Raw genomic sequence first — 230686 nt, 5'->3', positions numbered from 1 at the left:
TTCTAATATAAAATTTATATATAAAGATAAAAAAGAGTATATTCTAAAAAAGAACTCTTTTCTTTTAGGATTATCCTCAAATAAATTTTATGTTGAAGTTCCTTTAAAAAAAGATCTACCTTTGATAGAGTTTGCAATAGGAATAAAAGAGGAACTTTTTTTAAAACTTGCACATCCTATTGAAAATATTCAAGAATATATGAAAAAAGCTCATAAACAAAGCTACTACATTTTAAAAGATTTACAAATTGATACTTTACAGTTTGAACTATTTAGCCATTTTAAAAATGAGAAATCTTTTGAAGATATCTTAAATAGTATCTATTTAGAATCAAGAACTACAAATTTACTTCACTATACTATCGAGAAAATTGCAAAAACTTTAAATAAATCATTAGATAAAAATAGAATCTATAGCTTAGAAAGAGCAAAAGAGATAATTATGAAAGAGTATAATCAGAATTTATCAATAAAAGATATTGCCTATAAATCTGCAATAAACGAATGCTATTTAAAAAAAGATTTTAAAGAGTATTTTGGGATGACTATTTTAGAGATGATTCAAAAAAGGAGATTAGAAGTTGCAAAAGAGCTACTAAACAATAATTTCAATGTAAATGAAGTAGCTACAAAAGTAGGATATAAACACTCTGGACACTTTTCCAAACTCTTTTTTGACTACTTTAATATTAGCCCTAATTCATATAAAAAACAGTTTACTAACTATTAAATTATAAAAATTCCTTTTATTAGCTAATCTTTTCCTTTTTATGCTTTTTAAATATTGATAACAGAAATCATTTTATGTAATATTCCTTCAAAAAAGAGGAGAAAAAATGAAAAACATATCAATTAAGCTTTGTGCCATATTATTAACAAGCCAAACAATATACGCTCAAGAGATTACAAGATTAGAAGAGATTACTATTAGTGAACAAGCTTATTCTAAATATCAAAATGAAGCAAAACCAGAGTTAAATAGAACTCAAATCTCAAAAGAGGATACAGCAAAATCTATTCAAACTTTTAATAAAACTTTTATTGAAGATGCACAACTTCAAAACATTGAAGATATTATAGAAATGTCTTCAAATACAGTTTATACTGGAGATAATCATGGAAGAACAAATGAAATATCTATGAGAGGATTTGCAGGAGTTCCAATACTTTTTGATGGTTTAAAACTTACAAATAAGTTAGCTCATTCTGAAGTTTATAACCTTGAATCAGTTGAAGTTCTAAAAGGTCCTGATTCACTACAATATGGTCAATCAAGCCCTGGTGGATTAGTAAATTTAGTTACAAAAAAGCCTACAAAAGACTCTTTAGCAAAAATAGAGTTTGAAGTAACAGATAATCCATCATATAGCCCAAAACTTGATGTTGGGGGAGCATTAAATGAAAATAAATCTTTATATTTTAGACTATCTTCTGTTTTAAAATATGATGAAGGTTGGACAAATAGTAATACAGATATAAATAGAGTTTTTATAGCTCCTTCTTTAGCCTATGATATAAATGACAATAATGTTATAACTTTTGTAACTGAATATACAGATGAAAAAACTCCTTCAAGTTTTGGAACTTATGTCGATAATAATGGAAAACTTGTAACTGATATTAAAAACATTCTTTCAAGTCCTGATGAAGAGTTCAAAAAAACACAAAAAATTGCTGGATTTGATTTTGATACTATTTATGATACTTGGAACTCAAGCTTCAAATATAGATATATAGACTATGTTGGAGATAATGGAAATGTTCATATATCAACACTTGGTTACAATAAACCTACAAATAGCGTAAATAGATTTTATGCTTATCAAAAACAAGAGTTTCAAGAACATGCGTTACAATATACTTTAAATAAAGAAGTCGATATTTTTAATTTAAAAAATAGATTTACTATAGGAGCTGATTATAATAAATCTTACTCAAAACTAGATTTTTTTAGTGCAAGACCTCCTTTATATCCTCTATATTTATCAAATTTAGTATATGAACCTCTTACAAGTTTAAATGATCATCCTAATGCTATAAATATGTCTTCACCAAAAACAGATATAGAAAATTATGGAATATTTTTACAAGATAATATAAATATTACAGATGATTTAATTTTTAGTGCAGGTGTTAGATATGATGAAGTAAAACCTAAAAATAGTCAAAAAAGTGATGCAACAACTCCACAATTTGGTTTAGTTTATCATCTAACACCACAGACTACACTTTTTACAAATTACTCTGAATCTTTTACTCCAACTTCAAGACAAGATAAAGATGGGAAAATATTAAATCCAGAAAAGGGGAAAGGGTATGAATTTGGTGTAAAACAAAAACTATTTGACGATAGTTTTGATTTAACTACATCTTTATTTAAAATAGAAAAAGATAATGTTGCAGTACTCGATTTAGCTAACTCAGGAGGTACTTTTGTATATAAACAAAGTGGTATACAAACAAGTCAAGGATTTGAACTAGATTTAAATGGAGATATCACATCAAACTGGTCTATTATTGCCTCTTATGGATATGTAAATACAAAAGATAAAGATATTAATAATAATGAATTAAGAAATATCCCTCATCATACAGCAAATCTTTTTACAACTTATAAATTAACAGCTCTAAATCTTCCAGATTATTATATTGGTGGAGGAGCAAGATATATAGGAAGTAGATATGCAAATGATACAAATAGTATTGAACTTGACTCTGCACTTATTTATAATGCAACTATAGGATATAAAAAAGGAAATTGGAAAGCAAACTTAAGTGTTCAAAATCTAAGTAATGAAAAATATGTAGATGGAGCAATAAACAATGGAACAGCTGGTGGTTATGAATGGGCAAGAGTATATGTAGGAACTCCTAGAACTATTTTAGCATCTATTAGTTATACATTTTAAGAGTAATTATGATTAAAAAAGTTTATAAATATCTAGCAACTCCTGAACTTTCAGGAAAAATAGGTCTATTTAGAACATTAGTCGCCATTTTTGGTGGCTTATTTGTTGCATATTTAGGTATGACTCTATTAGCCTTTATACTACCAATGCAAATAAAACAATCTGCAATAATTTCAATTATGTTTAATACTTTTGCTTGGGGCTGTTGTGCTACTTGGATAGCACTATCTTATACCAAACTTGAAGCTTTATTAAAAGCTTTAATTCCTACTGTGATTTTTTCAATATCACTTTATATTTTATATTAAGGATAGATTATGAATGAATCAAGATTAAAACTATTTAAACAAAGACTTTTTAGCCTACATATAGCTTGTGGTGTTACTTTTTCTATTATTATGTATCTTGCCATCTTTTTTGGGCTATTTACAATATTTTTACCATATATACAAGCTTGGGAAAAACCATCACGCTACATACAAAAAGCTGATATTACAAAAATAGATTACAACTATATGGTTGAAGAAGTTTTAAAAAATCCAGATTTCCCAAAAGATAATATAATTATAAATTTACCAGGGCGTATTGGTGAGACAGCAGTTAATGTACAAAATAGATTTGTAAAACCTATAATATTTGACCCTTTTACAAATGAAAAACTAGAAGATGAAAGTAAAGATAGTACATACTTAGCTGAATTTTTAAATGAGCTACATTTTGGACAACCTTTAAAACTTATTGGAAGATTAGTTTTTGGATTTGTAGCAGTTGGAACTCTGTCTTTAATAGTTACTGGGTTAATTTTAATCTATCTATTTAAATTTAAATATAGAGCAAAAAATCAACAAGCCCTATTTTCAACAATACATATAAAAATTCTCACTTGGAGTTTCTTACCATTTTTACTTATAACTATAAGTGGTGCAGTTATGAATATAGGTCTAATATCAGCTCCACCTATGTCAAAAATGTTAACTCATGGTGAGGCAAAATCAATAGATGAACTTGTAGGAAGTGTACTTTTCCCTGCAAATAAACCTATAAAAAAGGAGAATATCTCTGCTTCTATGCTCTCTTTAAATGAGCTTTTAATAAAAGCCCAAGAGATAAATCCACAGCTAACTTTTAAACAAATAAAACTACTAAATTGGAATGATATAACAGCAAGAGTTGAATTTATAGGATATAACCCATACAAACCCTTTTTAAATGGCGGGATTTTTAATATCCCTTTTGTAGCACTAAATGCACATACAGGAGAACTACTTGAAAATAAAAAAGTTCTTGATAATACTATTCCAGTATTTATAGGAGAAACTCTATTTTTCCTACACTTTTTATTTGGTATAGATATTTTTTCAAGAACTATTGTAGCAATTATAATGGCACTTTGTGGAGTTGCTATTGGGTTTGGTATGATGCTATGGCTTGAAAAAAAAGCAAAAAAAGTGGAAGGAAAAATACCTTTTTATCACTGGATGGGAAAACTATCTTTAGCTTCTATGATAGGTGTTATTCCTGCAACTGCAACTTTATTTTTACTTCAATGGACTTTACCATTTGATTTAGAAGATAGAGTTTTATGGCAACAAGGGATTTTTTATAATGTTTGGTTATTTACCCTATTTTGGTCATATTATAGAATAAACTCTTTTCAAGCTAGTAAAGAGTTTTTATTTTTTGGTGGTGTTTTATTTATAATAACTGCCCTTTTACATTTTATAAAATTTAAAGTTTTTATCTCAAATATTTTAGGTGTTGATATAGCGTTAGCTCTATTTGGTTTATTATTGATTTTTATCTCTATAAAATTACCAAAAAATAGGAAAGATTTCATACTAACTAAAATTTTAAACAAAGGAAAAACAGATGAAAAAACTATTTAAAATAGTGCTTATATTTTTAACACCCTTATATATTTTTGCCCATGAATTAGTTGTAAATTTATATGATAATAAAGATGGAACTATGCAAATAGAGGGGAAATTTAATACAGGAGAGAGTGCTGCTGGAATTTTAGTAAAAATAAATACTATTCATTCAAATGAGACTATTTTCCAACAAAGATTGACTGAAGATAAATTAGTTGTAGATATACCCAAAATTGCTTATAAAGTTATCTTAGTAGATGAAGAAGATGGAGATTTTATCGAAAAAATTGGAATTGAACCTCCTCAAGGTTTTGAAAAAGTAGATTTAAAAGATACAAAACAAGAAAAAAAACAAGAAACTCCAAATAGAATGGGTATGAAACTCTCATCTAGTATGGCTGTAAATGTAACTATTATTTTAGGATTTATTCTACTTTTTGCAACAATTCTTATAAGTATAAGAAATACAAATAAGATTTTAAAAGAGATTCAAAAATAGGAAAATAATTTGATGTTTAATAAAGATGAACTTATAAAGAGTGTTTAAATTAATATGCTATTTATATAACTTTTTATATCATTTAAGAATGTTTATTAGAAAATTATTATTAATACTTTTTATTTGTTCAAATTTATTTGCTAAAGAAAAAATAACTTTATATCCCGACTGGTTAGAACAGTTTCAATTTGCAGGCTACTATATAGCTAAAGAGAAAGGTTTTTATGAAAGCTTTGATTTAGATGTAGAAATTAAGCCTTTTAATCAGGATATAAATATTGTAGATGAAGTTATAAATAATAGTGCAACTTATGGAATTGGAAAATCTTCTCTTATTTTAGATAAATACAATGATAAGAATATTATATTTATCTCTAGTATTTTTCAAGAATCACCCTTAATTTTAATTAGTCTAAAAGATAAAAATATAAACTCTATCTCTGATTTAAAAAATAAAAGAATTATGATTACAGATGATGCAAAACAAAGTGCTACAATCAAATCTATTTTAAATATTGATAAAGGTTTTGATATATCAAATGTAAAAATATTACCTCATTCTGGAGATATTAATGATTTAATAAATAATAAAACTGATGTTATGGCCTATTATTTATCAAATGAACCCTATACTTTAAGTAAGAAAGGTATAGATTTTAACTACTTCTCTACAAATTTCTTAAACTTCAACTTTTATGAAGGTATTATTTTTACCTCACAAAATGAAGTTTTGACAAATCCATATAGAGTTCAAAGCTTTGATAAAGCTTCATTAATGGGTTGGGAATATGCTTTTTCAAATATTGAAGAGAGTGCAAGAATTATTTTTGAAAAGTATAACAGCCAAAATAGAACATTAGATGAATTAATTTATGAAGGGAATGTCTTAAAAGAGTTAGCAAAATTTGATTCTGGTTTGTTAGGTGATATAAATCTTGATAGAATTGAAGATATTAAGAAATTTTACACTTATAGTGGTATCAACAAAAGCCTTAGCACTTTCAATTCAAAATCAATAATTTTCAATAAAGATTATCTAGTTTTAAATAATAATCAAAAAAACTACTTAAAAGATAATATATTTGCACTTTTATTAAAAGATTTAAATGCACCTTTCTCATTTAAAATAGGTAATGAATTTAAAGGATTTGAAGTAGATTTTTGGAATTTACTTTCTAATAAATTATCAAAATCTTTTAGTACAGAAGAGATTTTAAGTCATAATATTCCTAATATTTTCTCAAACTCAATAAAAGCAACTTTTGTCTATTCTTATGAAAAACCTATAAAAAAAGATAAAGTTTATACAAAACCAATAGCACAAATTCCTTTAGTTATTGCAACAAAAAATAATAAAAACTTCATTACAGATTTATCAACTTTTGAAAAGATAAAAATAGGAGTTTTAAGCTCCCTAAATATAAAAGGTAAACTTCTATCTTTATATCCCAAAATAGAATTTATTGAGTTTGAAGCAGATGATATAGCTTTAAAAGCTTTAAGTAAAGATATAATTTATGGATATATAAATAATGTTTATTCATTAAATTCAAGTATAAATAAAGGTCATCTTGATGATATAAAAATAAATTCCTCTTTAGATATATTTTTAAACTCTTATTTAGAGCTTGATATAAAAAATAAAGAGTTCAGAAATATTTTAGACTTAGGAATATCAAAAATAAAAAAAGATGAGATATCCACTGTTTTAAATGCTTATTCGCAAATCTTTTTTAAAGAAAATATAGATTATAAACAATTTTTACAAATCACTATTCCATTTTTAGTAATTATTGCTCTAATTTTATATTTAAATTATAGACTTAATAAAGAGATAAAATTAAGAGAAGCAACTCAAAAAGAGCTTCTTGCTCTTGCAACAAATGATACTCTAACAAATATCTTTAATAGAAGGAAAATAGAAGAGATTTGTGAACATCAAATAAAATTAGCCTCTAGATATAAGACACCTTTTTATATTATATTTTTTGATTTAAATGATTTTAAACCAATAAATGATAATTTTGGTCATCATGCGGGAGATGAAGTTTTAATAAAAGTAGCAAATACAATTTCAAATCATATAAGAAAATCTGATAGTTTTGGAAGATGGGGTGGAGATGAATTTTTAATAACTCTTCCTCAAACAAATATAAATCAAGCAAACTCTTTGGTAGATATTTTAGAAAATCATCTTTCAAATATAAGTTTTGATTTTGATAAAAATTTAAAAATCTCTTGTAGTTTTGGATGTTATGAATATAAAGATGGGGATTCTTTAGATGATATGATAAAAAAAGCTGATGAAATTATGTATGATTTTAAAATTATTTATAAAAACAAAGGATTAAATCTTTTGATTTAATCCTTTATTTATTCTTCATCACTTCCTGTGTTAAGAGGTTCAATAGAGGCTAAATAGTCTTTAAACCTTAAAGTACCTTTACTATCTTTTTTATAATCATCAACTAATGATACAATATAATCAACAACTTTGTTTGATGGAACTTTTACACCTATTTTTTGAGAAAGTCTACTATTTACTCCTTGTAAATTTCCACCTAAAAGTATCTCATACCCTTCAACTCTTTGCCCTTCATATCTCATCATACAACCAATTAATCCAATATCAGCAATATGCGGTTGCGAACAGCCATGAGTACAACCTGAAAAAGAGATAGCAACATCTTCATTAAAATCTTTAAGTCTATCTTCAAGTTCAACAACTATATTTTTTGCATACTCTTTAGTTTCAGTTATTCCAAATTTACAGAACTCTCTTCCTGTACATGATTGAAGTCTTGCTCTAAAAGCTGTTGGTTTATATGGATAACCTAAAGCTTCAAACTCATTTGCTAACTCTTGAACTACCTCATCTTTTACATCATAAACCACAAAATTTTGAGTAGCTGTAAGTGCTATTCCTCCTGCATTATATTTTTTACAAATTTCGTAAAACTTAACAAAATGTTCTCCAGGAACTCTTCCAGAATTTGTAGCAAAACCAACATATGAGAAACCTACTTCTTTTTGTTTATTTATCCCAAAGTGATTTCTATCTTCAAATGAGCTAATTTCTGGTTCAATTTCACCATCAAGAAGTTTGTAACCTAAGATTTTTTCAATCTCATCTACAAATTTTTCTATCCCCCAATCATTTAAAAGATGTCTTACTCTTGCTTTATTTCTACTATCTCTATTTCCATTATCTCTAAAAATTTCAGCACAAGCAACACTTACATCTAAAATCTGTTCTGCTTTTACATATTTTTTTGCTCTTGTTGCTATTTGTTTAGATTTTGATAATCCTCCACCAATAGTTAAGTCAAAAAGAACTTCTCCATTATCATCTTTAAAAGCTGTAAATGCAACATCTTGTATCTCATGATTTGCACAATGATGTCCACAACCACTTATTCCCATCTTAAATTTTCTTGGGAAATTACAAAATCTATCATCATTTTTATCAAAATAGGTATCAACGCTTTTTAAAAGCTCTTGTACATTATAAATCTCACTATTATCTAAACCACTAACAGGACAGGTCATAATAGGTCTTGGTCCATCACCTGATGCCATTCTTGAAGTTAAACCCACGCTATTTAATAAATCAAAAATAGCTGGAATATCTTTAATTAAAATATAGTGAAACTGTACATTTTGTCTAGTTGTAAAATCAACTAAACCTTTTGCATATTTTATTCCAATTTCACTCATAACTCTTAATTGTTCTAAATTCATTCTAGCATCAACTAATTTTATTCTTTTCATAAAATATTTTTTATCTTCAAGACCATCTTTATTTATATGTGGATACATACCATACCATTTTAAAAGCCCAATATATTCATCTTTCAAAGGGATTCCTTCAAGTGCTTCTTTATATAAATCATCAATTACTCTCAAAGGATTTCTAGATGCCTTTAAAAGTTCAAGTTCAGATAATTGTGCCATACTATTCCTTATTTACTTTTTTAAAATATTTTAGAATTATATCTTTAAATTTTTAAACATAGATTAAAATAATCCTGATTAACAAACTATAGATTATTAAATTTTTATAGATTTTTTTACTTTAAGTTTTATTTCAGAAAAAAAACAATTTTTTTGTTTATAATTGCAAACATAGAATAAAATTATCTTTATTCTACTAGATTTTTTAGGAGTATAATTTGGGTGCTTCATTTTTGAATGAGCCAAAAAGTATAGGTCTATTTTTAGATCTTTTAAAACAACTTATAAGAGTTCCTTCTGTTACAGGTGCTGAACACTCTTTTTTAATTTATATAAAAAGAGAGCTCGAAGAACTAGGTATACAAACAGAACATTATGATGGTTTACTTGTTGCTAAAGGCTCAAAACCACTTAGTGGTATGTTAAGTGCTCATATTGATAGACATGGTATAATTTGTACTGGTCCAAATGAGTTCCAATTTGCAGCTTTTTTAGCTAAAAATCGCTCTGATTTAAGAGGAAATTCCCTTTCTGAACAAACTTATCAACAAATTGCAAAAAGATATGTAAACCAAAATGTAATAGCTTATGAACCATATAATGGAAGCTATTTAGGAATGGGGAGGATAAAAGATGCCTTCATAAAAGAGGAGATAAACAATCTTATCTTTAGTATAGAAGGTTTAAATCATCTACTTCCTAGTACTCCTGTTGCTTTTATGGATAGACTTGTTCAAAAAGATGAACTAATCTCTGCTCAATTGGATAATGTTATTTCAGCTGCCATAATAATATTTTTATATCAAAATGGGTTTTCTGGAACAGCATTTTTTACAGCTCAAGAAGAGGCTGGAAAGAGCTGGAGATTTGTATATGAATGGTTTAGAAAAAATAGTATAACTACTGATAAACTAATAGTTTTAGATACAAGCCCTTATGAAAATAGAGAAGAAGCTGATAAACAACTAGTTGTTTTACGAAATAAAGATGCAAATGCAAAATTTAAATCTCCACTTTTAAAAGAGTTAAAAAAGCTTTGTAAAAAACATAAAATTACCTACTCTTGCAAAGATGAATTTATAGCTAAAAAAAATCATCTAAGAGTTGAGCAAGGTTTAAAACCTATAAGTATTGGTAGTACGGAACTTGGAAGAATTGTTATGGAATCAAATGGGTCTATTCAAGGAGCAACCTTACAAATACCAACAACAGGTTATCATACTGTTGAAGAGACTGCATCTATTAAATCAATAGAGGCAATTTTATTTATTCTTAGTAGTTTATACTTAGAAGAAAAGATTTAAGATTTTTAAAATTTAGAAGGATTTACAAAAATGAATTTGGCTATTATTTATGAATTAAGAGCCGCTGATGTAAAAGAGGAAGACATCGAGCTAATCATGGATAGAGTGAAAAATAGATTAAGTGAAGAGAATATTGATAAAGAGCTAGTAAAATTAGGTTATCCAAAAATTTTTACTGTTGATTATAGCGAGTATGATAACTACGATTATAATGATAACTACTCATCAAATAGTAAAGGAAACTTTAACGATTTAGACTAAAACCTTATATGTTTCAAGTTCATAAGCTCTTTGCTTATGAATTTAGCTACAATTTCAAAAAATTCAAAAAGAAAAGAAAATATGAATTTAATCAAACTACTAAATCAAAAAACTAATTTACCAATAAATATTATTGAAAATATTATAAAACTTCTTGAAGATGGTTGTACTATTCCATTTATTGCAAGATATAGAAAAGAGTTTACAAATGGTGCAACCGATAATGAACTTAGAATTTTTGAAGAAATTTATGAATACTCAAAAAAATTAATTTCACGAAAAGAGGAGATAAAGAATCTTCTAAAAGAGAAAAATTTTTTAAATGAAAAAATATCAAAAGATTTAGATGAAGCTATAACTTTACAAGCTTTAGAAGATATTTATGCACCTTTTAAAGAGAAAAAATCTTCAAGAACTACAAGTGCCATAGAAAATGGACTAGAACCTCTAGCAAATATAATACAAAGTATGAAATACTCTATTGAAGAGATAAATCAAAAAGCAAAACAATATTTAAATAATAATATAAAAACAGTAGAAGATGCTATAAATGGTGCAAAAGATATAATTGCACAAAGATATGCAGATGATTTTAAATCAAAAGAGATTTTACGAAACTCTATCCAAAATTGGGGATCTTTAGAAATAACACCTACAAAAGATTTTGATAAAAATGGACTTTATGTAAACTTTGCAAATATTAATGAAAAGATAAAATATATAAAATCACATAGAGTTTTAGCAATTTTAAGAGCTGTAAATGAGAAACAACTAAATATAAAAGTTGAAATAGATGAAAACTATATTTTAGAGAATATAAAAAAATATAAAATTCCTGAAAATGCTTCTACCTCAAAAGAGTTAGTTTTTGATAGCTATAAAGATGGTCTAAAAAGGCTTCTATTACCAAGTTTAAAAAGAGAAGCTATAACAAACTTAAAAGAGAAAGCTTCAAAAGAGGCAATTGAACTTTTTGGTAAGAATCTAAAAGAGTTACTTCAAACAGCACCACTTGTAAACCAAATAATACTTGGTATTGACCCAGGATATAAAACTGGTTGTAAATTAGCTGTAATTGATGAAAATGGGCTTTTTTTGACTAGTGCAGTTATATATCCTACAAAACCAAAAGAGGATTTTATAAATTCATCAAAAGTAGTTTTAGATTTAATCAAAAAATATAAAATCACCGCTATAGCTATTGGAAATGGAACAGCAAGTAGAGAAACAGCAAATTTTATAGATATCCTATTAAAAAATGAAAATTTAGATGTGAAATATGCAATAGTTAGTGAAATAGGAGCAAGTGTTTATTCCGCTTCAAAAATAGCCTCTTTAGAGTATCCAAATCTTGATGTAACTATTCGTGGAGCAATCTCTATTGCACAAAGACTTCGTGATCCAATGGCAGCACTAGTAAAAATAGACCCAAAATCTTTAGGAATTGGTCAATATCAACACGATGTAAACCCAAAAGAGCTAAGCCAAAAGATAGAAAATATTACAATTGATTTGGTAAATAAAGTTGGGGTTGATTTAAACTCTGCTTCATATAAACTTCTTTCATTTATCTCTGGAATTAGTGAAAAACTAGCACAAAATATTGTAGAGCATAGAGAAAAGATTAAAAAATTTAGCACAAAAAGTGAGCTTTTAAAAGTAAAAGGAATAGGAGCAAAATCTTATGAACAAAGTGTAGGATTTTTACGAATAAAAGATGGATTATCGATACTAGATAATACAGCAATTCATCCTGAAGATTATGAACTTACTTCAAAATTACAAAAAAATTATGATATAGAAAAAATTACTGATTTTGAAAAAACCGCAAATGAATTAAATACAACAGTTTTTAAAATAAAAGATATAGTAAATGAACTTACAAAAGTGGGCTTTGATGTAAGAATGGATTTTAATCAAGTAAAATTTGCAAATGATATTTTAGATATAAATGACCTAAAAGAGGGATTTATTTTAAATGGAATTGTAAGAAATATCACAGATTTTGGAGCTTTTGTAGATATTGGTCTAAAAAATGATGTCCTACTTCATATTTCACAAATCAGTCAAAAAAGAGTAAATCACCCTAGTGAAGTTTTAAGTATAAATCAGAATTTAGAGAATCTAAAAGTTATAAGTGTGGATTTAGAAAAACAAAGAGTTGGAGTAAGTTTAAACAAATAAATAAACAATTAAAAATAAGTTTTTATCAACAAAATTTTTCATAGAGAATATAAAACTAGAGAAAATCCCTAGTTCTTAAAATAACAATATTTACTTTAAAGAAAATATTTCTTTGTAACAAAAATTTTATTTAATAAGAAAGTTCAATATTTTTATCTTTTACTTACAAACTAGAAAAAATTCTAGTTTTTATATGCTATTACATCTACCTCAACTAATACATTTTTTGGTAAAGTTTTTACTGCTACTGTACTTCTTGCAGGTGCAGTTTCTACTTTAAAATATTGTCCATAGATTTCATTGAAAGCTACAAAGTTATCCATATCTGATAAATAACAAGTTGTTTTTAAAACATTTTCAAAAGAACTTCCGGCTTCTTCTAAAACAGCTTTTAGATTTTCCATAACTTGTTTTGTTTGCTCTTGAACTCCACCACTTACTATATCCATAGTTTTTGGGTCAAGTGCGATTTGTCCTGAAGTAAATACTAACTTTTCAAAAGTTGTTGCTTGATTATATGGTCCAATTGCACTAGGAGCATCTTGTGTACTTACAATTTGTTTCATTTTATATCCTTTATATTTTTTGATTTTGTATTATATTTAGTTTTTACTTGGATTTAGAAATTTGATTTAAAAGAGCCTTAAGAAGGCTCTTCTTTAAGATTTTTAGCTATTTTTTACTATTCTTACAGCTTCAACAAGATTTTTTAAGCTCTCTTTTACTTCTGGCCATTTTCTAGTTTTTAAACCACAATCTGGATTTATCCATAGTTGCTCTTTTGGTAAAACTTCAATTAAAGCTTTAATTTGAGCTACCATCTCATCAACACTTGGAACTCTTGGACTATGAATATCATAAATTCCAGGTCCTATTTCTTGTTTATACGCTACTTCTTTAAATATTCTTAAAAGTCTATTTCCACTTCTTGCAGTCTCAATAGAGATAACATCAGCATCCATAGCTTCAATAGTTTTAATAATATCATTAAATTCACTATAACACATATGAGTATGAATTTGAGTATCAGCTTTTGCACAACTAACACTAAGTCTAAAGTTTTCAACTGCCCAGTTTTCATAAGCTTTGATATTCTCTTTTCTTAAAGGATAACCCTCTTTAAATGCAGCTTCATCAACTTGAATCATTTTAATTCCAGCATTTTGTAAATCATCTACCTCTTTATTTATACCTAAAGCTATCTGTTTTGTAACTTCATTTCTAGGGATATCATCTCTTACAAATGACCAATTAAGAATAGTTACAGGTCCTGTTAGCATCCCTTTCATAACTTTTTTTGTTTTACTTTGAGCATATTTTATCCACTCAACAGTCATAGGATTTGGTCTTGAAACATCTCCATAAATTAAAGGTGGTTTTACACATCTACTTCCATAAGATTGTACCCACGCATTTTGAGTAAAGGCAAAACCGTTCATTAGCTCACCAAAATATTCAACCATATCATTTCTTTCTGGCTCTCCGTGAACTAAAACATCAAGACCAATTTCATCTTGGAATGCTACACAATCATCAATATATTTTTTAATCTCTGCTTCATACTCTTCTTTTGAAATAGTATTTGCTTTATATTTTTTTCTATTCTCTCTAATTTCAGGAGTTTGAGGGAATGACCCAATAGTAGTAGTTGCAAGAGCTTCATATTTAAAGAATTCTCTTTGAACTTTTATTCTATCTTGAAATTTATCAGCTCTTTCAAAAACTTTTAAATTTTTTATCTCATCTTGAACCGCACTATTATGGATTTTTGTAGATACTTTTCTCTCTTTATTCTCTTTTGCATTTTTCTCAATATTTGCAATATCTTCTAAAGATAATTTTAATCCAAAAAACTGTTTAGATACAAGTGATAACTCTTTTAATTTTTCTACTGCAAATGCTAACCATGATTTTATTTCTGAATCTAGTTTTTCTTCATAATTTAATGTAAATGGTACATGTAAAAGAGAACAAGAAGTTCCCACAATGATATTTTCTTTTGGAACTACTTTTGTTATTTCATTTAAAAGATTTATTTTATCTTCAAAATTACTTTTCCAAATATTTCTTCCATCAATAACTCCAGCAATTAAAACTTTATTTGAATTTTTAATAAATTCTAATGCTTCAAGGTTTTTAGCTCCATAAATAAAATCTAATCCTAATGCCCAAATTGGAGTATTTACTAAGATTTTTGTTGCTTCATTAGAGTGTTCAAAATATGTTGTAACAACTATTTTAATATTTGGAGCAACAGAAGTTAAAGCATCATAAACTGGTTTTAATAAAGATAGAACTTTTGTATCTAAATCTTTTACAAATAGTGGCTCTGTAAACTCTACAACTACTTCATCATCTAATTTAGAAATTTCTAATAATAGCTCCTTATAAACTTCAACTACATTAGAAATATGTGCAAAAACATCACTATTATCTACACTTTTTGATAAACCTAAATATGTAATTGCTCCAATTAAATTAATTTTTGTATTTATCTCTAACTCTTTTGCCTCTTTATACTCTTCTATTACTTTTTTAGAGTTTAGTGCAAATTTTGTATCTTTTGAAATTTCTGGAACAATATAATGATAGTTTGTATTAAACCATTTTGTCATCTCCATAGCAACACAATCTTGATTTCCTCTTGCCATTGCAAAATATAACTCTTCATCTTTTAAGTTTTTAAATCTTTGTGGAATTGCACCTAAAAGAATAGTAGTATCTAGCATATTGTCATAATATGAGAAATCATTTGAAGCTATAAAATCTATTTTTGCTTCTTTTTGATAAGTCCAATGTCTTTTTCTTAAATTTTCTGCAACAAATTTTACTTCACTAAAATCAACTTTTTTTGCCCAAAAATCTTCTAAAACTTTTTTTAACTCTCTTTTTTCACCAATTCGTGGAAAACCTATAACATAATTTTTTTTCATTTTAATATCCTTATTAATATTAATAAATTTAATTCTCTATAAAAAATATAGATAACAAAGTTTAAGTAACTATATCATTTCTTTTAATTGATATGAAATTAAAATGTTAATAAGGGAGGGTGAACGCCAGTTCTTCTAAAAGCAAAGAATGTACAATAGAATGGACATCTAGGAATATATTTAAAAAGTCTAACAGCAAGTGCTGCTTTTCTTCTAAAAAAACAGTCGCAATGACAAGGTTTACCATTTTGAATAAAACAAGATTGTAAAATTTGTGATAAGGTTGGAGGTGGTTCTTCTATATCTTCATCATTTTGTGAAGATATTTGTAATTTATTAATTAAATGGTTTTTACAAGATATACTAATACTGTGTAGAGTTATAGCTACACTATATGCTTGAATAGATGACAATGTAAAATATTTTTTGCCAAAACCATTTAATATTTTCAATTAAGAAACCTTTTATTTATATATTATAATGAGAAGTCTAAATGATTAATGCTTAATTATAAATAAAAGTAAATATGATATTATTCTAATTAAAAAAAGAGCGGATTTTAAGATTGAAATTTACATTTGTAACACTTTTCCCTAATTTAATAGAACCTTATTTTAAAGACTCTATATTAAAAAGAGCATATGAGTCAAATCTTATATCTTATGAATTTTATAATCCACGAGATTTTACAACTAATAAACATAAAAAAGTAGATGAGTCAATGATTGGTGGTGGAGCAGGAATGCTTCTATTTTGCCAACCACTTTTTGATTGTTTAGATGAGATTAAAAGAAAAAATGAAGATGCTTATATTGTTTTTCCTTTAGCTGCAGCCAAACCTTTTCGTCAAAATGATGCAAAAAGACTTGCAAATAAAAAAAATATTGTTTTTGTAAGTGGAAGATATGAAGGAATCGATGAAAGAGTTATTGAAAAATATGCTAATGAAGTTTTTAGTATTGGAGAGTATATTTTAACTGGTGGAGAGTTACCATCACTTGTTATGGCAGATTCAATCTCAAGAAATGTAGAAAAAGTTTTAGGAAATGAAGCTTCCCTGGAAATGGAAAGCTATGAAAATAATCTTTTAGAAGCTCCAGCTTTTACAAAACCTGAAAAATTCCAAAATTTAAGTGTCATTAAAGAATATTTAAAGGGAAACCATAGTAAAATTTGCGACTTAAAATTCCAGATGTCAATTTGCAAGACAAAATATTATAGACCGAATAAGGAAAGAAGATGAAAAATAGATATATAGCAAGCTTTGAAGCAGCACAAATTGCTTCTAAAGAAGTTCCAGCTTTTAGAGCAGGAGATACAGTAAGACTTGGTGTTGAGATTAAAGAAGGTGAGAAAAAAAGAGTTCAAACTTTCGAAGGTGTTGTTATTGGAAGAAGCGGAAATGGTGTTGATGCTACTTTTACAATTAGAAAACTTGGAGCAAATAGTGTTGGTGTTGAGAGAATTTTCCCACTATACTGTGAATCTTTAAAATCTTTTGAAGTAATTAGAAGAGGAAGAGTAAGAAGAGCTAAACTTAACTATTTAAGAGAGTTAAAAGGTAAAGCTGCAAGAATTAAAGAGTTAAAAAGATAATTAAGGCTTTTGCCTTAATTTATTAATTTTTAAACTCCTAACTTCTACAAATATTTAAAATAGTCTCATTTTTACACTACTACCTAATTTAAAGGAAAAAATTGTTATCAGAAATAATTAACTTTATTGTTCAAACTGTTGGAGATTTAGGTTATATTGGAATTTTTATAATGATGTTTATTGAAAGCTCATTTATTATTCCTTTTCCATCTGAAGTTGTGATGATACCAGCAGGATATTTAGTATATAAAGGTGAAATGAGTATGCTTTTAGTAGTAATATCAGGGATTTTAGGTTCACTTGCAGGGGCTTTATTTAACTACTATTTAGCAATTAAATTAGGAAGAAAACTTTTAATAAAATATGGTAATTATATTTTTATAAAAGAGGAAACTTTAGAAAAAATAGAAAAATTCTTTAAAGAGCATGGACATATTTCTACTTTTTTTGGAAGATTAGTTCCTGTTATAAGACAATATATCTCACTTCCAGCTGGGTTAGCACGAATGAACTTAGCAAAATTTATTTTATATACAACTTTAGGTTCAGGAATTTGGATGATAGTTTTAGCATATTTAGGTTATTTTTTAGGAAATAATGAAGAACTATTAAAAGATTATTTACACCAAATTATAATAGCAATTTTAGTTGCAATAGTTATTTTTAGTTATATCTATTATAAAATTTATAAAAATAAGAGAAGAGATGCTAAGAAAAATATTTGATTTTTTCTTAATTATTTTAATTTCTATTTATATTATATTTGAAGAACTTATTTGGGAAAAAATCTCAAAACCAATAATCAATAAAATCTTAAAATTAAATCTCTTTTTAAATCTAGTTTCAAAAATAGAAAGTTTAAATTCATATATTATTTTAAGCATATTTTTAATCTTTTTTACAATAGTTGAACTTTTGGGAGTTTATGCTGCTATTATTTTTGTTCAAGGGAAAGTTATAAGTGCTATTTTTATATATCTTTTAAAAATTCCTTTAGCCATCCTCATTTTATGGTTCTTTGATATCACAAAACCAAAACTTTTAAAATTTCGTTGGTTTGAAATAGTTTATGATAATTTAATCTATTTAAAAAATAAAATTCAACACTCAAAAATTTATCTTATGATTTATGAAAAAATAGATAATATAAAAGAGTATATAAACTCAAAGTTTGATTTTTCAAAACACTCTATAAAAAATAGAGTGATTGAACTTTATCAAAAACTAAAAAAGAAATTTCAAAAATAAGAAACAGACTTATAAACAACTTTTTATAAGTTTAATCCCTTTTTCTATCTGTTCAAAGCTTGAATGTGTATAGTTAAATCTTATCTCACTATTTGGAATTTTATCTATATAAAACTGATTTCCTGGAACATAAACAACCTTTTTCTTTAAACACTTTTCTATAAGAGCAAAAGTATCTATCTTATCTTTAAAACTTCCATATAAAAACATCCCACCTTTTGGTTTTTGGTGTTTGAATTCAGGTATTATAAGATTTAATTGTTCTGAAAAATAGTCTGCTTTTACTTTATAATCATCTCTTATTGATTGTAGATGTTTCTCATATTTTGCTTCATCTTTTAAATACTCAGCCAAAATATATTGTACAAAACCACTAGAGTGTAAATCAATACTCTCTTTTATAATCATCAATGATTTTATCTTTTGTTCATCAGCTCTTATCCAACCAATTCTATAACTTGGTACTAAAGTTTTTGAAAAACTTCCTAAATGAAAAGAGTTTTTTGGTAATTTAGCACTAATATATGCCATTTTTTTCTCAAAGAATAACTCACTATAAGGGCTATCTTCTATTAAAACACCATCATATTTCTCTACTATTTTTGATATTTCTTCTCTTTTTTCTTCACTATAAGTTGTAGCACTTGGATTTTGAAAATCTGGAATTAAATAGGCTAATTTACTATTTTTAAAACTTTTCTCAAACCCTTCTATATTTATTCCATCATCTTCTAGTTTTACACCATCCATTTTTAGATTATTTAATCTAAAAATATTCATAGCTCCTAAATACGATGGTTCTTCAATAGTTATCTCTTTATTTTCAAAAAACTTAGCCAAAATATACATAGCTTGTTGGCTTCCTGTTGTAATTAAAATATTATCTTTTGTTGTAGGAAATCCCTCTTTTGTATATCTTTTGGCAATTTGTTCTCTTAATTCATTGATTCCATTACTAATTGTATATTGATAAACTTTTGGATTGTCCAATATTTTTAATGTTGCATTTCTTAAATCTTGTATTGGAAATAGATTTGAATTTGGAAGTCCACCCGCAAATGAGATAGTCTCTTCATCTATTGATTCAAGAATTTCTCTTATAAATGATCGTTTCATTTTAAGATTCCTTAATTTTTTTAAAATATTACATCAAAATAGCTATTAATACTTTACATAAAATGCTCTCATTATTATCTATTTTTGCTAAATTTAAATACAATTCTTGCTACAATATCTTTATGAAAAAAATAACTTATGAAAAGCGAGCTAAAATAGCAAATAATGTTATGAACTATATTTATAAATATATTGATACAAATATAAATATAGATGAGTTAAGTTTAGAATTAAATATTAGCAAGTTTCATCTTCATCGTATTTTTAAAGAAGAGTTTGGAAAAAATATTTATGAAAGTATTAAATCTATAAGGCTTGAAAAAGCTGCAAATTTACTCATAACAAATAGATTTTCGACAATAAGTGATATTGCTACAATGATAGGATATAGCTCTCAAACTTCATTTTTAAGAAGCTTCAAACAAAGATTCAATATGACTCCAAAAGAGTGGAAAAATGGTGGTTATAAAGAGTATTCAAATAAAATAGTTGAGAAATTCTCACAAGATAAAGAAGATATAGATTTTTTTAATATTGAACCAATAATTGTAAAAATGCCAGAACTAAAAGGTTACTATATAAGACACAAAGGTTATGATAAAACTATAAAACAAACTTGGGCAAAACTTCAAACTTGGATTTATACAAATGATATAAAAGAGTATAAACAAATGGCTCTTTATCATAATAATCCAATTATCACACCCCTTGAAGAGTGCCAATATATAGCTATTGCTGTTTTAAAAGATGAAGAGAATTTAAAAAATTTATCTCTTCCTAATTTAATAATACCAAAAGGAATTTATGCAAAATTTAATTTAAGTGGGAAATATGGTGATGTTATAAAGTTAATTCAATGGGTTTATCATAGTTGGCTGATACGCAGTGGCTATGAAACAACTACAAATCCATCATATACTATTTATAATAAAAATCACTTTTTAAGTGATGATGGGGAATTTATTTTAGATTTTTATTTGCCAATTAGATATGTATAGAGTTTTGCAAAAAAAAACCATTTAAAAGGATAGATAATGAATACAAGTATAGAGTTTATAGCAAATTTTAAAACAAGCCTTGATCCATACAATGGAATAACTATAGAAAAAGAGGATTTACCAAAAGATATTATAGAGTTTGAAAAGAATTTACAAATTTTAATAGATGAAGTAAAAGATAAAAGAAACTTAATTTGGATATATATAGATATAAAAAACTCTGATTTTATTCCAATATCTACAAAATATGGTTTTACTTTTCACTCTTGCAATAAAAATTATCTACTTTTAGTAAAAGTTTTAAAACAAAATGCCATAGTTCCAACACTAGCAAACCATACTTTAGGAGTTGGAGCTATTGTAATAAATAGTAAAAAAGAGATTTTACTTATAAAAGAGAATATAAGAAATGAGTATTATAAACTTCCTGGTGGACATATTGATGATGCAGAGATGATTTCTCAGGCTTTAAGTAGAGAAGTTTTTGAAGAGACAGGAGTTGTTGTAGAGTTTGAAAAAATTGTCTCCTTAGGACATTTTTATCCACACCAATTTCATAAATCAAATTTATATGTTCTATGTCTAGCCAAACCAAAAAGTTTAAAAATTGATATAAAAGATAAAGAGGAGATAAGTGAAGCTATTTGGCTAAAACTAGATGAGATGTTTGATAGAAATGATATTCATCAATATACAAAAACTATCGTAAAATCAGCAATAAGTCAGGGTGGATTAGAAAAGAATGAAACTTCTATTTTAAGTCATCTTAAAAATGAATTTGAACTTTTTTTTGTAAAAGAAAAGTGATTTATAAAACAAATATCTATTGTTTTTTATTTTAAGAAAATTTTTAATCTACTTAGTAATTTATGTTTATAAAGTAGTATCAAAAGAATGAAAAGGTTTTGTTACCATCTAAAAGCTAAAATTTGCTAGAATCTTAACAAAATTTCTAAAAAAAGATAGAAGATGATTACACTAAACAATATAAAAAATGCTAGAAAAAGATTAGAAAACACTGTTTCAAAAACTCCACTTATGAAAGCTCCATTTCTAAGCCTTGAAAAGAACTCTCAAATTTTCTTAAAAGAGGATAACCTTCAAATAACAGGAAGCTTTAAATTAAGAGGTGCTTTTAATAAAGTGGCTATGTTAGATGAAGCTAAAAGAAAAGCTGGAGTTGTAGCTGCAAGTGCAGGAAATCATGCTCAAGGCTTAGCTTTTGCAGCACAATATTTTGGATGTGAAGCAACTATTTTTATGCCAGAAGCTACACCTCTTACAAAAGTTTTAGGAGTAAAATCTTATGGGGCAAATGTAGTTTTAACAGGTGAAAATTTTGATGAAGCCTATGCAAGTGCCGTAAAATTTACAAAAGAGAATAATAAAGAGTTTGTTCACCCTTTTGCTGATGATGAAGTAATAGCTGGTCAAGGAACAATAGCTTTAGAAGTTTTAGAACAAATTCCAGAGATTGAACACCTAATAGTGCCAATTGGTGGTGGTGGTTTAATAGCAGGTATTGCAATAGCAGCAAAATCTATAAATCCAAATATAAAAATAACGGGTGTTGTTGCAAGTGGTGCAAAAGGTATGAAAGAGAGTTTTGAAGCAAGACTTCCTATTGATTCAAGTAGTGTAAGAACTATTGCTGATGGGATTGCTGTAAGAGATGTTACTCCAAAACTTTTAGATATTATATTAGAGTATGTAGATGAAATAGTAGAAGTAAGTGATAATGAAATCTCAAATGCAATTTTATTTTTATTAGAACGACATAAACTTATGGTTGAAGGAGCTGGAGCAGTAAGTGTTGCAGCAATTATGCATGATAAAGTTGATATTGAAAATAAAAAAGTTTGTGCAATAGTTAGTGGCGGAAATATTGATGTTACAATGTTATCTTTAATAATTGAAAAAGGTTTAATTAAATCTCACAGAAAAATGAACTTAATAGTTACACTTATGGATAAACCAGGAGCTTTGATGAAGCTAACAGAGATTTTCACAAAAAGTGCAGCAAACATAGTTCAAATTGATTTTGATAGAAATTCACTTAAATTAGAGTTTGGAGAAGCTCATGTTACAATAGCTTTAGAAACAAAAGGTGAAGAACATCAAGAATTAATAAGAGAAAATTTGAAACAACAAGGCTTTAGATTTAAACAAATCTAACTTAATTTATAATATTTATAAAGTTTTTAGAAAACAAATATTATAATCCGAGCATAATTTAGTAATTGTAGAAAGAAAAAAAGGAAGAAAATGGAAGGAAGACTGTTTACATTCTTAGGAACTATTGGTGGTCACGGTCAAGAGTGGATAATTTTATCTCACTTTGTTTTAGTAATTGGAATTATTTTTCTAATTTCAAGAATGGCTACAAGAAAACTACAACTAGTTCCAACTGGAAGTCAAAATGTTATGGAAACATTTGTAGGTGGTATTATTACTATGGGTAGCGATACAATGGGTGAAAAAAATGCTAGAACTTATATGCCTTTAATTGGCTCTTTAGCTTTAGTTATTTTCGTAAGTAATATGATTGGGGTAATTCCAGGATTTGAAGCACCTACTTCAAATATTAACTTTACTCTATCTTTAGCTTTAATTGTATTTGTTTATTACAACTATTTAGGAATTAAGAAAAATGGTTTTGTAAACTATTTCAAACACTTTATGGGACCAATGCCAATACTTGCTCCTTTAATGTTCCCAATTGAAATTATTTCTCATATTTCAAGAATTATATCTTTATCTTTTAGATTATTTGGATCAATTAGAGGAGATGATATGTTCTTAATGGTTCTTTTAATGTTAGTTCCATGGATTTTACCATTACCAGGGTTTTTCCTATTAACAGCATTTGGTTTCTTACAAGCATTTATTTTTAGTATCCTAACATATGTTTATATTGCTGGATCTATTATGATGGAAGAAGAACATCATTAAGAAAATTCTTAAAGATTAAAAGGGAGGTGGCAGAATTTGCTACTTCCCTTTTTTTATTGGAAAATTATGAAAGAATTAAAAACTTATTTAATCACAGACCCACAATTTTTTACAAATAATCCTCAAACTTTTAAAGAAAAACTAAAAAAAGTTTTAAGTAATCATAAAATAGATATTGCTTGTTTTAGAGATAAAAGTTCTAAGAATATTGAAGAGTTAGCCAAGAGTTTTTTACAAGTTTGTAAAGAGTTTAAAATAAAAAAAATTTTAATCAACTCAAATATCGATTTAGCAAAAAGTCTAGGCTTTGATGGAGTCCATCTAAACTCCACACAATTTGATAAAATAGATTTTGCAAAGAGTTTAAATCTTTTTACAATTATCTCTTGCCATAATTTTGATGAACTAGAAATGTCTCTAAAGTTTGGTTCAGAATTTGTTACATACTCCCCTATTTTTGATAGCCCAAATAAAGGAGAAGCAAAAGGTATAGAAAACTTAAAAAATACTATAGATAAATTCCCTAAGCTAAATATAATAGCACTTGGAGGAATAATCACAAAGGAACAAATAAAGCAGATACAAAGCACAAAAGCCTATGGTTTTGCATCTATTAGATATTTTATTTAAACTTCCAAGAAATCTATACTATTCTCTTTTAAATAAACTAAATATCCAGATACATTTTGTGTCTTAAAAATATCGCAAATTGCTTTTTTATAATACTCAACTTGTGTTTTATGAGAAGATAAAATTTCAGATGTAGTTTTATAATCAACAATAATAAATCTATTCTCTTTATATAAAAGTAAATCTAGGATTTTCACCTCTTCATTATATATTAAAGCTTGTTCATGAACAATTTGAGCATTTTGTACCAAATTTTGAAACTTTAAATTTTCTATTAGATTTTTAACTATTCCTTCAATTTTTACAAAATCACTCTCTTGTAAATAGTTAAAATATTTTGCTTTAGATAAATTTATACCATGTTTAAGAGCTTGTAAATCAAACTTATTCATCATTTCTAAAGTATAGTGAGTTGCCAATCCAAAATATCTTGATTTTAAAATTTCACTATTATAACTACTCTCCTTAGCTATTTTTATCTCTTGTTTTCCTAAATTTAAAGGCTCATAAACTATTTTATCAACACTATTTTTTCTATTTATAACTTCACTTAAAATAAGATTCCCAATTTTTAAAGCAGATAAATTTAGAATTTCAAAAACACTATTTTTCTCTTTTTTGAAAATTATCAAATTATTTCTTGCTCTTGTAAGTGCTACATATAACACATTTTTTTCATCATCTAAACTTAAACTCTTCTCTTTGTCTAAAGCTCTTTTATAGTTTTCATCAAAATTTTCATAACCTGAAATTTTATAATAGATGTTTTGTAAATTTATATTTTCATAATCAAATAATAAAGAACTTCTATCTATATTTTTCTTCTTAATTCTATCAAGCAAAATTGTTGTATGAAACTCTAAACCTTTTGATTTAAAAATTGTAAGTATCTGTAAACCTGAATTTTCACTATTCTCAATACTAATATCAAGTTTATCTATCTCATAAACAAAATCTACAATATTTATATATTTAGTTGATTGTTCTATTAACTTAACTATATTTTCATCAATAATATTAAAATAATTTGCTACTAAATACAACACCTTTTCAACACTTATTTCATTTAAATCTATATTAAATAAAAATTCACTATTTAGATTTTTTCCAACTAAAGCATTAAAATTTTCTTTATAAATATTTTCTTGAAAATAGATATATTTTACTGCATTTATTAAGGCTTTTACATTTTGCTGATTTATTAGTTTTGAACTCATATCAGTTCTTATTTTTATCTCTGGTAAATTCTCTTTTAGATAATAAAAAAGCTCTAAAACATCACTATTTGTATAACATAATATTGCAATATCATTCTCATTTATACCACTAGAAATCAACTCTTTTATCTTGTTTAGAATACCCAAAAACTTCTCTTCATTTTGTAAGTTTTCATCTAAAATAACTTCAGCAAAACCATCTTTTCTAACACTCTCTTGAACCAAATAATCATAATTTGAAAGATTTATAAAAGTGTTATTTACAAAATCAATAATATTTCTACTAGATCTATAATTTGTATTTAGATTTGCAAGTTTAATAGTAGGATTTTCTTTTAAAACATAATCAAAAAGTTCTCTTTTCCCACCACGAAACCTATAAATACTCTGCTTTGGATCTCCAACATAAAAAAATGTTTTAAACTTTTCACTATCTCCTGCAATTACTTCATCAATTAAAGGTTTTAAAATCTTATATTGCAAAATAGAAGTATCTTGAAACTCATCAATCAAGATATGATTATAGTTACTATCAAGTCTAAAATATAAAAAATCTTTATTAATTTTATCGTTTAAAAGTTCATAAACTAAATTAGAGATATCATTAAACTCAAAGTAGTTTTTCTCAATATTAAAACTTTTTTTAAACTCTTTAAAATTTATATAAAGCTTAAAAATTTTATTCAAACTATATGAAGCTCTTAATTTATAGTAGTTTAAGAACCCCTCTTTTAACTCTAAAAAAATAGAATTTATCTCTTCATTTGTACATTTTTTAAAATAGGAGTAATCATATAAACTCTCTTTTTCTATCCAAGTTTTTGAAAACAACTCCTCAAAAGAGTTAAAATCTACAGCTTTTATAGCACTTGCACTTGCCATACTACAGTTTAAAAAGTGTTCTTTAATTTTAAAAGCTTTTTGTAAAATATCATCTTTTAAAATATCTAAAAATTGTGCATCAATTTCAATAGGATTTATACTCTCATTTTTCTCAATTAAACTTTTAAATAGCTCAAAAATAGAGTTAAATTTTTTCTTCTCATACAAAGAGAACTCAACAAGCTCTTTAAAACTATTTTCATCTAAACTTTGTAAAAACTTAAAACTTAAAACTTCTATATCATCATTTAAAATTTTAAAATCATCACTTATTCCAATATACCCACAAAACTCTCGTAAAATCTTATTTACAAATTTATCAATAGTAAAAATGCTTAAACTATCATTTGTAAAAAGTTTTATTAATAATTGCTTTTTACCTAAAATCTGCTCTTTTTCTAAACCTGAAACTTTTATAATTTCACTTAAATAGGCTTCATCATCACCTAAAGTTTGTAAAGTATTAAACACCCTTTGACTCATTTCAAAAGCTGCTTTATTTGTAAAAGTAAGAGTTAAAATCTCACTAGGCTTTGCACCAAGAAGAAGTAAACTAATATATCGAACTGTTAGAGCAAAAGTCTTTCCACTTCCTGCACTTGCTTTTAATGCTAAATATTTTTCCATAATTCGATTTTACTATATTTCATTTTAAAAGAGATTTTTAGATATAATCTAAGCTTTAAAATTTACAAGGATATTTTTTATGGCACAAACAAACCCAAAAGTTCAAACTCTAATTGATGCTATTCCATATTTTAAAAAATTTTATGGAAAAACTATTGTTATAAAATATGGTGGGAGCGCACAAACAAGTGATGATTTAAAAGAAAAATTTGCTCAAGATATTGTTCTACTAACACTTTTAGGTATAAAACCTGTTGTTGTTCATGGTGGAGGAGCAAGAATTACAGAACTTTTAAATAAGCTTGAAATTCCATCATCTTTTATTGATGGATATAGAGTTACTTGTAAAGAGAGTATGAGAGTTGTTGAGATGGTTTTAAGTGGAGAGATAAATAAAAATATAGCTTCTTTACTTAACTTTCACGGTGCAAAAGCTATTGGAATATCTGGGAAAGATAGTAGTATTATAAAAGCTATTCCAAAAGATGGAGGAAAGTTTGGATACACTGGAGATATCACAGAAGTTAATGGTGAACTAATTAATAACTTAATAAAAGAGGGATTTATCCCTGTTATTGCACCTATTGCAAATGGAGATGAACCAAATCATCCAGGGTATAATATAAATGCAGATGTTGCAGCTTGCGAAATTGCGATGGCTTTAAAAGCTCAAAAAGTTATATTTTTAACAGATACAATTGGTGTATTAAATAAAAATGGAGAGTTAATCCAAACTTTAGACAAAGCAAATGTTGAGATGTTTAAAAAAGATGGAACAATTGCTGGTGGAATGATACCAAAAGTTGATTCTTGTATAGAAGCTATTCACAATGGTGTAAATAAAGCACATATTATTGATGGAAGAGTTGAACACTCTATTTTGTTAGAGCTATTTACAAGTGATGGAGTTGGAACGCAATTTATAAGAGTAGATAATCCAAATAATGGTATTGATATAGAAAAATTATTAAATAGTTAATTTTATCTACTTTAGCAATTTCTTTATAAATTGTATTAAAAAGTAGTTATTAAAAAAACCGTTCTCTTCAAAATGAGAACTATTTAAAAGGAGAAAATATGGGATTTATTGAAACAAGAGGAAATGATGGGATTAAAGCAAAAGAGGTTAGTTTTAGTGAAGCTATTTTAAACCCTAGTAGCTCTTTTGGTGGATTATATGTACCAAAAGAATTACCAAATCTAGGTCAAAGTTTTATAGAAAATCATATAAATAAAAGTTATAAAGAGTTAGCTTTTAATATTTTAAAAGCTTTTGAAATTGATATAGAAGATAATGAAATACAAAAAGCTTTAGATTTATATGATAATTTTGATAATCCAAAAAATCCAAGTCCTGTTATAAAAGTAAAAGATGATTTATATGTAAATGAACAATATCATGGTCCTACACGAGCATTTAAAGATATGGCCCTTCAACCTTTTGGATCAATTTTTAGCTCAATTGCACAAAAAAAAGATGAAAATTATCTAATACTTGCAGCTACAAGTGGAGATACAGGACCTGCTGCTTTAAATACTTTTAGAAATAAAAAAAACATTCAAGTAGTTTGCCTATATCCAGACGGAGGAACAAGTGATGTTCAAAGACTCCAAATGGTTTGTGAAGAAGCAGATAATTTAAAAGTTTTAGGAATTAAAGGGAACTTTGATGATGCACAAAATGCACTAAAAACTCTTTTAGCTTCAAATAGCTTTAAAAGTGAATTAGAAAAATACAATATAAATTTAAGTGCTGCAAACTCTGTAAACTTTGGAAGAATTATTTTCCAAATTATCTATCACTTTTGGTCATATTTAGAACTAATTAGACAAAATGGTATTAAAAATGGTGAGAAAATATATTTAGTAGTTCCAAGTGGAAATTTTGGAAATGTTTTAGGGGCATATTATGCACAAAAAATGGGTTTAGCAATTGAAAAACTTTTAGTTGCTTCAAATGAGAATAATATTCTTACAGAATGGATAAATACAGGAGTTTACGATATTAGAGAAAAAACTCTAAAATTAACAAAATCTCCAGCTATGGATATATTAAAATCTTCAAATATTGAAAGAGTTATCTACGACTTATTTGGAAGTTCAAGAACAAAAGAACTAATGGAAGATTTAAACTCAAAAAATATTTTTAAACTGACAAAAGATGAGACAAAAGAGTTACAAAAATATTTTAGTGCTACTTTTAGTAATGATACTTTTGGAAATAAAACAATAAAAGAGTTCTTAGATATTGGCTACTTAATGGATCCACACACTGCAACTTGTATAAAAGCCTATAATGAATTAAAAGACAAAGCTCTAAAAACAGTGATATATTCAACAGCTGAGTGGACAAAATTCTCTCCAACAGTTTTAAATGCTCTAAAACAAGATTCTGAAAAATATAGTGATAAAGAAGCTTTAGAAGAGATTAGTTCAAAATTTAAAGCAAATTTACCACAATCAATCAAAGATTTATTTAGTGCAAAAACAATCCATAATTCAATAATCGAAAAAGAAAATATTGAATCTGAAATCATCAAATTTATTAGAAAATCATAAGATTTTCTAATAATATTTATTTTAATTATTAAATAAATCTACTTTTTCTACACATTCCATTAATCTTTCGTTTAAAATTTGATACAAATCAATAATTCTTAAGAATCTTTATATTAAAATCGAGCCTGATTCTAATTTTAAAAAAAGGAAGCCAAATATGTCTAAAAATACAAATAGACGAGATTTTATTGGCTACTCATTTGCAGCTGTTGCTGCAGTTGGAGGAGCCGCATCTTTGTATGGTATGAAACAGGTATGGGATCCACTTCCTAGCGTTTTAGCTGGTGGGTTTACTGAGATTGATTTAAGTGGTTTAAAAGCTGGTGAACCATCTACATTTACTTGGAGAGGGAAACCAATATTTGTTTTAAAGAAAACAGCTGATATGGAGAGTTCAAAAAGAGATTTAGTAATAGGCGATGATAGATATACTGTTGCTATTGGTCTTTGTACACACCTAGGTTGTATTCCTGCATGGAAAAAAGATCAATGGAAATGTGCATGTCACGGTGGAGAGTTTAATGCAAGTGGTCAACAAATTTTTGGTCCACCACCAAGACCATTAGATTTACCTCCATTTGAAGTAAAAGGAAACTCTATTGTTCTTGGAAATGAAGGACCAGAGTATAAAAAAATCGCTCAAGCGATGATGGCATAAGAAGGAGAAAGAGATGGCAAAATTTAAAAAAGCTAACTCTGTTGGTGAGTGGTTAGACCAAAGATTAAATCTAACAACTTTCAATAAAGTTATGATGACTGAGTATTGGATTCCAAAAGATATTAACTTCTTATGGGCTATGGGTGTTTTATTAGCTACAACATTTGGTATTTTAATAATTTCTGGATTATTTTTAATGATGTACTATAAACCAGATGTTGCACTAGCATTTGATTCTGTAAACTATACAATTATGCAAGAAGTTGCATTTGGTTGGTTATTTAGACATATACATGGTGTTGCAGCTTCTGTTGTTTTCTTAATTATCTATATTCATATGCTAACAGGAATTTATTATGGTTCTTATAAGCAAGGTAGAGAGATGATTTGGATCTCTGGAATGCTACTATTTGTTACATTTAGTGCTGCTGGATTCTCTGGTTATATGTTACCTTGGGGACAGATGTCTTACTGGGCTGCAATGGTTATTACAAACTTATTTGGTGGAGTTCCTGTTATTGGAGATGCTCTAGTTGTTTGGATTAGAGGAGATTTCAATGTTGCTGATGCAACATTAACAAGATTCTTTATGCTACATGTATTCTTATTACCTATTGCTATTATGGGTCTAATTGGTTTACACTTCTACACATTAAGAATCCCTCACGTAAACAATCAAAGTTCTGAAGAGCTTGATTTTGATGCTGAAGCTGAAAAATATTTAAGTGGTAAGAAAAAAGAGTCAAAAGTTATTCCTTTCTGGCCTGTATTTATCTCAAAAGATTTAGCAGTTCTTGGAGTATTCCTAATATTCTACTTCTATTTAGTATTCTTCCATTATAACTTTGCAATGGACCCAGTAAATTTTGATCCAGCAGATTCAATGGTAACACCAGCTCATATTTATCCTGAGTGGTATTTCTTATGGTCATACGAAGTATTAAGAGGTTTCTTCTTTGATATCGCAGGTATTAAAGCATTTGATATTGGTCTAATTGCATTTGCATTTGCAAATGGTATTTTCTTTATTTTACCTTGGTTAGATAGAGATACAAAAATTTTACCAGCACATAAAAGACCTCTATTCTTTATTTGGTTCTGGATTTTAATGGCAGATTTAATTGTATTAACTGTATATGGAAAACTTCCTCCAACAGGTACAAATGCATGGGTAGGATTCTATGCAGCAGTTATATTTATTTTACTGTTTATTCTACTTCCAGTTATTTCAAAACTTGATCAAAAAAGAAGGGGTTAAGATATGAGAGAATTAAAAATATTAGCAGTAGTAATAGTTCTTACACTTATTACTTACTGGGGAGTTGAGCCTTTTGCTCACTCACAAATGCACCCACATGTTTCTCCTGCAAACTTCAAATTTGAAGAAGCAGATAAAATTAGTGCAAAAGAGAATATAGAAAAAGCTACTAAAGCTTTAGAAGAAGCAAAAAAAGCTAATAACGAAAAAGCTATTAAAGGTGCAACAGCAACTTTAGAAGAAGTTACAACTTTTGATAAAACAATTAATGAGTTTTGGGCTTCAAATGAAGAGGCTATTAAAGCAACTGGTAATGTAGCAAATGGTGAGGTTTTAGTAACATCAAACTGTACAGCTTGTCATAGTATTGAGTCAAAAGGATTCCCAAAATTAATGGATAATGCAAGTGCAGGAGCTGCTTATGGAGTTACTCCTCCTGATTTAGGAAGTGCTGGAAAACTTTACTCAAAAGAGTATTTAGTTGCATTTATTAAAAATCCAGCATTAGCATCTAAAGTTTCACATAAATTTGTAGATGGAAAAGCTCATCCAATGCCAGGTTATGACTGGATGCAAGCACAAGAAATTGCTGATATGGTTGCTTATTTAGAATCAATTGCTCCAAAAGAGATGACAAATAAAGAAGTATTTTCTGATGCTTGTCAAAGATGTCACGATATTAAATATGCTGATATGAAAGGTGGTTCTATGTCATCATTTACAGCACATAATGACATAAAAACTTATATGGGTAAATTACCACCAGATTTATCTCAATATATTAGAAGTAGAGGAGCTGAGTATTTACAAACATTTATAAATGATCCTCAAAAACAACTTGAAGGAACAGCAATGCCAAGAGTTGGTTTAACACAAGAGTCTCAAGCTCAAGTTATTAAATATCTTGAAGAAATTGGAGATTCTAAAAAAGCACAAAGAGAAGAGTTAGGACCTAAATTCTTAATCTATCTAGTGATTTTTGCAATCTTTGCATTCTTATGGAAAGCAAGCAGATGGAGAGATGTTCACTAAGAACATCTTTTCAAAATATAGAAGAGAAAATTATTAATTATTGCATCTTTAGCATCTAGTTCACTTTTTGCAAATGATGCAATACAAGAGTCTATGTCTAAAATGGAAAAAGGTATGGCATTAATTCAAAAAGGTTTTTTAAATAACAACATTGAATTAATAAAAGAAGGAAATAAACTTGTAAAAGATGGAAATAATCTTTTTATAGAAAAAAGTTCAATTTCACAATACCGTCAAAAAATAAAAAGCATATATCAAATATTGCTGAAAATCCTTCAAAAGAATTACTTTAAATGTAGTTGAATTAGAAGAAAACTTAAAAAACAAAGCATTTGCTAAATCTGGAAACTCTTATTCAGATATGTTAAATGCCTGTTCTAACTGTCACTCAATAGTTAGAAATTGATAAGAAGTATAAAAGAGTAATCTTTACTCTTTTATATAATAACTTTTGAACTAGCAGATACAATTGCCGTTTGGGATCTTAAAATCAAATTTGAATTAAATCCAACTATAAAATCTTTATTAAAAAGCTCTCTTTCTCTTTTTGAAAAACCACCTTCAGTTCCAATTATTAACCTTTCAATTTCATCTTTTTTTTCATCTATTAAATTATCTGAAAAATCGAGTAAGTATGAGTTTGGAAATTTTTGTAAGAATCCATCTAAATTTTTATAAATATCTAATTTTATAATACTACTTCTTCCACATTGAGCTGAAGAGTTTATTAAAATCTTCTTTAATTTCTCAAAATTAATTTTAAAATTCTTCTGTGAAAAATCAGCATATACAAAACTTATCTTATCTACTCCCAACTCATTTAAAGAGCTTATATTCTCATATATAGTTTTTGGATCAACTACACACCAAGCCAAGTGAAGTTTTTTTGAATTTTCTATCTCTTTTTCTTCACTTAAAATTAAATTTAAAATAGCTTTTTTTTTGTCAATAAAATTTAATTTATATAAATATAAATTTTTATCTTCTAAATTTCTAAAATAAATCTCATCATCAATTTTATGTCGTCTTGCTTTAATTATATAATTATAAACTTCATCTTTTATCTCTAAAATATCATTACCACTTAAAGCTTCATAAACAAATTGCATTAAAATACCTTGCTAACTACATAAACTAAAACTAAAACAGAAATTTCAATTAAATATATTTTTTTAGCATAGATATAAAAATCCTCTTGTAATTGAGTATCAGCAACTTTTATAACTCTCTGTTTTTTATATCTTTTTATCTCAATTACTAATAAAAATATTGAAGCTGGTATCATTAAAGCTATTGTAAAACTAAAATGTTGTGCATAAAAAGCAACTATTGTACCTGTATAAATTACGATTGCATTACTTAAATGATAAATTGGAGTCATAAATTTTAATCTTTTTGCCAAAGACATAAAATCTTTTTTTGAAACAACAGAGTATAAATTAAAAAGCATAATTGCTAAAAAAATATATATTGCATAAATATGTGTAGATATTGCATCTTGCATAATTTCCATATTAAGTTTATCTCACTTTTAAAAATTTTTGCTATTATATCCAACTTATGATAAGTTTACATTTTTCAATATTTCATACATTTTTTTATAATATAAGGATTTTTTAATAGATGGCAAATAATTTTAATAAAAAAGCAGTAGTAATTTTAAGTGGCGGAATGGATTCAACTCTTAGTTCATACATAGCAAAAAACAGTGGTTATGAACTAATTGCAGTTCATTTTAACTATGGACAAAGAACACAAACTAAAGAGCTAAAAGCATTTAGAGATATTTGTGAAAAACTAAATGTTTTAAATAAATATGAAATTGATATTCCATTTTTTACTCAAATTGGAGCTAGCGCTTTAACAGACAAATCAATAGAAGTACCAATAAATGGTATTGAAAAAGGTATTATTCCAATTACTTATGTTCCTTTTAGAAATGGGATATTTTTAAGTATAGCTAGTGCAATTGCTGAAAAAGAGAGTGCAAGTGCTATGTACATTGGAGTAGTTCAAGAAGATAGTTCAGGATACCCTGATTGTACAAACAGTTTCATTAACTCCATTCAAAAAGCTATAAATGAGGGTACAAAAGATAGTACAAATATAGAGATTATCACTCCTTTAGTAAATTTAAGTAAAGCACAAATTGTACAAGAGGCTATAAAATTAAATGTTCCTCTTGAACTAACTTGGTCTTGCTATAAAGAAGAGGATGAAGCTTGTGGAGTTTGTGACTCTTGTAGATTAAGATTAAATGGATTTAACGAAGTAAATTCAAAAGATCCTATAAAATATAAGGAGATTTTCTAATGTGGGAAATATCAAAAGAGTTTGATTTTTGTTATGGACATAGAGTTTGGTCGCAATCATTAGATGTTGAATTCTCTTTAGATAGCTGTCTAATGTGTAGACATCTTCATGGACATCAAGGAAAAATAATTATATATTTAAAATCAGATAGTTTAAAAAGTGGAATGGTTACAGATTTTAAACATCTTAATTGGTTTAAAAAATTTTTAGATGATATTTTAGATCACAAATTTATAATAGATATAAATGATCCACTTTTTGAAACTTTAATTCCAAATATAGATAAAAAGGATTTAATAGCATTTAAAGAAGGGTATAAAATTGTAGATACAAAACCTTTTAAAGCTGAACTTTTAGAACTTTATGAAAGTTATATAGTTGTAAATTTTGTACCAACAAGTGAAAATCTATCTGCTTGGTTCTTGAAAATAGCACAAGAAAAAATGAAAAAGATAGATATAAAAGTATCAAAAATAGAGTTCTTAGAGACACCAAAAAGTAAAAGCACTTTTTATGCTTGAAGTAAATGAGATTTTTGGACCAACAATTCAAGGAGAAGGAAAACTTTTGGGTACTCCTTCTATATTTATTAGATTTGGAAAATGTAACTTTAAATGTGCAGGATTTAATGTAGAGTACGAAACACCTAGTGGTAAAAAAAAGTGTGCCTGTGACTCATATTATGCAGTTGATATGGAGTTTAGAGATAGTTGGAAAATATATAATTCTCATTTAGATATTGTAAATGAAGTAGATAAGCTTCTTAAGAATTTTGAATATAACTATAAAATTGATATTGTAATAACTGGAGGAGAACCTCTTTTATATTGGAATGATCTAGAATTCCAAAATTTATTAAAATATTATATAAACAAAAAACATAGAGTAACCATAGAAACAAATGCTTCACTAAATATAGATTTTAAAGAAGATTATCAAAAAAATATTCTCTTTTCTATGAGTGTAAAACTAAGTAACTCTTTAGAACCCTTAAAAAAAAGAGTAAACAAAATAACTTTAACAAAAATCTTAGAGAATACAAAAAAGTCTTATCTAAAATTTGTTATAGGAGATGATTTTTTAGAAAAAGCTATGACTGAAATTAAAGATATTTTAAAAGATATTCCAAAATGTGAGGTATATTTAATGCCCTTAGGTGATACTGCTTCAAGCATTGACAAAAATTCTTTAGAAGTAGTAAATCTTGCTATAAAATATGGTTTTAAATATTCAGATAGACTACATATTAGAATTTGGAATAATCAAAGAGGAGTTTAATCTAATAAAAATATTGTTATAATAAAAATTATATGCAAAAACAAAAGGATAGATATGAAATTTAGTGGTAAAAATGTTTTGATAACAGGAGCTAGTAAAGGTATTGGAGCACAAATTGCACAAACGCTTGCAAGCTATGGACTAAAAGTATGGATAAACTATAGAAGCAAAATTGAAGAAGCAGAAATAATAAAAGAGCAAATAGAAAAAGCAGGTGGAATAGCAGCAATAATTAAGGCTGATGTTTCAATAGAAGAAGAGTTTATAAATGCTATAAAAACTATAATTGATAGTGATGGAGAGTTAGCTTATTTAGTAAACAATGCAGGAATTACAAAAGATAAATTGGCTCTTAGAATGAGTGTTGAAGATTTTACATCAGTAATTGATGCAAACTTAACATCTGCATTTATTGGATGTAAAGAGTTTTATAAACAAAGAGGTAAAAAAGGATTTGGTTCTGTTGTAAATATATCTTCTATTGTTGGAGAGATGGGAAATCCTGGTCAAGTAAATTATTCTGCTTCAAAAGGTGGTTTAAATGCAATGACTAAATCATTTGCAAAAGAGGCTGCAAGTAGAAATATTAGATATAATGCAGTAACTCCTGGATTTATACAAACAGATATGACAAATTTGTTAAAAGATGAAGTAAAAGCTGAATATGAAAAGAATATTCCTCTTTCAAGATTTGGGAATCCAAGTGAAATTGCAGATGCTGTAGCATTTTTATTAAGTGATCATGCTAGCTATATTACTGGTGAGATTTTAAAAGTAAATGGTGGATTATATGTTTAAAGCTAGGCTTTAAACTATAATTTTAAGAAATTAAAAGGGTTTTTAAAACTTTTTTGCTATAATTTGAAGTTAATTTTATAAAAGGATAAAGATATGGCATTATTAGATGATGTAAAAGCGGTTGTTGTAGAGCAATTAGATTGCGATCCAGCTGAAGTTAAAGAAGATTCAAAGTTCATTGAAGATTTAGGTGCAGATTCACTAGATGTTGTTGAACTTGTAATGGCTTTAGAAGAGAAATTTGACATCGAAATTCCAGATGAAGATGCAGAAAAAATCTTAACTGTAGCTGATGCAATAGCATACATCGAAAATAACGCGTAATTACACGCTTTACTTAAATGAAAGATTAATTCTTTCATTTAAAGATTTCTACTATTGAGTTTTTTTGATAAAAAATTGAATAATTTAAATAAAATATAATTAAATATTGGAGCATAATTAGATGAAAAGAGTTGTTATTACAGGTTTAGGTACAATAAATTCTATAGGTCATAATGTAAATGAATCTTTTGAAGCAGCCGTAAATGGTGTATGTGGAATTGATACAATAACATTATTTGATATTAGTGATTTTTCAGTACAAATAGCAGGAGAGGTAAAAAACTTTGATCCTGAAACTGTAATGGATAAAAAAGAGGTAAAAAAAGCTGATAGATTTATCCAATTAGGGATTAAAGCAGCTCAAGAAGCTATGATTGATAGTGGTTTTACTACACTTGAAAATAAAAAAGTAGATGAAAAAGATGCTCCTAGATTTGGAATTATTTCTGGTTCAGGAATCGGTGGTTTATCTACAATTCAAAAAAACTCTACAATTTGTGATACAAGAGGTTCTAGAAAAATATCTCCATTTTTTATTCCTTCATCTTTAGCTAATATGCTAAGTGGATTTATCTCAATTGAACACAATCTAAAAGGTCCTTCTTTAGGACATGTTACGGCTTGTGCTGCTTCAACTCATGCTTTAAATGATGCTGTTAAAACAATAGCTTTAGGTGGTGCTGATAGAATTTTAGTTGTTGGTGCAGAAAGTGCTATTTGTGGAGCTGGAGTTGGTGGATTTGCAGCAATGAAAGCTCTTTCAACAAGAAATGATGAGCCTAAAAAAGCTTCAAGACCTTTTGATATAAATAGAGATGGATTTGTAATGGGAGAAGGTGCTGGGGCATTAGTTGTTGAAACTCTTGATAGTGCATTACAAAGAGATGCAAAAATCTATTGTGAAATTATTGGATTTGGAGAGAGTGGAGATGCAAATCACATAACTGCTCCTGTTACAGAAGGTCCTCTAAGAGCTATGAAAGCTGCATTTGAAATGGTAAAGAATTTAACAGGAGAATATCCAAAAATAGACTATATCAATACTCATGGAACTTCAACTCCAGTAGGAGATAAGAATGAGACTGCAGCTATAAAAGAGTTATTTGGAGGAAAAGAGAAATGCCCTCCTGTATCTTCTACAAAAGGTCAAATTGGTCACTGTCTAGGTGCTGCTGGTGCAATTGAGGCTATTATGTCAATTAAAGCTTTAAATGAGGGTATTATCCCTCCAACTATTAATGTTGAAAATCAAGATCCTGAATGTGATTTAGATGTTGTTCCAAATATTGCTAGAAAAGTTGAATTAACAACTGTTATGAGTAATAACTTTGGTTTTGGTGGAACAAATGGTTCTGTAATTTTCAAAAAATTTACAAAATAAATCTAAACCTTAAAGAGTAAAATTACTCTTTTCTATAAGGAAAAATATTGGCAACTTACTTAGAATTTGAAGATAAAATAAGAAAAATAGAAGAAGAGATTATAACAGCAAAAAGTAGAGCAGATGAACCAGCTGTTGAAATTTTAAATAAAAAACTTGATAAAGAAGTTGAAAAGACATTTAAAAATTTAAATGATTATCAAAAACTTCAACTTGCACGACATCCAGATCGACCTTATGCACTTGATTATATAAATGGACTTTTAACTGATGCTTATGAAATTCATGGAGATAGACATTTTGTAGATGACCATGCAATAGTATGTTACTTAGGTTTTATAGGAACACAAAGAACACTTATTATTGGAGAACAAAAAGGTAGAGGAACTAAAGAAAAATTAAAAAGAAACTTTGGAATGCCTAGTCCAGAAGGTTATAGAAAAGCTTTAAGAGCTGCTCAAATGGCTGAAAAATTTCAAATTCCAATTCTAATGCTAGTTGATACTCCAGGTGCATACCCTGGACTTGGAGCTGAAGAGAGAAATCAAAGTGAAGCAATTGCAAAAAATCTTTACGAATTTGCAAATCTTACAACTCCAACAGTTTCAGTTGTAATTGGAGAAGGTGGAAGTGGTGGAGCTTTAGCAATCTCAATAGCAGATAAACTAGCGATGATGAGATATTCAGTATATGCTGTTATTTCTCCTGAAGGGTGTAGTGCTATTTTATGGAACGATCCATCAAAAGTTGAAACTGCTGCACAAGCACTTAAAATTACAGCTGAAAATTTAAAACAACAAAACTTAATTGATGATGTTGTAAACGAACCTTTGATTGGTGCTCATAGAAAAAAAGATGAAGCTATTGTGGCTTTAAAAAAATATTTTTTAAGCTCGATTCTTGAACTTAAAAAATTAAGTCCAGAAGAAAGAAAAGAAAAGAAATATCAAAAAATTATGAGTTTAGGTTCTTTTCAAGAGTAAGATAAACTTTAAAAGTTTATCTTATAAATCATTTTTATCTCTTACAAGTCTTCCAACACTTTCTCCACCTATAATATGAAAATGTAAATGCGAAACCTCTTGTCCCCCATCTTTTCCAATATTTGTTATCATTCTATAACCACTTTCATTTACATTTAACTCTTTTGTAACTTCTCTTATAAAATCACTCATATTTCCCATAATAGTTGATGGAGTATCTTCAAAAGAATTATAATGAGCTTTTGGAATAACTAAAGCATGAACTTTTCTTGTAGGATTTATATCATGAAAAGCCAAAAAATTTTCATCTTCTAAAATAACCTTACTAGGTATCTCTTTATTTACAATTTTACAAAATATACACATATCTTCTCCTTTTAAATGGTTCTATATCCAAAACCCAATATTATAAAACTACTTTTTAATGTAAGCAAAAAGTAGTAAAATTCTAAAAGACTTTCTTAAAGAGATTTCTAAAGAAGAAAGCCTCTTATATACTATATATTGTAACCAAACTCTAATAAAAAATTAGATACAATCTTAGCTTTGAGAATAGAAAAATAATATAAAATAAATTAATTAATAGGAAAAAAAGTGACTCTTTGGATTGAAAAAATACAAAATGCCAAATCTCTTGAAGAGCTAGAAAGCTTAAGAGTTGATACTTTAGGGAAAAAAGGTGTATTAACTTTAGAGTTTGCAAAAATGAAAGATATAGCAAATGAAAATAAAAAATCATTTGCTGAAAACTTAAATCTACAAAAAGAGCTAATAACAAAAGCTCTTGATAGCAAAAAAATTGAACTAGAATTTGAAGCTTTAAATAAAAAATTAGAGTCTGAAAAAATAGATGTTACAAAATTTAACAATGAACTTAGTTGCGGAGCAACTCACCCAGTTGCTGAAACTATGAATAGAATAATTAACTACTTTTTGAATCTAAATTTTGCTGTTGAAGAAGGACCTTTAGTTGAAGATGATTTCCATAATTTTCAAGCTTTAAATCTTCCAGAATATCATCCAGCAAGAGATATGGCAGATACTTTTTATAATAAGGATTATACACTTCTAAGAACTCATACTTCACCAGTTCAAATTAGAACTATGCTAAGCCAAAAAGCTCCAATTAGAATGATTGCTCCTGGAACAGTTTTTAGAAGAGATTTTGATATTACTCATACTCCAATGTTTCATCAAATTGAAGCACTTGTAGTTGATGAAGCTGATAAAATCTCATTCGCAAATTTAAAACATGTTTTAGTTGAATTTTTGCAACATATGTTTGGAGAAGTAGAAGTACGATTTAGACCATCATATTTCCCATTTACAGAACCATCTGCAGAAGTTGATATTTCATGTGTATTTTGTAAAGGAAATGGTTGCCGTGTATGCTCACAAACTGGTTGGCTTGAGGTTCTAGGATGTGGTGTTGTAGATCAAAATGTTTTTGATGCAGTTGGATATACAAATAAATCAGGATATGCCTTTGGTTTAGGAATAGAAAGATTTGCTATGTTAATTCATAGTATTGGAGATTTAAGATCTCTATTTGAAAGTGATACAAGATTATTAGGACAATTTAAATGATAATTACAAGAAGATGGTTAGAAGAGTTTATAAATCTATCAAAAATAAGTACAGATGAGATTTGCAAAACTTTAAATAGTATTGGGTTAGAAGTTGATAGCTTAGAAAAGAATAGTATTGCTTCAAAAGTTGTTGTTGCAAAAGTTTTAAGCAAAGAGAAACATCCTGATGCAGATAAATTAAATATTTGTCAAGTTGACTTAGGAACACAAACTACTCAAATTGTTTGTGGAGCTCCAAATGTTGAAGCTGGTCAAATTGTAGCTGTTGCGACTATTGGAGCAGTTTTAGGAGAAGATTTTAAAATAAAAGCAGCAAAATTAAGAGGGGTTGAATCAAACGGAATGATTTGCTCATCTACTGAACTAGGTCTTCCTAAAATAAATGATGGAATTATGGTTTTAGATGACTCAATAGGAGAGCTTGTTTTAGGAAAAGAGTTAAAAGATTATCCACTCTTAAATGATGATATCATTGAAATTGGTTTGACTCCAAATAGAGGAGATTGCTTAAGTATTTTAGGAGTTGCTAGAGAGCTTAGTGCATTTTATGAAATATCTTTATGTGAACTTGATAAAACTATTAAACATAATGAATCAAGTATAGGTCAAACTTTTAAAATTAATTGTAATAATAAAATAAACTCATCTTTAATCTTTAAAGCAGCAGAGTTTTCTAACTTTAGTTTAGATTTAATTAAAAAATTAAGACTTTCTACTATAAAAAAATATCAAGAAAATAAAGAGTTAAGAAATATTCTAAACTATACAACTCACTCTTGTGGAGTTATTTTAAATGCTTATCCTAAATCAAAATCATCTATTTTAGATATCAAAAAAGATGAAAATGGTTTTGACACAGTATATTTTGGAAATGAAGCTTTAAGTAAACCTTGTGTTTTACAAAATGATTTTGAAGAAATAGAAAAAGAGTTTTTAATCGAAGCATCTTATGTAAATCCTGAGTTAATCTCAAAACTTGTATTTGAAATAAAAATAAAAACTTCTGATATTTTTTATAAATCATCAAGAGGGAGTGAACCAAATATTAGTTTTGGATTAAATTACTTCTCAAATCTTATCTCAAAATTGGGTGCTACTTTATATAAAGGCTCAATTGATTATATAGTTGATACAGAAAAACTATTTATTGATGCAAATATCAAAAAAATAAATTCAATAATTGGGCAAGATATAGAAAAAAGTGAAATTGAAAAGATTTTAATCTCTTTAGGTTTTGAAGTAAAAGAGCCAATAGAAGAGACTCTTTCTATAAAAGTTCCTCATTATAGACATGATATCAGAAATGTAGCAGATATAACTGAAGAGGTTATAAGAATAATTGGAATTGATAATATTAAATCAAAACCTCTTTGTATTGATGAAATAAATAGAGTAAATAAAACAAGTCTTGATTTACAAAAAAGAAATAAACTTAGATATAAAGCAATTGAAAATGGTTTCTTTGAAACTTTAACTTATGTATTTACTTCAAAAGAGAATTTAATAAAATATGGCTTTAAAACTGTAAAAGATAAATTAGAACTTATAAACCCTATAGTAAAAGAGTTAAATACATATAGAACTACCCTACTTTTAAATCTAGTTGAAGCTTGTTCTAACAACTTCAAAACTGGTGCAAGAAGAGCTAGTTTCTTTGAGATTGGAACAATTTTTGATGAAAATAGAGTTGAAAGTAAAAAAATAGCTTTTATTCATAGTGGAGCAAGTGAACAAGAAGATATAGCTAATGCTGGAAAACCAAAAAACATGGATTTCTTCTCATTTGCTAAAAAAGTTCTAAATACTATTGGAGAGTTTGAATTAGAAACTATAGAAAATATTGATAATAAATTTATTCACCCTTATCAAAGTGCAAATATTTTAATTGATGGGGAAATTGTAGGATTTATCTCAAAACTTCATCCTAGCGTTTGTGAAGATTATGATTTAAGTGATACATTTTTTGCTCAAATCAATTTTGATAGTATAAAAAATAATTTGACAAAAGCCTCTTCTTACTCAAAATTCCAAGCTTCAAGAAAAGATTTAAGTATCCTTGCTCCTAAAAATATGGAATTTAAAGAGATTAAAAAAGTTATAAATTCACTAAATAATCCATTAATTAAACAATATAACTTAATAGATATTTATAGTGATGAAAAATTAGGAGAGTTTGAAAGCTTAACGATTAGATTTACTCTTCAAAGTGATGAGAAAACATTAGAAGATGAAGATATAAATTTAGTTATTAACTCAATTTTAGACAGTTTAAAAGATAAATTAAATATTACTTTAAGATAATAAAGGGAAGAAAGTGGAAAAATTTGACATAAAAAGATTATCAAAACCTTTTGATATAACAATAGAAAATATAGCAAGTGATAAATCAATATCTCATAGATGTGCGATGTTTTCACTTTTTTCAAACCAAACTTCATATATAAAAAACTATCTAACTGCTGAAGATACTTTAAATACTCTAAAAATTGTTGAACAATTAGGGGCTAAAATAAAACAAGATGGAAGTAACATAGAGATTACTCCAATTGATACATTAGTTGAACCAAATGATGTTCTTGATTGTGGAAACTCTGGAACAGCTATGAGACTTTTTTGTGGACTATTAGCAAGTGTTGATGGAAGCTTTATTTTAACAGGAGATAAATATCTAAGAAGCAGACCTATGAAAAGAGTTGCTGATCCATTAAGAAGTATTGGAGCAAATATAGATGGAAGAGAAAATGGAAACAAAGCACCACTATTTATTAGAGGTGTAAAAGATTTGAATCCTTTTACATATATCTCGCCAGTTGATTCTGCACAAGTTAAATCAGCGATGATTTTAGCTGCTCTAAGAGCAAAGGGTGTTAGTAAATACAAAGAGAATGAATTAACAAGAGACCATACTGAAAGAATGCTTAGTGGAATGGGTGCAGAAATTTTTACAGATAACGAAGGATTTATAAATATAAATCCTTTAAAATCTCATTTAAAACCACTAAATATAACTGTTCCAGCTGATCCTTCTAGTGGCTTTTTCTTTGCCGTTGCAGCAGCTATATCAAAAGGTTCAAGAGTTGTTATAAAAAATGCCTCTTTAAATCCAACAAGAGTTGAAGCTTATGTTATTTTAAAGAAAATGGGTGCAACAGTAAACTTTATTGAAAAAGAGAATGTTTATGAGCCAATTGGGGATATTGAAGTTATTGGAAATGAACTTACTGGAGTTGAAGTAACTCATAATATTTCATGGTTAATAGATGAACTTCCAGCACTTAGTATTGCTATGAGTTTAGCAAATGGAAAATCTCTTGTAAAAAATGCAAAAGAGTTAAGAGTAAAAGAGAGTGATAGAATTAGTGCTGTTGTAAATAATTTAAAACTTTGTGGAGTTAGTTTTACAGAGTTTGAAGATGGTTATGAAATAGTTGGTGGAAGCTTAAATAAAGCAACTATTGATTCTTTTGGAGACCATAGAATTGCAATGAGCTTTGCAATAGCTGGACTTAATTGTGATATGCAAATAAATGATACAGAGTGTATAAATTCATCTTTCCCAAACTTTAAAGAGATTTTAGACTCTTTATATTAAGGATAGATTTTGAAAATAGAATTAGCATCAAATTATGGATTTTGCTTTGGAGTAAAAAGAGCTATTGATATTGCTCAAAAATATGAAAACAGTGCTACAATGGGTCCATTAATCCATAATCAAGATGAGATAGATAGACTAAAAAAAGATTTCAATGTAGGATTATATTCAACATTAAGTGATGTAAAACCAAATGATACAGTAATTATTAGAACTCATGGTATTCCAAAAGATGATTTAAAAGAGCTTAGAAAAAATACAAAAAAAGTTATAAATGCGACTTGCCCTTTTGTTACAGCTCCACAAAATATTGTAAAAAATATGTCAAAAGAGGGTTATTCAATTCTAATTTTTGGAGACTTAGAACATCCAGAAGTAAAAGGTGTTATGTCATATGCAAATGATTTAGATGATGTACATATAGTTTTAAGTGTAAAAGATTTAGAAAATATTAGCTTCAAAAATAAAAAAATAGCTTGTGTTGCTCAAACAACAAAGAAAAAAGAGACCTATTTAGAAATTGTAAATGCATTAATTCTTAAGAACAAAGAAGTTAGAGTTTTTAATACAATTTGTGATGCCACTTTTGAAAATCAAGATGCAGCTAGAGATATATCAAAAAAGGCTGATGTAATGATTGTAATTGGTGGAAAAAGTTCATCAAATACAAAACAACTTCATTCAATTTGTCTTGAAAATTGTACAGATTCTCATCTAATTGAAAATGAAAGTGAACTAGAAAGCTCTTGGTTCTTAAATAAAGAGTTCTGTGGAATTACTGCTGGTGCGAGTACGCCAGATTGGGTTATTCAAAAAGTAATCAGTAAAATTAAAACTTTCAAATAGAAAATTTAAGCCACATTTTTGTATAATCGTCCAATTTTAAAAAAACTGGTAAACAAGAAGGTACAAAATGCGTATGGATGATATAGATTTAGGTGAAGACTTTGATTTCGAGCAAATGCTAAATGAGTCTTTTGAGCAAGCAGAGAATAACTCTGTAGTTGATGGTGTAATTGTTGAAGTTAATGCTGAGAGAGTTTTAGTTGATGTTGGGCAAAAAATAGAAGGTTTATTACCAATATCTGAGATTACAGTTGCTGGTGAAGTAAAATATAAAGTAGGAGATACAATCCCTGTTATGCTTATGGGAAATAGAGGAGAAAGACCAAATATTTCACATAAAAAAGTTCTACAAAAAGAGAAATTTGAAAACTTCATCGCTACTTATGGTGAAAACTTTGAAGATGTAACAATTGAAGGTAAAATCGTAAGTATCAAACAAAGAGGTGGATTCACAATTGAAGATGCAAATGGTTGTGAATACTTTATGCCACTTGCTCAATCGTATATGAAAACTATTGGAGCTATTGGAAAAACTGTAAAAGCAAAAGTTATAAAAGTAAACAAAAATCAAAATTCAATCATAGTTTCTAGAAAAAAATTAATTGAAGAGGGAAAATCTGTAAAAGATAGCAAAATTGCTGAAATTTTAGAGAAAAAATCTCCAATAACTGGAACAATCAAAAAAATCACTTCTTACGGAATGTTTGTTGATTTAGGTGGAATTGATGGTTTAGTAAATTATAATGAAATCTCATACAAAGGTCCTGTAAACCCTGCAAACTACTACTCAGAAGGGGATACTGTTTCTGTTATTGTTTTATCTTATGATAAAACAAAACAACACTTAAGCCTTTCTATTAAAGCTGCTTTATCAAATCCTTGGGAAGATATTAAAGATCAACTAGAAGTTGGTGATACAATTACTGTTACAGTTTCTAATTTTGAATCTTATGGTGCTTTCGTTGATTTAGGAAATGATATAGAAGGTCTTTTACATATTTCAGAACTATCTTGGAATAAAAATATAAAAAATCCAAAAGAGATTTTAAATATTGGTGATGAAATTAATGTTGAAGTAATTGAACTAAACATTGAACAAAAAAGATTAAGAGTATCTTTAAAAAATCTTCAAGAAAAACCATTTACAAAATTTATAAATGAACATAAAGTTGGAGATACTATAAATGGTAAAATTGCTACTTTAACAGATTTTGGTGCTTTTGTAAGCATTGGAAATGTTGATGGATTATTACATAATGAAGAAGCTTCTTGGGAACCAAATGCAAAATGTAAAAATCTATTCAAAAAAGGTGATGAAGTAGAAGTTAAAATTATCAAAATCGATAAAGAAAAAGAGAATATCTCACTTTCAATTAAAGAGATAGCTGAATCTCCTGCAAAGAAATTTCAAGATACTTATAAATTAGGTGATATTATCAAAGGTAATGTAAAAGATATTAAAGATTTTGGACTATTTATAAAACTTGAAAATAATCTTGATGGATTAATTAGAACTGAAGATTTTGGACCATTAAAAGCAGATGAAATTAAAATTGGTGATGAAGTAAAAGCTGTAATAATCAATATTGACACTAAAAAAAATAGAGTTAGATTATCAGTTAAAAGATTAGAACAACAACAAGAAAGAGAGATGTTAAAATCTGTAAATGATGACTCATCAATGACTCTTGGTGATATTATCAAAGATCAAATAAAATAATTAGGAATATTTTGATGAGTAAACATACAATTGTAGTTTGTGATCACATTCACGAAGCTGGATTAAATATTTTACAAAATTGTGAAGATATAAATTATGTTTTTGCAGCTGATATTGATAAAGTTAAATTATTAGATATTATAAAAGATGCTGATGTTGCAATTACTAGATCTTCAACAGATGTTGATGAAAAATTTTTAAATGCTGCAACAAACTTAAAAGCAATTATCAGAGCTGGTGTTGGTTATGATAATGTTGATATAGATGGTTGTAGTAAAAGAGGAATTATTGCTATGAATGTTCCAACTGCAAATACTATTGCTGCAGTTGAACTTACAATGGCTCATATGCTTTCTTGTATGAGAAAATTTCCTTATGCTCATAATCAATTAAAAATTGATAGAGTTTGGAAAAGAGAAGATTGGTATGGAAATGAACTTTATGGTAAAAAACTAGGTGTTATTGGTTTTGGTAATATTGGGCATAGAGTTGCTCTTAGAGCAAAAGCATTTGAGATGGATGTAATAACATATGACCCTTATATTCCAAGCACAAAAGCAACAGATTTAGGTATAAAATACACTACAAATTTTGAAGATATTTTAGCTTGTGATATTATTACAATTCACACTCCAAAAAATAAAGAGACTATCGATATGATAAGTTTCGATGAAATTAAAAGAATGAAAGATGGAGTTGTTTTAATTAATTGTGCAAGAGGTGGATTATATAATGAAGAGGCTCTTGTAGAAAACCTAAAATCTGGTAAAATTAAAATGGCCGGAATTGATGTATTCAAAAAAGAGCCTGCAACAAATCATCCTCTACTTGACTTACCAAATGTAACAGTAACTGCTCATCTTGGAGCAAATACAAAAGAGAGCCAAAAAGAGATATCTATTCAAAGTGCAAACAATGCTATTGAAAGTGCAAGAGGAATTGCATACCCAAATGCTCTAAATCTTCCAATTGATGAGAGCAAAATCCCTACTTTTGTTAAACCATATATTGAACTTACACAAAAAATGGCATTTTTATTAGCTCAAATTAGTAAAAGTGAAATAAGAGCTATTGAAGTTAGTGCTGAAGGAGAATTAGGAGAGTTTGTTGATTCTTTACAAACTTTTGCAACTGTTGGTGTACTAAATGTTAGCTCTGGAAGTAGTGTAAATTATGTAAATGCAAACTTTATTGCTAAAGAAAAAGGTATTGAATTAAATACAAAAACTGTAGCAAATAGTAGTGGTTACAAAAATAAAGTTACTATTAAAATTACAACATCAAAAGGTGTAAAAACTATTTCTGGAACAGTATTTGGAGAAGATGTTCAAAGAGTTGTTGATCTTGATGGTTTTACTATTGATGTTGAACCAAGAGGTAAAATGATTATTATGAAAAACAAAGATATTCCAGGTGTTGTTGGAAAAGTTGGAAATCTTTTAGGAGAAAATGGTATCAATATCTCTGATTTTAGACTAAGTCGAGGGAAAGAAGGAACTGCATTAGCAGTTATTTTAATAGATGAAAAAGCAAACTCAAAAGTAATTAGCGATCTTGATAATTTAGAAGCAAGTATAGCTGTTGCTTATGCTGAAATATAAGGAGTAAAAATGGCAATTGGAATGAGCGAACTAAAAAAAGGTCTTAAAATAGAAGTTGAAGGAATTCCATATAAAATTGTTGAATATCAACATGTAAAACCAGGGAAAGGTGCAGCTTTTGTTAGAGCGAAAATTAAATCTTTTTTAAATGGAAAAACTATTGAAAAAACTTTCCATGCTGGAGATAAATGTGAAACTCCAAATTTACAACAAAAACAGATGCAATTTTTATATGATGATGGTGAATTACTACAATTTATGGATACTACAACTTATGAACAAGAAGGTTTAACTTACGAACAAGTTGGTGATGCTTTTGATTGGATAATAGATGGAATGCAAGTAGATATGATGTATTTTAATGGAAAAGCTATCACAGTTGAACCACCAATGGTTGTTGAACTTAAAATAGTAGAAACTCCACCAAATTTTAAAGGTGACTCTCAAGGTGGAAGAAAACCAGCTACTTTAGAATCAGGTGCTGTTGTTCAAATTCCATTTCATATCTTAGAAGGTGATGTAATTAGAGTTGATACAAGAACTGGAGAGTACTTAGAAAAAGTAAAATAATTTTTATTTACAAGTTTTTTTAGCCCAAATCTTTATGATTTGGGTTTTTTTATAACCTATACATACACTTAATCTTAAATATAAGGCTTTATGCTATTCATACTTTTTTTCTTAAATCTCTTTAATTTGTACTTGTAGCTATTAGTACATCTTCCATTATTTTTGTAATATCACCATCAAGAATTGCATCTACATTTGAATAGCCTATATTGCTTCTACTATCTTTTACTTGTTGGTATGGTTGTAAAACATAAGATCTAATTTGATGCCCCCACCCTATTTCACTCTTATCTCCACTATCTTTAGAAGCTCTTTGTTTTTCAAGTTCTAATTCATACAATTTTGATTTTAGCATTTTAAAGGCACTATCTTTATTTTTATGCTGACTTCTATCATTTTGACATTGAACTACAATCCCACTTGGAATATGAGTAATTCTTATTGCACTTTCTGTTTTATTTACATGTTGTCCACCAGCACCACTAGATCTATATGTATCAATTCTAATATCTTTATCTTCTATTACAATATCAATATTATCATCAACCTCTGGGCTCACCATAACAGATGTAAAAGAGGTATGTCTTTTTGCATTAGAATCAAATGGTGAAATACGAACAAGCCTATGAATACCATTTTCTGTTTTCATATATCCATAAGCATTCTCACCTCTTATAATAAAACTAACATCTTTTATTCCTGCCTCATCTCCAGATTGGTAATCTAGCAACTCTACTTTAAAATCATTTCTCTCAGCCCATCTTAAATACATTCTATATAGTATTGATGCCCAATCTTGAGACTCTGTTCCACCAGCTCCAGGATGAATTGTAACAATAGCATTTAAAGCATCATCAGGGTTTGAAAGCATTACTGAAATTTCTGTTGATTTTATTAAATCTTCTAAATCTTTTGCTTCTTCATATAAAAGATCCATTGTATCTTCATCTTTTTCACTATTTGCCATCTCATATAACTCATTTGTTCCATTTAAAGATTCAAAAGCTTTATTAAATTTATTTAGTTTTCCTAAAATTCTATTTTTCTCAATGCCAATTTTTGTAGCAGTTTCAACATCATTCCAAAAATCTTGAGAAGCTTCTAGCTCAATAATCTCTTGTAATCTTTGGTTTAGTTCATCTGGTTTTAAAATACCTTTTATATTGTTTAATTTTGTATTTAATAGTTTTAGAAGTTCTGAATATTCATAAGCGTCCATTTATTTCCTTTTGGTTTTGAAAGATTTAAAAAGTGAAAGTAATTAAAAAATAAAAGAGAAAATCTCTTTTATTGAATACTATCTAAGTAGGCTTTGATACCTTGAATAGTTTTATCATTTAAAAAATTAATGTGTGAAGGTCCATAAACAGAACTAGCTTTTTCTCCAACACCTAATTTGTACTCTTTTAAAGCCTCTTCCATCTGCTCAGTGCTTAAATCTCTAAGTTTTGAATTACCTTTTCTAACTTCACCTTTTGCACCGTGACAATTTTGACACTGATTTGTATAAATTCCTTGAGCATCAATTTTTGCCTCTTTAATCTCTTGTGCAATCTTAGCTTTCTCTTCAGCCTCTTTTTTTGCCTCAAGTTTTGCCATTATATTTGCTTCCATTTGTTCTTGGCTAAGTGATGTTCCAGCAACAGTTCCACCTGCTACCATAGGAGCAATTTTTGGATGATCAGCTGATTTTAAAATATATATGAAATTCATACCATTTTGAGTTTGAGATATTTTAATATCATCAACACTCCAACCTTTTGCTTTCATATCATTTATTGAATACTTTCCTGCACACTCTCCACCATCAAGAGCTATAGATTCAATAGTTGCCATTGAAGAGTGGCTCTCCTTAAAACACATTGTTGTGTTTGCAAAACTAGATGTTGCTAAAAGTAAAATAGATGAAATAACCGCTTTTTTCAAGATAAAATCCTTTGTTTAAAATACAAGATTTTATCATAAAATTAATTAATACTCTTTTTTAGGCTATCTATTACAAATTATTTTAAAATTACAAAATTCACAAATTGCTCGATTTTCAGTTTTTAAAAATTGGATTTTCTCTTTTGAAAGCTCTTTTAATTCAGAAAAAATAGAGTTTAAAAGTTCTAATTTTTCATCCAAAACTATCTCTTCTTTTAGTAAGGTATCATATAGTGAAAAATAATAAGCTTTTATTTTATCACTTTTATAAAGCTCTTTTGCTGCAATATAGTAAAACTCCAACTGAAAGTCATGGCTTTTTTCATAAGTTTTTTCTGTATCAATAGTAAGATTTCTTGAAGTCTTATAATCAATTAATTCATAAATATCTCCATTTAAATCTACTCTATCAATAACTCCATTTATAGAAATACCATTAAAATAAGTGGTGAAATTCTTTTCTAAATCAATAGTTTTTATATTTATTCTACTATTTTCAAACTCCAGAAAATCATAAAGTTTTTGTCTATAAACTTCTAAATCTAAAACTAAAAATGGATTTGCATTCTTATATTTTAAAAATAGCTCATCTAAATCTTTTTTTCTTCTACCTTCACTTTTTATTAATTCTTCTAATATTTTATGAACTATACTTCCTAATTCAAAGTTTTCAGGTAATAATGAGATAGAGTGATTTTTTAGCCTTAAAATATTTTCTAAATAGTATTTCCTTCTACAATCTAAAAACTTTTTCAAGCTACTTGCTGACCAGGAAATTTTTGTTAAATCTATATTTTGTTCAATATTTTCATCTGAGTAATTTAGGAAAATATTTTTATATAAAATATCTTTATAGGCTTCATCATTTGATAAAAAGTCTATTTTTCTATCAAAAAGCTCACTTGCAAATCTTGAAATTTGTGAGTTCTCTTTATTTACAAAAGAGATAAATACATTCTTTGAATTATCTATCAATCTTCTATAATAATATTTTTGCAAATTTTCCCTATCAAATTTTGTTGGTAGATTCGCCAAAGATTTTATCTTTGTAGATAAAAATTTATCTTTTGTTGATATTTTTGGAACAAATTCATCATTAAAATCACAAATAATAACTGCATCAAAACTAATAAGCCTTGTTTCTAAAACTCCCATAACTGTAACTTTTCCAGAGTGAATATCGTCTAAGGTTATTTTTGCCAATTTTTGTAAAAATATCTTGAAAGCATCTTTTAATTTTAATTCAAAATTTTGTGAGAAAAGTACAATCTTTAATCTAAAAACTAACTCATCATATTTTTCTATTAATTCATTACATTTCTCATCTACTTTTATATAATTTGTTATTTCTAAAAATTTATCTTCATTACACTGTTTATTCCAAAATAGTCCAATATTTTTTTCTATAAATACTTTATCAATATCAAAAAAATTTAAATTTTCTATGTTTTTTATCTCATTATCAACTAAAAAACCATATATTGCATTTGCCTTTTGGTATAAATTCTTATTTAAAATACTCTTTCCCATAGCAAAATTAAAATAGTTTTCTCTATCAAAAAGTTCCAAACTCTTTGCAAAACTCTCATCAGGTAAAATAACAGCAATATTTTCAGCTTTTATTCCCTTATTTACACAAGATACAATAGAAGATTTAATATATGAAATCTGATTTAATCGAGAAGAAAAAGCTTTAATATCAATATTATTAGAACTTATTTCTAAACTATTTTCTTCTATTATATTTTTTTTTGAAAGATTTAAAATATATTTATTATTTAGTTTTATATCATAACCTATACTCTTAAATACTTGTAGAGATTTTTGATTATAAATATTTGAAAAAAACTCAATTTTTAGAGGAATTTTTTCAGATATTTTTTCAATAATTTCAAACTCTATTTTTGTAAAATATCCCTCAAAATATATTATAATATCTTCAAAAAGATCTAAAAACTCAATATTTATCCTATAATTATCTTTTAAATTAACTCTATCAACAAAATTGTTTTTTTCTAAAAGTAATTTATAATTTAATAAAATCTGTTCTAGAATTGATAAATGTTCAATATAAAACTCATAAGTATCTTTAGTTTTTATATCTTTTATCTCTATATCTTCACTTGAAATTTCCAAAAAAAATCTATATATATATTCACTTTGTGATAAAAATTTTGTAAAATTTGAACTAATACCTAATTTCTTTATATCAACATTTTTAACAGATTCATTTAAAATTAGAGTTCTTTGCTCCTCATCACAATAAACCTTATTTTCAAAATATATAGATTTTTTTAGAAAATCATCAATTGATAGACATGAAGGTAAAAGAGTATTCAAATCTTTTTGTTTATTTAAATACTCTCTTATCGCTCTTTGAGTAGGGAAAATTAAAAGAGATTTTTTACTTAGCATTTGTCTTTATGAAGATAAATCCTGTAGCATCTTTCGTTTTAAAACTGCCTGTAATAATCCAATTTGTCTCATCTTTTATATTAAAATTTGTACTATAAAGATTTTCAATATTAGTAAAATTTTCATTTCTTAAATTTAAATCACTATCATTAGACATATTTTTTGTAATAAGTAAATCTATATCTAGAGGAACTTTTTCTTTTGTAAGCTTATCAAAAACAATAACTTTTAAACTATTTTGTCCTAATTTTAAGTTATCTTTATGATTTGAATATTTTTCAATAACTCTTTGACCATATTTAATATCTTCTGTTATAAGAGGAAAAACTTTTCCATTTAAATCTAATTCTAAAGTATATTTCTCTAAAAAATTAATATTTGCATTCATTATATCATTATAATTTTCATCAACATACTGATATTTATAAATAAAACTTCTATCTTCTACAACGGGAACTTGTACTGCTTTAGATATTGTCCAAACAATCATATATAAAGTAAATCCAAAAATTCCTATAAAAAATAAAGGCCAATAATTTCTTTTTTTCATATTATTTTCTCTTTTTTAAAACTGCATAAGTATATGCTAAAAGTCCACTTACTACCAAAAAGTAAACAAAAACTCTCCAAATAGTACTAGATACTTTTCCTTCATTTCCAATATTACTCTCTAAAGTAATATTTTTTGAAATTGCCAAAGAATCAGCTATAGCTGAATATCCATTCAAAGAAGCTGCACTAATTTTTGAGGCTAATGTATTTTTATCTTTTGAAGCAAGAAGTGGTATAACATAACCATTTAGTATATCATTTTTATCTATTATTTGTTTTAAACTATCACTAAAATATAAATTTACATGAGTATCTTCCAATGCAACTGTTAAAATCACATAAGGATTTTCAAGATCTTTTAAAATATTTGCTTCATAATTTTTAATATATTCTATTTTATCTTTTGTTGGTATTTTTGAATCTAATCCTAAGCTACCTTTTACATAAAGATATATATTTACACCTAGTTTTGATTTTACTTCATTTCCAATTTCTAAAATTTTATCCTTTGCTCTAATATCAATTAAATTATCATCATTTAATATATAGTTTTGAGCAAAGCTATTTGTATATAAAAAAAGTAGAAGTGAAAAAATCACTCCTACTTTTAAAAAGTTAACTCTTTTCATTTAGCCAACATAAACTTTTGCAGCATCAAAATATGCAAAGTACAAAGTTAATAAAGCTGCAATTAAAAGTAAAACACCAATAATTTTATCCATCTTTTACTCCTTTTTCTCAGAACCAACTACTTGGTAATGTTTAATATTTTCAGGACTATTTGCTTTTAAGCCTTGTAAATCTTGATTAATTTTATAATAATTACTAGCTTCTCTTTGTTGAACCATAACAGCATTAGTAACTAATGTTGCAAGAATCGCAAGTAATAATACAACTGCTACTAACATTCCTGTAATTCCATTTAGTTTAAATATCCCTCTTTCATTCTCATTCATTTGAGTATTTCCAGCCATTATTTTCCTCCTAAACTTCTTAAGTAAGAAGCTAAAGCTTTCTCTTGAGTCTCATTTAATCTTCCTGTGAAGCTTGGCATTTGACCAATAGAACCTATTTTACCCTCTTTTAAAACAGCCATTACTAAAGCTTCATCATAAGATTTAATATTTGGACCAACAAAAGGCATACCTTCACCATTGTCTCCATGACAAGCAGCACAAGTTGCATAAGCTACTGGTTGTTCACCTTTAAATCCACCTGCAACATAAGCTGAAACTGCACTAATATCTGCATCTTCAGTTAGCATCATAGGAGGCATTCCTGCTGGGAAAGATTCTTTTAAATTATTCGCACCATTTCTAATAGTAAATTCAACTTGCTCTTTAGATATTCTTTTTGTTAAGTCATGAGCTTTACCATTAATACCTTCAGCATCATTTCCATGACAAGGAGCACATTGAACTAAAAATACTGACTGCCCCATCGCTTTTAATGTATCTTCTGATGGATTAACCCATTTTTGCTGAAATTTAGCATTATACTCATTTGTCTCTTCATTCCATTGACCAATTTGAGAAAATCCTGTTACAGGGTATCCAATAGTCATATACCAAAACATCCAAATAATTGTTCCAATAAATGCTATAGCCCAACCAGTTGGAACTTTATTTTTATATTCACCTATTCCATCCCAATTTTCTTCAGCTAAATCACCACTTGCTGTATCATTTTTCATCTGATTAACATATTTTAAAACAACAAACGTACTAATTGTAATAATAGCAGCTGCTCCTAAAAATGTTAAAGCATTAATATAATCATCACTAATAAAAGCATCACCTGCTACAAAGTAAGTTCCTGCCATTAATGCGATGATAAGAATTATTCCACCTATAACCATAGATTTCATGTTATTTCTCCTTATTACCTATATCTTTTTTACTTGTTCTTTCTTCAAGAGGGGCTGAAACACTTGAGTCATCATGTACAAGATTAGAATATTTTTCAAAATCCCTCTCACCTTTTTTGTCTCTTCTATATATAGAAAAGGCATAAGAATAAAACAGGATAAATACAACTAAAATCAAAAAGAATTTAGTATATCCTTGTAATGTCAAAAGTGTTTCATAATCCATAATTATCCTCTATTTTAAAGAATTTAAATATGCAATTAATGCAACTATTTGAGGAACTTCGCCATTTGCAACAGCTTGTTTAACTTTTTCATTTTTCATACTCGCTGCAATCACTTTTGCTTCTTCTAAAGCAGCAGCTTTTGCTTCATCCCAAGAACCTAGCTTTGGCATACCTTCTTGATCATAAGGAGTATTAAATACTGTCTTAACTGTTACAGCTTCTGCATAAGCTGTCTCTATATCAGCTTTATTTTCAAACTGATGTTTATATGCTGGCATAATACTTCCAGGAACAACAGCTTTTGGATCCCACATATGATTTTCATGCCAATCAGTAGTTCTATAGTTTCCAACTCTCATTAAATCTGGACCAGTTCTTTTTGATCCCCATAAGAATGGTCTATCATAAGCATATTCTCCACTTAAAGAGTACATACCATATCTATCAGTTTCAGCTTTAAATGGTCTAATTAGCTGTGAGTGACAAGCATTACATGAATCTTTTATATAAACATGTCTTCCTGCTAATTCCAATACTGAATATGGTTTAGTACCAACTGTTGGTCTACTTTGTTTTGCAAAATCTGGGATTACCTCAATAATACCTGCGAATGCTACAAATATAAATACTAGTACCGCAAAGAAAAACGGTCTTTGTTCAAACCAATGAAACATCTTTTTCTCCTTTCTTAAGCAGCTACTGGCGTTGCATTTGCTGGTTCTTTATCTAATACTCTTCCACATTTAATAGTTTTATAAATGTTATAAGCGAACATAAAGAATCCAATTAGGTATAGTAACCCACCAACTGCTCTAATTGTATAGTATGGATGTAAAACTGTTACAGTATCTATAAATGAGTAAACTAATGAACCATACTCATCATAAGCTCTCCACATCATACCTTGAGTAATACCTGCAATCCACATAGATGTAAAATATAAAACAATTCCAACTGTTTGTAACCAGAATTGAGTTTCCATTAAAGATTTAGAGTATAGCTCTTTTTTATACATTCTTGGAACCATGTGGAATAGTGCTGCCATTACCATAAATACAACCCATCCTAAAACTCCATCATGTACGTGTCCTGGAATCCAATCTGTAAAGTGTGCAATAGCATTTACTGATTTAATAGACTGAATTGGTCCTTCAATTGTACTTAACATATAAAACGTTGAAGCTAAAACCATAAATTTAATTAAAGTATTAGATTGTAACTGATTCCACTCACCTTTCATAGTTAAAAGCATATTAATTGCAGATCCCCATGATGGTAAAATTAAAACAATTGACATTACTGAACCCATTGTTTGCATCCAATCTGGAACAGTTGAATAAATTAAGTGGTGTCCACCAGCCCATAAATAAACAAATAGTAATCCCCAGAATGCTAAGATTGATAGTTTATATGAGTAGATGTTTTGCCCTGACTCTTTTGGTAAAAAGTAATAAATTAATGCAATAATTGGAGTAGTAAATACGAATGCAACAGCATTATGTCCATACCACCATTGAACTAAAGCATCATTAGTACCTGAATACATAGATACAGAGTGAATCCATGAACCATAACCACTTACAAGTGCTGTTGGAACTTCCATATTATTAAAAAGATATAACATTGCAATTGCTATAAATGTTGCAATAAAATACCAAAGTGAAATATATAGTGTTCTTTCTCTTCTAATTCCGATTATTCCAAAAATTGAAATACCCCATAAAACCCAAAAAACAACAACTAAAATATCTAATGGCCACTCTAATTCTGCATACTCTTTTGAAGTTGTAATACCCATAAATAGTGTAACAACAGCCAAAAGAATAGTGATAAAATATACTGTAAAATGTAATTTAGCAATTACCATTAAAAAAGGTGACTCTTTTAATGAAACTTTTAAAACCCTTTGAGATATATAATACCAACCAGCGAAAACTCCACTTAGTGTAAATCCAAACGCAACCCCATTTGTATGCAGTGGTCTCAATCTACTAAATGTACCGTATTCTCCTGCTAAATAGTTTAGCTCTGGAAAAGCTAATTGAAAAGCAAGTACAACACCTATTGTCATACCAATGATACCAAACAAGATTGTCGCAAATGTAAATGCTTTTGCAACCGAGTAATCATACTCAATTTGTGCACTGTTTTGCATCAATTTCCTCCTACAATTTTTATATACAAGTCACAAAATGTCACTCATTAGTCAAAATCATATCAAACAGAAACTTAAAAGTAACAAAAAAATTAACAATTAATTAACGACTATATGCTGTTTTCATTCACTTTTTTGTAAAAAAATCAGGATAAATATTATCTTATTTATAAGATTTTAGAATAATTTGAGTATCTCTTTTAATAGATTTTTCTTTTAAGGCTTCTCTTTTATCATGTAATTTTTTACCTTGGGCTGTTGCAACTTCCACTTTTATCATATTTTTATCATTAAAATATAGTTTTGTACAAACTAAAGTCATTCCATCTTTTGTAACTTTTGAATACATTTTTCCTATTTGTTTTGTGTGCAAAAGGAGCTTTCTAGCCCTTCTTTCATCTGGTCTATAAGTACTATGTGTTGTACTTAAATGAGAAATATGAGCATTTAAAAGGAAAACTTCGCCTTTTATAATTCTCACAAAACTATCTTTTAAGTTTACTCTTCCATCTCTTATAGCTTTTACTTCACTACCTTCTAAAACAATACCTGCTTCAAGTGTATCCAAAATTGTAAAATCATGAAATGCTTTTTTATTTCTAAAAACTAAATTCTTTTTAACTTCTTTTTTTGCCATTATAAACCTCTAAAAAATGAGCTTCCGCTTCCACTAAAAAACCAATTATCTTTTGCAAACTCTTTTAAATTGGGATTTAAACTCAAAGCTGGTAAATACAAATCATTTGCTTCTTCCATTTTAAACCTATCTAAAATAGATTTAGAGTTTGTAGCAAAAAGTTTTTTAGTTTCCTCTTTATCAAACTCTTTATAAAAATTTTCCCTAAATGTTTTATAAATTTTTCCTGTATCACAAGGAATTTTTGGAGTAATAATTTCAATATTTAGTAGTTCTTCTTTAAACTCTTCAACAATTTCTCCAATTCCACTAACATTTGCACTATCATATTCATATACAAAAAAAGGAACATCTGCACCAATTTTTGCACCAATTTTTGCTAATTCATCTTTACTCAAATTCAAATTACAAACAAGATTTACCATATTTAAAAAAGTTGCACAATTTGAACTTCCACCACCAAGTCCTGCAAATTCTGGAATCTTTTTATCTATTATTACAATATTCTTTTGAAAGAAATCTTTTACTTCTCTATATTTTTCTAACTCTTTATATGCTTTATAAACTGTATTTTTTTCTAATAAACAAGAAAAATCTCCCTCTAATGTAAAACTTTCTACATCTTTTTTTATAAAGCTAATCTCATCAAAAAGGTTTTTAACTAACATAAATCTTGAAGCCAAAAGATGATAGTTATCTCTTAATCCAACTATTTTTAAAAATATATTTACTTTTGCATAAGATTTTTTAGTCATCAATACTACCTTTTATTTTTGGAACTTTATTTAAAATATATTTTACCTCATTGTCAATAATCTCAATAATAGAGAAAAATGTATCAACTTCTATAATATATTTTCCATTCTCTTTTATACTTAAATAATCTTTTGAAACTCTTTTTCCAAACTCTAACCACTCTTTCGTACCACTATAAATATTTCTTGGAATCTCTATAAAATCAAGTGGATTTAACTCTTTATGATTTTGAAATCTAAATTTTCCTTCACAAACTCTTTCCAAATAAGATAAAGTCCCTATACAACCAATATTTTGTAAAAATAGTTGAGCTAAAGATCTAATATAACTTCCTTCACTAACCGTTACTTCAAAACTAATAAATGGATGATTATATTGTAGTAATTTTATATCAAAAACTTGCATAGTTGAAGCTTTAAGTTCAAAATCCAAACCTTCTCTAGCTAACTCATAAGCTTTTAGTCCATTTACTCTTTTTGCTGAAAATTTAGGTGGAATATAATCTATTTCACCTTTTAATTTAAGAAGTTCCATTTTTATAAAATCAAAATTTTGTTTTTTCTCAAAACCTATATTTTCAACTCTTTCTATATCCAAAGATTCTGAACTAACTCCCAACCAAATAACAGCTTTATAAGTTTTTGGAGCTTTATTTAAATATTTAAAAAGTTTTGTATATTGTCCAAAGGCAACTATTAAACAACCTTTTGCAAAGGGATCTAAAGTTCCACTAAAACCTGCTTTTTTATTTTTAAAAGATCTTTTAAACTTATTTAAATAAAAATTTGAGCTAATAAACATAGGCTTATTTACAACAAAAAGCTTATTTAACTCTCCCTTTTCATAAACTCTCTTTTGCAAACTTTCCCTTTAAGCTTTCTCAACAAAAGATGATAATATCTCTCTTTTTTGTCCACCAAAATTTATTGTAAGCTTATAATCTTTCCCTGCATTTACTGCTTTTTCAACTCTTCCTTGTCCAAATATTTTATGAGTTACTATATCCCCTTTTTTAAATCCAGATTGTTTTTCTATTACTAAACTACCTTTTACTAATCCACTCTCAACCAAAAATCTACTTTTATTTAATTGAGCTCTTTTCCCTTTATAAAATCTTGAATGGACAAAAGATAGTGTAAGATTATCCATAGCCCTTGTAAATGCTACATAACCTAATCTTCTCTCTTCTTCTAAATCTGTTCCATCTCCAATAATTGGAAAAAATCCCTCTTCAAGCCCAATAATAAAAAGATGTTTAAACTCTAAACCTTTAGAAGCATGTATGCTCATCATACTTATAGACTCATTTGTATACTCATCATTTTGACTTTCAAGTGCTATTTCATTTAAGAAATCTTTTAAATCTAAATGTGGATTTTGCATAAAGTAATCTCTAATATATCCATAAAACTCATCTATATTTGCTTGTCTTTCAAAGCCATCAGGAAGATTGTCATAAGAAGCTCTATAATCAAAAGTATCTTCAAAACTATCCAATAATCTCATTTTTGATTGATTCATCAACTCTCTTAAATCTAAAATTGAAGCTTCAAAAACTTTTAAAGTCCTTGAATTCTTCTTTCCAACAACAGCACTTAATTCATCTGCCGTAGAGTCTTGAATTAGATCAAAAATAGAAGTTTTAAGCTCATTTGCTCTCTCTTCAAGTTTATCAATAGTAGTTGCTCCTATTCCTCTTTTTGGTTTATTTATTATCCTTTTTATAGAAAAATTATCACTTAAATTTGTCAAAATCCTAAAATAAGCTATTAAATCTTTTATCTCTGTTCTCTCATAAAACTTCATTCCACCTACAAGTTTATAATTAAGCCCTGCTTTATTAAATCCTTCTTCTAGTGAACGGCTTAGTGCATTTACTCTGAATAATATTGCTATATCTTTTGCATTTTCACCATTTGCAAGAAGATTTTTTATATCCTCAACTATCTTTCTTGTCTCATCATTTTCATCATTTGACTCATAAACTTTTATTGAGCTTCCCTTTTCTTTTGTTCCTACAAGTTTTTTCCCAAGTCTATCGCGATTATGTTCTATTAAAGCATTTGCATGTTGTAAAATCGTATCCGTAGAACGATAGTTCTCTTCTAATTTTACAATTGTTGCTTTTTCAAAATGTTCATTAAAGTTTAAAATATTCTTTATTGTCGCACCTCTCCAACCATAAATAGATTGGTCATCATCTCCAACAACACAGATATTGTCATGGCTTGAACATAAAAGTCTTAAAAGTCTATATTGAAGTTCATTTGTATCTTGATACTCATCTACCATAATATATTGGTACTTACTACTAATTTGTTCTGCTAATTTTTGATTATTTTTTAGAATTTTATAAGGAAGAAGTAATAAATCATCAAAATCTACAAGATTATTCTTTAATAAATGCTCTTCATATAAAGCATAAATATCTGCAATTTCTGTATAGAGTTTACCTTGTGCTTGAGCTTTTACTTCTGTTGGAGACATTATAGAATTTTTATATTTTGATACTTCACTTGATAAAAGTGCTGATGGTATCTCTTTATTTATTGATTTTAAAACCCTTCTTTTATCATCACTATCTATTATTATAAAATTATTCTTTCTATTTAATTCACTTATATAAAATTTCAAAAACAGTAATCCAAATTTATGAAAAGTACACAAAAGAGGAGGTGTATTAAGTTCTTGAGAATTTAAAAGAAAATATGCCCTTTCTCTCATCTCATTTGCGGCTTTATTTGTAAAAGTTAAAGTCAAAATAGATTTCGGATCTATTCCAATTGAGATTAAAAAAGCCAATCTAGTAGTGATTGTTTTTGTCTTTCCACTCCCTGCACCTGCAAGAATTAATAATGGTCCATCAATATGTTGTGCTGCATTTTTTTGTGAATTGTTTAATGAATTTAATAAATTTTCAGACATTTTTTCTCCAATAATTAAAGATTATACCATAATTATCATAAATTGATTATTTCTCTTAATTATTCTATATATAAATAAATGTTATTATTATGATAATTTATTTTTGGAGAATTGAATGCTTAATGATTTTGCTAAACTAGAGACTTTTTTAACTGTTGTAAGAGAGAAGTCTTTTTCAAAAGCATCAGCAAAACTAGGAATTTCACAACCAGCTGTTACTCAACAAATGAAATATATCGAAGATTATTTAGATGTTCAAATAGTTGATAGAAAGAAAAATGGTATAAAACTTACAAAAGAGGGGCAAATTCTTCACGCAATTGCTCTTAAAATCGAGAAGTGTATCAGTAATGCAGAAAAAGATTTATTAAAAATCATGAATAAAAGCACTACTTTTATTTTTGGAGCAAGTTTTATAATAGGAAACTATATTCTTCCTAGGTTTTTAAATAATCTTAAAGAAAATATTAGAAATGATGTATCTATAAATGTATCTGTTTCACATGAAGCAATAGAAGATTTACTCGATAAAAAAATCGATATTGCTTTAGTTGAAAACTATATTGCAAATGATGAGATTATTTATAGAGAGTGGATGGAAGATGAAATTGTAATATTCTCTAACCAAAAACTGCCTGCAAAAGCAAAAGCTGAAGATTTACTATCTTACAAATGGGTTTGTAGAAATCCTGAATCAAATACAAGATTACTTTTTAAAGACTCTTTAGAAAAAGCAAACTATCCAGATTGTGATACTTTTAATGTTACAAGTGAAGTAACAAGTGCTACAACAATAGTTCAAACTGTTTTACACTCAAATAAAAATGATACTCCAACCGTTTCAATAGTTTCAAGAAATGCTATTGAATCTCTTCTTAAAGCAGGAGCTTTGTATGAATCAAGAATTGGTAATCAAAAAATGCTAAGAAAACTATATATTGCGTATAGAAAAGATAGAAAACATGACGCATTTATTGAAAATGTTGTAGACTATTTACTAAAAATCAAATAAAAAAAAGAGAGTTAATAATTAAAACCTCTCTCTTTTAAGGCTATTCTAATATTCTTTATTTGTTGATGCTTATTTTTACACCACATAGGAGATAAAAGTGTATCATCATCTATTCCAGCAGTTACTCTTTGTACTGATACATTTTGAGGTAGATTTATAATAGAGTTTACAACAGTATCTATATATAACTCTTCACTAATTGGAGTAAATCTTCCTTTTTTGAACTCATTTGTTAAAAGAGTATGTTTTACAACATAAAGTGGATGAAATTTTATAGAATCAACTTTTAAATCAATAGTTTGTCTGAAAGTTTCTAACATCATCTCTTGTGTTTCATCTGGTAAACCATAAATTAAATGTCCACAAACATTTAAACCTTTATCTTTAGTTCTTTTAATCCAATACCTCATATTTTCTACACTATCAGCTCTATTTATCTTATCTAGTGTAGTTTGAAAAAAACTTTGTATCCCATATTCAATCCAAATCTCTTTTTCCTTAGATTTTTCATATAGATAATCTAAAATCTCATCTGTTACACAATCTGTTCTAGTACCAATACTAAGCCCTATTACATTATCAAAACTAAGTGCTTTTTCATATAAAGCTTTCAGTGTAGTTAAAGGGGCATAAGTATTTGTGAAAGATTGGAAATATACTATAAATTTTTTTGCTTTAAATTTATTCTCTAATCTTTTTTTAGTTGCTAAAAATTGCATTTCTAACTGTTTTAACTGATTTTCTAAGAATGGATTATGCTCTATATTTGGATTTAATTTAAATTTTGATTTCTTTTCTTGCAGATTTGGACTAAAAGAGTCATTTTCACAGAAAGAGCAACCTCCTTTTGCTTTTGTTCCATCAATATTTGGGCAAGTAAACCCAGAGATTGAAATAGGAACTTTATATACTTTTTCTTTAAACTTTTTTTTGAAGTATCGACCAATAGTCAATACCTCTTTTAAATTCTGATTCATTATGCTTTTACGAAATAGTCTCCATCAAAACTCTCTAGTGCATAGTGTCTATCATCTCCTATTGCATTTACAAGATCCTCTATTGATAAATACTCTAAACTATCAGCTTCTATATATTTACAAACCTCATCTTTACTCATTTGTGTAGAAATCAACTCCTCTTTTGTTGGAGTATCTATTCCATAGAAACAAGGAAATTTTATTTCAGGACTTGCAACTCTAAAATGAACTTCCTTAGCTCCTGCCTCTTTTAACATTCTTACTATTCTTTTTGAAGTCGTTCCTCTTACAATTGAATCATCAATAACAAGTAATGTTTTACCTTGAATAATTGAACCCATAGGACTTAGTTTCATTCTAACTTTTAAATTTCTCATCTCTTGAGTTGGTTCTATAAATGTTCTTCCTACATAGTGATTTCTTATTATTCCATATTTAAAAGGAACTCCACTTTGTGCAGAATATCCTAAAGCCGCAGGAACTCCACTATCAGGAACTGGCACAACCATATCAAATATAATTTTATTATTTATATCATTTTTTGCTAGTGCTTTTCCCATATTTTCTCTAGTTGTATATACATTTTTACCATCAATTACAGAATCTGGTCTAGCAAAATATACATATTCAAATGCACATGGTCTAAATTCTGGCTCATAAAGTTGTATTGATTCAGGTTCATCAGATTCACCAAAAATCAACATTTCTCCTGGTCTTACATCTCGGATAAACTCTGCTCCAACTAAATCAAAAGCACATGTTTCACTAGCAACTATATATCCACCACTTTTTAATTTTCCTAAAGACAGAGGTCTAATTCCGTATCTATCTCTAATTACAAACTGTTTACTTCTACTTTGAACGATAAAACAATAAGCTCCAACAGTTCTAGTTAGTGCTTCAATAATCCTATCCTTTAAATGATCTTTTGTATTTTTTGCAATTAAATGTATTAAGTTTTCTGTATCCATTCCAGTTTGAAAGATAGCACCTTTATCAATTAAATCTTTCCTAACTTCATCTTTATTTATAAGATTTCCATTGTGAACGATTGATATTTCACCTAATTTATACTTTGCATAAATAGGCTGTGCATCTAAAACTGAATCTCTTCCAGCAGTTGCATATCTATTATGACCTATTGCCATATCACCTTTTAAATATGATAATGCTTCTTCATTGAAAACTTCAGAAACTAAACCTCTATCTTTTTTTGTATATATTTTTCCATCACATGATGATGAAATTCCAGTTGCCTCTTGACCTCTATGTTGCATTGCAAAAAGGGCTATTGAAGCTAGTCTTGCAGCATTATCATTTCCATAAATTCCTACTATTGCACACATTGTTGATTATCCTTCTTATAGCCCTAAAGCATCATTGATTGAGTAAAGATTTGCATCTTTTTTTACTATCCATTTTGCAACTTTAATTGCACCTTTTGAAAAAGTATTTCTAGCTGTTGCCGTATGATTTAACTCTAAAAATTCTCCATCATTATATAAACCAACAGTGTGTCTTCCTACAATATCTCCACCTCTTAAAGCCATAACTGCTATTTCATCTTTAGTTCTAGCTCCAATTTGTCCATCACGCCCAGATACTCTTACTTCATCTAAGTTTAACTCTCTAGCACTTGCAGCATGTTCAGCTAAAGTCAAAGCAGTTCCTGAAGGAGAATCAACTTTATGTCTATGATGTTGTTCAACTATTTCTATATCAAAATCTCTCAATGTTTTAGCTGCAAGAGCAACAAGTTTATTTAAAACTGCTACTCCTAAGCTCATATTTGTCGCATACAAAATAGGTACTAATTTACTAGCCTCAAGAAGTAAGTTTTGTTGATGTTTATTAAAACCTGTTGTTGCTATTACAAGTGCTTTTCTTTTTCCACCCTCAACAACTGCATTCAAAAGTGTTTCTGTTGCAACTGGAGTTGAAAAATCAATAATTACATCACTTTCATCAAACAATACATTTATATCGTTTGTTATAATAGTATCTTGTGGTAAAATTTTTTCAATCTTCTCAAAAACATGAACACAAGAAAGTTTTGCATCTGTGTCATTTTTTAAATCATCAATTAATAAACTTCCAACTCTTCCTGTACTTCCTAAAATACCTATTTTTATCATATACTTATCCTAAATATTCAATTATATCAACTGCAGCTGTAGCACCATCTCCTGCTGCACAAACAACTTGTTTTGCTGCATCAATTCTGATATCACCAGCAGCATAAAGTCCTTTTACATTTGTTCTCATTTTTAAATCTACAATAACTTCTCCTGTATCTCTTACATCACATAAAAAAGCTCCATCAGATTGTTTTAAAGGAGAATTTAATACATTTCTTCCAACAAATACAAAAACACCAGGTGTTGGTAAATCTCTAATCTCACCTGTTTTATTACATTTTACTTTAAGTCCAGTTACTCCACTAGCATCTCCAAAAACTTCTTCAACACTAACATTTGTAACTTCTTCTATATTTTCAGCTTTTTTAATATGTTCTATTGTACTTGGAGCTGCTCTATATGTATCTCTTCTATGTACAATATATACTTTTTTACACATTTTCGATAAATAGTAAGCCTCTTCTAAAGCAGAATCTCCTCCACCAATAACTGCAACTTCTTTTCCTCTATAGAAAAATCCATCACAAGTTGCACAAGTAGAAACTCCTCTTCCAAAGAATTCATCTTCTCCTTTAAATCCAGCTCGTCTAGGAACTGAACCTGTTGCCAATAAAACTGATCTTGCTTCAAACTCTTTTTTATCAGTTGTTAAAATTTTAAATGTATCACCATTTTTAGAAATTGTCTCTACTTGAGTCATCTCATGTTTTAATCCAAATTTTTGACACTGCTCTGGCCAACTTGCCATTAAGTCCATACCTGTCATAACTTGCCCTTGACCAGGATAATTCTCTATTTCAGAAGAGCTTGTAATTTGTCCTCCAGGCATTCCCATTTCAAACATAATAACATTTTTTAATCCACCTCTAGTAGCATATAACCCTGCTGTTAATCCAGCTGGTCCTCCACCAATAATCGCTAAATCTAACATCTTGACTCCTTTTATTTTTATATAAAATCATCTACAAAATTTGTGATGAAACTTAAAATATCTAAAAAGTTTAGAATAAACTAATATAGATATAATGGAGAAATTTTATCATTTAATATTTTATATCTATCTTAATTTAATCTAAAATTAAAAAAAGGAAGATGAAAAACACCTTCCTTTAATATCCCATATTTTTTACTTGAAATTATAGTAAAGAGTTAATTTTATCTGTTAATGCTTGTTTAGAAGTAGCACCAATTAATTGATCAACAACTTGCCCATCTTTCATAAAAATAATTGTAGGAATTGATCTAATTCCATATTTTACTGCTAAATCTTGCTCTTCATCTGTATTTACTTTACAAATATTCGCTTTAGATTCAAACTCTCCTGCTAATTCATCAATAACTGGAGCAATCATTCTACAAGGTCCACACCAAGGTGCCCAAAAATCTACTAGAGAAATACCTTTTGCTGTTGTTTCATCAAAATTAGCTGATGTTAATTCAATATATTTACCCATTTTTTATCCTTATTATTAAATTTTAAACTTTTTTAAAAACTTCATTGTAATCCAATACAAATTAAAGTGTTTCAATTCTACCAACAAAAAACTTAAATCTTCTTTTATTAATATTATTTTTCACTAATCTAGAGTAAATAATAATTTTGATAAAATATTAAAAATTTCATAGATGGAAAAGATTATTATGGATATTAGAAAAGAGTATTTAGATTTTTTTAAAAGTAAAGGACATGAAGTTATATCTTCTATGCCATTGGTTCCTGAAGACCCAACTTTAATGTTTACAAATGCTGGAATGGTACAATTCAAAGATATTTTTACAGGAAATCTTCCAGCTCCACAAAATAAAAGAGCAACATCTTGCCAGCTTTGTGTAAGAGCTGGTGGAAAACACAATGACTTAGAAAATGTAGGATACACAGCACGACATCACACACTTTTTGAAATGCTTGGAAACTTCTCTTTTGGAGATTACTTTAAAGAGGATGCAATAGCTTATGCTTGGGAATTTGTAACAGTTAATCTTGCACTTCCAATAGAAAAACTATGGGTAACTGTTCACGATAGTGATAATGAAGCATTTGATATTTGGTCAAAATATATAAATCCAAATAGAATTATGAGATTTGGAGATAAAGATAATTTCTGGTCTATGGGAGATACGGGAGCATGTGGTCCTTGTAGTGAAATTTTCTATGATCAAGGAGAAGAGAACTTTAATAGCCCTGAAGATAAAATGGGTGGAGATGGTGATAGATTTTTAGAAATTTGGAATCTTGTATTCATGCAATATGAAAGAACAAAAGATGGAGAATTAATTCCTCTTCCAAAACCATCTATTGATACAGGAATGGGACTTGAAAGAGTTATTGCAATTAAAGAGGGTGTATTTAATAACTTTGACTCTTCAAATTTTAAACCAATTATCGAAGCTTTAGAAAAAGTTGCAAATAAAAAAGCTACAAAGGAAACTATTGGATCATACAGAGTAATTGCTGATCACCTTAGAGCTACATCATTTATGCTAAGCCAAGGTATTTTATTTGGAAATGAAGGTCGTCCTTATGTGTTAAGAAGAATTTTAAGAAGAGCCATAAGACATGGTTATTTAATTGGTCTTAGAAAACCATTTATGGGACAACTAGTTGATACTTTAATTGATATTATGGGTGGTCATTATGTTGAATTAAAAGATAATGCAAACTACATAAAAGAACAATTAACCCTAGAAGAAGAGAGATTTTTCAAGACTATTGAAGCTGGAATAACTCTATTTAATACAGAGTTATTTAAACTAGTTGATCCAAATGACCCTAATAATTTAGCACAACTTAAAAGTATTAATAAAGCTTTAGGTAGTGGACTTGCAGAATGGGGAGTTATATTAAGTTTATTAAATGAAAATAAATTATCTCTTCTTTCAAACTCATTATTTAGTGGAGAAACTGCATTTAAACTATATGATACTTATGGTTTCCCTCTAGATTTAACAGAAGATATGTTAAAAGATAAAGGTTTAAAAGTAGATTTAGCAAAATTTGAAGAACTTATGAACCATCAAAAAGCTATGGCAAAAGCTGCTTGGAAAGGTAGTGGAGATAGTTCGAATGAGGGAGATTTTAAAACTTTAATTGAGAAATATGGACAAAATGAGTTTGTTGGATATACAAATATTGTTTACTCTTCAAAAATTTTAGCACTACTTGATGAGAATTTTAAAGAAGTTCAATCTTTAGAAAATCAAATTGGTTGGGTTCTTCTTGATAAAACTCCATTTTATGCAACAAGTGGTGGACAATATGGAGATATCGGTGCAATAGAGTTTGATGGGAAAAATATTATGGTTATTGAGACTTCAAAGTTTCATAATCTAAATTTATCAAAAGTAGATGTTCAAAATGTAAAACTTTATCAAAATCAAATTCTAGAAGCAGTTGTTATAAATAGATCTGAAGTAGCAAAACATCACAGTGCTACTCATCTTTTACAAAGTGCATTAAAAATGGTATTAGGTGATAGTATCTCTCAAGCTGGTTCTTTTAATGATGCAACAAAACTTAGATTTGACTTTACATATCCTAAAGCTATGACAACAGAACAGATAAATGAAGTTGAAGATTTAGTAAACTCTATGATAAGTAGGTCATTAGAGGGAGTTGTAGAAGAACTTCCTTTAGAAGAAGCTAAGAAAAAAGGTGCTATTGCTATGTTTGGAGAGAAATATGGTGATATTGTAAGAGTTATTAGCTTTGGTGGAGATGTATCTATTGAGTTTTGTGGAGGAACTCATGTAAAAAATACAGCCGATATTGGAAGTTTTTATATAATTAAAGAGTCTGGTGTTAGTGCAGGAATTAGAAGAATAGAAGCTGTTGTTGGAACTAGTGCATTTAAATATATAAAAGAGCAACTAAATAAACTATCTTTGTTACAAGCAGAAATCAAATCAAATGATTTAATAGCTGGTATTAAAAAGCTTAAGAATGAGATAAAAGAGCTTAAAAATGAACTTAAAAATACACAAAGTAAATCTGTTACTCCAATAAATGAAGAGATAATTGGTGATACAAAACTAATAGTTAGTGTTGTTGAAAATGGAGATTTAAAGAAAATTGTTGATGATAACAAAAATGCAAATGAGAAATTAGCAATTTTACTTCTTCAAATAAAAGATGACAAAGTTTCAATTGTTGCTGGAAGTAAAAATACAAATATTAAAGCTGGAGATTGGATTAAAGAAATTGCTACTATTTTAGGTGGAAGTGGTGGTGGACGACCTGACTTTGCTCAAGCTGGTGGAAAAGATATAAATAAAATAGAAGAAGCAAGAATAGCTGCAATTACTTATGCTAAAAAAAACCTAATTTAATCTTTTTAAGAGGATTTAATCTCCTCTTAAAATTTAATCATTTAAATAATACTCCACAGTAGCAACAACTCTTAAAGTTTTTATATGCTCACTATTTTTATCTCGACTATTCATTTCAACTTGTCCTTGAGTAGCTCTTTTGATTTTTCCTAATTTACTATTTGAATCTTGTGCAAATTTTTCTGCAACTTCTCTTGCATTTGCTGTTGCTTCTTCAATCATAGATGGTTTTATGTCATTTAATTTTGTAAAAATATACTCTATTTTTGTATCATAATCATCTGTTTTAAATAAAATACCTTTTTGTGAAAGTTCAGATAATTTTCCAGTTAAAGATCTTACCTTTTCAACTTCACTACTATAAATATTTATAACTCTTGAAGCTAAATATCTCATTGAGAACTCTTGATTAGAATACTCATTTGCCATCTTATCTACAACCAATGTTGATCCTAATGATATATCTTCTTCTTTTATACCATTTTGTTTTAAAAACTCTATAATTTGTGTTGTATCACTATTTGTTTTTTTACTTAAAGCTTCAAAATCATTTCCTGTTTGGCTTATTTTTATTGGCATAATTACAATATTTGCCAAAACTTCTTTCTCTGATAAACCTTTTACAATAACTGTTCTTTCCATATCTTTTGTTTTTAAGAATGCTGTTGATACAAAATAACCTAAACTACTTAAACCAATAAAGATAAAAAAACCTAAAATCAATGACGATATTGAACTTCTTTCCATAAATCTCCTTTAATCTCTAAAACTTCCACTATCTAGTGAAAAATAGCTATTTATAAAATTAAGCTGAACTAAACTTTTATTATAATTAAAATCTAGCCTAGGATAATCTTTATAATTATTAATCATACCATTTTTTCTTAAAATCTCATCTGTATAAATACCACTATAATCAATAGTTAATCTATCATCAAAAACACCAAATTCATCTATAATATCAACATAAAAATAGTTATCTATTATATATGTACTTATTTCAACATTTTTAAAGTCAAATCTTTGGACTAATTCAAAAGATTTTGCATTTAACTCTTCTTTAAATAAAGAGACAAAAAAACCTCGAGCAAGACCATTCCATTTGCAATTAGAATCAAGATTAATATATTCAACAAACATTTTTCTATATTTGATATCATCAATATTTAAAATATAAGAAAATTTTGAACAATAATCGAAAGTATTTTGTTTCTTAAAATCACTATAATTATTATTAATTAGACTGTTTTTTGAAGAAACACAAGAATTTAACATAAAAATTATTGGTATAAATTTTAAAATTTTTAACATTTTAACTCCCATAAAATAAAAGCTCATTATACTATTTAAATTTTTAGACTTGACATATTTACTATTTTTAACTAAGATAAAGAAATTTTTTCACCAAAAAAAAGGGAATTTAACCATATGAAATCTAGTAAAATATTTATTATTACATTGTTTAGTACTATACTTTTTACGGGTTGTTCATATAAAGTAAGTGAAGATAAAGTTGATGTTTCACAATACCAAAATGCACAAAAACAATCATCTATACATCAACAAGCAACCTATCCAATAAATAAAAAATTAAATATCAATAACTCAAAAAAAGTTGATATTTTTAACACAAAAGAGAACTATAGTTCAAAACAAGTAAAAATTAATAATAATTTATTTGATTTTTACAGTAATTGGGAAGGTGTTAAATATAAATTAGGTGGAACATCAAAAAATGGAATTGATTGTTCTGGTTTTGTACAAAAAGTTTTAAAAGAGAAATTTAATCTTGCACTTCCAAGAAGTACAAGTGAACAAGCACAAATTGGAAAACCTATTAAGAAAAATGAACTTCAAATGGGAGATTTAGTTTTCTTTAAAACAGGTAGAACAAATCATGTAGGTATTTATATTGAAGATGGAAAGTTTATGCATGCTTCAACTAAAATTGGAGTAACAATTTCAGAATTAGAAAATGATTATTTTGCAAAGAATTACTGGAAAGCACAAAGAGTATTTAAATAAAATAGGAGAAAAAAGTGTTAAAAAAGATTTCAATTATATCCCCATTACTCTTCTTGATTTTGGGCTTGCAAACAAATTTATATGCGGAACAAAACTCAAAAACTACTAAAACACCAATCACAAAAACCCAAAATAGTAAAACTCAAAAAGATGTAAAAAGCAAAGTAAAAAAGCAAAAAACACAAACAAATAAAAATGAAAACAAAACAACAAAATCTACAGCAACTAAAAAACAAATAAGCAATAAACAAGTAAATAAGAGTAAAAAATCAATAACTAAATCAGTTAGTAATAAAAAGAAAACAATAAATAGCAAAATTAGTAAAAATAATAGTATCACAAATGAAAATTTTACTAGTTATGCCTATAACAATACAAACCAAAAGAAAAAAGCATTTAATGAATTTTACAATGAAACAAAACATATAAGATATAAAATGGGAGGAACAGGTCAAAATGGAATTGATTGTTCTGCATTTACTCAAAAGATGTTTAAAGAGAAATTTAATCATATGCTTTCAAGATCTACAGTTACTCAAGTAAATGAAGGTATAGAAGTTAAAAAATCTGAACTACAACCAGGAGACTTAGTATTTTTCAAAACTAGTAAAATTGATAAACATGTTGGAGTTTACACTGGAAATGGAGAATTTCTACATGCTTCAATTAAAGGTATTCAATACACAAAACTTGATAAACCATTCTATAAAGATACTTATTGGACTGCAAGAAGAGTTATAAACTAAATCTCTTCTTTCCAATATTAAATACCTAAAACTTTTGACATTATAAATAATAAAATCACACAAATTATATACATCTTGATTGCATAAAATATATTTAATTTAAATATCTCTTTTGCATTGCAATTATATCTTGCACTCATAGTAAGATTTAATCCTGAAATTGGTGAAGTTGAAACTGTTGTAGCCCAAGCCATTAAAAAGGTCATAGCAAGTAAAGTATGATTTGCATTTGTAAAAAAGTCTCCTAAAATTGAGATAGATATAATTGGATGAATTCCTACAAAAGCTAAAAGAATAAAAATAAAAAGCAGTATAGAAGCAACTTTATAATCAAAAACTTCAAAAGGTATTTTAAAGTTAAGCCCTAATAAAACACTTCCTGCAAATATCCCAAATAGCCCTGCAACTAAAAATAGAGATATTTCACTCTTCATTTTTGGTAATTCATCAATAATATGATATTTTAAAATTTTTAAGCTCTCTTTTAAACCTTTTTTTATAGGTAATATTAAAATAGTAAGTAAAAATGCAAATATTGATATAAGTAAAATTATCTTTAAATCTTCAAAATAGTGATGGGTAAGAAGTACAAATAATCCTAAAATAAATGGTAAATATAAAGTCTGCAAAGATAAAGGATATCCATAAAACTCATCTAAATTAAACTTACTTTGTACTACTTCAAAATATGTAATAAAAAATGCAAAAATTGCTAAAATCATACCAAATGATATTATAGAAAAAGTTTCTAAATTTGGAGCATAAGTAATAGCAGCAGCAAAAGCCACAAAAAATGGTGACCAATAAGCATCACTTGCAAAAGAACGAGTTAATACAATAATTTGTAAAGGGCTAAGTTTTGCTTTTTTATACATCTTATCAGCAACTAAAAGTAAAGCTGATAAATTTATAATTGAACCAAAAAGATGGATTCCAATATATGTTTTTATAAATGATGCTTTCCCTTTTGGAAGTTCATCTTTCTCTTTTTTAGGTGTTGCAATAAGTTTTAAAAAACCTACAGATATTAAAAGTATAAGAAGATATAAATTTACACTAAATGCTTTAAAAAAATCAATATAAAAACCATTTATATAACTAAATAAAAATGCTAATAAAGAGAAAAATAGTAAAACTACAATAAGACTCTTTGATTTTATTGTGAAAAATAGTATTAATGAAGCAATCCAAATAAAAACTACTGCAAAAAGTTTTACTCTATCATCTAAAAAATATGAATAAACTGTAAAAATAAAACTTAAAAATATTAAAACTCCAGAAACTCTTGAAAGAAGCAACATATAAAACCTTTTTTATTAAAAATGTATTATATTAAAACTTAGTATAATCCAAAGAAAAAAGGCAAACTATGATAAGACTTGGTTCAAATTCCCCAACTAGAGCAAAGATATTAAAAGCTTTTAATATAGATTTTATACAAAATGGAGGAAATTTTAATGAAGATAATATAACTACACAGAATCCAAAAGAGTTTTGCTATCTTGCAACAAAAGGTAAATTTGATGAACTATATTTAAAATATGGTATTAAAGATATACCTTTATTAGTAGCTGATAGTGTTGTAACTTGTGAAGGAAAATTACTTAGAAAAGCAAAAGATTTTTATGATGCAAAAGCTATGTTGGAACTTCAAAGCGCAAATAAAACTAGTGTTATCACTTGTATGATTTATAAATCAAATAAACTAGAACTTATTGATATCTCAATTACAACTTATGAATTTAATAAATTTGATAAAAAAGATTTAGAAAACTATTTAAAAAGTGGTGAATGTTTTGGTAAAGCAGGGGCAATAATGGTAGAAGGATTTTGTAAACCATATATTAAAAAAGTAATTGGTTTAGAAAGTACTGCCATGGGCTTAAGCATTGAGAAATTAATACCATTTTTAAAAAACTAGGGAAAATCCCTAGCTTTTTATTAATCAAATGATGGTTTTGGAGTTTTATTTGTTGAAGCTGGAAGTTGAGGATAAGTAATATTTGGTTTTGTACCACTTAAAACTTTTAAGAAAGTCTCAATTTTAGCTGCATCACCATCACTTATTTCAATTCCAAGTTGAACTGAACCCATTTCTTTAATTGCATCTGTTAAAGCCCAAATTTGTCCATTGTGGAAATATGGTGCTGTTTCAGCAATATTTCTTAAAGTTGGTGTTTTAACCATACCATTTTCATCACCTTTAAAATCACCTACATTTGTGAATGTATATTGGTTAGCAATTTGGAATGGTTGCATTGTTCCACCAATTGCAATTCCTGTATGACAAGCTGTACACCCTTTATTTAAGAAGATATCTAATCCCTCTTGCTCCTCTTTTGTTAAAGCTTTTGAATCACCCTCTAAAAATTTATCAAATCTTGATGGAGTTACAAGTGTTTTTTCAAAAGTTGCAATAGTTGAAGTAATTTTTCCAAAATCAATTTTTACATCTTTTCCATAAGTAGTTTTAAACTCATTTACATATTCTGGAATTGAATTAATTCTCTCTTCAACTAATGAAGGAGGAGCAGCCATTTCTGGACCTGCTTGAACTGGTCCTTGTGCTTGGTCAGCTAAGTGAGGGCTTCTTCCATCCCAAAACTGTGCTTTAAAGAAAACAGAGTTATAAACTGTTGGTGAGTTTAAATGGTGTGGATTTGCTGTCCATCCATGCCCTATAGCAGCTGGTACTCCATCTGCTCCACCAAGAGCTAAGTTATGACATGTATTACATGAGATTAAATTACTTCTTGATAATCTTGGATCAAAATATAATTTTTTTCCTAATTCAACTTTTGCAGCTGTAATTGGATCTTTTTTATCATCAATTAATTTCATTAATGCATCTTTTGAGCTTGGTATTGGCTCAAGTCCCGCATTTTTAGCCTTTGTAATTAATGACTGATTTGCAAATAAACTACTTGCACCTAATAGAATTGAAAGCGATAATGCTAATTTCATATTATTCCTACTAAATTAAAATCAGTTAATAATAGGATAATATTTATTAAATGAAAATTAATTTTATACTTTTTTTAGAATTTTATTATAATTTATTCTTATAATATAGGATAAAAAATATCCTATTTAAAGAATATCTATAAACTATTATTTAAAATAAGTTTTAATTAAAGAGAGAAATATTTTATTAAATATTATTTACTATTTGTTCTGGAAGTAACCCTAAATATCGCTCTACATCTGATGTATCACCATGTTCTATAAAATTATCTTCATATTCAAAAGAAGTTATTTTTATATTTAAAATATTTAATTCATTTAAAGTTTCCATAATAGCACTTGCAACACCACCAAGTTTTTGTGAGTCACTAAATACATACCAAAAGTTATATTTTTTTGATAATTCTTTTAAAATCTCTTTATCTATTGGTTTTATAAATCTTAAATCTAAAATTGCTATATCTTCATTATGAAGTTTTTCAACCTCAATTGCTTTAGAAACTCCAGCCCCATATCCAATAAATAGTTTATTTGATGCACCAGATTTTAGAAGTTCAGCCTTTCCTAATTCAAAGGGTGTTGCTTTATACTCTAACTGTTTAAAAGAACCTCTTGGATACCTAATTGCACAAGGTTTATCTAAATTATAAGCAAACTCTAAAGAGTATTCTAAAGTCTCATTATCTCTTGGTGCAAATAAAATCATATTTGGTATAAATCTTAAAAAATTTATATCAAAAACACCTTGATGAGTCTCTCCGTCATTTCCTACAATTCCAGCTCTATCCATAGCAAAAACTACAGGTAGAGCCATAATACAGACATCATGAATTATTTGGTCAAATCCTCTTTGTAAAAATGTTGAGTAAATTGTAATAAAGGGTTTAAAACCCTCTTTAGCCATAGCAGCCATTGATGTAATAGCATGTTGTTCTGCAATTGCAACATCCCAAAATCTAGTAGGAAACTCTTCAATTAATTTATCTATTCCTGTACCACTTGGCATAGCAGCAGTTACCCCTACTATATTTTCATATTTTCTTGCTAAATTTAAAAGAGTTTCTGAATAAATAGCTGTTGCACTTTTTTGTACAACTTTTTTTATAAATTCTCCATCTTGAACATTAAAAGGACCTACACCATGCCAATGTTCATGTTGCCCTTCAGCTATTTTATAACCTTTTCCTTTTACAGTTCTTGCATGAACAATTACTGGTTTATTCATAGATTTTGCAATTTCTAAAGTCTCTATAATCTCTTCTATATCATGTCCATCTATTGGTCCAATATAATCAATTCCCAGCTCTTCAAAAAGTATTCCTGGAGTTATTAACTTTATAGAACTTTCTAATCTTTTAGCCAAATATGTTGTACCTTCAGGCATATTATTTCTTATAAATTTATCTACTCTTGCTTTAAAACTTTGATAAAACTTTCCTGCTAAAATTTTTGATAGATATTTTGATATTGCTCCTATTGGTTTTGCAATACTCATTTCATTATCATTTAATATTATTACAACAGGTAGTTTCAAATCTCCTAACTCATTTAGTGCCTCATAGACCATTCCTGCACTCATTGAGCCATCTCCAATCATTACAACAGGAACTCTATTTTCATTCTTTAACTGTATAGATTTTGCAGCTCCAACAGCAAGTGAAATAGAGGTTGAACTATGTCCAGCTACAAAATAGTCTGCTTTGTTTTCATTTGGTTTAGTAAATCCACAAAGACCTCCAAACTGTCGAATTGTCTCAAATTCTTCCCATCTTTGTGTAAGAAGCTTATGAGCATAACATTGATGTGAAACATCAAAAATAAAAGGATCACTATCTACATCAAATACATAATGCATTCCAAGAGTAAGTTCAACTGCTCCTAAAGTTGAAGAGAAGTGTCCACCTTTTCTTGATACCACATCAATAATTCTATCTCTTATTTGTGATGCTAACTCGCTTAATTCTTCTGTAGATTTACCTTTTACTTCCATAATAACTCTTATTTTAACTCTTCTAAAACTTCATCTAAAAGTTTAAATAACTTTGTATTTTGCTCACTTGAACCAATTGTTACTCTTATTGCATTTAATCCATAACCTGTTAAATCTCTTACTATCATTCCTCGCTCTAAAAGTTTTTGAGAAACAGTTTTTGAAACAAAGTCTTTAAATAAAATTGTAATAAAATTTGTATAAGAAGGAATATACTCAAACCCTTTTTGCTTTGCATACTCTTCATATCTTTTCATTTCTGAAAAGTTTTTAGCAATACAATCTTGTACAAACTCTTCGTCTTTTAATGCTTCAATAGCTGCTGCTAAACTTAGAGTTGTAATATTAAAAGGAGCTCTTATTTTGTAAAAAGTAGATATGATATCCTCTTTTGCTAAACCATAACCAACTCTCATTCCACCAAGAGCATAAGCTTTAGAGAATGTTCCAAGATATATAGCATTTGGAAAACTATTAATCAAATCTTTTGGGCAAATTCTTTTGTTTTCATCTTTAAAAGCAGCATACTCTTGATATGCTCCATCAACTACAACTAGAGTATCTTTATCAATAGTTCTTAAAAATTCATAAACTTCATTTTTATCTAAACACTCTCCTAAAGGGTTATTTGGAATACATAAAAATATAATATCTGCACCATATTTTTTATAAAGGTCACTAAACTCTTTTAAATTATGTTGACTAGATTCTGTTTTAATAATATTTGCATCAACCTGTTTTGCATAAATCTCATACATAGCAAAAGTTGTTTTTGCCATTAAAACATTTGAACCTTTTTGACATTTTGCATGAATACAGAACTCCAAAATTTGATCACTTCCAGAGCCAATAATTACATTCTTACTCTCTAAATCGAACTTATTTGCTAAGGTCTCTTTTAGTTCAAACATAGAATCATCAGGATACAAATACATATTTTTTACTAAACTCTCTATTTTTGCTACAACTTTAGGGCTTGTTCCATATGGATTTTCATTTGAAGCTAGTTTTACTACCTCTTTTGGGTCTATTCCATACTCTCTTACAACTAACTCTATTGGTTTACCTGCTTCATAAGTTGAAAGATTTTTTAATACTTCATTAAATTTCATTTTTTATCCTTATTGTCTAAATATCTTTTATCTCTTTTACATAAGAGCCCAAAACTTTTATACTATTTTTATGTTTTTCAAGAACTTTTTTAACATTATCATCATCTTTATGTCCATCAAAATCTATAAAAAATATTGAATTCCCTTCAACAATATGAGATTTTATTTTTGTTAAATTTATTCCTAAATCATTAAAATCATTTAAAAATTTTACCAGTGCTCCTTGAGTATCTGGAAGATTCACTAAAATTGAAGTTTTATCATTTCCACTTGGTAAATTTTCAAAATCACTTAAAATAAAAAATCTAGTTTTATTATTGTCTTTATCCTCTATATTTTCAAATAAAATTGGAAGATTATATAATTTTGCAGCTACATGTGGAGAAATAGCTGCACTATTTGGCTCAATAGCTGCTAGTTTTGCAGCTTTTGTAGTTGACTCAACTGGGATTAATTCAACCTCATCAAGTCCAAAATTTGTTAAAAATTTTCTACACTGATCAAATGCTATATCTTTTGAATATATTTTTTTAATATCACTTATCTTATCACAAGTTGTCGCTAAAGTATGATGAATGTTTAGTACAATTTCAGCAATAATTTTTGAATTAAAATTACTAAATCCACCTATTGTATCATTTACAATTCCATTTGAAGAGTTCTCTATAGGAACAACTCCATATTTTATCTTTTTTGATTCTAACTCTTTAAATATTCCTTTAATAGAACTAATAGAGACATAAGAACTCATAGCCCCAAATCTAGCTTCTGCTGCTTGATGAGTAAAACTTCCTTGTGGTCCTAAATATCCAATATTTTCAGGTAATTCAAGATTTCTTGATATTGCAAAAATTTCTAAAAATAGTGCTTCTATAGCACTTCTATTTAGAAATCCTTTTTTCTCTTTATTTATTTTTTCAAGTCTATCTATAATAGATTTTTCTCTCTCTGGTCTATAAATAGCTCCTCCACTTTGAGCTTTTATAACTCCAACTTGATGAACAAGATTCATTCTTTCATTTAATAAATCTAATAATTTATTATCTATATCATCCAGTTTATTTCTAATCTCTACTAATCCATCTTCAATAGCCATTTTTTGCCCTTTTTTATTTTATAAACTCTATCTCATGTGCAATTAAATCTTCAAAGTTTTCTCTTCTTCTAATTAGTCTATCAACTCCACCTTCAATAGCAATTTCAGCAACTCTTCCTCTTGTATTATAGTTACTTGCCATCGTAAATCCATAAGCTCCAGCACTATAAATAGCAACTAAATCATTGTGTGAAGTTTTCGGAAGCTCTATATTTTTTGCAAAAAAATCTCCACTTTCACAAACTGGTCCAACTATATTACAATCACTAAAATCTTTATTATCATTTAAAACTTCGATTTTATGATAAGCTCCATAAAGAGCAGGTCTAATTAAGTCATTCATAGCCCCATCAACAATAACAAATCTTTTATTCCCATTTATTTTTTCATATAAAACTTTTGTTACAAAAACTCCTGAATTTCCAACTATAAATCTTCCAGGTTCACAAATAACTGTTAAATCAAGTCCAAACATAACATCTAAAATTGATTGAGCATACTCATAAGTATCAATTAGTTTCTCATCTTTATAAACAATTCCTAATCCTCCACCAACATCCATAAAAGACAACTCAATTTTTATTGCTTTTAAATTTCTAACTAAATCAGCTACTATTTTTACAGCATCTTTAATTGGTTGAAGTTGTGTAAGTTGAGATCCAATATGACAATGAATTCCTGTAGGCTCTAAAAACTCACTATTTTTACATTGTATATACATTCTTTTAGCTGTATCAATATCTACTCCAAATTTATTTTCATGAAGCCCTGTTGAGATATATGGATGAGTTTTTGGATCAATATTTGGATTTACTCTTATAGAAATTCTTGCAACTTTTCCTAACTCTTTTGCAATTATTTCAACTCTATTTAACTCTTCAGCACTTTCAACATTTATAAGTAAAATATCTAGTTCTAAAGCCTCTTTTATCTCATCATCACTTTTTCCAACACCTGAAAAAATAATTTTGTAAGCAGGAACACCTACTTTTAATGCTCTTTTAACTTCACCAATACTAACACAATCAGCTCCAGCACCTAAATTTGCAAGATGTTTTATAACACTTAAATTTGAATTTGCTTTAACAGCATAAGCTATTAGAGATTTTCTTGCTCTAAATGACTCTTTTAACTCTGTATATTGTTTTGTAATATAATCAAAATCATATACATAATATGGCGTTTGGTATTTATTTGCTAAGTTTTTGAAATCTATATTCATATTCGTCCTAAATTGTTAAAATTTTCTAATTATCTGAGATTTTTAATTCTCTTAAAATTATTAAAAATAGTAAAACAATTTAAACTTACTATTTTTAATAACTTTCTCAATTTTAAAACTTTAAAAAAAAAGTAAAGAAAAAAAAGAGATTTCTTCGCAAATTTACTAATAAATAAGCAAGAAAATCTTTTCTTCAACAAATAAATCTACAAAAACTTATACTTTTTTATTTATCTGTTCCATTCCAAGCAATTCTTGGTTTTCCTTCATCAAACTCAACTGCTGGCATTCCCATAATATTAAATCCACTATCAACATAGTGAATTTCACCTGTTACTGCACTACTTAAATCACTTAATAAATACATACCAGAATTTCCAACTTCATCAATAGTTACATTTTTCTTTAAAGGTGAATGTGCTTCATTCCACTTTAACATAAATCTAAAATCACCAATTCCAGCAGCAGCTAAAGTTTTAATAGGTCCTGCACTAATAGCATTTACTCTTGTTCCATCTTTTCCTAAATCTTCAGCTAAATATTTTGTAGTCATCTCTAAAGCTGCTTTTGCAACTCCCATAAGATTGTAGTTTGGAATATATTTCGCCCCACCATAATATGTTAGAGTCAAAATTGAAGAGTTAGAAGATAAAAGTGGTTTTAGCTCTCTTGTAACTTCAATCAAAGAGTAAACAGATATATCCATAGCTATATCAAATGCCTCTTTAGAAATATTATAAAATCTTCCACTAAGTCCCTCTTTTGGAGCAAAAGCAATTGAGTGAACAATAAAATCAATCTCACCTAAATCTTTTTGTAAAGACTCTCTTAAGGCAACTATCTCTTCAGGTTTTGAAACATCACATGGATATACTAAATCTTCACTTCCAAACTCAGCTGCTATTGGTTCAACTCTTTTTTTAAGTGCATCATTTAAGTATGTAAAAGCTATTTTTGCACCTTGAGCAGCACAAGCTTTTGCTATACCATAAGCAATAGATTTATCATTTGCAACACCTAAGATAACACCTTTTTTACCTTTCATTATCATTTTAAATCCTTTGTATTCTCTATTATTTGTATAAAATCTTCTACTTTCCAAGAAGCTGTTCCTATTAATGCTCCATCAACATTTGCTATTTGACAAATATCTCTTACATTTTCTACTTTTACACTTCCACCATAAAGTAGTGGTTTAGAGATTTTCTCTTTTATTGCACTATGAATTTTTTCTATATCTTCATTTGTTGCAGTAACTCCTGTTCCAATTGCCCAAACAGGTTCATAAGCTAAAATCAAATTAGAGTAATTTATATCAATCCCAATAAATTGTTCAAAAATATACTCTAAAATTTTCTCTAATCCTTGATTTTTAACCTCTAAAGGTTCTCCTATGCAATAAACTATTTTAAATCCTTGTTGTTTATAAAACTCATATTTTTTTGCTATATCTTCTTGAGATTCACTTAAAATATGTCTTCTTTCACTATGTCCAATTAAAATAGTTTTTATATTAAACTCTTCAAGTTGTTCTAAACCAATTTCACCTGTAAAAGAGCCATTATTAGTACAATAAGCATTTTGTGCTCCAATTTCAAGACTAGAAACTGTATAAAAACTATCAAATGAAGTTGAAGTAGGGAAAACTAAAACTTCATTTTTTATACTACTATTTTTTAAATAATTATTTAGTTTTTCTATATACTCTTTTGTAGTTTTTCTTGTATGATTTGTCTTAAAATTGCTAGCAATTATTGGCATTTATTTATCATCCTCAATAACCAAAGCCTTAACTCCTGGTAAAATTTTCCCTTCAATTAATTCTAATGATGCTCCACCACCTGTAGAGATAAATGTCATATCAGCTTCATCTCCAGTAATTCTTACTAAGTCAGCAGTATCTCCACCACCAACAACAGTCGTTGCATAAGAACTAGCTACTGCATGAGAAATTTTTGTACTACCTTTAGCAAATTTTTCCATCTCATAAACACCCATTGGTCCATTCCATAAAATAGTATTTGCATCACTTAAAACTTCACTAAATAATAAAGCTGTTGCAGGTCCAATATCTAATCCCATCCAAGATTTTGGCATCTCTTGAACAGGAACTATTTTTGCAATAGCTTCAGCATCAAAAGCTTCTGCTGCAACAATATCAACTGGAAGATATAGTTTTACACCTTTTTGTTTTGCTAAATCCATAATCTTAATGGCTTCAGGTATTAAATCCTCTTCAACAAGTGATTTTCCTATTTCATGCCCTAAAGCTTTTAAAAATGTAAATGCCATTCCACCACCAATAACTATCTTATCAACCTTTGGAACAAGATTATATAAGGCTTCAAGTTTTCCAGATACTTTTGAACCACCAACTATTGATACAAAAGGTCTTTTTGGATTTTCAACAATATGGTGAAAGAATTTAATCTCTTTTGCCAATAAAAACCCAGCAGCTTTATGTTTTACATCAAAATATTTAGCAATTCCTTCAACAGAAGAGTGAGCTCTATGAGAAACTCCAAAAGCATCATTTATATAAACATCAGCCATACTTGCTAGTTTTTTACTAAGTTCTTCATCATTTTTTGTCTCACCAACTTCAAATCGCATATTTTCTAAAAGCATAATCTCTCCAGCTTTTAACTCTTTAGCCATTTTTAAAGTTTCATCACAAACTACATTTGGAGCTAATTTTATCTCTTGTTTTAACAAAATATGTAATCTTTTTGCTACTGGAGCAAGTGAATATTTCTCTTCAAATCCACCTTTTGGTCTTCCAAAATGAGAAGCTAAAATTACTGAACAATCATTATCTATACAATATCTAATCGTATTTAATGCACTTCTTATTCTTCTATCATCTGTGATATTATTATATTCATCTACTGGAACATTAAAATCACATCTTATAAATACTTTTTTACTAGCAATATCAATATTTTTTATCTCTTGAAGTTTCATCTTTTCCCTTATTTATTTGCTACATAAACAGCTAAATCAACTAGTCTTGCAGAGTATCCCCACTCATTGTCATACCAGCTCATAACTTTTATCATATTTCCACCAATTACTTGTGTTAAATCACTAGCAATAATTGTAGAGTTTGTATTTCCAATAATATCACTAGATACTAACATATCATTATCAACACTTACAACTCCAGCTAACTCTTTTGATTTTTGAGTAAATAGTGCATTTATCTCCTCTTTTGTTGTATCTTTTTTAATTAAAAAGTTTACATCTACCATAGAAACATTTGGAGTTGGAACTCTTACACTTTGTCCATGAAGTTTTCCATCAAGTTGAGGCATAATTAGCTTCATAGCTTTTGCTGCTCCTGTACTTGTAGGTATCATATTAGAAGCCCCTGCTCTTGCTCTTCTTTTATCTGATTTATGTTTTACATCTAAGATATTTTGGTCATTTGTATATGAGTGAATAGTTGTCATTAAACCCTTTTCAATTCCAAAAGCATCATCAATAATTTTTGCTATTGGTCCAAGACAATTTGTAGTACAAGAAGCATTTGAAACAATTTTTTCTCCCGAATAAGTAGCTTCATTTACACCAATTACATAAGTTTTTGTATCATCTTTTGCTGGAGCTGACATTACAACTTTTTTAGCACCATTATCTATATGAATTTGACAAGACTCTTTAGTTAAATATGCACCTGTACACTCTAAAACAATCTCTGCTCCACAATCTTTAGTAAATGTTAATTCACTTGCATCTCTAGTTGAATATAGTTTTGCATTAATTTTCCCCATTCTCAAATAACCATTTTCAACTTTAACCTCACCATCAAAAGTTCCATGAACAGTATCATATTTTGTAATATATTCAAGCATATCTGGTTTTGCAGTATCGTTGATTGCAACTAACTCAACATCATCTCTAGTAGCAATAATTCTAGCTACACATCTTCCTATCCTTCCAAATCCATTTATTGCAACTTTAATAGCCATTTATTCCCTTTATAAAAATTCTAAATAGCAAATATTTTATCCAAAAATTGCTATAATAATATTTAATTATAAAACAAAGGCAAAAAATAATTGAAAATTGCAATTTTTGGTGGCAGTTTTGATCCTGTTCATATAGCACATAAAGCTATAGTTGAAACAGCATTAGAAAAGCTTGATATTGATAAGTTAATCATAGTTCCTACATATCTAAACCCTTTTAAAAAAGATTTTTTATTTAAACCAAAAGAGAGATTTGAACTTCTTAAAAAAGTTTTTAAAAATAATAAAAGAGTACAAATAAGTGATTTTGAAATAAATCAAGAAAAACTAAGCTTTACTTATGAGACAATTAGGTATATTAAAAACTTATATAAACCTAGTAAAATCTATTTTATAATAGGTGAAGATAATCTAAAATCTCTTCATAGATGGCATAATATAGATGAATTAAAAGAAAATTTAGAGTTTGTTGTAGCAAAAAGAGAAGGCTATAATTTAATATCAAATGAGTTTAAAACTCTTGATATAAATATAGATATTAGCTCTACAAAACTAAGAAACGAACTAGATTTAAACTTTGTGCCAAAAGAGATTTGGCAAGATTTAATAAATTTAAAAAGGAAAAATTTGAACAATAGAATAGAAAATATAAAAGCAATTTTAGAAGATAAAAAAGCTACAGATATAGAAGTTTTTGATTTAACTTCTAAAGATTATTTAGTTGATTATGTTGTAATTGCTACAACTTTAAATCCAAAACATGGTAATGCACTACTAGATCATTTAAAAATTGATTTAAAACCAAAAGGTGAAGAATTTTTAAGAGTTGATGAAGATGATAACTGGACTGTTATTGATTTAGGTGATATTTTTATTCATTTAATGAGTGAGAAATATAGAGAAAAATATAATCTTGAAGAGTTTTTAGAGAGTTTTATAAAACCTAAAAATTAAAACTTTTCTTCCAACTAAAACTTAAAAAGGAACTAAAATGAGTGAAAATAAAGTAGCATTTATTGCTGGTGCTTCTGGAGTAATAGGAAAAAATATATGTAAACTTTTAGTTAAAGATGGTTGGAAAGTTTATGGAACTACAAGAAGTAAAAATAAAATAGAATCTTTAAATAAACTTGGTATAGAACCTATAATAGTTGATGTATATGATGAAAAAAAGATTGAAGAGATTATAGTTTCAATCAAACCAAAGATTGTATTTCACCAATTAACAGACCTTCCTCTTGGATTAGATCCAGATAAAATGGAAAAAGCTTTAGAAAGTAATGCTAGATTAAGAGAAATTGGGACAAAGAATTTAGTAAATGCATCAAAAAAGGCTGGAATAGAAAAAATGATTGCTCAAAGTATAGCTTTTGTTTATGAACCATCAGCTTTACCTCATACAGAAGATTCTGCATTATTAAATTTTTCAGATCCAGTTTATGGAACTACATCAAAAGCTGTTGCAAGTTTAGAAGAACAAGTATTAAATGCACCTTTTATTGGAATTATACTTAGAAATGGTCTTTTATATGGTAATGAAACTGGTTTTGATAAACCAGTCGATTATGTTCCACCTGTACATATAGAAGCTGCTGCTTATGCAGCATTTTTAGCCATTAATTGTGATAAAAACAGTATTTATAATATTGCTAATGATGATGAAAGACTCTCAACAATAAAAGCGAAAAATGAGCTTAAATGGAGTCCTGACTTAAGATTAAATTAGTATATTTTAGAAACAAAAAGAGATTACATAATCTCTTTTGCTTCAATTCCAAGAAGTTTAAGCCCTACTTTTAAACTTAGTTTAGCCATACTTAAAACTTTTAAGTAAGTTTTTTCTTCACTACTTCCTATAATTTTATGCTCATTATAAAATTTATGTACACTTGAAGCTAAATTGTATAAATACTCAGTAATTTTTTGCATATCTCTTTTTGCAAATGAATCTTCCAAAACTGACTTTAATAATAAAGATTCATATGCTAAGTTAAAAGCTTCAATATTTATATTTTCAAAACTCTCATTTAAAATATCATCTATATTTAAATTTGATTTTACAAAAAGTTGATTTATTCTAGCATGTGCATAATTTATATAAAAAATTGGATTTGATGAGTCTTGATTTTTTAACATATCAATATCAAACTCTAAATGAGTATCACTTTTTTTAGTTAAAAATATAAATCTTAAAGCATCACTTCCTATTTCAGCTGTAATATCAGACATAAGTATTACATTTCCAGCCCTTTTACTCATCTTATATGGTTGTCCACCTTTTAAAAGTTGTACCATTTGAGATAAAATAACTTCAAGTTTTGATGAATCATTTCCTAAAAATTCAATAGCTGCTTTAACTCTTGTAATATATCCATGATGATCAGCTCCCCAAATATTTATATATTTATCAAAATCTCTATCAAATTTATTTTTATGATAAATTATATCTCCAGCAAGATATGTTGGAATACCATTATCCCGTACAACAACCCTATCACTATCATCTCCAAATTGTGTAGATTTTAAATAAATTTTATCCTCTTTTGCATAAAGTGAACCATTTTTCTCTAAAACCTCTTTTGTACTATTCCATGAACTATATAAAGATTTCTCAGATACAAAATTTTCAAAACTTATCCCTAAATCACCCAAATCTTTTATAATAATTTGCATAACTATATCTTTTGCAAAAATTGCCATCTCTTCAAATCTACTCTCATCATAGATAATCTCTTTTCCATATTTATCTATAATCTCTTGAGCAATTTCTACTAGATATTCTCCTCTATAATAACTTTCAGGATACTCTACTTCTTCTTTAAATAAAAAATCTCTAGCAGCTAAACTAACACTAATTCCTAAAAGTTGCATTTGAGCACCAGCATCATTTATATAGTATTCTGTTGTTATAGGATAACCTAGATATATTCCAACTTTATATAAAGTATCTCCAAATACCGCACCTCTTGCATGTCCTATGTGAAGTGGTCCTGTTGGATTTGCACTAACATACTCTAAAAGAATTTTTTCACTTTTAGAACTACCTTTAGCAAAATTATCTTTTTTGTCTAATGCTTCATTTGTAAGTTTTTCTATAAATTTTTTAGATAGTGTAAAATTTATAAAACCTTTTACAGCTTCAATTTTTTCAAATAGCTCTTCATTTTGTAGTTTTAAAACTAACTCTTGAGCTAAAATAATTGGAGATATTTTAAATTCTTTTGCTAATGAAAATGCAACAGGTGTTGCAAAATGTCCTAAACTAATATCTTTTGGTTTTTCAAGAACTATCTCTTTTTCTAGTATCTTTTCTATATACTCTTTAATAATATTTTGCAATGTTCTTCTCTTACGAATTTTTTGTTTCTTGATTTTGTTCTATATTCTTAGATTTTTCTTCTTCAGATTTTTTAGTAACAATCTCTTCTTCATCTTCTTTTATAGCTTTTTTGAAGTTTCTAATTCCACTTCCTAAACCTTTAGCTAACTCTGGAATCTTCTTACCACCAAATAAAATTAACACAATTAGAACTATTATTAATAGTTCCATTCCGCTTGGCATACTCATAAAAATCCTTTATATAAAACTATGATTGTTTCGTTTCATTTACTTTTGTATCAGCTTTTTTTTCATTCTCTTCTATTTTTGAAGCAGTTGCAACCTCTTCTTCATCTTCTTTCACTGCTTTTTTAAAGTTTTTAATACCACTTCCTAAACCTTTAGCTAATTCTGGTATTTTTTTACCACCAAATAAAATTAATACGATTAAAACAATTATTAATAATTGCATTCCACTTGGCATATGCATAAACTATCCTTTTTTTTGATATTAGAAATATTATAACTTCATATTGCTTAAATTTTTTTCTATTTGAAAATTATTTGAGCTATTTTTACACCTATACCAACAGCAAAAAGTGAGCCAAAGAGGTTTGATACTATATTTAACACTGCAAGATTTAAAGATGTTCCAAATAGTAAATAACTATCTATAGCGAAAGTAGAAAAGGTTGTTAAACCTCCTAAAAATCCAGTTATTAAAAGAAATCTTATATTATCAGAAATAATATAAGATGAAAAATAGATATATAAAAATCCAATAAAAAACGAACCTATAATATTTACAATAAGTATTCCCAGAGGAAAATCTACTGGATAATATTTTTGTTGAAAAAAAACTGTAAAATACCGTAAAACTGAACCTATTGCTCCACCAATTCCAACTGCTAAAACAGCTTGATAATTAGGAAACATAATTTTTATACTCTTTTTCGAAAACTTCTCTCATGTTTTTTTCTGTATCTTCATACCAAGATGTATCTTTACTAGCTTGTACTGGCTCTAAATATACAACTTTTACAATACCTGGAGAGGCTTCTACTTTTTGAGAATTTACTATATTTCTAGTATTAAACATAACAACTGGTTGAACTTTTAAATTAAACTTATTCCCAACCATTTTAGCTCCAACTTTGAACTCTCCCATATAAGTTCCATCACTTCTTGTTCCTTCTGGAAACATTGCAATTGGACGACCTAAATCTAATCTATTCTTTACATCAGCTAAAAGTTTAATAAGCCCTGCTTTATTCTCTCTATCAACACTTATCATTCGTGGTGCTTTTATAATGTGTCCAAAGAAAAATAGATCTGTTATCTCTTTTTTTGCAACCCAAGCAATATGCCTATTATGAATATGTTCCATTACAATAATATCTAGCATAGATTGATGATTTATTAAGATTAAATCACAACTTTCATCTAGCTTTCCTTCTGTCTCAAGTTTTATTCCAAGAAAAAACATTTGAACTTTCATCCAAATTTTTATAACTTTATGTGTATGATTTCTAAATAAATACATAAATAATACAACAATTGCAACTGTTATAGAAAATTGAATAAATACTATGATTCCTCTAATTTTTCTCAAAACTATCCTCCTTTATCCAGCCAATAAATCCATCTTCAATCCCTAAAACTTTTACAAACTGACCTTTTCTCTCCAATATCTCAACTTTTAACTCTTTATCAACTTTAAAAAATACTGTTGAATTTTTTGTTGGTAAAATATATACAAAAGAGTCTTGTTTTATCTTTCCTTTTTCATTTGGAAGATTATAAATTAGTGCAAAAATAAAAGTTATTAATACAAAAGGGATTAAAAATTTCTTTCTTTTCCAAATAAATAAAATTAAAAATAAAATAAAAACAACTGTTGAAGCCATCTTTTTATATTTTTCAAAAGTTGAATCGTTTGGATTTAAATCAGTTTGAGTACTTACAAGTTCATTTTGTAAAATCAAAGGGACTCTAATCTCTTTAAAAGAGTTAGTAGTAGAATTAAAATATGTAAAAGTAAGATTTTTATCATAAATTGGAGTTACAAAATAGTAAACTAAATTTTGAATATTTTCCCACTCTTTTATATTTGAAACACCTTGTTCTACAACATTATCTAAATTAAAATCTTCTAAATTAGAGTTTACAGCATCTATATCAATTATTGTTAAAGCTTCTTGATTATTATACTGTTTAGTTTTATAAGCTTTTAGAATTATATTATCTGCTATCACTTTTGAAAATCTATCATCACTTTTTCCAATATTTGAAAAAGTGATATTACTATTCTCTACTGTTGAAACATCAATAAGAGAATTAGAATCCCATAATTTTACTTCGATTATAGGTAGTCTAAAGTTTTGAGATTTCACCTTGAAATAAAAACTATTTTCATAAGTATCATTTGAAACTTTTTTCCAAGGAGAAGTTGGATTTAAAACTGTAATATTTGATTGATTTGAGAAATTTGTTGTAAGTGAAGTAAAATCATTTGTTGTAATTAAAGCTTTAACCTTTACTTCAAATTTTTGATTTTTATAGATATTTTTTGGTTCTTTTAAGATAGTTAAATATAGATTTTTTGCTGCAAATAAATTTATTGTAAAAAGTGTTAAGAAAGCTATTAGAAGTAGAGATAATTTCTTCATATTATCTAAAATAGAAGCTACCTTCTATTTTAAAAACCCTTTCAACATATTAATTCCATCTGTTGAACCTAAAATCTCTTCAATTGCTCGTTCAGGATGAGGCATTAACCCAAATACATTTCTCTCTTTATTACAAATTCCAGCAATATTTGAAACACTACCATTCATATTTGCTAATTCACCATCTTTTGTACAATATTTTAAAAGTATTTGATTATTAGCTTCAAGCTCTTTTAATCCAATTTCATCAATATAATAGTTTCCATCATGATGGGCAACTGGAATATTTACTACATCACCAACATTTAAAAGTTTTAAAAATTCATTATTGTTATCTAGAACTTTTAGATGATGATATTTTGAAATAAAGTGTAAAGTATCATTTCTTTTCATAGCTCCAGGTAAAAGTCCTGCCTCAAGTAAAATTTGAAAACCATTACAAATTCCTATAACTTTTCCACCATTTTGAGCAAAATTTTTAACATCTTCCATAATATTTGCAAATCTTGCAATTGCTCCACTTCTTAGATAATCTCCATAAGAAAATCCACCTGGAACAACTACTAAATCTGTATTTTCTGGAAGTTTATTCTCTTTATGCCAAACAACAAAAACTTCACAACCTAATTTAGTAAATGCATATTTTGCATCAAACTCACAGTTTGTTCCTGGAAATTGTAGAACTGCTACTTTCATAATTAACCTACTATTTCTATAGTATAATCTTCAATTACTGTATTAGCAAGAAGTTTTTCACACATTTTTGTAACTTCTTCTTTTGCTTTCTCTTTATCTGTTGAATTTAACTCAATAATTATTTGTTTTCCAACTCTAACATCAGAGATTAAATCTTTAAATCCCAAAGTTCCTAAAGCATGATTTATTGCTTTTCCTTGGTCATCTAAAACACCTTTTTTTAATCCTACATTTACAATTGCTTTCATATGCTATACACCTTTTATAATATTTTTTTGTTGATTATATCTAAAATTTTATTTGCTTAATCTTTCTAAAATTGTATTGTATCCACTCAAAATTTTATCTTTAATCTCTTGTGGAACATTAACTTCTAGTTTCTCTCCAGCTTTTAATGTTTTTGCTTTTTCTTTCCAATTCTCTTGTTTACCAAAATTTCTTAAAATTTGTTTATCCATAGAGATGAAATCACCCTTTTCAAAATCTTCTAAAGCTATAAATCTTGAACTTTCAGGAGTTAAAACTTCATCACCTAAAACCCAATAACCATTTTTATCTACAAATATTTCAAATTTTGTATCAACTACAACTATTCCTCTTGTTTTTGCGAAAGCTGTAAAATCATTAAATAATTTTTCTAAACTAGAAATTATTTCAGGAAATTTCTCTCTTACACTGCTTGTTTTTAAAGGCTCATCTTTAATACCTTTTGTTGTAGGAGTAAAAATTGCACTATCAAATTTGTGCCACTCTTGTAAATTTGAAGGTAAATTTAGTCCATAAGGATCAAGTCCATTTTTAATAGCTTCAAACAGTGAACCAGTTAGATAATTTCTAAAAATTAACTCAAACTGAACAACTTCACCATCAATTTCAGCTTCAAGTGGTTTACAAAGCTCCATCATTTGACATCTTTCAAACTCTTTTACACTACTTGGAACATTTTCATCTAAAATTGCTGTTCTAATTCCAGCTTTCTTTGCAAAATTTGCACCAAAATTTGAAATAGCTGTTTGAACTTTACCTTTTCCTTCTATTTGTAAATTTAATGGAATATCAAAAACAGATGTTCTATCACTTCTTACAAGTAAAACTTTTGCATTCTCACCTGGACAAGTATATAAATCTGCATTTTTCCCTATATAAAATAGATTATAACCTAAATTCTCTAACTCTTCTAAACCTTTGTTAGTTGTTGTTTTTTTACTATCTGGCCAAAGTCCTAATGCTTTAATATTTTCAATATTCATTTAATGTTCCTATATTATTTATTCATTATTATTAAACTTTTTAAAATTCCTAAAGATGTATTTAACTGATTATCTTCCATTAAATCATCTTTTGTGATAATTTTCTTACTTTCGTCTTTTATAGCTTTCTCTTCCTCTTTAATCTTTTCATCAACTTTATTTAATTCACCTTCAAGATGTTTTTTTAAGTCAGCTTCTTTTATCTTAATAGCACTATCATCACTTTTTGTAACCTTACCAGCACTTGCAATAATATCTGGAGTTACTCCTTCAGCTTGAATAGTTCTTCCACTTGGTAAATAATATTTTGCAATTGTAAGTTTTATATTCTCAGTTTTTTCATTATCAATTGGAAGTACAGCTTGAACTGAACCTTTTCCAAAAGTTTTTTCTCCAATTACAACTGCTCTTTTATGATCTTGTAAAGCACCACTAACAATCTCAGAAGCAGATGCTGATCCTTCATTTACAAGAACAACTAAAGGTAAATCTGTTTTAAAACCTAACTTACTTGCTTCAAATTTCTCTTCATCACTTGCATCTCTACCTTTTTGAGAAACAATAACTCCACTTTTTACAAACATATCAACAACACCAATTGCTTGATTTAAAAGACCCCCTGGGTTATTTCTCAAATCTAAAATTATCCCTTTAGCGTCTTTATTCTCTTTTATTGCTTTTTCTAACTCTGTTGATACTTTTGTATCAAAACTTGAAACTCTAAGATATAAGATATTTTCACCTTCAAGTTTTTTTGCAAAAACAGATTGCACTTTTATAATATCTCTTTTCATTTTTAATTCAATTGGTTTTGGATCACCTTTTCTCACTAAAGTAAGTTTAATATCAGTATTTGGCTCACCTCTCATCATACTTACAGCTTCATCTAAAGTCATCCCAATAGTAGAAGTTTCATTTATTTTTAAAATAATATCAAGTGATTTTACACCTGCTTTAAAAGCAGGTGTGTCATCAATGGGAGAGATAACTGTTAAAGCACCATCTCTCATACCAACAGTAATTCCAAGACCACCAAACTCGCCTTGAGTTTGAATATTCATCTCTCTACTAGCTTTTTTATCCAGATAACTTGAATGAGCATCGAGCTCTTGCATTAATCCTTTTAGAGCTTTATCTACAATTTCTTGTAATTTTATATCATCAACATAGTATTTTTCAACTGTTCCGATAACTTTTGTTAATTTTGATAGTGATTCAAATCTTGTTTGTGCAGGTTCTTCTACTTTTTCTTTTGCAAATAAACTAGAACTAAGCACAAATGCAATAGAAGTAGTAATTAATAATCTATTCATAATCTTTTCAACCTTTAAAATTTATAGCCCATTATTATACAAAAAAATTTATAAAAGTAATATTTTATTAAAATTTTTGTAATATATCAATTAGTTTTAAAAAAGGTTAATTAAATGAGCTTAAAAGAGAATGTTGATTATATAAAATCTGAATTAAGTAGTGAAGAGAAACTCCTTGAAGGTTTTGTAAAAAGTGAAAGATTTTTCAAGAAATATAAAAGCCTATTTTTAGCATTAATTATAGCTGTTATTCTTGGTTCAATTTTTTATGTTGTTAAAAAACATCTTGATGAATCAAATAAGTATGAATCGAATATACTTTTAAATAGTTATTTAGAAAAAGGTGATGAAAAAGCACTCGAAAGTCTAAAAGAGAAAAATAAAACTCTTTATGAAATTGCTTTATATTTAAAAGGAAAACAGAATGAAAAACCTGTTGAAATCTCTTTACCAATTTTAAAAGAGCTTTCAGAGTTTGAGATTGCAAAAAATAGCAATAATATTGAAGTATTAGATAAATTATCTATGAAAAGTGATTTTTTATTAAAAGATTATGCACTTTTTAATAAAGCTCTTATTTTAACAAATGAGGGAAAATATCAAGAAGCAAAAGATACTTTAGCTAAAATATCAAATGATTCAAGAACTATTGAATTAGTAAATTTATTAAACCACTATCTACTTACGAAATAAGGAAAAATATGAAATCTATATTAATTTCATCACTTGCTTTAATTTTATTTACAGCTTGCTCTGGTAAAAAATATTATGAACCAAAAGAGACAAGTAGTAATATTGAGCTAAACAAAAGCTCAATTGGTTCATCTATTAAATCATTTAATAGAGTTGGTGCAACTTTAGAAGATAATAAATTTGTAACAAAAGCTGGTGTCTCTACTATAGAACTTCCTAAAGGTTTTGAATTTTTAAACACAACAGAAGATGGAAAATTCATAGCAACAAACTACATTGATAAAATATTAATTGGAAATGAAGAAAAAGCTATGAAAGATCCAATTGTTGCAGCTTCAGTTAAAAATAATAAATTAGCAGTAGTTCACTCAAATAATACAATGGAGTTAATTGATTTAAATACAAATAAAACACTTTTTAAAGAGTATTTACCTCTATCTTTAGCAAATGATACAAGAATTGCAAATCCTATATTTTTTGGAAATTTAATTCTATTTCCTAGCTTAAATGGAAGAGTTTTAATAGTTTCTTCTATAAATAATGAACAAGTTAAGAATATTGCAGTTGATCATGAAAATGAGATAAATAACATAATCGAATTGAGTGTAATTGAAGATGAACAAACTTTAATTGTTGCAAGTCCAAATAAAATAGTGTCAATCTCACCAAAAGAGATTTTATCAAAAAGCTATAGAATAAGAGATGTTGTTGTTGCTGGAAAAGATATCTATATTGCTACAATTGATGGTCAATTAATAAAACTATCTTCAAATTTAGAAGAGATATCAAAGAAAAAATATAAATATGCAAAATTCCATGCATTAGCATTTACAAACTCTTTATATGCTGTTGAATCTCAAGGATTTTTAATAAATATAGATAAAGATTTTACAAAAGATACAGTTTATGATTTTAGCTTTGATAATGAAGAGAGAATGATAGCTATAGAAAACAGTATCTATTTTGGATCAAAACAAGTACTTCTTCCTTAATCATATTAAATATAGTGGTTTTTTAACCACTATATTTAAATTTTCAATCTCTAAAACTTAAGAAAAATTTCTATTTGCAAGAAACTCTATTAAAACAGTAGCATAAGAACCTTTTGGCAATACAAAATCTAAACTACACTTTTTATTTTCCATATCATATTTACAAACTATATTTTTAGGAAAAACAACAGCTTCTCGTCTGTACCCTTTTTCATTTATTGCACTATCATCGTATCTTTGCTCAATTTTTAGTGCTGCATCTCTTGCTTTAAAAACATCTCTTCCAGGAAGCAATCCTGTTGGAGTTATTAACTGTTCCTTAAAATCATTTAATATCTTTTCATTTATAATTTTTGGAGTAAAAAATTTATCATTTTCTATATCATAAAAGATATCACCATCTAAAAGTTTAAAACTATTTTTTTCTAATCTTAATCTTTCAACTAACCAAGCATTAAAAAATGTACTTTGATAAGCACTCATTAACATTTTTGCAACTTTTTTATCTTTTATTCTTCCATCTCCAAAAAGTAGCTCTTTTGCTTTATCTAAATTATCTTTTACATCTTTTCCAAATCTTTGGTAACCAAAATAATTTGGCATTCCAAGTTTTGAGATAATTTTTAAAATCTTCTCTATATGAAAAATATCTATTTTTTCAACTTCATAAAGATTTATTTTAAATCTATTTCCTTGTAAATCTCCAATATTTAACTTTTTATTATGTAAACAGAGCTCTTTTATCTCTATCTTTTTTGATTTAAAATTTTTTATCTCTTTTGAATATTTTTTTGGAATAGTAATATATTGAGTTGTAGTTGCTCTTTTATCTTTAAGACCTGCATAACCTATCTCATTTGAGAAAATACCAAAGAATTTAGATAATCTATCTATTAATTCCCAAGTATCACAATTTTGTTTTGTTATCTCTAAAACTATAAAATTCCCTGAATTAGAGAATTTTATTGGTTGCTCTTCAACTATAAAATCCTCTTCATTTTGTAAAAATCTAAAATTTAAAGTTTTATCATTTAAAGGATAAACTCTTTTTATCAAGCTTTTGCTCTTTTCAAATTCTCTTGCTCATATACTGTTCTACACTCTGTGCAAAATTTTGCAAAGGGTTTTGCCTTTAATCTTCCAATTGGAATATTTATTCCGCACATATCACAAATACCATAAGTTCCCTCTTTTATCTTCTTTAGAGCTTCTTCTATTTGTTTTAGCTCATCTAATTGGTGATTTGCAATCATACCCTCAGTAAATGAATCACTTACAAAATCTGCATAATCAAGTTCATCATTAATATCCTGGTCTTTTAACTGATCAATACTATCTATGCTGTTATGAATATTTGCTGAAAGGCTCTCTTTTCTTGCAAGTAAAATTGCTTTTAATTCATCAATTTGATTCTTATTTGCCATAAAAACTCCTTAAAAATTCGTGCGATTATACACTCTTTTAACACTTACTTAACTTAAAATTGCTAAAATAATTATATTATACTAAGGAGAGCACTATTAAAACTTCTACTATTTTTTCAATATTTACTATATTTAGCTTTCTATATTTACTCATTTTTTTACTCTTCTTTTACAAGAAATATAGTGATTTATCAAATACATTAATAATAACAAAATTATCAAATTTTGCCTATTCAACAAAAGATTATAATATAAGATTTCAAGATTATGAAGTCTATAAAAAAGATTTAAATAGTTTAAATTTCAAAAGCTCTTATATGGATTTTGTATATGAGAATTAATGTTTTTTTAAATTTTGTTTTTTTACTTCTTTTAAAACATAAAGCTAAACATATATCAATTTTTATAATCTCCATTTTAATAGTTTTTCTTTGCTCATCAACTATATTTTTAAAAGATTCTTTAAAACATATGCTTTTTAAAACTCTTGAATATCATAGTGATTTTGTAATTAAGAATAATTTCAATAAAGAGATAAAACTAGAAATTATTCCTAAATTAGAAAAAATTAAAGGAATTTCAAATATAGAACAAAGAGTTTATGGGCAATATAAATTTTTAAGTGAAGATATATATTTTACAATTGTGGGAACTACTAATAAAGATTTAGAAAATAATTCAATAATAATTGGAAATGGTGTAAAAAAATCATTAGATAAATATCACTATTTTAATGAATTTGTTATTGGAAATAAAATCTTTAAAATAAAAAACAACTTAGATAAAGAACAAAATATAGTTGCAAATGATTTAATAATTATGGATATAAATCTTGCAAAAGAGATTTTACAAATAGAAACTAACTTTGCAACTGACATTATCTTTGATGTAAGAAATGAGCTAGAAAGAGCAAACATAAAAGAAAAAGTTTTGAAATTAGATAATAATTTAAAAATAATTGAGAAATCTGATATTAAAAAATCTTATGAAAATATTTTTAACTATAAAGGTGGATTTTTTTTAATACTTTTTATTATTGTAATTTTTACCTTAGCTTTAGTTATTTTCCAAAGATATTCACAAATTAGTTCAAATGAGAAAAAACAAATTGCTATTTTAAAAGCTTTAGGTTTTAGTATAAAAGATATTATAAAACTTAAACTTACTGAAAACTTTATAATCTCTTTTACAGCATTTATTTTAGGAGTTATTTTTGCATATATCTTTGTTTTTATCTTTCAAGCACCTATTTTAAAATATATATTTATTGGCTTTTCAAACTTACAAAATAATTTCTTAATTGAAACTTATTTTGAAGTTTCATCAATTTTCACACTTTTTCTATTTTTTATGATTCCATTTTTAAGTGCTGTTCTAATTCCAACTTGGAAAACATCAGCAATAAATCCTTATGAAAGTTTAAAATGATAAAAATAAAAAACTTAAATAAAATCTTTTATGAAAATAAGAACAAAGAGTTTTATGCCCTAAAAAACATAAATTTAGAGATAAAAAAAGGTTCTTGTACTATTTTAAAAGGGATAAGTGGTAGTGGGAAATCAACTCTTTTATCAATTATCTCAACTATTCAAAAACCAACAAGTGGAGAAGTTTTTTATGAGGATGAACTTATTTCAAAATTTCCAGATATTCATTCAAGTAATTTTAGAGCAAAAAATATAGGATTTATTTTCCAATTTTTTAATCTTTTTGATGAACTTAGTGTAAAAGAGAATATATCTATTCCTTTAATTCCTCTAGGATTTTCTCAAAAAATAATTGATGAAAAAGTTGAAATTGCAATGAATAGAGCAAATATATCAAATAAAAAAGATGAATTAATTTTAAATCTAAGTGGAGGAGAGAAGCAAAGATGTGCAATTTCAAGAGCTCTAGTAAATGATGCAAATCTCATACTTTGTGATGAACCAACTGCTGCTCTAGATTTTGAAAATTCACAAAACTTTATAAAAATAATTAAAGAACTTAAGAATTTAGGAAAAACTATAATTATTGCAACTCATGATCCAATATTTTTTAATCAAGAGTTTGTTGATTCACAAATAGAACTTAAAAATGGAATTATTTGTGAATAATATATTTTTATCAAATGAGATTATTGTTTTACTTTTTTCACAAAGTTTAATCTATTTTTTAATGATAATCTCATTTTTCATATCAATAAATATCCTAAAAAACTGGGATTATAGTAAAAGTAACTCTTTACAATATAGTTTAGAAAAGAAATCTTATTTAGTAATTTTAATAATCTCTTTTGCACTATTTTCAAAAATATTTATCTTTTTTTACTTTATATATAGTATAGATTCTCTTACTTTTTTAGTAAAAGAAGCTATGTGTGCGGCTGGAATTTTTTCATCAAATAATTTTGGAGATATAAATTTAGCACTAAAAATAATAAATTTATTTTTTATTGGTATTTGGCTTATCTTAAACTCTTTAGATTTAAAACAGAAAGATTATAGATATACAAAACTAAAATTCTCATTCTTTATTCTAATATTTACTTTTTTTACTCTTGAATTAATTTTGGATATCTATTTTTTAGTAAATATTCCTATAAATGAAGCTGTTGAGTGTTGTTCAATTATATTTGGAACAAATAGTGTATCTAGTAATATCCCCTTTAATCTTAATATTTTTACTCTAATTTTGATTTTTTATCTTCTTTACTTTTTAATTACAATTTTAACTATTCAAAGAAAATCTTTTTTACTAATGATTTTTAATATTTTATTTGTATATATTTCATATTTTAGTGTAACTTATTTCTTTTCAACATATATTTATGAACTTCCAACTCATCAGTGTCCATTTTGTATGCTTCAAGCTGAATACTATTTTATTGGGTATTTTATATGGTCTTCACTATTCTTGGGGCTATTTTTTTCTATATCTATAAATATATTTTCAAAGTTCCAAAATATAAATTTAAATCTTTTTTATAAATTATCTTTAGTTTCTAATTTAATTTTTGTAAGTTTAGTTAGTTTTTATGTTATAAAGTATTATATTTTAAATGGAGTTTTATTATAAATCCGTGAAGAAATTTTCACGGATTTGTATAATTATTTTTTATCTGCTTCTACTGGTGCAGTTAATGTATCTTTAACATCACTTGCTGCATCTTTTACAGTTTCAACAGCTTCTTTTGTCTCTTCTTTTACTTCTGTTGCACTATCTTTAGCTTCTTGCTTTGCATCTTCTACTGTTGCTTTAACTTCCTCTTTTGCTTCAGTTACAGCTTGTTTTGTAGATTCAACTGCTGATTTAGTTTCTTCTTTCACAGACTCTACTGCTTTTGCAGTTTCAGTTTTTGTAGCTTCTACCTTTGTATCAGCTGGTTTTTTATCCTCTGTACACCCTACAAATAATAAAGATGCTGTTGCTAGAGATAATAATACTTTTTTCATTTTGCGTTCCTTTTGTTTTTTATTTTTATTTTTATCAAATAAATTGTGGAATAGTATCAAAATAATTGTGAATTAATTGTTAAAAAAATAAGTTTTTTTATAATTTATAAAAAATAAAAATGGAGGAGCTAGTCGGACTCGAACCAACGCATGTCGGATTTGCAATCCGAGGCATTACCAACTTTGCTATAGCTCCAATAAAGTAAATCAAAAAGATAAATTTGATTGTTTAAGTGGCAGAGGACAAGGGATTCGAACCCTCGGAGGCGTGAACCTCGCCGGTTTTCAAAACCGGTACAATCGACCAACTCTGTCAATCCTCTACTCTTAAGTGGTGCGAATGGTGAGAATCGAACCCACACTCCAAAACTGGAACGGGATTTTAAGTCCCGCGCGTCTACCTGTTCCGCCACACTCGCATATTTTTTAAGAACCTTTTTAAGTTTTTACTTAAAATGGACTGGAATTATAGTGGCTTTTTTTATATTTGTCAAGACTTTTAAAAAAAATATTTTAATTTTATAAAAAATAGATACTTTAATAATATATAAAAATGAATATTTGTATAATCTATACATATTTTTTAAAATTAAATAAGGATAATTATGAGAAGTGATGAAGTAAAAAAAGGTTATGATAGAGCACCACATAGATCTCTTTTAAGAGCAACAGGATTAAAAGATGATGATTTCAACAAACCATTTATAGGTGTTGCAAACTCATTTATAGAGATTATTCCAGGACATTTTTTCTTAGATAAAGTTTCAAAAATCATTAAAGACGAGATTAGAAAAAATGGTTGTGTACCTTTCGAATTTAATACTATTGGTGTTGATGATGGAATTGCGATGGGTCATGATGGAATGCTTTTTTCTCTTCCTAGTCGAGAATTAATTGCAAACTCAATAGAAACAGTTATGAATGCACACAAACTTGATGCTATGATAGCTATTCCAAATTGTGATAAAATTGTTCCCGGTATGATTATGGGTGCTTTAAGAGTTAATGTACCTACTATCTTTGTAAGTGGTGGAGCTATGCAAAAAGGTTATACAAAAGATGGAACACCAATAGATTTAGCAACTGCTTTTGAAGCTGTTGGAAAATTTGAAGCTGGTGAAATAAGTGAAGAAGAGTTAAAAGATATTGAGTGTAATGCCTGTCCTAGTGGTGGTTCTTGTTCTGGAATGTTTACTGCTAACTCTATGAATACACTTATGGAAGCTATGGGAATTGCCTTAAGCGGAAATGGAACAATTTTAGCATTAACAAAAGAGAGAGAAGAGTTATATAGAAAAGCTGCTAAAAGAGTTTGTGAACTAGCTTTAGATAGAGCAAATCATGAGAAATTTAAATTAAGAAATATTTTAAATGAAAAAGCTGTAAGAAATGCCTTTGCAGTTGATATGGCAATGGGTGGAAGTTCAAATACAGTTTTACATATGTTAGCTATCGCAAAAGAAGCTGGGGTTAATTTTGAATTAAAAGATATAAATGCTATCTCAAAAAGAGTTTCTCATATTGCAAAAATTTCCCCTTCTTTAACAACAGTTCATATGGAAGATATAAATAAAGCTGGTGGAGTAAGTGCCGTTATGAAAGAGATGACAAAAAGAGGTGATGATATATTACTTGATAATCTTACAGTTACAGGAGAAACTTTACTTGAAAGAATAAAAGATGCAAAAATCTTAGATACAAATATTATCCATACTATTGATAATCCTTATTCAGAAGTTGGTGGATTAGCCATTCTTTATGGAAACTTAGCAGAACAAGGTGCTGTTATTAAAACAGCAGGTATTACAGGAGCTAGAGCTTTAAGTGGAAAAGCTGTTTGTTTTGATGGACAAGCAGAAGCAATTAAAGGAATAGTTAGTGGAAAAGTAAAAGCTGGAGATGTTGTAGTAATTCGTTATGAAGGTCCAAAAGGAGGACCTGGAATGCAAGAGATGTTGGCACCAACTTCTTTAATTATGGGAATGGGACTTGGAGATAAAGTTGCATTAATTACTGATGGAAGATTTAGTGGAGCAACAAGAGGAGCCTCTATTGGACATGTAAGTCCAGAAGCTGCTGAAGGTGGAATGATAGGATTACTTAAAGATGGAGATATTATAAATATTGATGTTGATAAATATATTCTAAGTGTTGATTTAAGTGATAATGAAATTGCAAAAAGAAAAGCTGAATTCAAACCTCTTAAAAAACCTATAAAATCATCATGGCTAGGACAATATAGAGCTTTAGTTACAAATGCAAGTAGCGGAGCTGTTTTAAAAACAGATTTATAATTTAAAATAGGATAAATCCTATTTTAAATTTACTCTTTATTAACTTTTTATTGTAAAATAGTTTACACTATATTGTCATACTTCTTAAGTTATAAATTTCAATATTTAAGGATTTTAATTTGAATAAAAAATTGTTTTTCACATCTATTATATTGGCTAGTTCACTTTTTGCAAAAAATATAGAATTTGAAGAGATAGGTAAAAACCCACAAAGAATAACTCCAAATTCATCTGCTGAAATCTTATCTTTTAATAATAGTATTAAATCGTCTGTAAATTCTATTGTTAATATTTCAGCAAAAAAGAGTGTAAATTCAAATATTAATACACTTCCTATGCAAATGTTTGATGATCCATTTTTCAAAAAATTTTTTGGAGAAGAGTTTACAAACCAATTTAAACAAAATAGAGTTCAAAGGTCTCTTGGTTCTGGTGTTATTGTTACTAAAGATGGATATATTGTAACAAATAACCATGTTATTGAAAATGCAGATGAGATAAGTGTAACTATTGGGGATGATCCAACAGAATACACTGCAAAATTAATAGGAAAAGATAGTGATAGTGATATTGCTGTTATTAAAATTGATGCAAGTAAAGACCTAACACCTATAAAATTAGGGGACTCTGATTCTTTACTTATTGGAGATATAACTTTTGCTATAGGAAACCCTTTTGGAGTTGGAAATACTGTAACAATGGGAATAATTTCAGCTTTAAACAAAGATAAAGTAGGAATAAACAAATATGAAAATTATATTCAAACGGATGCATCAATAAACCCTGGAAATAGCGGTGGAGCTTTAGTTGATAGTAGAGGGGCTTTAATTGGGATAAATACAGCGATTCTATCAAAAAGTGGTGGAAATGATGGAATAGGATTTGCTATTCCTGTTGATATGGTAAAAGATGTTGTAGGAAAACTAGTAAGTGATGGAAAAGTTGTAAGAGGTTATTTAGGAGTTGCTATAGCTGAACTTGAAAAAGATTCAAAACTAGTTTACAAACGAAGTGAAGGTGCTGTTGTTTTAGATATTTCAAATGATACACCTGCTGCTAAATATGGTTTAAAAAGAGGAGATTTAATCTACTCAATTAATGGAAAACCTATAAAAGATAGAAATGCATTACAAAATACAATTGCCTCTTTCAAACCAAATGATAAAGTTAATTTGGGAATAGAAAGAGATGGAAAAGATATAAGTTTAGATATAATTTTGGCAGATAGATCAACTATAATTGGAATTCAAAGTGAAACAAATAGTTTCCTTGGTGGATTAAAACTAAGTAACATAACAAATGAGACTATAAAAAGATATAGACTCTCTAATGATACAAATGGAGTTTTAGTAACTGATGTTGAACCAAAATCAAAAGCTGAAAAAGCTGGTTTTTTAGCTGGAGATATAATTGTACAAATTGAAGATATAGAGATAAAAAATCTATCAAATATAGAAACTGCTTTAAAAAAGTATAATGAAAAACATAAAAGAGTTTATATAAATAGATATGGTCAAACAATAATGTTTGTAATTCAATAAAAAGGATCTACCATTATTAAAATACTTATGATAGAAGATGATTTAGAATTAGCACAAATCATCTCGGATTATTTAAAAGCGTTCGATATCCATGTTACAACGACTGATAGCCCTTACAATGGGCTCTCTATGCTTGATTTGAATAAAGATTATCAATTATTAATTCTTGATTTAACTCTCCCTGAAATTGATGGTCTTGAACTTATTCCAAAAATTAGAGAAAAATCTCAAATTCCAATAATTATTAGTTCAGCAAGAGATGATATATTAGATAAAGTTATGGGTTTAGAACGAGGAGCTGATGATTATTTACCAAAACCTTATAATCCTAGGGAACTTCAAGCAAGAATTAAAACTATTTTAAAAAGAGTTGATTCAAGTTCTTCAAATAAAAAAGATAATGAAAATCAGATTTTTGAATTAAGAGAGAGTGACATTCAAATAATTTTTAAAGATGTTGCTTTAAATCTTACATTAGCAGAATATGATATCTTAAAACTTCTTATACAAAGAAATCATGGAGTTGTGTCAAGAGAAGATTTTATTTATACAAGTGATAATATAGAAGATGATTCATCTTTAAAAAATATTGATGTAATTATTTCAAGAATAAGAACAAAAATAGCAAATATCGATAATAGTAGACAATATATAAAATCAGTTAGAGGTATTGGTTATCAGTTAATATGATAAAAAACATCTCTATTTCTACTTTTATAAATATTATTTTTACTCTTGCATTTATATCCATTTTTGCAACTTTTGCTATATTTATTAAATATGATAAAGAGAGACATGATTCAAGTTTACAAAATAGATATGAGTTAATAGCCGAAAACTTTTTAATACTTTTTCAAGACTATCCAACAAATGAAAGATTGGTAGAACTTTATAAAAAATTTAATGTAAGACCAATAGATAATAGAGATAGAATTTTAGAAATTATAAACAATGCTCAAGAACTTACAATTACTCAAAACTATTTAGGAACTTATAGAGTTTATAAATTTGATGAAACTTTCTATATTTATGTTCAACAGTATGGTTATAATATTATGTTAAGAGATACAAAACATCATAATTATAGTGTTGCATTTATCTCTATTGGATTTATTGCTGCATTAATAATATTTCTAATTTTATATGAAATCTTAACTAAAAAGTTGAAACCTTTAAAAATTTTGAATAGACAAATAATAGAGTTTTCAAAAGGGAATAAAGATATAAAACTAAATTATAGTGGAAATGATGAAATAGGAACAATTGCAAGAAATTTTAATGAAGCAATAAATATTATAAATAATCAATCAAAGTCAAAAGATCTGTTTATGAGAAATATGATGCATGAGCTTAAAACTCCAATTACAAAAGCTATGTTTATTGCTGAAACTTTGGAAAATGAAAAAACTAAAGATAATCTTCAAAAAGCATTTAGAAGAATGGATGATATAATTAAAGAGTTAGCAACTGTTGAAAAACTCACTTCAAAAAATACTATGATTTATAAAGAAAAAGTAGATTTTCTTACAATTTTTGATAAGACAATAGATTTAATGCTAATAAACCAAAAAAATCTTGAGCAAGATATTATAAATTTTTATTTTGAAGTTGATATTTATATGATGTCAATAGCTCTTAAAAATTTAATAGATAATGCTCTAAAATTTAGTACAGATAAAAAAGTAAAAATAGAAGCAAATAATAAAAGTATAAAAATAATATCAACAGGAGAGGTTTTAAAAAATAGCCTAGATTTTTATACAGATGCTTTTTATCAAGAGGATAAAAGAAGCAGTGGTTTTGGTCTTGGGCTTTATATAGTTAAAACTATTGTAAATTTACATAAATATAAACTAAAATATAAAAATAAAGATGGAAAGAATTATTTTATTATTGATTTAGAAGATAGATTAAAATAGTTTCTTATAATTTATAATCCAAACTCTCTATTTTCAGTTTTTTATTTATAAATGGGTCAATAATAGCATCAATTTCATCTAATTTATATTTCAACGGGAATCCTATTTTCGAAGCTGTTGCTGTACTTTCTAAAATATAAAACCTCTTATTATTTACATATAAAGCTGGGTTCCTAAGATTTTCATCTTCAAGATTTATTATGACAAAAATATGTTCAGGAACAAGTACAAAATAAGCCTCATAATCTCTTTGTTTAAGAAGTGATATAAGTAAATTTGATTTATCATCACAATCTCCAAAGTTTTGTTCTACAACTTTTTTTGGACTTTTTGCGATACTTTCGTTTATTTTATATGGAATATTTGTTACAAAATCTAAAATCTTTTGAACTTCACAAATTTTATCTTTATTACAAGTTTTAGTTAGAAAATCACTTAGTTTTTTTGTATATTCATCAACTCTTACTTGATTTACATAAGTTGAATCTCCTATATCCATAAATTGATTTTTAACTATAAAAAATGATATATAAATAAGATATATCAGATATATTAAAAAGAAAATAGAGATAAAAAGTGATAAAAATTTTACACTATTACTTTTTATCAACATTTTTAACTCTTTTTTTATTAATTTTTTTCTTTAAAAGATTGTATAAAGTTTAGAAAAAATACCAAAAAAATTGAAAATATAAATCCAGTTATAAATGCAACTACAATAATCAAAGATTTCTTAGGCTTTATTGGAAAATCATTTGTTATAAGTTCTCCAACTATATCACTATTTTTTAACTCTTCAACTTTCTTTTCTAAATCTTTTAATTTAATATTTAGCAAGTCTTCTTTCTCTTTTATTAAATTTCCAACTATATTTTGTAAACTTAGAATAAGATTTTGTGTATTTAATAATTGAATTACCATAAGCATATTTTGACTATTATCACTTGATTTTTATTTTGAAATTCTAATTGCACCATTTTAATACTCTTTTAATTTTTGTTGATTAAAATCTATTTTTTATCTAAAATAGTATTAATCTTATTTTCTATTATTTTTTAACTCATCTATCCAAAGTTTATAGGCATCTCCATTTAAATGTAAATCATCCTTTGTAAATTCACTCTTTAGAACTTTATTTGGTGCTAAGATTGGATTTAAATCTATAAAATTTATACTATTTTGCTTTGCAAACTCTTTTAAACTAATATTTAACTTTTCAACTTCTATATTAAAATCTTTTTTTCTACTCTCTCCAATATATAAAGTTGATTGGATATTTATTTTTATACCTAATTTTTGAAAAAATTCAACTATTTTTTTATAGTTATCAAATACAACTTCAAATTTTGCACCTCTCATAATATCATTTACACCAATCATAATATAAACCTCTTTTATATTTGGGCCAACTATATTTAATCTATCAAGAACTCCACTTGTAGTATCTCCACTAATCCCTCTATTTTGTACCACTTCTTGCCAAAGTTCACTCCACTCTCCTTCATCAGTTATAGAATCTCCAAGCATCATTATTTTTGCACTGCTAATATCTTTCAACATAGAAAATTGGCTCACTTTATGTTTATAATATGGATCATTTTGTATTCTCCATTCACTAGCAATCAAAGCTTGCAAAAAAAGAGTTATCAAAATTATAATTCTCATTTTTTCCTCCAGTTTTTTATATATAGTATATCAAAAAGGGCTTAGATTTAGGATTTTAAAGATTTACTTAAAATTATATACTAAAAAAATATATTATAATAACTTAATATTTATATTAGGAGGATTTATGTCAAAACAAGCTATAAAACTATTAATACCTGTATTAGTAGCAATTGCCTTGTGGTTTATTCCTGTACCTGAAGGTTTATCTTCAAATGCATGGCATTTTTTAGCAATATTTTTAGCAGTTGTTATTGGGCTTATTCTTGAACCTGTTCCAGCAGCTCTTGTAGGTTTTACTGGTGTTTCTATTGTTGCCCTTTTAGGCTTAGTTGGAAACTCTAAAGAGAGTATCAACTGGGCATTATCAGGATTTGGGAATAGTGTTATTTGGTTAATCTTTGCTGCTTTTATGTTTGCACTTGGATATAAAAAAACAGGTCTTGGTAAAAGAGTATCTTTACTTATGGTTAAATATATGGGGAAAAGTACATTAGGATTAGGATATGCTGTTGCATTTTCTGATTTAATTCTTGCTCCATTTATGCCATCAAATACTGCAAGAAGTGGTGGTAGTGTGTATCCAGTAGCTATTAATATACCTCAAATTTTTAACTCATTTCCAAATGAGAACCCGCGAAAAATTGGTTCTTATATCTCTTGGGTTGCAATAGCAACAACTTGTGTTACAAGTTCTATGTTCTTAACTGCACTTGCTCCAAACTTATTAGCTGTAGATTTAATTGCAAAAAATAGTGGTCATACTATAACTTGGATGGAGTGGGCAAAAGTTATGATTCCTTTAATGATTCCTTTATTTTTACTAACTCCTTGGCTTACTTATGTTATATACCCACCTACACAAAAAAAATCTCCAGAAGCTCCAGCTTGGGCAGCAGAAGAGTTAAAAAAGCTAGGTTCAATTACATTTAAAGAGTATTTAATGGCTACTTTAGCAACAGTTGCTCTTATTTTCTGGATATTTGGAAAAGAGTTTGGTGTAGATGCTACAACAACAGCTATTTGTATTGTTTCAATAATGGTTTTATCAGGGGTTATCACTTGGGATGACTTACTTTCAGATAAAGCAGCATTTAATGTATTTATTTGGTTCTCTACTTTAGTTGCTATGGCTGATGGGTTAAAAAAAGTTGGTATTTTAGATTATATAGGTAAAAATTCTCAAGTTATGCTATCAGATTTGAGTGCAACATCTTTAATTATTGCTCTAATAATTTTATTTTTCCTTTTACACTACTTTTTTGCAAGTGTAACTGCTCATGTTACTGCATTAGTACCTTTATTTATGGTTATTGCATCTACACTTTTACCTGCTGAACAAATAATTCCATTTACAATTATTTTTGCAGGAACTTTAGGAGTTATGGGAATTATCACTCCTTATGGAACTGGTCCTTCTCCTATTTGGTATGGTGCTGGATATATTTCTCAAGCAAAATGGTGGGCATTAGGTGGTATTTTTGGTATATTATATTTAATAACTATGATTATAGGTGTATTTATATTTATATAAGAAGTTTAAAAGAGAGTTTTCTCTCTTTTAAAAAATTGTTTGATAAATTAAAGAAATTGCAATTAAAAATAAAAATACTTTAATAATCTTTCTATAGCTATCTTGAGGAATCTTATTTTTTATTTTAAGCCCTATAAACATAGCTATTACAACTACTATTAGGCTACTCAAAGATATTGTTAATATCTCTTGTGTAAATGAATCATGGAATATAAAAATTACTATTTGAATAAGCTTTCCAGATAAAAAGCATATATTTGTTGATTGAATTACATCTTTTCTTGTATGTTTTAACTCTAAGGAATAAATTAATAAAACTATTGCCATAACATTGGTCAAGCCACCAATAATTCCTGCACTAAGCCCAAATATAACTAAAGAAGTTTTTGGTTTATCTCTAACCCAAGTCATCTCAAATTTAAATTTCTGAATAAGCAAATAAAAAAGAATTGTACAAGCTAGTAGTATCTTAAAAAATTCTGAACTACTATAAATAAGAATTTGTGTTCCTATTGCACTTCCTATCATTCCAAAACTAGCTAGAGGATAAAATTTTTTTATAGCATTAAAAAAATTACCTTCACTAAAAATAGCTATTATATTAATTAGTAGTGTCGGAATAGCTACATATAAAACTGCCGTTTTCATATCTGTAATCATAGCAAGAAGTGGTGTTGCAATAAGGGGAAAACCAAAACCAAGACTTCCTTGAATTAAAGAAGAGAAAAATAAAATTATTGATAAGACGATTAAAAAATCACTATTTAAGTCCATAATAAATCCTAAAAAAGAAGGATTTATTATATATAAATATTATTTAATTTTGAAAATTTTTATTTATAATTTCCAAAAACTCTTTTGGATTTTTATATCCAACTATTTTCGCACTTTTCACCTCTTGTTTATTTACATCCCAAAAAATAAGTGCAGGTGGTCCAACTATTCCAAATTTTTTCTGTATTTCTTTATCATCATCACTATTTTGTGTAACATCAACTTTTAAAAGTGTAAAGTTTTGAAGTTTTGCTATAACTTCACTATCTTTAAATGTAATCTCATCTAACTCTTTACAAGATACACACCAAGAAGCCCAAAAATCAAGTAATACTGGTTTTGAAGATTTTTTTATAGCATCTTCTAATTGAGTTAAATTTTGTACTTTTGTAAAACTCAATTTTTGAGTAGAAGCTACAGCTACTCCACTTGTAAATTTATCAAGAGGTTTTAGTGGATTTGTAGCACCACTTACTGCTCCTACAAATAGAATAACACCCAAGATAAATATAACAGTTGAAATTAATTTTGAAATAATATGTGTATAAATTTTTAGATAAATACCTGTTCCTAAAAATAATAATGCCCATAAATACATAGCTAAGCTTGGATTTATAACTCTATCAAGAAGCCAAATAGCAACTCCTAACATAATTATTCCAAAGATTTTTGTAACACTTTCCATCCAACCACCTGGTTTTGGCATAAATTTACCTGCACCTAAACCAATTAATAAAAGAGGAACTCCCATTCCTAAACTAAGAACAAATAAAGCTATTCCACCTAAAATAGCATCACCCGTTTGTCCTATATAAACCAAAGCACCTGCAAGTGGTGGAGCTACACAAGGTCCAACAATTAAAGCAGATAAGAATCCCATAATTGCAATTCCAACAATACCTTGTTTCTCTTTTCCTTCTGTTGTTTTATTTATTTTTGATTGTAAAGCACTTGGAAGTCTTATTTCAAAATATCCAAACATAGAAAAAGCTAAAGCTACAAAAACTAAAGCAAATATTACTAAAACATAAGGATTTTGTAGAGTGGCTTGTAAATTTGCTCCAAAAACACCTGCAATAATTCCAGCTATTGTATATGCCATACTCATAGCAAGAACATAAACTAATGACATAAAAAAGCCTTTTTTAGCACTCATATTTTCATTTTGTGAAGCTTTTACTATAATTGAGGATAAAATAGGAATCATAGGAAAAACACAAGGAGTAAATGATAAAAGTAATCCAAAACCAAAGAAAGTAGCAAGAACTATCAAAGTACTTGAATCTTTGAAAACTTGTGCAATACTATCAGTCTCATTTAAATTTTCATTATTTGTTAAAAGAATCTCATCTTTTTGTACAATTTCATCTTTTGATTGTTCAATAATTTGCTCTTTTACATCTGATTCAAAGAAGATTACTTGTTTTTCACTCATAGGTGCATAACAAAGCCCTGCTTTTGAACAGCCTTGAAATTTAAACTCTATTTCATATTTTTTTGAATCTATTTTAGATTTTAAAAGAGTATATGGAATCTCTATATTTAAACCATCAAAATGTACAATAAATTCATCATATTCTACTGGTTTTGGAAGATTTAACTCTTTTATAAGTTCAATCTTCTTTGGTTTAGTAATATTTACTTGTAATTTATCATCATACAAATAAATATCTTTTCCTAATTCTAACTTGATATTTAATCTATCTTCTTGCTTTTCAAAATTAACTTTAAAAGCCTCTTCGGGTTCTAGTACTTTATTCCCTAATTCAAGAGAAAAAGAATAGACAAAAAGCATCAATAATAAAACAATTTTTCTCAATTTTTATCCTTATTTAAACTCATTCTTACTAACTTCTAAAAGTTCTTCTACAGTTTTTACTCCGACATCTTGTTTTAAAGGTTTTCCATCTTTAAAATATATTAAAGTTGGTAACTTTCTAACCCCATATTTTTTTGCCAAAAACAACTCATTATCAATATTTACTTTAAAAATTTGAACATTATCTGGTTTTTGTATCTCAAAATCCTCTAAATTATTTGCTAATACTTTACAAGGTGGGCACCAAGGTGCATAAAAATCAATAATTACATTCTTCCCTTTTATTTTTTCATTAAAATTATCAATTGTTAGCTCTTCATAAGAAAAAAGTGCTGTAATTGATAATAAGAAAATAAACAAATACTTTTTCATCTCTTCCTTTCTTTATTTTTGTTTTATTATATTTAATCTTTGTAAAGAGTTTGTTTATTAATATTTATAACATTTAATTTTAAATAAATTATAAATTTTTATGATAATATTTTATTTTTAAGGAGAAAATATGACAAATTTAATCGATTTATATCCAAAGGAAGTAGAGCAATTAATAAATGAAAATGTTGTAATGATAGATGTAAGAAGAGAGAGTGAGTTTATAAATACTGGAATTATAAAGAACAGTATAGCACTTACATTCTTTGATGATTTTGGAAATTATAATATTGAAAAATGGTTAAGTGAATTCCAAAAATATGTAAAATCAAAAGATCAAATGTTTATCTTAATTTGTGCACATGCAAATAGAACTAAAATGATTGGAAACTTTTTAATAGAACAAGGATATACAAATGTAGCCCATTTATATGGGGGAATTGCCCTTTGGTTAGATGAAAATAGAGAGACTTTAGCTTATAAATAAACTAAAGTCTATACCTTATGCACCAATTGTATCTTTTTTTATTTTTCTTTTTGTAGGATTTATAGGACAACTAGGTTTTAAATTCTTTTCTATATAATCCATAACTTTTCCTGCTACATTTATTCCTGTTGATTTTTCAATACCTTCAAGCCCTGGACTTGAATTTACCTCCATAACAAGAGGTCCTCTTTTTGAAATTATCATATCAACACCACAAACTCCAAGCCCCATGGCTTTTGCTGCAGCTAAAGCAGTAGCTTTTTCTTTTCTATTTAATTTATAAATTGTTGCATTTCCACCTTGATGAAGATTTGACCTAAAATCTCCTTCAGCTCCTTGTCGTTTCATAGCAGCAACTACTTCACCATCTACAACAAAAACCCTTATATCACTTCCTCCTGCTTCTTCTATATACTCTTGAACAAGCAAATTTACATCCATTCCATAAAAAGCATCAAGAACAGATTTTGCAGCTTTTTTACTATCTACAAGTACAACTCCAACTCCTTGTGTTCCTTCAAGAATTTTTAAAACTAAAGGTGTCCCTCCACTTAAAGCAATAACATCTTTTGCATTTGATTTATTTGATGCAAAAACTGTTCTTGGCAAATCTACTCCATTTTTTGATAAAACTTGAAGGCTTCTAAGTTTATCTCTACTTCTTGTAAGAGCTAAATTTCCAGTTGTTGAAAAAACATCTTGCATCTCAAAGTGTCTTACCATTGCAGCTCCGAAAAAAGTTCTACTTGCTCCAATTCTAGGCACTATTGCATCTGGGATTGGTAAAACTTTTCCTTCATAATTTACAACTAATTCATTTTTCATAATCTCAATTGTACATTTTAGATAGTCAATAACTTTTACTTCCCAACCTTTATTTTTTGCCTCTTCATACAATCTTTTTGTAGAATAAAGTTCTTCATTTCTTGATAAAATATAAACTAACATTTTTAATTCCTATCTTGTTAAATTCTTTTTTGATACATCAACTAAAAAACGATTTTTGAGAAATTTTCTTCCAATTAACATTGGATATTTCATATCAGCACGATTTGTCAAAGAGACTATAGTTTTATAAGTTTTATTTGCAAATTTTACTTTTACTTGAATAAATGCTCTTTTTTGTATAGTTCCATTTGAACTCTTCACTTTTTTCTCAATATAAAGTGGCATTTGTACTATTTTATTATGATATGCTGGATGAACTTTATCTAAGAGTCTAAAAGTTACAAATTCATCTTTTATAGTTATATCATCACAATGTAGAGAGTTAGAATAGGCACCTGTATCAATTTTTGAATCTAAATCAAAAAGTTCTAAATCCAAAATTGATATTGGTTCAATTCTTCCTATTATTTGTAGTTGTGACATAACAAGCCTTTTTTTACTTAATTATATCACAAGAAAAAGAGTTTTAAATATTATTTTTTAAGCTCTTTTGCTTTTTTTAAAGCTTCAATCACTCCATCAATATTTTCATAAGGAATGTGAGCTTTCCATTGAATATCTTCACCATTTAATGCAATTGCAATACTTACAACATCATCTGTATCTTTTCCATAAGGCTCAGTTACATTTGAAACAATAATCTTCCCTTGTTTTGTTCCAGCTAAATCAAGTTCTGTTATTTTTGTAGTTTGTGACATAAATTCTCCTTAGTATTTAAGTTTATCAATTTTTACTAAAATATACTTTCTATTCGATTAAACTACTCTATTGTTGCTTCTGGTCTTCCTAAATAAAAACCTTGAAACTCATCTACTTTTAAATCTAATAATCTTTTGTAAACTTCTACACTATGAACAAACTCTGCCGTAATTTTAATATTTAAAGCTTTTGAAAAATCAATAATTGATTTTACCATTTCACTTGAGTTTTTATCTGTTGTAATATTTTTAATTAAAGAACCATCAATTTTTATAAAATCTGGCCTAATTTTTAAAATATGTGCAAAATTAGAATATCCTGTTCCAAAATCATCAATTGCTATTTTTATACCCTGTTTTCTATATTTACTTACAAAATCATCAAGAATTTGATACTCATTTATAGAGTCACTCTCTAAAATCTCAAAAACCAATTTTGCCTTATTTTCAATATCTAGTTTATCTATATATTTATCTAACATATCTATAAAATCATTATTCATAATATCATCAAAACTAATATTAAATGAGATAAATTTTTCTGTTGTTGGCAAAAGTACTATAATCTTTCCTAGCATCTGATTTACAAGATTTAAATACTGCTTTGTTTTAAAAGCTGTATCTAAAAATAGATATGGAAGATGAAATATCTCTTTTCCATGCATATCAAAATCTTTTATTCTCATTAAAGCTTCATATTTTACAATCTTATTTTCAGTATTAAAAATTGGTTGAAAAAATGGAATTACACAATCATTTGCAATAGCTTCTTTAATCTTTTCTCTCCAATAAATAGAGTTCTTAATTGACTCTTTTGTATCTATTTCTGTGTTATATACAAAAAATCTTTTATTTGATTTCTTAGCTTTATTTAGAGCTATTGTTGCTGTTTTTACAGGGTCTTCTTGGGCAATAGAAATTCCCAAAGTAACATTTATAAAAAGCTCCAAATTCTCTTTTTCTACATATATTGGTTTCTCTTTAAAAACTTTTAAACTTTCACTAATAAACTCATCATATCTTGAAAAATTCATCATTGTTGTATTTACAAGAGCAAATACATTTCCATATAATCGATAAGGAGTAACTCCAAATTTTTCTGAAAAATTATTTAAAACTTTTGCTGTTTCAACTAAAACTAAATCACCAACATTAAATCCATAAAGTTCATTTATATCAGCAAAAGAGTCAATATCTATTAAAACAATAGAAACAAACTCACAATTTTTAATATCATCTTCTAAAGCTATTCTATTTTTAATTCCTGTTAAAGAATCTATATAAAGCCTATTTTTAAATACTTTTTCTTGAATCTCAATATTTTTTCTATTCGCTTCTACTTCATCAACTAAAGTATTAAATTGTTTAGATAAATAAACTATTTCATCTTTAGATTTTTCTGTTTTATCTAAACTAGAAACTACATTTATTTTATTTACTTCAGTTAGCATTTTGTTAATAGGAGCAACTATTTTAACAGTAATAAAAACTCCAATTAGAGTTAAAACTCCAAAGAGAAGAACTGAAATATTTAGAATTAAAGAATTAACCCCTGCAGTAAAATTTAAAAAATCATCTTTATATACATTTGAAGCTATATACCAGTTGAATTTATCATTATGAACTATCCAAGATATCTTTTTATAGTTATAATTATATGGGTCATAAATCCTATTCCATTCATACTCAAGTGGCTCTTTTGTAATAGCATGGGCTTTCATTTCTTCATAAAGATATTTTTTTCCAACCCCTGGAATTATTACATCTTCCAAAGATTTTGAAGAAAACTCTCCACTTGGATCAAAAATAATTTTCCCTTTATCATCAAAAATAAAAATGTATCCTGCTTTTCCTAAAGTTAAACTAGAAACTATTAGTTTTACTTGCTCTATTAATTGCTCTTTTTCTTCATATTTTCTTGATTCATTATTTATTGCTTGTACTATTCTTTCAAATTGTCCTTTTGATATTTCTAATTCAATATTTGATAAATAATTATTTATTTTGGGAGATAAAAAAAATATAACAAATGCTATATATAATAAAAGGCTAACAATTAATAACCAAGCGATTTTAAAAAAAAGTTTTGTATTCATCTTATATTATTACTTATATACATTTTATAATTAAATTATATTTGAAATCTTTTGTCCAAATTTCACACCTTTACTTAAAAGATTTTCTAACTCTACAAAATCTTTTTCCCAAATCATAACAACAGTTGAACCCATTTTAAAATAACCTAAACAATCAGCTTTTGAAACTTCTATATTGTCATAATTATAAACTTTTATCTCTTTTGTATCTCTATTTGTTTCAACTTGTGGCTCAAAAGTAAATACCATCTGTCCAACATTTAAAGCTCCAACAAAAACCATATAAAATAGTTTTCCTTGAGCTTCACACTCTAAAATTACTCTCTCATTTTGTATAAAAAGTTCAAACTCTTTATTTAGATATTTTAAATTTACTGGATATAATTTTCCTGGAACATGAATTAATTTTTTTAGCTTAAAATCTATTGGTGCATGATATCTGTGATAATCTTTTGGAGAGAGATAAAAATTCATAAAATCTCCATTCTCAATTTTATCAAAGTTATCACTACAATAGTATGTTAAAAGCTCCTCAACACTATATTTCATGCCCTTTATCTGCAAAGCTATATCAAAATCTAGCTTTCCACATTCAGTTATTAACCCATCTGTTGGAGAGATAAAGATATTTGCAGAATCATCAATTTTTCTATCTATTAATAACTCTCTTGTAAAAAGCTCATTCAATGTCTTATAGTGTTTAGCATTCTTAAACTCTGTCATATCAAGTTTCATAAGTTTTACATAACTTGTATTTATAGTCTTTTGAATAAAACTTGGAAATTTCTTACTTGCAAATTTACCAAAATATTGTGATAAAAGATTTGTTATATGCATTACTTTCCTTTAAAATTTAATTAGATTGTACCACTTTTTTATTATTAATTTGCTTTAAACCATAAATTTTGATAAAATTTTGCCCTTAATTTTTATTTTTATAGGATATTATTTATGTTTAAAATTATTATTCAAGACCAATGTGGTTGTTTTAAAAAAAGTCATTTACAAAATAATTTAAATTTTTCTTCAAAAGATGATGCTTTACTAAAAGCAATTGAGATGAAAAATACAATGAACAAAACTTTTTGTAAGAAGCATGAGTTTCAAATAGAAGAGATTTTTAATAATCTTGTAATCAAATTTTATAAAGATGAACCTATAAACTCTTGCTGTGGAAATGGTTGTTGTATGTAAATTACAACAACTATTTTTTTAATATTTTGGTTTTAAAATATACATTTTCCCTTTCTCTTTCATTCTTCCAGCATAATTAAAAGCATCATCACCAAATCCCCAAAAAAAGTCTGCTCTTATTTCACCTTTGATTGCTCCACCAACATCAGCTGCAACCATCATTTGATTTATAGGCTCTTTTGTAACAGGATTTTTTGTACTTAAAAATACTGGCATTCCAAGAGGAATATAGCTTCTATCTACTGCTAAATTCCTTTTTGCTGTTAAAACAGTATTTAAAGCTCCTGTTGCACCACTTTCAGAGACTCTAAAAAAGATATAGCTAGGATTTGATTTAAAAACTTCATCCATTATTTTTGGATTCGCTTTGAAAAAATCTTTCATAGCTTGAACACTCATCTCATCTTTTGTGATATAGTTTTTCTCAATCAAATATGAACCAATACTAATATATGGCCAACCATTCTGTTCAGCATAACCCACATTTATGAGCTCTCCTGTATCAAGTTTTATTTTTCCACTACCTTGAATATGTAAGAAAAATAAATCGAATTTATCATCAACATAAGCAATTGGAACTAAATTTGGGTTTTTTGGATTTTTTTCTATCTGCTCTCTTGTATCATAAGGAACAATCTTATTTTTTACAATTTTCCCTCTTTTACTTCCATTTGAATTTACTCCATCCGTAACTATTAAGTTTTTTGGTGTTTTATAAATTGGATATTTATATCTAGCACTTTTTTTTAAGCTTCCATATAAAAGTGGCTCATAATAACCTGTAATTGTACCTTCATCTTTCGCTTTACTATCAAAAAGTTTATAAGGCTCAAAATTTGAGATAAAAAATCTTCTTCCATCATTTTCAAACTCTGCTTTTTTACAAACATTTTTAAACTCATCATATCTTTTTGATTTTTTACAATCTTTTTTAAAAACCTCTAAAGCATGATTTAAATCATCATCAAAAAAGCCATCAATTTCTAAAAAAGAAACTTTTTTCATACCATTTTCAATTTTATGTTCTAAATCTTCTATTACCACCTCTTTATCTTTTTCTATAACTGGTGATTGTGGAATTTGCTCTTGTTTTTTTGAACATCCACTTATTAAAAATATAGCTAAAATTATAAATATTAAATTTTTCATATACCACAACCCATTTGAGAATTTATAGAGTGTATCTCTTTTAAACCACAACTTTTACAAGAAAATTCAACCTCTTTTATGCCTGAACAACCATAGTCTTTTAGAACTCTTGTCTCAATTATCTCATTAGTAAATGTTATATTTGTACTTCTATCAACAAAGCTTTTTCTTGTCTCAAGACAACGAGGACAAGTTCCACTTAAAAGTTTAGAAAGACGGTTTTGTTTTGATTTAAAAAAAATATACAGTAAAAATATTACTATAAGAAAAGTTAAAAATAGGAAAAGAAGAGTTTGCATGAAGTAGAGATTACTCTACTTCTGCGTCGATAACATCATCATCATCTTTTTTTGCTTTTTGGTTTGCTTGACCTTGTCCTTGCTCACCCTCTTTTTTGTACATAGCTTCAGCTAATTTATGAGATTTTTCTGTTAAAACTTTTAATTTCTCTTCAATTTGCTCTTTTGTTGCATTATCATCTTTTAAAATTGCTTCTAAATCAGCTGCAGCATCAATAATAGCTTTTTTCTCATCTTCACTAATTACATTTTCATTCTCTTCTAAAGTTTTTCTAGTGCTATGTAACATTGCATCAGCTTGGTTTCTTGTCTCAATTAAAGCTTTTTTCTTAGCATCAGTCTCTTTATTTGCTTCAGCTTCAGCTACCATTTTTGCAATTTCATCATCACTTAATCCTGAACTTCCAGAGATTGTAATTTTATTCTCTTTTCCTGTTCCTTTATCTTTTGCACTTACATTTAAAACACCATTTGCATCAATATCAAATGTTACTTCAATTTGAGGAACACCTCTTGGAGCTGCTGGAATATCAGAAAGTTCAAACATTCCTAAAGATTTATTATCTTTTGCAAACTCTCTTTCTCCTTGACAAACATGGATTGAAACTGCTGGTTGATTATCATCAGCTGTTGAGAAAACTTGAGATTTTTTAACTGGAATAGTTGTTCCTTTCTCAATAAGTTTTGTCATAACTCCACCTAAAGTTTCAATTCCTAAGCTTAATGGTGTAACATCAAGTAAAAGAACATCTTTTACATCTCCTCTTAAAACTCCAGCTTGAACAGCAGCTCCAGCAGCAACTACCTCATCTGGATTTACACCTTTATTTAAATCTTTTCCAAAGAAATCTCTTACAACTTGGTTTGCTTTTGGTAATCTTGTACTTCCACCAACCATAATAATTTCATCAATATCACCTTTTTCAAGGTTTGCTTCTTTTAATGCAACTTTGATATGAGCTAAAGTTTCATCAATTAAATCTTCTGTCATAGACTCAAATTTTGCTCTAGTTAGAGATTTTACTAGGTGGATTGGTCCAGCACTTCCCATAGAGATAAATGGTAAATTAATCTCTGTTGATTCAGCACTACTTAACTCTTTTTTAGCATTTTCAGCTGCATCTTTTAATCTTTGAAGCGCCATTTTGTCATTTTTAACATCAAAACCATTTTCATCTTTAAACTCTTTTGCTAACCAATCAATAATTCTATTATCAAAATCATCTCCACCTAAGAAAGCATTTCCATCTGTACTTAAAACCTCAAATGTCCCATCACCAATCTCTAAAACTGTAACGTCAAAAGTTCCTCCACCTAAATCGTAAACTAAAACTTTCTCTTCACCTTTTTTATCTAAACCATAAGCTAATGAAGCCGCTGTTGGTTCATTGATAATTCTTAGTACATTTAATCCTGCAATTGTTCCTGCTTCTTGAGTAGCTTTTCTTTGTGCATCATTAAAATATGCAGGAACTGTAATAACTGCATCTGTAACTTTTGCTCCTAAATACTCCTCTGCATCAGCTTTTAATTTTCCTAAAATTTTTGCAGAGATTTCTTGTGGAGTATAAACTTTTCCAGCAATTTCAACTGCTGCAGCACCATTTCTATCTACAATTTTATATCCAACTTTGCTTTGTGCCGCTTTTGCATTTGGTTCATTCATCATTAAACCCATAATTCTTTTAATAGAATAAATTGTTTTTTCAGGGTTTGTAATTGCTTGTCTTTTTGCTGGATCACCAACTAAAATTTCACCTTTATCTGTAAATGCAACAATTGATGGAGTTGTATTTTTTCCCTCTTTATTTGGAATAATTTTTGCTTCTCCATTTTCATAAACTGCAACACAAGAGTTTGTTGTCCCTAAATCTATACCTATAACTTTACTCATTTTTTTTCCTTTTATTAAGTTTTTATTTTAAATTCTAAATTCATTTTTTCATAGTTTATTGACATTACGGTCAAATATTAATTTGCTATACTTACCATTGATGGTCGTAAAAGTCTATCTTTTAATAAATAACCCTTTTGTAACTCTGCAACTATTTGTCCACTTTCATGATTTTCACTATCCACTTGCATAACTGCATTATGAACATTTGGGTCAAACTCACCATCAGTTGCAACTTTTGTGATATTATGTTTTTCAAAAGTAGTTAAAAAGCTTTTAATTGTAAGCTCTATTCCCTCTTTTAATTTAGGAAGTAGCTCTTCTGCACTAATATTAGCATTTGCCGATTGTAAAGCCATCTCTAAAGTATCAAGTGGAGCTAATAAATCTTTTGCAAATTTTTCACTTGCATAATCAATAGCCATAAACTTCTCTTTTTCAAGTCTTTTTTTGATATTCTCAAAATCAGCATGAACTCTTAAAAACTTATCTTCACTCTGTTTTAATTCATCTTCAAGTCTAGAAACAACATCTTCTAAACTCTCCTCTTTTACTTCACTGCACTCTTGTGTTTCACAACAATTTTCTGTCTTTTCTAACTCTTCATTTACTAATTCATCTTGCTTTATTTCACTCATTTTTTCTCCTTAAAAATTTTTAATTTGTTCAAAAAAGTATTCATAATCTTTTGATAACTCACCAACAACAAACATCTTTACATCTTCATTATTGATTTTGCAGAATTTACAAATCCCCATATAATTTTGTGGTAAAAAACCATCAAAATAGAGTCCATCTTTTAACTCATCAAGTATAGACCCTTTTAGAAATCTATCTATTGTAAACTCATCAAAATCATAATTTAGTGCAAGACTTAAAAATTCTTTATAGTTAAAGATTTCAAAATCACTACTTTGTAAAGTATGATTTATTGTACTATAAAGCTCATAAGCTCCAACATCTTTTGAAATTTTCAAAATATCTTTTAGTGAACTTTGTAAAAAATCACTTAAAAACTTATATAAAGCAGAACTATATTTTATGCTAACTGCAAAACTCGTAAACTCCAAAATAATATATCTATTTTCAACATTTATAATATTTTGTAAAACATCGCTTTTCTCTTTTTTTAGAAAAACAGTTAAACCAATATTATTAGCTAAATACTCTAAAGCTTTTATATTTATTCCAGATAATTTAAAATTTAGTTTTCCTAACCAATACTGTTTTAAAGCTTCATTTGTAGGAGTTCTACCACTACTTATATGCTCTTGTGCTAAAAATCCCTCATCACCAAGCTTTTTAAAATATCCTCTAATTGTTGCAGTTGAGTACTCTAAATCATACATAGATTTTAATTGAGTTGAACCAATAGGTTCAAGGTGTTCAATGTATGCTTTAATAATAGATTGTAATAAAAACTCTTTTTTATCTATCATAGATTTTCCTTTTAGCACTCTATGTCTTAAACTGCTAAATAATTATAGCAAAGTGAGTCAATGTTTGTCAAGTCTTATTAAATATTTTCTAATATTTTATTTTTGCTAGATATAATCCATTTGATATTGTAGGAGTTTTGAAACTTCTTTTTGTAAGATTTAATTGATTTTTTAAATCATCTATTGTTAATTTTTTGTCATTTATTGCTAGTAAGAATCCAACCATAAGCCTAATTTGACTTCTCAAATAAGAGTTTGCTTCAAATCTAAAAACATAAATATCTCTATATTTATAAAATTTTGTATCAAAAATCTCTCTTTTTGTCTGCTCTTTTTGGCTTCCTGTTTTATGAAAATATTTAAAATCATAAACTCCTATAAACTCTTTTATTGCATTTTTTAAAAGCTCTTCATCTACATTTTTTACATAAGTTATATATTTTGTATTAAATGGATTTAACTCTTTTTGAGTAATTAAATATCTATAAACTCTTCTTTTTGCAGAAAATCTTGCATGAAAATCAGAAGCTACTTTATCTATTTTTACTATTTTTATACTAGGATTTACTCTTTTATTTATAATAGTTTTAAGTTTTTCTAAATCACTCCAATATTCTGGAATTTCACAATTAAAAACCTGTTTTGTAGCATGAACATCTTTATCAGTTCTTCCACTAAGTATAATTTTTGTTTCAATATTGATACTTTTAAAAATTTTTAAAAGCTCATCTTCAACAGTAGCTTTATTTGGTTGTTTTTGACTTCCAAAAAAAGAGCTTCCATCATAAGATATTGTAAACTTAAGATTCAAATCAGTACTCTTTTTTTGTAGTTTTACTATATAAAAGATAACCCAAAACTATCCATAAAATAGGAATAATATATAAAGAATGAAGTAAAAGTCTATCTCCTAAATATTTTATTAATACATAATAAAAGATAATAGCAACAATAGAATAAGCAACTGTCCTATTTTTTTCATATCTTGGATTAAAATATCCAAAAGTTACTACAAAAAACAAAGATATCAAAGGAAAAATAGAGGTCAAAATAAAAAATACAAATGATTCATTATCTAAATTATGCTTTAAACTAATAATCCAATAATTAAGACTTGTTGTAAATGTAAATAATGAATTATTCTCAACTATTTCGTTTATATACATTGTTTCATAATTTATTTGATTTAATTCATTATTATTCATATCAAATATAGTTCCATCTGTTAGTTTAAAAGTTAAATATCCTTTATCATTATCTAAAATAGCTTTATCACTTATTATTAATTGTTCTTTAGCATTCTCATTTTTAAAAAGTTTAACATTTTTATATATTTTATCTTCTTTCTTATCAATAAAAATTAGCCAATCACCAAATTTCTGACCAAATTCACTCTCTTTTATATTAAAATTTGCCTCATTCTTTTTATAATCAATAAATTCATTCATTAAATATTTTGTTTTTGGAATTAATCCTAATGTCACTACAAGTAAAGATAGAGAAATTAAAAGTGTAACTGGAAAATATAATTTAATGACCTTAATTGGACTAATACCAAAAGCCGTTATAACTGCCATTTCATATTCACTTGACAATTTAGATATGCTGATTGCTAATGACAAAAAGTAAGATATAGGTAATGTAAATAATAGAATCTGTGGTATTGTATATGAATATAATTGAAATAATTCAATAAAATTCATTTTAATAACTGAAGTCAAAGATACTATTTTTACCAGAAATACAACTGAAGTAATAAAAAATAGTCCCAAAAATATTGGAAAAAATGTAATTGCAAGTTGCGAATGTAAATAGTTATTTAATCTCAATAAAAATCCTTAAAAATTGATGATAAGTTAAAAAAATACTCTATAAAAAATCCCAAAGCCAATGATGGAATAAATGGGATTTCACTCTCTTTTTTGATAAATTTAAGATAAATTGCTTGTATTATAGCAATTATTGCACCTAAAAGAATAGCAAAAACTGTAAGTTCTAAACCTAAAATCACTCCAATAGAAGCAATAATAGGTATATCTCCCTCTCCTAAAGCAGTTTGTGTTTTTAAACTCTCATCTTTTAAAATTCTTGATTTTATATTTTGTATATAAAAAGTAACTAAGAAATTTAATAAAACAATAGCTCCAACACAAATAAAAGCATTTTTTAAAGCTTCTAAAAACTCAAATTTTGTAATAAAAAAAGATAAAATCAAAGCTATTAAAAGCAAATAATCAGGTACTGCTTTATACTTTAAATCATAAAAAGATAAAACGATTAAATTTATAGTAAATATTGTAAAAAGTATAATTTGTAAAATATTAAACTCCGCCAAATCTTCTTTGCCTTTTATTAAAATCTTCGATTATATTATCTAACTCATTTGTAGTAAAATCAGGCCACAAAGTATTTGTAAAAAACATCTCTGCATAAGCATTTTGCCATAAAAGATAGTTTGAAAGTCTTACTTCACCACTTGTTCTTATAAGTAAATCAACTTCACTAAATCCTGCTGTATCAAGACAAGCTTCAAAATTTTTTTCTGTTACTTCTAAATTTTTCTCATTTAACTTTTTTATGGCTCGTAAAATCTCATCTTTTGAACCATAATTTAAAGCTAATACCTGAGTAAGCCCCAAATTATTTGCTGTTTTCTCCTCTATCTCTTTTATTGTATTTTGTAAAGATTTTGAAAACTTACTTAAATCTCCAATAGCTTTAAATCTTATTCCATTTTGTAAAAATGTATCTAACTCATTTTTTAGATATTTTTCTAAAAGTCTCATAAGATATTCAACTTCAAGTTTTGGTCTTGACCAATTTTCAGTTGAAAAAGCATATAAAGTAAGATATTTAACTCCTAATTTTGCACAATGTATTGTGATATTTCGCACAACTTTTGCACCCTCTTCATGACCTGCTGTTCTTTTAAGTCCTTGTTTTTTTGCCCATCTTCCATTTCCATCCATAATTATTGCAATATGTTTTGGGGGATTTTGGCTATTCATAAGCTTTAAACTTTTTTTCTAAATTTTCTAAAATATCAAATGAGATAAGAAGTTTATCTCCACTAAAATTTTTGGAGCTATCTTCAAAAATTAACTCTATATTATTATTTGAAGAACCAAAACTATTTTGTTCATCTAAAATATTTAAGCAAACTGCATCAAGATTTTTATTTTTTAACATATTTTGTGCATTTGTCTTAGCTTTTTCTTTATCCATCTCAGCTTTAAAGCCAATAGAAAAAATATCATTTTTATTGATAGTTGCTAAAATATCTATATTTTTGATTAACTCTAAATTCCAAATCTCTCCTAAACTCTCTTTTTTTAGTTTTCCATCTACTTTTAAACTAGGAATATAATCACTAACTGCAGCGACCATAAAAAGATATGGTTTTTTCTTAGATTTCTCTTTTAGCTCTTTTTCTAAACTCTCTTGAAATTCTAAACTAGAGTTTGCTTTTATAGTTTTTATATTTTTTGGGCTATTTTCATATCCTCTTGAAGCTACCAAAGAGACATCTGCCCCTAAATAGTATAAAGCTGTTGCTAAACTTGAAGCCATTTTTCCACTTGAAAAGTTTGATATATATCGTACATCATCTATTTTTTCAATAGTTCCACCACCACTTAAAATAGCTTTTCTATTTTCCCAATATGTTTTTTTTAAAAGCTCTTTACAAGTAATATGAAAAATATCTATTGGCTCAGCCATTGCACCATTTCCAACATCTTTACAAACTAACTCTTTTGTTTGAGTACCTAAAATTTCAAAACCTAAATTTTGTAAAATTTCCAGACTCTTTTTAGTAATAGGGTTTTCTATCATATTTGTATTTGCTGCTGGTGCTAAAATAATTCTCTTTTTAAAAGCTAAAACTATTTGTAAAAGCAAATTATCAGCCAAACCACTTGCAATTTTATTTATAGTATTTGCGCTAATTGGTGCAATTACCAAAATATCTGCCCATTTTCCTATATCTATATGATTATAATCTTGACTTTTATCCCAATTTTCACTTGTCTCATCTAAAATCTTATTTTGACTAATTGCTTCAAAAGTGATAGGATTTATAAACTTCTTAGCAGCTTCACTCATCACAACTCTTACATTTGCCCCTGCTTTTATATAAAGCCTTATTAAATCCAAAGTTTTATATATTGCAATTGAGCCAGTAACTGCTACAAGTATTTTTTTATCTTTTAAAATCACGATTTTTTCTTATTCTCAAAATGTTTATAAAAGTACCCATCTAAAACTTTTGCTTTTGCTCTAGTTACAAAAAGGGCTCCTTTTTTTATATCACCTGTTACAGTTGCTCCTGCACCTATAAGTACATCATCTTGAATTATAACAGGTGCAACAAATTGTGTATCACTTCCTACAAAAACATTTTTCCCTATAATTGTTTGGTGTTTATTTACTCCATCATAGTTACAAGTTATTGTTCCACAACCAATATTTGTTCCTTCATCTATAAAACAATCCCCCAAATAGCTTAAATGCCCTGCCTTAACACCTCTTAATTCAGCCTTTTTTGTCTCAACAAAGTTTCCAATATGTGTATTTATAATCTTACTATCAGGTCTAATTCTTGCCATTGGTCCAACATCACTATTTTCTATCAAAGAGTTTTCAATAACACTATTTGTTTTTATATGAGAGTTTATAATTTTTGAAGTTCCTAAAAGTGAAACACCATTCTCAATAATAGTTTCACCCTCAATTTGCACTTCTTCTTCTATATAAATAGTATCAGGCAATCGCATAATAACACCTGCTTTTAAAAACTCTTTTTTTATTCTGTTTTGATGAATAACTTCAGCATCAGCTAACTCTACTTTTGAATTAACTCCTTTAAAATTCTCTTCATTTACAATAATAGGTTTTAAAATCTTCCCCTCTTTTATTGCCATCTCTACTAAATCAGTTATATAGTACTCTTTTTGATTATTGTTGTTATTTAATTTTGGTAAATTTTCAAGTAAGAATTTTGTCTCAAATTGGTAAATTCCTGCATTTGCAGTTGTAATTGCTAACTCGTCTATTGAAGCATCTTTTTGTTCAACTATTTTTTTAACATTACCATTTTCTATAATAACTCTTCCATAACCATCAGCACTTTGAAGCTCTAAAACAGACATAACAATTGTTGCATCTAAATCAAATTTTTCTAGCTCACTTGCTTGGATTAAAGGCATATCTCCATTTAAAACTAAAACTTTAGAATATTTTGGAACTATATTCATAACTGCTCCACCAGTTCCAGGGAAGTTTTGGTGGTCTTGAATTACAAAATTTATATTTGAAAAATATTTCTCCATCTCTTTTTTAACTTTTTCAAACTGATGATAAAGAACTACTGTAATATCATCACTTAATTTTAAAGCCTCTTTTATAGAGTAATAAAGCATTGGCTTTCCAGAGATTTTATGAAGAACTTTTGGAAGTTCTGATTTCATTCTAGTTCCTTGACCAGCTGCTAAAATAATTATCGATTTTTTATCCAAATTTTTTCCTTATATAAATTTTAAGCTAAAGCTTCATTAACTTCTTTTTTCAAATTTTCAACAACCGATTCTAAAGTACTTTTTACATATCCATCAGCAGAATTTTCTAAAATCATCTTATCAAGATTTTTCTCTCTATCTTTAAAAAATTGTGCTACTTTTCTATTTTTTACATTTTTATTATACATTAAAACTCCAGCAGCAACTAAAGTCATAATAAGCTTCGCATGTCCAAAAATAGCAGCATAATTTAAAATTGTAAATCCACTATTATCTGGCTGATTTATATCAGCTCCAGCAGCAATTAACCATCTTGCTATTTGAAAATTTCCTTTCCATTGAGTGTGATGAAGTGCTGTTCGTCCATGAATATCTTTTAAACTTAAATTTGCTTTTTTTGTAAGCAATTTTTCAACAACAGAGATATCATTTGCAATAACAGCTTTGTGAATTACTGTTCTACCTTCATTATCTTGAATATCTACACTAACACGATATTTTAAAAAGTTTACTAATCTTTCTAAAAAAATATCTTTCTCTTTTTTTTCTCTTATATTTAATCCATCTTCAACCATAAATGCTAAAGGGGTTCTTCCGCTTTTATCTTGAGAATTTATATTTATTCCATAATTTATAATGATTTTCAAAGTTTCAAAATCATTATAAAGTACTAAATCGAATAGAACATTTGTTCCATCAAGTCTTGGAATATTTATATTTGGTTTACAAGTAAGAACTTTTTTGAGTAAAATATCGTATTTTTCACCCTCTTTAAAAATTGTTGCTAATTGAGGAGTTAGTTTTTTGAAGTTTTTAGTAACTGCAATTAGCTCAACAATAATATCAATAACACTTCTTTCATCAATATCTTTAATATCAACATTTGCACCACGAGCAACTAAAAAATCTATCATTTTATAGTTTGAATAACCTTTTAAAATCTCATTAAAAATAATATTTCTATTATTCTCATCTGTGGTATTTACATTTGCCCCACATTTTATTAAAAAATCTGCATTTGTAAAATTTTTATTATCTATCTCTTTTTGTAAAGTTGTTTTTCCATTAATATCAACAGTATCAATTTGTAAACCATTTTCAATAAATAATAACGCTAAAGATAAATAGTCCCTTTTTGGTGAAATAAGTTTATATCTTCCTTCTAAATTTTTTACTTCATTTGCTTGTAAATCAACTATATATAGAAGTTCATCAATAATATTTCTATTTTTATTATCAATAATATTCAGATTTATATTCTTTTTAATCAAAGTTTCAATAAGAGAGATATTTAACTCTCCTAGAATAATTGCATTAAAAAGTACATTTTCTCCAGCTTTATTCAAAAAATTTACATTTATTCCGTGATTTATTAAAGTTATTGCAATATTTGGGTCATCTTTTAAAACAGCATAAAAAAGTGCTGTTTGGTAGTTATTATCTAATGAATTTATATCTTCAACATTATTTACAACATCTCTTAAAATATTTAGATTTTTACCTTCAACAGCATGAAAAAGAACAGTTTTATCCTCACTATCTTTTATATTGAAATCTGGTTTATATGTCATTAAAACTTGAAAAATCTTCTCATTTGCCAAAATAGCTGTACTTTGTAAAATAGTTCTTCCAATAGAGTTTTTAGCATTTATATCATAACCATTTTCAAGCAAAAAGCGAACCATTGCACCATCACTTTTTTCACAAGCTTCATCTAATGGAGTTTTTTTAAATTTATTTTCTAAATAAATATCAACACCATTATTTAAGAGTAATTTTATAGCATCATATTTTTTTAAAGATACAAGTAAAAATAGTAAACTATTACCATTTTCATCTTGTTTATTTATATCAATACCTTTTTTAATAGCTTTTTCTAATTTTACACTATCAAATTTATCAGTAAATATCTCTTTGTAAAAAGATTCTTCATCAACCTTAAAAAATTTAAACACCAAAACCCTTTTTGTAAAATGCTAATATTTTATCTAAATTTGAATTAAAAACTTTTTCTGGCTCTTTTTTGAAAAGGGTTTACTTTTTTATCGCTTTTCTCTTTATTTTTTGAGAAATCTTTTTTGCTATTTCTATCTTTAGTTTTACCTTTATCTCTTTCAAATCTTCTCTCTTCAAAACTATCATCACTTAAAAGAGTCCCTTTTAGAGATTTTTCAATAAAAGAGTTAAAAGAGTTCCTTAAAATAAAAGCTTTATCATGATCAGGGAAAAGATTTGGTAGTTTATATGAAAGCCAAAGATACAATGATATTTTTTTAACTTCATCTTCAACCAAAAGCAAATCTTTTTGTGTAATTGCTTTTTTAGGTAAAGTAATAGAGGGTTTATAATGATTTACTCTTTTTTTAATTACACTTGCAATATATGAGTTATATGCTTGTAAAATAATAGTCGATTTTGTAGTAATTGGAGCTTGAGCTAAGAGATATTTCTCTTCCAAACTCAACCCCTCTTTGCTATCTACTATTCTTGAAGCTTCCAGCATACTTGATAAATTTGCAGCTTCAAAAGGACCATCAAACTTCATATTCAAAGCAAAAAAGTTTAAAACTTTTCCTAAAGATTTTGTTTTTAAGTGCATAGAAAGGCTTTCAAGTTGAGAATTATTTATCTTTACTTTAAATGGTGGTTTTATAGTTTTTATTGGAGCTTCAAACTCCTCTTCTATATAATTTAAAATATCTCTTCTTGTTGCACCTAAATATCCTGCTTCAAAAAGTCCAAACCTCCCAGCTCGACCTGCTATTTGAACTATCTCATTTACACTTATTTTTCTTTTTCTAACACCATCAAACTTTGTATCTGTTGTAAAAAGAATAGTTTTAATAGGAAGATTTAACCCCATAGAAATAGCATCTGTTGCTATTAATATTTGGCTTTCACCTCTTCTAAATCTTTTTGCTTCATCTCGACGCACTTCTGGTGATAGATTTCCATAGATAACTGAAACAGAATATTTTTTTTGAAGTCTTTGTTTAAGTTTTAAAACTTCTGCCCTCGAAAAAGCTATCAAAGCTGTTCCATCTTCAAGTCTATCAAGGCTAGTAAATTTTTCAAGAACTATTAAAGGGTTTTTTCTTTTATGTTTTACAATTTCTAAATCTTCACCTAAATATTGTGCAATCTTTTTTATAGCTTCAAGAGCATTTACACTTCCCGTCATAATAACTTTTTTAGCAGGAACTCCAATAATAGCATTTACCCAAGCCCAACCTCTATCATCATCTTCAAGCATTTGAACTTCATCAATAACTGCAACATCAACTTCCATATCAAAATCCAACATCTCAATAGTTGAACAAATATGAGCTGCATCTTCACTTAATTGTTGCTCTTCCCCTGTTATAAGTGAAGCCTCTATTTTAGCCTCTTTTAAATCCTCATAACCTTCAAGTGCTAAAAGTCGCAAAGGTGCTAAATAAAGTCCACTATTTGCCTCTTTTAACTTTTTCATAGCATTGTATGTTTTTCCACTATTTGTAGGTCCTACATAAAATTCCAATCTTCGATTTAAACTTCTAGCTAATGGATATAGTGTTTTTAAATCGCAGTTTAATAATATTTTTAAATCTTCTTGCCAACTATTTTTCATAAATCTTCTTTTTTAAAATTCCTAGATTATATCTATTTTTACCAATATTTCCATATAATACAACTTTTAATAAAGGATTAAATTTTAATGAATTGTAAATATTTTGGAACTTGTGCTTCCTGTACACTATATGATAAAACTTATGATGAGCAACTAAACTATAAAATACAAAGAGAAAAAGAGAGGTTCTCAAATCTTACAAACTTGGATTTTAATATTATAAAAAGTGAACCTAAAAACTTTAGAAATCGTGCAGAGTTTAGAATTTGGTGGGAAAAAGATGAGCAAGGAGAGAAAGATATTTTATCTTTTGCTATGAATGATTTTAACAAAGAGATTTTAGAAATCGACTCTTGCTCTATGGTAAACCAAGATATTGCAAATCTTATGCCAAAAATTTTAGAAGAGTTACAAAGCAGTATGATTCTATCTTTTAGGCTTTTTGCTATTGAATTTTTAGTGAGTTCTACTTCTGATATACTTGTAACTTTAATTTATCACAAAAAATTAGAAGATGACTGGATAAAACTAGCATGTGAGCTAGAAACTAAACTAAATATAAAAATAATTGGAAGAAGTAGAAAACAAAAAATAGTTTTAAGTAGTGATTTTATCAATGAAACTTTAAATATCCAAAACCAAGAATTTCACTTTGCCTATGAAGAAAATGGCTTCACTCAACCAAATACAAATGTAAATATACAGATGATTGAGTGGGTTTTACAAAATATTCCTAAAAATAATAAAGATTTATGTGAGCTATATTGTGGTGGTGGGAATTTTACAATTCCTCTATCAAAAAAATTCAATAAAGTTTTAGCAACAGAAATATCAAAAACCTCTATAAAATCAGCTCTTAGAAATTGTAAACTAAACAATATAGAAAATATAGAAAATATAGAATTTATAAGAATGAGTGCAGAGGAGTTTGTGGAAGCTTTGGAAGAGAAAAGAGCTTTTAATAGATTAAAAAATATAGATTTAAAATCTTATGATTTCTCTACAATATTTATGGATCCACCAAGAAGTGGACTAGATAATACAACAAGAAACTTAGCAAAAAACTTTGAAAATATAATTTATATCTCTTGTAATCCTGAAACTTTGCATAGAGATTTAGAAGAACTGACACTTACTCATAAAATAGTGAATTTTGCTCTTTTTGACCAGTTTGCATTCACTGAACATATAGAAAGTGGTGTGGTATTGGAGAAAAGATAAGAAGTAGATAAGAATTTTCTTACCTACATTCGTTCAAATTTTTATTATCAATCCTTATTGCTTTTGACAAAACATGTGAGATACATTATTTATTAATAAATCTGTTTTTTTTAAATAATCCATTTAAATCCTATTATATAAGCTTTCATTTTTTCCATTAAACTTTTAGATTGTAAAATAAAAATTCTTATACTTTTATAATATACATTATATAATAATACCAAAGGTATAAATATGGAAATTAATAATAATAAATTACCAAAAAGAAAAGCAAAGAAAACTTTTATGTCAGTAACTGGGTATTTTCCTAGTAAAAAAAATTCTAGAAGTATATTCTTTGAATCTATGTTAGAAAAAAAACTATTTTTATCATTAGAATTTGATGAAAATGTATTAAATTACCTGGAACAACCTGTAATTATTGAATATACAAATAAAAACAGGAAAACAACTTATTGCCCTGATTGCCTTATCAATTATAAAAATAGTAAATCGAAACTAGTTGAAGTTAAATATAGTAGTGAACTTATAGAAAAAGAAGATGAACTTAAAATAAAATTTCAACAAGCAACACTATATTCAAATGAAAACAACTTAATCTTTGGTATCTTTAATGAAACATCAATTGATCCAGTAGCATTAAAAAATATGGAATTTTTATATTCTTTTGCTTTCAATCTAAAAGATGATGAAAAAGAGACATTTATTGTAAAAACTTTAAAATCTAGTCAATATACAACTATTACCGAATTATTATCTCTTCTTTCAAATAATAAATTTGAACAAGCAAAATTTTTACCATCTATATGGAAACTAGTATTTAATAATATTATAGATATAAATTATAAAACAGAACAAATAGGAATGAACTCTATAATTAGGCTAAAAAATGAATAAAATATCTTTAAAAATTGGCTCAAAAGTTTATTATGAAAATAAAGAATATGAAATATCAAATCAAATATCTACAAAAGAAATTTTAGGTAAAGAGGTAGAATTTCCTTATGAATTTAAAGTTTTGAAAATACAAAATTTAAAATCAAAACCTGACACCAAAGAAATTGATATTAGTTTATTTGATAAAAAAGAATGGGAAGAAGCTAACAAAAAATATGAAATCATAAAACCTTTTTTACATGATAAAAGAAATAATAGAAATGATATTGAAATAGTTGCAAATCAATATAATATATCAATTCCTACAATATATAGATGGATACAAGATTATAAAAAAACAGGCACAACAAGTTCATTAGTTCCAAATTTTAAAAATAGAGGTGGACCAAAGCAAAATAGATTACCAAAAGAAGATGATGCAATTATAAAATCTATTATCGATGAATATTATTTGAATTCTCAAAAATATTCTATCCCTTATATTTACAGAATTATTCAAGAAAAATTTCATAATGCTCAATTAAAACCACCTCATATAAATACTCTTAGAAAAAGAATCGCTAATTTAAGTATAAAAGATATCACAAAAAAAAGAGATTTAAAAAAAGTTCAAGATACTCATGGAATGCCAGGAAAGAATCCAAGAGGAAATTTTCCTTTAGAACTTGTCCAAATAGACCATACTCCATTGGATTTGGATTTAGTAGATGAAGAAAATAGAGAATCTATTGGAAGAGCTTATCTTACTTTAGGAATTGATGTTTTTAGTAGAATGATAATGGGATTTTATATTTCATATGAAGCTCCTAGCTTTTTTAATACTGGTCAATGTATTTTGAATATGATTATGCCAAAAGATGATTTTTTAAAACAGCAAAATGTTAATGGAGAATGGGGTATTTATGGTTTACCTCGTGAAATATCTACCGATAACGCAAAAGAATTTAGAGGTCTAGATTTAACTAGATTTTGTGAACAATATTCTATTCAAATTGATTGGAGACCCGTAGGTAGAAGCTTCTATGGTGCAAACGTCGAAAGAGTTTTTAGAACATTAAGTAGTGAAGTACATACTTTATCAGGTACAACTTTTGCAAATATTATTCATAAAGGAAATTATAATTCACAAAAAAATGCCGCTATGACTATTGGCGAATTTGAACAATGGTTTACAGAATTAGTTGTTAATGTTTATCATAAAAAAGAACATAGTGAACTAGGTATGACACCTGAAGAAAAATATTTAGAAGGAATTTTTGGATTAGGCGATTATCCTGGTACTGGATTACCTCCAATAGTTGAAGATACAAAAACTTTGCGATACTCATTATTACCTTCTATAGAAAGAACTGTACAAAAAACTGGTATTACAATCGATCACGTTACATATTTTTCTGAAGTTTTACGAAAATGGATAATTCCCCAAGGAGCATCTAAAAAAGCTTCTAGTAGATTATTTATATGCAAAAGAGATCCAAGAGATATTAGTAAAATATATTTTTATGACCCTGATATCAATAAATATTTTGAGATACCATATAGAAATATTAAGAATCCAAAAATTAATCTTTATGAATTAAGAAATACTATTGCAAAAATTAAAGCAGATAAAGGGGAAACTCATTCTATTGATGAAACAACTTTATTCCAAACATATCACAGAATGAAAAAAATTGAAGAAAATTCTAAAATACAAACAAAAAAAGCTAGACGACAAAAAAGTTCAAAAAAACATTTAGATGAAAAATTAAGAACTCAAGAAAAAATATTTGAAAAAAAGAAAAATGATCTAGATGATAAAAAATTTGAACAAATTCCATTAACTAATATAAAACCTGACTTATTTACATTTGATTTAATAGAGGAAGATTAACAATGAATCCAAATCTTGCACCACAATTTAGAAAATATTTGGAAATGAGCGATGAAGAAAGAATTTATTTTATTCAAAAAGACAAATGGATAGATTACCCTTTAGCAAACAAAGTTTTATTAAAAATGCAAGATATTTTTAATGCTCCAAAAAGTATTAGAAGCAGAGGTATGCTTTTATATGGAGATAGTAATAATGGTAAAACAGCAATTTTAAAAAAATTTTATAGAGATTTCTCAAAAGATGAATATATAGATGAAGATGGAGATTTAATTCATTTAATGCCTATTTTATATGTAATTTCTGAATCTTCTTCTGATGAGTCAGTAATGTTTAGTAAAATTTTATCTGCGATGAATGTTCCAGTCAATCATAAAGAAAAAGCTATAAAGAAAAAAGAGGAAGTTATCTATAATTTAGGAATAATGAAAACAAAGCTTATTATAATTGATGAAATTCAAAATGTATTACAAGGTCCATACAATAAAATGACTCAACTGATAACATCATTGAAAACTTTGAATAATACAACCGCAATTCCAATAATACTTGCAGGAACTCAAGATGCTATGTCAGCTATATCTATAGATAATCAAACAAAATCTAGATTTAAACCTTTGGAATTACCAAATTGGAATAATGATGAAAATTTTTCAAGATTTATAACTACTATAGAAGCCATGTTACCTTTAAAAAAAGCATCAAATCTTTATCAAAATTATGAACTACTAACATATCTTCATGAACTTTCAAATGGATGTATTGGAGAAGTTATTGATATATTAAAAGATGCTTCTATTTATGCAATTAGAACTAAAAGTGAAAAGATTACAAAAAAAGAGATAAAGGAGATTTTATGATTTCAAAAAAGCATTAAATTATCCTTTTAAAGTACATTTAAAACCTTTAGAAGATGAACTTTTAAGCTCATGGCTTACAAGAATGGCTCATATTCATTATAAATATCCTACAACATTTTTTAATTTATATCTTAATGATAATAGAAAAAGTTCATATACAAGAAGAGATATCGACTTCTATAATGACCAAATTTTTTTTGATTATCTTTTAGAAAAGAGTATCTTAGCTAAAAATGAGTTATTGAATATGTCACTAAGAGGACAAGAAGGATATCTCTTCATAAACCAAAGCCTATATCCGCCTCATCAAATAAGAAGGCTTGTAGATAAAAGAACCCATTATGGATTAATGTACTGCCCTAAATGTTTAAGAGAAGATAAAACACCATATTGGAGAAAAAAATGGAGATACTTTTTTTACACAGCTTGTTCCAAACATGGAATTTTTTTAACAGATAGATGCTGGCATTGTTATAAGCCAATAAAACTATTAAGAATAAAAGTGGGCAATAAAGTAAACTGTTGTGGTAACTGCAGTGCAAATTTGAGTTTAACCGAGACTTATCAAGATAATTTACCAGATGAATATGGGCTTGAGGCTATAAAGTGGTTTGAAGATGGTTTACAAAAAGGATATTTTGAAATCAATGGTCAAAAAATTTGGTCTGTAATGTTTTTTAATATATTTTGTAAATTATCATCTTTATTAGATAGAAAAGAAAATTTAAAATTAACAAATTTTACTATGTTAAATAATTATCACGAAATATGTAAAAAATCAAAAATATATAATTCAAAAAAATCAAGCATTATTTACAAATCATTTTATCTAAACAGTATGATTTATTATTTATTTCAGAATTTCCCAAACAACTTTAATGATTTTATTGTATTAAATAAATTAACATATAAAGAGTTTACACATGGTTTAAATTATATACCTTTTTGGTACAAAAATTTAATATCAGAACTCATACCTAAGCAAAATAAAATCGGTAGAAAAATAAATGAAAGTGAAGTTTTAGGAGCAATAAAATATTTAAAAAATATTGGTAAAAGAGTTAATATTATAAATATTGCCGAAATTGTTGGGTGCCATCCAAGTATCCACAAAGGCTTTAATAAGATTTATAAATCATTGAAATTTTAAAAACTAAAACTAGTATTATTTATATATCAAAATAGAGTTATTATTGCTATAATATAAAAAAATTAATACAAGATAGTAAAGAACTATTTTTTATTTTTTTGCTTAGAAATATTTATTAAGAAACATATTTATGTTTTATCAAGAAAAATAGATTTTTAATTGTTTTTCCAATATTTCTCTTAAATCTTCAGTATCTTTATATCTATTTTGTTGATAACTTTGTAAATCGAAACCTACTTTAGTATCATTACCATTGTCTTTTACAAACAACATTATTTGATTTGATAAATTCTTTGCTTTAGCCAATCCCATGGCATAGCCAACTTCCAAATATACATTTGCATTCATATTTGTAATATCTGCTATCAAAAGTCTATTGTGTTGAATTTGGTCTAAAATTTCATCCATAATTTGATATGAGGTACCTTTATGAAGTCTATCTATTCTTATACTCTCTAAAGGTTTATTTATCTCTTTTGCAACCTGTTTTATTGTTCCCTCTATTGCTTTAAAAACACTATCATTAGCTGTAAATTCCATTGCAATAAATATTTTATAATCTTCTGGAATATATGTTTCTTTATATGTTTTATAAAGATTTTCAAAATTATCAAACTCTTCTAATTTTGCTTTATTTTTTAGCCATTTATAAAAATCATTGATTTCACAAGATAATTCGAATATATTTCCCATTTTTGGAGATATAAAAAACGCAATATTGATAAAAGTATAAAGTTTCTTAGTTTTAATCATATCATTAATTATATTTTTAATAAGTGGAGATTCTTTTAGATCTCTAAGTATGTCGAAAAATATAGGCATTGCTTCCAAATCATCAACCTGTATTTTTTTTGCTAAATAATTACTAGATGATATCATAATATCCTGGATATCTGATTTATCACTAAATTTATCTTGAAAAATTTCTGTAAGTGTGTTTTGTGATTTTTTAAATATATATAGCCACCAATCTATTTCTTTTGCTTTAGAATCTGTTAAATTTGCTGTTGCCTCATTTAAATAATCATTTGGTAAAAGTGTTTTTGCCTTTGAATTTAAATAATAAAAAAGTGCAAGTTCATCTTCAAAATCACTTTGTTTGTCATGAGTAAAAATAAAAGTTACACCTATCTCAAAATCTGATAGTTCACTTGCTGAATTTTCTTGAAGTATTTTTTTGATAGCCGAAACTCTATGATTTCCATCTATTATTTTTATATTTGAAAGAGAGTCTTTGTTTTTTAGAGTTATTTTTAAAATACCATTAATATCTTCATTTATTTTAAAAATAGCATTATTTAATAAAACTTTTTCCTCAAATTTTATTTCATCGTGCCTAATAACCAAAATAATATCAGGCAAATATCTATTTGAACTTTTTTCTAAATATTTGATTATTTTAGCTTCATGTTCGCTGTCTCTTTTTCTTTGATAACCCTCATCATAAGTTCTTAGTTGTGCTATCTCTTTGAGTTTTAGATAGGTTTTTGCAACGGTATGATTAAAAACTTTTTTTCTTAAAGCATTTACGATTATAGGAAAATCAACACTCATAATTATTTCCCAATATTATTCTTTCAACCTCTTTTTTTGCATTTTCAAGTTCAAGTTTTGCTTCCTCTTGAAGCTGTTTTGCCTTTTGCTTTCTTCGTTTTATTTCATCTACTATTTTATTTTGAATAGTTATAGCAGGTAAAGGAATTTGTAATCTTAAAAGTGTTGGATTGTTTACATAAGCAATAGTTGCTATTGAAGCTAATCTTTTAAGTAAGCTAATAGCCACTCTTGTATTTAACCAAGAAATCAAAAAGTTTATATTTATTTGTGTTTCATCTATTGTTAAAGATGAAACATTTTGATTTATAGCTAATCTATCAAATCTATTTAATGCACTTATTCCAATAGTTCCAGCTATACAAATAATAATCTCATTTTTATAACTAAATGTAAGATATTTTTCTAAATTATTTTTAATATATTTAAATTTATCTTCAATTATCTCTCCATCTTGAATATCTGAATTTCTTAAAAATACTATCTCTTTTTCTATTGTAAAAGCATCTAGTTTTTGGTCTGGTGTTGTCCCTGTTTTTATTTTTTTTGTGATAGTTTTTAAAGTTGTAAATTTACAAGTTGATTTTTCAAATGTATCAAAAATATTTTGATAATAACTTGTGTAACTATCTGCATCGAGTCTATCTCCAAAAATATCGTCAAATCCAACTTTAAAAGTTATATTTTCTATATTATTTTCAGGCTTAACTGGAAGTTTGATGCCTAATTTATCAAACAAGTAATCATCAATATTATCTAATAAACCTTGAGCTTCTTTTTCTTTTTGTTTTTTTGATTCATAAGCTTTATCCATCATATCAATAATATTTTGTTGAATACCTAATTTCAAATTTGGTATTAATAAAGACTTATATTCTTCTGCGTTAATATTTGGTTGTCCTGCTGTTCTTTGAATTGCATTTACCCACTCTTTATAAATAGTGGTTTGTGTAAAATAGAATAAAAATTTACTTAACAATAAACTTTCATTAACTCTAAACCTTATTAAATATCCTGCAAAAATAGCATTTAATGAACTATCTAAATGAATATAAGCTTTTCCAACAGTTGCTCCGCTACGAGCAAATAAAATATCATTTAAATGAACTTTGTATTTGAGTTCTTCTTTTTCAGCAGAACGGATTCCATCTTTTTTTAAAAGTCCAAATTCATCTATATCTGTAATTCTTATATATCTACAAAAATTATTAAATTCAATCGAAGATTCATTCGCTCCATACATAGGATTATCAAATAAAACATCATTCAATTTGATAGTTTCAATTTCATTTAACTTAAATTGTAAAATATATTTGTTGTACAACGGATCTATTCTATCTTTTAAATCGCCCCGATTTATTAAAAATATTTTATTTTTATCTAAATCGAGGCTTAGTGAAAATTTATATTGCCTTTGATACATACTTCATTATAAAATTTTTTAAACTCTTCACTTACTCTTGCAAGTTCTGTTTTTTCATAATCACAAGTTTTTTTACCCTTTGCATCTTCTCCAATTTCTTCAATAATTGCCATAAATATAGGATATTTTTCTATTTTTTTCATATCTGTATTTACAGCTTCATAGATTTTGTCTCTTACTATCTCCTCTTTGAGTTTGTATTCCTCTTTTAGCTCTGTTATTTTATCTTGGATTTGTAAAATCTTATTTTCATCTATTGGATCTTTTTTCTTTTCAAGTTTTAGGTTTTGGTTTAATGGAGCTAGTTTTATTTTTAACTCTTCTCTAATAGCTAATATCTGAGATTTATGTATATCTACATATTTTTTTCTAATTTTATCTTGTTTATCTATAAACTTTTTTTCTTCATCTTCTGATTTTTTTTGAAGTACTAAAATAGAAGATTTTACACCTGCACCATAATTTGAAAAAGTATGTTGAGGAAGAGAAAAAGAGGCTAAAACTTTGAATTTTTCAATGATATAGTCTCTTACATATTGCATAGATGAATTTGTAAGTATTCCATCAGGTAAAACCATAGCGACTATCCCTTTTGCTGGTTTTAAAAACTGATAATATCTCTCTATAAAAAGAATCTCACTTTTTTGATTTTTTAAATCACTACTTACTTTGCTATCAATAAGTGCATCTATAAAATCTACATTTGAATTTGCAAATTTTTCATAGGTGCTAAAATATGGTTTTTCATCTTTGATATTTGAACCAAATGGTGGGTTTGTAAAAATATAGTTAAAACTATTCTCTTTAAAATATGTATTTTTCTTTTGGAAATTCTCAAATCTATCAAGTCCATCGTGAGTTATAACATTTGTATGACCATCATCATGTATAATCATATTCATTTTAGCAGTTCTACTAATACCACCACTTATTTCTATACCATAAAGGTTATGTTCTGCAAAACTATGCCAAAATTTGTGCCTTTGTACGGGGTCTTTTAATTTTTTTGATTTTTCTTGCATTTGTGCTAAAGATTGAAGTAAAAATCCACCACTACCACAACTTGGGTCTATTACTAAATCATCTTCTTTTAAATCAAAAAGATTTACCATAAATCTTACAATATTCATAGGCGTAAAATATTGTCCTGCATCACCTTTGAAAAAATTTGCAAAAAAATCTTGAAAAATTTTTCCTTTTATATCTAAATCTGTACCATTTAAATTGTATTGTTCAAGTTTTCCAACTAAAAAAGCTATTTCATTTGCATCAAGAATTAAATGATCATCAAAAACGTTTTTATCTTTCTCTTTATGTTGATTATAAAGCCCTTTTATTCTAATTTCCAATTCATCATTTGATTCATCTCTATCTTTTTGAAATTGATAGTGTTCTGTATAATTTGAACTTAACTCATTTACTTTTTCATCCATAATTTTTGTAAATACAATTTTACTAAATTCATTAAATGCTTCTGCTGGATTTCTTTTTCCACCATTCCAAAGATAATCATGAATCTCTTTTAAAAGAGTTTTAAGTTTATCCGTATCCATTGGTTTAATATCGTTAAATTCTCCACCTCGAATATACTTCCATTTAGGAGAATCCCCACCATATTTTGGTAAGCTTTCTATAGTTCTATCTTCTTCAGAAGTTAAATGAATAGTTATAAAATCTTTTCCATTAGTTCCAACCGCATACTCTGCCCCTCTATATTTTGCATAACTTATAGCTTGGTCTTTTGCTTCTTTTATATCTTTAAATTTTTCATTTTTTACTTCAATAACTACTAAATCTTTTTTATGTTTTTCATCAGTATAAATAATAATATCAGCTCTATTTTTATCTTTGTCTCCACTACCTCTTTTAACAGGTACTTCAATTTTTATGTTTTTAAGTGGGTATTCATATTCAAGAATATATTTTGTTAAAACTTCAGCTCTTACTTTTTCCTCTGTTGCATTCCAAGGTTGTTTAGCCCCCAGCCCTTTATTCTGAGTAGTTTTATAAATAATATGAGTTTTGTTCTCTGTAAACTCAAATAGACCTTGCTCTTCACCTAATTTTAATAATTCACTCATCTCAACCTCTAATTTAGTTATAGATAGTTCTTTACTAACCTTTAATAAAAAAGAGCGATAAAACTCTTTTTTATATATTAAAATGCCTGCGAGGGTGTTTTGTTGAGAGTATCTTTTTTTGCTGCTTTGAATTCACTTTTGTGTATATTTGAGTAGTTACAACAGATGAGTGTCCAAGGATTTTTTGAATATATCTTATATCAATATTTTCTTCCAATAAAGCTGTAGCAAAACTATGCCTAAAAACATGAGGGGTAATATGTTTCTTTAGCTGAGCTTTTTCACTATATTTTTTTATCATAAATCTAATAGACTGTTCAGATAAAATATTATGCCATTTATTAATAAAGAAATACCCATTTTTTAATATATCGTTTTTAAATAGACTGTAGTAATTATATAATGCATTTTTTACATTAATATCACATATTTGAATAATTCTTTCCTTATCTCCTTTTCCAATTATATTTATGACACCTTTTTTTATATTTATATTTTCCTTTAATAAATTAGATAGTTCAGATACTCTAATACCTGTTGCAAATAGCAGCTCCATTACAGCTATATCTCTTACTATAGATTTATAAGTGTAAGTATCTTGTTTAGATAAAGATTGCTTGTAATCATACATATATTTAAAAAATCTTCTTAATTCTTTTATATCAAGAGTTATTGGTAATCTCTTAGGTAGTTTTATTGATAATTTCATTTTTTTAAATGGGCTCAACTCAATAAATTCTTCAAATTCAAAAAAATTAAACAGAGTTTTTAATGTACCAATTTTACGTTTTACACTTTTAGCTTTTAATTCCTTTTCAAATAAATATTTTATATAATCTTTTAAATACAACTTGTCAAACATTTCAAGTGATATATCTTCACTATTTTTATATTTTAAAAATTGATTTAAATCTATTCTATATGCCTTAATTGTTTTAGCACTTAAGTTTTTTTCATATATACAATGAGATTCAAATAATTTTATTGCTTCTTGTAATTTCATATTCATCCTTATAGATTTTTGCGGTATCTTATAAATATTTATATAAAATTTTAAAGAGAAGTGAATATTTAAAATAAAAAAGATATAATTAACATTAAAAAAATTATTTACTTCGTAAGGATTTATTTTTGATTTACATAGATTTATTCTCAGGTTGTGGAGGTCTTGCTTTGGGGCTTCATAATGCAGGATGGAAAGGTTTATTTGCAGTTGAAAAAAGTAAAGATGCTTTTGCTACTTTAGAACATAATCTAATAAATAAAAATTCTAATTTCACTTGGCCTAATTGGCTAGATAAAAAAAATCATGATATAAATAATATTATTGAAAAACATCAAAAAAATCTAAAATCTTTAAGAGGAAAAGTTTCTCTTGTAGCGGGTGGACCACCTTGTCAGGGCTTTTCAATGGCGGGGAGAAGAAAAGAAGAAGATGATAGAAATAAATTAATAGACTCTTATATAAAATTTATTGAACTTGTTCAACCTAAAATTCTATTTTTTGAAAATGTAAGAGGTTTTACTATTGGTTTTAAAAATGGTAGTAAAAGAGGAGAAGCATATTCTGTTCATGTTGTAAATAAGTTAAAGCAACTTGGTTATGATGTAAAAGGTAGAATAGTAGATTTTTCAGAGTATGGAATTCCTCAAAAAAGACAAAGATATATATTAGTAGGAACAAAAAAAGATAATGCAGAAAAGTTTTTTGATCTATTAGTACAGAATAAAGTAAATTTTTTTAAATCAAAGAATTTAGAAAAAGACACTGTATCTCTAAGTGATGCCATTTCTGATTTATTACAATCCCATGGAACAAAAGAATCTCCAGATACTAAAAATTTTAGAGCAGGTATTTATGCAAAAGCAGCAACAAGCTACCAAAAACTAATGCGTAAAGATAAGAATCTTACGAAGAAAATAGCAAGTAGTCATAGATTTGCAAATCATAAAAAAGAGACCATTGAAAAGTTTCAATACATTTTAAATTTTGGACGAGCAAATAAAAATATATCAGATGAAATAAAAGCAAAATACAACCTAAAAAAAAGAACAGTTGTTCCTCTATGTAGTGATTCTCCAACACCAACATTAACAACTCTACCTGATGATTATATTCACTATTGCGAACCAAGAATTTTGACTGTTAGAGAATATGCAAGAATCCAATCTTTTCCTGATAGCTATGAGTTTAAAGGTGGTTATACAACTGGTGGAGATAGAAGAAAAACAGATGTTCCAAGATACACTCAAATAGGAAATGCAATACCACCACTTTTTGCTGAACAAGCAGGACTTGTATTAAAGGATATGATTTAAATGAAATCTAATTTTAGAGAAGTCTCTTTTAGTACACATGCTCATATAAAAAATATCATTGGTAAAGAATTAATTAATGATGATAATGTAGCGGTAATGGAACTTGTAAAAAACTCTTATGATGCAGGAGCAACAAAAGTTATTATAAAATTTAAAAATTTAGTTGAGGATAAAAATAAACAATCAGAGTTAATTATAATTGATGATGGTATGGGTATGTCTGAAAATGATATATTGACAAAATGGCTTAATATAGCCTATTCATCAAAAAAAGAAAATTTTACTCAAAATAATCGTTACCAAGCTGGGAATAAAGGTGTAGGTAGATTTTCTTGCGATAGACTTGGAAAAAAATTAAATCTTTATACTAAACAGAAGAATGGTATTTTTATTCATTTAAAAATTTCTTGGAAAGATTTTGAAGATGCAAATAGAATAGATATTCAAATTCAAGATATTCCAGTACTAATTAGAGAACTAAATGAGTCTGAATTTAAAAATGAAACTGGCTTTGATATTTTTGAACATGGAACTATAATTCAGATAACTGATTTAAATGAAGAATGGATCGAATTTAATAAAAAAAATAATTTGTTTAGTGATATCGAAATTGATAAAACAAAACTTTTGAGGTTAAAAAATAGTTTAGAAAGATTGATAAATCCAAACCAATCATATGATGAGCAGAGTTTTAAAATTTTTATAAATGTTATTGATGAGTTAAATGAAGATAGTAGCACACCATATCATGAAAAAGTTACAGGCGAAGTAAAAAACCAAATATTTGAAAAGTTAGATTTTAAAACTACATTTATAGAATCTTTTATATCGGAAGATGGAAGTAAAATTGTTACAGAATTGAAAGATAAAAATGAAACTATTTTTAGACTTATAGAGAAAAATATAGATTTCCCACTTTTAAAAGACATTAAAATTACTATTTATTATCTAAATCCTTATGCAAAAGGTTTTTTTAAAAAGCAAACAGGTATTGATTCAGTTGAATTTGGTTCTGTATATTTATTCATAAATGGATTTAGAATTCCTCCTTATGGTGATAGAGAAAATGATGCATTTGGGCTTGAAGTTAGAAAAGGACAAGGAACTGCAAGATATTTTGGCAATAGAGAAATTTTAGGAAGAATTGAAATAAATGATTTTAATAATAACTTTAAAATTATTTCAAGTAGAGAAGGAATAGTTCAAAATAGTAGTTATAAACAATTGATAAGAGATTCTGAAAAACAAAATAGAAAATATAATGGTTACTTTTACACAACATTAAAAAGATTAGAAAAGTATGTTGTAGATGGTTTAAAATGGGATTCAATACCTGAAGGGATGAGAGAACCTACTATTCAAAAAGAGATTGTAGAAGGAAAATGGGATGAATCTAATGAAATTTATAAAATTGAAAAAAAAGAAGCTATTTTAAATACTAGTGAAATTATTAAGCAAATGCTTACTGTTAATCAGAAAAATATTTTAGATTTATATATCAATGATGAACTCATAGAAAATCTTATAGAAGATGATAAAGAAAAAACAAATAAGAAATTACAAGATTTTATAAAGAATTTTGGGAATTTATCTTCTGAAATACTAGATGAAAATACACAAAAGGCTATAAAAAAATTAACAAAAAATATTGATGATGAAAGTTTATCAAATAGTTTTAAAAATATTTTAGTTCAAAAAAAACGTATCGAAGAAGAACTGGAAGAAGAGAAACAAACAAAACAAGAATTATATAAATTATTTAGAAAGAAAATTAGAGACGATAGAAAGAAAGCAAAACTAAAAGAAATTAAATTAGAGGAACAATTAAAAGAAACAGAAGAAAAATTAAATCAAAAGAAAAAACATAATGCTTTTCAAGGTTCAATTTTAGGTACTGAAAAAAAATATATAATAGGTCTTCAGCATCAAATAAAACATTCCACGAGTAGAATTCTAAATAATTTACAGTTATTCTTGGAAGAAAAAGGAGTTGATTCTTTAAATAATGATGAAAAATCTTTTTTAAAAGTTATTTCAATGGAATCTTCTAAAATATTATCCATTGCAAATTTTATTACAAAAGCAAATTATAATGTACAAGCTACTGAGGCAGAAGATGATGATATTGTTAATTTTATCAATCATTATATTAATGAGATTTATATTAATGAATCAAAAATAATAGATACTAATTTTAATGAAATCAAAATTAATACAAATGAAATTGAATATAAATGTAAATATATACCTCTAGAAATAACTACAGTAATTGATAATTTAATTTCAAATGCAGAAAATGCTAATGCTAAAATAATTTCATTTGAATTTATTAGAAATAATTGTGAACTTGTATTAAAAATTTCAGATGATGGCAATGGAATAAAACCAAATATCATTAATAATATTTTTGACTTTGGAACAACAACAACAGATGGATCAGGAATAGGATTATATAATGTAAAATCTACAATAGAAAGTATGAATGGAACAATTTCTGTAGAATCAGATGGATCAAGTTTTTCTATATTTACAATAAGGATAAATAATGAAATTAGTGTATAAGATTCTTTGGCTTGATGATAATATTGATGCTTTTATAGAAGATAGGCATATCAATAAAATTAAAGATTTCTTAGAAAATGAAGGTTTTGAAGCTGAGATTATTACTATAAAGGAAGTGGATGACTTTTTTCATAAGTTAGACGATAGCTTTGACCTCATATTAACTGATTTTCATATGAAAGATATGAATGGTGATGAAGTTGTAAGAAAAATTAGAAAAGAAAGCCATATATTTACTGAAATATTGTTTTATACTGCACAAGCTGATTTAAAGAATACAGATAAACTAGATAGAATTTCATTTTTACAAACTACAAAAAATCATCATAAACAAGTTGTAGAAAAAATTAAACTATTGATTAGTTTAACCATCCAGAAATTTCATGATATTGTTGTTATGCGTGGAATGATAATGAATGAAACAAGCGAAATGGACAATGAAAAACTTAAAATTATCAAAAAATATATTGATACAAATTTATCTGAAACAAATGAATTAAAGAATAGTATCTTAGAAAGAATTAATGAGCATTTTTCAGCTAAACTTGGATACGTAAATGGTGATTGGAAAAATAAAAATAATGGATTTAAGAACTTAATTAAAGATAATTTTGTTTTTAGTGCTGATTATAAAATAGAAACGTTAGGATGGATTTTAAATAAATTATCATTAACAGATTTTTCAGAATGTTATAAAAATGAAATAATAAATTTAAGAAACAAGTTCGCTCATGCGACACTTTTAGAAGAGAAAGATAATAATGGAAAAGTATTAAGAAAATATTTTAAATCTGGTGAAGATGGAATGACTTTTGATGAAGAATTATGTAAAACAATTAGAATAAATATTGCAAAACATAAAAAACTTTTAAAAATTCTTGATGATAAACTCAATGAGTAGGTTAATTATCTATGGAGATATTCATGGATGTTACGATGAATTCATCTCTCTTAGAAATCAAATAAATCCTCAAAAAGTTGATATTGAAGTTTGTGTTGGTGACATCATCACAAAAGGAAAAAATAGTGTTAAAACTCTTAATTTTATTATTAAGAATAATATTAAATCAATTCGTGGTAATCATGAAGACAAAATCATAAGATACTTCAATCATCAAAAATCAAATAAAAAAAATCCTATAGTTTTAGATAATGATGAACAAAATATTATAGATAATCTAACAGAAAAACATATTCAATTTTTAGAAAACTTACCACTTTTTTTGAGATTTGAAAATATAACTATTGTCCATGGTGGATTACAGAATCATATGAATTTAGATAATTTATCAAAAAAAGATAAACAAAAGATTCTAAGACTTAGATATTTAGATGGAAATTATGAATTTCTAGCTTATGGGAAAGAAGATGAAAAATCAATTTTTTGGGCAGATCTTTATGATGGAAATCAAGGTTTTATAGTTTATGGACATCAATGGTTTCAAGAAATTAAAAAGAGTAAATTTGCATTAGGAATAGATACAGGTTGTGTTTATGGAAATCAACTAAGCGCAATAGTTTTTCCTAATATTAAGGAATATCCAAATTATAAAATCTACTCTCTAAAAGCTTTATTTTAAGAATTACTAACTTTATGCAATAATCTTAACACCCATCTCTCAAGAACTTCTTCATGTTCATTTTCATCATTGATTTGAGCATGTCGATGAGTATTAAATTTTAAACTATTCAAATTATTATACTCATCTTTTATTGTTTCTAAAAGTTTTTGTTCTGAATATCTCATCTCAAGGATTTTTACAATATCTTCTTCTAATATAGTTTTTTCCGAAGATATAACCCATGTTGCAAAATCATTATTATCAGACTCTACTTCAAGTAAAACTATCCTAGTATCATTATACTCAAAAGAGCAACTAACATATTGTTTTATTCTATTATTAATCATGCATGAACTTATTATTTCATTATTTTTTGTATAACTTACAGGAATATTTTTAGGTATATCATCGTATAAAAATTCACTAACAATATTTGAATTTTCAATAAACTCTATACTTTCTAAAAAAATATCAAACATTGGTGGTTTAGATATATTATTTTTATTTTCATCATCATTTTCTAATTTTGTTTGCTGAGCAGTTTCATCTCCTGAACTTATTCCTTTTGAAAAACTTACAGATATCTCTCCTTTTTTTTCTTCACCAGTTGTTATTGAAATATTCCCACCTTTTTCTTCAAGTAATCCATAGGTAATATCTTTATTTAATAATGACAAGTTTTGATTGTTCTCAAGTTCTTTAATTGTGTGTGTACCATAAATTAATGATGGAGTTCTTGTAACCACATTAGTTTTTCTTTTTCTAGGTTTTCTACCTTTGATATTTAATTTATCTTCACCATCCGCGTCAATTTCACTATCTTTTCTCTTCTTTTTAAGAACAGTGAGCTTTTCAAAATCTAAAGTTGAATCATCATTTTGTATTTCATTTACTAAATAAGTCTTTTTATTTGATAATGTATCTTTTATTTCAAGATATCTTATTTTAATATTGAAAGTTTCTCTTGTAGGAAATAGTGCTGTAATAGGGATGATATTTGTAACTTTATTTGCCATATCCATTTTATTTTTAAAAGAAGATATAGATCTAGAAAAATCAATAAATCCTTTTTGTGAAATTTCATTTGTTAAAAATCTGTAGATAAATGGTCCATCTAATTTTGAAGCATTTGATTCTAAAACTAAAATAGCATTTGATTTATCTGTAAGATTTGAATTCTTTCTATCACACAAATTAAAAGGATTACTTTTATATAAAGCTTCTTTCATCGATGAAGACCTAAAATAATAATACAATGCTACTATATATGAAGGAATTACATATCTTTCTTCTTCATTTTCATGTACATAACAATAATTACTCCCAAATTTAAATGCATTAAATTCACTCTCACCTAAAATACTTTTAATACTATCTTTTGATAATACTTTATACAAAGGTATTTGTTCCTTCATTTTAGAAGTATCAATTTCAAGGTATTTTTCAAATTGATTCGTATCTTTATTTACAAACTTACCTTCTTTGTATATATTACCTATTTTAAATTTATATCTTAAAAGCTCAGGAGCAACTTCAACTGTTTCTACAAAATTAGTTTTTATGTTTTGGAATTGAACTAAAAAATTATGGCTATATTTATTCAAATGATTGTACTTTATTCCAAGAATAGCATTCAATTTATAATTTGAATGCTTTCCTTTTTCAGATTGCATAAAATCTAGTGTTAGATTATTAAGAGCAGTTGTCATAAATTATTATCAACTAGTGTATATTATCATTAATTAGTGTGTCTTACAAAACATATTCAAATTAAGATGAATAATATCAAGTGCTGCTGGAGTTATACCAGAAATTAGACTTGCATTATAAAGTGTTGGTGGTCGATGTTTTTCAAGTTTCTCAACAACTTCATTTGAAAGTCCTGGAAGTCCTTTATATGAGAACTCTTCAGGAATAGATAGTTTTAGCATCTTCTTCATTTTTTCTATCTGTTTTTGTTGTTTTTGAATATACCTATAATATTTTGCTTCAATAATTATCTGCTCTTTTAAATACTCATCAATATCTTTTAAACTAGGTACTATTACATCAAATTTATCTTTATCAATAGTGTTTCTTCCTATTAAATCTATCAATAAAACCTTATCATTGATTTTCTCTTCTCCAATACTTTCAAGAAGTTCTAAAGTCTCTTTTTTTGAAGTTATCCAACTATTTGCCATAAATTCAACTGCTTCTTGTAAAATTCTTCTTTTTTCTTCTACCTTATCCATCTGCTCTTTTGAGATTAATCCCAACTCATATCCATATTGGCTTAGTCTTAAATCAGCATTTTCTTCTCTTAAAAGAAGTCTATATTCAGCTCTACTAGTAAACATTCTATAAGGTTCATGTGTCCCTTTTGTAACTAAATCATCAATTAAAACCCCAATATATGCCTCATCTCTTCGTAAAATAAAAGGCTCTTTTTCATCTATGCTTAAAGAAGCATTTATACTAGCCATTAACCCTTGTGCTGCTGCTTCTTCATATCCTGTTGTAGCATTTATTTGCCCTGCATGATAAAGATTTTTTATCTTTTTAGTTTCCAAAGTGTGTTTTAGCTCTGTTGGATCAACATAATCATACTCAATAGCATATCCATATCGTACAATTTTTGCATTTTCAAGCCCCTTTACAGAGTGTATCATCTTCTTTTGAACTTCAATAGGAAGTGAACTTGACATACCATTTATATAATACTCTGTACATTTTGATGTTTGTGGTTCTAAAAATAGTTGATGTCTCTCTCTTTCACTAAACCTTTTTACCTTATCTTCAATACTAGGACAATATCGTGGTCCTGAACCTTGAATTTGTCCAGTATATATTGGGGCTCTATGAAAATTTTGTGAGATAATATCATGAGTATCAAGATTTGTGTATGTTACATAGCAAGGATATTGAGTTGGGTTAAAACTTTTTTTAGGCGTTCTAAATGAAAATGGAGTTGGTTTTATATCTCCACCATGCATATCCATAACACTAAAATCAATAGAGTTTGCATCAAGTCTTGATGGAGTCCCAGTTTTTAATCGTCCTACATTTAAACCTAACTCTTTTAATTGAATAGAAAGTGTACTAGATGGTAATTCCCAAGCTCTTCCAGCTGAATAAGTATTCTCTCCAATATGAATTAAACCTCTCATAAAAGTTCCAGTTGTAAGAATAGTTTTTAAAGATTTAAACTCTTCTCCTAACTTTGTTTTTACACCCAAAACTTCATCTTTTTCAACTATTAAAGAGCTTACTTCATCTTGATAAATATCCAAGTTTGGTGTACTATGGCAAACTTTTCTCATATACTCTTTGTATTCATCCATATCAATTTGAGCTCTAGTTCCTTGAACAGCAGCACCTTTTGAGTCATTTAAAATACGAAACTGTATTCCAGTTGCATCTGTACAAAGTCCCATTTCCCCACCAAGAGCATCTAGCTCTCTTACTAAATGCCCTTTAGCTAAACCACCAATTGCAGGGTTACAACTAGCTGCTCCTATTTGTTCAACAAGCATTGTTATTAATAGTGTTTTTTTGCCAAGTCTTGCACCAGCAAGTGCTGCTTCTATACCTGCATGACCTGCACCAACAACGATAATATCGTATTGCATTAATTTTCCTTTTTAAAGAGTATCAGATTTTTAAATATTAGTAAAAATTAGCTTCTTATGAATTTTTGGTGATTATATCCAAATTTTATCTAAAGGTTTTTTAAGTGTTTATAGGTCTTATATGAGAAATAACAAAGATTGATGAAAATATAATATTTTAACTTATAGAAATTTTTATAGAACAATGGCTAATTATTAGCCATTATCTAACATTTAAGGTGTTGGAAAATCAAGAATTGCAGTTGCAATAGAAAAGAATATCAAAACACCAACCGCATCAGTTATTGAAGTAATAAGTGGTGAACTAGCTGATGCTGGGTCTAGTTTAAATTTACTTAGTAAAAATGGTAATGACATTCCAACGATACTACCAAACATTACTATGAAAATCATAGATAAAGATACAACTAGTGCTATAGTATAACCACCTCTATAAACACCTATAAAAGTTACAGCTAAAGCCATAGTTAATCCAAGTAAAGTAGCTATAACTAGCTCTTTTCCAATCATACTGCCCCAATCTTTTAATTTAATATCTCCTGTAGCCAAAGCTCTTACTGTTAATGTAGCAGATTGAGAACCAGCATTTCCTCCACTACCTATAAGTAGTGGTAAAAAGAATACAAGAGCAATATATGCTGATATTGTATCTTCAAAATATGCTATTCCTGCACTTGAGAATATATTACCAAAAACTAAAATAACAAGCCAATAAATTCTTTTTTTATAAAGTGTTGAGATTGTTGCTTCTTTTATATTTGTTATTAAATCAGCTTTTCCATGTTTATTTACTTCAACACTTGTACCACTCATTTTTTGGAAATCTTCTTCAGCCTCTTCAATAGCTACATCAATAACATCATCATAAGTGATTATACCCATAAGAGTATTGTTATCATCAATAACAGGTGCTATAACTAAATCATAATCTTTTATTACCTTAACACAAAACTCTATTGGATCAGTAGCTTTTAAAGATATAGGATTACTTCTCATAAAATCTTCTATTAAACTTTCTGGTTCTGCCATAATCAATGCTTGTAAAGAAACACTTCCTAAAAGCTCTCTATTCTCATTTATTACAAATGTTTCATAAATAGTCTCAATATCACCTGCAATTTTTCTCAAATATGATATTGCTTCCAATGCATTCATATTAGCTTGTAATGTAGCATAGTTTGATGTCATAAGTGAACCAATTACATTTTCATTATATGATGATAATTTTATGATATCTTCTTGTTCTGCTTTATTTAAAATAGGTAAAATTCTATCTTGTAGTGTTTCTGACATTATATTAAATAAATCAGCTCTCTCATCACTTGGCATCTTTTCAAGAAGTTCTTTAATCATTGTTCTATCCATAAAATCAAGGATAGTTAATTGCATTTGCTCATCTAAATATCCAAATAGTTCTGAACTATTTTTTAGTGGCATCAAAGATATAAAATTAAAAATATCTTGAGGGTTTAATTCCTCAAAAGCTTCTATTAAATCTACTGGATATGTATTATGTAAGATTTTTACAATCTCTTTTTTACTTTGATTTTGAATAACATTTTTTATGTTAAAAATTAACTCTTTTTTATTCATATTTTACTCCATACAATTTTATTTAATTTACAATAGTTAAGTACTATAGTGATTACAATCTACAAATAAGATTTTAAAGATTATTATACAAAACTATCAACTTTGGTTTAAAGCAATTTACATGAAGTTTTAATGATTTATATGATTTTTAAGGTTTATATTAATATTTTAAATACTCAATATTATATTAATCATAAAATAAAACTTCATGAATCTACTCTGACTACCATCTGAATCCATCTCTGCTCCTTTTATGAAATATCTAAGGTTGAAACAGTTTAGAAAAATAACTCTTAATTCTTAATTAATAGAAATTTAACTTATTTATCTTTTTATATATTGTTAATAATTCAAGTTATTAACACTAGTATATTTATCTATATTCTTAAGTAAAGAAGCATCTAATTTATTTAAATTATCATTTAATGATATTTTATATGGCTTTTGCTATTATTGGGTTTAGTATTAAGAAATAATTTAAATTTGAAATATAAAGATTAAATAAAAAGGGTTTTTAAGTGTTTACAGGACTTATAAGAGAATTAGCAAATGTAGAAAGCTTTTCAAATAATATTTTAACTCTAAAATCAAACTACAAACCAAAAATTGGAGATTCAATAGCCATAAATGGAGCTTGTTTAACAGTTGTAAAAATCAATAGTAACTCTTTTAGTGTTGAACTATCTCCTGAAAGTACAAGCCTTTTAGCACTTGAAAACTATAAAAATTTAGTTCATATTGAACCAGCTATGCAAATGGGTGATAGATTTGAAGGGCATATAGTACAAGGACATGTTGATTGTGTTGGAACTATCATAAAAATAGAGAAAAAAGGAAATTCAACAGATTTCTTTATATCAATTCCTAAAGATTTTTTAAAATACATGATACCAAAAGGAAGTGTTACAATAGATGGAGTCTCTTTAACAATAAATGAAATTTTAAAAAGTGAGTTTAGACTTACAATAATTCCACATACAATAGAAAATACTCTTTTTAAAACTTATAAAGTAGGATCTAAAGTAAATATTGAAACAGATATGTTTGCAAGATATATCTATAATATGTTTAAAAAAGATGATAGCTTATCTTGGAGTGATATTGATAGGATAATGGCTAATTATTAACTATTTTTGAAATGGAGTACTTCCATAGATATAAAAATATCTCTTTTTACTCGCATTTATATATGGTTTAACTTTAGCTATTTTCATATCAGCCAAAGTTATAACTTCTGTTACGACACCTACTTTTAATCCCTCATAAAATATATTATCCATTCCAGAAGTTATCACCTCATCCCCTTCACTAATCTCTGCAAGAATTGGAATAAATTTTATTTGAAGACTACTTTCACCCTCACCAGCCATTATAATTCCAGGGCTTTTTTCATCTCCAATAAAAACAGAATATGAACAATCTTTATTTCCATTTAAAAGACCTATTGCCCTATCATCTTGATTTATAACTATTCCAGCTGCAAAATTATCTGAAATCAAACCAAAAATTTTATCACTTTGAAGATATTTTCCTAGCCAAACTCTTGTAAAATCATTAAAACTTATATATGAGATAACCTTTACAAGTTCAACTTGAGTTTCTGTTTGAGCTAAATTTAAATTTGTTAAAAACTCATTTTTTATTGCAAGTTCTTCTTTTGCAATATTATATAAAATTTTATAATCTTGTAACTCTTTATTCTCTATTTTTAGTTTTTCTATTATTTTTGCTTGATTAAAATATTTTTCAAAAGATGTAGAAATATTCAAAACATTTTTTATATAAAATGCCTTAATATCATTTATAAATGTAAAATTTTTTACAATTAGTTCATCTACTTTAAATATATAAGATAGTATAGCTATTGTAAAAAATGCTACAAAAATTAGCTTTCGCATTTGTTAATGTGTAATTAATTTTAATAATTCTGGTTGTTCTAATACTTGACTTGTTCCATAAGCAACAGATAAAAGTGGCTCATCAGAAATTTTTACAGGAAGTTTTATAATATCTGCAAGATATTTATCTAAACCTCTTATTAAAGCTCCACCACCAGTAATAATTACTCCATTATCAACAATATCACTTGCTAAATCTGGTGGCATATTCTCTAATACACTTTTTATTGCACTAGCTATCTCTCTTAAAGGCTCTTTTATTGCTGTTCTTACACCTTCACTTCCAAACTCAATAGTTGAAAGAAGCCCAGAGTTATCTCTCCCTTTTACTTGCATTTTTAGTTCTGTTTCAAGTTTTATTGCCGCACCGATTTCAATTTTTATATTTTCAGCAACTCTTTCACCAATAAATAAATTATAATTTTGTCTTACATGTTCAATGATAGCTTTATCTATTTTATCTCCACCAACTTTGATTGATCTACATAATACAAGACCTCCCAAAGATGTAACTCCAATTTCTGTAGTTCCTCCACCAATATCAACAATTACATAACCAGATGGTCCTGATACATCAATTCCAGCACCAATAGCAGCTGCCATTGGCTCTTCAACTAAGAAAACTTCTCTAGCCCCAGCACTCATAGCTGACTCTTCAACTGCTTTTTTCTCAACTTGAGTGATTCCATAAGGGATACAAATAATAACTCTTGGTCTAATAAATGATTTTCTTGAATGTGCTTTTTCAATAAAATATCTAATCATTCGCTCAGTCATCTCAAAATCAGCAATAACTCCATCTTGCATTGGACGAACTGCTTTGATATTTAGTGGAGTTTTTCCTATCATCTGCTTAGCTTCTTGACCAACTGCTAAAATTCTATCTTTTCCATGTTTTTCACTCTGAATTGCTACAACTGATGGCTCATTTATAATTATCCCTTTACCTCTTACTGAAACTACTGTATTTGCAGTACCTAAATCTATTGCCATATCATTTGAAAAAAAGCCTATTAATTTATCTACAATCATCTATTTATCCTTTGCTATAACTTTTGGTTCATCAGTTTTTAAAACAACATCTTTTGTAATAATAATTCTTTTATTTTTATATTTTGGAAGATCAAACATAATATCCAACATAATATCTTCTAAAATAGACCTAAGCCCTCTTGCTCCTGTTTTCCTCTTAATTGCTAAATCAGCAAGTTCCAAAAGAGCTTCTTTTTCAAACTCTAAAGTAACTTTATCCATCTCAAAAAGTTTTATATACTGTTTTATTAAAGCATTTTTTGGTTCAGTTAAAATATGAACCATATCCTCTTTTGTAATTTCATTTAAAGTTGCAACCATATGAAGTCTTCCAATAAGTTCTGGAATAAGTCCATATTTTACCAAATCATCTGTTTCCACTTTTGAAATAAGTTTTGATTCATCATTTTTTGATTTCTTTTCATGATTAAATCCTAAAACATTTGAACCCTGTTTTCTTTTTATAATATCTTCCAAACCATCAAAAGCTCCACCACAAATAAATAAAATATTTGAAGTATCAACTTGTAAAAGTTCTTGACTTGGATGTTTTCTTCCACCTTTTGGAGGGATATTTACTAAAGCTCCTTCAACAATTTTAAGTAGTGCTTGTTGAACTCCCTCTCCTGAAACATCTCTTGTTATACTTCTATTTTCACTCATTCTTGCAATTTTATCAATCTCATCAATAAAAATAATCCCTCTTTGAGCTTTTTCTACATCACCACCAGCAGCTTGAACAAGTCTTGTTACAACATTTTCAACATCATCTCCAACATATCCAGCTTCTGTTAAACTTGTTGCATCAGCAATTGCTAGTGGAACATCAAGATATTTTGATATAGTTTGAGCTAGAAGTGTTTTCCCACTTCCTGTTGGTCCTATTAAAAGTACATTTGATTTATTTAGTTCAATATCACTTTCAAGTTCATCTTTTCTAAAGATTCTTTTATAATGGTTATAAACGGCAACACTTAAAACTTTTTTAGCTCTTTCTTGTCCAATTATATACTCATCTAAAATCTTTTTTAATTCAGCTGGTGTTTTAATTTTAATATCTTTTGGTTTCTTTGAGTTTGAAATTTCATTTTGTACTAGAATTTCACCATTCATAATATCATAAGCTGCACCAACACAAGATTTACAAATACAAGCATTATCACCAGTTATCACAGGATTAGCTTTTGTATCAGCTGCTCCACAAAAATCACAAATTATTTTACTCATCTTTTATTATCTACTTTCTATTAAAAGGAATTCCTCTTTTTGTATTTAATACAAAACTAGCTAACTCTTTTACATATTTATTTTTATCATTCTCAAATAGCTCTTTTGCCACTTCTTGTAAAGGATTTCCTGATTCAAAAAGCTCTCTATATGCATGTTTAATCGCATCAATATCTTCTCTATTATCAAATCTTCTTCTAAGCCCCGTTAGATTTAATCCTCTAAGAATTGCTTTATTCCCTTCTGCTAAACAATATGGTGGAATATCTTGTGTAACTGCACTAGCTCCTCCAATCATTACTTGTGTTCCTATTTTACAAAATTGATGAATTGGAGTTAATCCACCAACTACAACAAAATCCTCACACTCAACATGCCCAGCTAATGTTGCTCCATTTGCAAAAATACAATTATCTCCTATAATACAATCGTGAGCCACATGAACATAGCCCATAAATAAATTATTACTTCCGATTTTTGTAATTGATCCCCCACCAGCAGTTCCAGGGTTAAATAAAGTATATTCTCGTATTTTATTATTATCCCCAATTATTAACTCAACATCTTCTCCATTGAATTTTAAATCTTGAGGAATTGTACCTATAGCAGCATGTGAAAAAATATGATTATTTTTTCCAATTGTTGTTTTTCCAGCAATAACTGTATGAGAATCAATAATTGTTCCATCACCAATTTTTACATCTTTTCCTATAATTGTAAAGGCACCAACTGTTACATTCTCACCTAAAATTGCACCATCTTCAATAATGGCAGTTTTGTGAATATTATTCATTTTAATCCTAATTATTTATCAACAATCATAGCTTTAAATTCAGCTTCAGCAGTTAGTTTCCCATCAACATAAGCTTTACCTTCAAGTACCATTAATGAACTTTTCATTTTAACTGCTGTTAATTCATAATCTAGTCTATCCCCTGGTCTTACAGGATTTCTAAATTTTGCTTTATCTATACTCATAAAATAGATAACCTTCTCTTTCATCTGCTCATCTGTAAGTCCTGAACTTTTAAGAGCTAGAACTCCTCCACATTGTGCCATTCCTTCAAGTATCATAACACCTGGATAGATTGGATGACCAGGGAAATGCCCTTGAAAAGCTGGTTCAGATATAGAGATATTTTTAAACCCTTTAATAGATTTTGATATTTCCATATCTGTAATTCTATCTACTAATAAAAGTGGGTATCTATGAGGTAAAATCTCTTGAATTTGTATAATGTCAAACATATTTTAATCCTGAATAAAAATTTGTTAAAGTTGAAGATTATATCTAAAAGTAGTTTAGTTTTTTATAATCTCTGCTACATTTGCTGAACTACCCTGCTTTAGATACTCTCTTAAAAGCTTAGAATTTTCAAAAAATCTTACTTTATCCATAGTTTGATAATCAGTTAAAAGATTATTTACTGTTACTTCATTTTGTAAAAATTCACTATGGAGTTGCTCTTTCCCCATTTTTTCAAAAAAGATATTTGCAAGCCCCACAAAATTTAATTTTACAAAAGTTTTTCCTATAAAAAAATCTAGTTTTTTTGCAATATATGAAAGTGTAAATGGAGTTCCAATAAGGGCAGCTTCAAGAGTTGCCGTTCCACTACATATAAAAGCATATTCAGCCTCTTTTAGGGCTTCATGAGCATTTCTTGAAATTGTAAACTCTTCATGATTTCCATAAGTTTTTTTGATGTACTCATCATCAAATTTAGATGGAATTACTAAAATATACTCTTTATTTGGTATTCTTTTTACAAGCTCTTTAAAAATTGGCATAAGATTTGTAATCTCTGTTTTTCTACTGCCTGGCATAAAAACTATTTTATTAGAGTTTGAAAGCTCTGTTTTAAACTCTTTTATCTCATCTAAAAGAGGATGCCCTACATAAGATATTTTCTCTTTATTACTATAAAGTTCACTTTCAAAAGGTAAAATAGAACAAAGTTTGGAACAATTCTCTTCTAAAACTTTTACTCTTCCTTTTTTCCAAGCCCAAGCTTGTGGTAAGATATAATAAATTATCTCTTTATTTGGATATGTTTGTCGCAATTTCTTTGCTAATGGAAGATTAAAACCTGAACTATCAAGAAGTAGAACTTTATCACAATCTTTTGCTAAATTTACAAGTTCATCTCTAAGTTTAAAGAAAAACCTTAACTTTTTTAAAGCATCAACAAAACCCATGATTGCTAATGAACTCAAATCATAAAGGGGATTTCCTAGCTCTTTATCAAAAACTCCAACGAACTCTATCTGGCTTGGTAAATATTTCTTTAACTCTTTTAAATGAACATTTGATGAAGTCTCCATTGCACTTACTAAAATTTTCATACTATCTCTTCTTTTATATCTTCATAAGTTACACTATTTATAAAAATCTCATATTTTGAGTCAATAACTTCATCAACAACAATCAAAGCACTTAAATCATAAGGATTTTTCAAAATTTCATATCTTAATTTTACCTCTTCACAAAAATCTAAAGGCTTATAAATAAGCTCTTTTGTTGATTTATAATTAGTTTTTGCAAAATTATTAAAAGTTTTTAAAGTTATAAATTTTATCTCATCTCGATTAAAATAGAAAATTTCATCTTTTTCAAGCTCTACTTTTCCATTTGTAAAACCCTTGTTATTTATCACTGAATATGCAAAAACATATGAAGGAATTACCTCTTTATTTACTATAACTTTTCCACTCATTAGCCTATAATTTAGAAACTTTTGTTTAATTATTTTATACTCTTTTTTTTCATCTTCAAAACGATTTCTTTTCTTATAAAGTTCTAATCTTTGCTCTATTGATTCTGGCAGAATTTGGTTTGAAATAGGATTAAACATCTCATCCATAATCTTTTTTTGATTCTCTCTTTGAGCTGTTAATCCAAAAAGGCAACCACAATAATTTTGTCTATAAAGACTATTTTCTTTTACTCTAAGTCCTTGAATTTCTCCACCATTTCCACTTCTATAATCTTTGAAAATAAAATCAACTCCATACTTTTTTGTTAGATTATCTCCAATAATTGCTAATTTTTCTTGAGACTTTTTTGGTGATATAAGTAGAGTCGTTGTAAATTTATCACAACCTAACTCTTTGGCTTTTATAACACTATTTTCTAATCTATCATCATAACAAACAGTACATCTATCTCCTTTTTCAGGTAAATGTTCCATCCCTTTTACTTTTTTTAACCACTCTTCTAAATTGTAAGCTCCTTCAAGTAAAGGAATATTTAACTTTTTACAAGAGTATTCAACATCTAAATATCTTAATCTATATTCACTATAAGGGTGAATATTTGGGTCATAAAAGTATCCTACAAGCTTTTCATCTGGATACTCTTCTTTTATCTTTTCTAAAAAATAATGGCTATCAACTGCACAACAAATATGAACTAACAAAAATAAATCCTTTTAAAATGTTTTAAATAAATAAGCTATAATTATAGTTAAAATTTTTTAAATAAAGGATTTCCAATAAAAAACATACTATTCCTAACAATTATTCTATTTTTTATCACTGGTTGTAGCCAAAAAGAGCCTCAATTAAGCTCAAATAGTGCGACAATTTTATTTAAAACTCCTAAAATGAAGTTTCACGATAAAGGTTTTATTTTTAAATATAAAGATTATACACAAGTTCAAATATTTAATGCAGGAGTTGCTATTTTAGATATGAAAATTTATGAAGATAAAGTTTGTAAAAGCACTTTTAAATGTCAAGATATTGAAGTATTCAATAGTGAAAATTTAAGCCCTACTTATCCAAAAAATTTCTTAAAAAATCTTTTTGACAAGGGTGAAAAAGAGGTAATTCATAAAGATAATCAAAATGGTGTTTTAATTAAAATCATTAGGGATTAAAAATCTAAAATCCCTAACTCTTTTAACATCAAATTATATAGAAAGTTTTATCTCCAAAAGGAAAAACTTCTATAATCTTTTAAGTTTTGCATACCCTTTTTTAATCAATTTTAATAAAGGTCTTCTATATGAACTAAATACATATTTTTTAATTTCATAAGCCAATCTTCCTTTTACAGTTAAAAGCCCATAAATATCCCCTGCTGCAAATTTCCCACCAAGAGCAATTAGAATACCATCTAATTTTGGATCACATTTTATTAAAGGTTTTTCATCAATCAATCTTAATACATTTTTTCCTGCATTTGTTCCACTAATTCTTGCAATTGTTACATTTGGAGGCATTATTTCGCCTTTACTATTTTTAATCTCTGCAATATCTCCAACAGCAAAAATATTATCATATTTATCAGTTTGCATAAACTCATTTACAATAATTTGTCCTCTACCATTTCTAGCAACATCTAATTCACTAGAAATCGTTGAAGCTTCAATTCCTCCTGTAAATATTATAAAAGAGTGCTGAATTTTTGTTCCATTTGAGAATTTACAATAACCATCTCCAACTTCTTGAAGCTTGATTCCAGTTATTACATTTATTCCTAAATCTTTTAATCTTTTTTGAGAAATATTTATTAAATCCTCCTTTAATCCAGGAAGAATAGAAGATGAACTACTTATTAAAGAGATTTGTAAATTATCACAAGAGAAATTCCCTCTTTGAAAAAATTTATTTGAATAATGAGCCATTTCAGCTGCTATTTCAACTCCAGATAAACCAGCTCCAACAACCACAATATGAGTATCTGCACACTGTTTTAACTCATCTCTTACTTTTGCAAAAAGTTGTCTTTCAAAGCTTTGCTTAAATGTAATTGCTCTATGTAATTTTTTAATATCATCAGCATCATTTAATCCTGGAATTGATTGAGGAAAGAATGTTCTTGTTCCTGCTGCCATAATTAAATAATCAAACTCTACAGTCTCTTGCTCTTCTGTATATATTTTTTTTGCAGTTTGGTCAATTTTTCTAACCTTTAAGTTTTTAAACTCCAAATGATTATGATTAAACCCTTTACAAAGTGTTGTTAAATCTATTGTTACATCTGCAAAAGTTGAATTATTTGCTATTAAATCATAAACTTCAGGTTGTAAATTATGATATGTATGTTTATCAATTAAAGTAATTTTTATATTTTTATTTTTTACCAATTCGCCTAATGCATAAATTCCTGCATATCCTCCACCGATTACTACGACTCTCTTCATATAAGATAAACCTTTAAATTTTAATTGATTGTTAGTACAAATTTTTGTATTAATTTGGACAGAATAATAATACGTAATTCTATAATTAGCTCTTTTAGGATATGATAAAAAGTAACAAATATCTATAAAATTCTTTTTTAGAATGTTTATATATGTTACTTTTAGAAATAGTAGGAGTAAAGATGAAATATTTTGGTGCTCATGTAAGTGCTAGTGGAGGAGTATATAATGCACCTTTGAATGCTATAAAAATTGGAGCAAAAGCTTTTGCTCTTTTTACAAAAAACCAAAGACAATGGAATGCAAAAGCTTTAGATAATAAAACTATAGATTTGTGGTTTTTAAATCTTGAAAAAAGTAAAATTGAAACTAAACATATTTTACCTCACGATTCATATTTAATAAATCTAGGTCATCCAGATAATGAAGCTAGAGAAAAATCATTAAATAGCTTTATAGAAGAGGTTCAAAGATGTGAAATTTTAGCTCTTGATAAACTAAATTTCCATCCAGGAAGCCATCTTAGAGAGATAAGTGAAGATGAGTGTTTAGATAATATTTCAGACTCTTTAAATAGAGTTTTAGACAAAACAAGTGGTGTAAAACTAGTCCTTGAAAACACTGCAGGACAAGGAAGTAATCTGGGTTATAAATTTGAACATCTTGCTTATATAATTGATAAGATAGAAGATAAAAGTCGTATTGGTGTATGTATTGACACTTGTCATATGTTTACAGCTGGTTATGATATAAGAACAAAAGAGACTTATGATAAAACTTGGGATGAGTTTGGAAAAATAGTTGGATTTGAGTATTTAAGTGGAATGCATATAAATGATTCAAAACCACCTTTGGGAGCAAAAGTTGATAGACATGATAGTTTAGGAGCTGGACAAATTGGTTGGGACGCTTTTAGATTTTTAGCTAATGATTCTAGAATGAATGATATTCCTTTGATTTTGGAGACTATTGATGAATCAATTTGGGCACAAGAGATAGAAACTTTATATAGTTTTATCAATTAAGTAAGAAAATAGATTTAATCTATTTTCTCATTTCCTCCTAAAGAAGCATATAAACTTACTCTATTTATCAATTCAATTAGTTTCATATCTACTAAAGCTCTTTGTGTATCAAATAATATTTTTTGTGTTACTAAAACATTTAAGTAATTTCCTAAACCATATTTATATGAACTTAATGCCACTTCATAACTTTTTTTAGCTGTATTTACTAAATCTTCTTGTGCATATAATTGTTTACTTATATTTGCTCTTTCAACTAAAGCATCAGATACATCTTTAAATGCTGTTTGTATAGTTTTTTCATATTGTGCAAGAGCTATTTTTTGTTGAGCATTTGCATAATCTAAATTTGCTCTATTTTCTCCACCTTTAAATATTGGCAGATTTATACTTGGAATAAAAGACCATACAGTTTGAGAACCTCCATTAAATAAAGAACTCAAAGAGTTACTAGCAAGACCATAATCTGCTGTTAAAGTAATTGAAGGAAAAAATGCAGCTCTGGCAACTCCTATATTTGCATTTTTTGATTTTAAATTGTGTTCAGCTTCAACAATATCAGGACGAGAAAAAAGAACTTCTGATGAAATCCCAGCTTCTATTAACATCAAACTATTTTCACTATCTTTAAAACCAGTTGGCAATAAATCATTAGAAATAGTTGTTGATACTAACAGTTCTAAAGCATTTTTATTTTTTTCAATAATTGTTAAATGATTTAACAGATTAACTTCTGCTTCTTTTAAATTTGTTTGTGAACTAAAAACATCATCAATTAAAATAATTCCCATATCAAACTTTTTTTGTGTTAATTCAGCATTTAATTTTAAATTATTTATACTATTTTCTAATAGTTTTATTTGTTCAATATTAGATGAAAAAGTATTCCAAAGATTGATAACTTCTGATATTAAACTAATTTTTGTTGAAGTTGCTGCAAATTTTGTAGCTAAATAGCTCTCTAATGCAGAGTCATTTAAACTTCTTGTTTTTCCAAATAAATCAACCTCGTAAGAAGCTCCAAATTTTGCTGAGTATGTACGAGAAATTTCTGTTTGATTATTTGAAGTAACATCTCTTGCATTTGTATTACTTGCTTTTGCATCAATAGATGGAAAATATTTTGATGTTTCTACTCTATAAGTTGCTCTTGCTGATTCTATATTTAAAATAGCTATTTTTAAATCTTTATTATTTTCAATAGCTAATTTAATCAACTCTTTTAACTTATCATTTTTTACAAACTCTTCCCAATTTGGTTGTATATATTCTAAATTGCTATTATTTGTACTATTTTTAAACTCTTTTGGTATTACTGAACTATCATATTTAATATCTGGCTTTAAACTACAACCAGAAAATATAAAAATAGTTGTTAAGATAGATAAAAACTTAAGCATCTTTTATACCTTTTTGCTCTTTTTTTCTTACAAGCTTCGCTTGTTCGCTTTGTGTTGTAAATATTTTTTTAATTAAAACAAATAGAAGTGGAACATAGAATATTGCTAAAATAGTAGCTGTTAAAGTTCCTCCTATAATTCCAGTACCTATTGCAATTCTACTATTTGCTCCTGCTCCACTTGAAATTGCTAAAGGTATAACTCCAGCAATAAAAGCTAATGAAGTCATAATTATTGGTCTAAATCTTAAACTTGCTCCCTCAATTGCAGATTTAATTAGAGGTTTTCCATTTTTATAGGCAGTTTCAACAAACTCTATAATTAAAATAGAATTTTTTGCAACAAGACCAACTGTAGTTAAAAGTGCAACTTGAAAATATACATCATTATTTAATTCTCTAAAATAGACTGCTACAACAGCACCAATAATTCCTAGGGGAACAGCTAACAATACAGATATAGGGATACTCCAACTTTCATATAAAGCAGCTAAACATAAAAAGATAACTAACAAAGATAAACTATACAAATATATTGCTTGTCCACCTGATAATTTTTCTTGATAAGATAATCCACTCCAAGAAAAAGTAGTATCTGGATTATTAGCTTTAGCTAGTCTTTCCATCTCATCCATTGCAATTCCAGAGCTTACTCCATAATTTGCTTGTCCTTGAAATAAATAAGAGGCTAAACCATTGTATCTTGTTAATGATTTTTCAGCTGGTTGCCAAGAGATATTAGTAAACTCTTCAAAAGATACCATTTTATTTTCATTATTTCTAATATTCCATTGATATAAATCTTCTGGTTTTGCTCTAAATTGTGCATCTGCTTGAACATAAACTCTTTTTACTCTTGACCTATCAATAAAATCATTTACATAATTTCCAGCCCAAGCAGCACCTAAAGTATTATCAATATCTTCATAAGATAAACCTAATGAATATATCTTCTTTTTATCATAATTAAGTTTTAGCTCTGGTGTCTCTTCTGTACCTTCAACTCTTGCTCCAACTATTATTTCACTTGATTTTACAGTTTCTAATAAAGAATCTTTTGCTTTAAGTAGCTCTTCTCTTGTCATATTTGCACCTGCTTGTAGTTGAAACTCAAACCCATCTGAATTTCCAAGCCCAGGAATAGAAGATGGATTCATTACATAAACTTCAGCATCTCTTATAAAATATTTTGAGTTACTATCAGAAAAAGCTATCATTGCTCTTTGGGCAATAGCATCTGCATAATTATCTTTACTCTCTCTTTTACTCCAATTTTTTAATTCAATAAAACCTAAACCACCATTTTGTCCATTTCCAGTAAATGTAAATCCAACTATAGTAAAAATAGAATTAACACTATTTTTCTCTTCTATTAAAAAATAGTCTCTTATTATTTTTTCAACATTTTCAGAACGAGTTGCACTAGCTCCAACTGGAAGAGTAAATTGAAGCATCAAATCACCTTGATCTTCAGAGGGTACAAAACCTGTTGGTAATTTTAGGAAAAATAGAATTGTTACGGCAATTATTACAATATAAGCAACCATCCATTTTATAGGTTTATTTAGAAAATTAAAAATGCTCATTTTATATTTTCTTGTCAAATTATCAAATTTCTTATTAAACCAGATTATTGGACCAGTTTCTTTATCCTCTTTATGAGGTTTTAAAAATGTTGCACAAATTGCAGGTGATAAAGTGATTGCTACAATAACAGATAAAACCATTGAAGAGATAATTGTAACTGCAAACTGTTTGTATATAATTCCTGTTGAACCACTAAAGAATATCATTGGTAAAAATACAACTGAAAGAACTGTAGCAACACCAATTAAAGCACTTGTTATTTCACTCATAGCAATAATAGTTGCCTCTTTTGCTGGAAGTTTTTTCTCTCTCATATTTCTTTCAACATTTTCTACAACAACAATAGCATCATCAACCAGTAATCCAATAGATAATACCATAGCAAACATTGTCAAAGAGTTTATAGAAAATCCTAAAAAATTTAAAATGGCAAATGTTCCTAAAATTACAACAGGAACAGCAATAGCAGGAATTATAGTTGCTCTCCAACTATTTAAAAACACAAACATTACAATAACAACTAAAAATATTGCTTCAAAAAGTGTTTTTACAACTTCTTTGATAGATGCTTCAATAAAAATAGTTGTATCATAAGGATATGAGATTTTGTAACCACTTGGTAAATAATTTTCAAATGAAGATATATACTCTTTAACTTTTTTTGCTGTTTCTATAGCATTTGCACCAGAGGATAACTTTATACCTATACCACTTGCTTGATAACCATTTACTTTTGATATAAATGAGTAATCTTGACTTCCTAATTCAACTCTTGCAACATCAGATAAAAGTACATTTGCTCCATTTATATTACTTTTTACTACAATATCTTCAAACTCTCTTACATTTTCTAATTTTGTTCTAGATACAACATCAGCATTTAACTCTTGGTCTTTTAAGTGTGGTCTTGCACCAATACTTCCTCCTGATGCTTGTGTATTTTGTATAGCAATTTCTCTATTTATATCCGATGGCATTAAGTTATATGATTTTAATTTTTTAGGATCTAGCCAAATTCTCATTGCATATTCTGCACCAAAAAGTTCAACTCCACCAACACCATCTACTCTTGAAAGTCCATCTTTTATATTACTAATCATATAATCAGAGATATCATTTTCGCTAGATTTTCCTGATTCATCATGAATAGAAAGTATCATTAAATAATCAGTTTGAGCTTTTACAACACTAACTCCTTCTTTTCTAACATCTTCAGGAAGTCTTGGTAAAATTTGTTGGACTTTGTTGTTTACTTGAACTTGTGCAATATCTGGATCTATTCCTTTTTCAAAAACAACATTTATTGTTGAAGCACTCGAACCACTTGTAGAAGAAAAATATAATAATCCATCTAATCCTCTTAACTCTTGCTCTATAATTTGAGTAATACTATTTTCAATAGTTTTAGCTGTTGCTCCTGAATAAGTTGCTCTTATTTCGATAGTTGGAGGGGCAATATCAGGGTATTGTTCTACAGCTAGATTTTTTATAGAAAGTATCCCTACTAACATTATAATTAAAGATATAACCCAAGCAAAGATAGGATGATGAATAAAAAATCTAGCTATCATTTTATCTCTTCTTCTGAATTATTTAAATATAAACTATTAACATTTTTTGGAATAACTATACTTTTTTCACTTATCTTACTCAAACCTTCAATTATAATTTTATCTGTTTCCAAAATACCATCTGTTACAAGCCATTTATTTCCTATTGCTCTTTCTACGGTTATATTTTTTATTTTAATACTATTATCATCTTGTATAACAGTAACTATATAATTTGATTTTGCATCCAAAGTAACAGCTTGTTGAGGAACTAAAAAGGCATTAAAATTACCATTTTCTATTATTGTATTTACAAACATATTATCTAATAGTTCACCATCTGGATTTGAAAATTCTGCTCTTAAAGTTACATATCCTGTATCTTCATCAACTGATATTTCTTGAAGTTTTAGTTTTCCAGTATGTTTATATATTGTATCATCTGGTAAAATGATGTTTACATTTATATTATTCTGTTTTAAACTATCTTTATTTAATTTTTTTAATTTAAATAATTGATTATTAGACTGACTTAAATCTACATAGACTTTACTTGTATCTCTAATTGTAGTTAATGCATTTACTTGATTTTGAGAAACTAATGCTCCAACAGTATAGTTAGATATTCCAATAAACCCTGAAATTTGTGCTTTTATTTTTGTTCTATCCAAATTAATCTTAGCACTTTTAACTAAGGCTTTATTTTGCTCAACTAAAGCTAAGGCTTGTAAATATTCAGCTTTTGCATCATCTGCTTCTTGTTTTGATACTACATTAAATTTTACAGATTCTTCATATCTATCATTTTTTAATTTTAGTTTTATTAAATTTGCTTCTGAATTTTTTAAATTTGCTAAAGTCTCTTCATAAATAGCTTGATATGAATCTGAATCAATAATATATAAAACATCATCTTTTTTTACATAACTCCCCTCTTTAAAAAGTTGTTCTTTTATAATTCCATCAATTTGTGGTCTAACTTCTGATTTATAAATTGATTTTATTCTTCCTGATAACTCTTGTTGTAATGGAACTTCTTGTTTATTTAGTATTATATATCCAACTTCAATCTCATGTGTTTCTATTGAAGACTCACTAACTTTTTCACTATTACATCCAATCAATAAAACAATAAATAATAATAAAAATATTCTTTTTAAGTAAAAATACATCATTTAACCTTTATAATACATACGTATGTATTTAATATTCGGAATAGTATTTAAAGAAGTATTAAATTTTAATTAAATACTATGTAATTAAATAGGAGTTATAAATTGAGTACAAAAAGTAAGATAGATAAAAATCACTTAATAAGTATTATAGAAGAGATTATTTTAGAAGATGGTCTCTCAGGTTTAAGTATTAGAAAAGTTGCCTCAAAAGCAAATATTTCAATAGGTGGAGTTCAATATATCTTTGGAAATAAAGAAGAGATGATAAAAGCTGTTTTAGAAAAAAATGAAGAAGATTATACTCATCAAATAAAGATTTTATCAAAAGATGATACTTCTAAATACTCTCAATTAAAAGCACATATTGAATATATTTCAAATCATAATAGTACTAAAGAATTTGATAAAATATCTAAAATTATCACCATTCTTTTACAAGAAAAATTTGTTTTAGAAAGCTTACAAAATTGGTATAAAACATCTTTAGAATCTATTGATACAAATACAGAGGAAGGTAAAAAACTAAGATTGGCTTTTTTATTTTCTGAAGCAATGTTTACCCTAATAACTTTAAAATATATAGATTTATCTGATAAAGAGCAAAAAGATATCTTTGATGACTTAAAGAAATTTTTACTTTAAGTTTTTTTTGCTACACTTTCCATCTCAATACACTTGTATTGTAATATATTTTGAAAGATTTTTATGAAAAAAAGAATAATTAACTTTAAATTTATTATGGCTATTGCTCTAATTGAAATTCTCTGTTATATGGCTGTTGATATGTATTTAGCTTCTATGACAGATATTGCTGCATATTTTGGAACTTCTTATTCAAAAGTACAATTATCACTCACTTTTTATCTATTTGCAATGGGTATTGGACAGCTATTTTTTGGTCCAATTATTGACTATTTTGGAAGAAAAATACCTCTATTATTTGGAATTTCTTTATATGCTTTATGCTCTTTTGCTATTACAACTGCATCGAATATAGAGTTATTTTTATTATATAGAATTATCCAAGGTTTGGGAGTTGCTTTAATATATGTTTGTTTAATTAGTATGGTAAGAGATGTATCAAAAGGCAAATTAGCTGCAAAAATATTTGCTATTTTAATAACAATAGGAGCTATAACACCTATCTTAGCACCAGCAATAGGTGGTTATATAGACCAAGTTTTTGGTTGGAAAGCAGTATTTTATCTCTTATTTACTTTAGCTATTTTAATTGTAATTTTGTCTTTTTTTATACTTCAAGAGACATTAAAAGATGAAAAAAAGGTTATTATAGATTTTAAAAATATTTTTGTTATATATTTTAATATCATAAAAAATAGCAATTTTCTAATTCCTGCTATTGCAACTTGTTTGATGTATATGTTTGTATTTGGTTATATTGCAGGGGCTTCTTTCTCATATAAAGAGATTTTTAATCTTGATTCAAAAACATTTGGTTTAGTATTTGGAGCAACTGGAAGTGCACTTTTATTTGGAGCTTTGTTATCTACAAAATTGTTACAAATTTTAAATATGAAACAACTTTCAATAACTGGTTCAGCTATTATAATTTTTGGTTCAATAATAAGTTTTATAAGTGCAAATATACCTATGATTGGTTTAGATGGTATAGTAATTGGATTTTTTATCTCATTTTTTGGTTTAGGTTTAGCAGAAGCTAGTCTATTTTCAATAGCTATGTCTTCACAAAAAACTTCTTTAGGTGCAACTGCTGCCTTACTAGGCTCTTTACAACTTTTACTTCCAGCAACTTCAACTTTAATAGCAGGATATTTAGTAGAAATCTCTATTTTTTATTGGTTAGGATTCTTATTTATTTTAACTCTTTTATCATTCTTATTTACTTATATAGTTTTTACAAATAAAAAAAATATCTCAACTTAAAATATGATTTTTGATATCAGTAATATCAATTTGTGAATGTTGTAAATATTTTTTAATATAAAATAAAAAATCTCCACTTTCTAAGAAATCATTAAAAATCTCTTTTTCTATATATTTTTTATTAACTAGCTTTTTAAATAAATCTAAAATCTCACTTGCAGATTTTAGAGAGTTTGAAGAAATTAATATTTCAAATATTTTATTATATTCATCTTTTTTGTTTGTAGCAATATTTAAATTTGAAAGTTCTTTTAAAGATTGTTGATGATACATAAAAACTTCTATATATTTATTAACGACTTATATATCGTTGTTTAAATATTAGCAAAAATTATATTATCCACGGCTTAGATATATATATCGTTAGGAAGAATTTTATTGAGTGATGTAGTTGTAGATTTAGAAACTTATAGTGAAGAGATATTAAATATTGTTTCATCTAATGTTAAAAAATATAGAGAAAAGAAAGGTTTAACACAATTACAATTGGCCCTTGAAATTGGTATGAGTGGAAGTGCTTATTTAGGTCGTGCTGAGATAAGAAAGGATAATCACCGCTTTAATTTAGTTCATCTAGCAAAAATATCAAAAGTTTTAGATGTAGATATTAAAAAGTTTTTTGAAAAATAGATATTTACGTACTTTTATAATCTAAAACTATCAATATTATTTAATCTTTCACAAAACATTTTTCAAATGTTTTGCATAATCTATTGCAGCTTCTATTGAGGAGAAACTTGTAACATAATCTATTTTTGCTCTCTCTATCTTTTTGAATACTCTATTATTCAAACCAGAAAAAATAAGTTTCTTATTTTTTACTTCAAAACCATCAATAATAGATTTCAAAGCAACCATAGCAGTCATATCCATCATTGATACATTTCTCATATCAAGAATTACTATATTTTTTTCATCATTTACATTTAATAGAGTTTTTAAAGCCTTTTGAGCTGCTCCAAAAAACATTGGACCATTAATACTATATATTAAAATCTCTTTTGGTAAATCTGGATAATTAATTTCACTACTACTTACAAGTTCAATAGAGTATAAATCAATAGTTCTTTTTATAAATAAAATAGATGCCAAAGCTATTCCAACTGCAACTGCAACCTCCATATCTATTAAAACTGTCAAAGAAAAACATGTAAGTAATACATAAATATCATCTTTTGGTGCTGTTTTTAAAATATTAAAAAAGTGTTTAACTTCACTCATATTCCAAGCAACCATTATTAAAAGTGCTGAAAGACTTGCCATTGGAAGATAAGATATATATGGAGCAATAAATAAAATTGAAGCTAAAATAAATAAAGAGTGAACTATAGAAGAGAGTTTAATAGTTCCTCCTGAGTTTATATTTGCAACTGTTCTTGCAATTGCGGCAGTTGCTGGAATTCCTCCAAAAAATGGAACTACCATATTTGTAATACCCTGACCTATTAGCTCTTTATTTGGATCTGTTTTATTTCCTGTCATTGCATCACTAATAACAGCACATAAAAGTGACTCTAAAGCTCCTAAAATTGCTATTGCTATAGAGTGTGGTAGAAGTTTTAAAAATAGGTCAATATTTATCTCATGAGATGGTAAAAATTCCCAAGGAAAAGAGAATTGTAAAGGAATAGGAGGAATTCCATTTCCACTTACCCCATTTATATCATAAGTAAAAGTTGAATTTATTGTTGATATATTTAAACCAAATTTATAATTAAAATAGGCAACAAAGAGCGTTATAATACCTAGAGCAACTAAAGCTGAAGGAATCTTACTTTTTGTTTTTTTCCATAAAATTAAAATCAAAAGAGTAGAACTAGCAGTTAAAAATTCATAAAGATTAAAAGTATTAAAAGAGTTAAAAAGTAAAACAATTTTGTCAATATAAGTTCCACTAAAATTCTCTATTGTAAGCCCAAAAAAATCTTTTATTTGAAAAGTTGCAATTACTACTGCAATTCCTGAAGTAAATCCAACAGTTACGGGATAAGGTACAAGTTCTATTAAATTTCCAAGTTTTAAAAGCCCAACAATTATTAAAATAACTCCTGACATAAGTCCACATAAAAGCAGTCCAGTAATTCCAAATTGTTGTACTATTGGAATTAAAATTACTATAAAAGCAGCGGTTGGTCCAGAAATATTTACCTTACTACTTCCAAAAATAGCAGCTATTATTCCTGCAATAATAGCTGTATAAAGACCAAGTTGAGGAGGAACACCTGTTGCAATAGCAAGTGCCATAGATAGAGGCAAAGCTATTATTCCAACTGTAAGACCTGATAAAATATTATTTTTCATCATTTTTTACTCTTATAAAAATAGGATTTGCGACCTTATTTTAAATTATAAAACATATATTTTGTGGTTAAAATCTTCTATATTATCTTTAAGCTTTTTTTGCCAAAACTGATATTTAACTTGATCTCTTGATTGTTCAAAAAGTCCAGTTTTATATATATTTGAAAGCATCTCTTGAGCTTGTCTTACGCCTTTTTGCCCTGCAAAATCAAGCAACTCCAAACCTTTTTCTATATCGACTTTTGTATTTATCCCTTGAAGATAAAATCTTGAAAGCTGATATGCAGCAACTGGGTCAATACTACTTGCTTCTTTTAGAAGTTCAAAAGATTTATTAACATCTTTATTTACTCCTTCTCCTTTATAATATAAAAAAGAGATTGGAAGATTTGCATAGATATTTCCATTCTTCTTTGCAATATTTAAATATTTTACACCATTTGTATAATCTTTTTTATCTACATAATATGTCCCTAATCTTATTTGTGCAAAAGAGTTTGTATTCTCTATTTTTTTATAACAAAGAAGTTTCTCACTATCTTTTTCCATTTTTTGGCAAATATTCGCCTCTTTTAATGGTTCTTCATAATTATCACTAGAACCAAAACTTAACATTTCAGGCATTTTAAAAGAACATGCCGTAAACATTAAAGCTATAATTGTTGAACTTAAAATCTTTTTTTTCATCTATCTTCCGTAAATCTCTTTTATAAAATCTTTATTATTTTCATCTAATTTTGATTGCCAATATATACTCTTTTCAAAATCAGGATCAATATATTGAGAATTTGAATAAAGAATTTGTAATTGACTTTGTGCATCTCTTACCCCATTCTCACCAGCAAATTCTAAAAGCTCAATTGCATCTTTTATTTCATTATCCTTTAAATAAAAAAGTGATAGTTTATAAGCTGCTATTGGGTCTAATTTTCTTGTCTCTTTTAAAAGAGAAATTGCTTTTTTATCATCCATTTCAACACCAAAACCATTTATATAAAGCTCTGCAATTAAGGCATTTGCATAAAAGTTTTTCTGTTTTTTTGCTATTTCAAATCTATTCATTGCCTCTTTAAAGTTACCTTTATATTGGGCATCAATACCTAATCTTAATTGTGCAAAACTATTTTTATGGGCAATTAAATCATAACAATCTAGTTCTACATTAAAATTCTGATTTCTACACTCATTTGCAATTTCTTGCTCATTTCCTACTGCTTCAATTACCTTTGTATTTGAACAAGCAGCTAAAAAAAGTAGCATAAAAGTAAGTGTTAATGGTTTTAAAATTCTAGTCATTTTGCCTCTTTTATTTGAAATGCAACTATTTTATCATTTTTTTATTCATTTGCAGTTAAGAGATAAAAAGATAATATATAACAATTAAATATAAATATTTGGGGATAAATGTTAGAAGTAATCGACTTTTTAAAAGCAAAAAATATAGAAGAAACAAAATTTTATGAACAATTAAAATGCACTATTGATGAAGCAAAGATTTTACAATATCTATCAAAAGAGTATATAAATGGTAGAGATATCTTAAATGTAATTGATGTTTTAGGACAATTTTATAGTATTGAGAAATATGAACATTTAGAAAAACTTGATATTATAAAATCACTTTTAGAGTATGGTTGGATAGTTCAAGCCTCATTTGATCAAGTAAAACTAAATGAAGCCTCAAAACTAGAACTAATAAACTCAAATGTAACTCTTTCAAGCTCTTACTTAAAGATGTTAGAGAGTGGTAGTAGTGATTTTATCTTACCTGAAATCAAAAATTATGGGGATCATCTTGAATATTTACAAGACCAATTTTTAAAGATAGATTTAGCTCAACAACTAAATATTGTAAAAAAGAATTTTGATACAAATAGTCCTAGTTTAAGTAGATTAAAATCAAAACAAGTTCTTTTAGAAAATAGAATAAAAGATAGAATAAGTGCAACAACAAGCCCTATTATGCTTGAAGATTTTTTCAAAGACAATAATCTAACTCTTCAAGAACAAACACTATTTTTAGCTCTTTTAAAAGAGGAGTATAGTGGAGGAGATGGAACATTAAGAGAGATGAATTATTTAATAGATTTAATCTCAAATGATGATTATGAGAAGATAAAATATAGAAGTTTACTTGAAGAAAGCTCTACTTTAATCTCAAAAAACCTAATCGATTATGATGAAGTTTTAACACCTTTTGGAGGGATTAATAGAAACTTTTATATTCCTGATGAAGTTTTATATAAAATCTCTCATCCAACAAAAAAAGGCTCTACAGTTACAAAAATAAAGCTTGGAAATATTATAAAAGAGCAAGAGATTTTTGAACTAACTAGCACAACAAAAACTTTAGATGATGTTGTTTTAGCACCAAAAACAAAAGAGACTTTAGATTCACTTTTAAAGCAAGTTGATAAAAATGTGATAAATAGACTTAAAGCTTGGGGAATAAAAGATAAAAAAAGAGGTATTGATGCAAAAATAATTTTTTATGGAGTTGCTGGAACAGGGAAAACCCTAACTGCATTAGCTTTAGCAAAATCCTTAAAAAAAGATGTTTTGAGTTTTGATTGTTCAAAAATTTTATCTATGTATATAGGTGAAAGTGAAAAAAATGTACGAAATATTTTTGATAAATACAATGAGATAAAAGAGCAAACAAAAAGTGAACCTGTTTTACTTTTAAATGAAGCTGACCAGTTTTTAAGTTCAAGAAGCAGTGGAACGGGAAGTAGTGCAGATAAAATGCATAATCAAATGCAAAATATATTTTTAGAACAGATTGAAAAATTTGATGGAATTTTAATAGCTACAACAAACTTACTTGAAAATCTTGATAAGGCATTTTCAAGAAGATTTAACTATAAAATTGAGTTTTTAAAACCAAATTTTGAACAAAGAGTTGCTCTATGGAAAAAACTACTTCCAGCAAATCTTCCACTAGAAACTGATTTTGATATAGAAAAAATAGCTAAATATGAGCTAACAGGTGGTCAAATAGAACTTGTTATAAAAAATACTGCTTATAAACTTGCTGTTTTAGATGATGCTATTTTTAAATTAAGTGATTTCGAAGAGCAAATAAGCAAAGAGAAAAAAGGTCAATTTGATAGTGAAAATAAAGTTGGATTTTTTTAAAAGGTAAATTATGACACATATAGATTTTGCACATCCATATTTTGGTGCTTTTATGATGTTTATTTTAAGCTTTACTATTTTTGGAACAGCTTTATTTCTTTCAAGATTTATAAGTAGAAAAATAGCTAGATTAAATACAGAAAAACTAAAAACAACGATTTATGAGTGTGGAGTAGAAGTTACTAAACAACCAAATAAGATATCAACTCAATTTTATTTAGTGGCACTTTTATTTATACTTTTTGATGTTGAGATTATTTTTATGTTCCCTTGGGCTATAAACTTTAAAACACTTGGTTGGTTTGGCTTTATTGAAATGCTTATGTTTTTACTAATTTTAGCAATTGGCTTTTTATATGCTTGGAAAAAAGGAGCTTTACAATGGCACAGCATAAGATAAACTACTTTCAAGACAATGGAGCTGCTATAAAACTTACAACTATTGATAAAATAGTAAATTTTGGAAGAAGTAACTCTCTTTGGCCAATGACTTATGGACTTGCTTGTTGTGCTATTGAGATGATGGCAACAGGTGGTTCAAGATATGATTTTGATAGGTTTGGAACAATTTTCAGAGCAAGTCCTAGACAATCTGATGTATTAATTATTGCTGGAACTTTAACAAAAAAACATGCAGAATTTTTAAGAAGATTATATGACCAAATGCCTGATCCAAAATGGGTTATCTCTATGGGGTCTTGTGCAAATACAGGTGGTATGTTTAACACTTATGCAACAGTTCAAGGAGCAGATAGAATTATTCCTGTTGATATCTATCTTCCAGGTTGTGCTCCACGACCAGAAACTTTACAATATGCTTTAATGATGCTTCAACAAAAGATTAAAAAAGAGTCTATTTTTAGAAATATAAAAAACAAGAGGCTAATATGAGAGAATATAGTAAAAAAGATGATGTACAAAAAAAGTCTTACTATAATGATAGATTTTTTATTAGCCCTACTCAAGAGATTTCTAATGTAGATAGTGATGTTATTTTTGCTAAAGATTTAGGAGTTTTAGAAAACAATTTAAATATAGACAAATCATATATTTGCCACACTCATTTAGTTTTAGAAATAAAAAAAAGCGGAATTTTTACTCTTTTAAAAGAGCTAAAAAAACTTGAATATGATATTTTAGTTGAACTATCTTGTGTTGATTATTTGGCACAAAAAAACTCTTTTGAAATTTTTTATGAACTTCTATCAATCAAAAAAAAGAAAAGAGTTAGAGTTAAAACTACTATTTTAAAAGATGAAAATATAGAGTCTGTTTCAAAACTTTTTAAAAGTGCAAATTGGAGTGAAAGAGAAGTTTATGATATGTTTGGGGTAAAATTCTTAAATCATCCAAATTTAAAAAGACTTTTAATGCCAGATGATTGGTATGACCACCCACTTAAAAAATCTTATCCTCTTCAAGGTGATGAAACTGCTTCTTGGTATGAAGTTGATAAAATTTTTGGTAAAAGTGCAAGAGATATTATTGGTCCAGAAATTAGAGATAGTTCAAGTATAGATAGATATGATACTACAAGATTTGCGAGACTTGGACATGAAGTTCCTTATGGTTTTGAAGCAAAAGAGGAAAAAACAGATATAAAATATCAAGAAGAGAATCAAAAACTTGTAAAAAATCTTGACCCAAATAAAACAAAAACTTTGGAAAGAAGAAAATAATGCAAACAGCAAATAGACTTAAACCATTTTTTGAAAATATTCATTTCCAAAGAGATGATAATACTATGACTGTAAACTTTGGACCTCAACACCCATCAGCACATGGTCAATTAAGACTTGTTTTAGAATTACAAGGTGAAGAGGTTGTGAAAGCAAGACCAATGATTGGTTATTTACATCGTGGTATGGAAAAAATGGCAGAAAATATGATTTATAATGAGTTCTTACCAACAACAGATAGAATGGATTATATCGCTGCAACTTCAAATAACTACGCTTATGCAAAAGCTGTTGAAGAGCTTTTAGGCTTAGAAATTCCAAGACGAGCAGAGTGTATTAGAGTAATTTTACTAGAACTAAATAGAGTTGTTTCTCATCTTTTTTGGCTTGCAACTCATGCTCTTGATGTGGGAGCAATGTCTATGTTTCTATACTGCTTTAGAGAAAGAGAGTATGCACTTGATTTAATAGAGGATTATTGTGGAGCAAGACTTACTCATAGTGCTATTAGAATTGGTGGAGTTCCTTTGGATTTACCAAATAATTGGATAGAGAACTGCACAATATTTTTAAATAATCTAAAAAAAGAGATACAAAACTATGAAAATCTTCTAAATGAGAATAGAATTTGGAGAATGAGGCTTGAAAATGTTGGAGTAATCACTCAAGAGATGGCAAAGGATTTTGCAGTTTCAGGAGTCGCTTTAAGAGGAAGTGGAATAAAATGGGATTTAAGAAAAGAGCTTCCTTATAGCATCTATAATGAACTTGAATTTGAAGTTCCTATTTCAAATAGTTGTGATTCTTATGGAAGATATAGACTTTGTATTGAAGAGATGAAAGAGTCAATAAAAATAATAGAGCAAGTTTTTCCTAAATATTATGAAACAACTAGCGAATTAATGACAAATGATCCACGATATATAAGTCCTACAAAAGAAGATGTTATGACTCAAAACTACTCTTTGATGCAACACTTTGTACTTGTTACGCAAGGACTTCGCCCACCAATTGGAGAAGTTTATGTAGCAACGGAATCTCCAAAAGGAGAGCTGGGATTTTATATAAAAAGTGATGGAAGCCAATATCCATATAGAGTAAAAGTTCGAGCACCTAGCTATTTTCATACTGCTTTACTTGAAGAGTTACTTATTGGTTGCCAATTAGCTGATGTGGTTACTATAATTGGAAACTTAAATATTGTTTTTGGTGAGATCGATAGATGAAAAGAGTAGATTTAAGAGAGCTAAAAGATAATTTTTATGAAAAAATGTTAGAGATTTTAAAAACTTTAGAAAATGAAGAAGTTATTATTTTTCTATTTGAAATAGGAGACTTCTCTCATATTCAAAGAGTTGCAGATTTTATTTATGAAAATGAATTCACTCTTATGAATTCACTAAAATTCAATGAAAAAGATTGGACAGTTGTTATAAAAAATATAAAACCCGAAATAAAAATATCAAAAGAGGAGATAGCAAATGAAAAGAATTGAAGAGTTAAAAAATAGTGATTATATAATCTCAATTGGAACTTTTTTCGAAGAAGAGAGTTTAAAAAATATAGTCTTAAATAGAGCAAAAAATATAAATTTTGTATATATGTCTCCTATTGATAATCATCTATTAAAAAATAGCTACAATCAATTTATAAAATATGAAGCAGGAAGTGAAGAAGCAGTTATTACCCTACTTTTAAATGCTTTTGCAGACCATTTAGATACAAAAACAAAAGAGTTTTTAGATGAACTAGATTTAGGATATTTATCTGCTGAAAGTAGTGCTGGGGAAGAGGAGTTTGAAGAAGCCTGCGATTTAAGCTTTGAAGCTAATAATAAAGTTTTAATTATTGGAGATGATATAAAAAATCATCCAAGAATTGAGAATATAGCAAGGTTAATTGGAAGAGTGGAAAAATTTACAGAACTTTCAATTATTATTTTAGATGAAGAGTTAGAGAAAAAAATAGAGCATTTTAAAGATGAAGTTTTAGAAGATATTGACAATTTAAAATCATTTAATGGAACAATCATTTATGAGATAGTTGATGATGAAAAATATTTAGTTGCTAGTCAAACTTTTTTAAATATTGCAAAAATAAAAGAAGGAGACTCTATAGAGATTTTTACAAAAAATCAAAACTATAAAAGAGTTACTAAATTAGATTCTAATCTTCTTGGAACAATTGCTCTTTTAGGTGTAGATAAGCTTTCAAAAGAGTATAGATACAAACTAGCAAAAATTGAAAAGAGTGAATAAATGAGCCAAATAAAGCTTACAATAAATGGCAAAGAGTTTATAGCAAATCCTGACGAAACTATCTTAAATATTGCAAGAAGAAATAATATATTTATTCCTGCAATTTGCTACTTAAACTCTTGCTCTGCAACTCTTGCTTGTAGGCTTTGTTTAGTTGAAGTTGATGGAAAACAAGTTTATGCTTGTAATGCAAAAGCTAAAGAGAATATACAAGTTATTACAAGTAATGCTAATATTGAAAAAGAGCGAAATGCAATAATGCAAGTTTATTGTGTAAATCATCCTTTGCAATGCGGAGTTTGTGATAAAAGTGGCGAGTGTGAACTCCAAAACTACACTTTATATATGCAAGTAACTAATCAAAATTACTCAATAAAAGATACACATAAACCAAAGCAAAAATGGGGAGTTATGAACTATGACCCAGCTTTATGTATAGTTTGTGAAAGATGTGTAACTGTTTGTAGTGATATTATTGGTTCTAACTCTTTAAGTACCACAAAAAGAGGTGGTGAAGAGCTTGATAAAAGCCTAAAAGATAGTATGCCAAAAGATGCTTACTCTATGTGGAATAAACTAAATAAATCTCTAATAACTCATGATAGTGACTCTTGTATTAGTTGTGGAGAGTGTATTGCTGTTTGTCCAACAGGAGCAATGATTAGTAATAATTTTCAATACACTTCAAATGCTTGGGAGTTAGAAAAAGTTCCAGCTGCAAATCCATTTTATAGTGATTGTTCATTTATGTTTTATGAAGTAAAACAAACAAGTATTGATGAAACTAGAAAAAAAGTTTATAGAGTTACAAATGAGTTCCATTTTCAAGACCTTTGTGGTGCTGCTAGATTTTGTTTTGATTATGAAAATAAAGATGCCCTAAAAGATAAACTTGCTTTTGATAGTGCAATAGAAGCTTTTAAAAAGGCAAAAAATATAGTTTTCAACTCATTTATTACAAATGAAGAAGCTTTAATTCTGCAAAAAATAGCAAACTTTACAGATGCAAAACTTGTAAATAATGAAGCAAAATTGTATAAAGAATTTTTAGAGAACTACTCAAAAACAAGTGGTAGTTCACTTTATAATGGCTCTTTAGAAACGATAAAAAATAGCCAATTTATAGTAAGCATTGGAAGTGCTTTAAAAACTGATGCTCCTTCAATTAAAAATACAATAAACAATAGTGTAAAAGTAAATAAAGCAACAGCACTATTTTTTCACCCTTTAATTGATACAAATTTAGAGTTAGTTGGTAAAAAAGGAAGAAATACTGAGTTTATCTATCATAAACCAAAACTTGAAGAGTATATTTTTATACTCTTACTGAAACTTTATTCAAATAATCTTCCAAAAGAGTTTGAGCATTTAATAAATTTTGAAGATAGCTTTTTACTTGAGAAATTAGAAAAAGATGAGAGTCTATTGGAGCTTTTTAATAGTTATAGTAAAGATAAAGATAGTTTTACTTTAGTAATTGGTGAAGATATTATTACACATAAAAATGCAGAGTTTTTAGCAAAAATTATTGGGCTAATTGCAAAATATACAAACTTCAAAGTTCTAATAATTCCACCAAAAACAAACTCTTTAGGAGTATCTTTAATTTGTAGTTTAGAAAATAGAGTTGATGGCTTTACAGTTGGATACAATGAAATTGCAGATTTTACATTAGCCTCTTTTGGGAAAAAAGATTTAGATATGCCAACACTTCTTGAACAAGAGGGAACTTTTACAAATTTAGATAAAAGAGTTGTTCCTACAAATGCAGCATTAAAATATAATGGTTATAGTTTAAATGATATATCAAATACTCTTTTAAATAAAGATATTGAATATACTATAGAGTATACAAAAGAGCTTCCAATAAATAGTGGATTTAGCAAAAAAGAGTTTGATAGTTTGCCAAATGATTTTTTAAATAGTGGCTTAGAAAATAGAGGTTACTTACTAAATAGTTTTAGTGTAAATCTTGAAAATAGTATAGAAATTCCGAAAATTGAAGCTTTAAATTTACAAGAAAATGAGTTATATGTATATAGAAAAAATCCATTAAATCAAGTAAATGAGTTTACAAGTGTCTCAAAAGAGTTTAAAAATAATTTAGAAGATGGGATTTTCTTCTCTAAAGAGCTATTTTTAGAGTTAAATCTTGAAAAAGGTGCAAAAGTTGAAGTAACAACACAATATAAAACTCTTATTTTAAATGCTTATATAGATATTCAATTAGCTGGAAAAATACCCTATATTTCAACTTTCTTAAAAAATGAAAACAAAAAACTATTTTTAGAGAATAGATATGAAATAGCAAAGATAAAAAAGGTTTAAAATGGAAGCAATAATCATTGAAACTCTTATAAAAATCTTTGTAGTTCTTGCTGTTTTTAGCTTTCTTGCAGGTTTTACAACATATATTGAAAGAAAAATTCTAGCATTTTTTCAACGAAGAGTTGGACCAAATCTTGTAGGTCCTTATGGGCTTTTTCAGCTTATTGCAGATGGAATAAAACTCTTTACAAAAGAGGATGTCGTACCTTCTAATGCAAATAAAACTATCTTTATGATAGCTCCACTAATTACAGTTAGTACAGCTTTTATAGCAATGAGTGCTGTACCATTTTTACCAGAGTTTACAATATTCTCATATACAATAAAACCAATAATTAGTGATATTAATGTAGGACTTCTATTTGTTTTAGCAGTCTCTTCAGCTGGACACTATGGAGCACTACTTGGAGGAATGAGTAGTGCTTCAAAATGGGCATTACTTGGAGGAGCTAGAACAACAATTCAACTTTTATCTTATGAAGTTGTATCTGGACTTGCACTAATTTCTCCTCTTATGCTAGTAGGAAGTCTATCATTAATTGATATAAACAATTTTCAAAGTGAAGGAGTTTTCTCATGGCTAATTTTTTCTCAACCTTTAGCTTTTATTCTTTTTGTAATCTCTGGATTTGCTCAAACAAATAGAACTCCTTTTGATTTATTAGAACATGAAGCTGAGTTGGTTTCAGGATATGCAACAGAGTATTCAGGACTTAGATGGGGAATGTTTTTTATAGGTGAATATGCAAATTTATATACAATTTCATTTTTAATAGCACTTATTTTTTTAGGTGGATTTAATCCTCTTTGGTTTATACCTGGTGGTATTGCAATAGTTTTAAAAGTTATGTTTTTAATCTTTGTTTTTTTATGGACAAGAGCAACTTGGCCACATATTAGACCTGATCAATTAATGTGGCTTTGTTGGAAAATTTTAATGCCTTTAGCATTCTTAAATATTTTGATTACGGGCTTTGCCCTTATGTTTTAGGAAAAAAAGATGAACGAAAAAGATTATAAAATAGTTTTAGAAGATGATTATCCTAAATCAAATTGGGATATTTTCAAACAAATTGTAAAAAGATCAATTAAAGGAGAGCTTTTTATTGGGCTTAAGATAACTCTAGGGATATTTTATAGAACACTATTTAAAAATGAGAGTGCAACAGTCCACTATCCAAAAGAGAAACTTCCTCTAAGCCCACGATATAGAGCAGTTCATAAACTTTTAAGGCTACTTGAATCAGGAAATGAGAGATGTATTGGTTGTGGACTTTGTGAAAAAATTTGTATTTCAAAATGTATAAAAATGGATACAAGAATAGATGAAACTTCAAGAAAAGAGGTTTTAGAATATACAATAAATATGGGAAGATGTATTTTTTGTGGATATTGTGCAGAAGTTTGCCCAGAACTTGCTATTGTTCATGGACAAAGATATGAAAATGCAAGTGAACAAAGAGCCCATTTTACACTAAAAGAGGATATTCTAACTCCTAAAGATAGTATAAAATGGCAAATCGAGTATGATGGTTTTGGAAGTGTTTCAAAAGATGCTGACAAAAAAATCAAAAAAACTCCACTATCTTATTAGGATAAAAAATGTTTGAAATAGTAGCTTTTACAATTTTTTCAATTTTAACAATCTCAATGTTTTTAATAACTGTTTTAACCAACAACACTCTATATGCACTAAGTTCACTTGCAGCTGGAATGATTTTTATTTCAGGATTTTTCTTCTTACTTGATGCAGAGTTTTTAGGAGTTGTTCAAATAGTTGTTTATAGTGGTGCTGTTATGGCTTTATATGCTTTTGGAATGATGTTTTTTGATACTTTAAGTGAAGTTGAAGAGAAAATAAATAATCCACGACTAAGCTTTTTTCTATCAGGAACTATTGCTTTAATTATTGTAATTATTTTAATAGCTCCCGTTTTAGGACAAAATATAGAAGTACAAAATCCAGTAAATAGCGAAGTTTCAAATAGTGTGAATATAGGATTAACCCTATTTACAAAATATCTTTTACCTTTTGAAATGGCAGCTTTAATGCTTTTAATTGCTATGATTGGAGCAATAGTATTAGCAAGTAAAAAGATGAATATCTCATTTTCAGAGATTGAGGAGAAACAAATTGATAAACTATTAAAAGATAATGAAGCTATAAAAAGGGGTGAAATATGAGTTTAAACTACTATTTAATCCTTAGTGCCATTCTATTTTTTATTGGAGTTTTTGGAGTAATTAGAAGAAAAAACCTCTTAATGCTATTTTTCTCAACAGAGATTATGTTAAATGCTGTAAATATTGGTTTTGTAGCAGTTTCAAAGTATTATAATGACCTTGGTGGTCAAATGTTTGCATTTTTTATAATAGCTGTTGCTGCTAGTGAAGTTGCTATTGGGCTTGGACTTTTGATTTTATGGTATAAAAGAAGTGGCTCTTTAAATCTTGATGATATTGCAAAGATGAGAGGTTAAAATGGAGAAATTCTTATATATAGCTCTTTTTGCTCCTTTAATAGCTAGTTTAATATCAGCTATTTTTGCATTTTTTAAACCTTTAAGAATTATTGGCTATTTTAACTCTTTACTTATTTTTATCTCTATGCTTTGTAGTTTTTATCTTTTCTCTTATATTTATGAAAATAATTTTGCTGTAGAGATAGTTCTATTCGATTGGATAGTAATTGGAAATTTAGATTTAGCTTTCTCTTTTATTTTAGACCATATTAGTGCTGTTATGCTTTTAGTGGTTACCATAGTTTCTACAATGGTTCATTTTTACTCTATTTGGTATATGAGTGAAGATATTGGATTTAATAGATTTTTTAGCTATTTATCACTTTTTGTTTTTTCAATGCTAGTTTTAATTTTAGCTGATAACTTTGCTGTTTTATTTATAGGTTGGGAAGGTGTTGGTGTTTGTTCATATCTTTTAATAGGGTTTTATTATAAAAAAAGAAAAGCTTCAGCTTCTGCAAATGAGGCATTTATTGTAAATAGAATTGGGGATATGGGTTTAATGATTGCTATGTTTTTAATCTATTGGAATATAGGAAGCCTAAATTTCGATATAGTTTTTAAAACTATTTCATATTTAGATAATAGCACCACTTTATTAATAGGTATTTTTCTTTTTATTGGAGCTATGGGAAAATCTGCTCAATTCCCACTACATACTTGGCTTGCAAATGCGATGGAAGGACCAACTCCTGTTTCTGCTTTGATTCATGCAGCAACAATGGTTACAGCGGGAGTTTACTTAATAATTAGATGTAATGAAATATATCTTTTAATTCCAAATCTAGGTCTAATAATTGCTTATTTAGGCTCTTTTGTTGCAATTTTTGCAGCTTCTATGGCTTTAGTAAATAATGATTTAAAACGAATAATTGCTTATTCAACTCTATCTCAATTAGGATATATGTTTGTTGCAGCTGGAATTGGGGCTTATAGTATTGCCCTATTTCATCTATTTACTCACGCATTCTTTAAATCAGCTCTATTTTTAGGAGCAGGGAATGTAATGCATGCAACAAATGGTAATTTAGATATTAGGAAAATGGGAAATTTATATCCAAAAATGAAGCTAACTGCTCTTATTATGATTATCTCTTCCTTAGCTTTAAGTGGTATTTTTCCTCTTGCTGGTTTTTTCTCAAAAGATAAAATTTTAGAGAGTGTTTATAGTCAAAATTACCTAATTTTATATACAACTTTACTAATAACTGCCTTTTTAACAGCCTTTTACTCTTTTAGACTTATTATGAGGGTATTTTTTGTAAAAGCAAACTATGAGGAAACAAACTCTTCTATTCACGATGCAAAAAAATTAGCATTAATCTCTATATCTCCTTTATTATTTTTAGCAATAGTTTCAGGTTGGTTTGAAAAAAGTTTTGAAGAGTTTACAACAAGAGTTCTTCCAACATTTACAATAAATCTAAACTATGAAGTTGTTTGGCTTCTAATTTTAATAGCTAGTTTTATATCTATTTTTGGAATCTTACTTGCAACTTTCAAGTATAAAAAAGAGGAAAGAAAAGAGAAAGAAGTAGGATTTCTACAAAATATTTTACTAAAAGAGTATTACATTCCAAAGATTTATAAAGAAGTTTTAGTAAAACCATATTATAGATTTTCAAAATTTATCAATATCTATATTGAGACAAAATTAATAGATAATACTATAGATAAAATTGCTTATTTTGCTTATGATTTAGGAGCAAAACTAAGACCTATTCAATCTGGAAATTTATCAACATCATTAAGACTTATGGTATTTGGACTTTTAGTAGCCCTTATATTTATCATAGTTTTATTAGTTTATTAAAGGTTTTTTATGGAACATATTTTAACAATGCTTATATTTTTTCCAGCAGTTGCAGCAATTTTAGGATTTTTAATAGAAAAAGAGTCTATGAGACAATTTGCAATAGTGGTTACTTTTGTTGAATTTGTTTTATCTATTATTTTATACTATAACTTTGATATATCTAGTGCTGATGTCCAATTTATGGTAAATATCCCAATAATTAGCTCTTATGGAATAAACTATTTAATAGGTGTTGATGGAATTTCTCTCTTTTTAATAATTATGGTTACTTTTATGACAATGATTGCAGTTATAGGATTAACTGAAAAAAGAGATGTAAAAAACCTCATCATTACAATGCTATTTTTAGAAATGACAATGGTTGGAGTTTTTGCAGCATTTGATGTAATTCTATTTTATATATTTTGGGAACTTACTATTATTCCAATGTTTTATATTATTGGGTTTTGGGGATATAATAAAAGACTTTATGCAGCTGTTAAATTCTTTTTATATACCTTTACAGGTTCACTAATAATGCTTATTGGAATACTATATTTTGGATATGTATATTATCAAACAACTGGGGTTTGGAGTTTTGCTTTATATGATTGGATGAATATAAATCTACCTTTTGATTTACAACTATGGCTATTTATCGCTTTTTTCTTTGGATTTGCTGTAAAGATGCCAATGTTTCCATTTCATACATGGTTACCTTTAGCACATGGTCAAGCTCCAACTATTGGTTCTATTGTTTTAGCAGCAATTTTATTAAAAATGGAAACTTATGGATTTATAAGATTCTCTTTAGGACTTTTTCCCGATGCTAGTGTATATTTTGTACCACTTCTTGCAACTTTAGGGATAATTGCAATTATTTATGCTGCTATGATTGCTTATGCTCAAGAGGATATGAAACAACTAATTGCATACTCTTCAATTTCTCATATGGGAATTATAACTATTGGAGTTTTTGCTTTAAATGTTGAGGGAATTTCTGGAGCTGTTTTTTTGATGATTGGGCATGGTATTGTATCAGGAGCTTTATTTATGTGTGTTGGGCTTTTATATGATAAAACAGGAACAAAACTTATAAAAAATTTTGGAGGACTAGCTAATAATATGCCACTTTTTGCTAGCTTTTACTTAATTGTTCTAATGGCATCTATTGGTCTTCCTTTGACTGTTGGATTTGTAGGAGAGTTCTTATCTATTTTAGGATTTTTTAAATATTCTCCTATTTTAGCCTCAATTACTGTTTTAACAATAGTTTTAAGTGCTATTTATATGCTAAATATGTATAAACAAACTTTTTTTGGAAGATTAAAAAAGATAAATCTTAATTTAAAAGATATTTATGGAAGAGAGCTAGTAGCCTTAGGTTCACTTGTTATTATTATATTATATTTAGGTATTTATCCAAAAATAATTTTAGACCCATTAAATGTCTCTGTTACAAATCATCTTCAAATTATGCAAAATAAAGCTATAAAGATTGAGACAAAAGATAAATTAGATGAACTAAATTCTATAAAAGGAGCACCAAATGAATGAGATTAATATTAGTTTAGAATCTTTAAATCTAAATTCAATTGCTCCTATGGCAATAGCTATTATTGGTGCATTAAGTATTATTCTAACAGATATTTTTAATAAAAATCTACATAAATCTTTATATGTTTTTTTGGTAGTTCTCTTTTTAGTATTTGACCTTTTTACTCTTATAGCTTTTAATAGTGAACAAAGAGGAGTCTTTGATTTGATACTTCTTGATGGAGTAGCAATTTTATCTCAAATAATTATTATTTTAAGTGCGATTATATTTATATTTTTTGCTATGTCAAAACTTAGATTTCAAGAATATAGAATGGCTGAATATTTTGCACTTTATCTATTTATAATTGCCTCTTTTCAATTTATGGTTAGTAGTGACTCTCTAATCTTAATATTTATTGCTCTTGAGAGTTCATCTTTAGCACTTTATGTCTTAATAGCAATGCACAATAAAATGGCTAGTTTAGAAGCTAGCTTAAAATATTTTACAATGGGAGCAATTGGTGGTGCTTGTTTTGTATTTGCTTGTATGCTTTTATACACTGTTACAGGTTCTCTTGAACTTGATAGTATTGCAACCATTCTTACAACAGAAAATTTTTTAAGTAAAGATAATTTTTCAAACTATATTTTAGTTTTAACTGCATTTTGTTTTATGTTAGTATCTTTAGGATTTAAACTCTCTCTTTTCCCATTTCATATCTGGGTTCCTGATGTTTATCAAGGTTCAACTTCAGTTATGGCTGGATTTTTATCTATTGTTCCTAAAATGGCTGTTTTTATTGTAGCTTTAAGGTTTTTTGAAATATTTATACAAGTAAATGACCAAATTATAAATGCCCTACTTTATACTATTGTAGTTTTAACTATGACTATTCCAAATTTAATAGCCCTTCACCAAACTGATGTAAAAAGAATGCTTGCATACTCATCTATTGCAAATACAGGAATGGCAATGGCTACTTTAGTAATAGCAACTCATCAAGCAGCAGTTACACTTTTCTTATATTGGATACTTTTTGCAATTACAAATATCGGTGCTTTTGGAATGCTTTGGGTAAATAGAGGAAAAGGCTACACAGATTATACCTCTCCATATCACTTCAAACACTTTAGTGGTTTTGTAAAGGTATCTCCTGCAACTGCAATTATTTTAGGAATGTTTCTATTTTCTCTTGCTGGACTTCCACCATTTTCACTATTTTGGGCAAAAATGTATCTAATTGGAAGTGCAATAAATGCAAATGAAATAGCTTTAGCAATTATTATTGTAATAAACTCTGTAATTGCAGCATTTTACTATCTAAGACCTGTTGGAGCAATGTTTTTAAAAGACCCAGATGAATTTACAAAAAAAGAGTTTATGAGCAATGCAACAAATGTTACAAAGTCAATAATAGCTCTTGTTGTAATACTTTCAATAATCTCAATTTTATTAGTTGAACCACTTTTAAATATAATTGAACACTATTTAAAGGATACTATATTTTAATGAGATTTATAACTATATTTTTACTCTTACTAAATTTTACTTTTGCAAACTCTTTAAATCTTACAAAAACTGATTTAGTGATTTTAAATAAGATTAAATCTTTAACGGATGAACCAATTATGAAATACTCTTTAATGGCAATAGCTATAAAAGAGTCAAGTGTAGGCAAAAATATAGCAAATTTTAGTAGTAACGATTTTGGACTTTTTCAATCAAATATAAAAACTGTTTTAAGTAGACAATATATAAATGATACTCCAGCAAATAGAAAATACTTTGCTTTAAAACTTATTAATGATGTTGGTTTTGCAACTGCAAATGCAATTATAGAGTTAGAGTATTGGAGAAGTGTACATAAAGATAATTGGGTTAAAATTTGGTCAAGTTATAATACTGGTTTTTCATATAAAAGTGACACTGGTTATCTTTATGCAAAATCTATCTTAGAAATTATAAAAAAACTAAAAAATGAGTATAAATTATAATACCATTTTTATCTCTTTATGCTCTCCTAAAAGTCTAAAAAGTTCAACTCTATCATCTTCATTATGCACAAGAAGTTTTAAATTATAACTTTTAAATTTTCCTTTTGTACTTGTTTTTGAAGCATTTATACTATGTTCTCTTTCAAAAACAATCTCTTTTACACATTTTTTTACATTACAATCTTCTAAAACAACAAGTTTATACTCCCAAGAGCAAGGGTAATTTAACTCCAGTTTTTTATTACTTAAATCTATCATCTTTTAAAATCTCCACTTTTCCCACCGCTTTTTTCTTCAAGCTGAATATTTGAAATAACCATTGATTTATCAATAGCTTTTACCATATCATAAATTGTAAGAAGCCCTATACTAACACCAGTTAGTGCTTCCATTTCAACTCCTGTTTGACCATTTAGTTTAGCTGTTACAAAGAGTTTAAAACTATTTTCTTCTGAATTTTCTTGAATATCACAATTAATCCCTGCCAATAAAAGAGGATGACACATAGGAATTAAATCACTTGTCTTTTTTGTTCCCATAATTGCTGCAATTACGGCTGTTTGTAAAACTGGTCCTTTTTTTACAACATTTCCGATAATAGCCTCATAAGCCTCTTTACTCATTGTAATTTTTCCACTTGCAATTGCTACTCTTTTTGTATCACTTTTCTCTGAGACATCTACCATTTTTGGTCTATTATTATTATCAAGATGTGTTAAATTCAAAGTTTATCCTTATAAAATTTATATTTTATTCTATAAAAATGTAGGTTAAATAGATATTAAGAATAGTTTAAATATAATCCAACCCTAAATTTTAAAAGAAAGAGGGTGATTTTAGTGCCAGGCATTAAAGTTAGAGATAATGAATCTTTTGACGAAGCGTATAGAAGATTTAAAAAACAGTGTGACAGAAACCTAATCGTTACTGAAGCAAGAGCTAGAAGATATTTTGAACCAATGACTGAAATCAGAAAAAAACAAAAAATTTCTGCTAGAAAAAAAATGTTAAAAAAACTATACATGTTAAGAAGATACGAATCAAGATTATAAGATTTGTTATTTCCGAAGAAAAAGCCCAGACCTTTTGGTTTGGGCTTTTTTTATTTTAAAGCCAATCTTGATACAATCTTTGCCAAGAATTTAAAAGGACAAAAATTGATAAAACAAATCAAAAATATAAGTGTAGCTCACTCACCAGATGCAGATGATATTTTTATGTATTATGCTATTAAATTTGGTTGGATAGATATAAAAGATAGTAAATTTCAAAATATTGCAGCTGATATAGAGACTTTAAATCAGGCAACTCTAAAAGGTATTTACGATATTTGTGCTATCTCATTTGCTCTATACCCTTTTGTAAAAGATGATTTTGCCTTACTTAAAACTGCTGTTTCATTTGGCGAGGGGTATGGACCAAAACTTATCAAAAAAAAGGGCACAAACCTTAAAAAGAATTTTAAAGTAGCACTTAGTGGAGAGTTTACTACAAATGCCCTACTTTTTAAAATAGCATATCCAAATGCTCGAATTTCATATATGAACTTTTTAGATATTGAAAAAGCAGTTCTTGATGGAGTTGTTGATGCGGGAGTTTTAATTCATGAATCAATTTTAACTTATAGTAGTGAACTTGAAGTTGAAAGAGAGATTTGGGATATTTGGGTTGAGCTATGTGAAGGAGAAAACTTACCACTTCCACTTGGTGGAATGTGCCTTCGTCGTTCAATTCCACTTAATGATGCTATAAAATATGAAAATGCACTTATAAAAGCTGTTGATGTGGCAAATAAAAATAGAAAAACTTTAGCACCAATGCTACTAGAAAAAGGGCTTATAAGAGTTGATGCAACTACTTTAGATAAATATTTAGACCTTTATGCAAATGATAATTCAGTTAAAATGAGTGAAATTCAATATAAAGCAATAGATAAACTGTTTGAATTAGGCTATAAAAATGGACATTACCAAAACTTAATCAAAGCCCAAGATTTCTTAATCCCAAGTGAATATGAAGAGTTAAGAAGTAGATGAATCAAAATATAAATGAAGTAAAAATAGTAGATTTTAAAAGATACTCTTCTATTCATATTGGTGGAATAAAAGAGGTTTTGGTCATAAATGAGCTAGGTGATTATAAAGATTATCAAATAATTGGAAGAGGAAATAATCTACTAATTTCACCAAATTGTGAAAAAAGATTTGCCATTTTAGGTGATAGTTTTGATTATATAAAAGAAGAAAATGAATTATTGTATGTTGGTTGTGCAACAAGTAGCGGAAAACTTTTAACATATGCTAGAAAAAACAATATTGCAGATTTAGAGTTTTTAGCAAAACTTCCAGGGAATTTAGGTGGTTTAGTTAAAATGAATGCAGGGCTTAAATCTTGGGAGATTTTTAACTATATCCACTCTATAAAGACAAAAGATGAATATATTCTAAAAAAAGATTTAGACTTTTCATATAGACATACAAATATTGACTCTATTATTTATGAAGCTATTTTTAATATCAAAAGAGGTTTTAGCAAAGAGAAACAAGATGAATTTGTAAGAATGAGAGACAATCAACCTCAAATGGCAAGTGCTGGAAGCTGTTTTAAGAATCCAAAAGGTGATTTTGCAGGGCGACTTATAGAAGCTGTTGGACTAAAGGGTTATAGAGTTGGAGATATGGAGTTTTCAAGCACTCATGCAAACTTTTTGGTAAACCATCAAAATGGAACATTTGATGATGCTATATATTTGATAAATCTAGCAAAAGTAAAAGTAAAAAAAGAGTTTAATATAGAGTTAGAAACAGAGATTATAATTTTTGAGTAATAACTTTACTAATTTATTTTACAAAATTAAAAGAGATATAATTAAGCATTAATATACCCTTCATTTGGCAAGATACACAAAAATGATATCTTAAGGAAAATGAAATGTATATTGTTGCAAATATGGTTTTTTATACTTGTGGAAAACTACATATTGAGAAGATAACTTCTAATAAAAATTTAAATCCTTTACAAATTACTAAACTTACAAATTCTAATTTAAAAACTTATTGGTTTAGTAAATTTTATGGGAACAGCTATAAATATATAGAATTTGATTTTAAAAATAGTGAAAAAGTATTTAAAAAAGATATTGATAAAAAAGTTGAGAAACTAACTATAAAAGTTCATCTTACAGGGATAACTTCTGTTGAAATATATTTTAAATTACCAAATAAATTAGAATCAGCTTTTGATAAATATTTGGATAGCTTTATTGAAAATTATTCAAAAGAGATTTTTGATTTAATCTATGAATTAAATATGGATTTAAATAAAAATGGCTTTTTAACTCTTCCTGAAAACTTTAAGTTTTCAACTCTAATCCTAGATAAAAACTCTTCTGTTGATAGTTTTAATAACTCATATTTATTCAGAGTTCATTACTTTACATCAGATAAAGAGAATTATAAAAAAATATCAGAGTACTACTTAAAAGAGAAGGTGAAATCAGAAAATACAATTGTTGAAGTTGATGAAGATCTTTATGAAGCTACAATATATAAAGATTCTGTTTTATGGTTTAGTAAAGAAATAGAATTATCTGAAGTAAGTGAACTTTTAGATATAGATTCAAATACTATGAATGAAAGTGTTATTTATAAACAAGCTGGCGAATTATATACAGACCTAATGTATAAAATTGATTTTAAAAAAAGATTACAAGTAAATTCAAATACCCTTGTAGAAATGCACAAAATCAATAGTTATTTTTTACAAAAATGTAATTTCGCAAAACTTAATTCTATTGAAAATATAGATGGTTTAGTATATATACAAAAAAATATTGAGAAATTTGATACTTTAAAAGAGATTTTTGAAAAGTCAGAAAAGAATTATTTAGATATTTGCGAAGCAGTAGAGTCAAATGAAAAAACACAATCTGCTAAAACAGTTCAATATATTTTAGTATTTTTAACACTTCTTACAATTATTTCTGTTAGTCAAGGAATTATAGATTTTATAAATATAGATTTTAGAAAAGAGCATTCACTAGAGATAAGTTTAATTTCAAAAGTTGAACTAATAATTCTTTTATTAGTAGTTGTTTTATTTATATTTTTTAAAATACATAAATATATAAAAAAGAGTTAGGTTTTTCTTGCTTTTAGATAAAAAATTATTTATTAAAATTAATATTTCACAAAATAATAGATAAACAATTAAGAAAACCTTACAAGTTTTATGATAAAATGCAAACTTTTAGAAAATATGAAGGTAGTTTAAGTGAAAAATTTAGTAATAGTAGAGTCTCCAGCAAAAGCAAAAACAATCTCAAAATTCTTGGGTAAAGATTTTACCGTTATGGCTTCTATGGGGCATGTAAGAGATTTACCTAAATCTACTTTGGGTTTTGACCCTGAAGATAATTTTAAACCAAACTATCAAATAAGTACAGATAAGAAAAAAGTAATTGCCGATTTAAAAAAGCAAATTACAAAAGATACAACTATATACCTAGCAGCCGATGAAGATAGAGAGGGAGAAGCTATTGCTTGGCACTTAATTCCTGCATTAAAAATAGAAAAAAATCCTATAAAAAGAATAGTTTTTCACGAAATTACAAAAGATGCAATACTTAAAGCCTTAGAAAATCCAAGAGATGTTGATCAAAATCTAGTTGATGCACAACAAGCAAGAAGAATATTAGATAGAGCAGTTGGATATGAACTATCTCCTCTTTTATGGAAAAAAGTAAGATATGGTTTAAGTGCTGGAAGAGTTCAAAGCGTTGCAGTTAAAATAATAGTTGATAGAGAGAATGAAATTAGAGCATTTGAACCAGAAGAGTTTTGGAAGATAAAAGCTGATTTTATAAATCCTGAACTTTCAAGTGAACTAGCAAAAAAAGATGGTAAAAATATCAAAGTAAGAAATGAGAAAGAAGCTAGAGAGATAGAAGCTTCAATAAATAATGGAATTTTTACTTTAGTTGATATAGAAGAAAAAGAGAGCCTAAGAAATCCAGCAGCTCCATTTACAACTTCAACTTTACAGCAAGAAGCTTCAAGAAAAATAGGACTTAGTGTTGCTCAAACTATGATGATAGCACAACAACTATACGAAGGAAATACTGCAAATATTCCAAATCATACTGGTGGTTTGATTACTTATATGAGAACAGACTCTTTAAATCTTTCGTCAATTGCTACATCTATGGCTAAAAAAGTAATTGAAGAGGAGTATGGAAAAGATTATGCTCTGGCAAAACCAAGAACTTTTAAATCAACTGCAAAAGGTGCTCAAGAAGCACACGAAGCGATAAGACCTGTTGATATGAGTTTGAAGCCATCAATGGTAAAAGAGTATTTAGATTCTGCACAATATAAGCTTTATAGCCTTATTTGGAAAAGAACAATAGCAACTCAAATGAGTCAAGCAAAAATAGCAAATACTACATATAAAATAGAAGCTGGTGCAAAAAAAGAGTTTGAGTTTCAAACAAAAGGACAAAGAATTATTTTTGCAGGATTTATGAAAGCTTATACAGAAGGGAGTGATAATCCAGAAGCTGCTCTTGATAGTGTTGAAAAAATATTACCAAATATCAAAGTTGGAACTATTTTAGAGTTAGAAAATTTAAGTAGTGAGCAAAACTTTACAAAACCACCCTCAAGATACACTGAAGCTTCATTAGTTAAAAAACTTGAAAGTGAAGGAATTGGAAGACCATCAACTTATGCTCCAACAATTTCAACTATTCAAGCAAGGGAATATGTAGTAAAAACTGAAGATAAAAAACTTTCACCTACTCCTACTGGAGAAATTGTAAATAGTTTTTTAACTGACCACTTCTCAAATATTATAGATTTAGGGTTTACAGCAAAAATTGAAGAAGAGTTTGATGAAATAGCCGATGGCAAAAAGATTTGGGTAGATGTTATGAAAAACTTCTATACAGGTTTTAAAGATACAATCAAAGATAAAGAAGAGAATATCAGTAAATCTGACTATGTTCAAGTTCGAGAATTAGGAATTGACCCAAAATCAGGAAAGCCTGTAAGTGCAAGAGTTGGAAGATTTGGTCCTTTTGTTCAAATTGGAACAAAAGAGGATGAAGATAAACCAAAATTTGTTGCAATTCCAGATAATTTGAATATGGATACAATCTCTCTTGAAGAGGCACTATTTTTATTTACTCTTCCAAGAGTTGTTGGAGTTGATGATAATGGAAATGAGATTAAAGCAAATATTGGAAGATTTGGTCCTTATTTACAAGTAAAAACAAAATACTACTCTTTAAAAACTGATGACCCATATACTGTTAATGAAAAAAGAGCAAAAGAGATTATTAGTGATATTGATGAAGCAAAAAGTAAAGCTTTAATAAAAGAGTTTACAAAAGAGAAAATCCAAATCTTAAATGGTCAATATGGAGCATATATAAAACAAGGTAGAAAGAATTTCAAAATTCCTAAAGGAAAAGTTGCAGAGAGTTTAACACTAGAAGAGTGTTTAGAAATTATTGAAAAAGATAATAAAAGCTCTAAAAAACCTGCAAAAAAAACAGTTACTAAAAAAGCTACCACAAAAGCAAAAAAAGAGTAGATGAAAATAGCAATAGTTTCAGATAGCCATCACAAAACTCTCTATTTAAAAGAGTGTATTGATTTTTTAAAAGAGGAGGGTTGTGAATATTTAATCCATGCTGGAGATATTTGCTCTCAAGAGGGTTTAGAAATTTTAAAAAACTCCTCTTTAAAATATATAGCAGTTTTTGGAAACAATGATAGAAATCTTTTTGAATTTAGTGATAAATATAATATAAAAGCTGAACCATACTATTTTAAAATAGATAATATTAGCTTTAAACTTATGCACTTACCACTTCACCTATCTCCTGATACAGATATTATTATTTTTGGACATACTCACAAATTTCATTGTGAATATAAAAATAAAAAACTTTATATAAACTCTGGAGAGGTATGTGCTAGAGAAAAACCCTTTATAGAGTGTGCAAAACTTGAGATTAATGCAAATGAGTATATAATCACACACTATTTTAAGAAAAATAATGAAAATAATTTTATGAAAGAAGAGTTTAAATATGAGCAATAATCAAATATATTTATGTGCAATATCAAATATTGAAAGTGGAACGTGTAATGAAGATTGTAAGTTTTGTACACAAAGTGTAAAGTACAAAGCAGATATTCAAAGATATAGAAGAAAAGAGATAGAGCAAATAGTTGAAGAGGCAAAAAGAGCAAGAGAAAATAAAGCTGTTGGATTTTGCCTTGTAACTGCTGGAACAGGGCTTGATGATAAAAGACTTGATTATGTATGTAGAGCTGCAGCTGCTGTACATAAAGCAGTTCCTGATATTTCACTTATCGCTTGTAATGGAATAGCTAGTTATGAGCAATTAAAAGAGTTAAAAAAGCATGGTGTTGAAAACTATAATCACAATTTAGAAACAGCAAGAGAGTTTTATAATCAAATTTGTACTACTCACTCTTGGGATGATAGATATAACACTTGTTTGGATGCAAAAAAAGCTGGTCTTCATCTTTGTACTGGAGGGATTTTTGGGCTTGGTGAAACACAAGAAAATAGAATTTCTATGCTTGAATCAATTGCAAGCCTAGAGCCAATGTCTGTTCCAATTAATTTCTTCCATCCAAATGAAGCTTTACCTATAGTTAAAAATCCTTTATCTAAAGAGGAAGCATTTAAATTAGTTGAGTTATCAAGAAGTTATCTACCAAATCAAATGCTTATGATTGCAGGTGGTAGAGAGTTAATGTTTGGCGAAAATCAATATGATGTATTTAAACATGGAGCAAATGCTATTGTTGTTGGAGATTATTTAACAACTGGTGGGGCTAGTGCTGAAGATGATATAAAAGCAGTTACAGCTTTAGGATACGAAATAGCTTTAGCCTGTCATCAATAAATAAGAGTAAAAACTCTTATTTATTTCTTACTTATAGAAATAATAGAATCACTATAATCAAAATTATAATTATCTGGTTTAGAAGAAAGTTCTACAACAACTCTATAAAAACCATTTGAAGAGTGATTTCCTGTTGATACAGCTTTAAAATTACTAGAATTTAAAGTGTATCTAGTCCCACTAAAATTTCTTTTCCCTTTAAAATCAATTACCAACTTATTCTCTTTATTGATTGAAAATTTTTTTGAAACTACATCTTGAGTGCTAATTAAAAGCTTATTGTCATTATAATCCACTTTTACAAAAGGTAAAATATTTTTTGATATAAGCGTCTCATCATTTAAAACATCTGCTCTAGGCTTTACATAAACAACTTGTTCTGGTTCTTTGCTTAACTCTTTTTTAACTAATGCTTTTGCTTTTTGTTCAGCTTCATACTTAGTTTTTAACATCAAAGAATCAACCTCTTTTTTGGAATAAGATTTCTCTTCTACTTGAGTAGGTGCTCTTTTTTCAACTTCTTGTGTTGATGATTTTTTTGAGCTATTTTGATAATCTCTTATAAACTGTTCCTCTTCCAAATCTGTTATACTTTTAGATTTTGAAGATGATTCAATAACTTTTCCTGTCTTCTCTTCATATAAAATAAAAGGATTCTCTCTAGCTTGTAAAGATAAACTTAAAAAAGCTGCTATTGTTGTAGATAGTAATAGAGTTCTCATTCTTCTGGCTCCAAATTTTTTAGTTCAAAATACTCTTTTTGTAAATAGGCATTCTCTTTTTGTAATCTTAAAATTTCATTTTCAAGATACTCTTTTTTATATTGCAAAGAGTTATAAACTTGTAAAGAGTTATCACCAAAAAGAACATTTGTTACATAATATGAAAAATATATTGTTGCTAATAGCGATAAAATCGCTATTAACAAAAAAATCCCTAAACCACTTCTTTTTTTCTTCATTATTTTTTAGAGAATGGTTCTTTCCCTAAATATTCAGCATAGCCAATTTCTGCGCCAATTTCAAGAAGTCTATTATATTTTGCAATTCTATCACTTCTTGCTGTACTTCCCGTTTTAATTTGCCCACAATTTAAAGCAACTGCAAAATCAGCAATAAATGCATCTTCACTCTCTCCACTTCTATGACTCATAACGCAGTTATAGTTATTTCTTTGAGCAAGTCTAATTGTCTGCATAGTTTCACTTACACTTCCAATTTGATTTGGTTTAATTAATACTGCATTTGCAATACCTTTTTTTATACCCTCAGCAACAATACTTGCATTTGTTACAAATAGATCATCTCCAACCAATTGAACTTTGTTTCCTAATCTTTGAGTTAATGTTTGCCAACCATCCCAATCATCTTCACTTAATCCATCTTCAATCGAAACTATTGGATATTTAGCACATAACTCTTCATAATATGCAACCATCTCAGAACTACTTAATTCTCTATTTTCACCTTTTAATACATACTTACCTGCATCATTGATTAATTCACTAGCAGCTACATCAAGTGCTATAGAGATTTGCTCCCCTGCTTTATATCCAGCTTTTGAAATAGCTTCCATAATTACAGCTATTGGCTCTTCATTAGATTTTAAATTTGGTGCGAATCCACCCTCATCCCCAACAGCAGTGCTTTCTCCCATTTTATCAATAATCTTTTTAAGATTTTGATAAATTTCAGCTACTGCTCTTAAACCTTCATTAAAGTTTTCAATTCCCGTTGGCATAATCATATACTCTTGAAAATCTACCGAGTTATTTGCATGCTCTCCACCATTTATAATATTGAACATAGGAACTGGCATAGTCATAGCATTTGCCCCACCTAAATATCTATAAAGTGGTATATTAAGAGAAGTTGCCGCTGCTCTTGCTGTTGCCATAGAGACACCTAAAACTGCATTTGCTCCCAAATTTGAGTAGTTATTTGTTCCATCTAGTTCTTTCATAATAGCATCAACTTCAGCTTGATTAAATGGGCTTTGTCCAATTAATTCATCAGCAATTCTTGTATTTACATTTTCAACTGCTTTTAAAACCCCTTTACCAAGATATCTATTATCACCATCTCTTAACTCTAAAGCTTCTCTTTTCCCAGTACTTGCACCACTTGGAACTATTGCACTAGCTTTTGTACCATCGCTTAGAATAACTGTTGCTCTAACTGTTGGATTTCCTCTTGAATCCATTACTTCATCAGCATAAACATTATCAATGTATACCACTTAGGTCTCCTAAATTTATAATTTCTTAAGATTATAGCTAAAAAAAATTTGTTGTTTGCTTTTGTAAGGAAAATTTAAATAAATGTAGTTTGGCAAAGGGAAATAAATCCCTGCCAATTTAGAATCTTTGAAGAGTTTTAACTATTTTTAATCATCAAGTCCTGCAACTTCATCACCATCATCACTTCCACCAGCAATAATAGCATCATTTATACCCATAGAGCTAAGAATTTTATCCTCTATCTCTTTTGCAATAGTAGGATTATCTAATAAAAATTGTTTTGAATTCTCTCTACCTTGTCCTATTTTAGTATCTCCATAACTAAACCAAGCTCCTGCTTTATCAATAATATCAAGCTTTACTCCATAATCCACAAGCTCTCCTGTTTTAGAAATACCCTCTCCAAACATAATATCAAATTCAGCTTGTTTAAATGGAGCTGCAACTTTATTTTTTACTACTTTAACTTTTACTCTATTTCCTATAGAGTTTTCACCTTGTTTAAGTGTTGCAATTCTTCTAATGTCAAGTCTTACAGATGAGTAGAATTTAAGTGCATTTCCACCTGTTGTAGTTTCTGGACTTCCATAACCAGTCATTCCTATTTTCATTCTTATTTGATTGATAAAAATAACAGTACAATTCATCTTGCTTAAAAGACCTGTTACTTTTCTTAAAGCCTTACTCATAAGTCTTGCTTGAACTCCTACTTGTTGGTCATCCATATCACCATCTATCTCAACTTTTGGAGTTAAAGCTGCAACAGAGTCCACAACTACTAAATCAACAGCTCCACTTCTAATAACAGTTTCAAGAATTTCTAAAGCTTGCTCTCCAAAATCTGGTTGAGATACTAGTAAGTTATCAGTATCAACACCTATATCTTTTGCATATTTTACATCTAATGCATGTTCGGCATCAATAAAGGCACAAACTCCTCCAGCTTTTTGAGCTTCAGCAATAGCATGTAAAGTTAAAGTTGTTTTTCCTGAACTCTCTGGTCCATAGATTTCAATAACTCTTCCTTTAGGAAGTCCTCCAACACCTAAAGCTAAATCAAGCCCTAAAGAACCTGTACTTATAGCTTCTGTGGGAATTACCTCTTTATCTCCAAGTCTTATTAATGTCCCTTTTCCAAAAGCTTTATCTATTTGTTTTATTGCAAGTTCAAGTGATTTTTTTTGGTTTTCATCCATAATTTTTACCTCATCTTTTATTTTATTTTGAAATCTTAGCAGAATTTTTTAGAAGTTATAAAAAATATTGCAATTTGTAATACTTTTTATTTTAAAATATTATCAACACCATTTTTCTGAATATTTTCTACAACTTCAATTGATTTTATATGAGAATTTACTCTCTTTTGCATAGTATAAGTTTTTATATGATTTGCCAAAATTTTTGTATATTTTTTATAATTTCTTGAATTTTTTTCAAAAGTTGCAAGCTTTTTTTGTATTTTTAAAATATCTTGCGGTATTGAATTTTCCATTTTTATAAACCTTCTTAACAAATCTAATCTTTATATTATTACATATAGTTAATTAAAATATAAAATTAGATATTATATTCAAATATTAAATCAAAGGTTCTTTTTATGTTTAATGGGAAAAATATTTTAATTACAGGTGGAACAGGAAGTTTCGGTAAGAAATATACTAAAATCTTATTAGAAAAGTATAAACCAAATAAAATCATAATTTTTAGTAGAGATGAGCTAAAACAGTATGAGATGTCTCAAGAGTTCAATGATAAATGTATGAGATATTTTATAGGTGATGTAAGAGATGCCCAAAGATTAAAAAAAGCAATGAAAGATGTAGATTTTGTAATCCATGCAGCTGCTCTTAAACATGTACCAATAGCTGAATACAATCCAATGGAGTGTATAAAAACAAATATAAATGGTGCACAAAATGTAATTGATGCTGCAATTGATAATGGTGTTTCAAAAATAATTGCTTTATCAACAGATAAAGCTGCTAATCCTGTAAATTTATATGGTGCTACAAAATTGGCTTCAGATAAACTTTTTGTTGCTGCAAATAATTTAGTTGGGAAAGAGGATATAAAATTCTCAGTTGTACGATATGGAAATGTTGTAGGTAGTCGAGGCTCAGTTGTTCCATATTTTCAGAAATTAATTAGTGAAGGTGTAAAAGAGCTTCCAATAACAGATAAAAAAATGACAAGATTTTTTATTACTCTTGAAGATGGAGTGAACTTTGTACTTAAAAACTTTGAAAGAATGCAAGGTGGAGAAATTTTTGTACCAAAAATTCCATCTATGAAGATAGTTGATATGGCAAAAGCTATGGCTCCAAATCTAAATCAAGAGATTATTGGAATTAGACCTGGAGAAAAACTTCATGAAATTATGTGCCCTGCTGATGATAGTCATTTAACACTAGAGTTTAATGATCACTATGTAATAAAACCAACTATAAAATTTACAAGTGGAGCTGATTATACTAAAAATCTTTTAGGAGAAGTAGGAGTTCCTGTTGAACAAGGTTTTGAATATAATTCAGGAAATAATACAAAGTGGCTAACAGATAAAGAGTTTTTAGAAATGGTTAAAAAGATATGATAGATTTTATACCTTATGGAAAACAGACTATTGATGAAGATGATATAAATAGTGTAATTGAAGTTTTAAAATCTCCTTTTTTAACTACTGGACCAAAAATAGAAGAGTTTGAAAAAAAGTTAGCAAACTATTGTAATGTAAACTATTGTATTGCTGTAACAAATGGAACAGCAGCACTTCATCTAGCTTCAATGGTACTTTTAAATAAAAATGACAAAGTTTTAACAACACCAAACTCTTTTTTAGCAACTTCAAACTCTATTTTATATGTAAAGGCAAAACCAATTTTTGTAGATATTTACGAAGATGGGAATATAAATTTAGATTTATGTGAAGAAGAATTAAAAAAAGATTCAACTATAAAAGCAATTTATGTAGTCCATTTCTCTGGAAAAGCTGTAAATCAAGAGAAATTAAAATATCTAAAAGATAGATACAATATAAAAATTTTAGAAGATTGTGCACATAGTTTAGGTGCAAATTTTGGAAATATAAAAGCTGGAAGTTCTACTAATAGTGATTGTTCAATTCTATCATTTCACCCTGTAAAACATATTACAACAGGTGAAGGTGGAGCAATTACAACTAATTCAAAAGAACTTTATGAAAAATTATTAGAACTTAGAGCACATGGAATGCAAAGAAGAGTAGATATTGCACCTTGGTACTATGAAATGAACTCTTTAGGATTTAATTATAGAATTACTGATATTGCTTGTGCCTTAGGAATTAGCCAATTAAAAAAAATCGATAATTTTATTGAAAAAAGAAAAAATATAGCAAAAAATTATGATAAAGCTTTTTTAAATTCAATAGTAAAACCTTTATACAATTTTGATAAAGATTCATCTTACCATCTTTATGTTGTTAGAGTTGATTTTAGTAAATTAAATATTACAAAAATCAAGCTATTTAATAAAATGAAAGAAAAAAATATAGGTTTACAATTACACTATATTCCTATAAACAAACAACCTTTTTACAAAAATCTAGGTTATGGAAAAGAGAATACTCCAATTATGGACAGATATTATGAAGAGTGTTTTTCTCTTCCTATGTATCCAACTTTAACTATTGAAGAACAAGAATATGTAATAAAAAACTTATTGGAATTATTAAATGACTAAATGTATAGCTATAATTCCTGCTCGTGGAGGGAGTAAAAGAATTCCAAGAAAAAATATAAAAGATTTTCATGGAAAACCTTTAATTGCTTATAGTATAGAAATTGCTTTAAAATCAAATCTTTTTGATAAAGTTATAGTCTCAACAGAGGATGAGGAAATAGCTAAAATAGCTAAAAGTTTTGGTGCAAGTGTTCCATTTATAAGACCAAAAGAGTTAAGTGATGATTTTATAGGAACAGGAGCAGTTATCGAACATACTATAAATTTTTTAAAAGAAAAAGGAGAAAAGATAGATTTTATTTGTACTATCTATGCAACTGCTCCTTTTTTACAAGAAGAATATCTGATTGAAGGTTTTGAAAAGTTAAAAAACTCAAATGCTAAAAATGCTTTTTCATGTACTTCTATGCCATTTCCAATTCAAAGAACTTTTAAAATAACACCAGATGAAAGATGTGAAATGTTTTGGAAAGAAAATTTTTCAAAAAGAAGCCAAGATTTAGAAGAGGCTTTCCAAGATGCAGGACAATTCTATTGGACAAATTTAAATGTAAAATCAGATGATATAATTTTTGGTAAAGATAGCATCCCTATAATTTTACCTAGATATTTAGTTCAAGATATAGATACTTTGGAAGATTGGACTAGAGCTGAATTTATGTATGAAGCTCTAAAAAAAGATGAAAAGTCTAAAAATATGGAAAAATAAAAATGAATATTTTAATAAGAGCTGATTCTTCTTCAGATATTGGAACTGGACATATTATGAGAGATTTAGTTTTAACTAAACAATTTGATAAAGATAATATTATCTTTGCTACACAAGATTTAGAAGGTAACATAAATCATAAGATAAAAGATGCTGGATATGAACTAGAAATTTTAAAAAGCAATAATTTTGAAGAGTTAAATGAACTTATAAAAAAATTAAATATAGAGATGATAGTAATCGATAACTATAATATAGACTACAAATTTGAAAAAAAATTAAAAGAACAAAATCCAAAACTAAAAATCTTTGTATTTGACGATATATATGAAAAACATTATTGTGATATTTTGTTAAACCATAATATCTATGCAGATAAAAAAAGGTATAGAAACTTAGTGCCAAATAAAAGTGAGTTGAGATGTGGAGCAAAATATACACTTTTAAGAGATGAGTTTTTAAAATCAAAAAATCAAAAAATCAAAAAATCAAAAACTAAAACAATATTTGTAGCAATGGGTGGAACTGACCAGAAGAACCTAAATATTAAAATACTAAAAACTATAAAAAAAGTTTCTAAAAATATAAAAATAAATCTTGTAACTACAACTTCAAATAAAAATTTAGAAAAATTAAAAGAGTATTGTCAAGATAAAAAATCAATCAATTTATATATAAATTCAAATGAAATAGCAAAACTTATGAATAAAAGCCATTTTGCTATAATAACTCCTAGTGTTACTGCAAATGAAGCTTATTATTTAAAATTGCCTTTTATTGTTATAAAAACAGCACAAAATCAAAAAAAGATGTATAAGTACCTTACAAAAAATGGCTATTTTACTATAAAAAATTTTGATAAAAAAAGGCTAAAAAAATACATAAAACTATTTTTGGAGAAAAAAATATGAAAATAGGAAATTTTGATTTAAACAAAGATGGGACATTTATCATTGCAGAACTTAGTGCAAATCACAATGGAAGTTTACAAACAGCACTTGAAACTATAAAAGCAGCAAAAGAAATAGGTGCAAATGCTATAAAACTTCAAACATACACAGCTGATACTATCACTTTAAATAGTAAAAATCCCGATTTTATGATAGATGGTGGAACACTTTGGGATGGTAAAAATCTATATGAACTATATCAAGAAGCTTATACTCCTTGGGAGTGGCACAAAGAGTTGTTTGATTATGCACGAAGTTTAGATATTGATATTTTTTCAACACCTTTTGATAAAAGTGCCGTTGATTTTCTTGAACAGTTTAATCCAACATCTTACAAAATTGCCTCTTTTGAGATAACTGATTATGAGCTTGTAAGATATACTGCAAGTAAACAAAAACCAATAATCATAAGTACAGGAATAGCAACTATTGATGAAATACAAGATGTAGTAAATATTTGTAAAAGTGTTGGGAATGAGAATATTATATTATTAAAATGTACTAGTGAATATCCAGCAAAGCTAGAAGAAGCAAATCTAAAAACTATCCCCAATATGAAAGAAACTTTTGGTGTTGAAGTTGGATTTTCTGATCATACCTTAGGACATATTGCTCCTATTGTTGCAGTTACTTTGGGTGCAAAAGTTATAGAAAAACACTTTATTTTAGATAAATCTATTGGAGGAGCTGATAGTGGATTTAGCCTTGATAAACAAGAGTTTAGTGAGTTAGTAAAAGCTGTAAGAGATAGTGAAAAACTACTTGGAATTGTTGATTATAGTTTAAATGAAAAACGAAAAAAACAGCGACGATTTGCTAGAAGTTTATATATTTGTAAAGATGTAAAAGTTGGTGAAAAATTTAGCGAAGAGAATATAAAAAGTGTTCGTCCTTTTTATGGACTTCACCCAAAACACTTAAAAGATATTTTAGGTAAAACTGCTAAAAAAGATTATAAATTTGGGGATAGAGTTGAAAATAGTTTTTAAAGATTTTATCTTTTTAGATGAAAATGAAAGTAAAGAGATTTTAGAACTTAGAAATCAAAAATATATAAAAGATAATATGTTAAATAGAGAAAATATAAGTTTAGAAAATCATATAAACTTTATCAACTCTTTAAAAACTTTAGAAGATAGAAAATATTTTGCTATTTTAGAAGGAAATGAGATAATAGGTTCCTTAAACTTTATAAAAAATAAAGAGCTTATCTGGGGATTGTATTTTAAAGAAGAAATAAATCCTATCTTAAAATCTTGTACAACATATCTTTTTTTAGAGTATATTTTTAATAAATTTGATGAAAAGATAAACTCTTTTGTAAAAAAAAGTAATATTGTTGCATTGAACTTTAATAAAAATTTTGGATTTAAAAGTTTTAAAGAAGACGAAGAGATTATATATTTAAAACTATCGAATAAAGATTGGCAAAATCAAAAGAATTCAAAACTACTAAAACCAATTAAAAGATATTTAGATAAAATAGAGTATCAATTTAAGGATTAGAAGATGAGAGAAAAGATTGAAAATATCATATATGAAACATTAAAAGAGCTAAATGAAGAGTTAGAAAATGAAGCCTTTGAAAACCCAAGCTTAAAAACAAAACTTTATGGTGGAAATGATAGCTTAGACTCTTTAGCATTAGTTAGTTTTATTGCTGATTTAGAAGATAAAATTTCAGATGAGTTTTCAAAAAATATCGTTTTAGCAGATGAAAAAGCTATGAGTTCAAAAACTTCTCCTTTTAGAAATATAGAGAGTTTAACTTTATATATTAAAGATTTATTGGAAAATTAATGAATAAAATCATAGTTATAACTGGAACTTCAAAAGGGATAGGAGAAGCTTTAGCTTTACACTATTTATCTAAAAACTGTATTGTAATTGGTTGTAGCAGAAGCAAAGCTTCGATAAATCATAAAAATTATAGGCATTTTTCACTAGAAGTTAATGATGAAAAAGCCGTTGTAAGTATGATAAGAGAGATAAAAAAAGAGTTTAGTCATATTGATATTTTAATAAACAATGCAGCAATTGCATCTATGAATCATATTTTGACAACTTCACTTGAAACTATTTCAAAACTTTTTAATACAAATTTTTTGGGAACTTTTTTATTTACAAGAGAAGTATCAAAAGTAATGATGAAAAAAAAGAGTGGACGAATTATAAATTTTACAACAGTTGCAAAACCTTTAAAACTTGAAGGAGAGGCTATTTATGCTTCAAGCAAAGCTGCTATTGAGAGTTTTACACAAACAGCTTCAAAAGAGTTAAACCCTTTTAATATCACTGTAAATGCAATAGGTCCAACACCAATACAAACAGATTTGATAAAAGCTATACCAAAAGAAAAAATTGATGAACTTTTAAATAAACAAACAGTAAAAAGGTTTGGTACTTTTGAAGATATTATAAATGTGGTAGATTTTTTTAGTAGTGATAAAAGTGGTTTTATTACAGGGCAAATAATCTATCTTGGTGGAGTAAATTAATGAGTTTTTTATTAGATAAATTTAAAAGTTTTTCTTTAAAACCTATACTAATATTTGACGAAACTTCATACACTTATGAAAATTTTATAAAACAAATAGAAAAGTATATAAAAACTTTAAATGAAGACCAAATAAATTCAAAAGTTGTAGCAATTTTAGGAGATTACTCTTTTTACAATCTTGCACTATTTTTTGCTTTATATGAAACAAAAAATATTATAGTTCCTATTACTACAAATATAAAAAAAATACAAGATGAGTATTTACAAGAGTCATTTTGCCAAATTTGCATAAAAACTTCTAAAAATGAATTAATAATTTCCAATTTAAAGCAAACAAATTCTCATACTATGATAGATAGTTTAAAAGAAAAAAATAGCTCTGGATTAGTTCTATTTTCAAGTGGAAGTACAGGAAAACCAAAAGCGATGATACATAATCTTGATAATCTTATAAACTCTTACAAAGATAAAAAAGAGAAATCTATGAATATGTTGGTTTTTTTAATGTTTGACCATATTGGTGGATTAAATACAGTTTTTAATACACTGTTTATGGGAGCTTGTTTGATAATACCAAAAAATAGAGATGCAAAAAATATTTGTCAATTAATTGATAAATATAAAATCATGGTACTTCCAAGTAGTCCTACTTTTTTAAATCTAATTTTAATTTCCGAAGAGTATAAAAGTTATGATTTAAGTAGTTTAAGAATGATTACTTATGGAACTGAAACTATGCCACAATCTCTTTTAGATAAACTCAAAAAAGCTTTTCCAAAAGTAAAATTTTTACAAACTTTTGGAACAAGTGAAACAGGAATTAGCACTACTAGTTCAAAATCTTCAAACTCGCTATTTATGAAACTTGAAGATATAAATTGTGAGTATAAAATAGTAGAAAATGAGTTGTGGCTTAAAAGCACTACTCAAGTTTTAGGTTACTTAAATGCTTCAATGGATAGTTTTACATCAGATGGTTGGTTTAAAACTGGAGACCTAGTCGAAGAGCTTGAAGATGGTTATCTAAAAATCATTGGAAGAAGCAAAGAGATTATAAATGTAGGTGGGCAAAAAGTAAACCCAAGTGAAGTTGAAAGTCTAATTTTAAATCTTGATTGTGTAGATGATTGTATGGTTTATGCTGAACAAAATGCGATAACAGGACAAACAGTTGTTTGTGATGTAGTTTTAAATAAGGAAATAGATAATATCAAAAAAACTATACGACTTTTTTGTAAGGATAAGCTAGATACTTTTAAAATCCCAACAAAAGTAAATATTGTGGAAAAAACAAATTTTAGTGATAGATTTAAAAAAATTAGAAGGAAGGAGAATATTTGAAAATAGTTATTTTTGGTACAGGAGCAGCAGGAAGAGCTATATATAGAACTTTTAAAAACAAGCACAATATCATAGCTTTTGTAGATAGTAATAAAAACCTAAAAGATACATTTTATGATGATATAGTAGTAAAGTATATTGATAAAATTAGTAGTATAGAGTTTGATAAAATTGCAATTTCTGGAGTGTGGATAGAGGAGATGCAAAAACAGTTAATAGCTTTAAATATACCAAAAGAAAAAATATGGCTTGTAGAAGATACAGAGCTTTTATTTTCTAGCAAAGAAAGAGTCAAAACAACAGATTTTCTTATAAAAGAGTTTGCAAATCTTATGAAACAATCAAATATCTCTTACTATATAGAAGGTTCTTCTTTACTTTGTTTATTAAGAGGGCAAAATTTATCTGATGTTTCAGATGTAGATATATTAGTAACATCAAAAAAAGATATAGAAGAAATTTGGGAAGTTTTAAATCAAAGTGAAATTTTTAAAAACCAACAACTAATAAAAGTTGTTTATAAAAATGATAAAATCCTCACAAAAAAAGGGGAAATAAACAAAATAATAGTAAAGAGTAATGACCAAAACATAAAAACCGAACCAACAATTATAGATATAAATCTAGCAAGTGACATAGGAAAGTATTATATACTTGATTATGAAGAGGAGTCTTATCACTACTACAATAAAGAGTTTGTAGATAGTGGAAGAAATTTTAATTATAAAGATATTATACTTCAAATTCCTAAAGATGCTGAAAAATATGTTGAACAAGCTTATGGTAAAAGTTGGAGAACTCCAGCTAAAAAATGGTCTTATTTGGATTATGGAAATATATTATTATCAAACTATAAGCTAAAAGAGTTTATGGAAAAGGGAGTATAAAGTATGACAATAGTTTATGTAAGCTTAATGGCTGATTTAGTACATGCGGGGCATATAAGAGTATTAAAAGAAGCAAGTAAACATGGAGAAGTGATTGTTGGATTGTGGACATTAAAAGCTTGTGGTGAAGTAAATGATATAACATACTTAGATTATGATAAAAGAAAAGAAGTACTTGAAAGCTTTTCAATGGTAAAAAAAATTATTCCACAAAATAGTGCTAGTTATAAGGATAATTTATTGAAACTTAAACCACATTTTGTAGTTCATGGTGATGATTGGAAAAGTGGTTATCAAAAAAAATATAGAGAAGAAGTAATTGAACTACTTAAAGAATGGGATGGCAAATTAATAGAAATTCCGTATAGTAGTGATATCTCAGATCTTAAAATAAAAGAAGAGAAACAAAAACTTGGAATTACTAGTACAGCAAGATTAGGAAGACTTAGAAAATTAATTGAAGCAAAACCTATTGTAAAAATCTTAGAAGTGCATAATGCTTTAAGTGGTCTAATTGCAGAAAATGCAAGTGAACAAACAGCAGATGAAGAGATAGTGACTTTTGATGGTATGTGGTCAAGTTCTCTAACAGATAGTACATCAAAAGGAAAGCCAGATATTGAAGCAGTTGATACAACAGCTAGAATGACTACTATAAATGAAATCTTTGAAGTTACTACAAAACCTATGATTTATGATGCAGATACAGGTGGAAAGCAAGAACATTTTGAATTTACTGTTAGAACACTTGAAAGAACAGGAGTAAGTGCAGTAATAATAGAAGATAAAACTGGATTAAAGAAAAACTCACTTTTTGGTACAGAAGTAGAACAAACACAAGATAGTATTAAAAACTTTTGTGAAAAAATAAAAGCAGGTAAAAAAGCACAAATAACAGATGAGTTTATGATTATTGCAAGAATTGAAAGCTTAATTTTAGATAAAGGTATGGATGATGCAATAGCTAGAGCAAGAGCATATGTAATTGCTGGTGCAGATGGAATAATGATTCATTCAAGATATAAAGATCCAAAAGAGATTATAGAGTTTATTACACTATTTAGAGAAAATGATAAAGATACTCCACTTGTAGTTGTACCAACTTCTTTTAATAGTGTAACAACTAATGAGTTTGCTGCGATGGGTGTAAATATAGTAATTTATGCAAATCATATGCTAAGAGCTGCATATCCTGGAATGATGAAAGTCGCTAAATCAATATTAAAATATAAAAGAAGTTTTGAAGCAGAATCTGATTGTATGGAGATAAAAGAGATTTTAGATTTAATTCCAGGAACTAGATAATGAGTATAAATAATAAATATAAGGTTTACAAATGTACTTAATCTTGCTTTCTGATATTCATGCGAACTTAGAAGCATTAACTTCTGTTTTAAAGGATATTAAAGATAAAAATCTTTCTAAATATCGTTTTTGTATTTTAGGGGATGTAATAAATTATGGTGTACATACCAATGAAGTTTTAGAAGAATTAAAAGCCATAGAACCAATTACTGAAGTTTTACTTGCAGGTAATCATGAAATGGCTTTTCTTGGTATTGAAGATAATCGTTTTTCATCACAAAGAGGTAAAGATGCTTTAAATATAATCAAAGACAATATAAGCATTGAAAATAGTAACTATATTAAAAATATTTTTACAAAATCTTTTGTTAGTAAAATAATAGATGGTAAAAAATATCTATTTATTCATGGGTCTTTAGATGATATTTTTTGGGGTACAATAAATCCTTCAAATATAAATGAAAACCTATATAAAGAGTATGATGTTGTATTTTCAGGACATTCTCATAAACCACATTTTTTTGAGATTTTTTATAAAGATGAAAATTCACAGTTAAAAGAAAGAAAAAAAACAATTTTTATAAATCCTGGCTCTGTTGGACAACCAAGAAATTTAGATAATTCTTCTCAATATGCAATTTTCGATACTCTTACAAATAATATACAATTTTGTAAAGTCTCTTATGACATAAAAAAAGAACAAGAAGCATATAAGAACTATAACATTGATAAATATTATAAAGATAGACTTGAAAAGGGTGTATAAATGAGAGAAGTTATAGTTATTAGTGGTGTTACAGGAATGACTGGCAATGAACTCGCAAGACAATATGTGAATAAAGGAGTAAATGTAGTTGGGTTTGATAATTTTTTTGCTAGTTCGATAAGAAGTGTATCAGATTTAGAAAGTAATAAGCATTTTACCTTTTTTGAATATGATATAAATAATATAGAGCAGATGAGAAAATTACAAAAATATTTAGAGCTTAATTATAAAGATTATAATTTATATTTTATTAATTGTGCAGCAGTAGTACATACTAAACATTTTTATAATGTAAATGATACATTTGAAACTAATGTTTTAGGAATGAAAAGTTTTTTAGATATGGCAATCGGATTAAGAGCCAAAAAATTTATAAATTGTAGTACTTCTGAAGTTTATTCTATGCAATCTTGGAAAAAAGAGGGTGTAAAAGAAGAAGACTCCATAACACTTGCAACGGTAGAAAACTCACAAAGAACAAGTTATGCAACAGGAAAATTATTAACAGAATTTTTTATTAAAGATGCTGTATTAAAAGATTTAATACAAGGTTGCTCTATTCGTTTTGCTAATGTATATAGTAATGATGAACTATATAGTGAACACATAATACCATATATAATTGATAAGCTAAAAAGTAATAACTGTATAACACTACTTGAAAATTCAAAAATAAATAGCAGAACTTTTTTACACAATTATGATAGTTGTTCTTCGATTATATCTCTTTTAGAAAGTGATAAAGCATTAGATGGAAGTGTTTATAATGTTGGTACACAAGAAGAGATACAAATATTAGAACTTGTACAAAAAATTGCAAATAAAATGAATATTAAAAACTTACAAATTTACTATGATGGATATAGAGAAAATGATCCTATTAGAAGGCTCTTAAATACTGATAAAATTAAAGCTAAGACAAATTGGAAAGAAACCATAACACTTAATATGGGGCTTGATATGTGTATTAATACAAAGGTTAAAAATAATGAATAGAGCAATAATTATTACCATAGCTGGTGAGTCAAAAAGGTTTAGGAAAAGTATAAATAAGGATATTTTAAAATCTATGTACAAAGAAGAAGAATACCCATCTATACTAGATATTTTATTAAATTATTCTCTTGATTTGTTTGATACTATTGTAATTGTTGGGGGATATAAATTTGATGAACTAGAAAGTTATATTAATAGTTTATATAATGATAAAATAGTTTTGGTAAAAAATAGTAATTATATGTTTGGAAGTAATGAATCATTATTGTGTGGAATTAGAGCCTTAGATAAAAAATATGATGAGGTACTTTTTATAGAAGGAGATTTAATTATTGATAAAAATTCTTTCCAAGCAGTTGTAGATAGCAAAAAAAATGTAATTACATACAATACTGAACAAATAGATGCAAAAACATCTGTTATTTTTTATATCAATACAAAAAATAAAATAGTATATAAGTATGATACTGGTCATGAATTTTTAGAGATAAATGAACCTTTTGTTTCTATTAAAAACTCTGCTCAGATTTGGAAGTTTATAGACTTTAAACTTTTAAAAAAGATTTCTGCTATATTTACACAAGAAAATTTAAATTATACCAATCTTGAAACTATAGATAAATATTTTTCTAAAATCGAAACTAATTTGGTAGATTTTATAAAAATCAGAAATTGGTATAATTGTAATACAATAGATAATTACAAGCAAGGAGTATCAAATGAATTCTACAAATAACAAAGTAAAAAGTTTAGCAAAAAAAATTAATAATAATGAAAAAATAAAAATAGCTATATTTGGATTAGGGAGTGTTGGTAACTATTTACTAAATTATTTTTTATCTCTAAAAGATTCTCAAATAGAAATTTTAGTTTTGGGTAGAAATATAGAGAAGTTAGAGCAAGATGTAAATATAGCTACTGTCGCAGCATCTATTAGAGGAGAATTGTTCTCTAATATTATAGTAAAAAAAGTAGATTTTAATAATATTGAAAATATAGTAGATATTTTAAAAGAAGAAAATCCAGATTTTATTGTTAATTCTTCAAGAGCTTATAGTGGAATAAAATATGGTGGAATTTCTTGGCATAATATTAGAGCATATGGAATATGGACACCATTATCAATAAGTATTATAAAAAATATTATGCTTGCTCATAAAAAAGCTTCTAGCGATGCAATAGTTATAAACACTTCATATTCTGATGCGGTGAATGCTTGGTTAAAATCATCAGGACTCAATTATCCAGATTTTGGTAGTGGAAATTTAAACCACTTAATACCTAGAATAAAATTTGCAGTAAAACAAGAACTAGGATTATCAATAAAAGATGAGATAAATGTAATAATCTCTACAAGTCATTTTCATGACGTTGTAATATCTAAAGAAGGACAAACGGAGGGCATAAATCCACTTCTTAATATTACAGTAAACAAAAAAGATGTTATTTTGGATATAAATAAAATCTATAAAGCTTGTGCAATAAATATGCCTACAGATCAAAAAAGAAATATGATGAATGCTAGTAGTAATTTTGAGATAGTAGTAAAGATTATAAAAGCATTAAGAGAAAAAAAATCTCTAACTTTTCATTCACCAGGTGCTTTTGGAGAAATTGGTGGTTATCCAATAAAAATTGATGGTAATCTTCAAGAAATAAGTTTTGATGAAAGTTATTTTTCATATGATGATATGAGAAATCATAATAAAAACTCTTTATATTTAGACGGTATAGAAAAAATAGAAGATGCAACACTTTACTATACTGATGAGCTTATAAACAAAGTAAAAGATGTTTTTAATATAAACTTACCAAAAAAAATACACTTTAATGAGATTGATGAAGTAGCCAATTTATTAATTGAGAAAATTATCAAGGTTAATATATGAAAAATATAATAATTTTTGGAGCTAGTAAGTTTGGCGAAAGAGTTTTTAATCATTTAAAAGGTAAACAAGATTTTAATGTTATTGGTTTTTGTGATAATGATATTAAAAAACATAATACAAAGTTATTTGATAAAAATATCTATTCTCCTGAATCTTTAGAAAAGCTAGATTATGATGAAATAATTATTGCTAGTTCATGGGAATTTGAAATAGAAAAACAACTTTTAAGTATGGGTATTTTTAAAAATAAAGTTAATATATTTTATTCTAATACTGAAGAGTTACAGTTTAAAGATAATAAAAATATACAAATAGCAGAGCAGTTAATGTTTGATATTGCTGAATTATTTAATCAAAATGACATTGTGTACCATGTTGATCATGGAACTCTTTTGGGTATTATACGAGATAATAAAATATTACCTTGGGATATAGATATAGATTTTGCAGTTCCTGCTTTAGAAATAGAAAAAATCAAAAAGCTATTATCTAGTTATTTACCTAGCTATAAAAATGAGTATTGCGAAGATAACAATTGGAAGATAGATATAAAGATTCGAGATATTGTAATTGGAAATGAAGAAAAAGAACTTCCTATGATTTTGACTATATATAATAGTATAAGTACCTCTAATATAAATAATGAAGTGTTAGGTTTAGACTTAGCTTTCAAATATGAACATAATGATACATTGTATTGGATGGTTTCAAAAAGAAGATTAAACTCTAAAAAAGAAATCTGCTTTCCAGCAAAAGAGTATATTTTCAAAAATAAAATAATAAAAATACCAAATGATGAAGTTATATATTTAGAAAAGCTGTATGGTAATTGGAAAAAGGTTATTAAAAATTGGCATTACAGTAAATATACAAATATTGACTATTATTCAAATTCATAATAAGATAAGTAGAAAATATAAGTTATGAAAAAAGTATATGTAGGAATGAGTGCTGATTTGGTACATCCAGGTCATATGAATATATTAAAAATAGCAGCAGGGTTAGGAGAAGTTATAGTAGGACTACTTACAGATAAAGCAATAGCAAGTTATAAAAGACTTCCTTATATGACTTATGAACAAAGAAAAGCTGTAATTGAAAATATAAAAGGTGTAAAAGAGGTAATTCCTCAAGATACTTTAGATTATAGACCAAATTTAGAACTTGTAAAACCAGATATTGTTGTTCATGGGGATGATTGGAAAGAGGGAATCCAAGCAAAAACTAGACAACAAGTTATTGATACTTTAGCCAAATGGGGTGGAGAACTAATAGAACCTTCTTATACAGATGGAATATCTTCTACACAACTAAATAAATCTTTAAAGGAACTTGGAACGACTCCAGATATTAGAAGATCTAGACTTAGAAGATTAATAGACTCAAAAGAGATTGTAAGAATTATGGAGACTCATAATGCTTTAAGTGGATTAATAGTTGAAAATATAAAAGCCAATAATGGTATAGAGTATGATGGAATGTGGTCAAGTTCTCTTACTGATAGTACTTCAAAGGGAAAACCAGATATTGAAACAGTTGATGTTACTGCTAGAATAAATACAATAAATGAGATATTTGAAGTTACTACCAAACCTATGATTTATGATGCAGATACAGGTGGAATTGCTGAACACTTTGCTTTTACAGTTAGAAGTTTAGAAAGAACAGGTGTTAGTGCAGTAATTATAGAAGATAAAACAGGTTTAAAGAAAAACTCTCTATTTGGAAATGAAGTAGAACAAACTCAAGATAGTATAGAGAATTTTTGTGAAAAGATTAGAACTGGTAAAAAATCACAAATTACAGATGATTTTATGATTATTGCTAGAATTGAAAGCCTTATCTTAAAAAAAGGAATGATTGATGCAATAACTAGAGCAAAAGCATATATTGAAGCTGGTGCAGATGGAATAATGATTCATTCAAGACAAAAAAGCCCAAATGAGATTTTGGAATTTTGTAAAATATTAAGAGAGTATAATGAAAATATTCCAATAGTTGTAGTTCCTACAAGCTTTAATCAAATCACAGCAAAAGAACTAAGTCAAGCAGGAGTTAATATAGTAATCTATGCAAATCATATGCTAAGAGCTGCATATCCAGGAATGAAAAATGTAGCACTTTCTATTTTAGAAAATGATAGAAGCCAAGAGGCTGAAGAGAAACTACTATCAATTAAAGAGATATTAGATTTAATTCCAGGTACAAGATAATGGCATTAAATACAAAAGATTTTATAAATTCACTTATAGAAGAAAACTACACACACCTTTGTGTAGTTCCTTGTAGCTTTGCAAAAGATGTTATAAATGAAGCTATAAATAATCCTAAAATAGAGTATCTTCCAAGTGCTAGTGAAGCGGTTGCTTGTAGTATTGCAGCTGGACTTAAAATGGCTGGAGCAAAACCAATAGTTATTGTTCAATCAAGTGGTGTTACAAATATGGGAAGCTGTATAACAAGCTTGCTAAAACCTTATGGAGTTACATTTCCAATTCTTACAAGCTGGAGAACATATAAAGCACCAGATAGCGAAATACAACATAAGCATCTTGCAACTGAACTTCCAACTTTAATTCACGCTTATGGATATGAAAGTCTGATTTTAGATAATAAAAATTTAACTAATACAATAGAGCAAATAGAACTTTGTAATAATACAAATACAATTGCAATAATAAAAAAAGATAGCTTCACAAAAGTAGAGCTAGATGATGAGCATAAACTAGATTTGTCAAATTATGTTCCTAGGAGTAAGTTTTTGCTCTCTTTAGATGAGAAGTTTAAAAATGATAATACACTTTTTATAGGAACAACAGGAAATACTGCAAGAGAGATGTATAGCTTTATGCCAAATACAAATAACTTCTATATGGCTGGAAATATGGGTGGAGCTTTGAGCCTTGGTTTAGGAGCAGCAAAAACAGGTAAAAAAGTAATAGTTTGTGGTGGAGATGCTGAGTTTGTAATGCATATGGGTGGACTTACAAGTGCAGGAAGATATAAAGATGAAGTTGATTTAACTTATATTTTATTTGATAATGAAACAAACAAGAGTACAGGTGGACAAAATACATATCAAAAACATATTGATTATATTGCTATTGCAAAAGCAAGTGGATTTAATGTTGTAAAAAAAACTATTATATCTTTAAAAGATTTTAATAAAACAGTAGATGATATAAAAGTAAAAAAATCATTAAACTTTTTACATATTAAGTGTGGATTTGATGATGAAACACCAAGACCACCACTTGAAGTTGTGGAGGTAAATAAATTTGACTAATTTTTCATACTATATGCCTACAAAAATTGTATTTGGTGAAAATGAACTAGAAAATATTGATAAATATTTAGATGGTAAAAAAACTCTACTTGTAACATCAAGTGGATTTATAAAAAGAGGATTGGAAGATAAAATAAAATCTCTTACTTCTTGTTTAGTATATACATTTAGTGATGTAAAATCTCATCCAGAATTTAAAGATTTAGAACTTGCTTATGAGGATATACATAAATATGAGTTTGAACAAATCCTAGCTATTGGTGGTGGAAGTGTACTTGATGCTTCAAAGTATTTCTCTATTTATAATGAAGAAAAAGATTCAAACTTTGTAACAAATCTTACAAAAGAAATAATTAATGAATGTAAGTATAAAACTATTCCTATAATCTCTCTTCCTACAACAGCAGGGACAGGTAGTGAGATAACTCCTTGGGCAACTATTTGGGATATGGATGAAAAGAAAAAGTATTCACTTCATCTGTCTGAACTTTTTCCTAAAATAGCTATATACGATGTAAAACTAACTTTAAGTCTTCCAAAAGATATTACTATTCAAACTGGGCTTGATACTTTATCTCATGCCTTGGAATCAATATGGAATAAAAATGCAAATCCTATAACTATAAACTATGCAGTAAATTCATCAAAACTAATTATGGAATATTTACCAAAACTTGCTAATGATTTACAAAATTTAGAGTATAGAACAGAGATTTTAAAGGCTTGTATGTATGCAGGACTTGCTTTTTCAAATACACAAACAGCACTCGCACATGCCATGAGTTACTATATAACAGCAAATAAAGGTGTTCCTCACGGTCTTGCTTGTAGTTTTACACTTCCAATGCTAATAGATAATATTATAGGAAAATATAATTTTATAGATAAAACTTTGATTGAGATATTTGAAGAGTTAAGCTCAAAACCACTAAGAGATATGTTAAAAAAATTAAATATCTCTACAGAATTTGAAGATTATAATATAAATAAAATAGAGTTAGAAGAGCTAAAAAATAGTTCAAAAAATAACCAAAGAGCTGGGAATAGTTTGGTATGGATAGAATGAAAATCTGTTTAACTTATAATTTTATATCAACATAGGTAATATATTATTTTTGTAGCAAGTAAAAATTAACTATTTCTCAAAAGATATCTAAAGATACCACTAAATATAGTAAAAATTATTTTATTTTATCGAATATACTGTTAAAACTATTCAAAATTTCGTAAATTTGTTTTTCTAAAATCTCATTTGCTAAATCTCTATCTTTTAACATATAAAAATATGGTAAAACTAGTTTAAAGAATCTATCAAAAATATTACATATCATAGAGTTTGGATAGTTTTCGAAAACTATTTTAAACTCTTTATAAAAATTATCTACTTTTATACCATTTAGTTTTTTTAATACTTTTTTCTCTTTTTGAATATCTTTTATATCAATACTATCTAATTTTTGTTTTGAAATATTTCTCAAACTACTTAAAAATTCATTTTTAAATATCTCTTTATCTATCTTTTCATAATTAAAATTATCTACTTTTAAAGGAAAAGAACCTTTAAAATAGGCTCCTGAACCAAGATTATAAACTTTTAAACTATTTTTATGATTAGAAATTATCTCTTCAAGACTATCTATCATATCGAGATATTCTCTAAATGTAGGTACAAACTTCTCAAAATTTCCTTTAGTATAGACTATATCATCTCTAAAATTTCCACTATCTTTTTTATTTAAATCTATTTTTCTTGAAGAGTTATGAGTTCCAATATGAGTTTTTCCACTTTCACCATCAATACTTGCATCAACTCCCAAAAGATATATTTCATTACTTCCAAGCTTTGCCAAAATATCAACACCTAAGTCTCCTACAGTAACTCCTCTTAAAAATCCGAATCCTGCAAATAACTCCAAAGCATTTTGCATAAAAAATATTTTAGTATCTTTTAATTTTGTACTAAAAAGTTCATAATCTAATTTTATTGAAACTAAAATTATAGAATTTTTATACATTTCAGGAGCTGTATTAAACTGTTCTATCATTACATCTTTTTGCCCATCAATAGCCAAAATAATATCTGGAACAATATCTAAAATTTTAAGATGTTTTAAAACAGCACTTGAAGCTACTATGATAAATTTTTCTTGATTTAAATATAGCCATTCAAAGTTTTTCTCCAAAGATACTCCAGCACCTAAGAACAGTACTTTTTTATTCTTTAGAAAAGAGTATTTTTGACTAAGATTTAATATATTTTTCTCTTCAAAGAAATAGTCATATCCTCTTTTTAGACTAATTAAGAATTCTGAGAATGGATATCTCATCTCCCCTAAATAAGTAAAAGATTTTATAAGTTCATTAATAATCTCTTCATTATTTTTATATACCAATTCATAGTGTATAAAATTATTAAACTCATATTTATATTTCATAAAATCTTTTATTATTTTATTTAACTCTATACTATTTTCACTAACTGCAAAAAATAATTTAGAATCTTTTGATAATATTTCATAATCAGTCATAAACATAGATAATCTAAATATTTCAATATTTGGTTCAATTATCAAATATGTATTTGCTTTTAAAACTTTATGAAAATCATTTATATGAACTCCCAAAAGAGTACCTATAAAAATGAATTTATTTATATTTATATCAATATTTTGGAAATTATCTATAAATTGATTTAAATATTCATAAGCATTTATTTCATTGTTATAATGATTTCTTTTTTTTAAATGCTCAATTTTTATTAAATTAAAAGCAGAACTTACACTAAAATTATTTACTCTATTTATAGAATCTGTAAATGGTTCTACTTCATATAAATTTAAACTATTTTCTAAGTAAATTAAACAAAAATTATTATCTCTAAACTCTAAAGAGTAATTTTCAATATTAAGTTTTTCAAACTCCAAAATCTTATTATATATATTTGGAACACTTTTTTTAAAAAACTCTAAATTTTTTATATAAATAGTATTTAATGTCTTTTGCAACTCTTCCAATTGTTTTGAATTATCCATTATGTTTAACTTTACCTAATCTTTTTATTTTTTAATTATCATAATTAAGTATAATAATAACTAAATTAAATGAAGATTACATTATAACTTTTAATAACTATTCTTATTTATAAAAATCTCAATCTAAAAAGAGGAAAATCTTATGACAGAAGCACAAATTCAACTACAAAATGCACTTACAACTACATTCTTAGCAAATTTGACATTTTTAAGTGAATATGACAATAAACTATACCATAGGGTAGATGAACTTTCAAGAATGATAGAAAATGGTACTTATGAAGAAAAATATGCTTTAGATTTTATTATGGAAGATGGAGATTTTGATATATATGACATAGTAAATGACAAATATTTATATAATAGAACTCCAAAAAAAAAGAATAATGAATTTATTAGAAAAGTTCAATTTGATGAAAAAGAATCTATCTTTACACTAGAAACAATATATACTACTAAAATTCTTAATCAAGATAAAATCATTGATAAATTCAATATGGAACATTTAGGAGAATCAAACTTTTTAACACAAAGAGATATTTATTCTTACTCATCAAATCTAAATGATTTTTTAGAAGATAATAAAAAAAGATTAAAAAGAATTGATAAATTTATATTTCTAGGTACACTATTAGGAAGACATATTCCAAAAATAGCAGAAAAGATAGATGCTCAAATATATTTAGTATGTGAAAGAAATCTTGAGATTTTCAGATTATCACTATTTTGTATTGATTATACAATCTTAGCAAAGAATAAAGGTGTAGTCTTTTCTATAATGGATAGTACTTTAGATGAAGAAAAAAATATAAATACTTTTCTTTCAGTATCACCCTTGGAAAATTATATATTAAAATTTTCTACTACAGGAGTGAATATTAGTGAATATATAGATAGAATACTCTCAACTTTTTTAACTATAAAACCAACTTCTTACGACTATAATAGATATTTATATACATATATTAATAGATCAACAAATATTTTATCAAATCCTTATAAAGTTCTACTATTTAATAAAATTAAAGATAATTTTGATTATTTCAAAGATTTAAAAGTACTATTTTTAGCTGCTGGTCCCTCTTTAGATGAAAATATTGAATGGATAAAAGAGAATCAAAATAAGTTTTTTATAGTAGCAATAGGAGCAGTTTATAAAAAACTCCTCTCAAAGAATATTAAAATTGATATAATAATAACCCTAGATGAACAAGAATTTTTAAATAGAACACAATTTGATGATGAAACAGTAAATAAAATAGATAGGAATACTATAATTTTTGCTTCAATGATTACAAATAAAAAAGTTTTAGAAAAATTTAATAAGGAAAATCTATTCTTTTATGAGACTTTTATTCCTTTTTACACTAATAATCTAGCCTTTAGTGGATTTAGTATTGGAGAATTATCTATAGAATTACTTCTAAATTTAAATATTAAAGAATTATATTTAATAGGTTTAGATTTTGCATTAAATCAATCAACAGGAAGCACTCACGCTCAAACAAGTAGTTCGGGATTAAATAAAAGTTTTAAATTAGAACATGATCAAGAGAAGAAAGAGTTTGGTTTAAGAAAAGGTCTTATAAAAGTAAAAGGTAATTTTCAATCAGAAGTATTTACAACAGGGTTATTTTATACCTCTATTAAATATTTAGAAAAAAGATTAATTTCAAATAATTATAAGGCTAATATTTATAATTTATCCTCACAAGGTGCATATATAGAAAATACTATTCCAAAAAGGATTAAAGATATTGAAGTTGAAAACTTTAAAGAGATTAATACTTCAGAAAATAAAATTATAAACTTACTAAATGCTAACTCTTCTGAAAACTTGGATAATAATTCTAAACAAAGAATTTATAAAGAGATAGAATTTCTGGAAAATATTTTAAGAAATGAGTTTGAGATATTTAAGAAAAGTGAATATACTACATATAATGATTTTTATAAATCAACAATATCTTTTTTATCTTCAATTACAGATTTTGAGTTTCTAAGTAGTTCTATATCACGAATTTTAATCAATTATGCACAAATTGTTTTACCTTATTTATCTTATCATTTTAATGATATAAAACTCAAAAATGAGACAAAAAAAATAAAAAAGATAAATGATATTCTATTAACACAAATATATACAATAATAAATGACTATATAAATTGTTTAAAAAGATTAAACTAAAAAAGGGGAAAAGGTTATAAACCTCTTTTCCCCCCCCCTTATAATAAAAAAGAATGATAATCAAAAACTACTTACTATTGAAGTAATCTAAGAACATTTTGTTGAACTGCATTAGCTTGGCTAATTGCATAAGATCCAGCTTGAGAAATAATATTTTGTTTGTTGAAGTTTGCAGACTCAGCAGCATAATCAACATCTCTAATAATAGACTCAGCAGCTTTAACATTTGTTGCTTGTGTCATTAAGTTTCTAACAGCTGATTCAACTTGGTTTTGAGTAGAACCTATATCTCCTCTATATCCATTCAGAGTTGTAATTGCTTCATCAATTTTAGATTGTTGATCACCAGCAATTGTTTGAGTAAGACCGCTTGCAGCTAATCCTTTTAAAGATGTTAATCCCAACCCTGAAGTATTTGATTGAATACCTGTATTAGTAATAGTATCTGAAGATTTTTCACCTACTTGAAACTTTAATCCAGCTGATGCTGATGTACTACTTGAAGACTTTTGTAATAGTGAAGTACCATTATAATTTGTCTGAGTAGCAATATTATCTAACTGTGTTAAAAGTTTATTAATATCTTTTCTAATAGACTCTCTACCAGCAGATGAAGTTGTATCAGTATTTGCTTGAATTAATTTAGACTTAATTGTATCAAGAATACTTGATTGCTCTCCCATAGATTTATCAGCAATTTGTAAAAGTGCAACAGCTGAATTACCATTTGCAATACCTTGATTAATAGATGTTGCTTGTGTTCTTAACTTATCTGCAATAGCAAGACCAGAAGCATCATCACTAGCTTTATTAATTCTAAATCCAGTAGAAAGTTTTTCTAATGAATTAGTTAAAGTCTTACTTGTATTTTGTGCAGCTTCTTGTGCAGTTAAAGATGAAACATTTGTATTAATTCTCATAATAAATCCTTTTATATTTATATGCATTGTGATAAATTTATCACATCCAAAACTTTCTTGTTTTCTTATAAAAGTCCCAAGCATAGAGTTAAAATTTTCAACTCTTCGGATTGCATCCAACCCTAAATTATTCTATAAAAGAATTATTACAAAACATTTCTTAAAATTAGATTAATTATACAAAAGCTTTTACTACAAATAGGTTAAATTGAGGGGAAAAAGAGCTTTTAATGGATAAAAGAATAAATAGATAAGAAAATAACAATAAAAGAGGTGGCTAAAAAGGATAAGAAGCTAAAATAGCTATTACATTAAAAAGGAATAGATAGTAATTTAGGTAGATGAAATGTATTAATAACTCAAAAAGAAGATGGGAGGGGGAGGAAGCTAAGAAATATAAAGTATGAATAAAAAAGGAATATGATTTAAACTAGAAAGAGAGGATAGAATAAAGTTTTGTCTAGAGCTTCGATAAATTGCAATGTGAAAAAAAGTAGGTAAAAAAAAAGCTTAGCACGATATACTGATAATAGTATAAAGAGCTAAGCTTTTGTGTGTATGTAAAAACTCAAAAGAGCTGGCGGCGACCTACGTTTCCACAAGGGGACCCTGCAGTATTATCGGCGATGAAGTGCTTGACTGCCAGGTTCGGAATGGTACTGGGTATTTCCACTTCTCTTTAACCACCAACAAATTTGAGTAAAAAAAGTTAAAGTATAAATGCTTAAAGAATATTGTAATTCTAAAAGGATTAACTCTTTCTACTCAAATTGTGATATTTGAGAATCTAATGCTAAAGTCTTTATGCTTTCATATTTGTATAACTACATATAAATCAACAAATTAAACATAAGTAAAATATGCTTAATAAGATAGTAAACCAAAGAAATGATTAAAATAAGCCAAACGTTCTATTAGTACTGGTCAGCTAAAGGGCTTACACCCATTACACACCCAGCCTATCAACCAGCTAGTCTTGCTGGGAACTTCAGGGAAAGTTCATCTTAGAGTTGGCTTCGAGCTTAGATGCTTTCAGCTCTTATCACATCCCAACGTGGCTACCCAACGATGCTCTTGGCAGAACAATTGGTACACCAGTGGTTGGTTCATCCCGGTCCTCTCGTACTAGGGACAAATCTCTTCAACTTTCCTACGCCCACGGAAGATAGGGACCGAACTGTCTCACGACGTTCTGAACCCAGCTCGCGTACCGCTTTAAATGGCGAACAGCCATACCCTTGGGACCGACTACAGCCCCAGGATGCGATGAGCCGACATCGAGGTGCCAAACCTCCCCGTCGATGTGAGCTCTTGGGGGAGATCAGCCTGTTATCCCCGGCGTACCTTTTATCCTTTGAGCGATGGCCCTTCCACGCAGAACCACCGGATCACTATGACCGACTTTCGTCTCTGTTCGACTTGTTGGTCTCACAGTCAAGCTAGTTTATGCCATTATACTCAACAAGCGATTTCCAACCGCTTTGAACTAACCTTTGTAAGCCTCCGTTACTATTTAGGAGGCGACCGCCCCAGTCAAACTACCCACCAGACATTGTCCTGAAAGAGGATAACTCTTCGCAGTTAGTAACTCAAATATTCAAGGGTGGTATCTCAAGGATGGCTCCGACTCTACTGGCGTCTAGTCATCATAGCCTCCCACCTATCCTGCACATGAATATCCAAGCTACAGTGTCAAGCTGTAGTAAAGGTGCACGGGGTCTTTCCGTCTTTCCGCGGGTAGGAGGAATTTTCACCTCCACTACAATTTCACTGGATCCCTCTTTGAGACAGCTCCCATCTCGTTACGCCATTCATGCAGGTCAGTATTTAACTGACAAGGAATTTCGCTACCTTAGGACCGTTATAGTTACGGCCGCCGTTTACTCGGGCTTCGATCAAATGCTTCGCGTGAGCTGACATCATCAATTAACCTTCGAGCACCGGGCAGGCGTCACACCTTATACATCCACTTACGTGTTAGCAAAGTGCTGTGTTTTTGGTAAACAGTCGGGAGGGACTCTTTGTTGCAACCTCTTTAGCTTTTTGA

Annotated in this window: 222 protein-coding genes, 3 tRNA genes, 2 rRNA genes and 2 pseudogenes (2 of these 229 only partly in view); 116 read left to right on the top strand and 113 right to left on the bottom strand. The window is 27.3% G+C overall.

Translation table 11 applies throughout. From position 1 onward, the window contains the following. The 6 genes from AFAEC_RS01440 to AFAEC_RS01415 all read left to right on the top strand — a co-directional run. Positions 1-730: the 3' portion of a helix-turn-helix domain-containing protein gene (locus tag AFAEC_RS01440; protein ID WP_026806597.1), read on the top strand. The gene continues 242 nt to the left of window position 1, outside the view; only the last 730 of its 972 coding nucleotides appear in the window; its start codon lies off the left edge, out of view; its stop codon occupies positions 728-730. A 106-nt stretch (positions 731-836) separates the two neighbouring features. Continuing rightward, complete coding sequence (locus AFAEC_RS01435; RefSeq protein WP_034216712.1) at positions 837-2909, top strand: TonB-dependent siderophore receptor; 2073 nt, start codon at positions 837-839, stop codon at positions 2907-2909. An 8-nt stretch (positions 2910-2917) separates the two neighbouring features. Beyond that, positions 2918-3217 (top strand): hypothetical protein, encoded by a 300-nt coding sequence (locus AFAEC_RS01430; protein WP_034216713.1) that lies wholly within the window; start codon positions 2918-2920, stop codon positions 3215-3217. A gap of 9 nt (positions 3218-3226) precedes the next feature. Further along, positions 3227-4795 (top strand): PepSY-associated TM helix domain-containing protein, encoded by a 1569-nt coding sequence (locus AFAEC_RS01425; protein WP_026806600.1) that lies wholly within the window; start codon positions 3227-3229, stop codon positions 4793-4795. Then, a complete protein-coding gene (locus AFAEC_RS01420; RefSeq protein ID WP_026806601.1) occupies positions 4779-5279 on the top strand; it encodes a hypothetical protein in 501 nt (166 codons plus the stop codon). Before AFAEC_RS01425 ends, AFAEC_RS01420 begins: the two co-directional genes overlap by 17 nt. Positions 5280-5367: 88 nt before the next feature. Continuing rightward, positions 5368-7644 carry a diguanylate cyclase domain-containing protein gene (locus AFAEC_RS01415; RefSeq protein ID WP_026806602.1) on the top strand — a complete coding sequence of 759 codons (2277 nt, stop codon included), beginning with the start codon at positions 5368-5370 and terminating at the stop codon, positions 7642-7644. Between the two features lie 8 nt (positions 7645-7652). On the opposite strand, the gene AFAEC_RS01410 is transcribed toward AFAEC_RS01415, so the two are convergent. After that, positions 7653-9233 carry a nitrite/sulfite reductase gene (locus AFAEC_RS01410; RefSeq protein ID WP_026806603.1) on the bottom strand — a complete coding sequence of 527 codons (1581 nt, stop codon included), beginning with the start codon at positions 9231-9233 and terminating at the stop codon, positions 7653-7655. A gap of 218 nt (positions 9234-9451) precedes the next feature. On the opposite strand from AFAEC_RS01410, the gene AFAEC_RS01405 reads away from it, so the two are divergent. Genes AFAEC_RS01405 through AFAEC_RS01395 form a run of 3 tightly spaced genes read left to right on the top strand, consistent with a single transcriptional unit; the run spans position 9452 to position 12982 of the window. Beyond that, positions 9452-10537 (top strand): zinc-binding metallopeptidase family protein, encoded by a 1086-nt coding sequence (locus tag AFAEC_RS01405; RefSeq protein WP_034216716.1) that lies wholly within the window; start codon positions 9452-9454, stop codon positions 10535-10537. A gap of 30 nt (positions 10538-10567) precedes the next feature. Then, a complete protein-coding gene (locus tag AFAEC_RS01400) occupies positions 10568-10798 on the top strand; it encodes a hypothetical protein (RefSeq protein WP_026806605.1) in 231 nt (76 codons plus the stop codon). A gap of 36 nt (positions 10799-10834) precedes the next feature. Further along, positions 10835-12982, top strand: coding sequence for a helix-hairpin-helix domain-containing protein (locus tag AFAEC_RS01395; RefSeq protein WP_225442387.1), 2148 nt, complete (start codon positions 10835-10837; stop codon positions 12980-12982). Positions 12983-13164: 182 nt separating this feature from the next. Here AFAEC_RS01395 and AFAEC_RS01390 read toward each other — a convergent pair whose 3' ends face one another. From AFAEC_RS01390 to AFAEC_RS01380, 3 genes are all read right to left on the bottom strand, one after another. Continuing rightward, entirely contained in the window at positions 13165-13548 is a 384-nt protein-coding gene (locus AFAEC_RS01390; RefSeq protein WP_026806607.1) for a RidA family protein, read from the bottom strand. Between the two features lie 102 nt (positions 13549-13650). Continuing rightward, positions 13651-15915, bottom strand: a complete 2265-nt coding sequence (gene metE, locus AFAEC_RS01385; protein WP_026806608.1) for a 5-methyltetrahydropteroyltriglutamate--homocysteine S-methyltransferase — start codon at positions 15913-15915, stop codon at positions 13651-13653. A gap of 98 nt (positions 15916-16013) precedes the next feature. After that, the gene (locus AFAEC_RS01380) at positions 16014-16367 is read right to left on the bottom strand and encodes a hypothetical protein (RefSeq protein ID WP_026806609.1); all 354 of its coding nucleotides are present in this window, start codon (positions 16365-16367) and stop codon (positions 16014-16016) included. A gap of 113 nt (positions 16368-16480) precedes the next feature. Here AFAEC_RS01380 and trmD point away from each other — a divergent pair, with 113 nt between their 5' ends. The 4 genes from trmD (at position 16481) to AFAEC_RS01360 (ending at position 18759) form a co-directional block, all read left to right on the top strand. Next, a complete protein-coding gene (gene trmD / locus AFAEC_RS01375; RefSeq protein ID WP_026806610.1) occupies positions 16481-17158 on the top strand; it encodes a tRNA (guanosine(37)-N1)-methyltransferase TrmD in 678 nt (225 codons plus the stop codon). Next, on the top strand, positions 17155-17511 hold the full coding sequence (rplS, locus tag AFAEC_RS01370) for a 50S ribosomal protein L19 (RefSeq protein WP_026806611.1): 357 nt from the start codon (positions 17155-17157) through the stop codon (positions 17509-17511). The genes trmD and rplS overlap by 4 nt, the downstream gene beginning before the upstream one ends. A 101-nt stretch (positions 17512-17612) precedes the next feature. Continuing rightward, positions 17613-18236: a DedA family protein gene (locus AFAEC_RS01365; RefSeq protein ID WP_026806612.1), complete on the top strand. Its 624-nt coding sequence runs from the start codon at positions 17613-17615 to the stop codon at positions 18234-18236. Next, entirely contained in the window at positions 18217-18759 is a 543-nt protein-coding gene (locus AFAEC_RS01360; RefSeq protein WP_026806613.1) for a hypothetical protein, read from the top strand. Before AFAEC_RS01365 ends, AFAEC_RS01360 begins: the two co-directional genes overlap by 20 nt. A gap of 9 nt (positions 18760-18768) precedes the next feature. Here AFAEC_RS01360 and AFAEC_RS01355 read toward each other — a convergent pair whose 3' ends face one another. Further along, complete coding sequence (locus tag AFAEC_RS01355) at positions 18769-19875, bottom strand: aminotransferase-like domain-containing protein (protein WP_026806614.1); 1107 nt, start codon at positions 19873-19875, stop codon at positions 18769-18771. A 122-nt stretch (positions 19876-19997) separates the two neighbouring features. Here AFAEC_RS01355 and AFAEC_RS01350 point away from each other — a divergent pair, with 122 nt between their 5' ends. The 5 genes from AFAEC_RS01350 (at position 19998) to AFAEC_RS01330 (ending at position 24455) form a co-directional block, all read left to right on the top strand. Continuing rightward, positions 19998-20873 (top strand): AraC family transcriptional regulator, encoded by an 876-nt coding sequence (locus AFAEC_RS01350; protein ID WP_026806615.1) that lies wholly within the window; start codon positions 19998-20000, stop codon positions 20871-20873. A 36-nt stretch (positions 20874-20909) separates the two neighbouring features. Further along, entirely contained in the window at positions 20910-21680 is a 771-nt protein-coding gene (locus AFAEC_RS01345) for an NUDIX hydrolase (protein ID WP_225442386.1), read from the top strand. Positions 21681-21842: 162 nt separating this feature from the next. After that, complete coding sequence (ilvA, locus tag AFAEC_RS01340; RefSeq protein ID WP_026806617.1) at positions 21843-23048, top strand: threonine ammonia-lyase; 1206 nt, start codon at positions 21843-21845, stop codon at positions 23046-23048. A 90-nt stretch (positions 23049-23138) separates the two neighbouring features. After that, positions 23139-23825, top strand: coding sequence for a F0F1 ATP synthase subunit A (locus tag AFAEC_RS01335; protein WP_026806618.1), 687 nt, complete (start codon positions 23139-23141; stop codon positions 23823-23825). A gap of 66 nt (positions 23826-23891) precedes the next feature. Next, on the top strand, positions 23892-24455 hold the full coding sequence (locus AFAEC_RS01330; RefSeq protein ID WP_034216719.1) for a thiamine phosphate synthase: 564 nt from the start codon (positions 23892-23894) through the stop codon (positions 24453-24455). On the opposite strand, the gene AFAEC_RS01325 is transcribed toward AFAEC_RS01330, so the two are convergent. Next, positions 24452-27181, bottom strand: a complete 2730-nt coding sequence (locus tag AFAEC_RS01325) for a RecB-like helicase (RefSeq protein WP_026806620.1) — start codon at positions 27179-27181, stop codon at positions 24452-24454. The genes AFAEC_RS01330 and AFAEC_RS01325 overlap by 4 nt on opposite strands. 79 nt (positions 27182-27260) lie before the next feature. Between AFAEC_RS01325 and argB the strand changes: the two genes are divergently transcribed. From argB to AFAEC_RS01295, 6 genes are all read left to right on the top strand, one after another. After that, the gene (gene argB / locus AFAEC_RS01320; RefSeq protein WP_026806621.1) at positions 27261-28160 is read left to right on the top strand and encodes an acetylglutamate kinase; all 900 of its coding nucleotides are present in this window, start codon (positions 27261-27263) and stop codon (positions 28158-28160) included. 98 nt (positions 28161-28258) lie between these two features. After that, positions 28259-29740 carry a threonine synthase gene (gene thrC / locus AFAEC_RS01315; RefSeq protein WP_026806622.1) on the top strand — a complete coding sequence of 494 codons (1482 nt, stop codon included), beginning with the start codon at positions 28259-28261 and terminating at the stop codon, positions 29738-29740. A 157-nt stretch (positions 29741-29897) separates the two neighbouring features. Continuing rightward, entirely contained in the window at positions 29898-30398 is a 501-nt protein-coding gene (locus AFAEC_RS01310; protein ID WP_026806623.1) for a Rieske 2Fe-2S domain-containing protein, read from the top strand. A gap of 13 nt (positions 30399-30411) precedes the next feature. After that, a complete protein-coding gene (locus tag AFAEC_RS01305) occupies positions 30412-31656 on the top strand; it encodes a cytochrome b (protein WP_026806624.1) in 1245 nt (414 codons plus the stop codon). Positions 31657-31659: 3 nt separating this feature from the next. Beyond that, positions 31660-32688 carry a c-type cytochrome gene (locus AFAEC_RS01300; protein ID WP_026806625.1) on the top strand — a complete coding sequence of 343 codons (1029 nt, stop codon included), beginning with the start codon at positions 31660-31662 and terminating at the stop codon, positions 32686-32688. Positions 32689-32802: 114 nt separating this feature from the next. Further along, positions 32803-32991: a hypothetical protein gene (locus AFAEC_RS01295; protein WP_027391050.1), complete on the top strand. Its 189-nt coding sequence runs from the start codon at positions 32803-32805 to the stop codon at positions 32989-32991. 134 nt (positions 32992-33125) lie between these two features. On the opposite strand, the gene AFAEC_RS01290 is transcribed toward AFAEC_RS01295, so the two are convergent. Continuing rightward, positions 33126-33797 (bottom strand): 16S rRNA (uracil(1498)-N(3))-methyltransferase, encoded by a 672-nt coding sequence (locus AFAEC_RS01290; RefSeq protein ID WP_026806627.1) that lies wholly within the window; start codon positions 33795-33797, stop codon positions 33126-33128. Beyond that, entirely contained in the window at positions 33797-34192 is a 396-nt protein-coding gene (locus tag AFAEC_RS01285) for a hypothetical protein (protein WP_225442385.1), read from the bottom strand. The genes AFAEC_RS01290 and AFAEC_RS01285 overlap by 1 nt, the downstream gene beginning before the upstream one ends. A gap of 119 nt (positions 34193-34311) precedes the next feature. Here AFAEC_RS01285 and queC point away from each other — a divergent pair, with 119 nt between their 5' ends. The 7 genes from queC to accA all read left to right on the top strand — a co-directional run bounded on the left by queC (position 34312) and on the right by accA (position 39765). Then, positions 34312-35001 carry a 7-cyano-7-deazaguanine synthase QueC gene (gene queC / locus AFAEC_RS01280; protein ID WP_026806629.1) on the top strand — a complete coding sequence of 230 codons (690 nt, stop codon included), beginning with the start codon at positions 34312-34314 and terminating at the stop codon, positions 34999-35001. Beyond that, positions 35001-35522, top strand: a complete 522-nt coding sequence (locus AFAEC_RS01275) for a 6-carboxytetrahydropterin synthase (protein WP_026806630.1) — start codon at positions 35001-35003, stop codon at positions 35520-35522. The genes queC and AFAEC_RS01275 overlap by 1 nt, the downstream gene beginning before the upstream one ends. Then, positions 35515-36279, top strand: coding sequence for a 7-carboxy-7-deazaguanine synthase QueE (locus tag AFAEC_RS01270; protein WP_026806631.1), 765 nt, complete (start codon positions 35515-35517; stop codon positions 36277-36279). Before AFAEC_RS01275 ends, AFAEC_RS01270 begins: the two co-directional genes overlap by 8 nt. A gap of 54 nt (positions 36280-36333) precedes the next feature. Continuing rightward, a complete protein-coding gene (gene fabG / locus AFAEC_RS01265) occupies positions 36334-37077 on the top strand; it encodes a 3-oxoacyl-ACP reductase FabG (protein WP_026806632.1) in 744 nt (247 codons plus the stop codon). Positions 37078-37170: 93 nt separating this feature from the next. Then, on the top strand, positions 37171-37401 hold the full coding sequence (acpP, locus tag AFAEC_RS01260) for an acyl carrier protein (protein ID WP_024775682.1): 231 nt from the start codon (positions 37171-37173) through the stop codon (positions 37399-37401). Between the two features lie 121 nt (positions 37402-37522). Continuing rightward, complete coding sequence (locus AFAEC_RS01255; protein ID WP_026806633.1) at positions 37523-38782, top strand: beta-ketoacyl-ACP synthase II; 1260 nt, start codon at positions 37523-37525, stop codon at positions 38780-38782. Positions 38783-38829: 47 nt separating this feature from the next. Next, positions 38830-39765, top strand: a complete 936-nt coding sequence (accA, locus tag AFAEC_RS01250; RefSeq protein ID WP_026806634.1) for an acetyl-CoA carboxylase carboxyl transferase subunit alpha — start codon at positions 38830-38832, stop codon at positions 39763-39765. A gap of 21 nt (positions 39766-39786) precedes the next feature. Here accA and AFAEC_RS01245 read toward each other — a convergent pair whose 3' ends face one another. Beyond that, positions 39787-40131: a histidine triad nucleotide-binding protein gene (locus AFAEC_RS01245; protein ID WP_026806635.1), complete on the bottom strand. Its 345-nt coding sequence runs from the start codon at positions 40129-40131 to the stop codon at positions 39787-39789. 228 nt (positions 40132-40359) lie between these two features. On the opposite strand from AFAEC_RS01245, the gene pheS reads away from it, so the two are divergent. From pheS to efp, 7 genes are all read left to right on the top strand, one after another. Further along, complete coding sequence (gene pheS / locus AFAEC_RS01240; protein ID WP_026806636.1) at positions 40360-41352, top strand: phenylalanine--tRNA ligase subunit alpha; 993 nt, start codon at positions 40360-40362, stop codon at positions 41350-41352. Continuing rightward, positions 41349-43655, top strand: coding sequence for a YtpR family tRNA-binding protein (ytpR, locus tag AFAEC_RS01235; RefSeq protein ID WP_026806637.1), 2307 nt, complete (start codon positions 41349-41351; stop codon positions 43653-43655). Before pheS ends, ytpR begins: the two co-directional genes overlap by 4 nt. 13 nt (positions 43656-43668) lie before the next feature. Next, a complete protein-coding gene (gene aroA / locus AFAEC_RS01230; RefSeq protein WP_026806638.1) occupies positions 43669-44946 on the top strand; it encodes a 3-phosphoshikimate 1-carboxyvinyltransferase in 1278 nt (425 codons plus the stop codon). A 9-nt stretch (positions 44947-44955) separates the two neighbouring features. Beyond that, on the top strand, positions 44956-45792 hold the full coding sequence (locus AFAEC_RS01225; RefSeq protein ID WP_026806639.1) for a 4-hydroxy-3-methylbut-2-enyl diphosphate reductase: 837 nt from the start codon (positions 44956-44958) through the stop codon (positions 45790-45792). A 67-nt stretch (positions 45793-45859) separates the two neighbouring features. Next, on the top strand, positions 45860-47512 hold the full coding sequence (locus tag AFAEC_RS01220) for a 30S ribosomal protein S1 (protein ID WP_026806640.1): 1653 nt from the start codon (positions 45860-45862) through the stop codon (positions 47510-47512). Between the two features lie 14 nt (positions 47513-47526). Further along, positions 47527-49113, top strand: coding sequence for a phosphoglycerate dehydrogenase (serA, locus tag AFAEC_RS01215; protein ID WP_026806641.1), 1587 nt, complete (start codon positions 47527-47529; stop codon positions 49111-49113). Positions 49114-49122: 9 nt separating this feature from the next. After that, entirely contained in the window at positions 49123-49683 is a 561-nt protein-coding gene (gene efp / locus AFAEC_RS01210; protein ID WP_026806642.1) for an elongation factor P, read from the top strand. Between the two features lie 121 nt (positions 49684-49804). Here efp and prfB read toward each other — a convergent pair whose 3' ends face one another. The 14 genes from prfB to AFAEC_RS01140 form a co-directional block, all read right to left on the bottom strand. Then, positions 49805-50902 carry a peptide chain release factor 2 gene (prfB, locus tag AFAEC_RS01205; RefSeq protein ID WP_026806643.1) on the bottom strand — a complete coding sequence of 366 codons (1098 nt, stop codon included), beginning with the start codon at positions 50900-50902 and terminating at the stop codon, positions 49805-49807. 68 nt (positions 50903-50970) lie between these two features. Further along, positions 50971-51609: a c-type cytochrome gene (locus AFAEC_RS01200; RefSeq protein WP_026806644.1), complete on the bottom strand. Its 639-nt coding sequence runs from the start codon at positions 51607-51609 to the stop codon at positions 50971-50973. Between the two features lie 63 nt (positions 51610-51672). Further along, positions 51673-54024 carry a PD-(D/E)XK nuclease family protein gene (locus tag AFAEC_RS01195; protein WP_026806645.1) on the bottom strand — a complete coding sequence of 784 codons (2352 nt, stop codon included), beginning with the start codon at positions 54022-54024 and terminating at the stop codon, positions 51673-51675. Beyond that, the gene (locus tag AFAEC_RS01190; RefSeq protein WP_026806646.1) at positions 54014-54574 is read right to left on the bottom strand and encodes a hypothetical protein; all 561 of its coding nucleotides are present in this window, start codon (positions 54572-54574) and stop codon (positions 54014-54016) included. Before AFAEC_RS01190 ends, AFAEC_RS01195 begins: the two co-directional genes overlap by 11 nt. Before the next feature lies 1 nt (position 54575). Then, complete coding sequence (locus AFAEC_RS01185; RefSeq protein WP_026806647.1) at positions 54576-55205, bottom strand: hypothetical protein; 630 nt, start codon at positions 55203-55205, stop codon at positions 54576-54578. Between the two features lie 96 nt (positions 55206-55301). Continuing rightward, positions 55302-55550 (bottom strand): DUF4006 family protein, encoded by a 249-nt coding sequence (locus tag AFAEC_RS01180; RefSeq protein WP_026806648.1) that lies wholly within the window; start codon positions 55548-55550, stop codon positions 55302-55304. Beyond that, positions 55550-56443: a c-type cytochrome gene (locus AFAEC_RS01175; RefSeq protein WP_026806649.1), complete on the bottom strand. Its 894-nt coding sequence runs from the start codon at positions 56441-56443 to the stop codon at positions 55550-55552. Before AFAEC_RS01175 ends, AFAEC_RS01180 begins: the two co-directional genes overlap by 1 nt. Position 56444: 1 nt before the next feature. After that, a complete protein-coding gene (locus AFAEC_RS01170; RefSeq protein WP_026806650.1) occupies positions 56445-56669 on the bottom strand; it encodes a CcoQ/FixQ family Cbb3-type cytochrome c oxidase assembly chaperone in 225 nt (74 codons plus the stop codon). Positions 56670-56678: 9 nt separating this feature from the next. Then, on the bottom strand, positions 56679-57344 hold the full coding sequence (gene ccoO, locus AFAEC_RS01165; RefSeq protein ID WP_026806651.1) for a cytochrome-c oxidase, cbb3-type subunit II: 666 nt from the start codon (positions 57342-57344) through the stop codon (positions 56679-56681). 14 nt (positions 57345-57358) lie between these two features. Continuing rightward, positions 57359-58825, bottom strand: coding sequence for a cytochrome-c oxidase, cbb3-type subunit I (ccoN, locus tag AFAEC_RS01160; protein WP_026806652.1), 1467 nt, complete (start codon positions 58823-58825; stop codon positions 57359-57361). Positions 58826-58988: 163 nt separating this feature from the next. Then, positions 58989-59462: an SsrA-binding protein SmpB gene (gene smpB, locus AFAEC_RS01155; protein ID WP_026806653.1), complete on the bottom strand. Its 474-nt coding sequence runs from the start codon at positions 59460-59462 to the stop codon at positions 58989-58991. Then, on the bottom strand, positions 59462-60217 hold the full coding sequence (locus tag AFAEC_RS01150; RefSeq protein ID WP_026806654.1) for a 4-(cytidine 5'-diphospho)-2-C-methyl-D-erythritol kinase: 756 nt from the start codon (positions 60215-60217) through the stop codon (positions 59462-59464). The genes smpB and AFAEC_RS01150 overlap by 1 nt, the downstream gene beginning before the upstream one ends. Then, a complete protein-coding gene (gene truB / locus AFAEC_RS01145) occupies positions 60210-61079 on the bottom strand; it encodes a tRNA pseudouridine(55) synthase TruB (RefSeq protein WP_026806655.1) in 870 nt (289 codons plus the stop codon). The genes AFAEC_RS01150 and truB overlap by 8 nt, the downstream gene beginning before the upstream one ends. A gap of 9 nt (positions 61080-61088) precedes the next feature. Continuing rightward, positions 61089-63143 (bottom strand): ATP-dependent helicase, encoded by a 2055-nt coding sequence (locus AFAEC_RS01140; RefSeq protein ID WP_026806656.1) that lies wholly within the window; start codon positions 63141-63143, stop codon positions 61089-61091. Between the two features lie 115 nt (positions 63144-63258). Between AFAEC_RS01140 and AFAEC_RS01135 the strand changes: the two genes are divergently transcribed. Next, on the top strand, positions 63259-64155 hold the full coding sequence (locus tag AFAEC_RS01135; protein ID WP_026806657.1) for a LysR family transcriptional regulator: 897 nt from the start codon (positions 63259-63261) through the stop codon (positions 64153-64155). A gap of 11 nt (positions 64156-64166) precedes the next feature. Here AFAEC_RS01135 and AFAEC_RS01130 read toward each other — a convergent pair whose 3' ends face one another. The 5 genes from AFAEC_RS01130 to trxA form a co-directional block, all read right to left on the bottom strand. Beyond that, positions 64167-65132 carry a TIGR01212 family radical SAM protein gene (locus AFAEC_RS01130; RefSeq protein WP_034216723.1) on the bottom strand — a complete coding sequence of 322 codons (966 nt, stop codon included), beginning with the start codon at positions 65130-65132 and terminating at the stop codon, positions 64167-64169. After that, the gene (gene purF, locus AFAEC_RS01125) at positions 65132-66478 is read right to left on the bottom strand and encodes an amidophosphoribosyltransferase (RefSeq protein WP_026806659.1); all 1347 of its coding nucleotides are present in this window, start codon (positions 66476-66478) and stop codon (positions 65132-65134) included. Before purF ends, AFAEC_RS01130 begins: the two co-directional genes overlap by 1 nt. Positions 66479-66493: 15 nt before the next feature. Next, positions 66494-67267: a 4-hydroxy-tetrahydrodipicolinate reductase gene (gene dapB / locus AFAEC_RS01120; protein WP_026806660.1), complete on the bottom strand. Its 774-nt coding sequence runs from the start codon at positions 67265-67267 to the stop codon at positions 66494-66496. A 4-nt stretch (positions 67268-67271) separates the two neighbouring features. Beyond that, positions 67272-68201: a thioredoxin-disulfide reductase gene (gene trxB / locus AFAEC_RS01115; protein WP_026806661.1), complete on the bottom strand. Its 930-nt coding sequence runs from the start codon at positions 68199-68201 to the stop codon at positions 67272-67274. Between the two features lie 205 nt (positions 68202-68406). After that, positions 68407-68724 (bottom strand): thioredoxin, encoded by a 318-nt coding sequence (trxA, locus tag AFAEC_RS01110; protein ID WP_026806662.1) that lies wholly within the window; start codon positions 68722-68724, stop codon positions 68407-68409. 172 nt (positions 68725-68896) lie between these two features. Here trxA and alaS point away from each other — a divergent pair, with 172 nt between their 5' ends. Continuing rightward, positions 68897-71596 carry an alanine--tRNA ligase gene (alaS, locus tag AFAEC_RS12380; RefSeq protein ID WP_371317631.1) on the top strand — a complete coding sequence of 900 codons (2700 nt, stop codon included), beginning with the start codon at positions 68897-68899 and terminating at the stop codon, positions 71594-71596. Positions 71597-71629: 33 nt separating this feature from the next. On the opposite strand, the gene AFAEC_RS01100 is transcribed toward alaS, so the two are convergent. After that, positions 71630-72343, bottom strand: a complete 714-nt coding sequence (locus AFAEC_RS01100) for an SIMPL domain-containing protein (RefSeq protein WP_026806664.1) — start codon at positions 72341-72343, stop codon at positions 71630-71632. A gap of 9 nt (positions 72344-72352) precedes the next feature. Beyond that, positions 72353-72907 (bottom strand): hypothetical protein, encoded by a 555-nt coding sequence (locus AFAEC_RS01095; protein ID WP_026806665.1) that lies wholly within the window; start codon positions 72905-72907, stop codon positions 72353-72355. Between the two features lie 117 nt (positions 72908-73024). On the opposite strand from AFAEC_RS01095, the gene AFAEC_RS01090 reads away from it, so the two are divergent. Then, a complete protein-coding gene (locus AFAEC_RS01090) occupies positions 73025-73621 on the top strand; it encodes an NlpC/P60 family protein (RefSeq protein ID WP_026806666.1) in 597 nt (198 codons plus the stop codon). 14 nt (positions 73622-73635) lie between these two features. After that, positions 73636-74367, top strand: coding sequence for a C40 family peptidase (locus tag AFAEC_RS01085; RefSeq protein WP_051487643.1), 732 nt, complete (start codon positions 73636-73638; stop codon positions 74365-74367). 17 nt (positions 74368-74384) lie between these two features. Here AFAEC_RS01085 and AFAEC_RS01080 read toward each other — a convergent pair whose 3' ends face one another. Next, positions 74385-75668: a hypothetical protein gene (locus AFAEC_RS01080; protein WP_026806667.1), complete on the bottom strand. Its 1284-nt coding sequence runs from the start codon at positions 75666-75668 to the stop codon at positions 74385-74387. A 68-nt stretch (positions 75669-75736) separates the two neighbouring features. On the opposite strand from AFAEC_RS01080, the gene maf reads away from it, so the two are divergent. Continuing rightward, positions 75737-76288, top strand: coding sequence for a septum formation inhibitor Maf (maf, locus tag AFAEC_RS01075; RefSeq protein ID WP_026806668.1), 552 nt, complete (start codon positions 75737-75739; stop codon positions 76286-76288). Positions 76289-76308: 20 nt separating this feature from the next. On the opposite strand, the gene AFAEC_RS01070 is transcribed toward maf, so the two are convergent. The 9 genes from AFAEC_RS01070 to gap form a co-directional block, all read right to left on the bottom strand. Next, on the bottom strand, positions 76309-77331 hold the full coding sequence (locus AFAEC_RS01070) for a cytochrome-c peroxidase (RefSeq protein ID WP_026806669.1): 1023 nt from the start codon (positions 77329-77331) through the stop codon (positions 76309-76311). A gap of 187 nt (positions 77332-77518) precedes the next feature. Continuing rightward, on the bottom strand, positions 77519-79321 hold the full coding sequence (gene dxs / locus AFAEC_RS01065) for a 1-deoxy-D-xylulose-5-phosphate synthase (RefSeq protein ID WP_026806670.1): 1803 nt from the start codon (positions 79319-79321) through the stop codon (positions 77519-77521). 8 nt (positions 79322-79329) lie between these two features. Continuing rightward, positions 79330-80433, bottom strand: a complete 1104-nt coding sequence (gene hisC / locus AFAEC_RS01060; protein ID WP_026806671.1) for a histidinol-phosphate transaminase — start codon at positions 80431-80433, stop codon at positions 79330-79332. Positions 80434-80449: 16 nt separating this feature from the next. Continuing rightward, positions 80450-81529: a chorismate mutase gene (gene pheA, locus AFAEC_RS01055; protein WP_026806672.1), complete on the bottom strand. Its 1080-nt coding sequence runs from the start codon at positions 81527-81529 to the stop codon at positions 80450-80452. A gap of 13 nt (positions 81530-81542) precedes the next feature. Continuing rightward, on the bottom strand, positions 81543-82751 hold the full coding sequence (gene lysA, locus AFAEC_RS01050; RefSeq protein WP_026806673.1) for a diaminopimelate decarboxylase: 1209 nt from the start codon (positions 82749-82751) through the stop codon (positions 81543-81545). A 226-nt stretch (positions 82752-82977) separates the two neighbouring features. Further along, positions 82978-83802, bottom strand: a complete 825-nt coding sequence (fabI, locus tag AFAEC_RS01045) for an enoyl-ACP reductase FabI (protein WP_026806674.1) — start codon at positions 83800-83802, stop codon at positions 82978-82980. After that, positions 83799-84512: a triose-phosphate isomerase gene (locus tag AFAEC_RS01040; RefSeq protein WP_026806675.1), complete on the bottom strand. Its 714-nt coding sequence runs from the start codon at positions 84510-84512 to the stop codon at positions 83799-83801. The genes fabI and AFAEC_RS01040 overlap by 4 nt, the downstream gene beginning before the upstream one ends. Continuing rightward, positions 84513-85715, bottom strand: coding sequence for a phosphoglycerate kinase (locus AFAEC_RS01035; RefSeq protein ID WP_026806676.1), 1203 nt, complete (start codon positions 85713-85715; stop codon positions 84513-84515). 8 nt (positions 85716-85723) lie between these two features. Beyond that, entirely contained in the window at positions 85724-86722 is a 999-nt protein-coding gene (gene gap, locus AFAEC_RS01030; protein ID WP_026806677.1) for a type I glyceraldehyde-3-phosphate dehydrogenase, read from the bottom strand. Positions 86723-86812: 90 nt separating this feature from the next. Between gap and nadD the strand changes: the two are divergent. The 3 genes and pseudogenes from nadD to AFAEC_RS01020 all read left to right on the top strand — a co-directional run. After that, positions 86813-87355 (top strand): annotated as a pseudogene (gene nadD / locus AFAEC_RS12360) (nicotinate (nicotinamide) nucleotide adenylyltransferase); the annotation flags it as partial. Then, positions 87350-87676, top strand: a complete 327-nt coding sequence (gene rsfS / locus AFAEC_RS12355; RefSeq protein WP_306459101.1) for a ribosome silencing factor — start codon at positions 87350-87352, stop codon at positions 87674-87676. The pseudogene nadD and the gene rsfS, both read left to right, overlap by 6 nt. 37 nt (positions 87677-87713) lie before the next feature. Further along, the gene (locus AFAEC_RS01020; RefSeq protein WP_026806679.1) at positions 87714-88448 is read left to right on the top strand and encodes an NAD-dependent epimerase/dehydratase family protein; all 735 of its coding nucleotides are present in this window, start codon (positions 87714-87716) and stop codon (positions 88446-88448) included. A gap of 23 nt (positions 88449-88471) precedes the next feature. On the opposite strand, the gene argS is transcribed toward AFAEC_RS01020, so the two are convergent. From argS to AFAEC_RS00970, 10 genes are read right to left on the bottom strand one after another with little or no spacing between them, the layout of a single operon-like run. Further along, on the bottom strand, positions 88472-90061 hold the full coding sequence (gene argS, locus AFAEC_RS01015) for an arginine--tRNA ligase (RefSeq protein WP_026806680.1): 1590 nt from the start codon (positions 90059-90061) through the stop codon (positions 88472-88474). Between the two features lie 10 nt (positions 90062-90071). Then, complete coding sequence (gene tatA / locus AFAEC_RS01010; RefSeq protein WP_026806681.1) at positions 90072-90290, bottom strand: twin-arginine translocase TatA/TatE family subunit; 219 nt, start codon at positions 90288-90290, stop codon at positions 90072-90074. A 19-nt stretch (positions 90291-90309) separates the two neighbouring features. Beyond that, positions 90310-90531: a twin-arginine translocase TatA/TatE family subunit gene (locus AFAEC_RS01005; RefSeq protein WP_026806682.1), complete on the bottom strand. Its 222-nt coding sequence runs from the start codon at positions 90529-90531 to the stop codon at positions 90310-90312. A 59-nt stretch (positions 90532-90590) separates the two neighbouring features. After that, a complete protein-coding gene (gene crcB / locus AFAEC_RS01000) occupies positions 90591-90977 on the bottom strand; it encodes a fluoride efflux transporter CrcB (RefSeq protein WP_026806683.1) in 387 nt (128 codons plus the stop codon). Then, positions 90967-91653 carry a lysophospholipid acyltransferase family protein gene (locus AFAEC_RS00995; protein WP_026806684.1) on the bottom strand — a complete coding sequence of 229 codons (687 nt, stop codon included), beginning with the start codon at positions 91651-91653 and terminating at the stop codon, positions 90967-90969. The genes crcB and AFAEC_RS00995 overlap by 11 nt, the downstream gene beginning before the upstream one ends. Next, the gene (locus AFAEC_RS00990) at positions 91640-92710 is read right to left on the bottom strand and encodes a hypothetical protein (RefSeq protein WP_026806685.1); all 1071 of its coding nucleotides are present in this window, start codon (positions 92708-92710) and stop codon (positions 91640-91642) included. The genes AFAEC_RS00995 and AFAEC_RS00990 overlap by 14 nt, the downstream gene beginning before the upstream one ends. A gap of 24 nt (positions 92711-92734) precedes the next feature. After that, a complete protein-coding gene (gene purQ / locus AFAEC_RS00985) occupies positions 92735-93406 on the bottom strand; it encodes a phosphoribosylformylglycinamidine synthase subunit PurQ (protein ID WP_026806686.1) in 672 nt (223 codons plus the stop codon). Positions 93407-93408: 2 nt separating this feature from the next. After that, complete coding sequence (gene purS / locus AFAEC_RS00980; RefSeq protein WP_026806687.1) at positions 93409-93654, bottom strand: phosphoribosylformylglycinamidine synthase subunit PurS; 246 nt, start codon at positions 93652-93654, stop codon at positions 93409-93411. A 48-nt stretch (positions 93655-93702) separates the two neighbouring features. Further along, a complete protein-coding gene (locus AFAEC_RS00975; RefSeq protein WP_026806688.1) occupies positions 93703-94656 on the bottom strand; it encodes a phosphoribosylaminoimidazolesuccinocarboxamide synthase in 954 nt (317 codons plus the stop codon). Between the two features lie 14 nt (positions 94657-94670). Then, on the bottom strand, positions 94671-95969 hold the full coding sequence (locus AFAEC_RS00970) for a S41 family peptidase (RefSeq protein WP_026806689.1): 1299 nt from the start codon (positions 95967-95969) through the stop codon (positions 94671-94673). A 114-nt stretch (positions 95970-96083) separates the two neighbouring features. Here AFAEC_RS00970 and AFAEC_RS00965 point away from each other — a divergent pair, with 114 nt between their 5' ends. Together AFAEC_RS00965 and AFAEC_RS00960 are read left to right on the top strand one after the other, a co-directional pair. Continuing rightward, a complete protein-coding gene (locus tag AFAEC_RS00965; RefSeq protein ID WP_026806690.1) occupies positions 96084-96662 on the top strand; it encodes a hypothetical protein in 579 nt (192 codons plus the stop codon). Positions 96663-96670: 8 nt separating this feature from the next. After that, positions 96671-97654 carry a hypothetical protein gene (locus tag AFAEC_RS00960; RefSeq protein ID WP_026806691.1) on the top strand — a complete coding sequence of 328 codons (984 nt, stop codon included), beginning with the start codon at positions 96671-96673 and terminating at the stop codon, positions 97652-97654. 57 nt (positions 97655-97711) lie between these two features. Here AFAEC_RS00960 and AFAEC_RS00955 read toward each other — a convergent pair whose 3' ends face one another. Continuing rightward, positions 97712-98710, bottom strand: coding sequence for a tRNA pseudouridine(13) synthase TruD (locus AFAEC_RS00955; RefSeq protein ID WP_026806692.1), 999 nt, complete (start codon positions 98708-98710; stop codon positions 97712-97714). After that, positions 98707-99078 carry an RNA polymerase-binding protein DksA gene (gene dksA, locus AFAEC_RS00950; protein ID WP_026806693.1) on the bottom strand — a complete coding sequence of 124 codons (372 nt, stop codon included), beginning with the start codon at positions 99076-99078 and terminating at the stop codon, positions 98707-98709. The genes AFAEC_RS00955 and dksA overlap by 4 nt, the downstream gene beginning before the upstream one ends. Positions 99079-99408: 330 nt before the next feature. On the opposite strand from dksA, the gene AFAEC_RS00945 reads away from it, so the two are divergent. From AFAEC_RS00945 to AFAEC_RS00935, 3 genes are read left to right on the top strand one after another with little or no spacing between them, the layout of a single operon-like run. Continuing rightward, a complete protein-coding gene (locus AFAEC_RS00945; RefSeq protein WP_026806694.1) occupies positions 99409-100506 on the top strand; it encodes an ABC transporter permease in 1098 nt (365 codons plus the stop codon). Beyond that, positions 100503-101174 (top strand): ABC transporter ATP-binding protein, encoded by a 672-nt coding sequence (locus AFAEC_RS00940; RefSeq protein ID WP_026806695.1) that lies wholly within the window; start codon positions 100503-100505, stop codon positions 101172-101174. Before AFAEC_RS00945 ends, AFAEC_RS00940 begins: the two co-directional genes overlap by 4 nt. Beyond that, complete coding sequence (locus AFAEC_RS00935) at positions 101167-102135, top strand: hypothetical protein (protein ID WP_026806696.1); 969 nt, start codon at positions 101167-101169, stop codon at positions 102133-102135. Before AFAEC_RS00940 ends, AFAEC_RS00935 begins: the two co-directional genes overlap by 8 nt. Before the next feature lie 32 nt (positions 102136-102167). Here AFAEC_RS00935 and AFAEC_RS00930 read toward each other — a convergent pair whose 3' ends face one another. The 4 genes from AFAEC_RS00930 to AFAEC_RS00915 form a co-directional block, all read right to left on the bottom strand. Next, the gene (locus tag AFAEC_RS00930) at positions 102168-102512 is read right to left on the bottom strand and encodes a hypothetical protein (RefSeq protein ID WP_051487642.1); all 345 of its coding nucleotides are present in this window, start codon (positions 102510-102512) and stop codon (positions 102168-102170) included. A gap of 120 nt (positions 102513-102632) precedes the next feature. Continuing rightward, positions 102633-102708: transfer RNA gene (locus AFAEC_RS00925), tRNA-Cys, on the bottom strand. Positions 102709-102746: 38 nt separating this feature from the next. Further along, positions 102747-102835, bottom strand: a tRNA-Ser gene (locus AFAEC_RS00920). A 9-nt stretch (positions 102836-102844) separates the two neighbouring features. Beyond that, positions 102845-102931, bottom strand: a tRNA-Leu gene (locus AFAEC_RS00915). Between the two features lie 186 nt (positions 102932-103117). On the opposite strand from AFAEC_RS00915, the gene ilvD reads away from it, so the two are divergent. The 4 genes from ilvD (at position 103118) to AFAEC_RS00895 (ending at position 108266) form a co-directional block, all read left to right on the top strand. Next, positions 103118-104806 carry a dihydroxy-acid dehydratase gene (gene ilvD, locus AFAEC_RS00910; protein ID WP_026806697.1) on the top strand — a complete coding sequence of 563 codons (1689 nt, stop codon included), beginning with the start codon at positions 103118-103120 and terminating at the stop codon, positions 104804-104806. Between the two features lie 119 nt (positions 104807-104925). After that, the gene (locus tag AFAEC_RS00905) at positions 104926-106347 is read left to right on the top strand and encodes a Do family serine endopeptidase (protein WP_026806698.1); all 1422 of its coding nucleotides are present in this window, start codon (positions 104926-104928) and stop codon (positions 106345-106347) included. A gap of 12 nt (positions 106348-106359) precedes the next feature. Further along, complete coding sequence (locus tag AFAEC_RS00900; protein ID WP_026806699.1) at positions 106360-107037, top strand: response regulator transcription factor; 678 nt, start codon at positions 106360-106362, stop codon at positions 107035-107037. Further along, positions 107034-108266 carry an ArsS family sensor histidine kinase gene (locus AFAEC_RS00895; RefSeq protein ID WP_026806700.1) on the top strand — a complete coding sequence of 411 codons (1233 nt, stop codon included), beginning with the start codon at positions 107034-107036 and terminating at the stop codon, positions 108264-108266. The genes AFAEC_RS00900 and AFAEC_RS00895 overlap by 4 nt, the downstream gene beginning before the upstream one ends. 4 nt (positions 108267-108270) lie before the next feature. On the opposite strand, the gene AFAEC_RS00890 is transcribed toward AFAEC_RS00895, so the two are convergent. From AFAEC_RS00890 to AFAEC_RS00880, 3 genes are all read right to left on the bottom strand, one after another. After that, a complete protein-coding gene (locus AFAEC_RS00890) occupies positions 108271-108879 on the bottom strand; it encodes a hypothetical protein (protein WP_026806701.1) in 609 nt (202 codons plus the stop codon). A gap of 17 nt (positions 108880-108896) precedes the next feature. After that, complete coding sequence (locus tag AFAEC_RS00885; RefSeq protein ID WP_162148371.1) at positions 108897-109187, bottom strand: GNVR domain-containing protein; 291 nt, start codon at positions 109185-109187, stop codon at positions 108897-108899. A 117-nt stretch (positions 109188-109304) separates the two neighbouring features. Continuing rightward, entirely contained in the window at positions 109305-109931 is a 627-nt protein-coding gene (locus AFAEC_RS00880) for a GDSL-type esterase/lipase family protein (protein ID WP_026806703.1), read from the bottom strand. Positions 109932-110058: 127 nt separating this feature from the next. Here AFAEC_RS00880 and AFAEC_RS00875 point away from each other — a divergent pair, with 127 nt between their 5' ends. After that, positions 110059-111465 carry a DASS family sodium-coupled anion symporter gene (locus AFAEC_RS00875; RefSeq protein WP_026806704.1) on the top strand — a complete coding sequence of 469 codons (1407 nt, stop codon included), beginning with the start codon at positions 110059-110061 and terminating at the stop codon, positions 111463-111465. 27 nt (positions 111466-111492) lie between these two features. On the opposite strand, the gene AFAEC_RS00870 is transcribed toward AFAEC_RS00875, so the two are convergent. From AFAEC_RS00870 to AFAEC_RS00860, 3 genes are read right to left on the bottom strand one after another with little or no spacing between them, the layout of a single operon-like run. Continuing rightward, positions 111493-112239 (bottom strand): sulfite exporter TauE/SafE family protein, encoded by a 747-nt coding sequence (locus AFAEC_RS00870; RefSeq protein ID WP_026806705.1) that lies wholly within the window; start codon positions 112237-112239, stop codon positions 111493-111495. Positions 112240-112282: 43 nt separating this feature from the next. After that, entirely contained in the window at positions 112283-114058 is a 1776-nt protein-coding gene (gene dsbD / locus AFAEC_RS00865; protein ID WP_026806706.1) for a protein-disulfide reductase DsbD, read from the bottom strand. Positions 114059-114067: 9 nt separating this feature from the next. After that, a complete protein-coding gene (locus AFAEC_RS00860; protein ID WP_051487640.1) occupies positions 114068-114430 on the bottom strand; it encodes a thioredoxin family protein in 363 nt (120 codons plus the stop codon). 130 nt (positions 114431-114560) lie between these two features. Here AFAEC_RS00860 and AFAEC_RS00855 point away from each other — a divergent pair, with 130 nt between their 5' ends. Continuing rightward, entirely contained in the window at positions 114561-114917 is a 357-nt protein-coding gene (locus tag AFAEC_RS00855; RefSeq protein ID WP_026806708.1) for a rhodanese-like domain-containing protein, read from the top strand. A 15-nt stretch (positions 114918-114932) separates the two neighbouring features. Here the strand turns inward: AFAEC_RS00855 and rimK are convergent, their stop codons facing one another. The 5 genes from rimK to AFAEC_RS00830 all read right to left on the bottom strand — a co-directional run bounded on the left by rimK (position 114933) and on the right by AFAEC_RS00830 (position 119496). Then, positions 114933-115865: a 30S ribosomal protein S6--L-glutamate ligase gene (gene rimK / locus AFAEC_RS00850; protein WP_026806709.1), complete on the bottom strand. Its 933-nt coding sequence runs from the start codon at positions 115863-115865 to the stop codon at positions 114933-114935. A gap of 9 nt (positions 115866-115874) precedes the next feature. Beyond that, a complete protein-coding gene (locus AFAEC_RS00845) occupies positions 115875-116288 on the bottom strand; it encodes an ATP-dependent zinc protease family protein (RefSeq protein WP_026806710.1) in 414 nt (137 codons plus the stop codon). 50 nt (positions 116289-116338) lie between these two features. Continuing rightward, positions 116339-116563: a hypothetical protein gene (locus AFAEC_RS00840; RefSeq protein ID WP_026806711.1), complete on the bottom strand. Its 225-nt coding sequence runs from the start codon at positions 116561-116563 to the stop codon at positions 116339-116341. Positions 116564-116625: 62 nt separating this feature from the next. Next, the gene (locus tag AFAEC_RS00835; RefSeq protein ID WP_081754545.1) at positions 116626-118659 is read right to left on the bottom strand and encodes an EAL domain-containing protein; all 2034 of its coding nucleotides are present in this window, start codon (positions 118657-118659) and stop codon (positions 116626-116628) included. 30 nt (positions 118660-118689) lie between these two features. Next, a complete protein-coding gene (locus tag AFAEC_RS00830) occupies positions 118690-119496 on the bottom strand; it encodes a phosphatidylserine decarboxylase (RefSeq protein ID WP_026806713.1) in 807 nt (268 codons plus the stop codon). 114 nt (positions 119497-119610) lie between these two features. Between AFAEC_RS00830 and AFAEC_RS00825 the strand changes: the two genes are divergently transcribed. Beyond that, positions 119611-119853, top strand: a complete 243-nt coding sequence (locus AFAEC_RS00825) for a hypothetical protein (RefSeq protein WP_026806714.1) — start codon at positions 119611-119613, stop codon at positions 119851-119853. Positions 119854-119871: 18 nt separating this feature from the next. On the opposite strand, the gene mltA is transcribed toward AFAEC_RS00825, so the two are convergent. From mltA to AFAEC_RS00760, 13 genes are all read right to left on the bottom strand, one after another. Continuing rightward, a complete protein-coding gene (gene mltA, locus AFAEC_RS00820; protein ID WP_026806715.1) occupies positions 119872-121002 on the bottom strand; it encodes a murein transglycosylase A in 1131 nt (376 codons plus the stop codon). After that, a complete protein-coding gene (locus tag AFAEC_RS00815) occupies positions 120999-121301 on the bottom strand; it encodes a hypothetical protein (protein ID WP_026806716.1) in 303 nt (100 codons plus the stop codon). Before AFAEC_RS00815 ends, mltA begins: the two co-directional genes overlap by 4 nt. A 10-nt stretch (positions 121302-121311) precedes the next feature. After that, a complete protein-coding gene (gene dnaK / locus AFAEC_RS00810) occupies positions 121312-123195 on the bottom strand; it encodes a molecular chaperone DnaK (RefSeq protein ID WP_026806717.1) in 1884 nt (627 codons plus the stop codon). 77 nt (positions 123196-123272) lie between these two features. After that, the gene (gene grpE / locus AFAEC_RS00805) at positions 123273-123833 is read right to left on the bottom strand and encodes a nucleotide exchange factor GrpE (protein WP_026806718.1); all 561 of its coding nucleotides are present in this window, start codon (positions 123831-123833) and stop codon (positions 123273-123275) included. Between the two features lie 9 nt (positions 123834-123842). Next, positions 123843-124634 carry a heat-shock regulator gene (locus AFAEC_RS00800; protein ID WP_026806719.1) on the bottom strand — a complete coding sequence of 264 codons (792 nt, stop codon included), beginning with the start codon at positions 124632-124634 and terminating at the stop codon, positions 123843-123845. A gap of 88 nt (positions 124635-124722) precedes the next feature. Next, complete coding sequence (gene truA, locus AFAEC_RS00795) at positions 124723-125445, bottom strand: tRNA pseudouridine(38-40) synthase TruA (protein ID WP_026806720.1); 723 nt, start codon at positions 125443-125445, stop codon at positions 124723-124725. Position 125446: 1 nt separating this feature from the next. Continuing rightward, positions 125447-126463 (bottom strand): LptF/LptG family permease, encoded by a 1017-nt coding sequence (locus AFAEC_RS00790; RefSeq protein WP_026806721.1) that lies wholly within the window; start codon positions 126461-126463, stop codon positions 125447-125449. Next, positions 126460-126969 carry a prepilin peptidase gene (locus AFAEC_RS00785; protein WP_225442384.1) on the bottom strand — a complete coding sequence of 170 codons (510 nt, stop codon included), beginning with the start codon at positions 126967-126969 and terminating at the stop codon, positions 126460-126462. The genes AFAEC_RS00790 and AFAEC_RS00785 overlap by 4 nt, the downstream gene beginning before the upstream one ends. After that, positions 126956-127642 (bottom strand): di-trans,poly-cis-decaprenylcistransferase, encoded by a 687-nt coding sequence (locus AFAEC_RS00780; protein ID WP_026806722.1) that lies wholly within the window; start codon positions 127640-127642, stop codon positions 126956-126958. The genes AFAEC_RS00785 and AFAEC_RS00780 overlap by 14 nt, the downstream gene beginning before the upstream one ends. Further along, complete coding sequence (gene coaBC, locus AFAEC_RS00775) at positions 127635-128852, bottom strand: bifunctional phosphopantothenoylcysteine decarboxylase/phosphopantothenate--cysteine ligase CoaBC (protein WP_026806723.1); 1218 nt, start codon at positions 128850-128852, stop codon at positions 127635-127637. Before coaBC ends, AFAEC_RS00780 begins: the two co-directional genes overlap by 8 nt. Further along, on the bottom strand, positions 128849-130150 hold the full coding sequence (gene glmU, locus AFAEC_RS00770) for a bifunctional UDP-N-acetylglucosamine diphosphorylase/glucosamine-1-phosphate N-acetyltransferase GlmU (protein ID WP_026806724.1): 1302 nt from the start codon (positions 130148-130150) through the stop codon (positions 128849-128851). Before glmU ends, coaBC begins: the two co-directional genes overlap by 4 nt. Positions 130151-130170: 20 nt before the next feature. Next, the gene (locus AFAEC_RS00765) at positions 130171-132105 is read right to left on the bottom strand and encodes an ankyrin repeat domain-containing protein (protein WP_026806725.1); all 1935 of its coding nucleotides are present in this window, start codon (positions 132103-132105) and stop codon (positions 130171-130173) included. 44 nt (positions 132106-132149) lie between these two features. Beyond that, positions 132150-133760: a helicase-related protein gene (locus AFAEC_RS00760; RefSeq protein WP_051487638.1), complete on the bottom strand. Its 1611-nt coding sequence runs from the start codon at positions 133758-133760 to the stop codon at positions 132150-132152. Between the two features lie 87 nt (positions 133761-133847). Between AFAEC_RS00760 and trmA the strand changes: the two genes are divergently transcribed. From trmA to AFAEC_RS00735, 5 genes and pseudogenes are all read left to right on the top strand, one after another. Then, the gene (trmA, locus tag AFAEC_RS00755; protein ID WP_026806726.1) at positions 133848-134981 is read left to right on the top strand and encodes a tRNA (uridine(54)-C5)-methyltransferase TrmA; all 1134 of its coding nucleotides are present in this window, start codon (positions 133848-133850) and stop codon (positions 134979-134981) included. Between the two features lie 234 nt (positions 134982-135215). After that, positions 135216-135878 carry a heteromeric transposase endonuclease subunit TnsA gene (locus tag AFAEC_RS00750; RefSeq protein WP_026806727.1) on the top strand — a complete coding sequence of 221 codons (663 nt, stop codon included), beginning with the start codon at positions 135216-135218 and terminating at the stop codon, positions 135876-135878. Further along, positions 135871-137751, top strand: a complete 1881-nt coding sequence (locus AFAEC_RS00745) for a Mu transposase C-terminal domain-containing protein (protein WP_051487636.1) — start codon at positions 135871-135873, stop codon at positions 137749-137751. The genes AFAEC_RS00750 and AFAEC_RS00745 overlap by 8 nt, the downstream gene beginning before the upstream one ends. A gap of 2 nt (positions 137752-137753) precedes the next feature. Beyond that, the gene (locus AFAEC_RS00740) at positions 137754-138611 is read left to right on the top strand and encodes a TniB family NTP-binding protein (RefSeq protein WP_026806728.1); all 858 of its coding nucleotides are present in this window, start codon (positions 137754-137756) and stop codon (positions 138609-138611) included. A 46-nt stretch (positions 138612-138657) separates the two neighbouring features. Continuing rightward, positions 138658-139761, top strand: a pseudogene (locus AFAEC_RS00735) (TniQ family protein); the annotation flags it as partial. A gap of 138 nt (positions 139762-139899) precedes the next feature. On the opposite strand, the gene AFAEC_RS00730 reads toward AFAEC_RS00735, so the two are convergent. The 4 genes from AFAEC_RS00730 to AFAEC_RS00715 all read right to left on the bottom strand — a co-directional run bounded on the left by AFAEC_RS00730 (position 139900) and on the right by AFAEC_RS00715 (position 145822). Next, positions 139900-141315 carry a DNA sulfur modification protein DndB gene (locus AFAEC_RS00730; protein ID WP_026806730.1) on the bottom strand — a complete coding sequence of 472 codons (1416 nt, stop codon included), beginning with the start codon at positions 141313-141315 and terminating at the stop codon, positions 139900-139902. After that, positions 141305-142738, bottom strand: a complete 1434-nt coding sequence (locus AFAEC_RS00725) for a restriction endonuclease subunit S (protein ID WP_026806731.1) — start codon at positions 142736-142738, stop codon at positions 141305-141307. Before AFAEC_RS00725 ends, AFAEC_RS00730 begins: the two co-directional genes overlap by 11 nt. Further along, entirely contained in the window at positions 142708-144819 is a 2112-nt protein-coding gene (locus tag AFAEC_RS00720) for an N-6 DNA methylase (protein WP_026806732.1), read from the bottom strand. The genes AFAEC_RS00725 and AFAEC_RS00720 overlap by 31 nt, the downstream gene beginning before the upstream one ends. A 70-nt stretch (positions 144820-144889) precedes the next feature. After that, on the bottom strand, positions 144890-145822 hold the full coding sequence (locus AFAEC_RS00715) for a tyrosine-type recombinase/integrase (protein WP_026806733.1): 933 nt from the start codon (positions 145820-145822) through the stop codon (positions 144890-144892). Between the two features lie 128 nt (positions 145823-145950). Between AFAEC_RS00715 and AFAEC_RS00710 the strand changes: the two genes are divergently transcribed. From AFAEC_RS00710 to AFAEC_RS00695, 4 genes are read left to right on the top strand one after another with little or no spacing between them, the layout of a single operon-like run. Then, positions 145951-147138 carry a DNA cytosine methyltransferase gene (locus tag AFAEC_RS00710; RefSeq protein ID WP_026806734.1) on the top strand — a complete coding sequence of 396 codons (1188 nt, stop codon included), beginning with the start codon at positions 145951-145953 and terminating at the stop codon, positions 147136-147138. After that, positions 147139-149700: a sensor histidine kinase gene (locus tag AFAEC_RS00705; RefSeq protein ID WP_026806735.1), complete on the top strand. Its 2562-nt coding sequence runs from the start codon at positions 147139-147141 to the stop codon at positions 149698-149700. After that, positions 149684-150601, top strand: coding sequence for a response regulator (locus AFAEC_RS00700; RefSeq protein WP_026806736.1), 918 nt, complete (start codon positions 149684-149686; stop codon positions 150599-150601). Before AFAEC_RS00705 ends, AFAEC_RS00700 begins: the two co-directional genes overlap by 17 nt. Further along, positions 150582-151280 (top strand): metallophosphoesterase, encoded by a 699-nt coding sequence (locus AFAEC_RS00695; RefSeq protein WP_051487633.1) that lies wholly within the window; start codon positions 150582-150584, stop codon positions 151278-151280. The genes AFAEC_RS00700 and AFAEC_RS00695 overlap by 20 nt, the downstream gene beginning before the upstream one ends. Here the strand turns inward: AFAEC_RS00695 and AFAEC_RS00690 are convergent. The 3 genes from AFAEC_RS00690 to mgtE all read right to left on the bottom strand — a co-directional run bounded on the left by AFAEC_RS00690 (position 151277) and on the right by mgtE (position 156466). After that, a complete protein-coding gene (locus AFAEC_RS00690; protein ID WP_026806738.1) occupies positions 151277-152971 on the bottom strand; it encodes a hypothetical protein in 1695 nt (564 codons plus the stop codon). The two genes, AFAEC_RS00695 and AFAEC_RS00690, sit on opposite strands and share 4 nt — an antisense overlap. Positions 152972-153004: 33 nt before the next feature. Next, the gene (mnmG, locus tag AFAEC_RS00685; protein ID WP_026806739.1) at positions 153005-154873 is read right to left on the bottom strand and encodes a tRNA uridine-5-carboxymethylaminomethyl(34) synthesis enzyme MnmG; all 1869 of its coding nucleotides are present in this window, start codon (positions 154871-154873) and stop codon (positions 153005-153007) included. A 213-nt stretch (positions 154874-155086) separates the two neighbouring features. After that, positions 155087-156466 (bottom strand): magnesium transporter, encoded by a 1380-nt coding sequence (gene mgtE / locus AFAEC_RS00680; protein WP_026806740.1) that lies wholly within the window; start codon positions 156464-156466, stop codon positions 155087-155089. Positions 156467-156984: 518 nt separating this feature from the next. On the opposite strand from mgtE, the gene ribE reads away from it, so the two are divergent. Then, on the top strand, positions 156985-157593 hold the full coding sequence (gene ribE / locus AFAEC_RS00675) for a riboflavin synthase (protein ID WP_026806741.1): 609 nt from the start codon (positions 156985-156987) through the stop codon (positions 157591-157593). On the opposite strand, the gene mreC is transcribed toward ribE, so the two are convergent. The 7 genes from mreC to AFAEC_RS00640 are packed head-to-tail and all read right to left on the bottom strand — an operon-like array spanning position 157594 to position 164042. Continuing rightward, on the bottom strand, positions 157594-158364 hold the full coding sequence (gene mreC / locus AFAEC_RS00670) for a rod shape-determining protein MreC (RefSeq protein ID WP_026806742.1): 771 nt from the start codon (positions 158362-158364) through the stop codon (positions 157594-157596). It abuts the gene before it with no gap. A gap of 3 nt (positions 158365-158367) precedes the next feature. Continuing rightward, complete coding sequence (locus AFAEC_RS00665) at positions 158368-159396, bottom strand: rod shape-determining protein (RefSeq protein ID WP_026806743.1); 1029 nt, start codon at positions 159394-159396, stop codon at positions 158368-158370. Continuing rightward, a complete protein-coding gene (gene clpX / locus AFAEC_RS00660; protein WP_026806744.1) occupies positions 159397-160623 on the bottom strand; it encodes an ATP-dependent Clp protease ATP-binding subunit ClpX in 1227 nt (408 codons plus the stop codon). 10 nt (positions 160624-160633) lie between these two features. Next, positions 160634-161416 (bottom strand): acyl-ACP--UDP-N-acetylglucosamine O-acyltransferase, encoded by a 783-nt coding sequence (gene lpxA, locus AFAEC_RS00655; RefSeq protein WP_026806745.1) that lies wholly within the window; start codon positions 161414-161416, stop codon positions 160634-160636. Positions 161417-161427: 11 nt separating this feature from the next. Continuing rightward, positions 161428-161871: a 3-hydroxyacyl-ACP dehydratase FabZ gene (fabZ, locus tag AFAEC_RS00650; RefSeq protein ID WP_026806746.1), complete on the bottom strand. Its 444-nt coding sequence runs from the start codon at positions 161869-161871 to the stop codon at positions 161428-161430. 54 nt (positions 161872-161925) lie between these two features. After that, positions 161926-162969 (bottom strand): lipid-A-disaccharide synthase, encoded by a 1044-nt coding sequence (gene lpxB, locus AFAEC_RS00645; protein ID WP_026806747.1) that lies wholly within the window; start codon positions 162967-162969, stop codon positions 161926-161928. Continuing rightward, on the bottom strand, positions 162966-164042 hold the full coding sequence (locus AFAEC_RS00640) for an epoxyqueuosine reductase QueH (protein WP_026806748.1): 1077 nt from the start codon (positions 164040-164042) through the stop codon (positions 162966-162968). Before AFAEC_RS00640 ends, lpxB begins: the two co-directional genes overlap by 4 nt. A gap of 186 nt (positions 164043-164228) precedes the next feature. On the opposite strand from AFAEC_RS00640, the gene AFAEC_RS00635 reads away from it, so the two are divergent. Further along, on the top strand, positions 164229-164504 hold the full coding sequence (locus tag AFAEC_RS00635) for a hypothetical protein (RefSeq protein ID WP_026806749.1): 276 nt from the start codon (positions 164229-164231) through the stop codon (positions 164502-164504). A 69-nt stretch (positions 164505-164573) separates the two neighbouring features. On the opposite strand, the gene AFAEC_RS00630 is transcribed toward AFAEC_RS00635, so the two are convergent. After that, a complete protein-coding gene (locus AFAEC_RS00630) occupies positions 164574-165773 on the bottom strand; it encodes an NAD(P)/FAD-dependent oxidoreductase (protein WP_026806750.1) in 1200 nt (399 codons plus the stop codon). A gap of 182 nt (positions 165774-165955) precedes the next feature. On the opposite strand from AFAEC_RS00630, the gene nfo reads away from it, so the two are divergent. Continuing rightward, a complete protein-coding gene (gene nfo / locus AFAEC_RS00625; protein WP_026806751.1) occupies positions 165956-166798 on the top strand; it encodes a deoxyribonuclease IV in 843 nt (280 codons plus the stop codon). Positions 166799-166812: 14 nt separating this feature from the next. Here nfo and AFAEC_RS00620 read toward each other — a convergent pair whose 3' ends face one another. Genes AFAEC_RS00620 through AFAEC_RS00610 form a run of 3 tightly spaced genes read right to left on the bottom strand, consistent with a single transcriptional unit; the run spans position 166813 to position 172506 of the window. Then, the gene (locus tag AFAEC_RS00620) at positions 166813-168198 is read right to left on the bottom strand and encodes an efflux transporter outer membrane subunit (RefSeq protein WP_026806752.1); all 1386 of its coding nucleotides are present in this window, start codon (positions 168196-168198) and stop codon (positions 166813-166815) included. Beyond that, positions 168191-171355 (bottom strand): efflux RND transporter permease subunit, encoded by a 3165-nt coding sequence (locus AFAEC_RS00615; protein ID WP_026806753.1) that lies wholly within the window; start codon positions 171353-171355, stop codon positions 168191-168193. Before AFAEC_RS00615 ends, AFAEC_RS00620 begins: the two co-directional genes overlap by 8 nt. Beyond that, on the bottom strand, positions 171352-172506 hold the full coding sequence (locus tag AFAEC_RS00610) for an efflux RND transporter periplasmic adaptor subunit (RefSeq protein WP_026806754.1): 1155 nt from the start codon (positions 172504-172506) through the stop codon (positions 171352-171354). Before AFAEC_RS00610 ends, AFAEC_RS00615 begins: the two co-directional genes overlap by 4 nt. 105 nt (positions 172507-172611) lie before the next feature. On the opposite strand from AFAEC_RS00610, the gene AFAEC_RS00605 reads away from it, so the two are divergent. Both AFAEC_RS00605 and AFAEC_RS00600 read left to right on the top strand, forming a co-directional pair. Next, a complete protein-coding gene (locus tag AFAEC_RS00605; protein ID WP_026806755.1) occupies positions 172612-173151 on the top strand; it encodes a TetR/AcrR family transcriptional regulator in 540 nt (179 codons plus the stop codon). A 63-nt stretch (positions 173152-173214) separates the two neighbouring features. Continuing rightward, positions 173215-174414: a Bcr/CflA family efflux MFS transporter gene (locus AFAEC_RS00600; protein WP_026806756.1), complete on the top strand. Its 1200-nt coding sequence runs from the start codon at positions 173215-173217 to the stop codon at positions 174412-174414. On the opposite strand, the gene AFAEC_RS00595 is transcribed toward AFAEC_RS00600, so the two are convergent. Next, positions 174406-174687: a hypothetical protein gene (locus AFAEC_RS00595; RefSeq protein ID WP_225442383.1), complete on the bottom strand. Its 282-nt coding sequence runs from the start codon at positions 174685-174687 to the stop codon at positions 174406-174408. The genes AFAEC_RS00600 and AFAEC_RS00595 overlap by 9 nt on opposite strands. Before the next feature lie 105 nt (positions 174688-174792). Between AFAEC_RS00595 and AFAEC_RS00590 the strand changes: the two genes are divergently transcribed. Beyond that, a complete protein-coding gene (locus AFAEC_RS00590) occupies positions 174793-175044 on the top strand; it encodes a helix-turn-helix domain-containing protein (protein WP_026806758.1) in 252 nt (83 codons plus the stop codon). A gap of 48 nt (positions 175045-175092) precedes the next feature. Here AFAEC_RS00590 and dauA read toward each other — a convergent pair whose 3' ends face one another. From dauA to AFAEC_RS00575, 3 genes are read right to left on the bottom strand one after another with little or no spacing between them, the layout of a single operon-like run. Beyond that, entirely contained in the window at positions 175093-176718 is a 1626-nt protein-coding gene (gene dauA, locus AFAEC_RS00585; RefSeq protein ID WP_225442382.1) for a C4-dicarboxylic acid transporter DauA, read from the bottom strand. Positions 176719-176760: 42 nt separating this feature from the next. Then, positions 176761-177402 carry a tetratricopeptide repeat protein gene (locus AFAEC_RS00580; RefSeq protein WP_026806760.1) on the bottom strand — a complete coding sequence of 214 codons (642 nt, stop codon included), beginning with the start codon at positions 177400-177402 and terminating at the stop codon, positions 176761-176763. After that, positions 177403-178011, bottom strand: coding sequence for a tetratricopeptide repeat protein (locus AFAEC_RS00575; RefSeq protein ID WP_026806761.1), 609 nt, complete (start codon positions 178009-178011; stop codon positions 177403-177405). Between the two features lie 108 nt (positions 178012-178119). Here AFAEC_RS00575 and AFAEC_RS00570 point away from each other — a divergent pair, with 108 nt between their 5' ends. The 16 genes from AFAEC_RS00570 to AFAEC_RS00495 are packed head-to-tail and all read left to right on the top strand — an operon-like array spanning position 178120 to position 193969. Then, on the top strand, positions 178120-179853 hold the full coding sequence (locus tag AFAEC_RS00570) for an ATP-binding protein (protein WP_026806762.1): 1734 nt from the start codon (positions 178120-178122) through the stop codon (positions 179851-179853). Positions 179854-179863: 10 nt separating this feature from the next. Then, complete coding sequence (locus tag AFAEC_RS00565) at positions 179864-180253, top strand: NAD(P)H-quinone oxidoreductase subunit 3 (RefSeq protein WP_026806763.1); 390 nt, start codon at positions 179864-179866, stop codon at positions 180251-180253. Further along, the gene (locus tag AFAEC_RS00560) at positions 180235-180744 is read left to right on the top strand and encodes a NuoB/complex I 20 kDa subunit family protein (RefSeq protein ID WP_026806764.1); all 510 of its coding nucleotides are present in this window, start codon (positions 180235-180237) and stop codon (positions 180742-180744) included. The genes AFAEC_RS00565 and AFAEC_RS00560 overlap by 19 nt, the downstream gene beginning before the upstream one ends. Next, positions 180741-181532 (top strand): NADH-quinone oxidoreductase subunit C, encoded by a 792-nt coding sequence (locus AFAEC_RS00555; RefSeq protein WP_026806765.1) that lies wholly within the window; start codon positions 180741-180743, stop codon positions 181530-181532. The genes AFAEC_RS00560 and AFAEC_RS00555 overlap by 4 nt, the downstream gene beginning before the upstream one ends. Further along, complete coding sequence (gene nuoD / locus AFAEC_RS00550; RefSeq protein WP_026806766.1) at positions 181532-182758, top strand: NADH dehydrogenase (quinone) subunit D; 1227 nt, start codon at positions 181532-181534, stop codon at positions 182756-182758. The genes AFAEC_RS00555 and nuoD overlap by 1 nt, the downstream gene beginning before the upstream one ends. Next, complete coding sequence (locus tag AFAEC_RS00545) at positions 182755-183027, top strand: NADH-ubiquinone oxidoreductase subunit E family protein (protein ID WP_026806767.1); 273 nt, start codon at positions 182755-182757, stop codon at positions 183025-183027. Before nuoD ends, AFAEC_RS00545 begins: the two co-directional genes overlap by 4 nt. After that, complete coding sequence (locus AFAEC_RS00540; RefSeq protein ID WP_026806768.1) at positions 183014-183790, top strand: hypothetical protein; 777 nt, start codon at positions 183014-183016, stop codon at positions 183788-183790. The genes AFAEC_RS00545 and AFAEC_RS00540 overlap by 14 nt, the downstream gene beginning before the upstream one ends. Continuing rightward, entirely contained in the window at positions 183791-186118 is a 2328-nt protein-coding gene (locus tag AFAEC_RS00535; RefSeq protein ID WP_034216734.1) for an NADH-quinone oxidoreductase subunit G, read from the top strand. Position 186119: 1 nt separating this feature from the next. After that, positions 186120-187109 carry an NADH-quinone oxidoreductase subunit NuoH gene (gene nuoH, locus AFAEC_RS00530; protein WP_026806770.1) on the top strand — a complete coding sequence of 330 codons (990 nt, stop codon included), beginning with the start codon at positions 186120-186122 and terminating at the stop codon, positions 187107-187109. A 9-nt stretch (positions 187110-187118) separates the two neighbouring features. Beyond that, positions 187119-187712: an NADH-quinone oxidoreductase subunit NuoI gene (gene nuoI, locus AFAEC_RS00525; RefSeq protein WP_026806771.1), complete on the top strand. Its 594-nt coding sequence runs from the start codon at positions 187119-187121 to the stop codon at positions 187710-187712. Positions 187713-187720: 8 nt separating this feature from the next. After that, the gene (locus AFAEC_RS00520; protein WP_026806772.1) at positions 187721-188302 is read left to right on the top strand and encodes an NADH-quinone oxidoreductase subunit J; all 582 of its coding nucleotides are present in this window, start codon (positions 187721-187723) and stop codon (positions 188300-188302) included. Continuing rightward, complete coding sequence (gene nuoK, locus AFAEC_RS00515; protein ID WP_026806773.1) at positions 188299-188598, top strand: NADH-quinone oxidoreductase subunit NuoK; 300 nt, start codon at positions 188299-188301, stop codon at positions 188596-188598. The genes AFAEC_RS00520 and nuoK overlap by 4 nt, the downstream gene beginning before the upstream one ends. Before the next feature lies 1 nt (position 188599). Beyond that, positions 188600-190453, top strand: coding sequence for an NADH-quinone oxidoreductase subunit L (nuoL, locus tag AFAEC_RS00510; RefSeq protein WP_026806774.1), 1854 nt, complete (start codon positions 188600-188602; stop codon positions 190451-190453). A gap of 9 nt (positions 190454-190462) precedes the next feature. Next, positions 190463-191992 carry an NADH-quinone oxidoreductase subunit M gene (locus AFAEC_RS00505; protein ID WP_026806775.1) on the top strand — a complete coding sequence of 510 codons (1530 nt, stop codon included), beginning with the start codon at positions 190463-190465 and terminating at the stop codon, positions 191990-191992. Beyond that, positions 191985-193484 (top strand): NADH-quinone oxidoreductase subunit NuoN, encoded by a 1500-nt coding sequence (nuoN, locus tag AFAEC_RS00500; protein ID WP_026806776.1) that lies wholly within the window; start codon positions 191985-191987, stop codon positions 193482-193484. The genes AFAEC_RS00505 and nuoN overlap by 8 nt, the downstream gene beginning before the upstream one ends. Further along, a complete protein-coding gene (locus AFAEC_RS00495) occupies positions 193484-193969 on the top strand; it encodes a transglycosylase SLT domain-containing protein (RefSeq protein ID WP_051487631.1) in 486 nt (161 codons plus the stop codon). The genes nuoN and AFAEC_RS00495 overlap by 1 nt, the downstream gene beginning before the upstream one ends. Here the strand turns inward: AFAEC_RS00495 and AFAEC_RS00490 are convergent. Together AFAEC_RS00490 and moaC are read right to left on the bottom strand one after the other, a co-directional pair. Continuing rightward, positions 193964-194227, bottom strand: a complete 264-nt coding sequence (locus AFAEC_RS00490; protein WP_026806778.1) for an HP0495 family protein — start codon at positions 194225-194227, stop codon at positions 193964-193966. The two genes, AFAEC_RS00495 and AFAEC_RS00490, sit on opposite strands and share 6 nt — an antisense overlap. Then, positions 194224-194694 (bottom strand): cyclic pyranopterin monophosphate synthase MoaC, encoded by a 471-nt coding sequence (gene moaC, locus AFAEC_RS00485; protein ID WP_026806779.1) that lies wholly within the window; start codon positions 194692-194694, stop codon positions 194224-194226. Before moaC ends, AFAEC_RS00490 begins: the two co-directional genes overlap by 4 nt. A gap of 114 nt (positions 194695-194808) precedes the next feature. Between moaC and rpsU the strand changes: the two genes are divergently transcribed. The 7 genes from rpsU to AFAEC_RS00450 all read left to right on the top strand — a co-directional run bounded on the left by rpsU (position 194809) and on the right by AFAEC_RS00450 (position 201914). Next, entirely contained in the window at positions 194809-195021 is a 213-nt protein-coding gene (gene rpsU / locus AFAEC_RS00480) for a 30S ribosomal protein S21 (RefSeq protein ID WP_026806780.1), read from the top strand. A gap of 105 nt (positions 195022-195126) precedes the next feature. Then, positions 195127-196005, top strand: a complete 879-nt coding sequence (locus tag AFAEC_RS00475) for a menaquinone biosynthesis family protein (RefSeq protein WP_306459116.1) — start codon at positions 195127-195129, stop codon at positions 196003-196005. Next, positions 196002-196796, top strand: a complete 795-nt coding sequence (locus AFAEC_RS00470) for a UDP-N-acetylmuramate dehydrogenase (RefSeq protein ID WP_034216740.1) — start codon at positions 196002-196004, stop codon at positions 196794-196796. The genes AFAEC_RS00475 and AFAEC_RS00470 overlap by 4 nt, the downstream gene beginning before the upstream one ends. Before the next feature lie 104 nt (positions 196797-196900). Continuing rightward, complete coding sequence (locus AFAEC_RS00465) at positions 196901-198109, top strand: hypothetical protein (protein WP_026806783.1); 1209 nt, start codon at positions 196901-196903, stop codon at positions 198107-198109. 132 nt (positions 198110-198241) lie between these two features. Further along, the gene (gene topA, locus AFAEC_RS00460) at positions 198242-200563 is read left to right on the top strand and encodes a type I DNA topoisomerase (protein WP_034216741.1); all 2322 of its coding nucleotides are present in this window, start codon (positions 198242-198244) and stop codon (positions 200561-200563) included. After that, on the top strand, positions 200564-201076 hold the full coding sequence (locus tag AFAEC_RS00455; protein WP_026806784.1) for a metallophosphoesterase family protein: 513 nt from the start codon (positions 200564-200566) through the stop codon (positions 201074-201076). Next, positions 201066-201914 carry a biotin synthase gene (locus tag AFAEC_RS00450; protein WP_026806785.1) on the top strand — a complete coding sequence of 283 codons (849 nt, stop codon included), beginning with the start codon at positions 201066-201068 and terminating at the stop codon, positions 201912-201914. The genes AFAEC_RS00455 and AFAEC_RS00450 overlap by 11 nt, the downstream gene beginning before the upstream one ends. Positions 201915-201934: 20 nt before the next feature. Here the strand turns inward: AFAEC_RS00450 and AFAEC_RS00445 are convergent, their stop codons facing one another. The 5 genes from AFAEC_RS00445 to AFAEC_RS00425 form a co-directional block, all read right to left on the bottom strand. Next, positions 201935-202636 carry an AMIN domain-containing protein gene (locus AFAEC_RS00445; protein ID WP_026806786.1) on the bottom strand — a complete coding sequence of 234 codons (702 nt, stop codon included), beginning with the start codon at positions 202634-202636 and terminating at the stop codon, positions 201935-201937. After that, positions 202633-202842, bottom strand: a complete 210-nt coding sequence (locus AFAEC_RS00440; protein WP_225442381.1) for a septum formation initiator — start codon at positions 202840-202842, stop codon at positions 202633-202635. Before AFAEC_RS00440 ends, AFAEC_RS00445 begins: the two co-directional genes overlap by 4 nt. Before the next feature lie 32 nt (positions 202843-202874). Beyond that, on the bottom strand, positions 202875-204152 hold the full coding sequence (gene eno, locus AFAEC_RS00435; protein WP_026806788.1) for a phosphopyruvate hydratase: 1278 nt from the start codon (positions 204150-204152) through the stop codon (positions 202875-202877). A gap of 147 nt (positions 204153-204299) precedes the next feature. Further along, a complete protein-coding gene (gene recA, locus AFAEC_RS00430; RefSeq protein ID WP_026806789.1) occupies positions 204300-205349 on the bottom strand; it encodes a recombinase RecA in 1050 nt (349 codons plus the stop codon). An 86-nt stretch (positions 205350-205435) separates the two neighbouring features. Continuing rightward, positions 205436-205645, bottom strand: a complete 210-nt coding sequence (locus AFAEC_RS00425) for a hypothetical protein (protein ID WP_026806790.1) — start codon at positions 205643-205645, stop codon at positions 205436-205438. A 105-nt stretch (positions 205646-205750) separates the two neighbouring features. On the opposite strand from AFAEC_RS00425, the gene pseB reads away from it, so the two are divergent. Genes pseB through AFAEC_RS00330 form a run of 19 tightly spaced genes read left to right on the top strand, consistent with a single transcriptional unit; the run spans position 205751 to position 223565 of the window. Next, the gene (gene pseB, locus AFAEC_RS00420; RefSeq protein ID WP_026806791.1) at positions 205751-206743 is read left to right on the top strand and encodes a UDP-N-acetylglucosamine 4,6-dehydratase (inverting); all 993 of its coding nucleotides are present in this window, start codon (positions 205751-205753) and stop codon (positions 206741-206743) included. Further along, positions 206740-207870 (top strand): UDP-4-amino-4,6-dideoxy-N-acetyl-beta-L-altrosamine transaminase, encoded by a 1131-nt coding sequence (gene pseC, locus AFAEC_RS00415; protein ID WP_026806792.1) that lies wholly within the window; start codon positions 206740-206742, stop codon positions 207868-207870. The genes pseB and pseC overlap by 4 nt, the downstream gene beginning before the upstream one ends. Next, complete coding sequence (pseF, locus tag AFAEC_RS00410; RefSeq protein ID WP_026806793.1) at positions 207863-208579, top strand: pseudaminic acid cytidylyltransferase; 717 nt, start codon at positions 207863-207865, stop codon at positions 208577-208579. Before pseC ends, pseF begins: the two co-directional genes overlap by 8 nt. A gap of 2 nt (positions 208580-208581) precedes the next feature. After that, on the top strand, positions 208582-209490 hold the full coding sequence (gene pseG / locus AFAEC_RS00405) for a UDP-2,4-diacetamido-2,4,6-trideoxy-beta-L-altropyranose hydrolase (protein ID WP_027391046.1): 909 nt from the start codon (positions 208582-208584) through the stop codon (positions 209488-209490). Continuing rightward, complete coding sequence (gene pseI / locus AFAEC_RS00400; protein WP_026806794.1) at positions 209487-210518, top strand: pseudaminic acid synthase; 1032 nt, start codon at positions 209487-209489, stop codon at positions 210516-210518. The genes pseG and pseI overlap by 4 nt, the downstream gene beginning before the upstream one ends. Then, positions 210502-211035 (top strand): hypothetical protein, encoded by a 534-nt coding sequence (locus AFAEC_RS00395; protein ID WP_026806795.1) that lies wholly within the window; start codon positions 210502-210504, stop codon positions 211033-211035. The genes pseI and AFAEC_RS00395 overlap by 17 nt, the downstream gene beginning before the upstream one ends. Positions 211036-211038: 3 nt before the next feature. After that, on the top strand, positions 211039-211329 hold the full coding sequence (locus tag AFAEC_RS00390; protein ID WP_026806796.1) for a hypothetical protein: 291 nt from the start codon (positions 211039-211041) through the stop codon (positions 211327-211329). Next, positions 211329-212027 carry an SDR family NAD(P)-dependent oxidoreductase gene (locus AFAEC_RS00385; RefSeq protein ID WP_026806797.1) on the top strand — a complete coding sequence of 233 codons (699 nt, stop codon included), beginning with the start codon at positions 211329-211331 and terminating at the stop codon, positions 212025-212027. The genes AFAEC_RS00390 and AFAEC_RS00385 overlap by 1 nt, the downstream gene beginning before the upstream one ends. After that, positions 212027-213370 carry an ANL family adenylate-forming protein gene (locus AFAEC_RS00380; RefSeq protein ID WP_026806798.1) on the top strand — a complete coding sequence of 448 codons (1344 nt, stop codon included), beginning with the start codon at positions 212027-212029 and terminating at the stop codon, positions 213368-213370. The genes AFAEC_RS00385 and AFAEC_RS00380 overlap by 1 nt, the downstream gene beginning before the upstream one ends. Continuing rightward, the gene (locus AFAEC_RS00375) at positions 213367-214257 is read left to right on the top strand and encodes a nucleoside-diphosphate sugar epimerase/dehydratase (RefSeq protein ID WP_026806799.1); all 891 of its coding nucleotides are present in this window, start codon (positions 213367-213369) and stop codon (positions 214255-214257) included. The genes AFAEC_RS00380 and AFAEC_RS00375 overlap by 4 nt, the downstream gene beginning before the upstream one ends. Positions 214258-214260: 3 nt before the next feature. Continuing rightward, entirely contained in the window at positions 214261-215562 is a 1302-nt protein-coding gene (gene aepX / locus AFAEC_RS00370) for a phosphoenolpyruvate mutase (RefSeq protein WP_026806800.1), read from the top strand. A gap of 31 nt (positions 215563-215593) precedes the next feature. Further along, positions 215594-216328 carry a metallophosphoesterase family protein gene (locus AFAEC_RS00365; RefSeq protein WP_026806801.1) on the top strand — a complete coding sequence of 245 codons (735 nt, stop codon included), beginning with the start codon at positions 215594-215596 and terminating at the stop codon, positions 216326-216328. Further along, entirely contained in the window at positions 216329-217324 is a 996-nt protein-coding gene (locus AFAEC_RS00360; RefSeq protein ID WP_026806802.1) for an NAD-dependent epimerase/dehydratase family protein, read from the top strand. Continuing rightward, a complete protein-coding gene (locus AFAEC_RS00355; RefSeq protein WP_034216743.1) occupies positions 217317-218060 on the top strand; it encodes a DUF6564 domain-containing protein in 744 nt (247 codons plus the stop codon). The genes AFAEC_RS00360 and AFAEC_RS00355 overlap by 8 nt, the downstream gene beginning before the upstream one ends. After that, positions 218044-219213: a hypothetical protein gene (locus AFAEC_RS00350; RefSeq protein ID WP_026806804.1), complete on the top strand. Its 1170-nt coding sequence runs from the start codon at positions 218044-218046 to the stop codon at positions 219211-219213. The genes AFAEC_RS00355 and AFAEC_RS00350 overlap by 17 nt, the downstream gene beginning before the upstream one ends. Then, a complete protein-coding gene (locus tag AFAEC_RS00345) occupies positions 219210-220112 on the top strand; it encodes a LicD family protein (protein ID WP_026806805.1) in 903 nt (300 codons plus the stop codon). Before AFAEC_RS00350 ends, AFAEC_RS00345 begins: the two co-directional genes overlap by 4 nt. A 24-nt stretch (positions 220113-220136) precedes the next feature. Continuing rightward, positions 220137-221426: a phosphoenolpyruvate mutase gene (gene aepX / locus AFAEC_RS00340; RefSeq protein WP_026806806.1), complete on the top strand. Its 1290-nt coding sequence runs from the start codon at positions 220137-220139 to the stop codon at positions 221424-221426. Then, entirely contained in the window at positions 221426-222499 is a 1074-nt protein-coding gene (locus AFAEC_RS00335; RefSeq protein WP_034216744.1) for a thiamine pyrophosphate-dependent enzyme, read from the top strand. Before aepX (AFAEC_RS00340) ends, AFAEC_RS00335 begins: the two co-directional genes overlap by 1 nt. After that, positions 222492-223565 (top strand): phosphonoacetaldehyde reductase, encoded by a 1074-nt coding sequence (locus AFAEC_RS00330; RefSeq protein ID WP_027391045.1) that lies wholly within the window; start codon positions 222492-222494, stop codon positions 223563-223565. The genes AFAEC_RS00335 and AFAEC_RS00330 overlap by 8 nt, the downstream gene beginning before the upstream one ends. Before the next feature lie 115 nt (positions 223566-223680). Here the strand turns inward: AFAEC_RS00330 and AFAEC_RS00325 are convergent, their stop codons facing one another. Further along, positions 223681-225531, bottom strand: coding sequence for a 6-hydroxymethylpterin diphosphokinase MptE-like protein (locus AFAEC_RS00325; RefSeq protein WP_026806809.1), 1851 nt, complete (start codon positions 225529-225531; stop codon positions 223681-223683). Between the two features lie 142 nt (positions 225532-225673). Here AFAEC_RS00325 and AFAEC_RS00320 point away from each other — a divergent pair, with 142 nt between their 5' ends. Continuing rightward, on the top strand, positions 225674-227719 hold the full coding sequence (locus AFAEC_RS00320) for a motility associated factor glycosyltransferase family protein (RefSeq protein WP_026806810.1): 2046 nt from the start codon (positions 225674-225676) through the stop codon (positions 227717-227719). Positions 227720-227793: 74 nt separating this feature from the next. Here the strand turns inward: AFAEC_RS00320 and AFAEC_RS00315 are convergent, their stop codons facing one another. The 3 genes from AFAEC_RS00315 to AFAEC_RS00305 form a co-directional block, all read right to left on the bottom strand. Continuing rightward, on the bottom strand, positions 227794-228639 hold the full coding sequence (locus AFAEC_RS00315; RefSeq protein ID WP_026806811.1) for a flagellin: 846 nt from the start codon (positions 228637-228639) through the stop codon (positions 227794-227796). Between the two features lie 575 nt (positions 228640-229214). Continuing rightward, positions 229215-229330 (bottom strand): 5S ribosomal RNA (gene rrf / locus AFAEC_RS00310). 202 nt (positions 229331-229532) lie between these two features. Then, positions 229533-230686 (bottom strand): 23S ribosomal RNA (locus AFAEC_RS00305) (it continues 1759 nt past the right edge of the window).

This window comes from Aliarcobacter faecis, assembly GCF_013201705.1.
Classification (GTDB): domain Bacteria; phylum Campylobacterota; class Campylobacteria; order Campylobacterales; family Arcobacteraceae; genus Aliarcobacter; species Aliarcobacter faecis.
This window is presented reverse-complemented; position numbering and strand designations above follow the sequence as displayed.

Excerpts from the sequence above, each read along its gene's own strand:
- lpxB (WP_026806747.1), bottom strand. The coding sequence starts at position 162,969 with ATGAAAATTTTAGTAAGTGCAATGGAGACTTCATCAAATGTTCATTTA.
- AFAEC_RS00885 (WP_162148371.1), bottom strand. The coding sequence starts at position 109,187 with ATGGTAATTCAATTATTAAATACACAAAATCTTATTCTAAGTTTACAA.
- AFAEC_RS00965 (WP_026806690.1), top strand. The coding sequence starts at position 96,084 with ATGAGCTTAAAAGAGAATGTTGATTATATAAAATCTGAATTAAGTAGT.
- AFAEC_RS01390 (WP_026806607.1), bottom strand. The coding sequence starts at position 13,548 with ATGAAACAAATTGTAAGTACACAAGATGCTCCTAGTGCAATTGGACCA.
- AFAEC_RS00960 (WP_026806691.1), top strand. The coding sequence starts at position 96,671 with ATGAAATCTATATTAATTTCATCACTTGCTTTAATTTTATTTACAGCT.
- AFAEC_RS00385 (WP_026806797.1), top strand. The coding sequence starts at position 211,329 with ATGAATAAAATCATAGTTATAACTGGAACTTCAAAAGGGATAGGAGAA.
- ytpR (WP_026806637.1), top strand. The coding sequence starts at position 41,349 with ATGATAATTACAAGAAGATGGTTAGAAGAGTTTATAAATCTATCAAAA.
- AFAEC_RS01305 (WP_026806624.1), top strand. The coding sequence starts at position 30,412 with ATGGCAAAATTTAAAAAAGCTAACTCTGTTGGTGAGTGGTTAGACCAA.
- lpxA (WP_026806745.1), bottom strand. The coding sequence starts at position 161,416 with ATGAATAATATTCACAAAACTGCCATTATTGAAGATGGTGCAATTTTA.
- mnmG (WP_026806739.1), bottom strand. The coding sequence starts at position 154,873 with ATGCAATACGATATTATCGTTGTTGGTGCAGGTCATGCAGGTATAGAA.
- AFAEC_RS01140 (WP_026806656.1), bottom strand. The coding sequence starts at position 63,143 with ATGTCTGAAAATTTATTAAATTCATTAAACAATTCACAAAAAAATGCA.
- AFAEC_RS00380 (WP_026806798.1), top strand. The coding sequence starts at position 212,027 with ATGAGTTTTTTATTAGATAAATTTAAAAGTTTTTCTTTAAAACCTATA.
- acpP (WP_024775682.1), top strand. The coding sequence starts at position 37,171 with ATGGCATTATTAGATGATGTAAAAGCGGTTGTTGTAGAGCAATTAGAT.
- clpX (WP_026806744.1), bottom strand. The coding sequence starts at position 160,623 with ATGAGTAAAATAATTTGTGATTTTTGTGGAGCAGCTGATACAAAAGCT.
- trxA (WP_026806662.1), bottom strand. The coding sequence starts at position 68,724 with ATGGGTAAATATATTGAATTAACATCAGCTAATTTTGATGAAACAACA.
- AFAEC_RS00600 (WP_026806756.1), top strand. The coding sequence starts at position 173,215 with ATGAAAAAAAGAATAATTAACTTTAAATTTATTATGGCTATTGCTCTA.
- purF (WP_026806659.1), bottom strand. The coding sequence starts at position 66,478 with ATGTGTGCAATAGTAGGAATTTATGGAAATGATAATGCTGCAAGACTA.
- prfB (WP_026806643.1), bottom strand. The coding sequence starts at position 50,902 with ATGGACGCTTATGAATATTCAGAACTTCTAAAACTATTAAATACAAAA.
- AFAEC_RS00835 (WP_081754545.1), bottom strand. The coding sequence starts at position 118,659 with ATGAATACAAAACTTTTTTTTAAAATCGCTTGGTTATTAATTGTTAGC.
- AFAEC_RS00335 (WP_034216744.1), top strand. The coding sequence starts at position 221,426 with ATGGCATTAAATACAAAAGATTTTATAAATTCACTTATAGAAGAAAAC.
- AFAEC_RS00845 (WP_026806710.1), bottom strand. The coding sequence starts at position 116,288 with ATGTCACAACTACAAATAATAGGAAGAATTGAACCAATATCAATTTTG.
- ilvA (WP_026806617.1), top strand. The coding sequence starts at position 21,843 with ATGATTACACTAAACAATATAAAAAATGCTAGAAAAAGATTAGAAAAC.
- trxB (WP_026806661.1), bottom strand. The coding sequence starts at position 68,201 with ATGTTAGATTTAGCGATTATTGGTGGAGGACCAGCTGGATTAACAGCA.
- AFAEC_RS00630 (WP_026806750.1), bottom strand. The coding sequence starts at position 165,773 with ATGAAGAGAGTCGTAGTAATCGGTGGAGGATATGCAGGAATTTATGCA.
- dapB (WP_026806660.1), bottom strand. The coding sequence starts at position 67,267 with ATGATAAAAATAGGTATTTTAGGAAGTACAGGAAGAGTTGGAAGTTTA.
- AFAEC_RS01295 (WP_027391050.1), top strand. The coding sequence starts at position 32,803 with ATGGCATTAATTCAAAAAGGTTTTTTAAATAACAACATTGAATTAATA.
- argB (WP_026806621.1), top strand. The coding sequence starts at position 27,261 with ATGGCACAAACAAACCCAAAAGTTCAAACTCTAATTGATGCTATTCCA.
- AFAEC_RS00610 (WP_026806754.1), bottom strand. The coding sequence starts at position 172,506 with ATGTATTTTTACTTAAAAAGAATATTTTTATTATTATTTATTGTTTTA.
- thrC (WP_026806622.1), top strand. The coding sequence starts at position 28,259 with ATGGGATTTATTGAAACAAGAGGAAATGATGGGATTAAAGCAAAAGAG.
- AFAEC_RS01180 (WP_026806648.1), bottom strand. The coding sequence starts at position 55,550 with ATGGCTGGAAATACTCAAATGAATGAGAATGAAAGAGGGATATTTAAA.
- AFAEC_RS00970 (WP_026806689.1), bottom strand. The coding sequence starts at position 95,969 with ATGAATAGATTATTAATTACTACTTCTATTGCATTTGTGCTTAGTTCT.
- AFAEC_RS00890 (WP_026806701.1), bottom strand. The coding sequence starts at position 108,879 with ATGTTGATAAAAAGTAATAGTGTAAAATTTTTATCACTTTTTATCTCT.
- AFAEC_RS01130 (WP_034216723.1), bottom strand. The coding sequence starts at position 65,132 with ATGAATCAGAATTTAAAAGAGGTATTGACTATTGGTCGATACTTCAAA.
- AFAEC_RS00725 (WP_026806731.1), bottom strand. The coding sequence starts at position 142,738 with ATGTATCAAAGGCAATATAAATTTTCACTAAGCCTCGATTTAGATAAA.
- rplS (WP_026806611.1), top strand. The coding sequence starts at position 17,155 with ATGAAAAATAGATATATAGCAAGCTTTGAAGCAGCACAAATTGCTTCT.
- maf (WP_026806668.1), top strand. The coding sequence starts at position 75,737 with ATGATAAGACTTGGTTCAAATTCCCCAACTAGAGCAAAGATATTAAAA.
- AFAEC_RS01245 (WP_026806635.1), bottom strand. The coding sequence starts at position 40,131 with ATGTGTATATTTTGTAAAATTGTAAATAAAGAGATACCTAGTAAGGTT.
- AFAEC_RS01040 (WP_026806675.1), bottom strand. The coding sequence starts at position 84,512 with ATGCCAATAATTGCTAGCAATTTTAAGACAAATCATACAAGAAAAACT.
- AFAEC_RS01035 (WP_026806676.1), bottom strand. The coding sequence starts at position 85,715 with ATGAAACTTCAAGAGATAAAAAATATTGATATTGCTAGTAAAAAAGTA.
- dauA (WP_225442382.1), bottom strand. The coding sequence starts at position 176,718 with ATGATGAAAAATAATATTTTATCAGGTCTTACAGTTGGAATAATAGCT.
- AFAEC_RS00990 (WP_026806685.1), bottom strand. The coding sequence starts at position 92,710 with ATGAAGAAATTATCTCTACTTCTAATAGCTTTCTTAACACTTTTTACA.
- fabI (WP_026806674.1), bottom strand. The coding sequence starts at position 83,802 with ATGATAATGAAAGGTAAAAAAGGTGTTATCTTAGGTGTTGCAAATGAT.
- fabZ (WP_026806746.1), bottom strand. The coding sequence starts at position 161,871 with ATGTTTGACATTATACAAATTCAAGAGATTTTACCTCATAGATACCCA.
- AFAEC_RS01150 (WP_026806654.1), bottom strand. The coding sequence starts at position 60,217 with ATGACTAAAAAATCTTATGCAAAAGTAAATATATTTTTAAAAATAGTT.
- ccoN (WP_026806652.1), bottom strand. The coding sequence starts at position 58,825 with ATGCAAAACAGTGCACAAATTGAGTATGATTACTCGGTTGCAAAAGCA.
- AFAEC_RS00575 (WP_026806761.1), bottom strand. The coding sequence starts at position 178,011 with ATGACTAGAATTTTAAAACCATTAACACTTACTTTTATGCTACTTTTT.
- AFAEC_RS01090 (WP_026806666.1), top strand. The coding sequence starts at position 73,025 with ATGAAATCTAGTAAAATATTTATTATTACATTGTTTAGTACTATACTT.
- nuoD (WP_026806766.1), top strand. The coding sequence starts at position 181,532 with ATGCAAACAGCAAATAGACTTAAACCATTTTTTGAAAATATTCATTTC.
- dksA (WP_026806693.1), bottom strand. The coding sequence starts at position 99,078 with ATGGCAAATAAGAATCAAATTGATGAATTAAAAGCAATTTTACTTGCA.
- AFAEC_RS00580 (WP_026806760.1), bottom strand. The coding sequence starts at position 177,402 with ATGAAAAAAAAGATTTTAAGTTCAACAATTATAGCTTTAATGTTTACG.
- AFAEC_RS00390 (WP_026806796.1), top strand. The coding sequence starts at position 211,039 with ATGAGAGAAAAGATTGAAAATATCATATATGAAACATTAAAAGAGCTA.
- ilvD (WP_026806697.1), top strand. The coding sequence starts at position 103,118 with ATGAGAAGTGATGAAGTAAAAAAAGGTTATGATAGAGCACCACATAGA.
- alaS (WP_371317631.1), top strand. The coding sequence starts at position 68,897 with ATGGAAAAGATTATTATGGATATTAGAAAAGAGTATTTAGATTTTTTT.
- AFAEC_RS00930 (WP_051487642.1), bottom strand. The coding sequence starts at position 102,512 with ATGAAAAAAGTATTATTATCTCTAGCAACAGCATCTTTATTATTTGTA.
- crcB (WP_026806683.1), bottom strand. The coding sequence starts at position 90,977 with ATGTTTCCTAATTATCAAGCTGTTTTAGCAGTTGGAATTGGTGGAGCA.
- AFAEC_RS00595 (WP_225442383.1), bottom strand. The coding sequence starts at position 174,687 with ATGTATCATCAACAATCTTTAAAAGAACTTTCAAATTTAAATATTGCT.
- AFAEC_RS00860 (WP_051487640.1), bottom strand. The coding sequence starts at position 114,430 with ATGAAAAAGTATTTGTTTATTTTCTTATTATCAATTACAGCACTTTTT.
- AFAEC_RS01175 (WP_026806649.1), bottom strand. The coding sequence starts at position 56,443 with ATGAAATCTATGGTTATAGGTGGAATAATTCTTATCATCGCATTAATG.
- mltA (WP_026806715.1), bottom strand. The coding sequence starts at position 121,002 with ATGAAAAATTTAATATTTATAATTTTAGCTATATTTTTAATAAGTGGA.
- AFAEC_RS00570 (WP_026806762.1), top strand. The coding sequence starts at position 178,120 with ATGTTAGAAGTAATCGACTTTTTAAAAGCAAAAAATATAGAAGAAACA.
- AFAEC_RS00695 (WP_051487633.1), top strand. The coding sequence starts at position 150,582 with ATGATAAACTCAATGAGTAGGTTAATTATCTATGGAGATATTCATGGA.
- AFAEC_RS00855 (WP_026806708.1), top strand. The coding sequence starts at position 114,561 with ATGACAAATTTAATCGATTTATATCCAAAGGAAGTAGAGCAATTAATA.
- AFAEC_RS00665 (WP_026806743.1), bottom strand. The coding sequence starts at position 159,396 with ATGATTGTAGATAAATTAATAGGCTTTTTTTCAAATGATATGGCAATA.
- AFAEC_RS00360 (WP_026806802.1), top strand. The coding sequence starts at position 216,329 with ATGAGAGAAGTTATAGTTATTAGTGGTGTTACAGGAATGACTGGCAAT.
- AFAEC_RS00455 (WP_026806784.1), top strand. The coding sequence starts at position 200,564 with ATGAAAATAGCAATAGTTTCAGATAGCCATCACAAAACTCTCTATTTA.
- AFAEC_RS01185 (WP_026806647.1), bottom strand. The coding sequence starts at position 55,205 with ATGAAAAGAGTTAACTTTTTAAAAGTAGGAGTGATTTTTTCACTTCTA.
- purS (WP_026806687.1), bottom strand. The coding sequence starts at position 93,654 with ATGAAAGCAATTGTAAATGTAGGATTAAAAAAAGGTGTTTTAGATGAC.
- AFAEC_RS00840 (WP_026806711.1), bottom strand. The coding sequence starts at position 116,563 with ATGTCACAAACTACAAAAATAACAGAACTTGATTTAGCTGGAACAAAA.
- nuoK (WP_026806773.1), top strand. The coding sequence starts at position 188,299 with ATGAGTTTAAACTACTATTTAATCCTTAGTGCCATTCTATTTTTTATT.
- gap (WP_026806677.1), bottom strand. The coding sequence starts at position 86,722 with ATGGCTATTAAAGTTGCAATAAATGGATTTGGAAGGATAGGAAGATGT.
- AFAEC_RS00445 (WP_026806786.1), bottom strand. The coding sequence starts at position 202,636 with ATGAGAACTCTATTACTATCTACAACAATAGCAGCTTTTTTAAGTTTA.
- hisC (WP_026806671.1), bottom strand. The coding sequence starts at position 80,433 with ATGAAATTTAATGAAGTATTAAAAAATCTTTCAACTTATGAAGCAGGT.
- rimK (WP_026806709.1), bottom strand. The coding sequence starts at position 115,865 with ATGTTAGTTTATATTTTATCAAGAAATGAAGAACTTTATTCTACAAAA.
- AFAEC_RS00560 (WP_026806764.1), top strand. The coding sequence starts at position 180,235 with ATGGCACAGCATAAGATAAACTACTTTCAAGACAATGGAGCTGCTATA.
- AFAEC_RS00730 (WP_026806730.1), bottom strand. The coding sequence starts at position 141,315 with ATGAGTGTTGATTTTCCTATAATCGTAAATGCTTTAAGAAAAAAAGTT.
- AFAEC_RS01345 (WP_225442386.1), top strand. The coding sequence starts at position 20,910 with ATGAATACAAGTATAGAGTTTATAGCAAATTTTAAAACAAGCCTTGAT.
- AFAEC_RS00350 (WP_026806804.1), top strand. The coding sequence starts at position 218,044 with ATGAATTCTACAAATAACAAAGTAAAAAGTTTAGCAAAAAAAATTAAT.
- AFAEC_RS00535 (WP_034216734.1), top strand. The coding sequence starts at position 183,791 with ATGAGCCAAATAAAGCTTACAATAAATGGCAAAGAGTTTATAGCAAAT.
- AFAEC_RS00565 (WP_026806763.1), top strand. The coding sequence starts at position 179,864 with ATGACACATATAGATTTTGCACATCCATATTTTGGTGCTTTTATGATG.
- AFAEC_RS00320 (WP_026806810.1), top strand. The coding sequence starts at position 225,674 with ATGACAGAAGCACAAATTCAACTACAAAATGCACTTACAACTACATTC.
- AFAEC_RS00780 (WP_026806722.1), bottom strand. The coding sequence starts at position 127,642 with ATGAATAGCCAAAATCCCCCAAAACATATTGCAATAATTATGGATGGA.
- AFAEC_RS00690 (WP_026806738.1), bottom strand. The coding sequence starts at position 152,971 with ATGACAACTGCTCTTAATAATCTAACACTAGATTTTATGCAATCTGAA.
- efp (WP_026806642.1), top strand. The coding sequence starts at position 49,123 with ATGGCAATTGGAATGAGCGAACTAAAAAAAGGTCTTAAAATAGAAGTT.
- nuoI (WP_026806771.1), top strand. The coding sequence starts at position 187,119 with ATGAACGAAAAAGATTATAAAATAGTTTTAGAAGATGATTATCCTAAA.
- nuoH (WP_026806770.1), top strand. The coding sequence starts at position 186,120 with ATGGAAGCAATAATCATTGAAACTCTTATAAAAATCTTTGTAGTTCTT.
- AFAEC_RS01135 (WP_026806657.1), top strand. The coding sequence starts at position 63,259 with ATGCTTAATGATTTTGCTAAACTAGAGACTTTTTTAACTGTTGTAAGA.
- mreC (WP_026806742.1), bottom strand. The coding sequence starts at position 158,364 with ATGCGAAAGCTAATTTTTGTAGCATTTTTTACAATAGCTATACTATCT.
- AFAEC_RS00975 (WP_026806688.1), bottom strand. The coding sequence starts at position 94,656 with ATGAATATTGAAAATATTAAAGCATTAGGACTTTGGCCAGATAGTAAA.
- AFAEC_RS00750 (WP_026806727.1), top strand. The coding sequence starts at position 135,216 with ATGGAAATTAATAATAATAAATTACCAAAAAGAAAAGCAAAGAAAACT.
- trmA (WP_026806726.1), top strand. The coding sequence starts at position 133,848 with ATGAATTGTAAATATTTTGGAACTTGTGCTTCCTGTACACTATATGAT.
- AFAEC_RS01300 (WP_026806625.1), top strand. The coding sequence starts at position 31,660 with ATGAGAGAATTAAAAATATTAGCAGTAGTAATAGTTCTTACACTTATT.
- nuoN (WP_026806776.1), top strand. The coding sequence starts at position 191,985 with ATGAATGAGATTAATATTAGTTTAGAATCTTTAAATCTAAATTCAATT.
- AFAEC_RS01400 (WP_026806605.1), top strand. The coding sequence starts at position 10,568 with ATGAATTTGGCTATTATTTATGAATTAAGAGCCGCTGATGTAAAAGAG.
- AFAEC_RS00365 (WP_026806801.1), top strand. The coding sequence starts at position 215,594 with ATGTACTTAATCTTGCTTTCTGATATTCATGCGAACTTAGAAGCATTA.
- AFAEC_RS01020 (WP_026806679.1), top strand. The coding sequence starts at position 87,714 with ATGAGTGAAAATAAAGTAGCATTTATTGCTGGTGCTTCTGGAGTAATA.
- AFAEC_RS01170 (WP_026806650.1), bottom strand. The coding sequence starts at position 56,669 with ATGGATTATGAAACACTTTTGACATTACAAGGATATACTAAATTCTTT.
- tatA (WP_026806681.1), bottom strand. The coding sequence starts at position 90,290 with ATGAGTATGCCAAGCGGAATGGAACTATTAATAATAGTTCTAATTGTG.
- AFAEC_RS00470 (WP_034216740.1), top strand. The coding sequence starts at position 196,002 with ATGAATCAAAATATAAATGAAGTAAAAATAGTAGATTTTAAAAGATAC.
- AFAEC_RS01325 (WP_026806620.1), bottom strand. The coding sequence starts at position 27,181 with ATGGAAAAATATTTAGCATTAAAAGCAAGTGCAGGAAGTGGAAAGACT.
- AFAEC_RS01415 (WP_026806602.1), top strand. The coding sequence starts at position 5,368 with ATGTTTATTAGAAAATTATTATTAATACTTTTTATTTGTTCAAATTTA.
- aepX (WP_026806800.1), top strand. The coding sequence starts at position 214,261 with ATGACAATAGTTTATGTAAGCTTAATGGCTGATTTAGTACATGCGGGG.
- AFAEC_RS01410 (WP_026806603.1), bottom strand. The coding sequence starts at position 9,233 with ATGGCACAATTATCTGAACTTGAACTTTTAAAGGCATCTAGAAATCCT.
- AFAEC_RS00540 (WP_026806768.1), top strand. The coding sequence starts at position 183,014 with ATGAAAAGAATTGAAGAGTTAAAAAATAGTGATTATATAATCTCAATT.
- pseI (WP_026806794.1), top strand. The coding sequence starts at position 209,487 with ATGAAAATAGGAAATTTTGATTTAAACAAAGATGGGACATTTATCATT.
- AFAEC_RS01435 (WP_034216712.1), top strand. The coding sequence starts at position 837 with ATGAAAAACATATCAATTAAGCTTTGTGCCATATTATTAACAAGCCAA.
- AFAEC_RS00450 (WP_026806785.1), top strand. The coding sequence starts at position 201,066 with ATGAGCAATAATCAAATATATTTATGTGCAATATCAAATATTGAAAGT.
- AFAEC_RS01395 (WP_225442387.1), top strand. The coding sequence starts at position 10,835 with ATGAATTTAGCTACAATTTCAAAAAATTCAAAAAGAAAAGAAAATATG.
- AFAEC_RS00830 (WP_026806713.1), bottom strand. The coding sequence starts at position 119,496 with ATGCATATAACAAATCTTTTATCACAATATTTTGGTAAATTTGCAAGT.
- AFAEC_RS00520 (WP_026806772.1), top strand. The coding sequence starts at position 187,721 with ATGTTTGAAATAGTAGCTTTTACAATTTTTTCAATTTTAACAATCTCA.
- AFAEC_RS01190 (WP_026806646.1), bottom strand. The coding sequence starts at position 54,574 with ATGAAAAAAAGAAATTATTGGCCTTTATTTTTTATAGGAATTTTTGGA.
- AFAEC_RS01425 (WP_026806600.1), top strand. The coding sequence starts at position 3,227 with ATGAATGAATCAAGATTAAAACTATTTAAACAAAGACTTTTTAGCCTA.
- AFAEC_RS00505 (WP_026806775.1), top strand. The coding sequence starts at position 190,463 with ATGGAACATATTTTAACAATGCTTATATTTTTTCCAGCAGTTGCAGCA.
- AFAEC_RS00825 (WP_026806714.1), top strand. The coding sequence starts at position 119,611 with ATGTTTAAAATTATTATTCAAGACCAATGTGGTTGTTTTAAAAAAAGT.
- AFAEC_RS00740 (WP_026806728.1), top strand. The coding sequence starts at position 137,754 with ATGAATCCAAATCTTGCACCACAATTTAGAAAATATTTGGAAATGAGC.
- AFAEC_RS01100 (WP_026806664.1), bottom strand. The coding sequence starts at position 72,343 with ATGGAAAGAAGTTCAATATCGTCATTGATTTTAGGTTTTTTTATCTTT.
- purQ (WP_026806686.1), bottom strand. The coding sequence starts at position 93,406 with ATGAAAGTAGCAGTTCTACAATTTCCAGGAACAAACTGTGAGTTTGAT.
- AFAEC_RS00545 (WP_026806767.1), top strand. The coding sequence starts at position 182,755 with ATGAAAAGAGTAGATTTAAGAGAGCTAAAAGATAATTTTTATGAAAAA.
- dxs (WP_026806670.1), bottom strand. The coding sequence starts at position 79,321 with ATGGAAGTAAAAGGTAAATCTACAGAAGAATTAAGCGAGTTAGCATCA.
- AFAEC_RS00700 (WP_026806736.1), top strand. The coding sequence starts at position 149,684 with ATGAAATTAGTGTATAAGATTCTTTGGCTTGATGATAATATTGATGCT.
- AFAEC_RS00635 (WP_026806749.1), top strand. The coding sequence starts at position 164,229 with ATGAAGTTTCACGATAAAGGTTTTATTTTTAAATATAAAGATTATACA.
- AFAEC_RS00720 (WP_026806732.1), bottom strand. The coding sequence starts at position 144,819 with ATGAGTGAATTATTAAAATTAGGTGAAGAGCAAGGTCTATTTGAGTTT.
- pheA (WP_026806672.1), bottom strand. The coding sequence starts at position 81,529 with ATGGCTATTGAAGATGGATTAGTAGAGATTAGAAATAAACTGGATGAT.
- AFAEC_RS00800 (WP_026806719.1), bottom strand. The coding sequence starts at position 124,634 with ATGATAGATAAAAAAGAGTTTTTATTACAATCTATTATTAAAGCATAC.
- AFAEC_RS01335 (WP_026806618.1), top strand. The coding sequence starts at position 23,139 with ATGGAAGGAAGACTGTTTACATTCTTAGGAACTATTGGTGGTCACGGT.
- AFAEC_RS00870 (WP_026806705.1), bottom strand. The coding sequence starts at position 112,239 with ATGGACTTAAATAGTGATTTTTTAATCGTCTTATCAATAATTTTATTT.
- AFAEC_RS01420 (WP_026806601.1), top strand. The coding sequence starts at position 4,779 with ATGAAAAAACTATTTAAAATAGTGCTTATATTTTTAACACCCTTATAT.
- AFAEC_RS01195 (WP_026806645.1), bottom strand. The coding sequence starts at position 54,024 with ATGCTAAGTAAAAAATCTCTTTTAATTTTCCCTACTCAAAGAGCGATA.
- AFAEC_RS00615 (WP_026806753.1), bottom strand. The coding sequence starts at position 171,355 with ATGATAGCTAGATTTTTTATTCATCATCCTATCTTTGCTTGGGTTATA.
- queC (WP_026806629.1), top strand. The coding sequence starts at position 34,312 with ATGGCAAATAATTTTAATAAAAAAGCAGTAGTAATTTTAAGTGGCGGA.
- AFAEC_RS00815 (WP_026806716.1), bottom strand. The coding sequence starts at position 121,301 with ATGCAAACTCTTCTTTTCCTATTTTTAACTTTTCTTATAGTAATATTT.
- AFAEC_RS00495 (WP_051487631.1), top strand. The coding sequence starts at position 193,484 with ATGAGATTTATAACTATATTTTTACTCTTACTAAATTTTACTTTTGCA.
- AFAEC_RS00345 (WP_026806805.1), top strand. The coding sequence starts at position 219,210 with ATGAAAAATATAATAATTTTTGGAGCTAGTAAGTTTGGCGAAAGAGTT.
- serA (WP_026806641.1), top strand. The coding sequence starts at position 47,527 with ATGAGTAAACATACAATTGTAGTTTGTGATCACATTCACGAAGCTGGA.
- AFAEC_RS00715 (WP_026806733.1), bottom strand. The coding sequence starts at position 145,822 with ATGAAATTACAAGAAGCAATAAAATTATTTGAATCTCATTGTATATAT.
- AFAEC_RS00355 (WP_034216743.1), top strand. The coding sequence starts at position 217,317 with ATGAATAGAGCAATAATTATTACCATAGCTGGTGAGTCAAAAAGGTTT.
- lysA (WP_026806673.1), bottom strand. The coding sequence starts at position 82,751 with ATGAATATAGATTTCAAAAACTTAGCAAATAAATACCAAACGCCATAT.
- nuoL (WP_026806774.1), top strand. The coding sequence starts at position 188,600 with ATGGAGAAATTCTTATATATAGCTCTTTTTGCTCCTTTAATAGCTAGT.
- AFAEC_RS01290 (WP_026806627.1), bottom strand. The coding sequence starts at position 33,797 with ATGCAATTTGTTTATGAAGCTTTAAGTGGTAATGATATTTTAGAGATA.
- AFAEC_RS01355 (WP_026806614.1), bottom strand. The coding sequence starts at position 19,875 with ATGAAACGATCATTTATAAGAGAAATTCTTGAATCAATAGATGAAGAG.
- AFAEC_RS00880 (WP_026806703.1), bottom strand. The coding sequence starts at position 109,931 with ATGAGAATTATAATTTTGATAACTCTTTTTTTGCAAGCTTTGATTGCT.
- AFAEC_RS00745 (WP_051487636.1), top strand. The coding sequence starts at position 135,871 with ATGAATAAAATATCTTTAAAAATTGGCTCAAAAGTTTATTATGAAAAT.
- AFAEC_RS01255 (WP_026806633.1), top strand. The coding sequence starts at position 37,523 with ATGAAAAGAGTTGTTATTACAGGTTTAGGTACAATAAATTCTATAGGT.
- pseF (WP_026806793.1), top strand. The coding sequence starts at position 207,863 with ATGACTAAATGTATAGCTATAATTCCTGCTCGTGGAGGGAGTAAAAGA.
- AFAEC_RS01430 (WP_034216713.1), top strand. The coding sequence starts at position 2,918 with ATGATTAAAAAAGTTTATAAATATCTAGCAACTCCTGAACTTTCAGGA.
- AFAEC_RS01005 (WP_026806682.1), bottom strand. The coding sequence starts at position 90,531 with ATGCATATGCCAAGTGGAATGCAATTATTAATAATTGTTTTAATCGTA.
- ccoO (WP_026806651.1), bottom strand. The coding sequence starts at position 57,344 with ATGTTTCATTGGTTTGAACAAAGACCGTTTTTCTTTGCGGTACTAGTA.
- dnaK (WP_026806717.1), bottom strand. The coding sequence starts at position 123,195 with ATGAGTAAAGTTATAGGTATAGATTTAGGGACAACAAACTCTTGTGTT.
- AFAEC_RS00315 (WP_026806811.1), bottom strand. The coding sequence starts at position 228,639 with ATGAGAATTAATACAAATGTTTCATCTTTAACTGCACAAGAAGCTGCA.
- metE (WP_026806608.1), bottom strand. The coding sequence starts at position 15,915 with ATGAAAAAAAATTATGTTATAGGTTTTCCACGAATTGGTGAAAAAAGA.
- AFAEC_RS00325 (WP_026806809.1), bottom strand. The coding sequence starts at position 225,531 with ATGGATAATTCAAAACAATTGGAAGAGTTGCAAAAGACATTAAATACT.
- grpE (WP_026806718.1), bottom strand. The coding sequence starts at position 123,833 with ATGAGTGAAATAAAGCAAGATGAATTAGTAAATGAAGAGTTAGAAAAG.
- AFAEC_RS00760 (WP_051487638.1), bottom strand. The coding sequence starts at position 133,760 with ATGAAAAATAGTTGGCAAGAAGATTTAAAAATATTATTAAACTGCGAT.
- AFAEC_RS01270 (WP_026806631.1), top strand. The coding sequence starts at position 35,515 with ATGCTTGAAGTAAATGAGATTTTTGGACCAACAATTCAAGGAGAAGGA.
- AFAEC_RS01275 (WP_026806630.1), top strand. The coding sequence starts at position 35,001 with ATGTGGGAAATATCAAAAGAGTTTGATTTTTGTTATGGACATAGAGTT.
- AFAEC_RS00705 (WP_026806735.1), top strand. The coding sequence starts at position 147,139 with ATGAAATCTAATTTTAGAGAAGTCTCTTTTAGTACACATGCTCATATA.
- AFAEC_RS01310 (WP_026806623.1), top strand. The coding sequence starts at position 29,898 with ATGTCTAAAAATACAAATAGACGAGATTTTATTGGCTACTCATTTGCA.
- recA (WP_026806789.1), bottom strand. The coding sequence starts at position 205,349 with ATGGATGAAAACCAAAAAAAATCACTTGAACTTGCAATAAAACAAATA.
- fabG (WP_026806632.1), top strand. The coding sequence starts at position 36,334 with ATGAAATTTAGTGGTAAAAATGTTTTGATAACAGGAGCTAGTAAAGGT.
- smpB (WP_026806653.1), bottom strand. The coding sequence starts at position 59,462 with ATGGCAAAAAAAGAAGTTAAAAAGAATTTAGTTTTTAGAAATAAAAAA.
- AFAEC_RS01350 (WP_026806615.1), top strand. The coding sequence starts at position 19,998 with ATGAAAAAAATAACTTATGAAAAGCGAGCTAAAATAGCAAATAATGTT.
- AFAEC_RS00425 (WP_026806790.1), bottom strand. The coding sequence starts at position 205,645 with ATGGAAAATTCAATACCGCAAGATATTTTAAAAATACAAAAAAAGCTT.
- AFAEC_RS01220 (WP_026806640.1), top strand. The coding sequence starts at position 45,860 with ATGCGTATGGATGATATAGATTTAGGTGAAGACTTTGATTTCGAGCAA.
- AFAEC_RS01285 (WP_225442385.1), bottom strand. The coding sequence starts at position 34,192 with ATGCAAGATGCAATATCTACACATATTTATGCAATATATATTTTTTTA.
- aepX (WP_026806806.1), top strand. The coding sequence starts at position 220,137 with ATGAAAAAAGTATATGTAGGAATGAGTGCTGATTTGGTACATCCAGGT.
- AFAEC_RS00945 (WP_026806694.1), top strand. The coding sequence starts at position 99,409 with ATGAGAATTAATGTTTTTTTAAATTTTGTTTTTTTACTTCTTTTAAAA.
- AFAEC_RS00465 (WP_026806783.1), top strand. The coding sequence starts at position 196,901 with ATGTATATTGTTGCAAATATGGTTTTTTATACTTGTGGAAAACTACAT.
- AFAEC_RS01080 (WP_026806667.1), bottom strand. The coding sequence starts at position 75,668 with ATGTTGCTTCTTTCAAGAGTTTCTGGAGTTTTAATATTTTTAAGTTTT.
- nfo (WP_026806751.1), top strand. The coding sequence starts at position 165,956 with ATGAAATATTTTGGTGCTCATGTAAGTGCTAGTGGAGGAGTATATAAT.
- pseG (WP_027391046.1), top strand. The coding sequence starts at position 208,582 with ATGAATATTTTAATAAGAGCTGATTCTTCTTCAGATATTGGAACTGGA.
- AFAEC_RS00875 (WP_026806704.1), top strand. The coding sequence starts at position 110,059 with ATGTCAAAACAAGCTATAAAACTATTAATACCTGTATTAGTAGCAATT.
- AFAEC_RS01095 (WP_026806665.1), bottom strand. The coding sequence starts at position 72,907 with ATGTTAAAAATTTTAAAATTTATACCAATAATTTTTATGTTAAATTCT.
- AFAEC_RS00555 (WP_026806765.1), top strand. The coding sequence starts at position 180,741 with ATGAGAGAATATAGTAAAAAAGATGATGTACAAAAAAAGTCTTACTAT.
- AFAEC_RS01330 (WP_034216719.1), top strand. The coding sequence starts at position 23,892 with ATGAAAGAATTAAAAACTTATTTAATCACAGACCCACAATTTTTTACA.
- AFAEC_RS00895 (WP_026806700.1), top strand. The coding sequence starts at position 107,034 with ATGATAAAAAACATCTCTATTTCTACTTTTATAAATATTATTTTTACT.
- AFAEC_RS00620 (WP_026806752.1), bottom strand. The coding sequence starts at position 168,198 with ATGCTTAAGTTTTTATCTATCTTAACAACTATTTTTATATTTTCTGGT.
- AFAEC_RS01360 (WP_026806613.1), top strand. The coding sequence starts at position 18,217 with ATGCTAAGAAAAATATTTGATTTTTTCTTAATTATTTTAATTTCTATT.
- AFAEC_RS00940 (WP_026806695.1), top strand. The coding sequence starts at position 100,503 with ATGATAAAAATAAAAAACTTAAATAAAATCTTTTATGAAAATAAGAAC.
- pseC (WP_026806792.1), top strand. The coding sequence starts at position 206,740 with ATGATAGATTTTATACCTTATGGAAAACAGACTATTGATGAAGATGAT.
- mgtE (WP_026806740.1), bottom strand. The coding sequence starts at position 156,466 with ATGAATAAAAAAGAGTTAATTTTTAACATAAAAAATGTTATTCAAAAT.
- pseB (WP_026806791.1), top strand. The coding sequence starts at position 205,751 with ATGTTTAATGGGAAAAATATTTTAATTACAGGTGGAACAGGAAGTTTC.
- AFAEC_RS00490 (WP_026806778.1), bottom strand. The coding sequence starts at position 194,227 with ATGATAGATTTAAGTAATAAAAAACTGGAGTTAAATTACCCTTGCTCT.
- AFAEC_RS01070 (WP_026806669.1), bottom strand. The coding sequence starts at position 77,331 with ATGAAATTAGCATTATCGCTTTCAATTCTATTAGGTGCAAGTAGTTTA.